The sequence below is a fragment of the Nonomuraea sp. NPDC003709 genome (assembly GCF_040610775.1).
Taxonomy (GTDB): Bacteria; Actinomycetota; Actinomycetes; order Streptosporangiales; family Streptosporangiaceae; genus Nonomuraea; species Nonomuraea angiospora_A.
Window position 1 is genome coordinate 308,883 of record NZ_JBEXMW010000008.1, and the last position, 196,549, is coordinate 505,431.

Sequence of the window (196,549 nt, forward strand, 5' to 3'; positions counted from 1 at the left end):
CCTGATGTCCTGGCCGAACCACGGGTAGACGGGCCCGGTGTTGCCCCGGCCCAGCATGACGTCCACCCGGCCGTCCGCCAGGTGCTGCAGCATGGCGAAGTCCTCGGCGATCTTCACGGGGTCGTTGGTCGTGATCAACGTGGTGGCGGTGGACAGGATCAGGCGCTCCGTCTTGGCCGCGATGTAGCCGAGCATGGTGGTCGGCGAGGACGGCACGAAGGGCGGGTTGTGGTGCTCGCCGGTCGCGAACACGTCGAGCCCGACCTCCTCGGCCTTGAGCGCGATCGCCACCATCGCCTTGATCCGCTCGTGCTCCGTCGGCGTCCTGTCCGTGGTGGGGTCAGTGGTGACGTCGCCCACACTGAAGATTCCGAACTGCACTTTAGTCACCATCCATGACTGTTGAACTTTTGACGGATACGGTAGCGCACAGCCCCGCTGAGATATTCCACCATGGTGCGCACCAGTACGCGGAACCTCCAGACGGATCACCACAGGCTGGAGGCTGACAACCACGCGGGTCCACGTCCCCAGCCCGCCTTCCGGCGGCTGAGCGACTAGGCGGCCAGCGCGTTGATGTCGGACGGGCCGAGGATGCGCTTGGGCGCGCCGCGCTCGGCGACCGCGATCATGGCCCGTCCGATGCGCTCCGTCGTGGTGACCGCCGACGCGAACAGCCGCCGCAGGATCGGGTAGAGCGGCCGCGTCACCACATAGGCCAGCCGGTAGACCCGGGTCCGCGACGTGACGCCGTGCATCGGCTGGATGTAGCCGGGCCGGAACATGTAGGCCTCGAAGGGCAGCTCCAGCAGCGCGTTCTCGGTCGCGCCCTTCACCCTGGCCCACATCGAGCGCCCCTGGGCGTCGGTGCCGGCACCTGACACGTACACGAAGGTCGAGCCGGGGTTGAGCCGGGCCAGCGTGCGGCCCGCGGACAGGGTGACGTCGTAGGTGATCCGCCGGTAGTCCGGCTCGCTCATACCCGCCGACGAGACCCCGAGGCAGAAGAAGCAGGCGTCGTAGCCGGCCAGCTCGGCCTCGATCGGGGCGAGGTCGAGCAGGTCGCGGTGGGTGATCTCGCGCAGCTTGCCGTGGACGACCCCCGTCGGGGCGCGCCCGACGGTGAGCACGGCGTCCACCCGGTCGTCGAGCAGGCATTCCCTGAGCACCCCGCGCCCGATCATTCCGGTCGCCCCGAACAGGATCACCCTCATGCCCCGATTGTCTCTCGGATCTCGTCGGGCAGGGGATAGGGCTGCTCCGCGGGCAGCAGGCCGCTCACGTCCGCACGCGCCACGACCGCCTCGCGCACCTCCCGTACCCGGTCGGTGATGTCGGTGATCGCCAGCGTCCACTCGTCGACGTAGCGCCGTACGGCCTCGCCGGACAGCCCGACCTGGATCGACCGGTACGGCAGCGCCTGGTGCCGCACCCCGCGCTCGGGATCCCACTGGATCCGCACCGGACTGCGCCGCATCCGGTCCGACCACCCGGGGCGGCGGTCGTCATGGCTCAGGCACGAGTGCGCCAGCGCCCACTCGAACCCCTCCCGCGACAGCGAAATGGCCAGCACCCGCTCCTGGCCGGGCTTGGTCGCCCACCCGCACCGGTACATCATCCACAGGAACGACGGCTTGATCCACGTCATCCGCTCGCGCTTGAACGGCGCCACGAACCGCTGCGCCGCCACGGCGGGCCCGGCGATGGCGGCGTCGTAGGCCTGGTAGACGGTGATCGACTCCTCGGTGTAGGCGGCACGGATCTGCCGGTAGGGCATGTTCATGCGGGCCAGCCTGGCGAAGAGCCGCACCGGAGGGCAACGGATTATGGCCCCGCCAGATCCCGGACCGCGAGCGCCAGGTGGGCGGTGGCGGGCGTCGGGACGGTCAGGCCGCGGGCCGAGATGCCGATCGCCCACTGCGTCCCGGGCACGACCGCGCTCGCGCACGCCACGTCCTCCCTGAACTGCCCGTGCTCTTCCACCACCTGCCCGGGCCGCAGCCCCGCCAGCTCCTCCTCCAGCTCCTCCACGCTCGAAGGGGTCACGGAGGTGAAGCGCTGCATGCCGTGCCCGGTGAGCACGCCGCGCCGGACATGCGGCGGGAGGGACAGCAGCAGCGCCTTGCCGAGCGCGGTGGCGTGCGGCGCCGTCTCCAGGCCCGCCTGCAGGTCCTCCAGCCACGGCGAGCGCGGCCCCTCCGCCACCTCCACCACCATCAGCCGCTCGTCGGCGAGCTGGGCCAGGTAGGCGGAGTGGCCGGAGGCGTCGGCCAGGTGCCGCAGCACCTCCGAGGCGCGCGGCGGCCGCTCGAACGACTCCAGCATCTCGTGGAACCGCTCGGCCACCTGCGAGCCCGGCAGGTAGTCGCCGTCGGGCAGCCGGTGCAGGTAGCCCTCGTAGCACAGGGTTCGGACGAGGTGGTACGACGTGGACAGGTTCAGGCCACATCGGCGGGCGATGACCTTGACCGACAGCGGCCGGTCGGCACGCGAGACCTCTTCCAGCACGCGGAGCGCGCGGGAGACGCTGCGGATCAGGTCGCTGGGTTCTTCCCCGGTCATCCATATAGCATGCCGCCGCGTCGGCTTCTCCGCCCTTACGCGAAGGACCGAGCTTGCAGCCGTTCGGCGGCCGTGACGGCTCCCGCTACGGCTCCATGGCCCTGGTCCGGTGCACGGCCTGGAGCAGCCCGATGGCCACCAGCCCGGCGACCGTGGCCGAGCCGCCGTAGGAGACGAACGGCAGCGGCACGCCCACGATCGGCACGAGGCCCACGGTCATGCCCACGTTCACGAACGTCTGGAACGCGATCCACGACACCAGCGCACCGGCCGGCAGGGTCCCGTAAGGGGAGTCGCCGCGCCGGGCGATGGCCGGCCCGCGCCACAGCAGCGCGCCCACGCACAGCACGATGAGCATCGCGCCGACGAACCCGAGCTCCTCACCCGCGACGGTGAAGATGAAGTCCGTGTGCTGCGCGGCACGAAGTGCCCGCCGGTCTGCTCGCCGTTGAACAGCCCCTTGCCGTAGAGGCCGCCCGGCGCGCGCCCGCCTCGTAGGCGGCCTCCTTGACCGCCCGCTGCTCGATGGAGGTGGTGCCGCTCGGGACCGCCACGACGATGCGCGGCTTGGCCAGGAACCTGCTCGGGTGCGCCCTCTGGATGAACATCCGCAGCATCCGCTCGGCCGCGTCCAGATCCGCGATCACGCCGTCCTTGAGCGGCCTGATCGTGGCGATGTGCGGGGGAGTACGGCCCATCATCCGCTTGGCCGCCCTGCCCACGGCCACGACGGTGTTCTTGTGCAGGTTGATCGCGATGACGGAGGGCTCGTTCAGGACGATGCCCTTCCTGCGGACGTAGACGAGAGTGTTGGCCGTACCGAGATCGACGGCTATGTCATGACCGAGAAGACCCAATGCGAATGCCATGTGCCGCACAGCCTTTCGACCGGAAGGGCAGGGGGACTGCTGCCCGCACTCGCGCTGCCCTGACGGTTTTGACCACAAACGTCTTAACTCTGTATCGGCCCCCGTCCCCGCAGCTCAGCCGGTGTGCCGGGCCGGGTGGCGAGCACGGGAACCGGATCAGCGGGCGGTGCGCCAGGCCTGCTCCTCGACCAGCTCGACGCTGCGCCACCCGCCGGAGGTGCGCCGCAGGCGATGGTGGTACCAGCCGCCGCCGTGCAGGAAGCCCTCGGTGTCCGCGGTGACCATGTCCCTGGTGGGCGCGAGGGTGTCGGTGAAGGGGGCGCTCACGCGCGCCTCGCCGTCCTGGAAGTCGATGGTCGGGGCCCCGATGAGGTGCAGCCGCCCCGGCCAGTGCGGCAGCACCTCGGCGAGCCACGTCTTGACCTCGTCCCGCGTGCCCCTGATGCCGCCGGTGGCGCGGTAGTCGATCACCGCGTCCGGGCTGAACACCTCGTCGAGCAGGTCCCACTGGCCGGAGTCGATGGCGCGGGTGTAGCGGGCCAGAAGTCCGGTGATTTCGAGTCGATCGGCGATCTCCTGCGTGTCCATGAGGTGATCGTCGCGCTGTGCGCGCTCGTTGGCCAGATCATTCAGCGGCGCAGCAGCTCCTGCCGCTCCAGGAAGGCGCTCCACACGACCGACCACCCGGCCACCAGCACCGGCACATCCCGTCCTCTGCCCGAGCGTCTTTCGCCTAGTGGCGTGGGCGTTCGGCGATCATGGTTTTGAGCTGGGAACGTAGCGCCGGCCACATGTCGCCGAGGATCGTGGGCGCGTTGACGAGCACATCCAGGCGATCAGGCCAGGTGCCTCCCGTCATGGCCTCGCCCAGAGCCCGGGCCGCCCAGAACCGGCGCGAGACAGGGTGATCCTCCGCAAGAACCACTCCTTGCTCGTCACGTCGATCGTCCATGAGCCGGGTCAGGAGCGGCGTCAGGCCGGCCCCTGCTCGCCTTGCATCACCGCCGCCGGTCACGAGGTGGTCGAGCGCTTCCCGGACCGTCGGTTCGCCCGCCAGGCCGGTTGCCGCGACGTAGGCGTTGACGACGCGATGGATCACCGCGGCCTGTACGGGCTCTGGCGCCAGGCGCAGCCGAACATCCAGATCGGGATCGACGCCACCCAGTGCGCTCGGAGCGCGCGGGTCATCCGGGATGGTTTCCTCCAGCAGCAGTCGTGGCGCGCTCGCGTCAGGCAGATCGAGTCTCACTCCGGTGACGACTTCGACGACGGCCATTGCGGCCGCCTGCCATTGGCCAGGTTCGGCCGCCGCCTCCAGAACCATGAGTTCTGTATCGAGGACGTGCGGAGTCTTACCCCATCGCTCACCGGGAAACTTCGGGTCCAACGCGGTGACAATCGTGCCGTAAGCGGCGTATGTCAGCCTGGCTGTCCAGTTGACGTTCCAGAAAAGGCTCAGCACGCGGGCTCCGTCACTCAGCCGCCGCAACACCTCCGGACGGTTGCCCTGGTAGCCGTTGCTTTCGTAGAGGATGAACGACGCGTCGTCGTGGCTGATGTAGAAAACCCCTTCGTAATCGGCTTCGTCCACATCGTCGTCGGGCTCGGGCTCCAGGTCTTCAGCCCGCCCACCGAGTCGCTCGACGATGGTCTCGACGGTTAAGGGGGAGGCGATCGGCTGCACGACAGTCCAGCAGGTGGCCTCTGCGAGATAGGGGTGGCGCTGCAGGAAATCGGCATACCGGCGCTGCGTCTCGTCAATCACCTGGGCAGTATGTCCACCCTCACCGACAATTGGCGGACAGCCTGAATGTGTTGCCGATATTCAGGCGGGGGCCGATCGGTACCCCGCTGAGGGCCGGGCACGCTACCAAAAGCAGCGGTGTCTCGCGCGGGGGCTATTTCATGACTTAGTGTTCGCTGTCGTGTCCCGACGATCATCGGCTCTCTGGGCGTCGGCGTTGCTGCTCGCGGTGCTGCCCGGCGTCCTGTTCCGGATCGACGCGCTCCTGTCCGAACCCGAGGACGCCACAGGCCTGTACGGGTTCGTGACCCTGTATTCGTGCCGGATCGACCTGTCCGTCCGCTACTGGGACAGCGCGCTGCGGGACTTCCCGCTCTTCTCGTACGGCGGCGCACCGTTGATCGTCCTCGGCTTCGCGGGCTGGTACGCGAGCCTGCGGAAGGGGCGTGGCCGGCTCGGCCGGATCGTCGCCCGCTCCGCGGCCACCGTCCTGCTCCTCCCGAGCCTCCTGCAGCTCCTCATGTACGCGCTCAACCCGCGATGCCGTGCCGTAGGGCCTATGGACCTCTATGTCCTGGTGCCCCCGATCCTGGTCCTGCTCGCGGCGCGCCCTTCCCGGCGTGCGTTCGTCCGGCGGGGCCGCCTCGTCCGCGCGGCCGCCGTGGTCCTGACGGTGACGGCGACCCTCCTGGTCGCGGTCGGGTCCGTCCCTCCGGGCAAGGTGAGCGCCGACAGCGAGCTCGACTGCGCCGGATTCGGCCGCGGCACGGTCGAGGGGCTGCGCAAGGAGGAGAAGGACTTCCTGTGCCGGGTTCGCGGCTACGGCTTCTTCCCCGGCGAGGGCATCGAGGAGTGGAACGAGTCGTCCGACCGGATCGTCCTGGCCCAGGGGCACCACCTGTGCGGCCTGGCCGATCGGCACGGCGGCGACATCGGCGCGCCCGCCGTACGGGACGCGCCCCATGCGTCCCTGCTGCCGGCGCTGGCCTCGCTCTGCCCCTCCGTGGCGAGCCGGCAGGCGGTGCAGGAGAAGCAGCGGCAGGAGGAAGCGGCCGCGTACGTCGCCGGGAAGGAGCGGGCCTGCGCCCGGCACCGGACCCACCGCCCCAGGATCAAGCCGGTCCGCCAGCGGCGCGCCACGATGTTCACCGAGTTCTGGACCATCCAGGGATGGGAGGACGGCTCCGAGGGCCATGCTCCCGACCTGGTCGAGGACCTGGTCGGGAGTGAGCCGGGAGCGCTGATGATCTGGGCGGCCGACGAGATCGGGCACGCCTGCGTGACCGTCGAGTCCTACACGAGGCGGCCGCCGCTGGAGATCAAGGGCTGGAAGGAGGTGGTCGAGGTGGGCTACGAGAGCCCGAAGGGCTCGCTGACCCTCTCCGACGGCGACGGCCGCCGCGTCCGGGGCCTCACGGCGGCCGGCCCCGGGCATTACCGGGTCCGGGTCCACCTGCGCGGGCGCGAGCAGGTCTACCAGGTCCCGTACCCGCCGGACGGCGCCGTGGAGCTGCTGATCATGGTGTTCCCCGGCGAGCAGAAGGAGCCGGTCGTCCACCGGTGACGCCCGGCACCCCCGCCCCTCGCGGCCTACGGGTTGAGGTCGGCGGCGGAACGCTCGGCGAAGACCCGCATGGCCTTGGTGGTGATCGGGCCGGGAGCGATCGGCAGCTCGGTGTCGTCGACGAGCCTGATCGGCTGGATGTCGCGGGTCGTCGAGGTCAGGAACGCCTCCTCGGCCTCGTACAGCGCCGACAGCGGCACGTCGGTCTCCTCCCCGCCGCACCATTCGAGCACCAGCGCCCTGGTCACCCCGGCCAGGGGGCCGGCCTCGAGGGTGGGGGTGAGCAGGCGGCCGTCGCGGACGATGAAGATGTTGGAGCCGGTGCCCTCGCAGAGGTCGCCCGCCAGGTTGCCGAAGATGGCCTCGCCGCCGCCGCGCTTCTTGGCGAACAGCAGCGCCTTGGCGTTGTCGCCGTACGAGGTGCTCTTGACCCCGGACAGGGCGCCGCGCTCGTTGCGGGGCCAGGGGACGACGGTGACGTTGGCGGTGGCCGGGAACGGCTTCTGCTCGTCCACGATGACGACGGAGGTGGTGCCCTGGTCGCCGCGGTCGGAGCCGAGGGGGCCGGGGCCGCTGGTGTAGGTGACGCGGATGCGGCCGAGCGCCCACGCGGGCGCGACGGCCAGGAGCTTGCCGATGCCGTCGGCGATGGCGTCGACGTCGGGCTCGGGCAGGTCCATGCGCTGGGCGGAGAGCGTGAGCCGGTCGAGGTGACGGGTGAGCGCGAACGACCGGCCGTTCACGATCTTGATGGTCTCGAAGACGCCGTCGCCGACCATGAGTCCGTGGTCGAACACCGATACGGTGGCCTGCGCGGGGTCGATCAGCTCGCCGTTGACCCAGACAGGGATGTTCATGTAGTTCCTCCTGTGGATGCCAGTGCGATGAGCCTGGCTGCTTTGAGCTCGGTCTCGAGCCATTCGCGCCTGGGGTCGCTGCCCCAGGTGATGCCCGCTCCCGTGCCGAATCGGAGCTCGCCTTTGCCGTGAGCCAACGGCGAGATCCAGAATGTTCTGATGCCCACGGCCAGCGCCGCCCGGCGGCGGTCGGCGTCGACCCAGCCCACAGCCCCACAGTACGGCCCCCGGGGTGCAGGTTCGAGCTCGTTGATGATGCGCAGAGCCGACGACTTGGGCGCGCCCGTGACAGATCCGGGCGGGAAAGTCGCGGCGAAGAGCTCGGGCCAGCCCGCCCCCGGCGCCAGTCTGGCCCGGACGGTGGAGACGAGATGGACGAGCCCGGGGTGCTCCTCGACGGCGCAGAGCGACGGCACCTCGACCGAGCCGACGGCCGCGACCCTGCCGAGGTCGTTGCGGACGAGGTCGACGATCATGACGTTCTCGGCGTAGTCCTTGCCGAGGAGGTCGTCCGCGGTCGCGCCGGTGCCCTTGATGGGCCTGGACTCCACCACGTCGCCGTCACGCGACAGGTAGAGCTCGGGCGATGCGGACACCACGCTCAGGCCGGGCACCCGGATGACGGCCGCGTACGGCGCGGGGTTGCCCGCGGCCAGCCGGGCGGCCAGGGCGAGCGGGTCGGCGTCGGCCGGGACGGGGGCCGTCAGGATCCGGCAGAGGTTCGCCTGGTAGACCTCGCCCCGCTCGATGTAGCCGCGGATGGCGCGCACGCCACGCTCGTAGGCGGCCTGATCGAGTGAACTGCGCCACTGGTCGGGCCGGGGCCCGTGCCAGGGGCGGGCGGGAGCGGGCAGGGGAGACTCGCGCACCCGGTCGAACCGGGCGCACGTCACCTTGCCCTCGTAGTCGACGACGACAGCCCACCAGCCCTCGCCGTCGAGCGCGGCCAGGTCGGAGGTCACGTCACGCAACCCGGTCGCGTACACGTGGCCTAAGTGGGCGAAACCGTCGTACACATTTTCCATTCTCCCAGCATTTCGACGAGCTCCAGCGCGGCCGGCAGCGGCGCCTCGGGCAGGGCCGCGTACACCTTCCGCGCGGGCGCCATCCCCCGCAGCGGCCGCAGCACCAGATCCCCCGGTACGGCCCGCGCCGCCAGCTCCGGCACCAGCGTCACCCCGAGCCCGGCGGCGACGAACCCGAACTTGCCCGTCCACTCGGCCACCCGCAGCCCGCTGCGCGGCGTGAACCCGGCCGCCGCGCACGCGGTCACCAGCAGGGTCGGCTGGCCGCGCGGGGCGGCCTCGATCCACGTCTCCTCCGCCAGGTCCCGCAGGTCCACGTCGGCCTCGGCGGCCAGGCGGTGGCCGCCGGGCAGCGCGACCAGCAGCCGGTCCTCGCGCAGCGGCACCGTACGGACGCCCTCGGCGGACAGCCCCGCCGGGTAGTCGCTGATCACGGCCACGTCGAGGGCGCCCCCGCGCAGCCGGTCCATCAGCCGCGAGGTCAGCCCCTCGATCAGCCGCAGCTCGACGTCGGGCCGCCGCTCGGCGAACCGTTTCAGCGTGCCGGGCACCAGATCCACGTTCGCCGTGGCGAACGCGCCCACCCGCAGCGTCCCGCCCCGGCCGGTGTGGATGGCGGCCAGCTCCTCGCCCGCGCGTTCGAGCCGGTCGAGCACGGCCGTGGCATGCCGGTGCAGCGCCTTCCCCGCCGGGGTCAGGCGCACCCCGCGCGGCAGGCGCTCGAAGAGCGGCCCGCCGGTGGCGCGCTCCAGCGCGGCGACGCGGCGGGAGACCGCCGACTGGGTGTAGCCGAGCAGCTCGGCGGCGGCCGTGAAGGAGCCGCTCACGGCGACCTCGTGGAACAGCCGCAGCGCTCCCGGGTCCAAGGCATTCAGATCTCGCATGGCTGATATGCAATCTAGTCGGTGGTGGAATACCTCGCATCCAGGTTGACTGTGGCGCATGATTGCTTTTCTCGGACAGGGACGCATGGGCGTCCCCATGGCCCGGCGGCTGACCCAGGCCGGGCACAAGGTGACGACGTGGCGGCGCGGGAGCGGCGTGACCGCGGCGGCGGCGGTGGACGGGGCCGAGCTGGTCATCACCATGCTCAGCGACCCGGCCGCGGTGCGGGAGGTGCTGACGGCGGCGCTGCCGGGGCTGCGGCCCGGCGCGACGGTGGTGGAGATGTCCACGATCGGCCCGGAGGCGGTGCGCGAGTTGCGCGCGCTGCTGCCGGCCGAGGTGGGCCTGGTGGACGCGCCGGTGCTGGGCAGCGTGGGCCCCGCGGCCGACGGCACGCTGACCGTGCTGGCCGGCGGTGACGTGTCGGGCTGGCGCGAGGTGCTGTCGGTGTTCGGGTCGGTGCGGGAGCTGGGGCCGCTGGGCGCGGGCGCGGCCATGAAGATCGCCGTCATGAGCGCGATCGTGCCCGCCCAGGTGCTGCTGGCGGAGACGTTCGCGTACGGCGAGGCGCACGGCGTGGACCGTGGCGCGCTGGCCGACGTGCTGTCGGGCACCCCGCTGGGCACGCTGGCGGAGCGGCTGCGCGTGCCGTCCGCCGAGACCCGCTACTCGCTGGGGCACGCGACCAAGGACCTGGAGCTGGGAGCCTGGGAGGGCGCCTCCATGGCCGGCGCCGCCCGGGCCAGGCTGCAGGAGGCGCGGGCGGCCGGGCTGGGGGAGCGCGACCTGACGGCGATCGCCGAGCACGTCGGCGGGGGGACCACCCACCGTGCGGTGCCGCTGAACCTGTCGACGATCCCCGCCACGAACGGCCGCTACTCGCACGCCGTACGCGTCGGCGACATGCTCTACGTCTCCGGCCAGGCCGCCTTCGACGAGCAGGGGAACATCGTCGGCGAAGGATCCATGGCCGCCCAGTCCGAGCACATCTTCCAGGTGATCTCGCGCATCCTGGCCGACCAGGGGGCGGCGTTCGAGGACATCGCGTTCATCCGGACGTACGTGACGGACATGGACCAGCTCCTCGACTACGGGCGGGTCCGCGCGAAGTACATCACCGGCACGCCCCCGGCCAGCACCACCGTGGAGGTGTCCAGGCTGTTCCGGCCGGGGCTGCTGCTGGAGGTGGACCTGATCGTCGCGCTCCCTGGCTAATTCAGGGGGCCGGTGACCGACTCCGCCGCCGCGACCACGCCGCCCTCGGCGACCAGGCGTACGGCGGATTCGATCTCCGGCGCGAGGAACCGGTCCGGCCCGGGGGCGGGCACGGTCTCGCGCAGGGCCTTGACGACGGCCGCGGTCGCGGGCGCGGGCTCCAGAGGGGCGCGCAGGTCGAGCGCGCGGGCGGCGGTGAGCACCTCGACCGCCAGCACGCGGGTGAGCCCGTCCACCGACCTGCGCAGCTTGCGCGCCGCCGACCAGCCCATGGACACGTGGTCCTCCTGCATGGCCGAGCTGGGGATCGAGTCCACGCTCGCGGGCACGGCCAGGCGCTTCATCTCGGAGACGATGGCCGCCTGGGTGTACTGGGCGATCATGTGACCCGAGTCCACGCCGGGGTCGTGGGCCAGGAAGGCGGGCAGGCCGTGGTTGCGGGCCACGTCCAGGAACCGGTCGGTACGCCGTTCCGACATCGAGGCCAGGTCGGCGGCCACCACGGCCAGGAAGTCCAGGACGTACCCGATCGGCGCGCCGTGGAAGTTGCCGTTGGACTCGACGCGGCCGTCGGCCAGCACCGCGGGGTTGTCGACGGCGCTGGCCAGCTCCCATCCGGCCACGGTGGCGGCGTGCGCGATCGTGTCGCGGGCGGCACCGGCGACCTGGGGGGCGCAGCGCAGCGAGTAGGCGTCCTGGACGCGGGTGCAGGACTCCGGGTCGCGGTGGCTGGCCATGATGCCGGACTCGCGCAGGACCTTGGTCATGTTGGCGGCGGACAGGGCCTGGCCGGGGTGCGGCCTGAGCGCCTGCAGCTCCGGCATGAACACCCGGTCGGTGCCCAGCAGCGCCTCCACGCTCATCGCGGCGCTGACGTCGGCGGTCCTGACGAGCGCCGTGAGGTCGTGGATGGCCAGGATGAGCATGCCGAGCATGCCGTCCGTGCCGTTGATGAGCGCCAGGCCCTCCTTGGCGGCCAGCTCGACGGGGTCGATGTGGGCCTGCTTGAGCGCCTCACCGGCGGGCTGGAGGTTCCCGGAGCCGTCGCGTACGACGCCCTCGCCCATCAGCGTGAGCGCGACGTGCGCCAGCGGCGCGAGGTCGCCCGAGCAGCCGAGGCTGCCGTACTCGTGCACGACCGGCGTGATGCCCGCGCTGATCAGCGCGGCCAGGGTCTTGGCCGTGGTGGGCCTGATGCCGGTGTGGCCGGTGGCGAGCGTGTGCAGGCGCAGCAGCATGAGCGCGCGCACGACCTCGGTCTCGACCTCGGGGCCGCTGCCCGCCGCGTGGGAGCGCACCAGCGAGCGCTGGAGCTGGGCGCGCAGCGCCGGGTCGATGTGGCGGGTGGCCAGGGCTCCGAAGCCCGTCGAGATGCCGTACGCGGGCGTCGGGCTCTCGGCCAGCTCGTCCACCCGCTGGCGGGCGGCTGAGATGGCGGCCAGGGCGTCGTCGGTGAGCTGTACGGGGGCGCCGTGGCGGGCCACCCGGATGACGTCGTCGAAGGTCAAGGGCTCGGGGCCGACGTTCACGACCTCGTTGTCGCGCATGGGGCGTTCTCTCTCGCTGCTCGCTAGGTAACCGGCGTACCCGATGTTAGCTCCTTACTTGGGAACAATGCGGACAGCCCCTCCCTGCCCTCGTCGGTGAGGACCACCGCTCTGGGCACCTTGCCGCGCCGGTACCAGTCCCGTTCGAACAGCACCTCGGTGATCGCGGCCCCCAGCGCCCCGCCCAGATGCGACCTGCGCTCGGTCCAGTCCAGGCACTCGGGCGCGAACCGCCTCCTCGACCTGCGCGCGCCGTCCACGTCCACGCCGATGCCGGCCAGCAGCCGCTCTCCCGCCTCGGTCAGGTCCTGCGCCGCGTAGTAGCCGCCCTCGGCGAGCCGGTCGAGCAGCCCCACCCCGGCGCGTCCCGCGAGGTGGTCGTAGCAGGTGCGGGCCTCCTCCAGCATCCTGGCCTGCCTGGACTGGCGCAGGGACCGTACGGGCGGGCGGGCGCTGACCCTGGCCAGCACCTCCAGCACCTCGGCCACGTCGTGCCCGGCCAGGCGGTAGTAGCGGTGGCGGCCCTGGCGTACGACGTCGACCAGCCGCCCGTCGAGCAGCCTGGACAGGTGGGCGCTCGCCGTGGCGGCGCTGACCCCGGCCACCCTGGCCAGCTCTCCCGCCGCCAGGGCCCGCCCGTCGAGGAGGGCGGTCAGCATGGCCGCCCTGGTCGGGTCCGCGATGAGCGCGGCGACGGGCGCTATGTCGGCGTCGCGAGCGATGTACTCCATGCGTACGACGCTAGTACGGCGACATTTCGACGCGCGTCGAAGGGTCACACCGCGCTTGCCGAGCCCCTTGCGACGTGCGCCGAGGGGTCGGCCGCCCTCGCCGCCTCGCGACGTGCGCCGAAAGGTCAGCCGCGTTTGCCGAGTGCCTTGCGGATCAGCTCCCGTGCCCGCTCCATCAGCGCGATCGGCGTGCCCACCAGCACGTTCTTGGTGGCGCTCTCCGTGCCGGGGTGCGGGCGCAGCGGGGCGAGGCTCTCGGCCGCCCGCACCGCCGCGGCCATGGCCCGCCGCTCGACCGCGGAGGTCTTCGCGCGCAGCTTGACGAACTCGTACCGTTCCTCGCTGCGGGCGTGCGCCGCCACGGCCAGGCGCAGCTCACCGAGCCGCTCCCAGAACTGCGGATGGTCCACCCCGCCCTTGTGAAGGTCGAGGAGGAGCCGTTTGGCCCGGTTCTCCTCGGTCAGGCGGTCGCCCACGACGCCCTGCCCGTTGTCGAGCTTCCTGCGCGCGTACGGATGGACGATCTCCTCCTCGGCGGTCTCGTGCACGGACAACATCCGCGTGAGACGGTCGAAGGCCTCCTCCACCTTGTCCGGCGGCGCCTGCTCCACCTCGTCGAACAGGTCCCTGATCTGGCTGTGCTGGATCACCAGCAAATCGATGACATCTTGTTCACCCACGCCCGCGCCCTACCCGAGCCTCCGGGGGGCACGCGCTTCCTTACCGAACGCGGGCCGTCAGAGGACCGAAAGCGGAGGTTGCCGCATTTCGCCCCGGGTAAGCGCAGCGACATGGCCTTCGACCCACTGCAGGAGCGGGGTATCCCGCTGGACGACCAGCTGCGCCACTGGAACGAGCTGAACGTCACGCCGATCGACCCCGACCACACCGACCCCTACACGCGCTGCCGCATCATCACCATGAACGCGATCGAGACGGAGGCGATCCTCTTCAGCCACCAGCTCGCCCGCCACTGTCCCGACACCGAGATCAGGCAGCAACTGGCGCGGGTGCGCTACATCGAGGCGCAGCAGCAGACAGTGGTCAACTGGCTGCTGTCGGGGCTGTCCTCGGTGCTGGAGACCACGATCGCCTACGAGCAGGCGGCGGTGGACCTGACGGCGTGGGCGGCGCGGCTGGAGCCGGACGACTATCTGAAGCAGGCCTACCAGTTCGGCCTGCTGGAGCACCTCGACCACCTCTACCGGTACGCGAACCTGTACGAGATGATCGAGCACCGCGCGGCCGAGAAGATCGTGGGCCGGGTGACCGAGGTGATGCCGGGGCGGCCGACGCACCTGCAGCACCGGGATCCGGTGGACAACGTGCGCGAGCCGTACGACCGGGGGGAGACGGAGCCGCTGTCGCGGCTGCACGCGCTGACCGTCATGGCGGTCGAGCAGCAGATCATGAACTTCTCCATGAACGCCGGCCCCATGTGCCTGGAGCCCGCGGCCCGCCGGCTCTACCAGGAGATCGGGCTGGTGGAGGAGGGACACCTCACCCACTACGAGTCGCTGGCCGACGGGGGCGAGAGCTGGTGGGAGCGGCTGCTCAACCACGAGTACAACGAGTGCTACCTGTACTACTCGTGCATGGAGACCGAGTCGGATCCCCGGGTGAAGGGCATCTGGGAGCTGCACCTCAACATGGAGCTGGAGCACCTGCGGCTGGCGGCCGAGCTGTTCAGGCGGTTCGACGGGCGCGATCCCGACCAGGTGCTGGCCCAGGCGTGCCCGCCGCCGATGACGTTCGAGCCGAACAAGGCCTACCTCCGCGACCTGCTCGCCACCCAGGCCGACCGCACGACGCTGGGCACCGGGTACGTGCTGGAGGAGCACGAGCGGTTCCGGAGGATGCGGCAGGCGCTGGCGGACGGGGAACGGCCGCCTTCCGAACGCGTCATCGAGGGCAACCGCGCCGTTTCCGGCCGGGACTACCGCCTGGAGACGGAGGCACCGTACTCGACGGGCGTGTCCGGCGGCCCGCGAGGCCGCTAGAACCCGTCCTACGGCGCTCACCATCACCAGCGCCCGTCACCAGCGCCCGTCACCAGCGCCCGTCACCAGAGCCCACCGCCAGAGCCCACCGCCAGAGCCCACCGCCAGAGCCCACCGCCAGAGCCCACCGCCAGAGCCCACCGCCGGCGCTCGTCACCAGCGCCCGTCGCTAGAGTCGGGTCTCATGACAGCAGTCGCCCTCGTGACCGGCGCGTCGCGCGGCCTCGGTGCCGTGATCGCGCGCCGGCTGGCCGCCGACGGCCTGGCCGTCTCCGTCAACTACAGCCGGGACGCCGCCGGAGCCACGAAGGTGGTGGACGAGATCCGCGCCGCGGGCGGCGTCGCGGAGGCGTTCGCCGCCGACGTCACGAACGAGCCCGACGTGTCGTCCCTGGTCGCCGACGTCACCGAGCGCCTGGGCCCGGTCCACGTCCTGGTGGTCAACGCGACCGGCCCACAGCCGTCCATCGCACTGGAGGACCTCACCTGGCAGGCGCAACTCGACCAGCTGGAGTTCTTCGTCAAGAGCCCGACACTGCTGGTGCAGGCGGTACTGCCGGGCATGAAGGAACACGGCGGCGGACGCGTCATCCAGATCGGTTCGGACATCGTGGACCGCAAGCTTCCCAGCATGTCCGCCTATATCGCGGCAAAGAGCGCCCAGCACGCCATGACCGAGGTCTGGGCCCGCGAGCTGGGCCCGCACGGCATCACGGTCAACGTCGTCGCCCCAGGCTGGATCCCGGTGGAACGGCATGCGGGCCTCGACGAGAGCGGTTACCTCGCGGAGGTGCCTCTGGGCCGCATGGGCACACCTGATGACGTCGCGGCGGCCGTCTCGTTCCTCACCTCGGAGGGCGGCGCGTTCGTCACGGGCCAGCGCATCACCGTTAACGGAGGCCACACGTGACCTGCGTGAGCGTAATCCAGTTTGGGTACTCGGCCAGGATTCGCTAGAGTTCTCTCGTCACCCCGGTTAAACGGGGGGATGCGGAAGTGGCTCAGTGGTAGAGCATCACCTTGCCAAGGTGAGGGTCGCGGGTTCGAATCCCGTCTTCCGCTCGGAGCTTCCGGCTCGGTGGCGTGGCCGAGAGGCGAGGCAGCGGCCTGCAAAGCCGTCCACACGGGTTCAAATCCCGTCGCCACCTCACAAGGACGATTAGCTCAGCGGGAGAGCGCTTCCCTGACACGGAAGAGGTCACTGGTTCAATCCCAGTATCGTCCACCATGCTCAAAGCCCCAGCCCACGGCACTCGCCGGGACTGGGGCTTCTTGCTGTTCCGCCTTGGCCAGACAACTCCCGCCAGCACCCAACCGCCCTCACCAAGTGCCGACCGACCGCTCTGCCACCCTTGCCCGGCGGGCGACCGCCCAGCTCACCGCCCTCACCCGGTAGCGACCGCCCAGCCCACCGCCCTCACGCGGGAGCGCGCGCCTGCCGCCCTCACCCGGCGGCGACCGCCCGGCCCGCCACCCTCACGCGGGAGCGACCGAGCAGCCCGCCACCTCCACCTGACGGCGACCGATCAGGCCACCAGCCCCACCCCCGGCCCGGTGCCGGGCCGAACGCCCGTCACTCTCACCCGCTGAGTTGCCCCAGGGCCGGGTGAGTCGTGCCCCAGCCTGAATAGGCCGGGGCACGACCCGGAATGGCGGCCGGCCGGTCAGCCCTCAGCCTCAGTACGACTTCTGAGTCTGGACGTTGAAATCGTCCATCTTGACCTTCTTGGCCGGATCAGTGAGGGGATCGTTGATCTCCAGTACGTCCAGCCCCTCCATGATGTCGCTGGAGTAGATGTACCCGTTGTAGTAATACGCCGACCAGGACCCGGCGATGCCACCGCCCGGGAACGGCCCGCGTTCGAAGAAGCCGATCTCCTTAGGGTTGGCCGAGTCGGTGAAGTCCCAGACCGACACCCCACCCTGGTACCACGACTGCACCATGACGTCCTTGCCCGGCACCGGGATCAGGGAGCCGTTGTGGGCCACGCAGTTCTCGTTCTCCTGCTGGTTCCGGGGGATCTTGAAGTATCCGCGCCGCTCCAGCTTGCCGTTCGCGATGTCGTACACGGCGTCCGCGCCCTTCGTGCGCGGCGTGTTGCTGTCGCACGTGGCCTGGCCGCCGCCGCCCAGCTCGTCGCTGAACACGACCTTCGTGGCATCGTTGTTGAACGTCGCCGAGTGCCAGATCTGGAAGTTCTCCGTGTCGGTGATCTGCTGGAGGACCTTCGGCTTGACCGGGTCGGAGATGTCGAGGAGCACGCCGTCGCCGAAGCAGGCGGCCGCGGCCAGCTTCTTCTCGGGGTACGCGGTGATGTCGTGGCAGCCGGAGGCGAGATCGGAGTGCTGCCGCTCAGGGAAGATATCCGGCTTCGCCACGATTTTTGCGGACTGAGGCGACTTTGTGGGGATCTCTACGATCTGGATGAGTTCGTGGGGCGGGGGGCAGGTCTTCGACTCGGGCTCGGGGCCGGGCGAGGAGACGTACACGTAGAGCGTTTCCCCGGCGGGGACCATCGTGTGCGTGTGCGAGCCGCAGTCGGTCCTGACCGCGCTGAGGTACTTGGGGCTCTTCTTGTCGCTGATGTCGAAGATCCGCAACCCCTCCCAGTCGCGGCTGTCCTCGCTGGAGTCGCACCCCTCGCCGCTGCGCGGCTCGTCGATCGACAGGATGAGCAGGTCGCCGTACACCGAGACGTCGTTCTGCTGGGCCGGGCAGGACACCGTGCTCACCAGCTGAGGTTTGGTCGGGTTGCTGATGTCGTAGATCGCGAACCCGCCGAAGTTTCCCACGAACGCGTAATCGCCCTGGAACGCCAGGTCGGTGTTGATGTCGTCCCGGCCGTTCAGCGGGGCGGGCCGGCGCATCTGGGCGACGAGCTTGACGTTGTCGCTCGTCATCACGTCCCCGGTGGGGGACGGCTTGCCGGCTGGAGCGCTGGTCTCCTGCGTGGAGGTGTCGGGCGTCGAGGCCCCGGACGCCGTCTGTCCCGCCGCGCAGGCGGAGGTTAACAGCAGTACCGTACACAACAACGCTCCGCGCAACTTGGCAGAGATCAACGCGCATTCCCCTTTGTCTCGTAGTTCACTATGGAAGCTATGCCAGTGGGTACGCGCACGCGTGCGGTCTTCATCACAGTTGTGACCACAATCGCCCTTGCCGCCTGCTCTCAGGAGCCCGCCGGTCCTTCCCCCGTGGGCACGGGGGCGCCGGTGATCGTGCCGGGGAGCCCGGGGGCCCCGGGCCGTACCGCGACGCCGGGGGAGCGGGTCGGGCAGACGCCCAGACCGACGGTGGCCTCGGACGTGCGCTTCGCCGAGGCCATGATCCCCCACCACCGCCAGGCCCTGGAGATGACCTCACTGGTGAACGACCGTACGACCACGGAGACCATCCGCGCGTTCGCCCGCCAGATCACCGCCGCCCAGACCCCGGAGATCAAGGCCATGACGGGCTGGCTGGCCGAGCTCGGCCGCTCCGCCCCGGACGGTCACACGCACACCCAGGCGGCGGGGTACGGCATGGCGACGCCAGAGGAGCTGAACGCGCTGCGCGCCACGAAGGGAGCAGCCTTCGACCGCATGTTCCTGCAGCTGATGACCAGGCACCACGAGGGAGCGGTCAAGATGGCGGGGGAGGAGCTGGCCACCGGCCGGGACCAGCGCATGCGGCTGATGGCGAAGGACGTGTACTCGGGTCAGAGCATCGAGATCGCCCGCATGCGCAAAGTCCTGGAAACGCTGCCTGGCTAGGGCGTCAGGAGGGCCAGAGCATGTTGGTCAGCTCGGCGTCGAGGTCCATGTAGTCCGTCTCACGGCCCGCGGGGACCTTCTCGTACGTACGGTGGAGGAACTCGGTGAGCGGGGCCAGCGGCACCTCGAAGAGCGCCTGCCCGAACGGGGACGTGAGACTGATGTGCAGCGTGCGCTCGCCATCGGCACGCGCGGGCCACACCTGCACGTCGCCGTCGCCGACACGCCTCACGATGCCCACAGTGAGCAGTTCGCGAGCAAAGATCCACTCGACCGGCTCGTCATTCCCCACGTGGAAGGCCATGCGTATGGCGTATGGATCGTCGGCTGTGTAACTCAGTCCGGCGAGCAGGGGGACGGTAGTACGGTCGGGGACCACAAGCCGAAGGCCAAGCTCGGCGGAGACGGTGGTGCTGTTCATCGTCAGCCAAACCTTTTCGTCGTAGGTCCCCTCTTCGGGGCTTTCACTGCTCTGACGGACTTCGTCCTGAGCTATGACGCGGAACGAAGAAACCTGTAGGAAAGATTCCGCTCCAGGGGCCTTCTGTAACGCACATCACAGCTGGACATTTAGGCATCAACCAGGCTAAACGGGATCAAATCGGGTCGTATTTGCGAGGGTTTTGCGTGTTGTGGAGCCTGTCCCGCCGCGCCGACCATGAACGTTTCTCACCAAAAGATCGCGATCGGTGCCTTACGGAACAGGACGATGGTATGCCACCGACCCACCCCGCCGGTGGGCAACCGCCGCGTTTCACCTGAATCCCTCCCACGGCCCCGTCGTCGTCACCCCGGAACCTCCCCCGATCCTCCCCGGAGCAACCCCAGAGCAACCGCGGAGCCACCTGCGAACCACCTCGCATCCACCCCGCATCCACCCCGGACCCACCGCCCGGTCGCTTCGCTTCGCCAGCAGGTGCCAGAGTGCGGTATGGTTTTCCCCGTCGGCACCGCAAGGAGCCAACAGGGCGGGCGATTAGCTCAGCGGGAGAGCGCTTCGTTCACACCGAAGAGGTCACTGGTTCGATCCCAGTATCGCCCACCGAGATCAAGGGCCACATCCCAACATGGGAGTGGCCCTTTTGGTCTTCCAGGTGACTCACTGAGTGACTGCCCTGTTCCACGGTCGTCACTGGGGAAGATCCGATTCGTGACGATCGCGCCGTTCTGGTGCACGGGTGTGATCTGAAGCCAGTAGACCTTCTCGGTGACTGCCGGCCCTCCGGTATGCCTGATCAACCGGGCAATGTTCTCGATCGGGACGCCGTCCGCTGACAACAGCGAGACGAAGCTGTGTTGCATCTCCCGGGGCATCCGATCGGCACCGACCAGACCGGCTCGGACGATCACTCGCCGAACTCCCGACGGACGTTGCCTGCGCTTGTCTTGGTGCCGTTTCGGGTGGTGAACACCAGGTGAGCCTGACCGTCCCGGCTCGGCACGATTAGTGTCAACGGCACCTTGGCGCTCTGCCGTAGCGCAAAGAGCCGGGCTCGGCTCCGCGTCTCTCGCTTGATCAGTGGAATGGCAGGTGGGTGATCTACACTCGCTCGCTGTGACGCGATTATTCGATCGTATGGGTCTCTTTTCTCTGATCGTCGCCTGCCTCGCCATGTTCGCCGGTGGCCCGCTGAGAGAGAAGTGGGGGGCGCCGAACTGGACGGTGCTGGCTCTCGGGATCGTTGCGGCAGCGCTGGCATGGCCTGGGGTGCGAAGGAAGGCCACGATCTCCACGGTGTCCAACCGCAGCATGTCAGTGGCGGGACTGGTGCTGGGGACGATGGCGATCGGCCTCGGCACGCTGCTGCTGGCGCTGGACATCCTTTGGCCGTGATTGGCTGAGAGCCTAAAAAGGGAACCCTGGGTCTCATGGTCTGAGGGCCGCTGGGTTGGATGCCGAGATCAGCTTTGGAACAGGGACAGGGGAGCGGTGCAGAGGGTCTGTTCGGCGCCGAACGCCTCGTACGTGCTGATGGGGCGGAAGCCGAGGCGGGCGGCGAGTTTCAGAGATCGCTTGTTCGCGGTCTGGGTGGCGAGCACGACCGGCTGGTCGGGGAGTTCGCCGGCCGCTGCGCGCAGTGCGGCCGTTGCGGCCTCGAATGCGAACCCCGCGCCCCATGCACTGCGCCGCAGTAGATAGCCCAGTTCCAGTTCTTCGCCATCCTCGGTGACATGCCTGGGGCGGTCGGGCGGCCGGTGGGCGAGCATCAATGTTCCGATAAGTCGGTTCGTCGTGTTGTCGGCGATGACATAGTTCCCAGGGCTGGATGTCGCGTTGGCGGTTATGGCTGCATCGAAGTGCTGCTCGACGTCACTCCGGGGCCGGGGACCACCGAGGTAGGCCTGAACCTCGGGGTCGGTCATGAGCTCGATGAATTCTTCACGGTCGGCGGCGTGTGCTTTGCGAAGCAGGAGTCGTTCCGAAGGGATTTCCGTGGCAGATAGCGTCCGCAATTGGCTCATAGGCCCAGGATCCTAGAACACGGGACCGGTGATGGTGGCCTGGTCCGGGGCTGCCGCACTCGCCCATGACCGTGGCGTTGACGCGCACCTGGCCGGCCTGCAGGACGTTGCCACCGGTTCGTGTCTCTCGACCTGCCGAGGCGCCTCGGGGGCAGATGATCTACGTGAGGGGCTTCGGCGACCATGGCGTCGCGGCAGCGTGATTTGACGCGATCTTGTATTCGCGAATTACTTAATACGCCTTCGGGTCATTATTGTCGACGGCTCCACACTGTCGCCATAAGCTCGCCATAAATTCGCCATGGAGCCCATCGACCTGCATGAATGCGCGAATGAATCGCATCCAAGGCACAGCTTCAAAGGCGATTTGAACATTGTTCCATGGAATTGTCCAGCTCTTGCCAGGTGATTTACCGACCCTTACTCTCCAGGTGATCAAATCACTTTCTCCTTTCACCTGGAGGCACCTCTTGCGCCGATTAGCGCTTCCCGTCGCCGTCTCGGCGATGCTCCTCCCCTTCCTCTCCCCGGAGGTGGTCTCCGCCGCCGCGCTCGACGACCCCCCGCCGGCGAACGTCCAGGAGATCGGCCCCGGTCAGTACTCCTCGGACACCAAGACCTTCAAGCTCACCGAGCTGGACGTGTCCGCGGGCGCGATCAGCCGCAGGCACGGCGTGGTTCTGGCCGCCGACGATCTGGCCAGGCCGCAGTCCGCTCCGGCGACCCGCCCCGAGCTGGGCGTCTTCGGGCCGGGCTGGCAGGCCGAGTTCGCCGGCGGAGAGATCAACCGGAAACTCGAGAACCAGAACGGCACCATCGTCGTCACGGAGCTCGATGAGGGGACGTCGACCAGCTATCCCCTGAAGAGCAGTGTCTCCTTCCCCGACGGTGGCGGCGTCCAGACGTACGAGGCTGCCAGCGGGTCCAAGATCACCGAAACCACCAAGTGGGACGCGGTCATCGGGGCGATGCGCACCACGACGGTCGAGACGCTCGTGACGGATCCGGGCCCCGTGGAGGCGGGCGACGACACCTTCGCCACCGCCGACGGCACCCCCATCAGCACGGGCGACCTCCAGCTCACCTACACCTGGGCCCGCCCGGCCGGGGCGCCGAGTGCCGATCCCTGGCGGGTGACCGATGTGGGCAGCACCGCCTTCGGCAAGTCCACGATCACCTACGACGCCCAGGGCCGTGTCAGCACGGTGAAGGAGCCGGCCGGCGCCGCGACCTCCGCAACCGTCACCAGGTTCACCTACGCCACGGCCACCACGGCCACCGGCACCTCCAACGGCGACTACGCGGGCCGGCTCAAGGAGATCGCGGTCACCTACGGCACCGAGGCGCCGCAGATCGAGGCGAGCTACGCCTACGACCTGAACGGCCTGCTGCGCACCGCGAGCGATCCCAGCGTCGGCGCCGTCCAGGGGACCTACGCCTACGACTCGGTGGGGCGCCTGTCGTCGATCGAGTCCGTCACCAGCGGCGGCTGGCAGCTGTCGTTCCCGGCGGGCGCCGCCGCTCCCAATGTGGCCGCCACCGGCACCGACATGCCGGCCAACGGCGGGCCGACCGAGGGCGCGGCCGGGCTCGACGACCCGAACGCCACAGAGCCGCCGGCCAGTGACTTCCTGCCGGACGGCGTGGATCCCCCGCAGTCCTACCCGAAGAAGTGCAACACTGCCGTCACCTGGATGTGGTACACGAAGTCGGGCTGCTCGGCCTGGGCATGGCACGGCGGCAAATGGCGGAAGCCCGACTGGAAGCGGACCGCCAGCGGCTTCAAGGTCAGGGGCATCTACTACGACCACTGCACGAAGTCTCCGGACAAGCCCCACAATTTCGACATGCGACCGGCCTGTGACTCCCACGACTACGGGTACGGCCTGATCGCCAACCAGAAGAAGAAGTACAAGTACTACCTCGACAACACCCGTACGCGAAAGCTGGACGTGGACAACCGGTTCTACATCACCATGCGCGACAAGGTATGCGGGGGTTACTTCATCCTGGTCCGGCCCGACTGCAGGGCATGGGCATGGACGTACTACCAGTTCGTCAAGAAGTACGGCAATCCCTGAGAACGGCCTGAATGCGGAGTTCCTTCGGTGGTGCATGAGGTTGGGTGCACCTGGAGGCGCACAGGCGGGGCCGGCCGGTCGCGAGGTCGACGGCGTGCGCCCTCAGAGGGAGGCAGGGGAGGGCGGCGATCGGGTGATGGTCGCCCTCGCCCTTGTCCGGCCAGTCAGGAGAACGCCTTGCTCCCTTCAGCGAGAACGGCGATCAGCGCATAGCCGACCACAGTGATGAGGGAGGTCAGGCGGAGCTTGTCTCCACGCCCAGGCGATTACAGCGCGTTCCTCACTTGCGGCGCTCGGGGGCGCTGAGGACGTCGGCGAGGTCGTCCACCGCGAGTCCCCGGCCCGGCTTCGCCTGGGGCGCGGTGATCGTCATGGGCTTGTCCCAGTTCCGGTACTGCGTGGCCAGGTGCCCCCGCAGGATCCGGTCGTGTCCGAGCCCCGGGACCTCGGGCCGCGGGTGCGCGTAGAAGCGCCAGCCGACCCGGTACGGCCATCCGCGGTCGTCGTACATGTACGTCCATGTCACCTCGGACGTCCCGAGGGCCGCGGTCCCCGCCGCCTCGCGGAAGCTGGGGGAGACGCGATAGAGCTCCTTGAGCTTGATCGTCCCGGTCAGGTTGTAGATCCGCTGCTTGCGGCCGGTGGTGTGATCCGTGGTCCAGGGCCCGACGGTCTTGCGGGTCTTGGTGGCCAGCAGCTTGCGCAGTGTGGCCGGCTCCAGGACGTTGATGAACTGGTCGCCGTACGCGGCCGCGGCGCCGCCGGCACGGCCCGTACGCACCCAGGTCTTCGCCCGCGGCGCGAGCTGGTACTGCCAGCCGCCCACGCTGATGGTGCGCAGCGTCCCCACCGTCGCGAGCACGCCGGCGAAGTAAGGGTCCTTGGGCGCCTCCTCCACCATCAACTCCTTGCTGCTCACGCTGAGCTGCCGAGTGAGCTCCGAGGCGATCACGCCGGCCCGGCCCAGCTTGACCTTGCCGGTTCCGCGCAGTCCCATGCCGCTCCCGATGAAGGTTCGCCTGCCGTTCAGCTGCACCTCCTTGGACAGGTCCGTGGAGGCCTGACCGTAGAACTCGGCCGTCGCGCCGGCGCCGCGGACGAGTAGCGAACGCAGGCCCGCCATCGGGTCGGGTTCGGCTGTCTGCGCGTGGGCGGTGGTGGGAGCTGCGGTGACAAGGGCCAAGGCGACGATGAGGGGGTGCATGTCGTACATCCAGGTGGTGACTGAAGATCAAGTGTGGTTGGAGTGAATCTAGCGTGCGGGTGTGACAGGTCGCTTCTGCAGCCCGCCGAACGACGCCTCATGTGCCGGGAGTTTCCCAGAGAGGGTGGTCCAGCGGGACCTGACGGACCGACGGCAGGTACAGGTCGAGCTCGCCAGGCTCGAGCCGGCGCATGCCCACGACGAACCAGAACTGCCCGGCCACCTCGCCCATCTGCTTGTAACGCCCGTCGGGCGTCAGCGCGACCCAGCCGTTCGGCAGGCCGAGCAGGGTGGCACGCCGCGCGGGGGCCGTGCCGGGACCGACGTCCCACAGGATGACGCCGCCGTCGTCCCCGGCGCTGGCCAGGAGATCGCCCGACGGCGCGAAGGCCACCGAGACCACGCGCCGGGTGTGCCCGGTCAGGGTGTGCAGCCGGCGGCCTGTCTCAGGATCCCAAAGGTGTACGGCGAGGTCGTCGCCGGCTGTGGCGAGCAACGACCCGTCGGGGCTGAAAGCGGCCGCCCACAACCGGCCGGTCCCCTCCCGGAGCACGTTGAGGCACTCCCCGGTGGCCACGTCCCAGACGCGGGCCGTGCCGTCGTGGCCGGCACTGGCCAGCCGGTCGCCCGACGGGTGGAAGGCCACCGCGTAGACGCGGTCGTCGTGGCCGGTCAGCCGGACCCGCAGCGTGCCGGTCTCGGCGTCCCACAGCCGTACGAGGCGGTCGTCGCAGCCGGTGGTGACGAGCCGCCCGTCGGGGCTGAACGCGATGGCGCGCACCCGCCCGCGGTGGTTCGTCAGCTCGGCCGCCAGCCGCCCGGTCGGGTGGTGCCAGATCCTGACGCTGTCCTCGTCGTCGGCGATGGCCAGCATGCTTCCGTCAGGGCTGAACGCCTCGGTCCACACCTGGTCGGTGTCGGCGTTGAGCTCGCGCTCGTGCTCACCCGTGGCGGCGTTCCAGAAGTGCACGCCGCCGTCGTCGGTGGCGGTGGCCAGCAGCGGACCGGCGGGGGAGAACGCCGCGGAGACGAGCCGGTCGGAGGTGCCGGTGAACTGCCGCAGCTGCCGCCCGGTCCACGGCTCCCACACGCGTACGACGCCGTCGTTGCCGCCGGTCGCCAGCATCGAGCCGTCGGCGCTGAACCGTACTGTGGAGATCCGCCGCCCGTGCCCGCGCAGGATGCGCCGGCTCCGGCCGGTGAGCGCGTCCCACAGGCGCACCGTGCCGTCGTTGCCGCTGGTGGCGAGCTGCCGGCCGTCGGGCCGGAAGGCGAACGGCCACACCGAGGTATGGTGCCCCGTCAGTTCCACCCGCTCACCGTCGAGCCGCTGGAGCCGCACCACCCCGCGTGCGTCCCCGCTGGCCAGCACGTGCCCGTCGGGGCTGAACAGCACCTGGTGGACAGCGGTGTCGTGACCCGGCAGGGCTCCGCGAGGAGTGCCGTCGGCCACGTCCCACAGCCGTACCGCGCCCGTGGTGTCTCCTGAGGCCAGCAGCCGTCCGGTGAGGTCGAAGGACAGCGTGCGGACCGGGCCCGCGTGGCCGGGGAGCTCCCGTACGAGCGAGCCTTCGTGCGGGTCCCACAGGCGGATCAGGCCCGTGGCGTACCCGGCTGCCAGCAGGCGGCCGTCCGGGCTGGGCGCCAGGCGATGCACCGCGCCGCCGTGGCCGGCGAGCTCGTGCCGCACCCGGCCGGTGCCCGGCTCCCAGACCCTGATCGTGCCGGTGGCGTCGCCGGTCGCCAGCAGGTCGCCGGCGAACGCGGCGGTGTGGAGCGGGGAGGATTGGCCGGGGAAGGTCGCCACCGTTTCCCCTGTGCGCACCGACCACACGCGCACCACCCCGTCGGCGCCGCCGGCCATCACCCGCTCACCGGATGGGCTGAGCACCACCGGCCAGACGCCTTCCGGGTGCCCGGTGAGCACGTGCAGGCACTCGCCTGTGGCGGGGTCCCACAGGCAGATCGTGCCGTCGTCGGCGCCGGTGACCAGCGTGCCGGGGGCGTACGCGGTCTTGTGGACGCGCCCCCGGTGCCCGTACAGGGTGCGCAGCGGCAAGCCGGTGGCGGAGTCGCAGATGAGCACGCCGCCGTCGTCGCTGCCCACGGCCAGGGTGTTGCCGTCGGGGTGGTAGGCGATCGGCTCGGGCAGGTGGCCGCTCTCGTGGCGATGGCCGTACGGCACGCCGAGCAGCGCGGGCGCCACCTCGACGGACACCGGCCGGCCCGGCGCGATCGCGGCGCCGCGCAGGGCGGGGTCGTCGGCCAGCGCCGGTGAGAGGGTCACGGCGATCAGTGCCGCGTGGTCCCAGCGGCTGCCCTCGGTCGCGATGTCGCGCAGGTCGGCCCGGGCCAGCCTGGCCCGGGTCAGGTCCGCTCCACGCAGGTCGGCCCCGGTCAGTACGGCCTCGTCCAGCCGCGCACCCACGAGCCGGGCGTCCCGCAGCACCGCCCGCGCCAGGTTGGTCCCCACGAGCCGGGCGTCGGTGAGGTCCGCCCCGCTCAGGTCGACGCCGGAGAGGTCCCGGTACGACAGGTCCTCGCCGGTCAGCCGGGCCCCCCGTAGATCGGGGCCGGCGGGCAGCCGCAGCCGGCCGGCGATCTTCATCGCGTTGGCCCGCGAGACGTCGTCGGCGTCCGCGTCGGCCAGCGTCTCCGTCACCCACGACCGCAGCCACCGTACGTCCGCCAGGTCACACAGGAAGTCCACGGTCAGCGTCGACAAGTGCCGGCGCGGCAGCGGCGCGGGATCGCCCAGGGCGACATGCCGGGCGATCAGCCACTCCATCACCGAGGAATGGATGAACCCGAACATCCCCTCCTCGGTCCGCACCAGCAGGCTGCCCGACCCCACCGCGTGCGCCGCCTGTGCGGCCGACATCCGCCCGTCGGCCAGCCCGGTCAGCGTCTCACCGATCTCGGTCAGCTCGTCCAGATCCAGCAGCGACTTCCCGGACTCCCACAGCCGCAGCGCCAGCGCCGTCACCGCCTGCCACAGCTCCTCGGTGCTCAGCACCGCCGCCGAGCCCGGCACCCCGGCCCGCCGCTCCTCGAAGGCCAGCCACGAGGTCAGGATCTCCTCGTACAGCCCTGCCGCGCTGATCGCGCCGCCCGTCGTGGCCACCGTGCGCAGCCGCTCGCCGGGCAGGTCGGCGACGAAGCTGAGCATGCGCGGGTTCTGGGCCAGGCCCAGCAGATCCGAGATGCCGCCGATCAGCGCGAACCGGTCGTCGGCGGCCTGCTCGTCGCCGTACCTGTTGAGCAGGTACGCCCGCACCTGCGCGGGGGTGAAATCCTCCACGGTCAGCACCCGGCGCTGCGGCAGCATGCCCACCATCTCGCCCAGCGCGGTGAGGACCTGATGGTGTGACCTGAAGTGCTGCGTACGGCTGGTGACCACGATCTTGGCCTTGTCCTGGGCCGCGGCGAGCAGCGTGGTCAGGTGGTCGGCCGCCCGGTCGTAGGTGACCCGCGTCACCAGCTCGTCGAAGCCGTCGAAGAGCAGCACGATCCGCCCCTGGCGCAGCATGTAGTGGAACGCCTTGAGATCGATGAACCGCTCGTGGTGCGCGGCGAGGTGCGCCGCCACCAGGGAGTCCATCGACTGGGCCTTTTCCAGGAAGCGCAGCTCGATGAAGACCGGCGTCAGGTGCGGCAGCTCGGCCGGGATGCGCCGGGCCAGCTCGCGAAGGGCGAACGTCTTGCCCCGGCCGAAGTCGCCCAGCACCAGCATGAACCGTCCGTGGTCGGCGGCCAGCAGCCGCATCAGCTCCTCGGCCAGGTCCTCCTGGACGCCCGGCTGGGGACGGTCCAGCTCCCTGAACCGCTGGGGTACGTACAGGTCGGGCGGGTAGCGCCGGTCGGAGCGCAGCCGCCTGGTCTGCTCGGCCACGTAGTCCGACAGGTCGAGCAGGCCCTGGAATTCGATGAAGCTGCGCAGCCTGAGCCCTCTGCGCGTGGCGTAGTCGCGCACCGCCGTGGCCGGCGCGGGCCCCTGGTAGACCAGTTCGGATCCCGGGCCTGGCACGGCGGCGTGCACATGCCGCAGGAACGCCTCCACGTCGGGTTCGGTGACCCGGCCCAGGTGAGCGCCGATGAGGTACTGGCGGACGAACCCGTCCTCGGGGACGGTCATCAGCAGGTACGGGGGGTGAGCCGGCACCGTGCGGATCTGGGCGTGTTCGTACCGGGCCTCGCACACCTCGGCGACCCGGTCCAGCAGGCTCGCCCTGTCGGCCGGCTCCGCCACCAGCGGCGGTACGTCGAGCATCGCCTCGGCGGACGGTGTCCGAGGTGGGGGGAAGGCGCCGTGCCAGATGGAGTGGTCGCCGGGTGGCTCGTTCTCCACCCAGTCGCCGGAGATCGGCTGCGGCGTCGAGCCGTTCAGGTCGAGCCGCAGCTCGATGTCCCATTCGCCGTCCCATTCGCCGTTCTGGAGCGCGACGATGTCCGCCTGCACCAGGTTGATCAGGCTCGCCCATTCGCCGGCCGCGCACTGCGAGCGCCACAGCAGGGTGTGGCGTCGCCACTCGGTGAGCGGGTCCTCGTGCCCCGGGAGCAACGCGCCGGCCCTGAGGACCGCCAGGCAGGCCAGCGCGATCACCAGCAGGTTGGCGGAGTAGTAGGCGTGGCGCTGCGGAAGGCCGGCCGTGCGCGGGCGGTAGTTCGGGTACGGCACGCTCAACCGCGTGTCCAACCGGCGGCTCAGCCACATGACGAGCTCGCCCCAGAGGCTCTCCGCGCCCTTCGCCTCGGCCAGCTCCCGCAGGAAGGAGACGACGGTGGTACGGGACGACAGCGCCGACCATGACAGCAGGGCCTGCAGCAGCCCGTCGTCGACCTCGGTCACCACCAGGCCCGACTGCTTGACGGCCAGGTCGCCCAGCAGCGTGGTGATGAGCCGGGCGGTGAGATACTCGCCGAAGGTCGCGTGCAGGAACTCGTAGGTCTGCACCACGTCGTGGTCGCGGGTGGCCTGCGCGCGATGGACGAAGAAGAACTTCGCGATGGCGAGTTCGCCGGCCGTGAGCGGAGTGGCGAAGGTGACGGTGCGTACCTGCGCGGGAAACTCCAGTCCCGACAGATCGTGGTCCAGTTCGGCCGTGGTCACCCACTGGCGGCCTCGGTTCAACATCGCGAACGCGACGTACGACAGGTGCAGCATCTCGCGTTCGAGCAGGAACGGTATCTGGTCCTCGGGATAGGCCTTCTCCAGCTCCCGCTCCACGAATCTGCGCATCAGCCGTTCGTAGAGCTCCGTCTGCCGGAACTCCGCCGCGTCCTTGCTCAGCGCGTTCCCGTCGGCGTCATACAGCGCGAGCATCAGCAGGAGCAGCGGTTGCTCCGCCAGGGCTCGCTGGGCGAGCGCGACGTCCAGAGCGAGCGGCCTGATCCTCTGTCGGACGAAATAGGCGTCGTTCCTGGCGTTCCAGGCGGTCAGCCAGCGGTCGATCTGCGCCTCGTTGAACGGTTCGAGCCTGGCGACCACGGTGCCGGGGACGAATGCGGCCCGATCCGCGACGGCCGTACGCGAGGTGATGACGACCGCGACCGCCCGACCGGCATCGGCCTCGCGCCGCTGGAACCGGGCCACCTTCTCGAGGTAGTCGGACTGGCGCACCCCCGTCGCCTGCAGCAGCTCGTCGAAGCCGTCGAGCAGGACCACGGGCAGGACGCCCTCGGCGCTCCTGGCCAGAGCGGGCCACTCCAGCCGCTCACCGCTGAGCCGGTAGACGGCCTGCTCGATCTGCTCCTGGATGTCGGCGTTCGCCGCCACGTCCCGCAACGGCACCCGGACCGGCAGGTACCGTCCCTCAGGCAGCCGGGCGGCCAGGACCTTGGTCAGCAGGGACTTGCCCGCGCCGGGTTGGCCGAGGATGACGAACGGCACCTCGCTCGCCGTCGACCGGGTGAGAAAGCCGGCGAGGAACCGCGGCAGGTCATCGCGGACCTCCAGGTCGTCCCACCACGCTTCGAGGCTGGGGTCGGTGGGGTGGCGCACCTCGCTCGTACGGAAGCGAGGCGTCACATAGGCCTCCTCGACGGTCGGCAGTCGCACGGCGGCGGCCGTCTCGTCCTGTCCCCTCGTCGCCGCCAGCGGTTCCTTCAACGCCGCGCGGTGCAGCCTGCTCAGGGCGGTCAGCTGGGCCGGGAGGGCGGCGCCCGAGGTGACCAGGGACAGCAAGTGCTCGAGCTCCGCCAGGCCTGCTCTCGTCGCCTGATGCTCGATCATCCCCGCCCACAGCGCGAATTCGGGGACGTCGAGCGCCAGCCTCCGGTACCGGTCCTCGTAGTGCCGGACGGCCGTCTCCGGCAGCTTCCGCTCGAGTTGGGCGACGACCTTCTCCCGCTCGGCCGGACCGAGCCCATCCCAGACCTTCAGCCTCATGACGAACGACCGCAGGCGATGACCGTACGTCTCGTAGAACTCGAGGACGGCTCGCTTGGCCTGTTCGAAAGGAAGGTACGGCGAAGGACGGGGGAGGCCACGCGACAGGTCGATGCCCGGATGCCCGGCCAGCTTCGCCTGCTCCTCCTTGCTCATCCGCAGGTCCTGCGAGCTGAACGGCAGATCGATGGAGTCAACCGCCTCGAAGAACGCCGTGATGACCAGGATCGTGTGCGCGGCCTCCATCCGTTCGGTACGGCTGTGCCATTCGCGGCCGGTGCGCCACTCGCGCCACCGGCCGAGGAGGGTGTTGCCCACCTGCACGAACTGCTGTTTGGCGTCGATCACGTCCCAGAGCCCGAGCGTGCCGATGCTGAGCAGCAGGTCGATCTTCTCGACCGCCGGATCGGCGCCGCCCAGGAGCCGAACGGCGTCGGCGTACCGGTAGTCCTTCGCCATGTCCACGATCCTCTATCGCCGCGGGGAGCGTGTGAATCAGTTTGTTCACTTCGGGGGACGGAAGACCGGCTCGTCCGGCATCCGGAACGCTGATCCGCGACCTCGCCGACCCTAGCGGTGCGGCAGGCGCAGCCCTGCGATGAGGAGCTCGACCAGCCGGCGTGCGTCGTAGCGGGGATCGTTGTCGGCGCCGATGCAGAGGTTGCCGACGCCGCGCATGAGCTCGTAGGCGTCCACGTCGGAGCGGATCTCGCCGGCGGCGGCCGCGGCTTCGAGGAGCTGGGCGCACGCGGGCACGAGCCGGTCGAGGAAATAGGCGTGCAGCGTGTCGAAGCCGGCGTCGTCCGACCGCAGCACGGCGGCCAGCCCGTGCTTGGTGACCAGGAAGTCGACGAACAGGTTGATCCATCGCCCCAGCGCGGCGTGCGGGGTCGCGCCGCTCGCCAGCAGGGTCGGAGCGGCCTCGGCGCAGGCCTCGACCTGGTGCCGGTAGACGGCGATGATGAGGTCCGCCCGCGTCGGGAAGTGGCGGTAGATCGTGGCCACCCCGACTCCCGCCCTGGCCGCGACGTCGCGCACCGGCGCTTCGACGCCCGAGGTCACGAAGACCGCCGCGGCGGCGTCGAGCAGCGTCCTCTCGTTGCGCCGGGCGTCGGCCCGCTTGCGCGGGGCTGCCCGCCCCGTGCCGCCCTCGTTCACCGTGCCGCTTCCTCCACTGCCGAGCTTGCCAAAACGGAACCGCGTTCCTTATCGTAATCGGAACTAGGTTCCGATTGCTCATGATGCCAGAGCAGAGCTCTGGTCACCAAGTATGGCGCGGTCAGGAAGCGCCGCGCTGAACCGTGTTCCGATTGACCGACCGAAAGGATCAGCGGCCCGATGTTGCACACCTCCCGGCCCCGCTTCGGGATCATGACCGCCCCGTCGCAGGTCGACTACCAGGACGTCCTGCGGGTCTGGCGCGAGGCGGACACGATTCCGGAGATCGAGCACGCATGGCTGTTCGATCATCTCCTGCCCATCTTCGGCGACCCCGACGGGACGACGTACGAAGGCTGGACCCTGCTCTCGGCCCTCGCCGCGCAGACCCGGCGGCTGCGCCTCGGCCTGCTCGTGACCAGCAACCGCTTCCGGCCGCCCGCGCTACTGGCCAAGATCGCCGCGACCGTCGACATCGTCTCCGGCGGACGGCTCGACTTCGGCATCGGCGCCGGCTCGCGGCCCAGCTGGCCCTCGGCCCGGCGCGAGTACGACGCACACGGCCTGCCCTTCCACGACGCCGCGCACGCCGTGGGGAGCCTCGCCGAGGCGTGCACGGTGATCCGGCGGCTGTGGACCGAGGACGAACCGTTCGACTTCCACGGCACCTACGTCCGGCTCACCGGGGCGTTCTGCAACCCCAAACCCGTCCAGCGCCCTCACCCGCCCATCCTCATCGGCGGACGCTCGGGCCCGACGCTGCGCGTGGCCGCCGAGCACGCCGACCTGTGGAACATCCCCGGCGGCGACATCGACGACGTCGTCCGCCGCAGCCGGCTGCTGGACCGCTACTGCACCGAGCTCGGCCGCGACCCCGCCTCGATCATCCGATCGATCCACCTGCCGGTCTCCTACGACCAGCCCGACATCACCCGGGACGCGATCGGCGAGGCGCTCGACGCCGGCTTCCGGCACATCGTCCTCGGACTGTCGGCGCCCTACCCCGCCGGCGTCGCGCGCTGGGTCGCCGACGAGCTCATCACCACGTCGGCCCGAGCCGCCGCCGAGGTCGGCCGCTGAGGTCGGCCGGGGAGGTCAGTCGCTGAGCAGGCCACGGGCGCGCAGGTCGGACAGGAGGTCGGGCGGCAGGGCCGGGCAGCGGCTCACGGTGACCTCCTTGAGCGACGGGAAGCCGCCGGCCTCTCCCAGGTCGCTCAGCGAGCCGCAGTCGTAGAGGTGCAGGGCGCGCAGGGAGAGCAGGCGCTCGAGCCCGTCCAGGGTGGTCAGGCGGCCGGTGCAGGCGACGTAGAGCTCCTCCAGGTTCAGCAGCCCCGCGAACGGGCTGAGGTCGGAGAGGTGGTCCAGCCCCTGGAGGGTCAGGGTGCGCAGGGCGGGCATGCGCGCGAGCGCGGAGAAGTCCGTCATGAGGTCGGTGTAGGCCAGGTACACCTCGCTGACCGACGGGTGCCCTTCGAGCCCGTCGAGCGAGGTGAGCTTGGTGAAGCTCTCGACGGTGATCCCGGCCAGGGCGGGCAGCCGCGACAGCGGGCGCAGGTCGGGGAGCGGCGCGCTGGGCAGGCCGAGGTTCGTCAGGCGGGGGTGGTGGCCGAGGCCGTCGAGGCTCTTCAGCTTCGTGCAGCCGCTGAGATACGCCCGTTCGAGCGCGGGCATGGCGGCGATGCCGTCGAGACTGGTCAGGCGGGCGCAGTGCATGTGCAGATCGGTCACGGAGTCGAGGCCGTACAGGCCGTCGATGCTTGTGATCTTGGTACGGCTCACGTCCAGTTCGGTCAGCTGTCGCAGCCCGGACAGCGGCCGGATGTCCTCGATGAACCGGCAGTTGTCGAGACCGAGCCAGTCCAGGTACGGGAACGCCTCGCCGAACCCCTCGACACTGGTCACCCCGCTGCTGCGCAGGCTGAGACGGCGCAGGTTGCGCAGGCCGAGCAGCGGGGAGACGTCGGACACCGCGGGGGAGCTGGTGACCTCGAGCACCTCAAGGCCGATGAGCCCGGCGAGCGGCCGCAGGTCGCTGACGGCCGCGCAGCCGTCCAGCTTGAGCTCGCGCAGCTCGGTCAGCGCGGCGAGCTCGGAGAGGTCGGTGAGGCTCTTGCAGTGGTCGAGGACCAGCGTCCGCAGGATCGTCAGGTGGCGCAGCCCGGTGAGCGAGTCACGCCGGCGCAGCTCCAGCTCGGTACGGCCCTCGTCGTCGAAGGCGGGGGCGAGCAGGTGCTCGGCGAAGGCGTCGGGGTCGAGCGCCTGGGGCCACAGCCTGAGCAGCTTCTCGGACGACGGCTCGGCGATCTCCGCGAACTCCGCGGCCAGCGCGAGCGCGTCGCCCTCTCCGCGCAGCGCGAGCTCACGCAGGGATTTCCAGGCACGTTCCGGGGACGCGGACGCCAGTTTGGCGCGGTAGTCGGAAAGGTCCAGGTTCATGCCATGCCACCCTACGCATTCGCGATCTTCCTGGATGGCGTTCGGGAACACCCGGCCGATCGTGCGGGAGAGCCGGGGCGCCGTCAGCGGCCGCGCACGATCAGCTGAAGGAGCCGGCGCGGCCGTTTCGCGCGGAACGCGGCCCGCTCGTTGACCTGCGGGAACGGTATCTCCGGCACGGGCACGCCGAGGAACGCGCACAGCGGCTCCCACCCGTCCCGCACCTCGAACACCAGCAGCCGCTCCGCCGGGATCGCCGCCCGCACCTCGGCCGCGTGCCGTTCGTAGACGTCGAGGACGTGGTCGCGGTCGTCGATGCGGCCGCCGAAGACGCGGTCCATGACGGTCGCCCTGGCCATGCGCGGGTAGAGGGCGAAGTCCGGCGCGCGGCGGGTCACCAGCCAGCGGGTCACCCGGCGGCGCAGAGGGAGCCGGCGCTCCTCCAGGGCGCTGCGGAAGATGGTCTCGCTGACGCTGTCGTACCAGCGGGCGGGGTCGCGGACGGTCAGGACGACCTTGGCGTCCGGGTAGTGCTCGGCCAGCTCGCGCCAGTACGCGGAGGCGGGCCAGTCGAGCGCGGACCGGAAGCCGGTGAACAGCGTGTCCCAGTCGCGCGAGCGGCCCTCCCCGACGTCGAGCCACTGCCGGACGCGGTACGGCTCCGCGATGACCATCGACATGTGGTAGCAGGGGCCGAAGCCCAGGATCTCGAGGGCCGCCTTGAGCGACCGCGTGCCCGTGCGCCCGAAGCCCGCGCCGATCACTTTCACGTCGCGCTCACCACCTGCACGTCTCTGATGGGTCTCTGATCTGTGCCGTCTAATGTCGCGATAAATCCGGAAATATGAAAGCCCAGAGGAGGCGCACATGCCCTTCCCGCAGCCTCTGCTCGACGCGCTGCGCGATGCCCCGGATCGACCGGCCTTCGAGCACGGCGACAGGACCCTCTCCCGGGGCGAGCTGCTGGAGTTGATCCGGCGGCTGGCGGGCGCGATGCGCGCCGCGGGCCTGGGTCCTGGGCGGGCCGTCGCGGTGCGCACGGCAGTCACGCCCGAGGCGTTCGCCGCCCACATGGCCGCGCACACGCTGGGCTGCCGGGTCGTCGGCATCCGGCCCGGCTATCCGGAGGGGCAGCTCGCCCACGTGCTGGGGATGGGGATCGACGCCCTGCTCGTGGATCCCGCGACCGCGACCCCCGACCTGCGCCGCGCCGCGGCCCGTCACCTCCCCGGCCGGCCGACGCTGTCCCTGGGCCCCTGTACGGGCGCCGGCGACCTGCTGGCGCACCCCGACGACGGACGGCCGCTGACCGTGACCGCCCGCCCCGACGACGTGGCGGCCCTGACCTTCACCAGCGGCAGCACCGGCCGCCCGAAGGGGTGCGCGATCACGTACCGGGCGCTCGGCGAGCACTGGGCGTGGCAGCCGCGCGTGTGGTCGCCCGTCGCGGCCGGGCTCGCCGGGGCCTTCGAGCGGTACCTGCTGTTCGGCACGCTGGCCAGCATGGTCGTGATGGAGTTCGTGGCGCCGTGCCTGCTCGGCGGCGGCACGGCGGTGATCCCGGAGAACGACGGGCGGCCGATGTTCCCGTACGCGATCGAGCGCCACCGGATCACCGGCTCGATCATCACCGTGCCCCGGCTCTTCCAGATGCTGAAATTTCTGGACAAGGTGGATGTGAGCAGCTTGCGGGCGCTGATGGTCTCGGGGTCGCCCATCAGCGCGCGGCGGCTGGCCGAGGCCGTCGAGAAGCTGGGCCCGGTCGTCTACCAGGGCTACGGCCAGACCGAGGCGGGCAACATCGCCATGCTCACCCCCGGCCACATCGCCGCCGGCGTGCTGGAGCCCGTCGGCCGCCCGCATCCCGGGGTCGAGATCAGCGTGCGCGACGAGCACGACCGCGAGCTGCCCCCGGGCGTGACGGGCGAGATCCACGTACGCAGCCCGTACCTGATGCGGGGTTACTGGGGCGACGAGGAGGAGACCCGCGAGACCCTGAAGGACGGCTGGCTGCGCACCCGCGACCTCGGCCACGTGGACGGGGACGGCTTCCTCCACCTGGCCGGCCGCTCCCGCGACGTGATCATGGTCAACGCCATGGTGGTGTACGCGGGCCCGATCGAGCGCGCGCTGACCGATCACCCCGGCGTGGACGAGGCGTACGTGGTGGGCGCCCCGGACGAGGACACGGGCGAGGCCGTGCACGCGTTCGTCGTCCCGGCCGCGGGCCGGACCCCGGACCGGGGCGAGCTGAGGGCGCTGGTACGCGCGCGGCTCGGCGAGGACGGCGTTCCCCGGACGATCACGATCGTCCCCGCTGTCCCCCTCGCCACCAGCGGCAAGCCCGACAAACGCGCCCTCTCTGAGCAAATTCTGAGAATTGCCCGCCAACACTGAGGTTGTCCGTTCAATCACCTCGTTGTGGCGGAGGCTTCAGTGCCGGACAAGACCCTGGACTACCTGGTGATCGGCGCGGGCCCCGCGGGTTTGCAGCTGGGGTATTTCCTGCACGAGCAGGGGCGGGACTACCTGATCCTCGAGGCGGGTCCCGCGCCGGGCCAGTTCTTCCGCACCCACCCGCGCCATCGCACGCTGATCTCGATCAACAAGAAGTACACCGGATGGGACGACCCCGAGCTCAACCTCCGGATGGACTGGAACTCGCTGCTGTCCGACGACCCCGACCTGCTGTTCACCCGTTACAGCGACCGGTATTTCCCGCACGCCGACGACATGGTCCGCTACCTGTCCGACTTCGCCCAGAAGCGCGGCCTGCGCGTCGCCTACGACTCCCGGGTGGTCCGCGTGGACCGGCCCGGCTCCGTGTTCCGGGTGACGGACGAGACCGGGCGCACCTACGAGGCGAAGCGGGTCATCGTCGCGACCGGCGTCACCAAGCCCAACATCCCGCCCATCGCGGGCATCGAGACCGCCGACCTGTACGGCACCCACTCCACCGACCCGGCCGACTACGTCAACCAGCGCGTGCTCGTCATCGGCAAGGGCAACTCGGCCTTCGAGACGGCCGACAATCTGATGGAGACCGCCGCGGTCATCCACGTGGCGGGGCCGCGCTCGGTCCGCATGGCCTGGCGCACCCATTACGTCGGCCACCTGCGGGCGGTCAACAACGGCCTGCTGGACACCTACCAGCTCAAGTCCCAGAACGCGATCCTCGACGGCGACGTCAAGCGCGTCGAGCGCCGGCCGGACGGCACGTACCTGGTGACGGTCTCCTTCGTCCGGGTCGACGAGGTCACCAAGGACATCCCGTACGACAGCGTGATCCTCTGCACCGGCTTCCGCTTCGACGGCTCGATCTTCGGCGACGACTGCCGCCCCGAGCTGGTGATCAACGACAGGTTCCCGTCGCTCACCCCGGCCTACGAGTCCGTCAACGTGCCGGACCTCTACTTCGCCGGCACGATCACCCAGTCGCGCGACTTCAAGCACGGCACCAGCGGCTTCATCCACGGCTTCCGGTACGGCGTGCGCGCTCTGCACCGCGTCCTGGAGTCCCGCCACCACGATGTCCCCTGGCCCGCCACGGTGCTGCCCGCCGACCCGGCGGCGCTCGCGGCGGCGGTCATCGAACGGGTCAACCGCACCTCGGCGCTGTGGCAGCAGTTCGGGCTGCTGGCCGACGTCATCGTGCCCGACGGGGACACCGCCCGTTACCTGGAGGAGCTGCCGTACGACCTGCAGGGCCCGCCGATCGGCGACCGCGGCCACTTCGCGATCACCCTGGACTACGGGCCCGATCATGACAAGATCGACCCCTTCGACGTCGAGGTGGGCCGGATCCGCCAGAGCGACTCGGTCCGGGCGCACGAGGGCCACTACCTCCACCCCGTCGTCCGCCACCACGTGCCCGGTCAGCCCCCGGTCACCCACCACATCACCGAGAACCTCGAGAACGAGTGGACCTCCAAGGAGATCCACGTCGAGCCCCTCCGGGCCTTCTTCGCCGCGCGGCTGACGTCCGTACCGGTCTGATGGAGCGGTGGAGCCTGCGCGAGTTCGAGGCCGAGGCCCGCGCCCGCCTCGACCCCGCGCACTACGACTACTTCGCCGGCGGGGCCGATGACGAGGTCACCGTGCGCGCGAACGAGGCCGCGTTCGCCCGGATCGGGCTGCTGCCCAGGGTGCTGCGCGGCGCGGCCAAGCTGCAGACCGGCATCACCCTGCTCGGCAGCCGCGCCGCCATGCCCGTGCTGGTGGCGCCGACCGCGTTCCACCGCCTCGCCGACCCGGAGGGCGAGCGGGCCACCGCCCGCGCGGCGGCCGCCGCCGAGACGATCATGATCGTCAGCATGGCCGCCACCGTCGCGATCGAGGAGGTGGCGGCCGCCGCGCCCGGCGCCGAGCTCTGGTTCCAGCTGTACGTGCAGCCGGACCTGGCCTTCACCGAGACCGTCGTGCGCCGCGCCGAGGCGGCCGGCTGCAAGGCGCTGGTCGTCACCGTGGACTCGCCCGTGCTCGGCCGGCGCGAGCGGGACCTGCGCAACGACTTCCACGACCTGCCCGAACACCTGTGCTGCGAGAACCTGCGCGACGGCGACCGGGTTCGCCCGATCCTCATGTCGCCCGAGCTGTCGTGGGAGCACCTCGACCGGCTCCGGGAGATGACCGCGCTGCCGATCGTGGTCAAGGGCGTCACGCATCCCGGCGACGCCCGGATCGCGCTCGACCGAGGCGTCTCGGCGATCATGGTCTCGAACCACGGCGGGCGGCAGCTCGACACCGTACCCGCCTCGATCGACCTGCTGCCGGATATCGCCGCGGCCGTCGGCGGGGCCGTGCCAGTGCTGCTGGACGGCGGGATCCGGCGCGGCACGGACGTGCTGAAGGCGCTGGCGCTCGGCGCCACGGCGGTCGCCGTCGGCCGCCCGGTGATCTGGGGGCTGGCCGCGGGCGGCGAGCGGGGAGTGGCCCGCGTGCTCGGCCGGTTGCGCGCGGAGGTCGAGCACGCGCTCACGCTGTGCGGCTGCGCGTCGATCGGCGACCTCGACCCGGGCATGGTGCGGCGGCCATGCTGATCATCGGGCTGATCATCCTGGCCCTGGCGTTTGTGGCGAGCCTGCCGTGGTGGCTGCCGGCGAGGGTCGTGGCGCTGCGCGTACGCGTCTTCAACCGGATCAACGGGGACGAGGGCATCCCCGTCCCCGGAGACCTCGTGGGCGTCGACCGCTTCAGGGAGGTCTACTCGCACCCGGCCGCCGGCGGGCGCAGCCGGGGCGCCGCGCTGTCGGACCTGTTCTGGTACTGGCTGTCGCCCGGCCCCGAGATGCACCAGGAGCACCTGGAGGCGGGCGAGCGGTACGACGCGGTGGCCAAGGCTACGCGCGGGCTGCTCGCCGTGCCGCGCGACGAGGCCGAGGAGCTCACGCGCCGCTGCGCCGCCCGTACGCTGGCGGACGCGCGGGGGCTGGTGCGGCTGCGCGACCTGACGATGCCGCTGTGGGCCGAGTTCTCCTACGAGCTGGTGTTCGCCGAGCCGTGCCCGCGCGAGGCCCGCGACCTGATCGTGGGCAACGCGAACGACGTGGTCACCTCGCTCAAGTGCACCGGCCTGCGGCACATGGAACGCCGCCACCGCCTGACCCGCTACCTGCTCGGCCGCCTGTCACGCGTGCGGATCCCGCTCCCCGCCGGCCTGTCACCCCAGGAGCAGGCGTTCTACCTCCAGGGCGCCTTCTTCAACACCGCCGTCGTGCAGCTGTCGGAGGCCATGGCCCACCTGCTGATGGTCCTCGCGCAGCATCCCGGCGTGCAGGAGCGGGCCCGTACGGGGGACGACCGCTACCTCGACCAGGTGATCTCCGAAACGCTGCGGCTCTACCCGCTCTTCGGCATCGCCCACCGCATCACCACCGGCGAGATCCCGCTCGGCGAGCGCACCGCGATCCCGGCCGGGTCGGTGCTCTGCTTCGACTATCCCGAGTTCCACCGCGCCGGGTTCGCCGACCCGGACCGCTTCGACCCGGGCCGCTTCGACCGGCCCGTCAAAGAGCTCAACCACATCCCGTTCGGCGTCGCCGCCAACCGACCCTGCCCGGCCTGGCGGCTGGCGCCGATCGCGATGCGGGTCGCGGCTCGGGAGATCCTGCACCGCCACGCCCTGCACTCCTCGGCCGCACACACCCGGTCCCTGCCGAACCGGGGGCCGTGCCTGCTCACCCCGCCGCACGCGTCCCCGCCCCGCGCCGCGCTCGTCCTCATGCGGGTCCGCGACCGCTGGGAGGACGTCTGGCGCAGCCTCGTGCAACTCGTCCTCGGCACGTACATGGTCTGGGACGCCCGCCGGCAACGGCTCTGCGAGATCCACTTCGATCAACCAGCGGAGAACCGAACATGACCGTACTGGCCCACGTCACGTCTCCCGACCCGAACCTCGCCCTCATACTCAAGGTCCTGCCCGCCCTCGTCGTGATCCTGATCGTCGCGGCGATCTGCGGCCGGCTGGCGCAAATGGTGATGCAGCCGCGCGTGCTCGGCGAGATGGTCGCCGGCGTGCTCCTGGGGCCGACGTTCTTCGGCTGGCTCTTCCCCGACGCGCAGGCGGCCCTGTTCCCGAAGGACGTCAGGCCGGTCCTGTACGTGCTGAGCACCATCGGCCTGACGCTCTACATGTTCCTGGTCGGGGCGGGGCTCGACCACAGCGGGCGCACGCCCGGCGAGGTCCGCAAGGCGTCCGCGCTGGCCGTCTCGGGGATCGTCCCCTCGCTGCTGCTCGGCTTCGGCGCGGGCCTCCTCCTGTACGACCTGCTCTCGCTGCCGGACGTCAGCCCCTTCCAGTTCGCCCTGTTCGTCGGCGGGGCGCTGTCGCTGACCGCGTTCCCCATGCTGGCCAGGATCCTGTACGAGCGCGGCCTGGAGAATGCCCCGGTCGGCCGGCTCACCCTCATCGCCGCCTCCATCGACGACGCCCTGGCCTGGTGCATCCTGGCCGTCCTGTCGGCCATGCACCTCGGCACCGGCGCCGGCGACGCGCTGCCCACCATCGGCCTGACCGCGCTGTTCGCCGTCGTGATGCTCAAGGTGGTCGCCCCCCTGCTGCGCCCCCTGGGCGCGACCGTGGCCCGCACCGGCCGGCTCGGCGCCACCGGCATGTACGTCGTCATCCTCGTGCCGCTGACGGCCGGCTGGCTGACGGACTGGATCGGCGTCTACTCGGTCTTCGGCGGCTTCCTCGCCGGCCTGGCCATGCCCCGCGACCCCAAGTTCCGCGAGGCGCTGCACGGCCGGATGATGGAGATCGTCTCGACGCTGCTGCTGCCCACGTTCTTCACCTTCTCGGGGCTGAACACCCACCTCGGGGGCATCGCGGGCGGCGCCATGCTGCTGGCGTTCGGGCTGATCCTGCTCGCCGGGTTCGCCGGCAAGTACTTCGGGTGCGCGCTGGCGATGCGGGGGATGGGGTTCGGCTGGCGGGAGTCGTACGCGGTGGGGGCGCTCATGAACGCCCGCGGCCTGATGATCCTCATCTTCATCAACATCGGCCTGGCCCAGGGCATGATCAACCAGGAGCTCTTCGCGATGCTGGTGCTCGTGGCCATCCTCACCACGGCCGGCGCGCTGCCCCTCTACAAGCTGGCGCTGCCCGAGCGCCTCGAGACCCGGACCAAGGTTGCGGAAGTTTCGGAGCTGGTCAGGACCAATCCATCGTGATCGCGCAGGTGAACCGTGGTGCGCCTGGTTCTCGATCAACCAATGCCCGAGTGGACCTGGTAATCCTCCTGGGCGTGGTGTAACCGTGGTCTGGTGGCTGGAACACCGGGTACAGCCCGTCGGCTGCTGGTCATCGAGGATGACCGCGAACTGGGGCGCATGCTCGTCGACCTGTTCACCGAGGAGGGGTACACGGTCGATCTGGCTCCGGAGGGTCAGCGCGGGCTGCATCTGGGGCTGAGCCGCTCGTACGACGTGCTGATCATCGATCGCGGCCTGCCGTCGCTCGACGGCATCGACCTCATGCGGCGGCTGCGACGGCAGGCGGTCACCACCCCCGTGCTGGTGCTGACCGCCTTCGGCTCGGTCGCCGACCGGGTCGCCGGGCTGGACGCGGGCGCGGAGGACTACCTGGTCAAGCCGTTCGAGATCGACGAGCTGCTGGCCAGGGTGCGGGCCCTGCACCGCAGGAACCTCGACCAGGCCACGCTGCTGCCGCTCGGCGCGGGCTGGCTGGACTCCGAGTCGCACATCGTCCGGCTGCCGAGCGGGGAGCAGATCGAGCTGTCGGGGCAGGAGTGCCGGCTGCTCAGCGCCCTGGCGGCGCGCCCGCGGCAGGTGCACACCCGCACGTCGCTCCGGCAGCGGGTCTTCGACGGCGCCAAGAAGGAATCGATCGTGGACACGTACGTCTACTACCTGCGCAACAAGCTGGGATCAGGGGTCGTGTACACCGTGCGGGGCGTGGGCTACCGCCTGGGTGAGTTATGAGCCCGGCGGGGCGGGGATCGGAGCTCGAGCGGCGGCTGCTGAAGCGGGCCCGCCGGCGCCTCACCGCGCAGGTGGCCGGCGCGATCTCCCTGGTCCTGGCCCTGGCCGGGGTGCTGGTCTACTGCGTCATGCTGCACCAGCAGGCCGACTCCGCCCGGCGCGACCTGACCGCCGCCGTGCAGCGCGCCCCCGTCGCCCACCCTCCCCCCTGCGTCTGGCTCTACCTGCTGCGGCCCGACGGCACCGTGGAGAGCTCCCCGGGCGCGCCGCAGGCGCTTCCGGTACGCGCGCCCATGGACCAGGTCGCCACCGGGCTGCCGCCCAGGGTCGAGGAGGTCCGGGTGAACGGGCACGCGTACCTCATCCGCACCCAGCGGCGCGGCGACGACACCTTCCAGGCGGCGCTGGACCTGCGCTACCAGGAGGCCGAACGGCAGCGGCTGCTGCGCACGCTCGGCGGCGCGGAGGTCGGCGGCCTGCTGGCCGCGCTGCTGGTGGGCCAGGTCATCTCCCGCCGCGCCATCGCGCCGCTCGGCGAGGCCCTGGCGCGCCAGCGCCGCTTCGCCGCCGACGTCAGCCACGAGCTGCGCAGCCCGCTGACCCGCCTGCACACCCGCGCCCAGCTCCTGTCCCGCCGGCTGCGGGGCGGCACGGACCCGATCCTGCTCATCGACGAGGTGGACCAGCTCGTCACCGGCACCAGGCAGCTGGGCGAGGTGGTCGAGGACCTGCTCCAGTCGGCCAGGTTCCAGCAGTCGCGCCGCCCGTTCGCGCCCGTCGACCTCGCGATGCTGGCCTCCGAGCTGGCCGTGGCCGAGGGCGCCCGCGCGGCGGCCAAGGGGGTGACGATCGAGGTCCGGTGCGAGGGGCCGGGCGATCACGTGGTGCGCGGCGTGGAGTCCGCGCTGCGCCGCGTGGTCTCGGCCCTGCTGGACAACGCCCTGGGCCACACGCGCGCGGGCGGCCACATCTGGGTGATCCTGTCCCGGGACCGCGACCTGGTCCGGCTGACCGTGCGCGACGACGGGGTGGGCTTCGACCCGGCGCACACCGAACGCCTCTTCGCCCGGTTCGTGGGGGGTGGCTTCGGGCTGGGGCTGGCACTCGTACGGGAGGTGGTGGAGGGCCACCACGGCACCATCACCGCGGACGGCCGCCCGGGCGCCGGCGCCACCTTCACCGTCAGCCTGCCCGCCGGCCCGGCCGCCGCCCCGCCCCTGTGGGCGCCACCGGCCCGCGAGCCCGAACGCCGCCTCTGAGCGGACACCTGCTAGCGTGCGGCGACATGAGCGGGCGTGGAGTTCTTGTCACAGGTGCGTCGAGGGGTATCGGGCGGGCGGTCGCGGCGGCCTTCGCCGCGCAGGGCGACCGGGTCGCGATCCATCACCGGGACTCCGCGAAGGAGGCGCAGGACCTGCTGGCGGAGCTGCCCGGCCCGGGACACACGATCGTGCGGGGCGACCTGGCCGATCCCGAGGCGGTGCGCGGCATGGTGGACGCGGCGGCCGACGCCCTGGGCGGCATCGACGTGCTGGTCAACAACGCCGCCACCTACTTCCACCATCCCCTGACGGAGCTGTCGTACGAGGAGTGGCAGAGCGCCTGGCGGCGCACGCTCGACATCAATCTGGTGGGGACGGCCAACGTCATCTGGTGCGCCGTCCAGCACATGCCCGCCGGCGGCCGCGTGATCAACGTCTCCTCGCGCGGCGCCTTCCGCGGCGAGCCGGACAGCCCCGCCTACGGGGCGAGCAAGGCGGGGCTGAACGCGCTGGGCCAGTCGCTGGCCGTCGCGCTCGCCCCGCGCGGGATCGCGGTGGCGGCCGTGGCGCCCGGCTTCGTCGAGACGGACATGACAACCGAGTACCTCACGGGGCCCGGAGGAGACGCGATCCGGGCGCAGAGCCCGTTCGGGCGGGTGGCGCGGCCGGAGGAGATCGCGGCGGCCGTCGTCTACCTGGCCTCCCCGGCCGCCGAATGGGCCAGCGGCGCCGTGCTCGACCTCAACGGCGCCTCCTACCTGCGCTGACCCCGTCGGAAGGGGTCAGCGCAGCCGCCGCTCCAGCAGGATCGCGCCGCGACCCGGCAGCAGCGAGGCGCACCACTTGCGCAGGTCGGCCGGCTTCGGCCCGCTCACCTCGCCACCGTCCAGCAGGTCGGCCCAGTCGAGCAGCGACTCCGCCAGCATGAGCGGCACCCCCCGCCGCTCGTGCATCTCGGCCGCGGCCTCGAAGTGCTCGGCCGCCCGCTGCGGTGAGCCCGTCGCGATGCACAGGTGCGCCAGGTAGTGGTGCCCGCAGTGGTGGGCCACCGCGCCGTGGCCGAACGTCTGCCCGTCGGAGGCCAGCGAGCCGTACAGCTGCTCGGCCAGCTCCGCCCGCCCCAGGCGGGAGGCGGCCACGGCGAGGTTGTCCAGGGCGGGCCGGTGGGCCATGTTGCGGGGCGGCGTGGCGCCGCCGTCGGCCAGGATGCGGTCGAGCAGGGGCGCGGCCTCCTCGTCGGCCATCTCGCACAGATACCGCAGGATCGCGTGCACCGGGTCGACGCGCGGCGCCTGGGCGGCACGGCGATAGCGGTCGCGCAGCTCCCACAGCCGCCCCTGCAGCCGCCGGATCTCGGCGATCTGCGACGAGTAGATGGCCACGGCCTCCAGGCGGCGGCCGATCTCCGAGCCCAGCCGCAGGGCCGCCTGCGCCTCCGACTCGGCCTGCGCCAGGTCGCCCTGCATCAGCGTCAGGCCGGCCCTGGAGTAGCCGATCAGCCAGTTGAGGTGCGGCTGGGCCAGCCGGCGCGCCAGCTCGTCCGCCTCGCCGAGCAGCATCGCGGCCCTGGTCACGTCGCCGCCGTCGAGCACCGGGGGTGTGCGCTGCACGTACGCGTGGAACAGCGCCAGGTCGTCGCCCGTGCGGCGGGCCGCCTCCAGCATCTCGTCGCCGTCGCGGTGGCGCTGGTGCAGCGGGTCGGCGGGGATGATCGTCAGGCTGCGCTGCCCCAGCACGCTGGCGAGCGTGCGTGGATCGCCCGACTTGCGGGCCAGGGCCACGGCCTCGTCGCTCAGCGCGAAGCGCCGCTCGCCGTCGGGCGCCCAGATGAGCTCGGAGGCGAGCTGGGCCGCCAGCAGCGCCCGGGTGCTCAGGTCGGTGGAGTCGACCAGCCTGCGCGCCTCGGTCAGCAGCGCGATGCGCTGCTGGTCGGGCGCCGCCGAGATGGTGGAGAAGCCCCGGTCGCCGCCCAGCGCCGCGATCACGATCAGGTCGGAGCGCTCGCACTGCCTGGCCAGGTCGGCCGCCCGCACGAGGGTCTGCCTGGCGTCGGGGTCGCCGGCCAGCCACATGGCCCGGCCGCACTCCACCAGCAGCTCCGCGCGCCGCTCCAGCGTGGCGCCGGGGAAGTCCGCCAGCAAGTCGAGCACCCGCTGGTACCAGGTGACCGCCTCGCGGTGCGCCAGCCCGGCCAGCGCGTACTGCGCCGCGTGCACGGCCGCGTCCGCCGCCGCGCTGACCCGGGCCGGGTCGCGGCCGTGCCCGGCGGCGGCCAGCAGGTGGGTGGCCACGACGTACGGCCGGGTCTCCATGGCGCGCGGGTCGGTCCGGCACAGCGCGTCGGCGACCTTGCCGTGCAGCAGCCCCGCCCGCGGCGCGGACAGCTTGGCGTAGAGGGCGGTCCTGGTCAGCTCGTGGGAGAACCGGCAGGACCCGTCGTCCGACATGGTCACCAGGCCGGCGCCCATGGCCTCCTCCACCGCGGCCACGAACCGGGCCTCGTCGAGCCCCAGCCCCGCCCGCAGCTCGGCCGACTCCATGCGCTCGCCGACGGCCAGCAGGTTGACCAGGTCTTTGGCGTCCGGGTGGAGCTGCGAGAGCCGGGCCATGACCATCCGCGTCACCGAGTCGGGCACGGTCAGCCCGTCGAGCTCCTTGCCCGCGGCCAGCTCCCTGACCACCTCGCTGACCAGGAACGCGTTGCCGCCGGTGATCCGGTGCAGCAGCTCGGAGTCACCGCCGCCGCGCACCTCCGCCAGCGCGTGGGAGACCTCGTCCAGCCCGAAGGAGGGCACCTCGATCGTGCGGCCGTCGGCCGTCAGCTTGTGCAGCTCCGGCAGGGCCGACTCGGCCGGCGAGCCGACAGGCAGGGGCCGCGAGGTGGCCAGGACCAGCAGCGGCAGCGCCTCGGCGTCCCACATGAGGGCGTTGAGCATCTGCAGCGACTCCAGCGTCGCCCACTGCAGGTCGTCGATCACCAGCAGCACCGGCCGCACGGTGGTCAGGCGCTCGATCAGCGTGCGGGCCGCCGCCATCAGCTGGTAGCGCTCGGACACGGGCTCGGTGGCCGGCGGCACCTCCAGCGACAGCGGGGGAGCGGCCAGCGAGGGTGCCAGGCGGACGAGCTGGCCGCACTGCTGGTCGACCCCGGCGCGCAGCAGTAGCGCGGGCGAGGTGCGGGCCAGCCGCTCCACCGCCCCGGCGATCGGCTCGTACGCCCGCCGCGCCGGATCCGTGCACCGCCCGGCCAGCACCGTGAACTGCCGCTTGAGCGCCCGCCGGGCCACCTCCGAGGCCAGCCGGGTCTTGCCGACCCCCGAGTCGCCCTGGAGGATCACCAGCCCGCTGCCGAACTCGGCCGCCGCCAGCTCCCCGTCGAGCGTCCGCAGCTGCTCGTCCCGGCCGACGAACGGCAGCACGTGACCGTCCTCCAGCCAGGGGGCCAGCCCGGCCACCTGGTGGTGGTCGGCGCTCTGCCAGTGCAGCTCGTACGTGTGCAGCGGCTCGCGCAGCCCCTTGCCCGGCAGCCGCCCCAGATCCTTGAACTCGTGCCGGCTGCGCCCCTGCGCCAGCCGCCGCACCAGGTCGGTGCAGAGCACCTGGCCGCCCTCCGCGATGGCGACCAGCCGGGCCGCCTCGACGGTCGGCAGCCCGCTGACGTCGTCGTGACCCCAGCACACGTCGCCGGCGGCGAGCGCGGCCCTGATGGAGATCTTGTCCGGGGCGCGCTCGTTCTCGTCGGCCACCGCCTGCTGCACCGCGATGACCGCGTCGAGCCCGGCCGTGGCCGAGTCGAAGACGGCCATCAGCCCGTCGCCCAGGCTCTTGGTGAACGTCGAGCCGCTGGCCGTCACCACGGAGCGCAGCAACTGGTAGAGGCGGCGGAAGACCACGTTGGCGCGTTCCTCGCCCAGCCTGATGCGCATGGCGGTGGAGCTGACCACGTCGGTGAACAGGATGGTCGCCGTGGTCAGCGTGCCGGGTGGGTGGGGAGCGGTCATGTGGGCCGCTCCTTCAGTCTCCGCGCGGGCGCGCGCACCTTCCGGCGGACCTTGCGGCGGATCTCGCGCGTCTTCACGGCGGAGCGCGACTGCTTGATCCGCCAGGCGCCGGCCAGGTCCCCGGGGATCCGGAAGGCCGCCTGCCCGTCGGAGTGGCGGTCGATCAGGGCGACCACGATCTGCCGCCCGAGCCTGCGCACCAGCCAGCGGACGACGCCGTCCACCGGCCCGGCCAGCGCCGCGTGCCGGTTCGCCGCCCGGCCGGCCGCGAACAGCGCGGTGAACCACCAGGCGGGCTTGGGCACGCCCAGCAGCTCGGGCACCCGGTCGGCGCCGTACTTGGCGTCGCGGAAGACCCAGTGCACCAGGCTGCGCGGCAGCTTGCGCCACCCCAGGTGCATGAACTCCTCCATCTCCTCCAGCAGCCTGGCCATCAGCCGGCGGCCCTCGTCGCTGGACTCGTACAGGCGGCCCAGGCGCTCGCTGACCGGCTCGACGTCCTCGAGCGTGAGAGGCCGGTCACGGCAGGCCTCCACGCCCATGAGATGGCCGAACACGCTCCACGTGTAGAGGTGGGCCGCACGCTGCTCCGCGGAGAGCGTCACGCCCATACTCTCCAGAGCCTCCCATGTCACCACAGAGAAGTCGAAGATGGTGGCCAGCAGGAGCTCCTGGTTGACCGGAGGGCCGAACCGCGCGGTGTCCCAGTGGTCAGCGAAACGCTCGTTGACCAGGGCGCGGACGAAGGAGTGCAGGATCCGCAGGCCGAGCGCCGTGGTGTGCCCGGGGCGGCCGGGCTCCAAGCTGTTGGTGGCCTTCAGGCCCATCACGTCGACCAGCATCTGCCCGGTCTCGGCCACCCGGCGGGTGAGGCTGTGCGTGGCCAGCCGGGACACGTTGGCCAGCACCTTGGCGCTGGACACCTCCACGTACGCCATGGGCAGGCACTTGCAGAAGAGCGCGGCCGACTGGTAGAGCCCGTAGTCGGCGAAGACGGCCTGCCCCCTGGCCAGCAGTTCGCGGTCGTCGCCCCAGTCGGGCAGGTCCGCGGCGAAGTCGATGGCCGCGAAGATCGCGGAGGCGGGCGGCTCGCCCGACGGCGCCCTGGCCTCCCGCTTGGCCGCCGCCAGCTCCTGGATCACCGCCTTCACCAGCTCCAGGGGCCCGCTTCCCGCAGGCTGGGCGTCCAGGTACTCGGCCACGACCTTGTCGATGTCAGGGTCCGCCTGCTGTCGCAGCTGGCGGAATCTCTCTTCAGGCCAGTGTTCGTGATCGTTCATCTACCCCGTACTCCAGATTCGGTCAGAGGCCGCCCCGTTTCCGCAGGGCGGCGACGTCCAGCAGCGTGATCGCCCGGCCTTTGACGGCGATGAGGTTTCTCGCCACGAGGGACTGCAGCGCCCGGTTGACCGCCGGCCGCGACGCGCCGATGAGCGCGGCGAGGTCGGACTGGGTCAACCCGGGCAGGTCCACCACCCCGTCGTCGTGGCCGTGCTTGTCGGCCAGTTGCAGCAGCAGCTTGGCCAGCCGCCCGCCCAGGTCGAGGAAGGCCAGGTCGGCCGCCTGGTCGGTGAGCCTGCGCACCATGTGGCCGAGCATGCGCAGGAACTCGTCGGCCAGCCCCGGATGCTCCCGCATCAGCTCCAGGAGCCGTGCCCTGGGCAGCGCGAACACCCAGGCGGGGCGGACCGTCACGATCGACGCCGAGCGCGGTGAGTTGTCCAGCAGCGCCAGCTCGCCGAAGGTGTCGCCGCGGCTCAGCATGTTGAGCACGATCTCGTCGCCGTGCTCGGTCGTGAACACCACCTTCACCAGGCCGTCCAGCACCACGTAGAGGGACTCTCCCGGATCCCCCTGGTGGATGATGATCTGGCCGGCCCGGTAACGCCTCGCCATCCCGGCCCGCGCCGTGCTCTCGATGCCGCTCTCTCCGAGTACGCGGAACAGCGGGATCTCCGCCAGCACGGAGGCCACCGGCTGGACATCGCTCGGGAACCCGCTCATGCAAGAACTTTAAGCCGCATCCCGCGCACGAACAGCCGACGGTCCTGGATGTCCCGATTGTGATGAGGAACACATCGTGACTGTCACGCGCGAGACAGCTCCTGGCGATCACTCGGCGCACCGTTGGGATGCCGGGCGGTAATGGCGACCCCCCGAGTGCCCGGCCCGGCAGGGAGATCGACATGTACCTGGACACCATCGAAAGACCCGATACCGCCACCCTCGTCTCGGCCGCCCAGGACGGCGACGCCATGGCGTGGGAGCGGCTGATCGAAGAGTTCAGCCCCATGCTCAAGGCCCGCGTCCGCCGGTTCAGGCTCAGCCACGAGGACGCCCAGGACGTGCTCCAGACGACCTGGCTGCTGGCCTGGCAGAACCTCAGGAGCGTGGAGGACGGCCAGCGCATGGCGGGCTGGCTGGCCACCATCGCCTTCCGCGAGTGCCTGAAGCTCACCAAGCGGACGAAGGAGATCTGCACCCCTGACCTCGACACGCTGGGCAGCACGGACGACGTGGACAGGGAGCTGGCCAGGATCTGGCTGGCCGGCACGCTCGACGAGCTCGTCGAGGAGCTGCCGGCAGCGCAGCGGGTCCTGTTCAGAGCGCTCACGGAAACCTCCGAGCCGCACTACGTGGACGTGGCGCGCAGGCTGGGCAGGCCGGTCGGGAGCATCGGGCCCACCCGAGCCCGCACGTTCGCGAAGCTCCGCGGGCTCCTGCAAGCCCGCGAGATCACCAGGGACTTCCTCGACTGACTCACTTCGCCGACGGGTCGAGCTGGATCGCCTCCAGGAACGGCTCGAAGTCGAAGTGCGCCATCTCGAACGCGTCCGGGTCGCTCTCCGCCGGATACTCGTAGACCTTGCGCCCGCCCCGGGCGAGCATCATGTTGACGGCCTGCGGCACCAACCCGTGCTCCATCTCCTGGGCGAGGCCGTCGGCGACGTCCTTGGCGAAGGGCAGGTCGTAGAGGGCGCCCACGTGCTGGTAGACGCGGAAGTAGCTGACGATGAAGCGCATGCGGTCGCGGTAGGACACCCAGTCGGCCACCCCGGCCGTGGACGCCTCCTGGTCGGCCGTGATGAACTCCTCGGCCAGCTTGCGGACCTTCTCGTTCTGGATCGGCGCCCAGACCTGCTCCATGTCCACGCCCTCCGGCGCGGTCAGCGGCCGGCCCACCTTGATGTCGCTGAGCGGCGTCTGCACGGCGAACAGGTGGCGGGTGTAGAGCGAGGACCACTTCCCCTCCAGCCAGCGCGTCAGCCACGGCTGCTCCTCGTGCCGCGCGGCGTACAGGCGGAACCTCGGGAAGCGGCGCCGGGTCACCAGCGAGCGCAGCGACCGCCACGACACCCGCGTCAGCCACCGCACCGGCCGGTAGAGCACCAGCTCGAGGGCCTTCTGCGCGCGGGCCTGCTCGTAGGCGGACAGCGCCACGCAGGCGCCGAACATCAGCTCGGCGCGGGCCTCGGGGTCGGCGGTCTGCTTGGCCTCGACCAGGAGCTGCGCGGCGTCCTTCAGGTAGCGGGGGTCGGCCTCGGCCAGCAGGTCCGTCAGGAACGCCGGCGGGCTCGGCGTCAGATCCGACTCCGGGCTGACCCTGAGGAAACGGTCGGGCGAATCGTTCCACAGGTTGACCGCGAGGCTGGCGGTCTCCAGGAAGATGGCCCGGTTGGCGAGCGCGAGCCCGAGCTGGTAGCTGGGCCCGAGCAGGGTGAGCAGGACCGCCCTGAACACCCTCCTGAACCGGTGGGGCACCCGCATCTTGCGACCGAAGTCCAGGATGAACGGGGAGTCGGGGCTGAGGTCGAGGCTCTCTCCGACGGCCTTGGAGGTCCAGGTGGCGTAGCAGTACCAGTTGTTCGCGTCCTTGCCCAGGTGCTGGGCGAGGTCCCCGGCGACGCGGTGGTAGCTGTAGGCGATGACCATCGCTTCGAGTGCCGGGCTCCGGTCCTTGTAAGCGGCGATGCGCAGCACGTCGTCCGCGGTCATCGGAGTGTCGGACATGGGGTCTCCCGTTAGTTCGCCTCGAGGAGATAAGAGCGTCTCCAGCGGCGTCAGATACGTCAGGCGGCCGGTCTTTCCCCCGTGGTCGCCAGCCAGGAGCGTAGGGCGCGTGACTTACGGCGGGCTTGCAGGACGCCGGTCGGCCGCATCAAGGCCCCCGGCGGCAGGAAGCGCAGCCGGAAGCGGCGTCCGGCGCAGGTGAGGTCGACGCGCAGGGGTCGCCAGCTCGCCCGGATGTCGGCGCGGGCCAGGGTGAAGACCGTCTCCTCGTTCGTCACGTAGGACAGCAGGCGGTCGGTGGCGATGAGCGCGCCCATCGCCACGGGACCAGGCCGGCCTTGATCCCACCACACGGGGTTGAGCACCAGAGACATGGCGGCTCCGTCCACGGCCGCCCCGGGCGGGCCGCCCGGGGCGGCGGCCCTCATTCCTTGACCACAATCTTGCTGATCACCACGAACCCGCCGAGCGCCCCCGCGGTGCCGGCGGCGGTCGTGGTGGTGAGGTTGACCACCAGGTCATAGGTGCCGGGGGAGAGCTGACCCCGCATCGGGACGGAGGCGGTGTATCTGCCCGAGCCAGGCGTGAAGGTCAGTTCGACAGGGGGTGAGGGGTGCCTGGTCTCACCGCCGCCCAGCAGGTCGGCGATGATCTCCAAGTTCCAGCGGCCCGCCAGCCAGTCGATGAGCTCGCCGGCGACCTCCCAGCTCACGTCCACGGTCCAGCCCTCGTTACGGTGCACGACGTTCGTGGGTTGCGCGCCGGGATCGACAACCTGGCCGTGGAGAACGCCGGCGAGTTGCTCGGCCGGTACTTTCATCACCTGGAATTCTCCGGTTGCCATTCCGTTCTCCTTTCCGGTGGGAACGTCGTCCCCGTGTGAAGGAGCAGAGCGGCAGCCGAGGCGGCGAAATACCTGTCCGTTCTGTCAATAAATGCCGGGCATTGGGCAGACTCCGGCGATCATGATCAGGTCGCCGGGGCCCGCCGTGACGACGCTCTCGCCGTTGAGGGACACGCGCGCCGCGACCGCGGACGACAGGTAGCCGTTGACGCCCTTCACCACCAGATCGCCCAGCCCGCCGCCGGTCAGCCGCAGCACGGCCGCGCCGCCGTCCGCGGCGGCGATCTCGACGGTCCCGTACGGCGTCCGCACCCCGATCGGGCCCCGGTTGCCGGCCTGGACGAGCACGATCAGGTAGTGGACGTCCCGGTCCGGATGGCTGCGCAGGAAGGCGTCGGCGGCGCCGTACAAGACGAGGGAGCCGTCTTCGTCGGCGGGCGGCGCGGACGGCGTGAGCAGGGCGCACGGCGCGAGGTTCTCGTCCAGCGCGGGGACGGGCCCGTCCACCAGCACCCGGCCGCCGGCGGCGGCGTAGTCGGCGAGCAGCCGCTGCACGCTCCGGTGCATGAACGGGCCGCCGGGCACGGTCACGGACCGGTACGCGCCCAGCTCCCCGGCCGTCGTGTCCTCCAGGTCGACCAGCGCGTAGTCCAGGCCGCGCTCGCGCATCCGCTCGTGGAAGGCCCGCAGCGCACGTCCGCAACCCGGTCCGTCGGCACCCGAAAGTGCCGCGATCCCGGCGTACGGCAGGTAGAGGCCGAACGCGTCGCGCGCCGTGCCCGCGCACTCCAGGAACTCCGCCCCGTGCGCGGCGAAGAAGTCCGCCAGCGCCCGCACCACCGGCGCCTTGCCGGTGGGAGAGCCGTCCGCGTCGATCGGCGCGCAGTCCGGGTACGGCCCCTCGTGCGCCGCGTCGAGCTCCGGCGCCCAGCCCGAGGTGGAGACCCCGGTGTAGACGTTGAACCCGGTCGCGCCCGCCGCCATGGCCAGCAGCGACTGGTGGAAGCTGGTCGCGCCGTCGATGTAGGCGGGGTCGTAGAGGCGGGAGAAGCCCCAGTTCTCCTCCAGGTTCGGGCCGGGGGCGAGCTTGGCGGCGATCACGTAGCGGGCCTGGGCGTCGCGGTCGGCCGACACCACGCCCATCCAGTTGGTGAAGCCGTACGAGATGCCGCCCCACAGCCGCGGCCTGACCCTGGCCAGCCAGTCGTCCAGCTCGGGCACGGTCGGCGGGTTCAGGTTCACGAAGACGGGCAGGCCGGAGCCGACGGCCTGGGCCCAGACACGGTAGACCTCGGCCAGGTATTCGGCGTGGAAGCGGCCCCAGTCGGCCCGCGCGAGCAGCCCGCCGGCCCTGGGCGGCGGCTCTACCTCGGCCCAGTCCGCGTGCGCCGTCGCGTGCGCCGCGTTGTACGCCTCCGGCGTCCCGTACCAGGACCGCAGCCGGTCCCGGTAGAACGCCAGCCCGGACGGGCTGTAGTCGTAGGCGGTCAGCGGCAGCGCCCCGCTGGTGTAGATACCCTCGTTCGCGATCTGCAGCGCGATCACCGGAGCCGCGCCGACCAGCACCTCCTTGCCCACGGCCGACAGCCACTGCGTGGTCCTGGTCAGGAACGCGGCGCCGAGCGGCGCGGGCAGCGGCCGGGAGACGGAGCCGTCCGACCAGAGGGACGGCTTCCCCTCGGCGTCGAGCAGCGCCTCGATGGACGGGTCGGCGTCCGGGTCGACCCAGTCGGGCAACCCGCCGTAGCCCACCTCGGCGTGGATGAACGGGCCCGGCTTGGCGATCACCCGCAGCCCCAGCTCGGCGCAGAGCGCGAGGAAGCCGACGACGTCCCTGGCCGGGTGGGTGGCCCCGGTGAAGTCGGGGGCCAGGCCCGGCTCCGGCTGGTGGTGCCGCCAGGGCAGGTAGCAGGTGACCACCTCGATCCCGAGCTCGTCCCGCACGGCCCGCAGCCGGTCGGCCCAGACGGCCGGGTCGTCGCGGTAGTAGGGGTAGTCGGCGGTGACCAGCACCCGGCCGTCGATGAGCACTCTCTTCCTCCTCAGGCTTTGAGACCGGTGAACGCGATGCCCTGCAGGATGCGGCGCTGGAAGACGATCAGCACGGCGATCACCGGCAGGACGGCGAGCGTGGCGCCGGCCATGATGTAGTACGCCCGCCCGCCGTCGGGGCTGGCGACGAGCTGCTGCAATGCCAGCGGCAGCGTGTACAGCTCGGGGTCGTTGGTGACGACCAGCGGCCAGACCAGGTCGTTCCAGTGGAACAGGAAGCTGGTGATGGTCACGACCGCCAGCACCGGCTTCGACAGCGGCAGCACGATCCGCCAGAAGATCTGCATGCGGCCCGCGCCGTCGATGAGCGCGGCCTCCTCCAGCTCGGCCGGGATCGACAGGAAGAACTGCCGCAGCAGGAAGATGTCCAGGACGGAGGCGATGTTCGGGACGATGAGCCCCCATCCGGAGTCGAACATGCCGAGCGCCTGCGTGACGTGGATGCGCGGCACCAGCAGCGTGATCGCGGGCACCATCATGCCGCCCAGCATGATCACGAACAGCCTGTCGCGGCCCGGGAACGGGATCCGCGCGAACGCGTACGCGGCCAGCGCGTCCACCAGCAGCTTGGCCGGCACCAGGATCGCGCACACCCAGACGCTGTTGACGAACGCGTTCCCGAGCCCGCCGACGTCCAGCACGTAGTCGTAGTTGTCCAGCGTGGCCGCCCACTCGCCGGTCTTCTTGTCGAGCGGCAGCAGGTTGGGCACCTTGCTGTAGATGTCCTGCCCGTGCTTGACCGAGGTGGCCAGCATCCACAGGAACGGCACCACCGACACGGCCGCCAGTAGCACCAGCGCCACGTAAAAGGGGGCCTTCCTCATGCCGCCTCCTGCTTGACGAACCTGAACTGCAGCGCGGTCACGATCATGATGAAGACGAGCAGGATGAACGACATCGCGCAGGCCGCCCCCATGGCGTCGTAGCGGAAGGCGAACAGGTAGAGGTGGAGCACGTACGTCAGGCCCGACTGCTCGGGGCCGCCGGTGACGCTGCGCCCGTTGCCGGAGAAGATCACGTACACCAGGCCGAACACCTGCAGCGCCGCGATCACCCCCGTCACCAGCAGGTAGAACGTGGTGGGCCGGAGCATCGGGAAGGTCACCCGCCAGAACCGCTGCCAGGGGCCGGCCCCGTCGATGACCGCGGCCTCCGTGATCGCGCCGGGGATGCCCTTCAGGCCGGCCAGATAGATGATCATCGAGATGCCGCACTGCCAGGCCGCGATGAACGCCAGCGCCGGGATGACCAGCTCGGGGGTGTTGAGCCAGTTCTGCCCCGGGATGCCGAACAGGCCAAGCACGGCGTTGATCAGGCCGTACTGGGGGTCGTAGAGCCAGCGCCAGATCGCGCCGACCGCCGCCTCGGCCGTGACGACCGGCAGGAACAGCAGCAGCCTGAACAGGTTCGCCCCGCGCCGGATCGCGTTCAGCAGCAGCGCCTGCGCCAGCGCGGAGACCAGGGTCAGCGGGACGGCGACGAGCGTGTACTGCAGCGTGACGCCGACCGACTTCCAGAAGTGCGGGAATTTCACGTCGTCGAAGAGCAGGTCGGCGTAGTTCGCCAGGCCCACCCAGGCGGCGTCGGAGCGCAGGTTCCAGTCCGTGAAGCTGTAGTAGAGCGCCGACAATGCCGGATAAAGCAGGAAGATCAGGAAATAGGCGAGCGCGGGGGTGACCAGGAGCCAGCCGATGAGCCGGTCGCGGCGGCGGGCCGACGGCCGCCGCCGCGATCTGGTCGCCACCTGCGCTTCCGCCAGTGCGGGTGCCGCCACGTCAGCCGTTCCAGCCGAGCAGGGAGCGTGTCTTGCCCGCCGCGTCGGTCAGGGCCTGCTGCGCGGTGACCTTGCCGGTCAGCGCCGACTCGATCGCCGGGGCGATGATCTCGTCGTTGACCTGGATCCACTGCGGCACCGCGGGCCGGGCGTGCGCCACCTTGAGCTGCTCGAGGAAGGCCGCCTGCTCGGGGCCGCCCGCGACCACCTGCGCCTTGAGGTTGACGGGGAAGCCGCCGAACGCGTCCGCGACCGCGCCGTTGTTGGTCTCGTTCGCCAGGAAGGCCAGCCACTTCCACGCCAGGTCGGCGTTCTTGCTGGAGGAGAAGACGACGGAGTCCTCGCCGCCGATGTTGCCGGCCGGCTCGGTCTTGTACGGCAGCGGCGCCACGCCGAAGTCGAGGTCGGAGAACTGCTCGTGGATCGTCGGCACGTCCCAGGGGCCGGAGATCGTCATGGCGGCCAGGCCGTTCTCGAAGGGTTTGTCCGAGTCGGTGATCTGGCGCGGCGACGACTTCACCAGGTCCACCCAGAGCTGCAGCGCCTCCACCGCGGGCGGCTGGTCGAACAGCACCTTCTTGCCCGCGTCGTCCACCATCTGGCCGCCCGCGCCGTGCACGACGCCTGGGAGGATCCAGGCGCCGTACCCGTCGCCCTTGGGGACGTTCATGCCGGCGACCTTGGCGTCGGCGGCGTGCACCCGGGCGGCGGTCTGCTTCAGCTCGTCCCAGGTCTTGGGTGGGGTCGGGACCAGCTTCTTGTTGTAGAAGAGCGCGACCGTGGTCTGGTCCTGCGGGAGGCCGTAGAGCTTGCCGTTCGCGCGGTTGGTGTCGAGCGCGCCCTTGTAGAAGCCGGCCTCGTCGATCAGGCCGGCGGGGGCCTCCTTGATCGTGCCGTCCAGGGCGTACTTGGAGACCAGGGGCTGGTCGAGTATGCCCGCGTCCGGCGCGCTCTTGCTGGCCACGGCGCTGCCGAGCTTGGTGTTGTAGTCGTCCTTGGGGATCTTGACGAGCTTCACCGTGACGCCGGGGTTGGCCTTCTCGAAGTCCTTGCGGACCTTCTCGATGACCTGTCCGGCCTGCGGGGTGCGGTCCTGGTACATCCAGAACGTCAGCGTCTTGTCCGCGTCGCCGCTGCCGCCGCCGCTGCCGCAGGCGGCCAGCCCGGTCGCGAGCGCCGCCGCGAGTGCCATCGCAATGGGGCCTCGCACGAGTCCTCGGCTCATAGTCATCTCCTCATCGGGGGGATGGCCAGACCATAATCTAAGCCTTGAAAAAAGTCAGGAGCAGACCGGAAACGCTTCGGTAACAGCGGGTTCATGGCGATTTCGGCTGGTGAACTACCATGGCGAGGCGATCGCGGGAGAGGCGGGGACGAGGATGGGCACGTCAGGGCGCAGGACCGTACGGGATCTTCGCAGGGGGAACCGGGCGATGCTCCTGCGCGCGCTCTACTTCGGCGGCCCGGCCACCCGCAACGACCTGTCGGCCGCGACCGGGCTGAGCCCGGCCACGGTCAGCACCATGACCGGCGACCTGCTCTCCGAGAACGTCGTCGTCGAGGCCGGCCAGGTCGACTCCGACGGCGGCCGGCCCCGCGTGGTGCTCAGGGTCAACCCCGCCTACGGGTACGCCGTCGGCGTGGACGTGGGGGAGACGCAGGTCAGCGTCGAGCTGTTCGACCTGGAGATGACCAAGCTCGCCAGGGCCCACTACGCGGTCCGCTCGGCCAGGCACGACCCCGAACTGGTCGCCCGGCACATCCTGGCCGGCGTCGACACGGTGATCGCCGAGAGCGAGGTGCCGGCCGAACGGGTGCTCGGCGTCGGCGTCGGCGTGCCCGGCATCGTCGAGCCGGGGCCGGACGCGCTGGTGCGGGCCAAGACGTTCGGCTGGGAGGCGGTGCCGTTGGGAGCGCTCCTACGCGCGGGCACGTCGCTGCCGCTGTTCGTCGACAACGGCGCCAAGACCATGGGGCAGGCCGAGCTCTGGTTCGGGTCGGGGAAGGGCACCCGCGACGCGATCATCGTGCTGATGGGCTCGGGCGTCGGGGGCACGGTCGTGACCGACGGGCAGATCTACCGGGGCGCGGGCAAGGCCGCCGGCGAGGTCGGGCACCTGAAGCTGGTCGCGGGCGGGCGGGCCTGCCGGTGCGGGGCGCGCGGCTGCCTGGAGGCGTACCTGGGGGCCGAGGCGATCCTCGACCGCGGGGGCGTCGTGGCCGACTCCGCCGACGAGGAGGCCGCGCTGGCCCTGCTGCTCGACGAGGGCTCCCCGGTCATCGCCGAGAGCGTCGAACTGCTGGGCGTGGGCCTGTCGAGCCTGGTCCACCTGTTCAACCCCGAGCGCATCGTCATCGGCGGCTGGGCGGGGCTCATGCTGGGCGGGCGGATGCTGGCGGAGATCAGGGCGGCGACCGCGGCCAACACACAGGCCCAGCCGTTCCAGCCGGAGACGATCGTGCTGGGCCGGCTCGGCCCCGACGCCGTGGCGCTGGGCGCGGCGACGCTGGTGCTGGAGCCGTTCTTCCAGGGGGCGGCGTTCCAAGGGGCCGTCAGCACCATCGCCTAGGGCTTCGATCAAGCCCTGATGTGCACCATGTCGGGGGTGAGTCCGTCGATTCCGCCGGCGCCGAGCAGCTGAAGGGTGCGTACGAGCTCCGCGCGCAGCAGGTCCAGCGCCCGCCGCACCCCGGCCTCGCCGCCCGCCATCAGGCCGTACAGGTAGGCCCGGCCGATGAAGCAGGCCCGCGCGCCGAGCGCGACCGCGGCGGCGACGTCGGCCCCGTTGCGGACGCCTCCGTCCAGGAACACCTCCGTGCGATCGCCCACGGCGGCAACGACCTGGGGCAGCAGCTCCAGCGGTGTGGCGGCGCGGTCGAGCTGCCGCCCGCCGTGGTTGGACACCACCAGGCCGTCCACCCCGAGGGCGGTCAGGTCCTTGGCGTCGTCCACCCGCTGCACGCCCTTGACCAGCAGCCGTCCCTGCCACGCCGAGCGGATCCACTCGAGGTCGTCCATGGTCACCGAGGGGTCGAACATCAGGTTCGTGAGCCCGGGCAGGTCGTCGGGGGCGCCCTCGATGGTGGCGAACCTCAGCGGCTCGCTGGTGAGGAAGTCGAACCACCACGCCGGGTGCCGCAGCGCCTGCAGCGCGCTGCGCCAGCGCAGGGACGGCGGGACCGTCAGGCCGTGCCGCACGTCGCGCAGCCGCGCCCCCGCCACCGGCACGTCGACGGTCACGACCAGCACGTCCATGCCCGCCTCGCGGGCCAGGGCGAGCGTCTCCAGGTTGCGCGCGCGGTCGCGGACCACGTACAGCTGGAACCAGTTCCACCCGCCGGGCGCGGCGGCGGCCACATCGGCGGCCGTCGTGGTGCCCATGGTGGACAGCGTGTAGGGGACGTCCGCGCGCTCGGCCGCCCTGGCCACGGCCCGCTCGCCCTCGCGGTGCATCATCCGGGTGAACCCGGTGGGGCCGAGCACGACCGGCATCGCGACCCGCCTGCCCAGGATCTCGACCGCGGTCGGGGCCCGCGACACATCGCGCAGGACCCGCGGGCTGAACTCCACCCGCCGGAACGCCTCCACCGCCCTGGCCATCGACAGCTCGCCCTCGGCCGCGCCGTCCACATAGTCGAACACCATGTGCGGGGCGCGTCTCCTGGCGAGCAGCCGGAGATCGGCGATGTCGGCGGCGTCGGCCACCCGGCGCGCCCTGGACAGCCGCGGGCGGCCAGGCACGACGGCCCGCAGCTCCCGCCACCGGGGCAGGCGCCGGGGTTCCTTCGCGTTCCCGTCGATGTCTTGGACGTTACCAAAAGGTACGGTGAGGGCGTGATCGACGACTCGACGGCTCCCGCGGAGGACCCGGCGGCTCCCACCGGGGGCTCGGCGGCCTCTGGGCGGGACCGGGCGGTGCCGGAGGGGGACCCGGCGGCGCTGGGACTGGACTGGGCGGTGCTCGCGGGGGACTCGCCCGCGTCCCTCGCCACGGGGGCCGAGCTGATCGCCCGCTGGTCCGAGCCGCACCGCCGCTACCACACCCTCGACCACCTGGCCGTCGTGCTCGCCGGGATCGCCCGGCTCGCGGCCACGGCGGACGACCTGACCGCCGTGCGCCTGGCCGCCTGGTTCCACGACGCCGTCTACGACGGGCGGCCGGGCCTGGACGAGGAGCGCAGCGCCCAGCTCGCGCAGTCCAGGCTGCCCAGGTGCGGAGTGCCCGCCGCACGGGTCGCCGAAGTGATCAGGCTGGTACGCCTCACCGCCGCCCACGACAGGCTGGCCGACGGGGACCGCGACGGCGCCGTCCTGTGCGACGCCGACCTGGCCGTGCTCGGGCTGCCCGGATACGACGACTACGCGGGGCGGATCCGGCAGGAGTACGCCCACGTGCCCGACGACCTGTTCAGGGCGGGACGGGCCGAGGTGCTGCGCCGCCTGCTGGCCGTACCGCGCCTCTACCGGACCGAACGCGCCCGCGAACTGTGGGAAGAGCAGGCACGGTCGAACATGACACGCGAGCTGGCCTCGCTCACGCCGGGCCACGACGCGTCGTAGCAGGGGCCCGGCCGGCGGCGCTTGCGGCACTGGCGACGGGTCGTCGTGGGAGCCGGATCGGCGGCGCTGTTGACGAGTCAGCGGCGCTTGCGGCGGCGCAGGCCGGACTCGATCAGCCGCAGGAGCAGCTCGCGCGAGGTGACCGCCTCGGCCCCCAGCTCCACCGCCCTGGCATGCACGGTCTCCGGCACGTCGTAGTGATCCCGGTCGAAGGCCCGCTCCGGCACTCCCAGCCGCGAGGCGAAGTCGTGCAACTCCTCCAGCGAGCGGTCGCTGACCAGATGCGACCACATCAGGCCGCGCGGCCCGGGCCAGTTGGGCGGGTCGATGAGAACGGTCACGCCGTCAAGGGTAGAGCCGCTCCCCCCGACCCGCGCTCACGCCGTCGGGACGGGATCCCCTGGCCCGGGGCGGGATCACCTGGCCTGGGTCACGCCTTCGGGACGGGATCCCTGGCCCGGGGTGGGATCACCTGGCCTGGGTCACGCCATCGTGGGCGGGACCCGGCCGCGGACCGCCAGCTCGCCCAGGTCGGACACCACGACCTCGGCCCCCGCCGCGCGCAGCTCCGCCGCCTCGGCCCCGTCCCTGGCGACCGCGACGACCAGCCCGAACCCGCCCTTCTCGCCCGCCTCCACCCCGGGCAGCGCCGCGTCCACCACCGCGGCTCTGACGGCGGGCAGCGCCAGCCGGCGCGCCGCCTCCAGGAAGAGGGCGGGGTCGGGCTTGCCGGGCAGGTTCATCAGGGCCGCGTCGTTGCCGTCCACCACCAGGTCGAACAGGTGCAGCACACCGGCCGACGTGACCAGCTTGCGACCGTGCAGGCTGGCGGAGACGGCCGCCGTACGCGCGCCCCGCTGCCGCAGCTCGTGCAGGAGCGAGACCGTGGACGGGAACGCGGCCACCCCGTACTTCTCCACCTGGGCCATGAAGATCTGGTCCTTGGCCAGGCCGAGCCCGTGCACGGTGGCCGCGCCGGGCTCGTCGTCGGGCGAACCCTCGGGCACCGTGATGCCGCGTGCCTCGAGGAAGGTGCGGATGCCGTCGAGTCGCGGGCGGCCGTCCACGTACCGCAGATAGTCGTCCCGGATGTCGAACGGTGTCGAGTGGCCGCGCAGAAACGCGTCGAAGACGTGCTTCCAGGCGGCCGCGTGCCCCCGAGCAGTGTCGGTGACCACGCCGTCGGTGTCGAACAGGACGGCGCTGATCGTGGTCAGATCGATGACAGGCTCGTTCACATTGCGAACGTAACCGCTCTACCAGGCGACGGGTAGCTCTTTGACGCCGTACACGATGGCGAGTTCCCTGAACGGCACCTCGCCCGCGACGTGCAGCCCCGGGAAGCGGCGCAGCAGCGCGGGGAAGGCGATGCGCATCTCCATCTGCGCCAGCGGCGCGCCGATGCAGCGGTGGATGCCGTGGCCGAACGCCATGTGCGAGCCCGCCGTCTCCCTGCCGGGCCGCACCCGGTCCATGTCCTCGCCCAGGGAGGGGTCGCGGTTGGCGCCGGTGAGCGAGCAGAGCACCATCTCGCCCTTCTTGATCTGTACGCCGTGCAGCTCCAGATCGTCGCGGGCGAACCGGGGGAAGGCCACCTGCACGACCGTCATGTAGCGCAGCAGCTCTTCGACGACGTCGTTGATGTAGCCGTCGACCTCGCGGACCTTGGCGGCCTCCTCGGGGTTCTGCAACAGCCACAGGGTGCCGAGGGCGAGCATGCTGGTGCTGGTGTCGTGGCCGCCGGTCAGCAGCCCGTCGGCCATGCTGGCGAGCGTACGGTCGTCGAGCTCGTCACCGTGCTGGCGCAGCAGCTGGCCGAGCAGTCCCTCGCCGGGGTTCTGCCGCTCCCGGGCGACCAGGTCGGTCAGATAGGCCATGGCGTCGTTGATCGCCTGCAGCGACGCCTCCGGCCCGGCCGTGAAGTCGAACCGGTCCTTGCTGATCTTCACGAAGTCGGCGCGCTCCTCGTACGGGACGCCCAGCAGCTCGCACACCACCAGCGACGGGATCGGCAGCGCGAACTCCTCCACCAGGTCCACGGGGGAGCCCTTGGCCTCGATACGGTCCAGGTGCTCCTCGACCATCGCCTCGATGCGCGGCTCCAGCCTGCGCAGGCGGTGCATGGTGAACTCGGGCGTCAGGTACTTGCGCAGCCGCGTGTGCTCGGGCGGGTCGCGGAACCCCAGGCCGCCCGGGTCCTCCTGGTTGGAGCCCAGGCCGATCACCCCGGCGAAGTCGTTGCTGAAGCGTTCGTGGTCGCTCAGGACGCCGCGTACGTCCTCCCAGCGGGTGACGAGGTAGACGGTCTGGCTGCCGGGGATCTCCATGGGGAAGACCGGATGCTCGGCCCGGATCCGTCCGAGCTCGCCCACGGGGTCGAAGCCTTCGCGCATGAACTGGACGAGGGGGAACTCATTGTCAGACATCGATATCCGTCCTGCTGGGATACATCACGCCATGTTGGGATAAATCCCTCCGTAGATGGTCCCACCCGGATCGGCGGATGTTGCCCTCCAAAAGGACGAATTTCCCCTCCCCCTCGCGGCCCCCACCGCCTCCCTCACAGGACCGTCCTACGCATCCTGACCAGCCAGAACCCCGGTCACCTTACCGGGCGACGGCTCGGTCCGGTCGCGGGCGTACAGGAGCTGCTCGGGCAACGGGGCCTCCGCCGACAGCGCCGGCGGAGCGGGCTTGGGCCTGCGCGGCTCACGCACCCCACCCTCGCCACCCTCCGGCGGGTCGTCGAACGGGAAATCCCTCTCGCCGGGCCAGTGCGGCTCGCCGGGCCCGTATCCGGGCATCCAGGCGGGTGCGCCGCTGGGAAGAGCGCGGCGTCTGCGTGATCGCTTGCTCACAATCCCCTCCTCGCGGCCCATTGTGCGCCCACCCCCGCCCCACGACCACCCCCACTCCACGCCTCTAACCCCAACGTCACCCCGCCCCCGATCGGAACGCCGCCCCGATCGGAACGCCGCTCCGGTCCGGTGCGCCACTTCGCCCCTCACGCCGTTGCGCGCCCTCCGGCCCCGTGCGCTGTCGCGCTCCGGACCGTACGTCGCTTGCCTGCACGCCGTTCGGCGCCACTGCGTCCCCTGCGGTGCCGAGTGCCCTCCCTCTCCGCGCCGTGTGCCGTCATGCTCCGGACCGTACGTCGCTCGACCGTGCGCCCCTTCGGTCCCCCCGCGCCGCGTGCGGTCCGGGGACGTTCCGGGGCGCTTGGGCGGGGTGTAGTTACGCTCCGCGTGTTGTTGCGCCGTTGGACCGCGCCACCCGGAGGGAAACCCACCCGGGCGACACGCCCGGCCGGGCGTGGGGGAAGTTGTCGGAACTGCAGTGAAACAGGGGCAAAATGGGGCGGCAGATGGCGTTTGGCGTACAAGATGGCGACATTCTGCGATGATCTCGTCGCATAGAGCCGGAGTTTGAGCCCCCACGGATAGTGACAGATGCCGACATTTGAGGAAATAGCAGCCTTCGTCACCGAGAAGCCGCTCGCCACCGCCGTCATCGCGTTGCTGAGCCTGGCCGGGCTGGCGCTGGCGTTCCTGGTGCTGAGGATCGCCTGGCGGGCCACCGCCTGGCTGGTCTCCCGGTACGTCGCCGCCCGTCCCATCGAGGACGTGCTGACCATCGTCGCCGCCTCCATCGCCACCGGCGTGTCCGCGCAGGGCATGTGGCGCTTCTCCGGCGACGTGCTCGGCCTGGACGGGCCGCTGCGGCTGCTGCTGTTCGCGTTCATCGAGGTCGCGATCATCACGAGCGCGGTGCGGGCCCGCCGCAACATGCGCGAGAACTTCTCCGCCGGCATCGACGGCATCGCCGTGTGGGCGCTGACCTGCCTGACCGCCGTACTGTCCAGCATGGACGCGCGCAGCCTGCCCGAGGCGGTGTTCAGGCTCGCCGCGCCGCTGGTCGCCGCCTGGCTCTGGGAGCGCGGCATGGCCATCGAGCGGCACCGCATCCGTGGCACCGGCCGCATCAACTGGCGTCTGACGCCCGAGCGGCTGCTGGTCCGGGTCGGGCTGGCCGAGGTCAGCGACCGTACGGCGAGCGAGGTCGACGCCCACCGCCGGCTGACCAGGGTCGCGCTGGCCGCCAAGCGGGCCAAAGCGCTGCGCGACAACGGGGCTTCCGAGCGCAAGATGCGCGTGGCCCTGGCCAAGCTCGACAAGGCCATGGACCAGGCCGTCGAGCACACCGGCCTGGCGGTGAACCAGGCCCGCCAGGAGGCGCTGCTGGCCCAGATCGCCGCCCTCTACAACACCACCGCCCTCATCGACGCCGCCCCCCGCGTGCCGTGGGAGCCGGAGCCCGAGCAGCAGCCGGTTCCCGCTCGCCCGGCGCTGCCGCCCGCGCTGGCCGAGCTCGTCGAGGAGGAGGACGAGGACATCGAGGTGCTCGACACCACCCCGCAGGTCGTCGACACCGCCCAGCGGGCCGCGCTGATGCGCCAGGCCCGCGCGTTCTGGGACCGCCAGATCGCCAAGGGCATCGTGCCGCGTACGGTGGACATCGCCCACGAGATCGGCATCTCGCTGGCCACGGCGCGCGAGTATCGTGCCCTGTGGAAGCTCGAGCCGCAGGCGCACGCCCTCATCGAGGCGCTGTTCCAGCAGCACGGCATCGTCGACACGGGCGCCTTCCCCGCCATCGCGGACGACGGGCGGGTGCTGACCACCAAGTTGTAGGGGGAGCGCGGTTGCGGGAGCGCACGCTCGAGCGCGTCAGGAAACTCCTGGCCAAGGCCGAACGCACCGACAACGAGCACGAGCGGGCGACGTTCATGGCGGCCGCGTCGGCGTTGATGGCCAAGCACGGCATCGACTCGCTCCCCCCGGCGGGCACCCGGCAGACGCCCGGCGACCGGGTCGTCACCCTGCCCAACCCCTGGGCCAGGGAGAAGGCCCGGCTGGTCAGTCTGGTCGCGCAGGCCGTGCGCTGCCGCCCCCTGCTCATCGGGCGGGGCGAGGGCGGGCAGCGGGTGCACGTGTTCGGGTTCGCGGCCGATCTGGAGCGGGCCGACCTGCTGGCCACGTCGTTGCTGCTGCAGATGGCGAGCGGGCTGGCGCGGGTGCGGGTGCCCGACGGCGTGACCGCCGTGCGGGCGTACCGGCGGTCGTGGCTGTTGGGGTTCACGGACGAGGTGTACCGGCTGCTGCGCGTGGCGGAGTCCCAGGCGGAGCAGGCCAGTACGGGTGCCGCGCTCGTCCTGGCCGACCGCCGGGCCGAGGTGGAGCGGGCGGTGTCCGCCCACTATCCGGACATCCGGGTGAGCGTGCCCAGGACGAGCGGTACGGGCTACCGGGACGGGGTGGCCGCCGGCCGCCGCGCCGACCTCGGCCGTACCGGAATGACCACCGACACCGCCCCCGAGCTGGCCCCCGGCCGCTGACCCCGCCCGGCCGCCGGACCGACTGGACACCAGGCCGCCCCGACACCAGGCCGTGCGGTCAGCCGAGGGCGTCGGAGACCAGCGAGCGGGCCTCCTCCTGCACCTTGGCCAGGTGGTCGGGGCCGCGGAAGGACTCGGCGTAGATCTTGTAGACGTCCTCCGTCCCCGACGGCCGCGCCGCGAACCAGGCGCTCTCCGTCGAGACCTTCACCCCGCCGAGCTCGGCCCCGTTGCCGGGCGCCGTGGTCTGGACGACGGTGATCGGCTCGCCCGCCAGCGACGACGCCTTCACCTGCGCGGCCGAGAGCTTCGCGAGCACCGCCTTCTCCTCGCGCGTGGCGGGGGCGTCGACCCGGGCGTACGCGGGCTCCCCGAACCGCTCGACCAGCCCCCGGTAGTGCGCGCTCGGCGACTTGCCGGTGACGGCCTGGATCTCGGAGGCCAGCAGCGCCAGGATGATCCCGTCCTTGTCCGTGGACCAGACGGACCCGTCGCGCCGCAGGAACGACGCTCCCGCGCTCTCCTCGCCCCCGAACCCCAGCGACCCGTCCAGCAGGCCTGGGACGAACCACTTGAACCCGACCGGCACCTCGTACAGCCGCCGCCCCATGGACTCCACGACCCGGTCGATGATCCCGCTGCTGACCATCGTCTTGCCCACCCCGGCGGCCGCGGGCCAGCCGTCGCGGTGCGTGTAGAGGTAGGAGACGGCGACGGCGAGGTAGTGGTTGGGGTTGAGCAGGCCGCCGTCGGGGGTGACGACGCCGTGCCGGTCGGCGTCGGCATCGTTTCCGGTGGAAATGTCGTACTTATCGCGATTGGCGATGAGAGAGGCCATCGCGTACGGCGACGAGCAGTCCATCCGGATCTTCCCGTCCCAGTCCAGCGTCATGAACCGCCACGTCGGATCCACCAGCGGATTGACCACGGTCAGGTCGAGCCGGTGCCGCTCCGCGATCTCCCCCCAGTACGCCACGCTCGCCCCGCCCAGCGGATCGGCCCCTATGCGCACCCCGGCCGCCCGGATCGCGTCCAGGTCCACCACGGACGGCAGGTCGTCCACGTACATCCCGAGGAAGTCGTAACGCCCCGCCGCCTCCAGAGCCTTCGTGTACGAGACCCGCAGCACGCTCTCCAGCCCGGCGGCCAGCAGCCGGTTGGCGCGGTCCTGGATCCACGTGGTCGCGTCGGTGTCGGCGGGACCCCCGTGTGGCGGGTTGTACTTGAACCCGCCGTCGCCCGGCGGGTTGTGCGACGGCGTGATCACGATGCCGTCGGCCAGCCCGGTGGTGCGGCCGTGGTTGTGCCGCAGGATGGCGTGCGAGACGGACGGGGTCGGCGTGTAGCCGTCGCGGGAGTCGATCAGCACCTGGACCCCGTTGGCGACCAGGACCTCCAGCGCGGACACCCGCGCGGGCTCCGACAGCGCGTGCGTGTCGACGCCGAGGAACAGCGGCCCGTCGGTGCCCTGCATCCGCCGGTATTCGCAGATGGCCTGCGTGGTGGCCAGGATGTGATCCTCGTTGAACGCCGTCCTCAGCGACGACCCCCGGTGCCCCGACGTGCCGAACGCCACCCGCTGCCCCGGGTCACCGGGATCGGGATGCAGCGCGTAATAGGAGGTCACGAGCCTGTCGACGGCCACGAGGTCGGCGGGCTGGGCTGGCTGTCCTGCGCGTTCGTGCGTCATGTAGGCCACTTTACAAATCCGCCTCCGGCCGGAGGATGGGCGCGGCCGGGTGTGGGAAGGTACAGTTCCGTCGATTACTAGAACGGAGTTCGGTTCCTATGCGATTCGGTTATTATCTGACAGAGCCCAAAGGAGACGACCCGATCGGCGGGTTGCGCGCCCAGATCGCCCAGGCGGCGGAGGACGGCTTCACCTCGGCCTGGCTCTCCAACATCTTCGGCCTCGACGCCCTCACCGCCCTGGCCGCCGCCGGGGGCCAGGTGCCCGGCATCGAGCTCGGCACCGCCGTCGTCCCGACCTACCCGCGCCACCCGGCCGTGCTGGCGCAGCAGGCCATGACCACCAACGCCGCGCTCGGCGGGCGCCTCGCGCTCGGCATCGGCCTGTCGCACCAGATGGTCATCGAGGGCATGTACGGCCACAGCTTCGAGCGCCCGTACCGGCACATGTCGGAATACCTGGACATCCTGCTCCCGCTCAGCCGGGGCGAGCACGTCAAGTACGAGGGCGAGACGCTCAAGGCCGACCTGCGGCTCACCACGCCCGGCGGCGGCTTCCCCGTGCTCGTCGCCGCGCTCGGCCCGCGCATGCTCAAGCTGGCCGGCACCGTGGCCGACGGCACCGTCCTGTGGATGACGGGCCCCAAGACGGTCGCCCAGCACGTGGCGCCCACCATCACCACGGCCGCCGCCGAGGCGGGCCGCGAGGCGCCCAGGATCGTCTGTGCGCTGCCGATCTGCGTCACCGACGACCCCGCCGCCGCCGTCGCCCGCGCGAACGAGATCTTCGCTGTCTACGGACACCTCCCCTCATATCGTGCGATGCTCGACAGGGAAGGCGCGGCCACTCCGGGAGACGTCGCCATCGTGGGCGACGAGGACGCGGTGCTGGCCAAGCTCGACGTGCTGCGGGAAGCCGGTGTGGCCGACTTCGTGGGCTCGGTGTTCGCGAGCAAGGAACGCACGCGGGCGCTGTTGATCGGCGCGGCGAAGGGCTGACCCCAAGACATCTCCATAATTCTCCGGCGGGGTGAAGATCGCTTGCTGCATGGCGTTGATGTGTCCGACTGGCAGGGGCCCGTCGACTGGGCCGGCCACGCGGCGGACGGGGTGACCTTCGCGTTCGCCAAGGCCACCGAGGGCGGCGACTTCACCGACAAGCTGTTCGAACGCAACTGGACCGGCATGCGCGAGAGCCGGATCGTCCGCGGCGCGTACCACTGCGCCAGGCCCGGGGGCGACCCGATCGAGCAGGCGCGCCACTTCCTGGCCGCGATCGACGCGGCGGGCGGGTTACGCGCCGGCGACCTGGTGGCCCTCGACCTGGAGACCGATGACGGCCTGCGCCCCGAGCAGGTCGCCCGCCACGCGCGCCGCTGGTGCCACCACGTCGAACGGCACGGCGGCGCGCGGCCGCTCGTCCACACCTTCCGGGCGTTCGCGCGTGGCGGACACTGCGCGGGCCTGGGCGAGTACCCGTTATGGATCGCCGCCCCCGACAAGCCGCGCGGGGAGCCCGCGGTGCCGTCACCCTGGCGCGACTGGGCCGTTCATCAGTACGTCCACAGCCCGCTAGACCGCAACGTGTTCCACGGGACCCGGCAAGAGCTGACAAATATTGGGTTTGACCCGCGATAGCATCGGTGTTCACCATCGAAGCAGCTCCGGTGCCGAGCGCCGGGGCGCGATCCAAGGGAGTCACCGTGTCAGCCGAGCTACGCATCACCCTCGCCGGAGCCGAGCGTGTGGTCGCGGCCGGCACGACGGCCGGAGAGGCCCTCGAGGCCGACGGCCGCTCGGTCATCGCGGCCCGGGTCAACGGCGAGCTCCGTGACCTGGCGCACCCGCTGTCCGAGGGTGACGCGGTCGAGCCGGTCGAGGTCTCCAGCGAGGACGGCCGGGCCATCGTCCGCCACTCCACCGCCCACGTCATGGCGCAGGCGGTGCAGGAGTTGTTCCCCGAGGCCAAGCTGGGCATCGGGCCGCCCGTGGACAACGGGTTCTACTACGACTTCGACGTCGCCCAGGCCTTTCACCCCGACGATCTCAAGCGCATCGAGAAGCGCATGCGGGAGATCGTCAAGCAGGGGCAGCTGTTCTCCCGCCGGCCCGTCTCCGACGACGAGGCGCGCGAGGAGCTGGCGGCGGAGCCGTACAAGCTGGAGTTGATCGGGCTCAAGGGCGGCGCCGCCGACGAGGAGTCGGTCGAGGTGGGGGCCGGGCAGCTCACCATCTACGACAACCTCGACCCCAAGACCGGCGAGCTGCAGTGGAAGGACCTGTGCCGCGGCCCGCACGTGCCGTCCACCCGGTCGATCCCGGCGTTCAAGCTCATGCGCTCGGGCGGCGCCTACTGGCGCGGCAGCGAGAAGAACCCGCAGCTCCAGCGCATCTACGGCACCGCCTGGGAGTCCCGCGAGAAGCAGGACGACTACCTCAAGCTGCTGGAGGAGGCCGAGAAGCGCGACCACCGCAAGCTGGGTGTCGAGCTCGACCTGTTCAGCTTCCCGCCGGAGCTGGGCAGCGGCCTGCCGATCTTCCATCCCAAGGGCGGGATCATCCGCAAGGAGATGGAAGACTACATGCGCCGGCGGCAGGCGGAGGCGGGCTACGAGTTCGTCAACACGCCGCACATCACCAAGTCGTCGCTGTTCGAGACCTCGGGGCATCTGCCGTGGTATGCCGACGACATGTTCCCGGCGTTCGAGCTGGAGGGCATCGAATACCGGGTCAAGCCGATGAACTGCCCGATGCACAACCTGATCTTCCGGGCGCGCGGGCGGTCCTACCGCGAGCTGCCGCTGCGGCTGTGCGAGTTCGGCTCGGTCTACCGCTACGAGAAGTCGGGCGTGGTCCACGGCCTGACCCGGGTGCGCGGCATGACGCAGGACGACGCGCACATCTATACCACCCGGGAGCAGATGGCCGATGAGATCAAGTCGCTGCTGAGGTTCGTGCTCAGCGTGCTGCGCGACTTCGGCCTGCCCGAGTTCTACCTGGAGCTGTCGACCCGCGACGAGTCCGACAAGTTCATCGGCGAGCTCGCCGAGTGGGACGAGGCGACCGAGGCGCTGCGCCAGGTGGCCACCGAGTCGGGGCTGGACCTGGTCGACGACCCGGGCGGCGCGGCCTTCTACGGCCCGAAGATCTCCGTTCAGGCCAAGGACGCGATCGGGCGCACCTGGCAGCTGTCCACCATCCAGCTCGACCTCAACCAGCCCAAGCGCTTCGGCCTCGAATACCAGGCGGCCGACGGCAGCCGGCAGACTCCGGTCATGATCCACCGGGCGCTGTTCGGCTCCGTCGAGCGCTTCCTCGGCGTGCTCACCGAGCACTACGCGGGCGCCTTCCCTCCCTGGCTCTCGCCGGTGCAGGTGACGGGCATCCCGATCGCCGACGCGCACGTGTCCTACCTGCAGGACGTCGCCAAAAAGCTGCGCGAGCGCGGCATCCGGATCGAGGTCGACGCCTCCGACGACCGGATGCAGAAGAAGATCCGCAACGCGCAGAAGGCCAAGGTTCCCTTCATGCTGCTGGCCGGTGACGACGACATCGCCAACGGCGCGGTGTCGTTCCGCTACCGGAACGGCGAGCAGAAGAACGGCGTCCCGATCGAGGAGGCCGTGGCGGAGATCGTCAACGCCGTGGAGCGGCGCGTCCAGGTCTGACGCGGTGACGAGAACGGCGGAGTCTCACGGCTCCGCCGTTTTTCGTCGTCCGGCCGCCGGCTCGGGGGTCATCGGGTGAACAGGCGGAAGGTGATGGCGGGGCGGCCGCCGAAGCGCTCGGCCGCCTGGTGGGCGAAGCCTTCGATGAGGTCGCGGGCGTACGACTCGGGGTCCTGGTCGGTGAGCGCCTCGATGTAGGCGCGGTGCTCGACGAGCGAGCGCACGCCGCGCTCCAGGCCGTCGGTGACGTCCACGGCGTGGGTGGGGGAGTCGGTGCCCGCGACGGCGACCCAGCGGACGCCGTCCCAGGGCGCTGCCTCCGTATCCGGAAATATCCACCTATTTCCCGCGTCCCCGGCCGCGTCCAGGACGGCGCGGCCCACGGCCCGGTGGTCGGGAGTGTTCCAGTACGTTCCGCCCCAGGTGTCGTCCGGGTTCAGGGTGATCACCAGCTCGGGGCGGTGCCTGCGGATCGCGGCGGCGATGTCCTTCCTGAGCGCGGTGCCGTACTCGATCACCCCGTCGGCGTGGTCGAGGAACTCCACGCTCGTCACCCCGACGACGGCCGCGCTGGCCCGCTCCTCCCGTTCCCGCACCGGCCCGGCCTCGGCCGGGGCGAGCGTGTCGATGCCCGCCTCACCCCTGGAGACGATCAGGTACGCGACCTCGCGGCCCTGGTCGGTCCAGGTGGCGACGGCGGCGGCACAGCCGTACTCGAGGTCGTCGGGGTGGGCCACGATGGCGAGGGCGCGCTGCCAGTCGTCGGGCATGGGCTCCAGTTGATCGGTCATGGCCCACACCCTAAAGGCGCGCCTGCGCGGGCGTTGGCTTCACGCGGTGCCCCGGCCGTCCCTCGAAGCCCGGGGCTCGTCGCCTTCGGGTGCATGCGCACCGAATGGATGGTCGCTCGGACGGGGCACCCGCCCCAGACGAGGACACCGCCGCCTGAGGCGCAGCTGAACGCGCGGCAGTCACCGGGCCGCCTTCGGGATCGGGCCGCCTGAGGCGCAGCTGGACGCGCCTCCGGCATTGGGCCGCCTCCGGCGCCCGGGCCGCCCTTGGGGGCCGGGGGCTGCCGCAGGCGCCGGGTCGCTCCGCGAGGGCCGGTGCTCAGGAACGCCCGATCACCCCGAGGGCGCGGCTGATGGGCTCAAGGGTGGTGGAGGGAGACGGGGGTGGAGGGGCGTTAGAGGGGGGAGGGGTGAGTGTCGTCGTCGGAGGTGTCGCGGAGGGGGCGGCGGGGCTCGCCCGGGAGGCGGACGTCGTCGACCGTCACGTTGACCTCCGCGACCCGCATCCCGAGCATGTGGCTGACGCTCCTGGCCACGTTCGTCTTGACCTCGGAGGCCACCTCCAGCACCACGTGCCCGTACTCCACCACGATGGTCACGCTCACGGCCACCGTACGGTCCTGGATCTGCGCGCTGACCCCCTGGTTGGCGCGCCGGGAGCCGATGCCGATGCGGTCGCGTACGGACTCGAAGGCCCGCGCCAGGTCGCCGCCCAGGTCGGCGACCCCGGTCACCTCGAGAGCCGCCAGGGCGGCGACCTTCTCGACCACCTCGTCGGCGACCTTGATCCGGCCCTTGACGACGGCGCCGAAGGCGGGCGCCTCCGAGGGTGGTACGCCGGTGGGTGCGGAGCTCACGTCTTCGACCGGGTCAGGAGCGGGGTCCGTGGCCGGGTCGGGGGTGTCGGCGGACGGGGTGTCGGCGGACGGCATGGAGTGGACGGTCGGCAGGGAGTCGTGCTCGGCTAAGTCGTGCTCGGCTAATGCGTCACTCATCGCGGCCTCCTGTAGGCGATGCTTGGGATTGTGCCGGAAGAGCGGGCCGTTTGTCCGTGGTCCTATGCTGCTAGGTATGCACGATCAGGCAGGGGCAGGGTCCCCCGACAACTTCGAGCGTCTGTGGACCCCGCATCGCATGGCCTACATCAAGGGCGAGAACAAACCGACGGGCAGCGGCCCCGATGACGGGTGCCCGTTCGACGCGATCCCCAAGATGAGCGACGAGGACGGCCTGATCGTCGCCCGGGGCGAGACGGTCTACGCCGTGCTCAACCTGTACCCGTACAACTCCGGCCACCTGATGGTGGTCCCCTACCGGCACGTGTCCGACTACGACGAGCTGGTGCCGGCCGAGCTGGTCGAGCTGGGGGAGTTCACGCAGAAGTCGTTGCGCGCGCTGCGCAAGGCCAGCGGCGCGCAGGGTTTCAACGTCGGCATGAACCTCGGCCACGTCGCCGGCGCCGGCATCGCCGCCCACCTGCACCAGCACGTGGTGCCCAGGTGGGGTGGCGACACGAACTTCATGCCGGTCGTGGGCCAGACCAAGGTCCTGCCGCAGCTGCTCCGCGACACCCGCCAGCTGCTCGCCGACGCCTGGGACTGACCCGCTCTGGGGCAGCGCCCGCTGTCCGGACGTTCGTGGCCGCTTCCGGGAGGCGGGCTACTCCGTCCGGTGCCGCGTTACTTCGTCGCGGTCGCTAAGTCCGACGACACGGGGCCGGTGACCGGCTCGCGGTCGCGCCGGAGCGCGCCGATGCCGGTGGCCAGCAGCAGAGGTACGGCCAGCGCCAGGGCCATGGACAGCACGGCCGCGCCCGAGTCGTTGACGAGCATCCCGACCACGCCGCTCACGAGCGTGCCGATCAGCCCGGCGCGCAGCGCGGGGGAGTGCTCGAACGCGGCGGGCACCACCCCGGCCGACGCCTGTTCGGGCCGCAGGATCGCGTAGACGAGGAACGCGGCGGCCGCGATCACGATCGGCATGAGGTTGGGGCTGAGCAGGGTGGCCAGCATGGCCTGCAGCTTGCGCAGGATGACGTCGAACGCCTCACCGCTCAGCACCTGCCCCACGAACCTGCCCAGATGCGTCTGCTCGTCCGCCGGCTTCAGGTAGTTGAGCCAGGCGAACGTCATCACGATCAACCCGCCGGCCACCAGGAACGCGCCCAGCTTCACCAGCGAGACCCGCTTGCCCGCCAGCAGCAGCGCGGTCACCGCGATGCCCGGCACGAACGCGATCACGCCGCCGAAGTCGCTGCCCATCCCGGAGCCGCCGAGCACCATCGCGAACGTCCCCAGCAGCACGATCGCGGCCAGCCCCACCTTGCCCGGCCACCGGTGCGCGATCACCGTGGTGGCCAGCAGGGTGCCGGTGGCCAGGAGCGCGAACGGGATGTTCCCCAGGCCGTAGTAGCGGGCCCCGACGTCCGCGCTGTAGCCCATGATGCTGTTGAGCTGCAACGTCGTACCGGTCAGCAGGTCGCCCGCCAGCGTGAGCGCGGTGATCCCGGCCACCACCGCCAGCGGGCCCAGCGGCCATCGCCGCCACGGCCCCGCGAACGCCACCGCCGTGACGGCCGCCGCCCACCCGAGCACCCCGGCCACCAGCTGCGGCAGGCTCGACCAGGGCAGCAGGTTGACCAGGTAGCTGGAGACGGGCAGGGAGGCGAGGGCGACGGCCGCGAAACGTACCGGTGCCAGGCCCTTGCGGCGGCGCAGCAGCAGGAACGCGACCACGTAGAACAGCACCTGCAGCACGGCCACGACCGTGAAGTAGATGCCCTTGATCGAGCGGATGGCCTGCGCGGTGGCGTCGGCCCGCTGGAGCTGTTCGAACGTCGCGCCCGGCCCGCCGACCTGCAGCGGAACGCCTATCACGGTGCTCGGGACCGGCACCCCGAGCTTGGTCAGGATCGTGGAGGTCAGGTCGGGCAGGATCGAGATGTCCTCGCGCCGGGTGGAGGCCGCGCCGAGCAGGTGGCCCTGCGCACCGGGCTCGCGCAGCGCGGCCACCCGCAGGTGGGGTACGGAGCCGTGGTCGGACAGGCCTGCGAGCAGCACCGTCGTGTCGGCGGGCAGGACCGACAGCAGCGCGCCCGCCTTGGCGTCGGCCATCCTCAGCGCGTCACGCCGCTCGGCGGCGCTGAGCTGGTCGGGCACCTTGGCCAGCTTGCCGCTGGTCAGGTAGGGGCGGACGAGGTCGTCCACGTCCATGGCGATCATCCGGCACCGTTCGAGATCGGGCGCGCCGACCTGGAGCGGGGAGGAGTGGTACTCCTGGACCGCGCCCTGCCGGTCGGCCAGGCCCAGCGCGGCGCCGGGGCCGATGGCGATCGAGCACTGCCCGGCGGCCTTGAGCGACTCGCCCAGCGTGCCCGCGTTGCGCTGCCCGGCCACGTCGAGGAGATAGCGGTAGTCGGGGATGACAGCGCCCGCGCCCTGCTGCTCGGGCATGGGGGGCGCGCCGCAGCTGTACCCGGCCGCCGACCTGGTGCCCGCCGACACGGTCAGCCAGCCGTCGTAGGGGCAGGTCACCCCGCCGACGGTACGAATGGACAGCGAGCCGATCGCGCTGGATCTGGCCAGCTCCCACAGGTTGGGGGAGTCCGCCTGGGTGATGTCGTTCCAGTGCAGGCCGGACACGCCGATGAGCGCGACCCGGCCCGCGCTCGCGTCCTTCGTGGCCTGGGCCGGGCCGGTGAACAGTCCCTGGCCGAGCAGGACCTGCCCGACCAGCACGGCCAGCACGGCCAGCGTGCGCCTCATCCCGATGACCTTCCGTGATCGAATGATTCCGTGGCACGGTAGAGCAAGGTCATGTTCCGGCGCCACCGGACCCGACTACCCTCTCATGCGGTGCATGTATCACGTGCGCCGTTTCATTCGGGTGAGCTTTTCCCACTCTGGGCGGTTGTGGTGGCCTGGCTGGGCGCCGTGCGCGTTGCGCCGGGCTCCGCCGTACGACGTCTCGCCGTCGCGGCGCGGTTTGGGGTGGTGCCGGGGACGTGGCGTTGAGGGCGTCCCCGGTGTGACGCGCATCCGGTGTGGCACGTCCCTGGTGTGGCGCGCACTCGACGGCGTGCGGGTTCCGGCGTGGTGCGGGGCCGATGTGGCGTGCTCTCCGCGTGGTGCGGGCCCGGGGCGGCGCGGGCCCGGTGTGGTGCGGCCCCGCGTGGGGCGGGGCCGGGTGGGTTGAGGCGTCAGGGGGCCGGGGTCTTGACCTTGGTGGTCTTGCTTTCGTGGCCGAGCCGGTCCACGGCCGTGACCGCGTAGGTCCCGTCCGGCGCGGCCGTGAACGACGGGCTCGTCACGACGGCGACCAGGTTGCGGGCGTCCGTGCCGTGGCAGTCCTTGCCGGACTTCGGCACCTGGTACACCGCGTACGTCCGCGCCCCCTGGGACGGCTTCCAGGACAGCTGGGTGCCGTTGGCCTTGAGCCCGGCGGGGGCGGGAGGGGCGGAGCCGCCGCGTTCCTTGATCAAGGGCAGCAGGGCGGGGCGGGAGTAGTGGTTCTTGGCGACGCGGTCCACGGACCCGAGGGGGTTGTCCAGGAAGTTCTTGGCGCTGAAGTAGACCTCGCCCTTGACCTGCTTGTGGTCACGGTTGACGCCCACCTCGGCGGCCAGCTCGCCGGGCTTCGTCCAGGCCCGGTCGTCCTTGGCGCCCACCCGGTAGAGCCCCTGGCCGATGTACAGCTGCACGTCCGTGCCCTTGACCTCGTCGGACCACCAGGCCGCCAGCGTGTCGTAGTCGGCCAGCTTGTGGCCGCGCGGCCAGTAGAGCTGCGGGAGCACGTAGTCGACGGTGCCCGACTTGATCCAGGCGCGCGCGTCCGCATAAATCGAGTCGTACGCGGACATGCCCGAAGTGTCCGAGCCGGTCGGGTCGTTCGACTTGTTGCGCCAGATACCGAAGGGGCTGATCCCGAACTTGACGTACCCCTTGGCGTCGTGGACGGCCTTGTCCACCTGGGCGACGAGCGTGTTGACGTTGTCGCGCCGCCAGGCGGCGAGCTTCTTGCCGTCGCCGTACTTCGCGAACGCCGCCGCGTCGTCGAACTTCTGCCCCGCCGCCGGATACGGGTAGAAGTAGTCGTCGAAGTGCACCCCGTCGATGTCGTACCGGGACACCACGTCCGTGATGACCTTGGTCACGTGGTCGCGGACGGCGGGTAGGCCGGGGTTGTAGTAGAGGCGGCCGCCGTACTTGATCGTCCAGTCGGGGTGCTTGCGCGCCGGATGGCCGGCGGGGAGCTTGGCGGCGCTGTCGCCGTAGGAGGCGCGGTACGGGTTGAACCAGGCGTGGAACTCCATGCCGCGCTTGTGCGCCTCGTCGATGAGGAACGGCAGCGGATCCCAGCCGGGGTCCTTGCCGGCCGTGCCCGTCAGATATTGGGTCCAGGGCTCCAGCGACGACTTGTACAGCGCGTCGGAGGCGGGCCGGACCTGGACGAAGACCGCGTTGAGGTTGCGCTTGGCGGCACCGTCGAGGATCTTGACGTACTCGGCGCGCTGCCGATCGGGCGAGAGCCCGGTCTTGGAGGGCCAGTCGATGTTCTGGGTGGTGGCGATCCACACCCCGCGCAGCTCGCGCTTGGGATAGCCGGCGTCGGCCTTGCAGGCCGCGGCGGATGCGTCGGGTGCGGCGGCGACGGCCGTCTTCTTCTTGGTCGCTGCTGGGCTCTCCCCGACCCCGGGGCCGAAGACGTAGGCGGCGGAGGTGGTGACGACCGCGAGAGCAGCAGCGGCTAGGAGTGGGCGTCCAGTTCGCATAATGCCACCCAGTGTGGCAGTTGCTCCGGCATGCTCGGTACGAAAAAAAGAAATCGACTCGTGATGCTTCTGTGACAAAAGTAAACGGCTGGGCCGGGAGGGAGCAAAGCCCTCCCGGCTCCGTCCAGCCTCAGTCCGCGGTGACGGCCACTTTGCTCGCGAGGTTCGGCGGAAGGGGTTCGTAGCGCAGGAAGGCCCGCTGGAACGTCCCGGTGCCGTGCGACATGGATCTCAGGTCGATGGCGTACCGGGTGATCTCCAGCTCGGGCACCTCGGCCTTGACCAGCGTACGTCCCGTGCCGACGGGCTCCGTGCCGAGCACCCGCCCGCGCCGCGACGACAGGTCGGACATCACCGACCCCACGTAGTCGTCGGCGACGAGCACCGACAGCTCGTCCACCGGCTCCAGCAGCAGCGTCGGCACCTTCGCGGCCGCCTCCTTCAGCGCGAGCTGGCCGGCGATCTGGAAGGCCATGTCGGAGGAGTCGACCGAGTGCGCCTTGCCGTCGTACAGGGTGACGCGCACGTCCACCATCGGGTAGCCGGCCACGACGCCCCGCTCCATCTGGGCCCGCACGCCCTTCTCCACCGACGGGATGAACTGCCGCGGCACGACGCCGCCCACGATCTTGTCCACGAACTCGAACCCGCCGCCCGACGGCAGCGGCTCGACCTCGAGGTGGCAGATCGCGTACTGGCCGTGGCCGCCGGTCTGCTTGACGTTGCGGCCCATCGCCTGGCACTTGCCGCCGAACGTCTCGCGCAGCGGCACCCGCAGGTCGACCCGCTCGACCTCGACGCCGTGGCGCTTGGCCAGGCGGTCGAGCAGCACGTCGGTGTGCGCCTCGCCCATGCACCACAGGACGAGCTGCCTGGTCTCGGCGTTGTTCTCCAGCCGCAGGGTCGGGTCCTCGGCCACCAGCCGGGCCAGGGCCTGCGACAGCTTGTCCTCGTCGGCCTTCGACTTGGCCCTGATCGCCACCGGCAGGAGCGGGTCGGGCATGGCCCAGGCGGTCATCAGGAGCGGCTGCTCGACCTCGGACAGGGTGTCACCGGTCTCGGCCCGCGACAGCTTGGCGACCGCGATGATGTCGCCCGCGACGCCCTTGGCCGCGGGACGCTGCTGCTTGCCCAGCGGGCAGGTCAGGGTGCCGATGCGCTCGTCCACGTCGTGGTCCTCGTGCCCGCGGTCGGCCAGGCCGTGCCCGGACACGTGCACGGTCATGTCGGGGCGCAACGTGCCCGAGAAGACGCGTACGAGGCTGATGCGGCCCACGTACGGGTCGCTGGTGGTCTTGACGACCTCGGCCACGAGCGGGCCGTCGGGGTCGCAGGCGATGTTCTTGACCGGCTTGCCCGACAGGTCGGTGATCTCGGGCAGCGGGTGTTCGAGGGGCGAGGGGAAGCCCTGGGTCATGATCTCGAGGATCTCCGGCGCGCCGACGCCGAGCCCGCTGCACAGCACCGGGTAGAAGCTGCCGCGCGCGACGGCCTTCTCCAGGTCCTCAACCAGGACCTTGGTGTCGATGGGCTCGCCTTCGAGATAGCGCTCCATGAGCGATTCGTCTTCGCTCTCCTGGATGATCCCCTCGATCAGCTCGCCACGGCGCTCCTCGATCTGCGCCGCGTAGTCCGGCCCGGGCTCCTTCTCCGTGCGGGTGCCCGTGGCGTAGTTGTAGAACTTCTGCGACAGCAGCCCGATCAGGCCGTTCACGTGGCCGTTGGTGATGACGGGCAGGTAAAGGGGCGCGACACCGTCGCCGAAGACGTCCTGGCACGTCACGAGGACCTCGTCGAAGTCGGCCCGCTGGTGGTCGATCTTGGTGATCACCACCGCCCGCGGCATGCCGACCTGGGCGCACTCCTCCCACAGCATCTGGGTGAGGCCGTCGATCCCCTCGGAGGCGGAGACCACGAACAGCGCGGCGTCCGCCGCGCGCAGCCCCGCGCGCAGGTCGCCCACGAAATCGGCGTAACCGGGGGTGTCGAGAAGGTTGATCTTGATACCGTTGTGCACCAGCGGTGCCACGGCGAGGTTGACCGACCGCTGCTGACGGACCTCCACCTCGTCGAAGTCGCTGACCGTGTTGCCGTCCTCCACCCGGCCGGCGCGCTGGACGGTGCCGGTCGCGGCCAGCAGCTGCTCGGCGAGGGTCGTCTTACCCGCTCCTGAGTGGCCGACCAGCACGACATTGCGTATCGCATCCGCCCTGTCGGCCGTGGGTGCCCTGCCCGCGGCTCCCGCAGTGCCACCGGTGTTCTTCTCTGCCACAACAGCCTCCCACGTCGCCGGATATTCCAACGACCGCGCCCAAGCGGAGGGTGTCTGGAAACCGCATGGACGCGGTGTGTTCACCAAATACCCCTGTGGCGGATATCACAAGGGGGGTGGGGCAAAGAAAGTTGTCAGGCGTTCCATGGCCTACGATCGGACCGCGATGCTCAAACTCCTGCGCCCGGCCATGACCCGGATACTCACCCCGCTGGGCAGGGCCCTCGTCGGCCGCGGGATCGGCCCGAACGCCGTCACGGCGATCGGCACCCTCGGCACGGTCGTGTCCGCCCTGCTCTTCTTCCCCCTGGGTCAGCTGACCTGGGGCGCTCTCGCGATCACCGTCTTCGTGCTGTTCGACCTGCTCGACGGCGTGGTGGCGAGGCTCGGCGGGAAGGGCGGCTCCACCTGGGGCGCGTTCCTCGACTCGACGTTCGACAGGGTGGCCGACGCGGCCATCTTCGCCGGGCTGATCCTCTACTTCATCTCCAAGCACGACACGCTCATGGCGGCCGTGACGCTGGTGTGCCTGATCGCGGGCTCCCTGGTGTCGTACGCCAAGGCCAGGGCGGAGGGGCTCGGGCTCACGGCCGACGTGGGGCTGGCCGAGCGGCCCGAGCGGCTGGTCGTCGCGCTCGTCGCGGCCTGTTTCGCGGGGCTCGGCGTTCCGTACATTCTTCCCGTGGGCATGTGGCTGCTCGCCGCGGCCAGCGTGTTCACCGTGGGGCAGCGCGTGGTGGCCGTCCACCGGCAGACGAGGGAGAGATGAGCGACAAGGCGTCCTTCGGTGATCGTGTCGTGGCCGCGGGCTTCGCGGCGGGCTGGAAGCTCGTGCCGCTGCTGCCCGAGCGCCCGACGGCCGCGGTCTTCCGCTTCCTGGCCGACCGGATCTGGAGCAGGCGGGGCAAGTCCGTACGCCGCCTGGAGTCCAACCTTGCCAGAGTGACCGGGCTCGACGCGGGCAGCCGCGAGATGCGCGAGCTCAGCAGGGCCGGCATGCGCTCGTACTTCCGCTACTTCCACGAGATCTTCCGGCTGCCGTCGATGAGCGTCGAGGAGATCGTGCGGCGCAGCCACACCATCGGGGCCGAGCACGTCCACGCCAACGTGGCGGCCGGGCGGGGCGTGGTGCTGGCGCTGCCCCACATGGGCAACTGGGACCAGGCGGGGGCGTGGCTGGTGGGCGTGGGCCACCCCTTCACGACCGTGGCCGAGCGGCTCAAGCCGGAGTCGCTGTTCCGCCGGTACGTGGCCTTCCGCGAGGGCCTCGGCATGGAGGTGCTGCCGCTGACCGGCGGCGACGGGCACAACTTCGGCACGCTGGCCACCCGCGTGCGCAAGGGCGGTGTCGTGTGCCTGCCCGCCGAGCGCGACCTGACCAAGGGCGGTGTCGAGGTGCGCTTCTTCGGCGCGACCACCAAGGTCCCCGCCGGGCCGCCGCTGCTGGCCGTGCAGACGGGGGCCGCGCTGCTCCCGGCCATCCTCTACAACGTGGGCGACGACTGGGGCATCCACATCCACGAGGAGGTCCCGGTCCCGGCCGAGGGCACCCGGCAGGAGAAGGTCGCGGCGGTGGCGCAGGGGCTGACCGACGTGTTCGAGAAGGGCATCTCCGAGCACCCGGAGGACTGGCACATGTTGCAGCGGCTCTGGCTGGAAGACCTCGCGCGATGAGGATCGGCATCGTCTGCCCCTACTCGTGGGACATGCCGGGCGGGGTCAAGCAGCACATCGACGACCTGGCCCAGGCGCTGATCGCGCAGGGGCACGAGGTGTCGGTGATCGCGCCGGCGGCCGACGACGACGAGCTGCCCCCGTACGTGACGGGCGCGGGCCGGGCGGTGCCGGTGCCGTACAACGGGTCGGTGGCCAGGATGTCGTTCGGCTTCCTGTCGGCCGCGCGCGTGCGGCGGTGGGTGCGTACGGGCGGGTTCGACGTGCTGCACATCCACGAGCCGCTGATCCCGAGCCTGGGAGTGCTGGCCTGCTGGGCGGCCAGGGGGCCGATCGTGGCCACGTTCCACGCGTCGTTCACGCGCTCGCGGGCCATCGCGGTGGCCGAGCCGTTGCTGCGCAGCGCGCTGGAGAAGCTGATGGGCCGCATCGCGGTCTCCGACGCGGCCCGCAAGAGCCTGGTCGAGCAGTTCGGCGGCGACGCCGTGCTGATCCCCAACGGCGTCACCGTCTCCCGCTACACCGACGCCGAGCCGCTCGACGGCTGGGGGCCCGACGGCGCCACGATCGGCTTCCTCGGCCGGATGGACGAGGAGCGCAAGGGCCTGCCGATCCTGCTCGACGCGTTCAGGACCCTCGCGGCCGAGCGGCCGGGCCTGAAACTGCTCCTGGCCGGGCCCGGCGACGCCAAGGACGTCTACGAGCGGGTGCCGAAGGAGTTCCACGACCGGGTGACCGTGCTGGGCATGGTGAGCGAGGCCGACAAGATCCGCGCCTACCACTCGGTCGATGTGTTCTGCGCGCCCAACACGCGCGGGGAGAGCTTCGGCATCGTGCTGGCCGAGGCCATGGCGTCCGGGGCGACGGTGCTGGGCAGCGACATCCCGGCCTTCCGCAGGGTGCTGGGCGAGGGGCAGGCGGGCGCGCTGTTCGCCAACGGCGACGCCGGCTCGCTGGCGCGCGAGGCCGGCGCGCTGCTCGACGCGCCCGAGCGGCGGGCCAAGCTGGCCGCCGAGGCGCTGGTGGCGGTGCGGAAGTACGACTGGTCGACGGTCGCGCGGGACGTCGTACGCGTCTACGAGACGGTCGCCACGAGCGGGGCGGGGCGCGTGGAGGAAGATCTGTGACATCCACCATCATCGTGCTGGTCGTGGGCCTCGTCGTGGTGCTCACGGCCGTCTACATCTCCTGGCGCGCGGGCCGGCTCGACCGCCTGCACATCCGGCTGGAGCTGGCCCAGGAGTCGCTGGACGCCGCGCTGATGCGGCGCAGGGCGGTGGTGCTGGAGCTGGCCGGCTCGCGCCTGCTCGACCCCGCGACCTCCCTGGTGCTGGCCGCCGCGGCGCACGAGGCCAGGAGTGCGGGCCCGGAGGAGCGCGAGCACGCCGAGAGCGACCTGTCGCGCACCCTGCGCGCGGTCGTGGACCAGGAGCGGTTCAGGGAGAAGCTGGCGGAGTCGCCCGGCGGTGGCGATCTGCTGGACGAGCTCGACTCGGCGGTGGCCAAGGTCGTCTACTCGCGCCGCTTCTACAACAATGCGGTTGCGGTCACGCGGGCGGCGCAGCGGCGCTGGCTGGCCAGAACCCTCCGCCTGGCGGGCCATACCGAATATCCGCAATTCTTCGAAATCGATGACAATCCGCCGGCAGCTATGGCAACTGAATGACCTCATTTGGGGAAGCCAGTAAGCTTCATCCCGTTTTCGGGCTGAAGCGAGGAGTGTTCACGTGCGGCTACCCCGGATGATCACGGTCACACTGGCCGGAGCGGCGGTGCTGCTGCCTGTCGCGGCCTGCTCCTCCTCGGAGGCGCCCGCCCCGGGTAAGGCGCCCCAGGCCGCCACGGCCGCGCCCAGCGAGGAGCCCACCGAGGCGCCCGAGGGCCACCCGTTCACCGGCAAGCCGTACGACGGCCTGAAGCCGGTGCTCGCGGTGAAGATCGAGAACACCGCGGCGGGCAAGCCGCAGCTCGGCCTCAAGAGCGCGGACATCGTCTACATCGAGCAGGTCGAGGCGGGCCTGACCCGGCTCATGGCGATCTTCTCCTCCAAGGTGCCGGCGAAGGTGGGCCCCGTCCGCAGCGCCCGCATCTCCGACCTGCACATCACGCCGCAGTTCGGCAAGCCGGCCTTCGCCTACTCGGGCGTGCAGACCAAGATGCTGCCGTTCGTGGCCAAGGCGTCGCTGTTCGACGTCGGCGACACGCGCAACCCCGGCGCGTACTTCCGCCAGCCGGGCCGCTTCGCCCCCTACAACCTCTTCGCCAACACCAAGGACCTCCTCGGCAAGGCCCCCAAGGCGAGCAAGGCCAAGGACATCGGCTTCACCTTCGGCGATGCCCCGGCCGAGGGCGGCGTGGACAAGAAGTCGTACAGCGTCAAGTGGCCCGCGGCGCGCTTCACCTTCGCCTGGTCGGCGGAGAAGAAGCAGTGGCTGATCTGGCAGGACGGCAAGAAGGACATGGCGGCGGAGGGCGGCCAGCTCGGCGCGCCCACGGTGGTCATCCAGTACACCAAGACCGAGCGCTCGGAGTTCCACGACAAGAACCAGAGCTACACGCCGCTCGTGCACACCACGGGCAAGGGCAAGGCGATCGTGCTGCGCGACGGCCAGGCGTACAAGGCGAACTGGGAGCGGGAATCCGAGGACACCGGTACGACGTTCACCACGGAGAGCGGCGACCCGATGAACTTCGCGCCCGGCCAGGTCTGGGTGGCGCTCGCCAGCCGCAAACCCGTCATCCCCTAGCGCCTATCTGTCCAAGTATGGCGATAAATCCTGACATCTTGGCATGTCGGGGGAGGGGTCCTTCAGGACCTACCATGGGGTTGATAACTTACCGAAGCCGTGAGAGCCGTGAGGATGACCGTGTCGACCAGCACGCCTGAAAGCACCCCCGTCACCGGAACCGCCCGTGTCAAGCGTGGCATGGCCGAGATGCTCAAGGGCGGCGTCATCATGGACGTCGTCACCCCCGAGCAGGCCAAGATCGCCGAAGACGCCGGCGCGGTGGCCGTCATGGCCCTCGAGCGTGTGCCCGCCGACATCCGCGCCCAGGGCGGGGTGTCCAGGATGAGCGACCCCGACATGATCGACGGCATCATCGCGGCCGTGTCGATCCCCGTGATGGCCAAGGCCCGCATCGGCCACTTCGTCGAGGCCAGGGTCCTGCAGGCGCTCGGCGTCGACTACGTGGACGAGTCGGAGGTGCTGACCCCCGCCGACTACGCCAACCACATCGACAAGTGGCAGTTCACCGTGCCGTTCGTGTGCGGGGCCACCAACCTGGGCGAGGCCATGCGCCGCATCACCGAGGGTGCGGCCATGATCCGCTCCAAGGGTGAGGCCGGCACCGGCGACGTCTCCAACGCCGTCACCCACATGCGCACGATCCGCGCCGAGATCAAGCGCCTCACCTCGCTGCCCGAGGACGAGCTCTACGTCGCGGCCAAGGAGCTGCAGGCCCCGTACGAGCTGGTCGTCGAGGTCGCCAAGACCGGCAAGCTGCCGGTCGTGCTGTTCACCGCGGGCGGCATCGCCACCCCGGCCGACGCGGCGATGATGATGCAGCTCGGCGCCGAGGGCGTGTTCGTGGGCTCGGGCATCTTCAAGTCGGGCGACCCGGCCAAGCGCGCCGCGGCCATCGTCAAGGCCACCACCTTCTACGACGACCCCGACGTCATCGCCAAGGTCTCGCGCGGCCTGGGCGAGGCCATGGTCGGCATCAACGTCGACGAGATCCCGCAGCCGCACCGCCTGGCCGAGCGCGGCTGGTAGGCGGCGCGTCGTTGCGGGTCGCCCGGCCCGCCCGTGTGACATGATCACGTACGGCAGGCGGGGCACACCACAGCGTGACGATGAAAATCGCCAGATGAGGCGGCATCCGCGAAGGATGTCGCCTTTTTGGTGTTGTGTGGCGTTCACCAAGTAGTCATGATCTTCAGTAAAGCTACCTGGCGTCCCCCTCACCCTTGATCGTCACAGGAGCGTCTCGTGTCCAAGCTGAACCGCCGGCACTTTCTGGTCACAGGGTTAGCGGCGGGCGCCGCCGTGACCATCCCCGCGACCGCCGCCTTCGCCGATCCCGGCACCGATCCCGACGTCGCAGCGGCTTCGCGCGAGCTGCGTACCGACCCCTTCACGCTCGGCGTCGCCTCCGGCGACCCGGACCACGAGGGCTTCGTCCTGTGGACCAGGCTCGCCCAGGAGCCGCTGGCCGAGGACGGGTTCGGCGGCATGCCGCAGCGGCCGTTCCCGGTGCAGTGGCAGGTGTACGCCGACGAGAACTGCCGCCGCGTCGTCCGCTCCGGCGTGAGCGTGGCCACGCCCGAGTGGGGCCACAGCGTGCACGTCGAGGTCGACCGGCTGGGCTCCGACCGCGAGTACTGGTACCGCTTCCGCGTCGGCAAGTACGTCTCGCCGGTCGGGCGGGCCCGCACCGCGCCGCACCCGCTCTCGTACGGGAGCTCGCTGGCCATGGCGTTCGTCTCGTGCGCCCAGTACGAGCACGGCTACTTCACCTCGTACCGCAGGCTGGCCGAGGACAACCCGGACCTCGTCCTGCACCTGGGCGACTACCAGTACGAGTACACCAAGGACACCTACACCATCCCCGGCGGCAACGTCCGCGACCACGAGGGCCCCGAGACCGAGACCCTGGCCAACTACCGCCAGCGCCACGCCCAGTACAAGGCCGACCCCGACCTGCAGGCCGCGCACGCCGCCGCGCCGTGGCTGGTGGTGTGGGACGACCACGAGGTCGACAACAACTGGGCCGACGAGATCCCCGAGAAGCCCGAGGTCCCCCAGCCGAACTTCCTGGCCAGGCGCGAGGCCGCCTTCCGCGCCTACTACGAGAACATGCCGCTGCGCCGCACCTCCATCCCGCGCGGCATCGACATGCAGCTCTACCGGCGGATCCGGTGGGGGCGGATGGCCATGTTCCACATGCTCGACACCCGCCAGTACCGCGACGACCAGGGCTGCGGTGACGGCTACCGCGACTGCCCGGCCGCCGTGGACCCGGCGCGCTCGATCACGGGGAACGAGCAGGAGTCCTGGCTGCTGGACGGCTTCCACCACTCCCGCGCGCAGTGGGACATCATCGGCCAGCAGGTCTTCTTCGCCCAGCGCGACAACAACGCCGGCCCCGCCAAGATCACCAGCCAGGACGCCTGGGACGGCTACGTCGCCTCCCGGCAGCGCATCACCCAGGGCTGGGTGGACGCCAAGGTGCGCAACGCCGTCGTGCTGACCGGCGACGTGCACGCCCACTGGGCCAGCGACCTCAAGCTGAACTACGACGACCCGACCGGGCCGTCGGTGGGCTCCGAGCTGGTGGCCACCTCGATCTCGACGGGCGGCAACGGGGCGGACTCCGACCCGTCCACGCACCCGTTCCTGGCGATCAACCCGCACCTGAAGTTCTACAACAACCAGCGCGGCTACGTGCTGACGAAGGTCGAGCGGGACCAGATGACCGCGGACTTCAGGGTGGTGCCGAAGGTGCAGACCCCGGGGGCCGAGGTCTACACGCGGGCCACGTTCGTCGTGGAGGACCGGGTGCCGGGGGTGCAGCAGACGTACCTGCGGCCGCTCGACCCGACGCTGCGCGCCCAGCAGCAGCTGACCGTGGAGGAGACGGTCCGCCTGGAGACCGAGCGTCCCTGACGATCGTTCCGGAGAGCGGCACCCCGGCCCGGGGTGCCGCTTTTCTTTCGGCGGAATATTAGCCAGGCTAAGTTAGTTGGGCTAAGCATGAGGGACGACCCCACCCGCCTGGCCGAGCAGGTCTCCACGGTGCTGCGCCACCTGGTCCTCCTGCTCAGGCGCACCGTCGCCGGCCAACCCGTCACCAGCCAGCAGTACGCCGTGCTCGGCTCGCTCGAACCCGGCCCCCGCCGCATGACCGAGCTGGCCGAGGAGCACGCCGTCCAGCTGCCCACCATGACCGTGCAGATCAACCGCCTGGAGGACGCCGGCCTGGTGGCGCGCGGCTCCGACCCGGCCGACGCCCGCGTCAGGACGGTCGAGCTGACCGGCGAGGGCCGCGACCGGCTGCTCGCCGTGCGGCGGGCCAGGATCGCCCACCTCAGCCAGGAGCTGGCCGCGCTCACCGACGACGAGCGCGCCGCGCTGGCGGCCGCGCTGCCCGTCCTGGCCAAGCTCGGCCGCAACCCCCGGTAAAGCCCGGCGAAGCCCGGTAAAAGCCGCAACCCCCGGTAAAGGAGCCCCATGCAATCCGGCGGCGGAATTCTTCGCCAGCCCACGTCCGTCTGGGCCACCGCGTTCGCCGCGGTCGTGGCCTTCATGGGCATCGGCCTCGTCGACCCCATCCTCCCCTCCATCGCCCAAGGTCTGAAGGCCACCCCCAGCGAGGTGTCGCTGCTGTTCACCAGCTACTTCCTGGTGACGGCGGTGGCGATGCTGATCACCGGCTGGGTCTCCAGCCGCATCGGCGGCAAGCGGACGCTGCTGGCCGGGCTCGCGCTCGTCATCGTCTTCGCCGCGCTCGCCGGCACCTCCACCAGCGTCGGCGAGCTCGTCGGCTTCCGCGCGGGCTGGGGCCTGGGCAACGCGCTGTTCGTGGCCACCGCGCTGGCCGTCATCGTGGGCGCGGCCAGCGGCGGCGCGGAGGCCGCGATCATCCTGTACGAGGCCGCGCTCGGCCTGGGCATCTCCGCCGGCCCGCTGGTGGGCGCCCTGCTCGGCGACTGGAACTGGCGGGCCCCGTTCTTCGGCACCGCCACCCTCATGGCCGTCGGCTTCGTCCTGATCGTCACCCTGCTCAAGGCCACCCCCAAGCCCGCGGCCAGGACCAGCCTCGCCGCCCCGATCAAGGCGCTCGCCCACGGCGGCCTGTCCACCACGGCCTTCACCGCGCTCTTCTACAACTTCGCGTTCTTCACCGTGCTGGCCTTCACCCCGTTCATCCTGCACATGTCGCCGTACGGCATCGGCGCCGTCTTCTTCGGGTGGGGCGTCTGCGTGGCGCTGGCCTCGGTGTTCGGCGCGCCGCCGCTGCAGCGCAAGATCGGCTCGGTGAACGTGCTGCACCTGGCGCTGGCGCTGCTGGCCGTGTTCCAGATCGGCATCGCGCTGTCCGGGCACGTCGGGATCATCCTGTTCACCGTGCTGTCCGGCATCCCCATCGGCCTCAACAACACCGTCTTCACCGAGTCGGCCATGGAGGTCTCCGACGCGCCCAGGCCCGTCGCCTCCGCGGGCTACAACTTCGTGCGCTGGATGGGCGGCGCGCTGGCCCCGTTCATCGCGACCAAGCTGGGGGAGGAGATCGGCGTCGCCGTCCCGTACGCGCTGGGCGCCGCCTGCTGCCTCGTCGGCATGGCCATCCTCTACGTCCGGCGCCACCACCTGCGCGCCCTGAGCCGGGTGGACACCGACCACACGCTCCAGGACGCCGTGGCTCCCGCTGGTTGATAATTTCCCGACATGGTGGGACCTGTCCTGTTACTCGTGGCCGGATTGCTCGCGGCTCCCCCGAGAGCCGAGCTGTCCGTGATGACCTGGAACGTCTGCGCGGGCACCAACTCGGCGTGCCCCCTCTACCGCGCGGGCGCGCTCGAACTGGCGCAGAGCATCGGCGGGTACGCGATCAAGAACGGCCCTCCCGACGTGATCTTCCTGCAGGAGTTCTGCACGGGCGCGGCCGGCACGCTCGAACTCTGGTTGGAACAGCGCACCGGACGGAACTGGACCATCGGCTCATGGGGCCTGGCCTCCCACGACGGCACCCCGTACGCCTGCCACCCCGACCGCCTCGGCCGCCCGCGCGGCGCGCAGAGCATCGCGGTCGCCGTGGCGGGCGACGCCGTCACCTTCGAGGCCCACCCGCTGCCCGCCCCGCCCTGGTACGTCACGCGCGCCGTCCTCTGCGCCACCGTCCCCGCCAGGAAGGTGCGCGCCTGCGGCACCCACCTGTCCTCGGGCCGGGCCGACGACGACCGCCAACCGGGCGCCCCCTACCGGACCAGGCAGATCAGGCGGCTGCTCGAGATCGCGGCCGAGCCGGGACACCGCACGATCCTCGGCGGAGACCTCAACGTGGCGCCGCCGGACAGCGGATACGGCAGCGCCGCCGGCCGCCGGGCCGTCGCTCCGCTCTACCGCGCGTACCAGGAATGCGACCAGCGCGGCACGCGGCGCACCGGCCGGTGGACCAGGGAGGGTAAAAAACTCGATTACCTGTTCGCCCCCAAAGGCACGGTGCGGAGCTGCCGCGTCGCGCGGGACGTGACGCTGTCCGACCACAAGCCCGTCCACGTCAAAGTGGCCCTCTAGGAAGATCCCAGGCCATCCTGGTGTTGAATTGTCGGAACCCGCACCCAGACGGAAGGATCGACTGTGCCCACGATCGGTGTACTCGCTCTCCAGGGAGACGTGCGCGAGCATGCGCGCATGCTTCAGGAGGCAGGAGCGTCGGCCACCGCCGTGCGCCGGCCGGCCGAGCTGGACGCGGTCGACGGCCTGGTCATCCCCGGTGGGGAGTCGACCACCATGTGGAAGCTCGCCGAGACCTTCGACATGCTGGAGCCGCTGCGGATGCGGATCAAGGAAGGCATGCCCGCCTACGGGTCCTGCGCCGGCATGATCATGCTGGCCGACAGGATCGAGGACGGCGTCGCCGGACAGCAGACGGTCGGCGGCATCGACATGGTGGTCAGGCGCAACGCGTTCGGCCGCCAGGTCGACTCCTTCGAGTCCGATCTGGACTTCGCGGGGGAGCGGGTGCACGCGGTGTTCATCCGCGCTCCCTGGGTCGAATCCATCGGCGGCGACGTCGAAGTGCTGGGCAGGTGCGAGCCTGGGGATAGGATCGTCGCGGTCCGTCAAGGGCCGTTGCTCGCGACGTCGTTCCACCCCGAGCTGACCGGGGACGCGCGCGTGCACCGTTACTTCGTAGACATGGTGAGGGAGCTCTAGGTAATGTCCGGCCACTCCAAATGGGCGACGACGAAGCACAAGAAGGCCGCGCTCGACGCCAAGCGCGGCAAGCTGTTCGCGAAGCTCATCAAGAACATCGAGGTGGCGGCACGGACCGGTGGCCCCGACCCGGACGCCAACCCCACGCTCTTCGACGCCATCTTCAAGGCGAAGAAGAACTCCGTGCCCAACGACAACATCGAGCGCGCCCGCAAGCGCGGCGGCGGCCTCGAAGCCGGTGGCGCCGACTGGCAGACCATCATGTACGAGGGTTACGCGCCCGGCGGCGTCGCGGTGCTCATCGAGTGCCTCACCGACAATCGCAACCGCGCCGCCTCCGAGGTCCGCGTCGCGCTGACCCGCAACGGCGGCTCGCTGGCCGACCCCGGGTCCGTCTCCTACATGTTCAACCGCAAGGGCGTCGTGATCGTGCCCAAGCAGGACGGGCTCGACGAGGACACCGTGCTCATGGCCGTCCTCGAGGCGGGCGCCGAGGAGGTCAACGACCTGGGCGAGTCGTTCGAGGTCGTCTCCGAGGCCGGTGACCTGGTACCGGTCCGCAAGGCGCTGCAGGAGGCCGGGCTCGACTACGACTCGGCCGAGTCGAGCTTCCTGCCGACGATGAGCGTGCCGCTCGACGAGGAGGGCGCCAAGAAGGTGTTCCGCCTCATCGACGCGCTGGAGGACAGCGACGACGTCCAGAACGTCTTCGCCAACTTCGACGTGCCGGACGACGTGCTGGCGGCGCTGGACTAGCAGTCGCACGACATAAGGGCTCGGCCACGCCGGGCCCTTACTCATGCGTGCCCGCCCTCGTGCGGCGCTCCGGGGCTTCCTCCGGGCGTGAGAAGAGCTCCGGGGCTTTCTTCGGCACGGGTGGGTTCCGGGGCTTTCTTCGGGTGCGAGAAGGGACGGGGCAGCGTAGGGTCGGGCGACGTGACTTCCCCCACCCCTCCACAGGCCCCCTCTCCGGCGCTCGGCTGGCTGCTGGCCGTGCCCGCGCTGCTCGGCACGCTGATCTCGCTCGTGCTGCCCACGGCCCAGACGATCTGGCTCAGCCTGCAGAGGGGCGGCGTCCTGCGCGAGAGCACGTACGTGGGGTTCGCCAACTACGGCAGGCTGCTGGGCGACGGCGAGTTCTGGCGGGCGGCGTGGTTCACGCTGTCGCTGGTCGCGATGCCGTTGCTGGTGGCCGTGGTGGTGGCGCCGCTGCTGGCGGTGGCGCTCGACCGGGCGGGCGCGTGGCCGCGGAGGGCCGGGCGGATCGCGCTGTCGCTGGCGATCGTCACGTTCTCGCCGGTGGGGGTGGCGGCGGCCTGGATGCGCGGGCTGGCGCCGGACGCGCCGGGTCTGGCGGGGCTGGCCGAAGGGCTGCGCGATCCCGCGACCGCGCCTGGAACGCTCCGGTTGATCGTCGCGGCCGGCACGTTCGGGGTGGTGTGCGCGCTGGCGGTCATGGCGTTCCTGCCCGCCCTGCGCGCCGGCTCCGTCCCGCAGGGCTTCTCCGATGCGCGGGGCTTCTCCGGGGCGCGGGGCTTTTCCGGCGGGTCTCGCGGTGGTGTGGGGCCCGCGATGCTCGTGGTGGGGGTGCTCGTCGCGATCGCCACGGTCGCGGTCGGGCTCCAGACGTTCTCCTTCGGCCTCGTGCTCACCCGGGGCGGCCCTGAGCGCTCCACAGAGACGCTCGCAGGGCTGGAGTACGACTCCGCCTTCCGGATGGCCGAGTTCGGCCCTGGCGCGTCCGTTGCGACCCTCACGGGGGTGATCCTCGGCGTGCTGGGCATCGTCGCGACGGTCGTCGTGGCGGCCTCCCGGCTGAGCGTCACGCTGACGCCGCGTACCGCGCCTGAGCCGGGCGCGGCCGTGCCGACCTCACCTGCGGCCCCTGCGGGAGTGCCGACCGCCCCCGCGGCGGGGCCGATCGCGCCGGGGGCGGCCCCTGCGGCTGCTCCCGTGGTGGCGCCGGACGCGGCCGCTCCACGTGGTGCCGGGACCGTCGGCATGGCCGTCGGGATCGTGGCGCTGGTGGTCTTCCTCGCCGTCGCGCTCGTGTGCGCCTGGCCGTGGATCGACGGCGTGCTCGCCTCGCCCACCTCGGAGGCGGGCTCCCTGCGTTCCCAGGTGAACACGTGGGTGCCGGCGATCGGCGGAGCGGTCGTCTCGGTGGGCGTCGCCTACCTGGCCGCGCTCGGGATCGGTGGCCTGCGACCGCTGGGGCGCGGGAGCGAGTGGCTGCTGCTGGTGTTCGCGCCGTGGCTGTTCGTCGGCACGGGGCCCCTCGGCGTCGCCAACTGGCAGAACATGCGCAACATGGGCCTCATCGACTCCTTCCTGGCCCTCGTCCCGCCCCTCCTCGTCAGCGTCCCGGCCCTGCTCGTGCTCACGCTCCTGTGCAAGGGGCTGGCCGAGCGCACCGACAAGGACTTCTTCGGCGGTGTGTTCCTCCCGTCGCTCCCCATGGCGGGCATCCTCGCCGGGGCCGTCGCCCTGATGAACGCCCAGGACCTGCTCTGGCCGCTGCTGGTCGCCCAGAAGCCGACGTTGTTCACCGCGCCGGTGGCGCAGATGGCCCAGCTCGGCTCCTTCGCCGCGGCGAAGCCCGACGTCGGCGCCGCCACGCCGCTGCTCGTCGTCGCGGTCGCGCTGGTCGCCGTGGTGGCCGCCCAACTGCTCTACCTCGACAGGCTCGCCATCACCACGAACGGCTCGCGGGCGCGCACCGTCGCCGCGTAGGCGCGGCACCCCGCCGCCCAAAGTGGACCGGCGGCGCGGCCCGCCATAGGTTGGGTCCTCGTGGAGATTCGCAACCTGATCGCTGAAGACCTCGACGACGTTCTTGACCTGCGCAGGCGCTCTTTCGGGCCGCTGCCCCCCGGCGACAACGAGAAGTGGCGCCGGGCGGTGCTCCCGGCGCTCGGTGAGGGCCGCTATCTGGGCGCGTTCGACGGCTCCAGGCTCGCCGGGGCCGCGCGGCTGCGCCGGTTCACGCAGTGGTGGCACGGCAGGCCGCAGCCGATGGCGGGCGTCGCGGGCGTCACCGTCAATCCCGAGGACCGTGGCCGCGGTGTCGGCAGCCTGCTCATGCGGGCCGTCGTGGAACGGGCCGCCTCCCTCGGCGACGCGGTCTCCGCGCTCTTTCCGGCCACCACGCCGATCTACCGCTCGATCGGCTACGAGCACGCCGGAGGCCAGTACAAGGTGCGGCTCCCGGCCGAGGCGCTGCGCCAGATCCGGCCGTCCGGGCAGGTCAAGCTGCGCAGGATGGGTCCGGACGACGCGGCCGAGGTCGTCTCCCTGCTGCACCGCGTCCACTCCGCCACCCGCGCCAGCGGCCCCATCTCCTGGGACGAGGGCACCTGGGCCCTGTGGCTGGAGAACAAGGACGACTTCCTCTACCTGGCCGAGGACGGCTTCGTCGTCTACCGGTGGCGCGGCGACGACATGCAGGTGGAGAACCTGGTCGCCGGCTCGGGGGAGACCGCCCGGGCATTGTGGTCGCTCGTCGGCAGCGCGTCGTCGGTCGCGCGCCATGTCGTCGCCGCCGTGGCTCCGGACGACCCGGTGCTGTGGATGCTGCGGGAGCGGTCCAACGAGGAGGTGCGGCAGGCGCGGTGGATGTTCAGGGTGCTGGACGTGCCGGCCGCGGTCGAGCGGCGGGGCTATCCGGCGTACGTGAGCTGCGAGGCCGTGGTGACCGTGGACGATCCGCTGGGCGGCGGGGGGTCGTGGCGGCTGGAGGTCGCGGGCGGGTCCGGTGCGGTGACGCCCGTCGGGGAGCCCGGGGTCACGCTCTCGGTGAACGGGTTCTCGGCGTTGTACGCGGGGGTGCCGACGGCCACGCTGCGGTTGAGCGGGCTGATGTCCGGTGACGACCGGTACGACGAGGCGCTCGACGCGGCCTTCGCCGCCAGGCCGTACATGCTGGACTACTTCTGATCGGAGGCGCGCCGGCGGCTCCCTTCCCCGGCGTGCGGGCGATTACCGGTGCGTGGGCGCCCCCGCCGGGGTAAAGTCTCGTGCCGAACAGGTGTTCGGCGACGGGAGGGCGGGCCGGTGCGGGTGATGGGCGTCGATCCGGGGCTGACCCGGTGCGGCCTGGGCGCTGTCGAGGGGCGGCCGGGCGCGCCGCTGACGCTCGTGGCCGTCGGGGTGGTGCGCACCGGGGCCGACGAGGAGCTCGGCGCGCGGCTCGTCGGCATCGAGGCCGGCATCGAGCAGTGGCTCGACGACGTACGGCCCGACGCGGTGGCGGTCGAGCGCGTCTTCAGCCAGCACAACGTACGCACCGTCATGGGCACCGCGCAGGCGGCCGGGATCGCCGTGCTGTGCGCGGCCAGGCGCGGGCTTCCCGTGGCGCTGCACACGCCGTCCGAGGTCAAGGCGGCCATCACGGGCAGCGGCACCGCCGACAAGAAGCAGATCGGCGCCATGGTCACCCGGCTGCTGCGCCTGAGCGAGATGCCCAAGCCCGCCGACGCGGCCGACGCGCTGGCCCTGGCGATCTGCCACGTGTGGCGCGGCGGCGCCCAGCACCGCCTCGCCGCCGCCCTCGCCAAGGCCACGCGGAAGGACACCAGGCCGTGATCATCCGCTTCGGGGGCGGCTTCGGGAGCTCTGGCGGCTCTGAGGGCTTTGGGAGCTCTGGCGGCTTTGTGGGCGGCGCGCCGCGCGGCCGGTCCGCGCGCCCGCGGCGTGTCGTCCGTGATCATGCGGGAGGATGTCGGGCTGTGACCCTCGCCGGTGGCGTGCGGGCCCCGGCGGCGTGGAAGGATGGTGGGCTGTGATCGCGTCGGTGTCGGGCAAGGTGGCCGCGATCGCTCCCGACGGAGCCGTGATCGAGGTCGGTGGCGTCGGCATCCTCACCCACTGCACTCCGGGCACGCTCGCCACGCTGCGGATCGGGGAGGAAGCGCGCCTGGCCACGTCGCTGGTGGTGCGGGAGGAGTCACTCACCCTCTACGGGTTCGCCACGGACGACGAGCGAGCCGTGTTCGAGCTGCTGCAGACGGCCAGCGGGGTCGGGCCCAAGCTGGCGCTGGCGATGCTCGCCGTCCACCCGCCCAACGCGCTGCGCGTCGCCGTGGCCAGTGCGGACCTCAAGGCGCTCACGCAGGTCCCGGGGATCGGGCAGAAGGGGGCGCAGCGGATCGTGCTGGAGCTGAAGGACCGGCTCGGCACGCCGGAGGAGGCGGTCAACGCCGCGCTCAACGGGGAGCGGCGCGTGGCGGCGTGGCGCGATCAGGTCCACTCGGGGCTGGTGGGGCTGGGCTACTCCAGCAAGGACGCCGACGAGGCCGTCGCCGTCGTGGAGCCGGTCGCCGACGCCGACCTCGCCGCCGGACGCCGTCCCCAGGTCGCCGCGCTTTTGAAGGCCGCCCTGCAATCTCTGAGCGTCCGATGACCCGCCGCCCCGTCCCTCCGCGCGCCGCGCTCGCCAGGGTGACCGCGCGTGCCGCGCTCAAGCCCGGTTTTTACGGCGGGGCCAAGGTAACCGCACGCGCCGACACCGGTTTCCGTCTGTCATGGCCGGTCGTGAAGGCTCACGGGCTGCTCGCCGTGACGAGCGAGTCGCAGGCCCGGCACCGTGGCCCGGCCGATCGCCGACCACGTTGCGCCGGTCTCCACCGCACCACGTCCCGCCGTCGCGGCGCGGTGGGCTCCGGCCGCGCGCCGGGAGCGCCCGTCGCGGCGCCGTCGCGCCGTCCGGGCTCCGGCTTGGCGCCGTCGCGCCGCCCGGCGGAACCCCGGGCGACGTCGTGCTGTCCGGGCGCACGCCTGGCGACGTTGCGAGGCCTCGGCGCCCCGCTGGCGATGCGGTGGGCGGGGGTCGGTGTGAGGGGTTCGTGGGGTGTTGGCGATGGAGCCGGTGTGAGGGGGTGTGGGGGTGGGGTTTGAGCGGGAGTTGGTGTCGTCCGAGGCCGGTGGCGACGAGCTGCAGATCGAGGCGGCGCTGCGGCCCAAGCGGCTCGGCGAGTTCATCGGCCAGGGCCGGGTGCGCGAGCAGCTCTCCCTCGTGCTCGAGAGCGCCCTGCGCAGGCAGCGGCCGCCCGACCACGTGCTGATGAGCGGGTCGCCCGGGCTCGGCAAGACCACGCTGTCCATGATCATCGCCGCTGAGCTCAACGCGCCGCTGAGGATCACCTCCGGCCCCGCGCTGGAGCGGGCCGGAGACCTGGCCGCCATCCTGTCCACGCTCGCCGAGGGCGAGGTGCTGTTCATCGACGAGATCCACCGGATGGCCAGGCCCGCCGAAGAGATGCTCTATCTCGCCATGGAGGACTTCAGGGTCGACATCGTCGTCGGCAAGGGCCCGGGAGCCACGGCCATCCCGCTCGACATCGCGCCGTTCACGCTCGTCGGCGCCACCACCCGCGCCGGGCTGCTGCCCGCGCCGCTGCGCGACCGGTTCGGGTTCACCGCGCACATGGACTTCTACGAGGTCGGCGAGCTCGAGCAGGTGCTCTACCGGTCGGCCAGGCTGCTCGGCGTGGTCCTGCCCGAGGACGGGGCGCACGAGATCGCCAGGCGGTCCCGGGGGACGCCCCGTATCGCGAACCGGCTGCTCAGGCGAGTGCGGGATTTCGCGGACGTAAGGGCCGACGGGGTGATAAACCGGGAAATAGCGGCGGCGGCCCTTAATCTGTACGAAGTCGACGCCGAAGGGCTCGACCGGCTCGACAGGGCGGTCCTGGACGTGCTGCTGAAGAAGTTCGGCGGCGGCCCGGTCGGCCTGTCGACGCTGGCCGTGGCCGTAGGGGAGGAGCCGGAGACCGTCGAAGTGGTGGCCGAGCCGTTCCTCGTACGCCAGGGCCTGCTGGCCAGGACCCCGCGCGGCCGGGTCGCGACGGCGGCCGCCTGGAGTCATCTCGGCATGACCCCGCCCCCCGACGCGTTCGGAGCAGCGGTATTCGACTCAGACGGCTGATCACAGAACGGTTGCAACCGTTTCAAAATGGGAACTTCCCCGCGCGCCGAAACGCTGCCTCGTTGCCGCGTTTCGCAACAACGGCCTACACTCCGTGGCTTGGCTGGCTGTGTAGGCTGACGGGCTGAGCGGCGCGGCCCCGACGCAACGCACGGAATTTCCGGCGCGAGGCCGGTGTCAACTTCTTGTACGACAATGGAAGGTCGCCCCTTATGGACATGGGACAACTCGGTAGCATCCTGCCGCTGATTCTGCTGGTGGTGGTGTTCTACTTCCTGCTGATCCGCCCTCAGCGCAAGCGTCAGCAAGAGGCGATCCAAATGCAGAACTCCCTGGCTCCGGGCGCCCGGGTCATGACCACGACCGGGCTGTTCGGCACCGTGGTGACGGTGGACAATGAGGACGTGGTCCTCGAGATCGCACCGGGGATCGAGACCCGCTGGGTGAAGGCCGCGATCGGCCGTGTGGTCACGCCCGGGGACGCTCCCGCGGCGGACGAGTCCTCCGACGACGACGCCGCACCGGGTGAGGAGGGCAAGAAGGAGTCCGAGGCCACCGTGGATCGCAACGACGACCAGGACTCCAGCACCAAGCAGTCCTGACTAAGCTCTGCGACAAACCTCTATCTGAAAGAACTGACGACCAGTGGCCCGACCGACCAGCCGCCACAGCCGACCGGGGCGAACGCTCCTGGTGCTGCTGGCGCTCATCCTCGCCCTGGGCGGGACGATGTTCCTGCAGAAGGCGTTCACGCCCAAGCTGGGTCTCGACCTCGCCGGCGGCACGACGGTGACTCTGTCCCCGGTGACCCAGAACAACACGGCACCGCCGGATGAGATTCTCGATCGCGCAGTCAACATCATCCGCGATCGAGTCAACGGCAACGGCATCTCCGACGCGGAGGTCGCCAGGTCCGGCAGCAACATCATCATCTCGATCCCGGGCGTCGGACAGAGCGAGGCCATCAAGCTGGTCGCCACCACCGCGGAGCTGCGCTTCCGCCAGGTGCTGGCCATGGAGGCCACGCAGGTTCCGCAGAACCTGGCCACCAACGCGCCGACGCCGAACCCGTCGGCTTCGGCGAGCCAGTCCGCCACCCCCAAGTCGGACAAGTCCGGCTCGCCCGCGGTCTCCACGCCCAAGCCCAGCGCGTCCCCGACGGGCAAGGCGTTGTCGTCCGCGCTGACCGCGCCGACGCCCGCCGCGTCGGGGCAGCCGGCCGCCACGGACAACCCCCAGAAGCAGCCGAAGAAGGGCCAGGACGCCAAGGCCAGCCCGACGGCGGCCCCGTCCGGCCAGCCCAGCACGCCGCCCGCGCAGAACCCCAACGCCGGCGTCAACACCCAGGGCATCGACCCGGCGGTGCTGGCCCAGTTCAACAAGCTCGACTGCGCCAACCCGGCCAACCGCGGCCAGGGCGTCCAGGACGACCCGAAGAAGCAGTTCGCCGGCTGCGAGACCGACGGCAGCTACAAGTACGTCCTCGACGTCGCCAAGGTCGTCGGCACCGACATCGACACGGCCTCGGCGGGCGTCCGGCAGGGCACCGTCGAGTGGGTCGTCCAGCTCGACTTCAAGAGCAAGGGCGCGGCCGAGTGGAGCAAGCTCACCACGACCGCCTACAACTCCCAGGAGCCGCGCAACAAGGTCGCGGTCGTGCTCGACGGCGTCGTCATCACCGCCCCCAACATCATCAGCCCGATCCCCGGCGGCCGGGCCGAGATCACCGGCGGGTTCGACCAGCTCAGCGCCACCGCGCTGGCCGACCAGCTCAAGTACGGCGCGCTGCCGCTGAAGTTCAACCGCAGCTCGGTCGACACGGTCTCCTCGACGCTGGGCCAGGACCAGCTGCAGGGCGGTCTGATCGCGGGCCTCATCGGCCTCGTGCTCGTCGTGGTCTACTCGATGCTCTACTACCGCGGCCTCGGCATCGTGGCGGTGCTGAGCCTCGTGGTCGCCACGATCCTGACGTACACGGCGGTGGTCGTGCTCGGCCACAACGCCAACTTCCGGCTCTCGTTGCCGCACATCATCGGCCTCGTGGTCTCGATCGGCATCACCGCAGACTCCTTCATCGTCTACTTCGAACGCATACGTGACGAGATGAAGGAGGGCCACCGGACGCTCCGCGCGGCCGTCGAGGTGGCCTGGGTCCGCGCCCGGCGCACGATCCTGATCGCCGACGCCGTCATGTTCATCGCCGCGATCGTGCTCTACTTCCTGGCGGTGGGCGGCGTGGCCGGGTTCGCCTTCGCGATGGGCCTGACCACGCTGATCGACATCGTGGTGGTGTTCCTGTTCACGAAGCCGTTCATCGCCCTGCTGGCGAGGCTGAAGTTCTTCGCCAAGGGGCACCCGCTGTCCGGCCTCGACGCCGAGCGCATGAGCGAGGTCGGCTCGTCCGGCCGCCCGACCACTCCGCAGGAGGCCTGAGATGGGACTGGCGCGTCGCCTCTACCGCGGCGAGATCAATGTCGACTTCGTCGGCCAATGGAGGCTCTGGTACAGCCTGTCGGGCATCCTGCTGCTCATCTCGATCGCGGGTCTGCTGATCAACGGGCTCAACCTGGGCGTGGAGTTCAGGGGCGGCACGGTCTTCTCGTTCAAGTCCGAGCAGGCCACCGTCCAGGAGGTCCGCGAGGCCGTCCTCGATCAGGGCGCGCACCAGGCGATCGTCCAGTCGGCCGGCACCGGCGGCTGGCGGGTGACCACCGAGAGCCTCCCGGAGAACACCAGGGAGCAGGTGCAGTCCCAGATCGCCAAGGACTTCAACACTCCGGTCGGTCAGGTCAGCGTGCAGGCCATCGGCCCGTCCTGGGGCGGTGAGGTCTCGCAGAAGGCCTGGATCGGCCTGGGCGTGTTCATGCTGGCGATCATCCTGTACCTGTCGATGGCGTTCGAGCCGAAGATGGCCATGTCGGCGATCGTCGCGCTCATCCACGACCTCGTCATCACGGCCGGCATCTACGCCTGGTCGGGCTTCGAGGTCACGCCGGCCACGCTGCTGGGCTTCCTGACCATCCTCGGTTATTCGCTCTACGACGCGGTCGTGGTGTTCGACATGATCAAGGAGGTCACGGCCAAGCTGGGGCACACGTCGAAGATGACGTACTCGATGGCGGCCAACAACGCGCTCAACCACACGCTGATCCGGTCGCTGAACACCTCGCTGGTCGCGATCCTGCCGGTGGCGGCGATCCTGTTCATCGGCACCACGCTGCTCGGCGCGGGCACGCTGAAGGACCTGTCGCTGGCGCTGTTCGTCGGCATGATCGTCGGTACGTACTCCTCGCTGTGCGTCGCCACGCCGCTGCTGGTGACGTTGAAGGAGCGGGAGCCGAAGTACCAGGCCATCGCCAGGAGGCTGGCCTCGACGGGAAGCGGCAAGGGGCCGAAGGGTTCCAAAAGCGCGGCCGTAGCCAAGGGATAACCGGCGCACAGACACGTACGACGCCCTCAGCCTTCACGGGATGGGGGCGTCGTTGTGTGTGCGCGGGATGCACCATCATGGAGCCCGGCACACCGCCGGTGCACGATTGTGAGGAGACGCCATGACCGAGCTGAGCACGATGATCCTGGACAGGATCAGGGACGTGCCCGACTACCCCAAGCCGGGCGTGATGTTCAAGGACATCACCCCGCTGCTGGGCGACCCGGTCGCCATGGCGGCCGTGGTGGACGAACTGGCCGGGCTCCACCAGGTGGACAAGATCGTGGGCATCGAGGCGCGCGGGTTCATCCTCGCGGCTCCGGTGGCGTACCGGGCGGGGGCGGGTTTCGTACCGGTACGGAAGAAGGGGAAACTGCCCGCCGAAACCCTCGAAGAGTCCTACGATCTGGAGTACGGCTCCGCGACCATCGAGGTCCACCGTGACGCCTTCACGCCCGGCGACCGCGTTCTCGTGGTCGACGACGTGCTGGCCACGGGCGGCACCGCGAGGGCTGCCGTGGAGTTGGTGAAGAGGGCCGGCGCCGAGGTCGTCGGCATCGCCGTGCTCATGGAACTGGCCTTTCTCAAGGGACGTGAGCGGGTGACGGGAGTGGACCTGCACTCCCTCGTGATCGTCTGAGCCCGACCCGCGACGGCCCAGGTTTGCCGCCTGGATACACTGGGGGATCTGGACTCGAACGTGAGGAGCCATTGCGTGAGGAGTCTGTGTGCCCCGTGATGTGGTCGTGCCCGACGTAACCGACTCCGGCAACGCCGAGGCGTCCGGCGTTCCTGCGGTGCGTCGAAGGCGATTTGGGGGTGGGGCCATGAATCCGGTGCTGGAGCCGTTGTTCCGCACGGTCCGCGCCACCCACCCCAAGGCCGACCTGCGCGTGATCGAGCGTGCGTACGACGTCGCCGCCTACCACCACCGCGACCAGAAGCGGAAGTCCGGCGACCCGTACATCACCCACCCGCTGGCCGTGGCCACGATCCTGGCCGAGCTCGGCACCGACGACGAGACCCTGTGCGCCGCGCTGCTCCACGACACGGTGGAGGACACCGCCTACAGCCTCGACGAGCTGCGCGGCGACTTCGGCGACACCATCGGGTCCCTGGTCGACGGCGTGACCAAGCTGGACAAGGTGAAGTTCGGCGACGCCGCGCAGGCCGAGACCGTGCGCAAGATGGTCGTCGCCATGTCGCGCGACATCCGCGTGCTGATCATCAAGCTCGCCGACCGGCTCCACAACATGCGCACCATGCGCTACCTCCCCGAGCACAAGCGCCACCAGAAGTCGCGCGAGACGCTGGAGATCTTCGCCCCGCTGGCCCACCGCCTGGGCATGAACACGATCAAGTGGGAGCTCGAGGACCTGGCCTTCGCCATGCTCTACCCCAAGCGCTACGACGAGATCGCGCGCATGGTGTCGGAGCGGGCGCCGCGCCGCGACCTGTTCCTGCAGGAGGTCATCGAGAAGGTCTCCGGCGACCTGCGCGAGGCCAAGATCCGCGCCGTCGTCAAGGGCCGGCCGAAGCACTACTACTCGGTCTACCAGAAGATGATCGCCCGCGACGTGGCCTTCGACGACATCTACGACCTGGTGGGCATCCGCGTCCTCGTCGACAGCGTGCGCGACTGCTACGCCGCGCTCGGCACCATCCACGCCCGGTGGAACCCGGTGCCGGGGCGGTTCAAGGACTACATAGCGATGCCCAAGTTCAACATGTACCAGTCGCTGCACACCACGGTGATCGGTCCCGAGGGCAAGCCGGTGGAGCTGCAGATCCGCACCCACGCGATGCACCACCGGGCCGAGTACGGCGTGGCCGCGCACTGGAAGTACAAGGAGGAGGTCGGCAGCCCCGGCCCCACCGGCAAGGTCAAGCCGGGCAGCGACATGGCCTGGCTGCGCCAGCTCCTCGACTGGCAGAAGGAGACCTCCGACCCGGGCGAGTTCCTGGAGTCGCTGCGGTTCGACCTGTCGGTGTCCGAGGTCTACGTGTTCACCCCGAAGGGGCAGGTCATCGCGCTGCCCGAGGGGGCCACGCCGGTCGACTTCGCGTACGCCGTGCACACCGAGGTGGGCCACCGCTGCATCGGCGCCCGGGTCAACGGGCGGCTGGTGCCGCTGGAGTCGCGGCTCGGCAACGGCGACACGGTCGAGATCTTCACCTCCAAGTCGCCGGACGCCGGGCCGTCGCGCGACTGGCTCAAGTTCGTCAAGTCGGGCCGGGCCCGTAACAAGATCCGGCAGTGGTTCTCCAAGGAGCGCCGCGAGACCGCGATCGAGGCGGGCAAGGAGGCCATCGGGCGGGCCATGCGCAAGCAGGGCCTGCCGCTGCAGCGGCTGATGTCCGGCGAGGCGCTGCTGGCGCTCGCCCGCGACCTGCGCTACCCCGACGTGTCCGCGCTCTACGCGGCCGTGGGGGAGGGGCACATCGCGGCGCAGGCCGTCGTGCAGAAGCTGGTGGCCTCGATCGGCGGCGTCGACAGCGCCGAGGAGGACATCGCCGAGACCTCGCTGCCCACCCGGCTGCGCGGCCGCCCCCGTGGTGGCGGCGCGGGCGTGGTCGTGGCGGGCGACGCCGACGTGTGGGTACGCCTGTCGAAGTGCTGCACCCCGGTGCCCGGTGACGAGATCGTCGGGTTCGTCACGAGGGGGCACGGCGTGTCGGTGCACCGCGGCGACTGCACCAACGTGCAGCAGCTCAAGGAGCAGCCCGACCGGCTCGTCGAGGTCAGCTGGTCGCCCAGCGACGACAGCGTGTTCCTGGTCGCGATCCAGGTGGAGGCGCTGGACCGGCCGCGCCTGCTGTCCGACGTCACGCGTACGCTCTCCGACCAGCACGTCAACATCCTGAGCGCGTCGGTCACGACCTCCCGGGACCGGGTGGCGATCAGCAAGTTCACGTTCGAGATGGGCGATCCCAAGCACCTGGGGCACGTGCTCAAGGCCGTGCGCAGTATCCAGGGCGTGTTCGACGTCTACCGCGTCAGCGGCGCCGGCAACTGACCGCTTCCGGGGCGCCGGGCCCCGGGCGGCGGGTCAGCGGGGGCGGAGGTCGGGGAGGTTGACGACGATGGCCTCCTGGGTGCTGCGGGCGATGACGACCACGGCCTCCTGCGACGGGTCCGGATTCTCCTCGCGATGGGGCACGTACGGCGGCACGAAGATGTAGTCGCCGGGCTTGGTGTCCAGCCGCACCTCCCGCCCGTCCTCCAGGAACACGAACGACGGCGTGCCGCTGACCACGTAGATGGCCGTCTCCGAGGCCCCGTGGTGGTGGTCGGACGAGCGCGTGGCGGGCGCGACGTGGGTCTGGCCCATCCAGAGGCGGACGGACCCGGCCGTGGCCCCGCTGATCGCCGCGAGCCTGCGCATGCCGGAGCTCTGCGCCGTCTCGCCCGAGAGCTCCCCTGAGGGCACGTGACGCAGCGGCTGGTGGAACGGGTCACCCTCGGCCCTGTAACCCTCCCAGAGACGCCCTCCAGCGCGTTCCAGGACGTCCGAGGCGACGGCGGCCAGTCGTGCCGAGTCGTCGACGGCGCCGAGCAGCGCCTCCGCCAGCACCGGGTCGTGGGCGCGCAGCTCGCGCAGCAGCCACTTGCCGCTCCCCTGCCACCTGCGCCCCAGCCCGAGCGCCATCCTGGCGGTCTCCTGCGCCACCTGCCACCGGATGAACGTCCGCTCGCCGGCGTCCGTGGCCCCCGAGAGGTCGTCCAGGAGGTCGGAGAGGGCGTATCTGGCCCGTTCGGCCTGTGAGCTGGTCAGACCGCCCGGTCCGGCCGTCAGGCGCTCGCTCAGCGCCGCCTGGAGGTCGCTGGCCCGGCCGCTGGTCCGGTCGGTCAGCACCGCGCCCTCGGCGCACATGCGGGCCAGGCTCGGCTGGCGCCGGTCGAAGTCCTTGTCGAGGTAGGCGCGCAGGCTGGTCTCGCTGTGCACGAACAGCTCCACGGGCCACTCGCGCCACCGCAGCGACTCGCGGTAGGGGGTGGGCAGGCCGTCGAGCACCACGACGACGTCGAGGTCGGAGGTGCTGGTGCGGCGCTCGGTGAGGGCGCTGCCGCCGACGAAGGCGTACAGGGCCCCCGGGAACATCTCCTCGACGAGGGCACGTGCGGCGCTGACGGGATCCATGCCCGCCAGCCTAGGTCTCAGCCCCTTCCGCCGCCGCCCCATTTCACGCACCGCCGCCACTCGCTCGCGCACGGTCGCCGCACGGCTGGCGGGGCCCGGTGGAGGCCCGAAGAGGCCTCCACGGGCATTTCCACTGGGGTCAGCTGAACTCGGCGAGCGTGCGCTCGGCCTCCTCCAGCCACGAGCGCCGGGCGATCAGCGCCTCCTCGGTCTCCTTGATGTCCTTGGCGCGACCGGCCGTCTGCGCCTTGGACAGCCGCTTCTCCAGCTGATCGATCGAGGTGCGCAGCTGGTCGACGGTGCTCTGCGCGCGGGCCCTGGCCTCCGGGTTGGAGCGCTTCCACTCGGCGTCCTCGGCCTTGCGCACGGCCTCGTCCACCTTGCGCAGCCCGCCCTCGAGCCGGTCGCGCTGCTCGCGCGGCACCGGGCCGGCGGCCTCCCAGCGCTCCAGGATGTTCCGCAGCGCCGAGCGGGCCGTGCGCACGTCCGTGACCGGGAGGATCTTCTCGGCCTCGGCCAGCAGCACCTCCTTGACCTCCGCGTTGGCGGCCAGCGAGGCGTCGCGCTCGGCGAAGACGGCGGAACGGGCCTGGAAGAACTGGTCCTGCGCGCCCTTGAAGCGGGCCCACAGCTCGTCCTCGGCCTCGCGCGAGGCCCGGCCGGCGCTCTTCCACTGCTGCATCAGCTCGCGGTAGATCGCCGCGGTCTGGCCCCAGTCGGTCGAGTCGGCCAGCGCCTCGGCCTCGGCGACGATGCGCTCCTTGGCCGCCCGCACGCCCTCGCGCTGCTCGTCGAGCCCCGCGAAGTACGTCTTGCGGCGCTTGGCGAACGCCGTACGGGCCGCCGAGAGCCGCTTCCACAGCGCGGCCTCGGTGACCCGGTCGATGCGGTCGGCGGCCTTCCACTCCTCGACGAGCTGGCGCAGCCGCTCGCCACCCGACTTCCAGTGGGTGGTCTCGTCCGCGATGCGCTCGGCCTCGGCGACGATGCGCTCCTTGACCGACCTGGCCTCGGCGCGTGCGTGCTCGCGGGCCGCCTTGACCTCCTCGCGGCGCTGGGCGACCAGCTCCGTCAGGCCGTCGAGCCGGGCCGTCAGCGCGTCGAGGTCGCCGATGGCGTGGGCGTCGGCGACGGCCTCACGCAGCTTGGCGATGTTCGCCTCGGCCTGGGCAGGAGCCAGGTCGGTGCCCTTGACGCGCTGTTCCAGCAGCTGCACCTGACCGGCCAGCTCGTCGTACTTGCGATGGAAGTAGGCCAGTGCCTCTTCGGGTTCACCGGCCTGCCAGGAGCCGACGGCCCGCTCTCCCTCAGCCGTACGCACGTAGACGGTGCCGTCGTCGTCTACCCGGCCCCACGGGTCGGTGCTCACCGTGTCCTCCCGCACTTTCCATCAGACCCTTCGGGACTACTTCGTCCCTAGTTTGTATTACGTCAGCTCTTGCTGGCGATTGTCACGTCTTTGATTTCGACGGTTTGCTTCGGCGCCCCCGTCCCGTCGCCGGCGTCCCCGATGACGCCTGCTTTGTTCACCTTGTCCAGGATGTCGAGCCCCTTGGTGATCGTACCCACCGGCGTGTAATCCGGCGTGAGCCCGATGTCTCCGAAAACGAGGAAGAACTGGCTGCCCGTGCTGCCCGGCGCCTGCGTTTTGGCCATGGCCATCACGCCGCGCTTGTACTGGGCGCCCTGGAGGTTCTCCTCGGCCATGACGTAGCCGGGGCCGCCGGTGCCGTCCTGGCTCTTGCCGTCGGCCTTGGCCGACGGGTCGCCGCACTGCAGCATCGGAAACTGGGCGCTGCCGAGCCGGTGGCACTTGCTGCCGTCGTAGTACTTCTTCTTCGCCAGGAACTCCAGCGAGTTGGTCGTGCAGGGCGCCTTGGCGTTGTTCAGCTCGACGACGATGTCGCCCTGGTTGGTCCTGAGCGTCATCGTCTTGGTCGCCGGCGTGGTCTTGACCTTGGCCGGCGGCATGCCGACGTCCTTGACCTGCCCGCCTCCGGCGTCCTTGACGTAGTCGCACGTGCCCGTCGCCGCGTCGTACGGCTTGGGCCCCGCCGCGGCCGAAGCCGAGGCCGAGGCCGACGGCGCGGCGGTGTCGGCGGCCGACGCCGTGGGCGAGGAGGCCGCGTCGGTCCCCGCGTCGTTGCCGCCCAGCAGCGCGACCGCGGCGACGATGCCGCCGATCACGATCACGACGCCCACCGAGGAGCCGATGATCGCCGTGCGCTTGGCCTTCTGCTCGCGTTCGACCCGGCGATGCATCTGCCGCTCGTAGTGCTCACGAGCGAGCTGCCTCTGCCGGTCCTTCCCCGTGGCCACCGCTTTGCCTCCCATAGTCAATCAACTGAGGTGGGCGAATCGTATCGGCCAACGGGTAATGATTCGCAGCCCGGCGACCCGCACCGGTACCCTTCGGTTACATTCCCATTGGCTTTTCGACGAGATCACCTGAGGCAGATGCTCATCGCCGGCTTCCCCGCAGGGGCCTTCCAGACCAATTGTTACGTTGTCGCGCCCGCGGCCGGCGAGGAATGCGTGATCGTCGATCCAGGTCAGGACGCGACCGAGGGCGTCGACGAGCTGCTGCGCGAGCACCGGCTCAAGCCGGTCGCGGTCCTGCTCACCCACGGCCACCTCGACCACGTCTGGTCGGTGGCCCCGGTCTGCGGCGCGCGTGACGTCCCCGCGTGGATCCACCCCGACGACCGCCACCTGCTGAGCGACCCGGCCGCCGGTTGGTCGGGCACGAGCGCCTCGATGTTCGGCGGGCTGACGCTGAGCGAGCCCGACGACGTGCGCGAGCTGTCCGACGGGGCCGTGCTGGAGCTGGCGGGCCTCGAGCTCGTGGTCGACCACACGCCCGGCCATACCAGGGGGTCGGTGAGCTTCCGGCTGCCCGGCGACGAGATCATGTTCTCGGGCGACCTGCTGTTCGCCGGCTCCATCGGCCGCACCGACCTGCCCGGCGGTGACTACACGACCATTTTGCGCAGCCTGGCTGCCAAGTGCCTGACGCTGCCTGACGATACGGTCGTCCTGCCGGGCCACGGACCACAGACGACGATCGGCCGCGAGCGCGCTACCAACCCATATTTGAAGGAAGCGGCGCCGCAGTCCGGTCCCACACGAGGGATCTAATGAGCTTCCAAGCACCTAAAGGTGTCAAAGAGTACGTTCCACCGCAAGCCTCGACGTTCTACGCGATTCGCGGAGCTTTCGCCGAGACGGCCAGGCGGGCCGGATACTCGTACCTGGAGACCGCGGTCTTCGAGGACACCCAGCTGTTCGCCCGTGGCGTCGGCGAGTCCACCGACGTCGTGAGCAAGGAGATGTACACCTTCACCGACCGCGGCGGCCGGTCGCTGACGCTGCGCCCGGAGTTCACCGCCGGCGTGCTGCGCGCGGTCCTGGAGTACGGCCTGCACCGCGGCCAGCTCCCGGTCAAGGTCTGGACCGACGGCCAGGTGTTCCGCGCGGAGGCGCCCCAGGAGGGCCGATACCGGCAGTTCTACCAGCTCGACCTGGAGGCCATCGGCAGCGAGGATCCGGCCGTCGACGCCGAGACGATCGCGCTGGCCTGGCAGTGGTACGCCGCGCTCGGCCTCACCCGGGTGCGGCTGCTCCTCAACTCGCTGGGCTGCAAGGAGTGCCGGCCGATCTACCGGGCCCGGCTGCAGGAGTTCCTGCGCGCACTCGACCTCGACGAGGCCACCAGGGCCCGCATCGAGATCAATCCGTTGCGCGTGCTCGACGACAAGCGCCCGGAGGTGCGCGCCCAGCTCGAGGGCGCGCCGCTCATCGGCGACCACCTCTGCGCCGACTGCGAGGCCTACCACGACCGGGTCAAGCAGCTCCTGGCCGACCTGGACATCCCGTGGGAGGACGCGCCCAGGCTGGTGCGCGGGCTCGACTACTACACCCGCACCACCTTCGAGTTCGACCACCCGCTGCTGGGCGCGCAGTCCGGCATCGGCGGCGGCGGCCGCTACGACGGGCTCTCCGAGGCCATCGGCGGGCCGGCGCTGCCCGGCATCGGCTTCGGCCTCGGTCTCGACCGCACCGTCATCGCCCTGGAGCGGGAGGGCGTCGTGCTCGACACCCCGGCCCGCTGCGAGGTGTACGGTGTGGCGCTGGGCGACGAGGCGGCGCGGGACATGTTCAAGCTCGTGAGCGAGCTGCGCGCGGCCGGTGTCGCCGCCGACATGTCCTTCGGCGGCAAGGGGCTCAAGGGCGCGATGAAGGGGGCCGATCGTTCCGGCGCCCGTTTTGCCCTGATCCTGGGCGAGCGTGACCTGGCGGCCAAGGCCGTGCAAGTGAAGGACCTGACCACCGCTGAGCAGACCGAGGTGCCCTTGGCCGAGGTCGTCGACTTTTTGAAAGGGAAACTGCAGTGATCCGCACGCACAAGGCCGGGTCGCTCCGCGAGGAGCACACCGGGCAGCAGGTGACGCTCGCAGGATGGGTGGCCCGCCGCCGTGACCACGGCGGCGTGGTCTTCATCGACCTGCGCGACGCCTCCGGCTCGGCGCAGGTGGTCTTCCGCGAGGAGGACCACGCCCACGACCTGCGCGCCGAATACTGCGTGAAGGTCGTCGGCCAGGTCAGGGTCCGCCCCGAGGGCAACGAGAACCCCGACCTGCCCACCGGCGCGATCGAGGTCGTGGCCGAGCAGGTCGAGGTGCTGAGCGAGTCCGCGCCGCTGCCCTTCCCGATCGAGGGCAACGTGGGGGTCTCGGAGGAGGCCCGGCTCAAGTACCGCTACCTCGACATCCGCCGCCAGCAGGTGGCCAGCGCCATGCGCACCCGCTCCAAGGCCACCTACCTCGCCAACGAGGTGATGCACGAGCTGGGCTTCGTCTACGTCGAGACGCCGACCCTGACCCGCTCCACGCCCGAGGGCGCGCGCGACTTCCTGGTCCCGGTGCGCCTGCAGCCCGGCAACTGGTACGCGCTGCCCCAGTCGCCCCAGCTGTTCAAGCAGCTCCTCCAGGTCGCCGGCCTCGAGCGCTACTACCAGCTCGCCAAGTGCTACCGCGACGAGGACCTGCGGGCCGACCGGCAGCCGGAGTTCACGCAGATCGACGTCGAGATGTCCTTCGTGGACCAGGAGGACGTCATCGAGGTCGGCGAGAAGCTGATCGGCCGGCTGTGGAAGGAGATCGCCGGCTACGAGCTGCCGCTGCCGCTGCCGCGCATGACGTACGCCGACGCGATGGCCCGCTACGGCTCCGACAAGCCGGACCTGCGCTTCGGCCAGGAGCTGGTCGAGATGACCGGCTACTTCGCGGGCACGCCCTTCCGCGTCTTCCAGGCCGAGTACGTCGGCGCCGTGGTCATGCCGGGCGGCGCCTCGCAGACCCGCAAGGAGCTCGACGGCTGGCAGGAGTGGGCGCGCAGCCGCGGCGCCAAGGGCCTGGCCTACGTGCTCGTCCAGGAGGACGGCACGCTGGGCGGCCCGGTCGCCAAGAACCTCACCGAGGAGGAGCTCTCCGGGCTCGCGGCCAAGGTCGGCGCCGAGCCGGGCGACGCGATCTTCTTCGCGGCCGGCCCGAAGCACTCCTCGCGCGACCTGCTCGGCGCGGCCCGCCTGGAGATCGGCCGCCGCTGCGGCCTGATCGACGAGTCGGCGTGGGCGTTCCTGTGGGTCGTCGACGCCCCCATGTTCGAGCCCGTGTACGACGAGGTGGGCCGCGAGATCGGCTGGACCGCCGTGCACCACCCGTTCACCGGGCCGAAGCCGGAGTGGGCCGACAACTTCCAGGACCACCCGGGCGAGGCGCTGGCGTACGCGTACGACATGGTCTGCAACGGCATGGAGATCGGCGGCGGCTCGATCCGTATCCATCGGGCCGAGATGCAGCAGCGCGTCTTCGACGTGCTGGGCATCTCCAAGGAGGAGGCGGAGAGCAAGTTCGGCTTCCTGCTGGAGGCGTTCAAGTACGGGCCCCCGCCGCACGGCGGCATCGCCTACGGCTGGGACCGCATCTGCATGCTGCTGTCCGGCGGCGACTCGATCCGTGACGTGATCGCGTTCCCGAAGACGGCCTCCGGCTTCGACCCGCTCACGGGCGCGCCCACGCCGATCACGGGCGAGCAGCGCAAGGAGGCGGGCGTCGACGCCAAGCCCAAGGCCGAGGTCTAGGCATGTGAGAACGGCGGGCACCGGAGCCGGTGCCCGCCATTCTCGCTGTCGCCCTACTTGAAGGTGATGTTCTTGATGATCACCGGGTTCTTGGGCGCCGTGGTGCCGCCGTCGCCGGTGATGTCGGCCTCGTTGATGATCAGGTCCTTGCCGCTGGTGGCCAGCCCCAGCAGCATGTCCATGCCCTCGCTGACCATGCCGACGACGTTGTAGCCGACGTTGAGCTGGGTGTTCTCGTCCGACAGCGAGATGGCGAACTGGCTGTTGTTCTGGCCCATCGCGTCACCCGCCTGGGTCATGAACACCGCGCCCTTGACCAGGGGGATCTCGGTGTTCTCGTCGCCGTAGACGTACCCCGCGGTGCCCTGGCCGTCGGTCGGGTTCTTGCCGTCGGCCTTGGCCTGCGGGTCGCCGCACTGCAGCAGGTGCACGCCGGACACGTCGGGCGTGACCAGGCGGTGGCACTTCATGTTGTCGTAGAACTTCTTCTTCGCCAGGAAGCTGAGCGAGTTGACCGAGCACGGCGCGGCGTCGGTCATGAGATCGACGACGACGGTGCCGCGGTTGGTGACGATCGTCATCTTCTTCAGCTTCATGTTGGGCCTCTTGCCCGGCAGCCCGACGAACTTGTTCGGCACCCCCGTCTCCCGCTTGTAGGTGCAGGAGACCGGGCCGGTCTTGGCCGTCGGCGTGGCTGACGGCTCCGTGGAGGCGGAAGCGGAGGCGGAGGCGGAGGCGGAAGGGCTGCTCTCCGCCGAGGCCTTGCCGGGTTCCCTGTTGACCAGCGTGGTCGCGGCGAAGACGCCGCCCGCGACCACGACGACGGCCACGCCCGCGCCGATGAAGGTGTTCCGCCGTGACTTGGTGGTCTGGGCGGCGGCGCGCTTCGCCTGCCGCTCCTTGTGCTCCCGCGCCAGCTCGCTCTGGCGGTCTTCCTCGTTCTGGCGGTCGTCGCCGCTCACCGCTATGTCCTCTCACTTTGCCCGTGCATGACCAAACAACTCCGCGCATGCTACCGGCCTTCGATATGTGCCGGACGTAAGTGGTGAAAGCGGCAGAGGACGACATGTGAGGTCGCGAACCATATGGTGCTGAGATTCGTAGTTGAAATGAGAACTAAGGAGCACCTCATGTTCGACCAGATCCTCGGCCTGCCGGCGCATCCACTGATCATTCACTTCGCCGTCGTGCTGACCCCGCTGCTGGTGGCCGCGGCGGCCGTCTACGCGATCGTCCCGCGCTGGCGTACGTACGTGGCGTGGGCGGTGGTGCTGCTCTCCCTGGCCTCTCCTGTGGCGGTCTTCGCGGCCAAGGAGAGCGGCGAGAGCCTCAAGGCGGCCCGCTTCGCCACGGCGGACGGCGCGCTGGGGTCCCGCATCACCACGCACCAGAGTTTCGCCAACCCGCTGCTGCTGTCGGTGCTGGGGCTGGCCGTGGCCGCGCTGCTGCTCGTGTACGCCACCAGCCCGGCCCGCGACTCGGTCGGCCGCGACCGGTTCGGCCGGGCCACGACGCTGACCCTGTCGGCGCTGACGCTGGTGCTGGCCGCGGTGGCGGGCTACTACGTCTTCCGCGCAGGGGACTCGGGCGCGCGAGCGGTCTGGGGAGCGTAGTCCGCGCGTGTAATCTCATGATGTGGATAGCCTGTTCGATTCCGCGGCCGAAGAGGCCACCCCGCAGCCCCTGGCGGTGCGGATGCGACCGCGCACGCTCGACGAGGTGATCGGTCAGCGGCACCTGCTCGGCCCGGGCACCCCGCTGCGGCGCCTGGTCGAGAGCGAGGCTCCCATGTCGCTGTTCCTGTGGGGGCCGCCCGGCACCGGCAAGACCACGCTCGCCTACGTCGTCTCCAACGTCACCGAACGCCGCTTCGTCGAGGTCTCCGCCGTGTCGGCGGGCGTCAAGGACGTACGCGCCGCCATCGACAACGCGCGGCGCGAGCTCGGCATGAGCGGACGGCAGACGGTGCTGTTCGTGGACGAGGTGCACCGCTTCAACAAGGCCCAGCAGGACGCGCTGCTGCCCGCCGTCGAGAACCGCTGGGTCACCTTCATCGGCGCGACCACCGAAAACCCGTTCTTCTCGGTCATCTCACCGCTGCTGTCGCGCTCGCTGCTGCTCACCCTGGAGTCCCTGACAGAGGACGACATCCGCGCCGTGCTGGAGCGGGCCGTCTCCGACCCGCGCGGCCTCGGCGGGCGCGCCACGCTCGCGCCCCAGGCCCTGGAGCATCTCGTACGCCTGGCGGGCGGCGACGCGCGCAGGTCGCTGACGTACCTGGAGGCGGCCGCGCTGCTGGCCGACGACATCACCGTGGAGGTGGTGGAGAAGGCCGTCGACAAGGCGGCCGTACGCTATGACCGGCAGGGCGACCAGCACTACGACGTGATCAGCGCGTTCATCAAGTCGATGCGCGGCTCCGACGCCGACGCGGCCCTCCACTACCTGGCCCGCATGATCGAGGCCGGGGAGGACCCCCGCTTCATCGCCCGCCGCATCGTCATCTTCGCCTCCGAGGACGTCGGCATGGCCGACCCCACCTGCCTGCAGACCGCGGTGGCCGCGGCCCAGGCGGTGCAGCTCATCGGGCTGCCGGAGGGGCAGATCAACCTGGCGCACGCGGTCATCCACTGCGCGATGGCCCCCAAGTCCAACGCCGTGGTCAAGGCCATCGGGGCGGCCATCGGCGACGTCCGCCGCGGCCTCATCGGCCAGGTCCCCGGCCACCTCCGCGACGCCCACTACCCGGGGGCGGCCAAGCTGGGGCACGGGGACGGCTACAAGTACCCGCACGACTTCGACCATGGGCTGGTGCGGCAGGAGTACGCGCCCGAGCAGGTGCGGGACCGCCGCTACTACGAGCCGACCCGCCACGGCGCCGAGGGCCCGGTCGCGGACCGCTGGGCCAAGATCCGCGACTTCCTCCGCGGCTCCTGACCGCCGTCTCGGTGGGGTGGTGGTGCGGTGGTGTCCGGCGCAATGCGGTCGGTGGGGTGCCGGTGCACGCGCGGCGGGGTGGTGGTGCCGGCGTGGCGGGTCAGGGCCGCTGAAGCCGGTGCTTTCACTTTCCCGGCGCCGGGTCGGCGGGTCGGGGTGCAACGGCGTTCGGCGCAACGTGTGCGGTGCGGTGGCGGGCGGCGAAAGGTCGTGCGGTGGGTGGGTCGGAGCCGGTGGCCGGGGTGTTCCGGACGTCCGGGGCGTGGGGGCCGTTGGGGGAGGCGTGTGTGGCCGGGTGGGGGATGGCGTAGGTTTGGGGTGCGCGGGCGTTGGGACACGGCCCGGGCCGGGGACGGCTGGTGGCGCACGGGATCGGGGCGGCACGCGGGCGGTCGTGGCAGCGCCGGACGCCGACGCGGCAGCACGGTCAAGGCCGGCGTCCTCACCAAGGTTGTCACTCGAACGCGATAAGGTCTTGCCGTTCCGGCCCAGCGTACGAGGGAGATGAGCGCATGCTTACCGCTGGAGAGGTCGCCGGCCTGATCGCGGCCACCGGCTGGATAGTCCTGGTCTGCGTGCTCGCCATGGTGCTCATCAAGCTGGCCAGGCTGCTCACCGAAACCACCAAGGCGGTCTCCGACCTGAACGACCGCCTGACGCCGCTGCTCGACGACATGAGCGTCACGGTCAACGAGACCAACCGGCAGCTGATCGCCGTCGAGGCCATCACCAAGGACGTCAAGCAGGTCAGCGGTCACGCGGCCAAGCTCAGCGCGGTGACGCAGACCATCTTCACCGGGCCGCTGATCAAGGTGTCCTCGCTCGCGTACGGCGTCCGCCGAGCCATCGAGGCCCGCAGGCCCCGCAAGGCCGTCCCGAGGACGCGTCAGGGGCAGGCGCGATGATCAGGCGGCTGTTCTACCTGTCGCTGGGCGCGTTCCTCACCTTCTGGGTGATGCGCAGGCTGCAGGCGCTCCACCCCGACCACGTCGCCCGCAGGACGGCCAACGGCGCCGCGGGGATGCTCCGGCAGGTGAGAGACTTTACTTCCGACGCGCTCGGCGAGGCCGCGGAGCGCGAAACCGAGTTGCGAGCACGCTTCGGGCTCGGCAACGCTGAAGACAACAACTAACGCAAAGGATGGCCAACATGGAGTCGGCAGAGATCGCCCGCCGCTTCCTGCGCTTCTTCGAGGAGCGTGGGCACAAGGTAGTGCCCTCGGCCAGCCTGATCGCTGAGGACCCCACGCTTCTCCTGGTTAATGCCGGTATGGTGCCGTTCAAGCCGTACTTCCTGGGGCAGCGCAAGCCTCCGGCGTCCCGGCTGGCCACCGCGCAGAAGTGCGTGCGCACCCCCGACATCGACGAGGTCGGCAAGACCACGCGGCACGCCACGTTCTTCCAGATGCTGGGCAACTTCTCCATCGGTGACTACTTCAAGGCCGAAGTGATCCCGTTCGCGTGGGAGCTGCTCACCCGCTCCGAGTCCGACGGCGGCTTCGGCTTCCCCGAGGACAAGCTGTGGGCGACGGTCTACCTCGAGGACGACGAGGCCTACGACCTCTGGCGCAACCGCGTCGGCCTGCCCGACCACCGCATCCAGCGGCGTGGCCTGGAGGACAACTACTGGCACATGGGCGTGCCCGGCCCCGGCGGCCCCTGCTCGGAGATCTACTACGACCGCGGCGCCGAATACGGCAAGGAGGGCGGCCCCGTCGCCGACGAGGACCGCTACCTCGAGGTGTGGAACCTCGTCTTCATGCAGTACCAGCTCAGCCAGGTCCGCACCAAGGTCGACTTCGACGTGGCGGGCGAGCTGCCGGCGAAGAACATCGACACCGGCATGGGCCTCGAGCGCATGGCCGCGATCCTGCAGGGCGTCGACAACATCTACGAGATCGACACCACGTACAAGATCCTCGACAAGGCGGCCGAGCTCACCAAGACCCGCTACGGGCGCGACCCGCGGGCCGACGTGAGCCTGCGCGTGATCGCAGACCACGTCCGCACCGGCACCATGCTGGTGGCCGACGGCGTGCTGCCCAGCAACGAGGGCCGGGGCTACGTGCTGCGCCGCATCCTGCGCAGGAGCGTGCGCAACCTGCGCCTGCTCGGCTCCGGCGACGACCGCTACATGCACGAGCTGACCGACGTCGCCATCAACGTCATGGGCGAGCAGTACGCCGAGCTCAAGGCCGACGCGCCGCAGATCCACGCGGTCATCGACGCCGAGGAGGCGTCGTTCCTGGGCACGCTGCGCACCGGCACCGCGATCTTCGACGTGGCCGTCGAGGAGACCAAGCGCAAGTCCGGCACCACGCTCTCCGGCGACCAGGCGTTCCAGCTTCACGACACCTACGGCTTCCCGATCGACCTGACGCTGGAGATGGCGTCCGAGCACGGGCTCAAGGTCGACGAGGAGGGCTTCCGCCGGCTCATGAAGGAGCAGCGGGATCGGGCCAAGGCCGACGCCGCGGCGAAGAAGACCGGCAACGCCGACATCTCCGTCTTCGGGCAGCTGCTGGAGAAGGCGGGCAAGGTCGAGTTCCTCGGCTACGACCAGACCGAGGCCGACACGAGCGTGGTCGGCATCCTCGTCGACGGCGTGCCCGTCCCGGCGGCCGGTGCGGGCGCGACCGTGGAGGTCGTGCTCGGGCGCACCCCGTTCTACGCCGAGGGTGGCGGCCAGCTCGCCGACCAGGGTGTGATCCGCACCAGCGGCGCCGAGGTCGAGATCGTCGACGTGCAGACGCCGCTCGCGGGCCTGGTCGTGCACCGCGGCAAGATCCGCAGTGGTGAGCTCAAGGTCGGCGACGACGCGCAGGCGGAGATCGACCTCGAGCGCCGCCGCGCGATCTCGCGCAGCCACAGCGCCACCCACCTCGTCCACCGCGGCTTCAAGAACGCGCTCGGCGAGACGGCGGCCCAGGCCGGCTCGGAGAACTCGCCCGGCCGCTTCCGCTTCGACTTCACGGCGGCCGGCGCGGTGCCGGCCAGCGTGCTGCGCGACGTCGAGGACGAGGTCAACGCCGTGCTCATCAACGACCTCAAGGTCAACGCCTTCTACACCTCGCAGGCGGAGGCCAGGGCGATGGGCGCGCTGGCGATGTTCGGCGAGAAGTACGGTGACGAGGTCCGCGTCGTCGAGATCGGCGACTACTCGCGCGAGCTGTGCGGTGGCACCCACGTCCACAGCTCGGGCCAGCTCGGCCTGGTCAAGGTGCTGGGCGAGCAGTCGGTCGGCGCGGGTGTGCGCCGCGTCGAGGCGCTCGTCGGCATCGACGCCTTCCGCTTCCTGGCCCGCGAGAGCGTGCTGGTCGCGCAGCTCACCGAGCAGCTCAAGGCGCGCCGCGAGGAGCTGCCCGAGCGCATCGACGGCATCGTCACCCGGCTGCGCACCGCGGAGAAGGAGCTGGAGAAGATCCGCTCCGCCCAGGTGCTCCAGGTGGCCGGTGATCTCGCCGCCAAGGCGGGCGACCTGCGTGGAGTCTCCGTTGTGACACACCGCGCGCCTGATGGCACCGGTGCGGATGATCTGCGTAAGCTCGCGCTGGATGTGCGTGGCAGGTTCCCGGCGGACCGGCCGGCGGTCATCGTGATCGCCGGCGTCCCCTCCGACCGACCTGTGGTGGTTGCTGCGGTCAACGAGGCGGGGCGCGAGCGCGGGCTCAAGGCCGGGAAGCTGGTCGGCGTCGCCGCCAAGGCTCTTGGGGGTGGCGGTGGCGGCAAGGACGACGTCGCGCAGGGCGGCGGCACACGGCCGGACGCGATCGGCGACGCGCTGCAGCAGGTCGAGCAGGCTGTCGCGGATCAGCTCGGCTGATATGAGGTTCGGCACGCGGATCGGCGTGGACGTCGGATCCGTACGTATCGGCGTGGCCCGCAGTGACCCTTCCGGGTTTCTGGCCACGCCGGTCGAGACCGTCAGGCGAGGCAAGGGTGACCTCGACCGCATCGCCGCGATCGTCGCGGAGCACGAGGCGATCGAGGTGATCGTGGGGTTGCCCACCTCGCTGTCCGGACGCGAGGGGCAGGCGGCGGGGCTGGCCCGCCAGTTCGCCGCCGATCTCGCGGTCCGGCTCGCGCCGACGCCCGTGCGGCTGTTCGACGAGCGGCTGACCACGGTCGCCGCCACGCATGGGCTGCGTGCCAGCGGCATGAAAGCCAAGAAGCAGCGCGGCGTCGTGGATCAGGCCGCGGCCGTCGTGCTGCTGCAGGACGCGCTCGACTCCGAACGCGCCACCGAAAGACCCCCAGGCAGGCCCGTCGTACCGCCCCCAGCGGCCGACGGACCTGCCTCATGAGCGCGCGCGACACGGGGGTCGCGCCCGCGCAGGCGGAGTACACGGCAGGACGCATGGCCACGACGTGGCCGCGGGTCCGCTGCCGGGTCGATCGCAGGGCCGACGGCTCGGCGGCTGTGAGGGTTCTGGCCGTCCCCATGGCTGACGGTGGGGTGGCCGCGTGAACGGCAGGCCCGATGGCGAGGACGACCTCGGCGACATGATCCCGTTCTCCTCCGGTGACTCCGAGCAGGACAGGCCGGAGGACCCGGCCGCGCGCGAGCCGAACCCGGAGCGACAGCGGCCCGAGCCCGATGCGACGGCCGGCCCTGATGCGGCGGCGGAGCCTGATGCGGCGGCGGGAGTCGGCGCTGCGGAAGCCGGGACGGCGGAGGTCGGCGCGGTGGAGGCCGGGACGGCGGAAGTCGGCGCTGCGGAAGCCGGGACGGTGGAGGCCGGGACGGCGGGGGAGGCGGAGGTCGGCGTGCCGGCCGCGCCCCGCCAGCGGGCCTTGCGCAAGGCCGGGATGGTCTCCGCGGGCCTGATCGTGTCCCTGGTGGCCTTGGGGGCGGGTGGGATCGCGGTGCTCAAGCCGTACCTGAGCCCCGAAGACTTCGACGGGCCCGGCAGCGGCGCCGTGACGGTGCGGATCGCGCCGGGTTCGAGCGCGCAGGCCATCGGCTCCGTGCTGGCCGAGGCCGGGGTGGTGGCGAGCGCGCAGTCGTTCGTACGGGTGACGGAGGAGCGCGCGGTCACCAACCGGCTGCGGCCCGGGCACTACCGGATGCGCAAGGGCATGGCCGCCAAAGCGGCGCTCGACCTGCTGCTCGCGCCTTCGTCCAGGGTCGTGCGGCGCGTCACCGTCCCCGAGGGTCTGCGGACGTCCGAGGTGCTGGCCCGCGTCGCCAAACTGGCCGGGCTGCCGCTCAAGGAGCTGCAGGGCGTCGACAAGGCTCTCGTCGGCCTGCCCTCGTACGCGGAGGGGCTCGAGGGGTTCCTCTTCCCCGCCACGTATGAGATCGAGCCCGGTGACACGGCCGTGGACGTGCTCGCTGCGATGGTCGAGCGCTTCCAGCTCGCGGCCCGCCAGATCGGCCTGGAGAAGGAGGCGGCCCGCAAGCACGTGACGCCGCTGGAGGCCGTCACGGTGGCCAGCATGATCCAGGCCGAGGGCGGGGTCGACGCGGATTACCCGAAGATCTCCAGGGTGATCTACAACCGCCTCCAGAAGGGCACCCCGCTGGAGATCGACAGCACCGTCCTGTACGCGCAGAACCGGCGGAGTCTGAAGATTACGGAGCGTGACACCAAGGTCGACTCTCCTTACAACACCTACCAGCACAAAGGGCTGCCGCCCGGGCCCATCGCGAATCCCGGGGAGAAGGCGCTGATGGCGGCCCTGAACCCAGCCCAAGGCGATTGGCACTGGTTTGTGACGACAGATCCGGCGCATAGAATCACCAAATTCACCGACAAAGAGAGCGAGTTCGTGAGATACCGGGAAGAGCTGAATAAGAACCTCGGGACGAGTTGATGTTCGGCGGGACCCCCTCCGTCCCGGCGCAAATGCCCCAAAACGGGTCATGCGTCCTCTTTCCATCCCTTAGCATGGCTACCCAGAGTGATCTCCGCTGGTCGTGGGAGCATGTCCGGCGGGCCCCCCAGTTCCGCTCGGTGACCCAAGCCGGTTTGGCGGTTTCGCTTGACGCCCGGCCGGTCATACCGGGAGATTGGCCAGCGCACCTATGAACGATCTCGATCTGAACACTCTCCTCGGCGCCGAGGACGACGGCGGTCGTACCCGGCGCACTCGCGGCGGCCGTGGCGGCCGCCGACGGCGCCGACGCCGCAACCGTGGCGGCTTCGTCGCGCCGCTGCTCGCCTTCGTCGTGCTGGCGGGCATCATCGGCGGCGGCGGTTACTACGGCTACATGTGGCTCAACGACGCGCTCGTGCCCGACGACTACACCGGTCAGGGCACCGGCGAGGTCGTCGTGGAGATCAAGGACGGCCAGAGCGCCTCGGACGTGGCGCAGGAGCTGGAGAAGCAGGGGGTCGTGGCCAGCGCCAGGGCGTTCACCAACGCGATCGCCAACGCCAACAGGAGCGGCTCGCTGCAGCCCGGCTCGTACAAGCTGCGCAAGAACATGTCGGCCGCGAGCGCGGTGGCGCTGCTCATCCCGGACAACCGGATGCGCGCCACGGTGACCCTCAAGGAGGGCCTGCGCCTGTCCGACACCTTGAAGACGTTGGCGCAGGAGACCGGCAAACCCGTCAAGGACTTCGCCGCGGCGGCCAAGGACGTGGATCAGCTCGACCTGCCGAAATACGCCAAGGGCAAGCTCGAGGGATACGCCTTCCCGGCCACGTACGAGGTCCAGCCCAAGACCACGGCGTCGCAGATCCTGGGAGCGATGGTCAAGCGGTTCAACCAGACGGCTGAGCAGATGGACCTCGAGGGCGGCGCCAAGGCACTCGGCCACACGCCGCACGAGATCATGGTCATCGCCAGCATCGTGCAGGCCGAGGCCGGTCGCCAGGAGGACATGCCGAAGATCGCCCGCGTCATCTACAACCGGCTGGAGCGCGAGCCGCAGATGAAGCTGGAGATGGACAGCACGGTCATGTACGCGCTGAACAAGTACGGCACGGCCGCCTCGATCCCGGAGACGAAGACCAAGAGCCCGTACAACACGTACCTGAACCTCGGCCTGCCTCCCGGGCCCATCACGAACCCCGGGGACCACGCGATCGAGGCCGCCCTGAACCCCGCCAAGGGGCCCTGGCTCTACTTCGTCGCCACCGACCCCAAGAGCAACGTCACCAAGTTCGCCACCACGGAGGCCGAGCGCCAGGCGCTGCTGGCCGAATACCGCAGGAACGGCGGCTGACCGGCGGTCCGACGCGTCACACGCCCGCCCACCTCAGACGGTGGGCGGGCGTCCTTTTGAGACCGGTTCTGCCCGATCCACGGGCGCGCCGTACGGCGGGTGGCGGGGCCGGTGCGGGAGACACCCATCCTTTACGGCTGCGCACGGTGGGCACCTCCCGCCGACCTGCGCCGCCCCCGTCCAAGGGACGCTTCTCAGGTGATGGGACGACCCGCCGTGACGCGCGCCCCGTGGGCCGTCCGAGCGGCGAAGCGTGGGCGACGGGGCGATAGGGTCGTCATGTTTCGGAAGGAGTGTGGATGCGGGCTGCGGTGATGGGGTCGCCCATCGGTCATTCGCTCTCGCCTTACCTGCACCGGGCCGCGTACCAGGCGATGGGGCTCGACGGGTGGAGCTACGAGGCGTTCGAGTGCGACGAGGCGCGGCTGCCCGCGCTGCTGGGCGAGCTGGTGCCCGTGCGCGGCCAGATCCCCGGCGGTGAGGACGCGTGGGCGGGGCTCTCGCTGACCATGCCGCTCAAGCGGGCCGTGCTGCCCCTGCTCGACACCGTGTCCGACCTGGCCGTCGAGGTCGGCGGGGCCAACACCGTGGTCTTCCACGACGGGCGCCGGCACGGCCACAACACCGACGTCTACGGCATCGAGCAGGCGCTGGCCGAGGCGGGCGTGCCCGCGCCGCGCTCCGCGACCGTGCTGGGCGGAGGCGCCACGGCGGCCTCGGCGCTCGCGGCGCTGCGTAACCTCGGGCTGTTCTCGGCGACGCTGCTGGTGCGCGACCCTGCGCGGGCGGGGGAGACGGTGGAGGTGGCCGAGCGGCTGGGCGTGGCGCTGGCGGTGGAGACGTTCGACAAGCTCGACGCCTTCACGCGGGTGGATCTGGTGTTCTCGACGCTGCCAGGCGGGGCGGCGGACGCGTTCGCCGACCGGCTGGCGCGGGTGCCCGCGCTCTTCGACGTGGTCTACTCACCCTGGCCGACCTGCGCGGCGATGACCGTCCGGGCGGCGGGCGGCACCGTGGTCGGGGGGTTCGCGATGCTGCTGCACCAGGCGGTGCGGCAGGTGGAGCTGATGACGGGCCGGACGGATGTGCCGGTGGAGGCCATGCGTGCGGCCGGCGAGGCGGAGCTCGCCAGGCGGTCATCTCGAACGGGTTGATCACGGTCACGCCGCTCACCAGCCGAGGTCCACGTCCTTGCCGTGCTTCGTGACGATCTGCGGCCCCTCGTCGTGAGCCTTCCTGACGACTTCGCTGAAGCGCTGCTTGGCCTCTTGCAGCTGCCATCTGGTCGCTTCTGTCTGGATCGCGGCGATACGGCCTCTCTCTGTCCAGGCTGGACAGAAGTTTGGCGCAGGGGGCCGGGCCAGCGGGGATGATTCGAGAGCCTCTGGTCGTTGTGGTAATGTAGCTCTCTGATCGGTCCGGCATGCCATTGCTGGACGCGCAAGCGGAGGTCTCCCTCCCACCTGCGTCGCCGGAAGGTGGCCAGGTCCAGGATCACGCCGGACTACTCCGGGGAGCTCAAGGCCACGAAAGCCGAAGAGCTCAGTGGCCCCGCATGCGCGACGTGCGGGGCTTTTCGCGTTGGCGAGGAGCTCCCGGCACGACGAGCACGTAGGGATCGCAAACCTAGGAGGCCCCATCAGCACTGAGCCCCGCATCAACGAGCGTATCCGAGTTCCCGAGGTTCGCCTCGTGGGCCCGAACGGCGAGCAGGTAGGCATCGTCTCGATTCACGACGCCCTGAAGCTCGCCCAGGAGGCCGACCTCGACCTCGTCGAGGTCGCGGCCACGGCTCGACCGCCCGTGTGCAAGCTCATGGACTACGGCAAGTTCAAGTACGAGTCCGCGATGAAGGCGCGCGAGGCGCGCAAGAATCAGGCGCACACGATCATCAAGGAGATCAAGCTCCGGCCGAAGATCGACCCGCACGACTACGAGACCAAGAAGGGTCACGTGGTGCGGTTCCTCAAGGCAGGAGACAAGGTCAAAGTCACGATCATGTTCCGTGGTCGCGAGCAGTCCCGGCCGGAGTTGGGTTTCCGGCTTCTGCAGCGGCTCGCGGACGACGTCCAGGAGCTCGGTTTCGTGGAGTCCCACGCCAAGCAGGACGGCCGTAACATGATCATGGTGATCGGTCCGCATAAGAAGAAGGCTGAGGCCAAGGCCGAAAAGGCCGCCGCCAAGGCACAGCGTGGCAGCGAGGACACTTCCCCACAGGAAGGATGACCCGCGGTTGGGGTTAGCCTTACAGAGCGCCCCGATTAAGCCACCAGCAGACGAAGACGCCGCGACCGGGTCGGCCCAGCACCGGCCCGGCCCGTGGCACGACCGAAACGAGGAGAGACGGCGACATGCCGAAGATGAAGACGCACAGCGGTGCGAAGAAGCGGTTCCGGATTACCGGCACCGGCAAGATCAAGCGTCGCCGTGCCAACCGCGCGCACTACAACGAGTGGAAGTCGTCCACGCTGACGCGCCGTCTCAAGAACGAGGTCGTCCTTTCCGACGCCGATTCCAAGAAGATCAAGAAGCTGCTCGCTAAGTAGCGCGATTCCCCGGGGAGAAGAAACATGGCACGCGTGAAGCGGGCGCTCAACGCCAAGAAGAAGCGCAGGGTCGTCCTCGAGAGGGCGAGCGGTTACCGTGGCCAGCGGTCGCGTCTGTACCGCAAGGCCAAGGAGCAGATGCTCCACTCGATGACGTATGCCTACCGGGACCGCAAGGACCGCAAGGGCACCTTCCGCCGTCTGTGGATCCAGCGGATCAACGCCGCCGCCCGCCAGAACGGCATGACCTACAACCGCCTGATCCAGGGTCTGCGCCTGGCCGGCGTCGAGGTCGACCGCAAGATCCTGGCCGACCTCGCGGTCAACGACAGCCAGACCTTCGCCACGCTCGTCGAGGCCGCCAAGAAGGCGCTTCCGGCGAACGTGAACGCTCCGGCCGCGAGCTGAAAAGCCGCGAGCTGAGGCGCTCGTCTTAATCGAGGGGCCCACCGATGACGGTGGGCCCTTTGTTGCTGTGTGGGGCGCTGCCACGAGGGGCGTCCAGGTGTGGGGCGCTGCCACGAGGGGCGTCCAGGTGTGGGGCGCTGCCACGAGGGGCGTCGCGGTGTGGGACGTTCCGTGAGGGACGCTGCCGTGTGGGACGTCGCCGTGAGCGACGTAGCTGTGTGGGACAGGGAGAGAGCATGGCCGGGTCCGAGCTGACCAACGTGAAGTCGCCGCGGGTGAAGGCGGCCAGGCGCCTCACCAAGCGGGCCTTCAGGGAGCAGGACCGCAGGTTCCTGGCCGAAGGGCCGCAGGCGGTGCGCGAGGCGCTCAAGCTCGACGGCGTGACGCTGGAGCTGTTCAGCACCGCCGAGGCCGAGCTGCGCCACCCCGAGCTGATCACCGAGGCCCGTCTGAAGGGCGTGCCCGTGCACCGGGCCAGCGGCGAGGTCATGTCGGAGCTGTCACAGACCGTGACCCCGCAGGGGCTGGTGGCCGTATGCACGCTCGTACACGTGCCCCTGGACAAGGCGCTGGCGGAGCAGCCGCGCCTGGTCGCCGTGCTCGCCCACGTGCGCGACCCGGGCAACGCCGGCACCGTCATGCGGGCGGCCGACGCCGCCGGCGCCGACGCGGTGATCTTCACCGACGCCTCCGTCGACCCGTACAACGGCAAGTGCGTACGCGCCAGCGTCGGCAGCCTGTTCCACTTGCCCGTCGTCATCGGTGCACCGGTGAGCGCCGCCGTGCGTCAACTCAAGGAGCGGGGTTTGCGCGTGCTGGCGGCCGACGGCACGGGCAAGCACACGCTCGACGATGTTGATCTTAGCGGACCCACCGCGTGGATCTTCGGCAACGAAGCCTGGGGACTGCCGGAGGACGTACTGGCTGAGGCCGACGATGTGGTCAGAGTGCCCATCTACGGACAGGCGGAAAGCCTGAACCTGGCCACCGCCGCGGCGGTATGCCTTTACTCCTCGGCTAGGGCTCAGCGAGTGCCCTAGGCGGCGGGAAACCCGCTATTGTCGGCGTTGTAGGCGGAGGGGGCGAGGTCGTGCACGGCGCAGACACCGACGGGCGAGTTGTGGCCGCCGCGTGCACGATAGCCATCGACGACCTTCCCGACGGCCTCATCGTGACCGACCGTGACGGCTGCGTGCTGGCCGTAAATCGGGCCGCCGCCCGGCTCACCGGCGTTCCCATGGAGCGCGCGGTCGGCAGGCACATGAACGACGTGTTCCCGTTCCGCGACCACGACGGGCGCGACTGGTGGAAGGCGCTCGACCCCGAGGGCGGGATGCGCATCAGGAGCAGGGCGCCGGAGCGGCCGCTGCACCTGCCCGGCGGCCAGGAGCTGTATGTCGCGGCCAGGCTCGTACGCGAGCCGGAGCGCGGCGGCGAGGTCGACCGCGTCACGATCACCCTGCGCGACGGCGGCGCCCGCGCCCGGCTGGAGCGCAGCCGCGCCGACCTGGTCTCGACCGTGGCCCACGAGCTGCGCTCGCCGCTGACCAGCGTCAAGGGCTTCACCGCGACCATGCTGGCCAAGTGGGAGCGCTTCACCGACGAGCAGAAGCGCGTCATGCTCGAGACCGTCAACAACGACGCCGACCGCGTCACCAGGCTCATCACCGAGCTGCTCGATGTCTCGCGCATCGAGTCGGGGCGGCTGGAGGTGCGCCGCCAGGTCGTCGACGTCCCCGCCAGGGTGCGCAGGCTCATCGCGGGCCGGGTCGCGGCGGGCGAGACCGAGGGGCGTTTTCTCCTGATCGTCGGCGACGACCTGCCGGAGATGTGGCTCGACCAGGACAAGATCGACCAGATCCTGGGTAACCTGGTGGAAAACGCGCTGCGCCACGGGCGCGGCACTGTGACAATTGAGATCGAGTCCGTCGGATGGGGAGTTGCCGTGTCGGTGCGCGATGAGGGCGAGGGCATCGAGCCCGAGCTGGCTCCGCGCGTCTTCAGGCAGTTCTGGCGAGGCGGCAACAGCCGTCGGCGCGGTGGCACCGGGCTCGGCCTCTTCATCGTCAAGGGCCTGGTCGAGGCGCACGGCGGCACGATCACCGTGCAGCGGGCGCCCGAGGGCGGGGCGGAGTTCCGATTTACCGTGCCCACCGGCACGCCCGACTTCGCCACCCCTTAGCGATCGAGTCGGCCCCGGTGGGCGGGCCCCACTAGACTCTTTTCCGCTCAAGCCCTGGATACGGAGCTCACTCTTGTCTGACTACGACCCCGTCGAGGTGACACCGTTGCATGCCGACGAGGTGTCCCGCATGGAGGCCGACGCCATCGCGGCGATCAAGGCGGCCGACAGCCTCGACGCACTCAAGCAGGCCCGGCTGGCGCACGCGGGTGACCGCTCGCCCATCGCCCTGGCCAACCGCGAGATCGGCGCCCTGCCGCCCGCCGCCCGCGCCGAGGCCGGCAAGCGCGTCGGCACCGCCCGTAGGGCGATCAACGAAGCGCTCGCCGCCCGCCAGGCCGAGCTCGAGGCCGAGCGCGACGCGCGGGTGCTCGTCGAGGAGACCGTCGACGTCACCCTGCCGTGGGACCGGCGGCCGCGCGGCGCCCGCCACCCGCTGACCACGCTGCAGGAGCGCATCGCCGACGCGTTCGTCGCCATGGGCTACGAAGTGGCCGAGGGCCCCGAGCTCGAAGGCGAGTGGTTCAACTTCGACGCGCTCAACATCGCCAAGGACCACCCGGCCCGCTCGGAGCACGACACGTTCTACGTGGCAGCGCCGGGTCACGCCGACTCCGGCATGGTGCTGCGCACGCAGACCTCGCCGGTGCAGATCCGCGCGCTGCTCCAGCGCGACCTGCCGGTCTACGTGATCTCGCCTGGCAAGACGTTCCGCACCGACGAGCTCGACGCCACCCACACCCCGGTCTTCCACCAGACCGAGGGGCTGGCCGTGGACGAGGGCCTGACGATGGCCCACCTCAAGGGCACGCTCGACCGGTTCGCGGAGGTGATGTTCGGCAAGGGCATCACGACCCGCTTCCGGCCCAACTACTTCCCGTTCACCGAGCCGTCCGCCGAGATGGACCTCAAGTGTTTCGTCTGCCGCGGCAGCTCGGCGATCCCCGGCAACCCGCCCTGCCGCACCTGCAAGTCGGAGGGCTGGATCGAGTGGGGCGGCTGCGGCATGGTCAACCCGCGCGTGCTCATCGCCTGCGGGGTCGATCCGTCGCGGTACTCCGGGTTCGCGTTCGGCATGGGCATCGAGCGGACGCTGATGTTCCGCCACAACGCCGAGGACATGCGTGACATGGTCGAGGGAGACGTGCGCTTCACGCTCCCGTTCGGAATGGAGATCTGATGAAGGTCCCGCTTTCCTGGCTGCGGGAGTATGTCGATCTCCCGGCGGTCACCGCCCACGAGGTGGCCGACAAGCTCACGGCCGCCGGGCTCAAGCTCGAGTCGATCAGCTCGCACGGCCACGACGTCAAGAACGTCGTCGTCGGCGAGGTGCTCGTGATCGAGGAGCTGTCCGGCTTCAAGAAGCCGATCCGGCACTGCAAGGTCGAGACCGGTGAGGCGACGCCGCGCGAGATCGTCTGCGGCGCCACCAACTTCGTCGCCGGCGACCGCGTGCCCGTCGTGCTGCCCGGGGGCGTACTGCCCGGCGGGTTCGAGGTCGGGGCGCGCAAGACGTACGGGCGCATGTCGGAGGGCATGATCTGCTCCGAGCGCGAGCTCGGGCTGAGCGACGACCACGGCGGCATCATGGTGCTGCCGGCCGACACTCCGATCGGCACCGACGTGGTCGAGCTGCTCGGCCTGCGCGACGACGTGATCGAGCTGGAGATCACGCCCGACATCGGCTACGCGCTGTCGATCAGGGGCGTGGCCCGCGAGGTGGCGACCGGGTTCGGGGTGGCGTTCCGCGACCCCGCCGACGTCGAGCTGCCCACCGAGACCGGTACGGCGTGGCCGGCGTCGATCGCCGACCCGACCGCGTGCGACAGGTTCGTGCTGCGCGAGGTCACCGGCTTCGACCCTGCCGCCCAGAGCCCGCTCTGGATGCGGATCCGCCTCACGCGCGCCGGCATGCGGTCCGTGTCGCTGGCCGTCGACATCACCAACTACCTGATGCTGGAGCTCGGGCAGCCGCTGCATGCCTTCGACCGCGGCAAGCTGCGCGGCGAGATCGTCGTGCGCCGCGCCGTCGCGGGCGAGCGGCTCGAGACGCTCGACCACGTCGTACGCGAGCTCGACCCCGACGACATCCTGATCACCGACCAGTCGGGGCCGATCTCGATGGCCGGCACCATGGGCGGGCTGGAGACCGAGATCTCCGACGGCTCCACCGACATCGTCATCGAGGCCGCCCACTTCTCCGCGACCGGCATCTCGCGCGAGTCGCGCAGGAACGGGCTGGTGTCGGAGTCGTCCAAGCGGTTCGAACGCGGCGTCGACCGGGAGCTGCCCCTCGTCGCCTCGTGGCGGGCCGTGCAACTGCTGGCCGAGCTGGGCGGCGCGAGCATCCAGCCCGGGGTCACGCACGCCGAGGTCGAGGTGTCGCCCGCGCGCATCGCGATCCCGTCGAGCTATCCGGGCACCGTGGCCGGCGTCCCCTACTCCAAGGAGACCGTCGTCTCCCGGCTGCAGCAGGTCGGCTGCGTCGTGGTCGACGGCGACGACCCGGCCGTGCGCCAGGGCGGCGTCGACCCGACCGGGGTCGTGACCGGCGGCGCCCTGGCGGCCAAGCTGGCCGTCACCGGCGACGACATGATCACGGTGACGCCGCCGTCGTGGCGTCCCGACCTCACCGACCCCAACGACCTGGCCGAAGAGGTCATCCGGCTGGAGGGCTACGAGAGCCTGCCGTCGGTGCTGCCCTCCGCCCCCGCCGGGGCCGGGCTCACCGAGGGCCAGCGGCTGCGCCGCCGGGCCGGCCGGGCGCTGGCCGAGGGCGGCTACGTCGAGGTGCTCAGCTACCCGTTCATCAGCCCCGACGACTTCGACCGGCTGCTGCTGCCCGCCGACGACGCGCGCCGCCGTGCCATGCGGCTGGCCAACCCGATGTCGGAGGACGAGCCGCTGATGCGCACGACGCTGCTGCCGGGTCTGCTCAAGACCCTGGTACGCAACGCCGGGCGCGGGTTCTCGGACGTGGCGCTGTTCGAGATGGGGCCGGTCTACCGGCCGCGCGAGGGCGCTCCCGAGGTGGCGCCGGCGCTCGGGGTCGAGCGCCGGCCGACCGCCGAGGAGCTGGCCTCGATCGAGGCGGCGCTGCCCGACCAGCCGGTACGGGTCGCGGTGGTGCTGGCCGGCGAGTTCGAGCGGTCCGGCTGGTGGGGCAGCGGTCGCACCGCCTCCTGGGCCGACGCGGTGCAGGCCGCGCGGCTGGTCGCGGGCGAGGCGCGGCTGGAGCTGTCCATCAGCGCCGACCAGCACGAGCCCTGGCACCCCGGCCGGTGCGCCGCCCTCTACGTGGGCGACACGCTGGTGGGGCACGCCGGCGAGCTGCACCCGCGCGTCATCGAGGCGTACGGGCTGCCGCCGCGCACCTCGGCCATGGAGCTGGAGCTGTCACGCCTGGAGTCCGCCATGCCGGGTCCCGTTCAGACGCCGTCGGTGTCGGCCTACCCGGTGGCCACGCAGGACGTCGCGCTGATCGTGCCCGACTTCACGCCGGTGGCCGACGTGGAGGCCGCCCTGCGCGACGGGGCCGGCGAGCTGCTGGAGTCGATCCGGCTGTTCGACGTCTATGCGGGGGAGCAGGTGGGCGAGGGGAACAAGTCGCTCGCCTACACGATGCGCTTCCGCGCCGCGGACCGGACGCTGACGGTGGAGGAGACCACGGCGGCGCGCGACGCGGCGGTGGCCATGGCGACCGACCGCGTGGGCGCCCAGCTCCGTAGCTCCTGAGCCGGGAAGGGGCCGGTACGGCGGAACGCCGCCGTTTCGGCCCCTATCGCGTTCTGCTCTTGCACAGCTTGGTGAGGTCGATGTCGATGTCGAAGGGGACCGGGATCTTCAGCCTGTCGTAGTGGACGCCCGTGGTGACGTAGACCTCTGTGACGGGATCGAGTGAGTAGACGTGGACGACCGGCTTGCCGTTGATCTCCTCGATCAGCCAGAAATGAGGGATCCCCGCCTCGGCGTAGAGGACGGGCTTGCGTTTTCTGTCGCGCTCCTCTGAGTCGGGTGAGACCACTTCAACAGCAAGGACCACGTCCTCGGCCTGGAAACACGTGACGTCAGGGCCGATCAGGGCGTCGGGCCCCAGGACGAAGAGGTCAGGCTCTGGACGCTGCCGGGGGGCTAGCTTGACGCTCATCCTCTGGACGACTTCGTGCTCGGTCGGCACGAGACCCTCCAGCTCGACATGCAGCCGGTGGATGACCAGCTGATGGAAGCGTCGTTGCGGACTTGCGAAGACCAGGCTTCCATCGATCAACTCTGTGTGTGCGGGCAAATCCGGAATGTGATCGAGGTCTTCTGCTACGAAGCCTTCCGGCGGCGGGACGACCCACTCGGGAAGCGATGTTGAAGGCGGCATTATGAGCATCACTCGCAAGGTGGGAGGAGGAAGATGAAGCATCTGCTGGTGTTCGCCGAGCGGGATGACGCTGAGGAGGTCGCGGAGACGCTCGGGGAGTGGTTTCCGGCGCTCGGGGTGCCGCGGGTGGTGCGGGAGACGCTGGCCGGGGAGGACGACGCCGAGGACGCGCAGTGGCTGGTCGTCGTCGAAGGGGTGGACGAGGGGGCGCTGGCCAGGGTGGATGAGCTGGTGGAGCGCTATGAGGGGTGGCGCGAGGCGGGCTGAGGGCGCTCAGAGCCGGTCGATCTCGGTGAGGTCGATGGCCAGATCGAAGGGGGCGGTCACTTTGACGCACTCGCGGTGGATGCCGGTGGGGACATAGGAGCGGGTGGCGGGATCCAGTTCGTAGGCATAGACCACGGGCTTGTCCGGGTTCTTCTCGACTCGCCAGAAGTATTGGATCGCGGCTTCGGCGTAGAGTTGCGGTTTGCGGTGACGGTCGCGGACCTCGGACGCGGGAGTGACTACCTCTATCGCGAGAACCACATCTTGCGCCTGGTAGAAGGTCTCGTCGTCGTCGCGCACGGCCTGGGTCTTGATCACGATGAGGTCGGGCTCCGGGCGCTGGCTGGGGCCGAGAATGATGCTCATCTCGCGTCGCACCCGGAAGTTTTCTGGGGTGGCTTGGCGTAGGGCGGCGACGAGCAGGTCGACCATTAGTGCGTGGAAGGATCCTTGGGGCCTCACGAAGACCAAGCTTCCATCAATCAACTCTGTGTGCGCGGGCAAATCCGAAATGTGATCGAGGTCTTCCGCGATGAAGCCCCCTGGTGGAGGAAACACCCAGTCGGGCAGCGAGGGATGCCTCATCGCTTCGGTCGTCATGGCCCAACGCTAGCAATCTGACGCGCTCACGCTGTGTGAATGCACAAATACGCAACATGGGCGTTCGTCGGGCGCGAACGGGTGGGGGAGAGTGGCCGTATGCGTATCGCCGTGTTGTCCGACATTCATGGAGTGTTGCCCGCGCTCGAGGCCGTGCTGGCCGAGCCCGAGGTGGCCGGGGCCGATGTGATCGCCTTGACCGGGGACATGGCCGCCGGGCCGATGCCGGTGCAGACGCTGGACGTGCTCGTCTCGCTCGGGGAGCGGGCGTTGTGGGTCAACGGGAACGCCGACAGGGAGCTGGTGGAGGCGGTGCGCGGGAAGGCCAGCCCCTATCCCGTGTCCCAGTGGGCGGCCGAGCAGCTGCGGGAGGATCAGGTCGAACTGCTGGCCGGGTTGCCCGATCGGCAGGTGGTCGAGCTGGGGCGGCTGGGGACCACGTTGTTCGTGCACGCGACGCCGCGCAGTGACGAGGAGATGATCCTCGTGGACAGCTCGCTGGAGCGGTGGGCCGAGGTGCTGGCCGGGGAGGGCGCCGGCACCGTGGTGCTGGGCAACACGCACATGCCCTTCGTACGGCTGGCCGATCGGGTGCTGGTCGTGAACCCCGGGTCGGTCGGCATGCCGTACGGGCGGAGCGGGGCGCATTGGGCGCTGCTGGACGGCGACACCGGCGCCGTGACCCTGCGCCGGACCCCGCTCGACGCCGCCCTGGTGGGGGAGCGGCTGGTGCGGGAGAGCGGGTTCGGCGGGATCGAGGAGTGGGTGGCCGACTACGTGACGAACGTCCACTCCGACGCCGAGGCGCTGCGGGTGTTCGCCAAGGCGGAAAACCGGTGATCTAGACGGCGGCCTCCCTGCGGAGCTTCTCCGCCAGGGCGTGGTCGTCGGTCCTGGCGTCGTACGTGCGGAACGCAGGCAGCGCGGCGGCCAGGCCGAGCACGGCGCCCACGCACAGCAGGCCGCCCGCGCCGAGGGAGAAGCGGGTGCCGCCGAAGTTGGCCATCAGGCTGGCGCGGGCGTTGCCCAGCATCGGGCCGGACGCGTACGACAGGAGCTCGATCCCGGCCAGCCGCCCGCGCAGCTCCGGCGGGATCGTCTGGTTCCACATCGTCATGCGGAAGATGCCGCTGATCATGTCGGCGGCGCCCGCGAAGGCGAGGCAGACGAACAGCATCCAGACGTTGGGGGCCAGCGCCGACGCGGCGATCGCCACGCCCCAGAGGGCGGCCGCGATGATCACGCCCAGGCCCTGGCGGTGTACGCGGGCGGCCCAGCCGCCGGTGATCGAGGCGGCCAGCGCGCCCACCGCCCCCGCCGAGTACAGCAGCCCCAGCGCCTGCGGGGAGTGCAGCTCGTCGGCCAGGAACGGGAAGAGCGACGTCCCCATCGCGAACACCATGGCCGCGATGTCCACCAGGTACGTGCCCATCAGGTCGGGGCGGCGCACCGCGTACCGCATGCCCTCGGCCAGCGACTCCAGCGACGCGGGGGCGGCGTCCTCGGCCGGCGGCAGCGACCTGATCCGCCACAGCAGCGCCATCGACACCACGAAGCTCAGCGTGTCGATGCCGTACGCCGCCGCCGGGCCGAGGGCGGTCACCAGCAGGCCGCCCAGCGCCGGGGCGACGATGGCGCCGAAGTTCCAGCGCATGCTTGACAGCACCGCCGCCGCGCCCTGCTGCTCGTGCTTGACCACCTGCTGGAACACGGCCTCCAGGCTGGGACGCTGCAGGCAGGCGATGCCCGTGGAGACGGCGCCCATCACGTACAGGACCCAGACCTGGGGGTTGGGGAGCATCGCGTTGACCGTGAGCGCGCCCGTGGTGACCAGGAGGCCCAGCTCGCTCAGGACGATGATCTTGCGGCGGTCGAGCGCGTCGGCGATCGCCCCACCCCACAGGCCGCACACCACCATCGGGACGAACTCCGCCAGGCTCACCAGGCCGACCGCCAGGTAGGAGCCCGTCAGCTCCTTCATCTGGTACGGCACCGCGACCATGGTGATGAACGTGCCGAACATCGTGATGACGCCGGAGGCGAAGAGGAGGCGGTAGTCGCGGGAGTCGCGCAGAGGGCTCAGGTCGATGGTGAAGTGACGCAGGAGGCGCTTCAGTCCGGTGGGCAGCACGAGCGTCAATTTTCCGGCTCGGGTGATGATCGGGGCAAATCGTTTTCGGCGGGCGGGGGCTGGTTTTGGTGTGTGGGAGGGGGCGGGCATGCGGAAGGCTCCCGCGAGGAGCGGGAGCCTTCGGTGAGAGAGGGGGAGGGTCAGGCGGCGGGGACCTTGTCGAGGAAGCCGAGGACCGTGCGGATCCGCCCGTCTTCGGCCAGCTCCACCACGTCGAACCCGACCGCGACCGCCTCCCCGCCCTCCGGGCCCAGGTGCCAGGTGAAGCGGGCGATGTGGTGGTGGGCGTCGTACACCTCGCCCGGGGTGAACACCAGGCCGGGGAACATGCCCTGGGCGCCCGCGATCATCGCGGCGATCGCGTCGTGGCCCTTCACGTCGGCCAGGGGGTCGGTGTACGTGCCGTCCTCGGTCCACAGCTCGGCCACGGCCTTGGCGCGGGCGTCGGCGTCGGTCTCGTTCCAGGCGGCGACGTAGCGCTCGATGAGGTTCATGATGGTCATTCCTTCTTTTTTGTCAGTTGTTGCGGGTCTTGCGGAGGCCGACGATCTGGAGTTCGGCGAACACGCCGACCACCAGCGCCTGGGCGATGGTCCAGATGGCGCCGATCGTGGTGAGATCGGCGGCGCCGGTGACGACGGCGGCGATGCTGCCGAGGGTCCAGACGATGTTCAGGGCGATCACGGCCCTGGTGGCGGCGGGGCTGATGGCGCGGCGGGTGGCGAGGAGGCCGACGGCGGCGCCGTACACCAGCAGGAAGACGCCGATGCCGCGCAGCAGGGCCGCGCCGGGGCCGAGCAGGTCGCTCACGGGGCCGGCGAAGGCGAGGTAGACCAGCCCGTTGCCGCCGGTGACGACGGCGTCGGCGGCCAGCGCGAGGCGCAGGAACTTCATCCGGTCGGCGGTGATGGTCAGGGCGGTGCTCATGTCTCGGGCTCCCTTGGTGGCGGTTTTTCGCGACACCTGAAAGATGTCAGCCGCCACGTAGGGGGCGCGATTACCCGCCACGTAAAGGGGACGGTCGGAAGCCCGTTCCACCTGCGGTAACGCTCATATTGTGACGGTGGTCACGCGAAAGCCTCCCGGCGAAAGCAAGGTGCCGGGAGGCCGGAAAGAGCGGGGTTACGCGCCCAGGATCTCCCTGCGCAGGTGGGTCTTGAGGATCTTGCCGCCGGGGTTGCGGGGCAGCTCGCCCTCCCGGAACCAGATGTGCGCCGGGATCTTGAACTTGGCGATCCGCTCCTTGAGGAACGACTGGAGGTCCTCGGTGGCGACCGAGGTGCCGGGCGCCAGACGGATGACCGCGCCGACCTCCTCCCCGAGCTCCTCGTGCGGCACCCCGATCACGGCGGCGTCGTCGACCGCCGGGTGCTCGAACAGGGCCGCTTCCACCTCGGCGCAGTAGACGTTCTCACCGCCCCTGATCACCATGTCCTTGGCCCGGTCCACGATGTAGACGAAGCCCTCTTCGTCGATCTTGGCCAGGTCTCCGGTGTGCAGCCAGCCGTGCACGAACGTCTCCGCCGTCGCCTCCGGCTTGTTCCAGTAGCCCAGGATGACGTTCGGGCCGCGTACGCACAGCTCGCCCACCTCGCCGGGCGGCAGCTCGGCGCCCATGGGGTCGACCACGCGCACGTCCACGACGGGCGAGGGCAGGCCGATGCTGTCGGGCTTGGCCTGGTAGTCGGCGCCGCCGTTGCCGATGGCCAGGGCGGTCGTCTCGGTCATGCCGTAGCCGTTGGAGGGGGCGCGGTTGGGGAGGTTGTGGGTGATGCGCTCCAGGAGCTTGGGCGGGGCGGGGGCGCCGCCGTACCCGAGGGTGGTCAGGGACGACAGGTCGTACTTGCCGAAGTCGGGGTGGGACATGAGCTGCCAGGCGTTCGTGGGCACGCCGATCATGGCGGTTACGCGCTCCCGCTCGATCAGCCGCAGCGCCTGCTCGGGGTCCCACTTGTACATGAGCACGAGGCCGCCGCCGGCGAACATCGTGGTGGTCAGGGCGGAGAAGCAGCCTGTGACGTGGAACAGGGGGACGGTCAGGAGCGTGACCCGGCGGGTGCCGGCCGCGGCCGCGACGTCCTTGCCCGCCATGGCCACCGCCCGCATGAGGCCGAAGGCGACGGTCATGGGGGACTGGCCCAGGTTGCGGTGGCTGCCCAGCGCTCCCTTGGGGCTGCCGGTCGTGCCGGAGGTGTAGAAGATCGTGGCGGGGTCTTCGGGGGCCAGTTCGACGGCGGGGAGCGTGACGTCGGCGGCGACCTTGCCCAGCACGTCGTCGAAGCCGCGCGCGCCCTCCGGGACCTCGCCCCGGGTGACGATCAGGGGGACGCCCGTCGCGGCGAGCCGGGCGGCGCGCTCGCCGTCCGCGATCAGCACCTTGGCTCCGGAGTCCCGCACGCCGTAGGCCAGCTCGGCCTCCGTCCACCAGGCATTGAGCGGTACGGCGACGGCCCCCGCCGCCAGCGCGGCCGACAGCGCGACGACCCATTCGGGGTAGTTGCGCATGGCCACGCCCACCCGGTCGCCCTTCCGCACCCCGTACTCCTCGACCAGGCGGTTGGCGAGGGTGGCCGCGCGGCGGAAATGGTCCTCGAACGTGATGTGCTCGTCCTCGTACACGAGGAAGACCTTCTCGCCGTGGAAGCGGCTCATCTCCAGCAGCGCGCGGAAGTGGGTGGGCGCGTGCTTCCAGGTGCGTATCCCGGTGTCGCCGATCTCCTCGATCTCGAACAGCTGACCGGGTCCGGTGAGCTGGGCCACGACCTGGGCGTGCGAAAGGGACATACACCGAACTCCCGGCTAGTGGACGATTGTTCTGGATAAATCACAGTACCGACCGGTAGGTACGTTGCGCTAGCTCGCCGGGAACGGGCTCAGCCGAGGCCGATGGGGGACAGTTGCTGGATGTCGTACCGGGTCCGCAGCTCGATGACGGCGGCCTGGTCGGGCGGCCCCGGGCGGGACAGCAGTTCGCCCAGCTCACGCAGGTAGTGCTCATGGCCCGCCGGGGTGACGATGAAGAGCATCCGGGTGGGCGTGGCGCCGGGGTTGGCGAAGGCGTGGGGGCAGCCCGCGGGCACGTACATGAGGCTGCCGGGGCCGCCGCGCACCGTCCGGGCGCCGCCCTCCGACTCCCACGTCTGCCAGGGCTCGCCGGTGATCTCCCGCGGCTGGAAGGCCAGCAGGTCCAGCTCGCCGTCGAGGATGTAGAACAGCTCCTCGGCGTGGTGGTGGAAATGGGCGCCGACGTCGAAGCCCGGTGCGATCGTGTTCTCGAACGCCGACCAGGTCTTCGAGTGCTCCGCCCCGACCTTCAGCGTCATCCCCATGGACCCAAGCGACTGCCCGGCGCCGGGGGGTAAGACGAGCCCGTCTGCCATTGGTCTGCCCTTCTATGAGGGTGATTGCTACCAATGTTCCTGAGGGGCCCGGCGGGAGCAAGGCTCATGAAAGTTTCATTTCTTTTCCGATAGTTTCTAGCTTTCAACTGCTGGTTTAGTGGCCGCACGAGGTCGGCATTGACCCTGATCCAGCATGTCAATACCGTCTTCGATGCGATCTACCAGGATCGAAAGCTTTCGGAGGTAGATGTCCGTGCATTCGTCCTCGCCCGTCAGAGTCCTCCTCGCCCTCGTGGGGATGCTCACAGCCTTCCTCCTGCCGGCCGGCCCGGCCCACGCCTCCGCGCCCTTACGCACCCACGCGGCGGCCAAGGGCAAGTTCATCGGGGCGGCGCTCGCGACCAGCCCGCTCGCCAACGAGAACGCCTACCGCAACATCGCCGCCACCGAGTTCAGCCAGGTCACCGCCGAGAACGCGATGAAGTGGGACTCGACCGAGCCCAGCCAGGGCCAGTTCAACTTCTCCGGCGCCGACGCCATCGTCAACTTCGCCACCCAGAACAACCAGCAGGTCCACGGCCACACGCTCGTCTGGCACAACCAGACCCCGGGCTGGGTGCAGGGCCTGAGCGCCACCGCCATGCGCAGCGCCATGCAGAACCACATCAGCCAGGTCGTCGGCCACTACGCCAGCAACCCGACCGTCGTCTCCTGGGACGTGGTCAACGAGGTCTTCGACGACAGCGGCAACCTGCGCACGTCGTTCTGGTACAACACGCTGGGCCAGAGCTACATCGCCGACGCCTTCCGGGCCGCCCGCGCCGCCGACCCCGACGCCCGGCTGTGCATCAACGACTACAACACCGAGGGGATCAACGCCAAGAGCACCGCGATCTACAACCTGGTCTCGTCGCTGCGCCAGCAGGGCGTGCCCGTCGACTGCGTCGGCTTCCAGACGCACCTCGCGATCCAGTACGGCTTCCCGAACGACTTCCAGCAGAACCTCCAGCGCTTCGCCGCCCTCGGCGTCCAGGTCCGCATCACCGAGCTGGACGTGCGCATGGTGATGCCCAGGGACGCCACCAAGGACGCCACGCAGGCCACCTACTACCGCAACGTCGTCAACGCCTGCCTGGCCGTGACCGCCTGCGCCGGCGTGACGATCTGGGGCTTCACCGACAAGTACTCGTGGGTGCCCGACACGTTCTCCGGGCAGGGCGCGGCCCTGATCTACGACGAGAGCTACCAGCAGAAGCCGTCGTACACCGCCGTGCACGACGCGCTGGCCGGCGGCACGACCACCGACCCCACCCCGCCGACCACGCCGGGCACGCCCTCGGCGGGCAATGTCACCTCGAACTCGGCCTCGCTCACCTGGACCGCCTCGACTGACAGCGGCGGGAGCGGGCTCGCCGGGTACGACGTCTACCGCGAGCAGGGCGCGACCGACCAGCTCCTGGGCCAGTCCACGACCAACTCGATCTCGCTCACCGGGCTCAGCCCCTCGACCCAGTACCAGGTGTACGTCCGGGCCCGTGACGGGGCCGGGAACGTCTCGGCGAACTCCGCCCTGGGCGCCTTCACCACCACGGCCGGCCCCGGCGGCGGTGGCTGCACGGCCGCCGGGACCGTGCAGACCCAGTGGGCCACCGGGTACGTCGTCCAGCCCGTGACCGTCACCAACACCGGGACCTCCGCCATCACGGGCTGGACCGTCACCTTCACCCTGCCCGCCGGGCACACGCTGACCGGCTCGTGGAACGCGACCCTCACCGTCAGCGGGCAGACCGTCACCGCCAAGAACCTCGCCTACAACGGAAACCTGGCCCCGAACGCCAGTACCACCTTCGGTTTCCAGGTCAGCCGGCCGAGCGGCAACACGCAGACACCCTCCGGCTACACCTGCGCATAGGCCCGATCTCCCGGGCCTTCACGACCTGCCGGTTTTCTGACCGGCAGGTCGTGGCGCGCCTGTGGACTGAAATTTACTTTCACACTCGGAGAACCACGTGAAGCCTACTTGCAGATTGGGAGACCCTCATGCACCGTGGAACCAAGATTAAGAAAGGAGGGACGGTGCAGGTCAGGGGCCCGATTTGGGGGGGAGGTGAAACCTGCGATGTGCGATCCATCGGGCTTTGGGACCACGATCGTGCAAGAGCTCGGACGCATAGTCCGGGATGCGATCAAGTCAACACCCCGGACCGTACGGTTTCTCGTCATACTTGCCGCCGTTGTCATAGCGATCGGCGCTACCACAGCCATGATCGACTAAACGGCCGCCGCATGTAGTGGCATACATGCGAACTGAGGTCAGGCTAACGTGGGGCAGGTCAAACGGCGACCTTCCCCACGTGATGCCTTGTGAAACTCAAGGATCCAGCGTGATCCCCTCACGCCTGAGGTCCTCGACGATGCCGTCCACCAGGCGTGTCGCGACCGTCCGGCGCAGCCGCCCCTCCTCCCGCAGCTCCCGTACGGCGGGCACCGGGTCGGGGTCGGCGAACAGGCGCTCGTCGGAGTAGTCCACCGGCCGGCCGGTCGGATCGACGGTCCACCAGGAGGCCTCGAGCGCGATCCCGTTCGGGTCGCTGAAGTAGATGGACCGCAGGAAGCCGTGGTCGATGACGTCGGTGACCTCGCAGCCGTGCGCCTTGAGCCGGTCGCGCAGCCGGTTGAGCGCGTCCTCGTCCGGCAGGTGCAGCGACAGGTGGTCGAACTGCGCCGCCTTGGGGTAGGGCACGCCGGCGGGCTTGGCGAAGCTGTCGAGCGGCTGGTCGGTGTACTCGAAGAAGGCGACGGTGTTACCCGGCGCCACCTCGAAGAAGTAGTGCCTGAACGCGGGGATGGCAAGGGTGGTGACGAGGCGGGCGTCGAGCACGCCGTGCCAGAATCGCACGGTGGCGTCCATGTCCGCGGTCACCAGGGCGAGGTGGTGCACGCCGCGCCAGTGCACGGTGTCCGGGGTCGCAGCCATGCGTCAACCGTACGCCTTTCAACTACCTCTGGTAAGCCGTCAGCCCTTCACCGAGCCGGCGAAGCTGAAGGAACTGGCCAGGTATTTGTTGACGGCCACGTAGAGGACCACCGCCGGCGCCGTGTAGAGGATCGAGAAGGCGGCCAGCTGGCCGTAGGCCACCTGCCCGTACTGGGAGAAGAACGTGTAGACGGTGACCGCCGCCGGCTGTTTCTCCGGGGTGTCCAGCAGGACGAAGGGGGCGAAGAAGTTCCCCCACTGGCCGACGAAGACGAAGATGGCGACCACGGCTATCCCCGGGGCCATCAGCGGGCCCACCACCGTCGTCAGCGAGCGGAGCCAGCCGGCCCCGTCCACCCAGGCGGCCTCCTCCAGGTTCACCGGCACGCCGTCCATGAAGTTCTTCATCATCCAGATCGAGAACGGCAGCGAGCTCGCCGTCAGGAACAGCACCATGGCGGGCACGGAGCCGTACAGGTTGAAGCGGAAGAACATCGCGTAGACCGGCACGAGGATCGCCGTCACCGGCAGGCCCGTGGTGAACAGGAGGCTCAGCATGAAGTGGCGGCGGTAGCGGAGCTGGTAGCGCGACAGCGGGTACGCGGCCAGCCCCGCCACCAGGACCGTCAGCACCGCCGTGGAGCCCGAGATGACGATCGAGTTGATCAGGGGCAGGATGATCGTGTCCCAGGTCAGGACGGCCTTGAAGTTGTCCAGCGAGAAGGAGAGCGTCGGCTTGGCGGCCAGGCTCGCCTCGGACTGGACGGAGGCGAGCAGGACCCAGAGGAACGGGCCCAGGAAGGCCAGCGTGATCAGCGCCAGGGAGAGCAGGGCGGCGGCGCGGCCGGCGAGCCTCGTCATGCGTCCTCCACCTTGATCAGGCGCAGGTAGACCAGCGAGAACAGCGCGCCGATCACCAGCATGACCAGCGCGATCGCCGAGCCGTAGCCGATCTCGAAGTAGCGGAACGCCTGCTCGTACATGTACAGCGGCGTCGTCTGGCTGGCCGTGCCCGGGCCGCCACCCGTCAGGGCGTAGATGAGGCCGAAGCTGGCCAGGGTCTGCAGCGTGATCAGCATGAGGTTGGCCATGATGGAGCGGCGGATCAGCGGCAGCGTGATGTGCAGGAGCCGGCGGCCGGGGCCCGCGCCGTCCACGGCGGCGGCCTCCACCAGGTCGGCGGGCACCTCGGAGAGCGCGGCCGAGTAGACGAGCATGGAGAAGGCCGTGCCGCGCCAGATGTTCGCCAGGATCACCGCCAGCATCGGGGCCGTGTAGAGCCACTCCTGGGAGAGGCCCAGGACCCTGTTGAGGGTGCCCTCCTCGGCCAGGAACGAGAACCAGCAGGCCGCGGCCACGACCTCCGGCACCACCCAGGCGGCGATCACCACGCCGTTGACGACGCTGCGGGTCACCCGGCCGCGGCCGCGCTGGAGGAGCGCGATGATCAGGCCGAGGGTGTTCTGGCCGATGACCGCCGAGCCGATGACGAAGACGAACGTCAGGAGGAACGAGTTCAGGAAGTTCGGGTCGCCGAAGAGCTTGACGAAGTTGGCCACGCCGACGAACCGCGAGTGAACCGAGGCCGAGCCCGTCAACGTCTCGTTGGTGAAGGCTATGTAGACGCTCCACAGGATCGGCCCCGCCAGGAAGAGCGCGAGCAGGACCAGGGCGGGGCCCAGGGGCAGGAGCCAGCGCATGGCGTTCCGCCGTGACGAGCCGCGTACCGGGCGGCTCGTCACGGGCGGAGGTGGGGCGGTGGCGATCGTCATCGCGACATGACCTTGTCGGGTCCGCCGACCGCGGCCGGGAGCGCCTTGGCGTAGTTCGCGGTGGCCTCCTCAGGGGTCCGCGAGCCGGTCACGACCGCCTCCATGGCCTCCTGGACCTGGGTGGACACCTTCGGGTACACCTCGTACGCGGGCCGGTAGTGGGTGACGGAGGCCAGGTCGGTCCAGAACTTGACGCTCGGGTTGTCGGCGCTGTACTTCGGGTCGGCGGCCACGTCCTTGCGGGCGGCCAGGTCACCCGTGCCGACCGAGTACGCCATCGAGTTCTCCTTGTTCGTGGCCGTGGTGATGAAGTCGAACGCCTCCTGCTTGTGCTTGGTGTACGCGCTCATCGCCATGACCCAGCCGCCCGACATGCTGACCGCGCCCGGCGCCCCGCCGTTCTGCGTCGGCATGGGCGTCCAGCCGATCTTCTCCGTCCACTCGGGCCATGGCTTGGTCCCGGTGGGCCTCCAGGCCGAACTCGCCCAGGCCCCGTCGAGGGAGATGCCGAGCTTGGCCTCGGGGAACCACTCCATGGTCACCTTGTCGCCGAGCTTGGCGTTGTGGGCGTCGGCCTGCTTCGGGCCCAGCTCCTCCCGGAAGACGGTGTTGACGAAGGTCAGGGCGTCGGTGAAGTTCTTGCCGCCGGCCACCCACTTCTTCTGCGCGTCGTCGTACAGGGTGCCGCCCGGCGTGCCGTACAGGAGCATCTCGAAGCCCTGCATGGTCGCCGCCTCGCCGTGGATCTTGGTGGCGTACATGCTGAACGGGACGACGCCGGGCAGCTTCTGCTTGATCGTGCGGGCCGCCGTGAGCACGTCGTTCCAGGTCTTCGGCTCCCACGGGACCGGCAGGCCGGCCTTGGCGAAGACGTCCTTCTGGTACCAGAGGCCGCGCGTGTCCGTGCTGATCGGCACGCCGTAGATCTTGCCGTCGCCACCCTTGGCGGCCTGCTTGACCGAGTCGGGGAACTGGGTGCTCCAGTCGGGCCACTTGGCCAGGTAGTCGTCGAGCGGGGCCAGCTTGCCGGCGGCGACGTCCGCGTTGACCTGGAACGTGTCGTGGTAGTAGAGGTCCGGGGCCGAGTCGGGGGAGCGGTTGAGCAGCGCCAGCTTCGTGTAGTACGCCTCGTTGTTGCCCTGGACGGCCGTGAGCTTGATCTTGACGCCCGGGTGGGCGGACTCGTACTGCTGCTTCGCGGCGGCGAGCATCTTCTCCAGGTACGGCCACGTCGTCTCGACCTTGTAGAGGACCTCGAGTTCCTTGGCGCCTGAGGTGTTCTGCGGGGTGCCGCCGCCGCACCCGGCGACGGCGGTCAGGAGAAGGAAGAGAGAACCGGCCAGCGTACGTTTCATCACGCGCTCCCCGTGTTTCCTTGGGTTTGCGGAGAACGTAAATCTATTTGATTTACTAAGTCAACACTCTGTGGTGACATGGCTCACATGCGACTGGGCACGAACCTGCCCAAGGTGGGGAGCTACAACCGGGCCGTGGTCCTGGAGGCGATCCAGGCGTCCGACGGCATCAGCAGGGTGCAGATCGCCGCCCGCACCCGGCTGACCGCGCAGACCGTGTCCGTGATCGTGCGCCGGCTGCTGGAGGAGGGGCTCGTCGTCGAGGACGGGTCGGTGCCGTCGGGCGGGGGCAAGCCGCGCACGATCCTGCGGGTTGACCCGGACGCCGGCTACGCGATCGGGGTGCACTTCGACCCCGAGGAGATCTCGTGCGTGCTGGCCGATCTGGCCGGGCGGCCGGTCGAGCGGCTGCGCCGGCCCGTACGGCCCGGCCTGGAGCCCGAGGCGGTGATCCGGCAGATGGCCAGGGCCGCGCGGCGGATCCTGCGGGAGGCGGGGGTGGCGGACGGCAAGGTACTCGGGGTGGGGCTGGCCTGTCCGGGGCCGCTGGACGGGGACGGGGTGATGGTCTCGCCGCCCAGGCTGCCCGCGTGGGACCAGGTGCCGATCAAGGCGCTGCTGCACGAGCACACGCGGTTCCCGGTGACCGTGGACAACGACGCCACCGCCGCGGCGATCGGGGAGCGGTGGGCCGGGATCGCGCGGACCACGCCGAGCTTCGCCTACCTGTACCTGGGGACGGGCATCGGTGGCGGGATATTTCTGGATAACCAGGTATATCGTGGGCGGTCGCTGAACGCGGCCGAGTTCGGGCACATCACGCTCGAGCCCGACGGGCCCGAGTGCTACTGCGGCAACCGCGGCTGCGTGGAGGCGGTCTGCTGCCCGAGCGCCATCGAGGCCGCCATGGGCGGGCGCGTCTCCCACAAGGCCGTCTGCGCGGCCGCCGCCAAGGGGGAGCCCGAGGCGCGGCGGGTGATCGAACGGGTGGCGGAGCGGCTGGCCGACGCCGCCGTGAGCGTGGTGAACATGCTGGACATCGACCTGCTCGTACTCGGCGGGCCCGCGCTCAGGGAGGTGGGGGAGCTCTACCGCGAGGTCATCGCGCGGGCCGTGTCGACCAGGACGCTGGCCAGGCGGCTGCACGCCGTCCGCGTGGAGACCTCGCCGATCGCGGCCGACGCCGCCGCGATCGGCGCGGCCTCACTGGTCTTCCACGCCACGTACGCGCCCCGCCTGGGCGCCCTCCTCAGCGACTAGGCCCGCTTCAACCGGAGCGTGACCAGCTCGAACGGGCGCAGCGACATCGACAGCCCCTGCCCCGGCGCGCCCGTGGGGCGCTCCAGCAGGTCGGTGGCGACGACCTCGGCGACGGGGAAGCCCGGCGTCAGCGTGGCGCGGGCCCGGCCGCCCCTCGACTCGTGGAAGCGTACGATCACGTCGCCGCTCCCGTCGTCGGCCAGCTTGACGGCGGTCACCACGACGGCGTCGTCGTCCACCGTGACCAGCGGCTCCACCTCCGCCGCCGCGCCGGCCACCAGGCGCTCGGGCAGGTTGACGAAGTAGCCCTCGCGCACCGCGTCGCCGATCGTCGCACCCGGCACCAGCGCGTGCCGGAAGCGGTGCACGCCCTGGTCGGTCTCCGGGTCGGGGAAGCGCGGGGCCCGCAGCAGCGAGACGCGCACGGTGGTGGTCGTGCCCGAGTCCGGGCGGACGGCCCGGGTGACGTCGTGGCCGTACGTCGAGTCGTTGACCAGCGCGACGCCCCAGCCCGGCTCCTCCACGTGCACGAAGCGGTGGTTGCACGCCTCGAACTTGGCCGCCTCCCAGCTCGTGTTGGTGTGCGTGGCGCGGTAGGCGTGGCCGTACTGGCTCTCGGAGGCGTACCGGTCGGCGCGCACGTCCAGCGGGAACGCCAGCTTGAGGAACTTCTCCGTCTCGTGCCAGTCGACCTCGGTGAGGATGTCGAGCCGCCCGCCGGCCAGCGTGAGCACCTGCGTCACCGTGGAGGACCCGAACGAGCGCCGGACCCGGACCCCGTCGCCGTCGAGGCTCACCTCGTCGGCGTCCACGAGGTCGGTGACCGTGTTGCGGTAGAACTCGTCCACGTCCCAGGCATCCCACTTGTTGGGGAAGTCGGGGTGGAGCTGGAGGAGGTTCGCCGCCTGGCCGGGCGGGACGGTCTCCCGGCCCGCTGTCAGATCGCGGGCGGACACGACCAGGCCGCGGGCGTCGATCTCCACCCTGAGCAGGTCGTTCTCCAGGACGAAACCGCCGCCGTCGCGCTCGCGCGTCTCCGTCCACCGCGCGCCGGAGACGGCCCGGGCGCCTCCGGCCGGCACGCCGTGGCGGGTGTGCGGGGCGCCGTTGAAGACCACCCCGCGCTCGCCGTCGCCGGCCAGGGCGCGCTGCGCGGTGTCGATGATCTCGTTCAGCTCCGCGGCCACCGCCTCGTACGTCCGGCGCGCCTCCCGGTGCACCCACGCGATCGACGAGCCCGGCAGGATGTCGTGGAACTGGTGCAGCAGCACCGTCTTCCAGATCCGGTCGAGCCGCTCGTACGGGTACGAGGCCCCGGCGCGCACGGCCGCGGTCGCCGCCCACAGCTCGGCCTCCCGCAGCAGCGACTCGCTGCGCCGGTTGCCCTGCTTGGTCTTGGCCTGGCTGGTGAGCGTGGCGCGGTGCAGCTCGAGGTAGAGCTCGCCCACCCAGACCGGCGGGTTCGGATACTCGGCCTCGGCCTTGGCGAAGAAGTGGGCGGGCGGCTCCCACGTGACGGCGGGCGAGCCCTCCAGGTCGCGCACCCTGGCCGCCTTGGCGACCATCTCGCGCGTCGTGCCGCCGCCCCCGTCGCCCCACCCCGTCGGCGCGAGCGAGTGCCGCGCGACGCCCTTGTCCTTGAAGTTGCGGGCCGCGTGTGCCAGCTCGCGGCCGGTCATCGAGCAGTTGTAGGTGTCCACCGGCGGGAAGTGCGTGAAGATCCGCGTCCCGTCGATGCCCTCCCACAGGAACGTGTGGTGCGGGAACGTGTTCGTCTGGCTCCACGAGATCTTCTGCGTGAGCAGCCGCTTCGACCCGGCCGCCTTGATGATCTGCGGCAGCCCCGCCGCGAACCCGAACGTGTCCGGCAGCCACACCTCCTCGTTGTCGATGCCGAACTCGTCGATGAAGAACCGCTTGCCGTGCACGAACTGCCGGGCCATCGCCTCGGAGCCGGGCATGTTCGTGTCGGACTCCACCCACATGCCGCCCGTCGGGACGAACCGGCCCGCGGCCACCGCCTTGGTCACCTTCGCCCACACCTCGGGGCGGTGCTCCTTGATCCACGCCCACTGCTGCGCCTGCGACATGGCGAAGACGAAGTCCGGCTCGTCCTCCAGCAGGGCGGTCATGTTCGAGGCGGTGCGGGCCACCTTGCGCACGGTCTCGCGCAGCGGCCACAGCCAGGCCGAGTCGATGTGCGCGTGGCCGACGGCGCTGATCCGGTGCGCCGAGGGCACCGCCGGGGACGACAGCACGCCGGTCAGCTCGGCCCGGGCGGCGGCCGCCGTGCCGTTGACGTCCTGGAGATCGACGGCGTCCAGCGCCCGCTCCAGGGCCCGCAGCAGCTCCCAGCGGCGGGTGCCGTCGGCGGGCAGCTCCAGCATCAGCTCGCCGAGCACCTCCAGGTCCATCACGAGCTGCCACACGGTCTCGTCGAAGACGGCCAGGTCCATGCGGGCCAGCCGGTACAGCGGGTCGCCGCCGGCCGTCTCCCTGTCGCCCAGGTGCGTCGGCCGGAAGGGCGGGTAGCCGAGGATGACGGGGTTGGAGGCGGCCTCGACGTGCAGGCGCACCCGCTCGCCGCCCTCGACGGGGGAGCCGATGCGTACCCACTGGTTGCGGGGGTTGAGGCCCTTCACCGGGGAGCCGTCGGGGCGGTAGACCAGGCCCTCGCTCTGGAAGCCCGGCATGTTCTCGTTGAAGCCCAGGTCGAGGATGGCCTCCACGGTCCTGCCCGCCCATTCGGCGGGCACCGTGCCGGTGACCGTGAACCAGCTCGTGCCCCAAGGAGCGCCCCACGCGGTGCCGGTCGCGATCGGCTCGGGCGTCGCCGCCAGCCCCTCCGCGACCGGTACGGGCTCGCCCGGCGCGTGCCAGACCGCCACCTCCAGCGGGACGGACTCGGGATACACGGCCGGGCGGATGCGCTCGTCCAGCACCCGCTGCAGGCGGGCCTCGACCAGGTTGCGGTCATCATGCATGTCAGGCGGCTCCCCACGGAAAGGCGACAGATCAGCCTTTAGCACGTTAAGCAACTTGATCGCGCCCGGCAATGCACGAACCCCATCACCTCAGCGCGGGCCGCCGCACGCCGTTGCGGCGTGGCCGGGCTTCCTCGATCTCTCCCCTCTCCATAAGACCCCGGCCGGGGATCCCTTGGGTGCGCCATCGGGTGGCGGCAGCGCGGGAGAACGGTGGCGGATTCCCGACAAGTCGGGATCTGGCCACACCAACCTCATAGACAACGTCCATCCGGATGACTACTAATTCGGTATTCGTGCTTACCGATTCTCTGGAGGTCGTCCATGGGACGATGGCGGGTTGCGGCCGTCTCCATGGTCATGGTCGCATCGTTATTCTCGGCACCCGGCGCGCACGCCGGCACCGAGGCGGCCGGCCCGCCGATGGCGTTCACGAGCGCCCCGGCCGGCGAGATCACGCTGATCACCGGTGACCAGGTGCAGGTGCGGGCCGTGGACGGCGAGCACCGCGCGGTGACGGTCACCCCCGCGCCGCGGGCGGACGGCTCCGTGCCGACGTTCCAGGTGCTGGAGACGGACACCGGCGTGACCGTCGTCCCCGACGACGTCGCCGCCCTGGTCCCCGACCGGCTCGACACCGCGCTGTTCAACGTGACCGAGCTGGCCGAGCAGGGCTACGCGGGCGGCGCCATCCCGCTCATCCTCACCTACGAGGGCAACGCCACCAAGGCCGCCATCCCCGCTGTCAAGCAGGCCCGCACGCTGGAGAGCATCGGCGGCGCGGGCGTGTCGGTGGCCACCCGGGACGCCGCGGCGTTCGGGGCCGAGCTGGCCAAGCTGGCCACCCCGAGCCTGCGGGCGGCGGGCCCGCTGGCGGGCGTGCGGAAGATCTGGCTCGACCGCAAGGTGAAGCCGGACCTGGAGCAGAGCGTGCCGCAGATCGGCGCCCCCGAGGCGTGGGCGGCCGGGTACGACGGCACCGGCACGACCGTGGCCGTCCTCGACACCGGCGTGGACGCCGCGCACGCCGACCTGGCGGGCAAGGTCGCCGACCAGCGCGACTTCACCGGCCAGAGCGTCGCCGGCGACCCCCACGGGCACGGCACCCACGTCGCCAGCACCATCGCGGGCACGGGCGCGGGCGGCGTCGCCAAGGGTGTCGCGCCCGGCGCGCGGCTGCTCAACGGCCGCGTGCTCGACGCCGACGGCTACGGCCAGCTGTCGTGGATCATCGACGGCATGGAATGGGCGGCCGGCGAGAAGCACGCCGAGGTCGTCAACATGAGCCTGGGCGGCCGCGAGCCCGGCGGCCCGCTCACCGCGGCGGTGACGCAGCTCAGCAAGCAGTACGGCACGCTGTTCGTGGTGGCCGCCGGCAACGACGGCTGCGACGGATGCGTGGGTGCCCCGGGCGACGCCCCCGAGGCGCTGACCGTCGGCGCGGTGGACAAGCGCGACGCGCTGGCGCCGTTCTCCAGCAGGGGCCCGATCACGGCCGACCAGTCGGTCAAGCCCGACGTCACCGCTCCCGGCGTGGACATCACCGCCGCCAAGGCGGGCGGCGGCACCCTCACGCTGTCCGGCACCTCGATGGCGACCCCGCACGTCGCGGGCGCGGCGGCGCTGCTGCGCCAGGCCCGCCCGGGGATCGCCGGCAACGAGCTGAAGTCGCTGCTCATGGCCAGTGCCAGGCCCGGCCAGGACATCTCCGTGGACGAGCAGGGCGCGGGCCGCATCGACGTGGCCGCCGCGCTCAAGGGCTCGGTCGTGGCCTCGACGGGCTCGGCGAGCTTCGGCAAGCTCACCACCGGCGAGCGGAAGAGCCTCACCGTGGGCTACCACAACCTCGGCCGGACGCCCGCCGAGCTGGACCTGTCGGCCGGCGACGCGTTCACCGTCGAGCCGCCCGAGCTCACCGTGCCCGCCGGCGGGAAGGCCGAGGTGACGGTCACGGCCAAGGCGGCCGAGAGCGGGCTGGTGCGCCAGGAGCTGACGGCCGCCGTCGCGGGCGGCAGCCCGGTCCGCACGCTGCTGACCGCCAGTGTCGACGACAAGCGCGTCGAGCTGCGCGTACGCGGCATCGCCCGCGACGGCCGCCCCGGCCGCGGCGGTTTCACCGTCCTCAACCTGGACGAAGGCACCCTGGTCGGCCGCCTGCTCCCCGGCGACCCCTCCCAGCCCTGCACCGACCAGAAGTACGGCGCCGGCACCTGCCTGCTGGTCAAGCCCGGCACCTACTCCGTGCTCGGCCACATCTTCACGATGCCCGCCACGCAGGACAGCACCGCCGGCGGCAAGCCGCTCAACGAGAGCCTGCTCGGCGACCCGGAAATGAAGATCACGGAGAACACCGAGGTCGTGCTGGACGCCCGCAAGGCGGTCGAGGTGAAGGTCGAGACGCCCGACCACCGGACCAAGCGGAACACCGGCGCCGCCGGAGCCCTCATGTGGTACCGCTCCGGCGAGCAGGGCACCGCGCTGCGCGGCGGCACCACGATCTCGCCCGGCGCGCAGATCGAGGAGCGGCTGTTCGTCCAGCCCACCAGGAAGGTCACCAAGGGCACCTTCACCGTCGCCACCCGCTGGCGGCTGGCGGCCCCCGAGATCGAGCTGTCCACGCCGGGCCTGGACCTGGAGCCGCAGTACGTCGACCCGGTCCAGTTCAGCGACTTCTCCACCGAGTACCCGCGCCTGGACGGCACCCAGCTGCTCATGGCCGTGGACGCGGGGCGGGGCAGCGCCGAGGAGATCAAGGCCCGCGACCTGCGCGGGAAGCTCGCCGTGATCCGCCGCACGGACGGCGTGCCCGTCTCCACCCAGTCCAACGCCGCCGCGGCGGCCGGGGCCAAGATGGTCGCCGTCTACAGCGACCGGCCGGGGGCCGACGTCACCACCGGCGGCAACATGGTGAAGCTCGCCGTCCCGACCGTGCGCCTCACGCACGAGGAGGGGCTCAAGCTGGTCGCGCGCCTGCGGCACCTGCCCGTGCCGATCCTCGCCAAGGGCATCGTCGCCAGCCCGTACGTCTACGACCTCTACCTGCGCGAGAAGGGCCGCGTGCGCGACTCGCTCACGTACGTGGTCAGGTCGAGGTCGCTGGCCAGGATCGAGACCGGCTACCACAGCCAGCTGGCCGACGACGTGACGATGAACGAGGCCAGGTTCGTCTTCGAGCCGTGGGACACCTCGTCCATCTCCACGAACCTCCCCCTGGCCAAGACGCCGCGCACCCGTACCGACTACGTCACCCCCGACCCCGAGCTGAAGTGGAGCTCGTCGGCGGGCAGCCCGGAGCGGTCCTACAACAACATGTGGCCGCACCCGGACATGCCGCGCGTGCTGATGTCGTCGCCGGAGTTCCGCCCCTACGAGGTGGGGGAGCGGGTCGGCCGGACGCTGTTCAAGCAGCCGGTGATGCCCGGCATCAACCCGCGCAACCCGCTGCGCCGGGACGGCGACCGGCTGCGCATCTCGATGCAGGGCTTCGTGGACGCCGACCGCAACTACGGCGACGGGTACACCAGCATGTTCGAGCACGGCCTGAAGAGCGACTTCCGGCTCTACCAGGGTGACAAGCTGCTGCTGCAGACGAACTACCTGCCCTCGGGGTCGGGCGTGCTCCCGCCGGAGCAGGCCACGTACCGGATCGAGTACGACCTCGCCAACGAGGCCGCGTGGGCGAAGCTGTCCACCCGCACGAGGGCGGTGTGGACGTTCGGCTCGGAGCGGACCACGGCGACGACGGTGATCCCGCTGCTGCTGGCCTCGTTCGACGCGCCCGTGGACCTGAAGAACCAGGCCAGGTCGCACCGGCTCGGCCTGTCGCTCTACCACCAGGAGGGCGCGCCGCAGAGCGCGGTCAAGGACGTCTCGCTGGAGGTGTCGTACGACGACGGCGCCACCTGGAAGCCGGCCCGCCTGCGTGACAAGGGCGAGCGGAGTTACGAGACGACGCTCGACCGCTCGCCGTCCGGCTTCGTCTCGCTGCGGCTGAAGGCCTCCGACGTCAACGGCAACACCCTGTCGCAGGAGGTGATCCGCGCCTACGCGGTGCGCTGAACGCCGTGCAGGAGGGTGTCGATCACCCTCGTTGCCAGCGCGTCCGGATCGGAGCCTGGGGGAGAGCCGTGCGCGGCCTCCCCCAGCAGCGCGAGATAGACCTGCCGGGCCCAGACGATGTCGGCGCCGGGGCCCAGCAGCTTCCCGAACACCGCCTCGCACAGGTCCATCACCTCGGACTGCACCGCCTGCGCCTCCTTGCTGAGCGGCACCGGGCGGGCCAGCGTGAACCGCCAGCCGAGCTTGATCTGCAGGATGTTGGCCGTGGCCTGATGGAGCGCCACCTGGGCGGGCGCGGTGTGCGGGCGGGCGGCGTGCACGGCGTCCTGGATCTCCCGCCACGCGGCCACCTCCATGGCCTCGATCAGCGCCTCACGGCTGGCGAACCTGCGGTGGACGGTGGCCCTGGCCACCCCCGCCGCCTCGGCGACCTGCTCCATCGTGGCCACCGGATTGGCGCTGAGCACGTCTTCCGCCGCCGCCATGATCGCGCGCATGCTGCGCTCGGCGTCGGCCCGCAGTCTTCCCATGAAGGAGACGGTACAGCCTAAAAGTGAGACGAAATGGCGCAGTTCTAATAGAACGTGCTACTTTCCAACTCATGACTTACGCACTTGTCACCGGAGCCTCCTCCGGGATCGGCGCCGAGTTCGCGCGTCAGCTGGCTGCCCGAGGGCACGACCTGGTGCTGGTCGCCAGGTCCGGCCCCACGCTGGAAACCCTCGCCGCCTCGCTGCGCCAGGCCCACGGGGTGCGGGCCGAGGTGCTCGTCCAGGACCTGTCCGCCCCCGACGCGGCCACGCGGGTCGCCGAAGAGGTGGCCGCCCGCGGGATCGCCGTCGAACTGCTCGTCAACAACGCCGGCTTCGGCACGGCCGGGCACTTCGCGCAGATCGCGCCGGAGCGCGAGCACGACGAGCTCATGGTCAACGTCGTCGCGCTGGTGGGGCTGACGCACGCGTTCCTGCCGGGCATGCTCGCCCGGGGCTCCGGCGGCGTGGTGAACGTGGGCTCCACGGCCGGCTTCAACGTCGCCCCGTACTTCGCGACCTACGCCTCGTCCAAGACGTTCGTGCTCAACTTCAGCCTCGCGCTCTGGAGCGAGCTGCGCGGCACCGGCGTGAAGGTGCTGGCGGTCGCGCCGGGGCCGGTCGAGACCCCGTTCTTCGACCGGATCGGCACCAGGGAGGCGGCCATCGGCGCCAAGCTCGCCACTCCCGAGCTGGTCGTCACGACCGCCCTGCGCGCGTTCGACCGCGACCGCGGGTACGTGGTGCCCGGCCGCGGCAACCTGGGCCTGGCCCACCTGATGCCCCGCCGCCCGCGCAAGCTCCTGGCCCTCATCGGCCGCCGCGTCACCCGCCAGGTCGCCGACGCCCTCACGCCCTCCCCGGGACATGGCTGAGGCGCGCGGCGAGCACGGGCAGCCCTACCGGAAGCCGCGGTCCGCGCGGTCGCGCCGGAAGGCGTCCAGGCGGTCGAAGTCCAGGTCGTGGGCCGAGACCGGGTCGTCGCCCGTGCCGGTGAAGAAGCCGGCGCGGGTCCGCGGGCAGGGGTTGGCGAACCCGGCGACGCCCGCGCAGGGATGCCCGTGGTAGGTGGTCTCGTGGTGCCAGTCGCTGACCGCCACGTACGTCATGAACTCGTACGCCCGCGCCACGGTCATGTGCTGCCACAGCTCGCGCGCCGGGGCGGGGCCGTCCCAGCGGGTGATCGAGAAGGCCGGCACCAGCACCGCGTCGAGGCCGTCGCGCCCGGCCAGGCTGGCCGAGTACCACAGGTCGGCGCAGAGCAGGACGTGCAGGCGGCGGCCGTTCAGCTCGAAGCCCGCGCTCGGGAGGCCGGGGACCACGCCCGAGCGCAGCTCGACGTCGTAGGGGTGGACCTTGTCGTACTCCGTCAGCAGCTCGCCCCCGGCGTCGAACACGGCGCCCCGGTTGACCGGGCCGTCGTAGTGGGACCCGCCGACGACCGCCATCCCCGCCCCCTTGGCCAGGGCGCGCACCCTGGCCAGGTATTCGGCACGGGGCAGGCTGGCGCCGGCCAGCTCGGGCAGGAGCACCACGTCGCCCGAGCGGGCGGTGACGAGCTCCTCGATCGCGTCGAAGTTGGCGTGGCCGTCGGGAGACCAGTGAGGGGGCTGAACCAGGAGGATCTTCACCCCTCCACTGTGACGGGTGAGGGGCCTACTGCGGCTGATGTACGCGTATAACGGACATGTCCTCTACGTGTACGGGCTCGCGGCAGTGCGCGCACACCATGAGCGGCTCCAGCGGCTCTCCGCAGCTGTGCCGCCACACCGTCGGCGGCTCTCCCTTCGTGACATACCGGTCGCCCCAGTCCATGAGCGACAGCAGCACCGAGTGCAGCGCCCGCCCCGCCTCGGTCAGCACGTACTCGTAGCGCGGCGGATGCGACTCGTACAGCTCGCGCTCCAGCAGCCCGACCTCCTCCAGCTTGCGCAGCCTGGTGGTGAGGATGTCGCGGCTGGCGCCGGTGTTGCGGGCGATCTGGTCGAAGCGGCGCACGCCCAGCAGGACCTCCCGCATGGCCAGCAGGCTCCAGCGCTCGCCGACGACCGTCAGCGCGTTGGCGATCGAGCATTCCCTGGGCATGCTCACCTCCGAGAGAGTCCGAATTTCCAACCTACCTGTTGCCGGGGATCGCCGCGAGCAGCTCGCGGGTGTAGTCCGCGGACGGGCGGTCGAAGACGTCCTCGGCGGTGCCGCTCTCCACGATCCGCCCGCCGCTCATGACGTGCACCTCGTGCGAGATCATCCGTACGACGGCCAGGTCGTGGCTGATGAACAGGTAGCTCAGCCCGAGCTCGCGCTGCAGCCCGGCGAGCAGCTCCAGGATCTGCGCCTGCACCAGCACGTCGAGCGCCGAGACGGCCTCGTCCAGCACGACCAGCTCGGGCGAGAGCGCCAGCGCCCGGGCGATGGCCACCCGCTGGCGCTGGCCGCCGGACAGCTCGTGCGGCAGCCGGTCGGCCATGGACGCGGGCAGCGACACCTTCTCCAGCAGTTCGGCCGCGGCCTTCCGGCGCTCGGCCGCGGTGCCGACGCGGTGCACGCGCAGCGGCTCGGCGATGGACTTCCCGACCGGGTAGCGGGGGTCGAGCGAGGCGTACGGGTTCTGGAACACCGGCTGGACCCGCCGCCGGAAGGCGAACAGCTCCCGCCTGCCGAGCGCCGCCAGGTCCGTGCCGTCGAAGCGGATGCTGCCGGAGGTGAGGTCGTCGAGGCCGAGCAGCAGGTTCGCGGTGGTCGACTTGCCCGAGCCCGACTCGCCCACGATCGAGACGGTACGGCCCTTCGGGATCCGGAACGAGACCCCGTCCACCGCGGTCAGCTCCTCGCCCGTGCCCCTGATCGGGAACACCTTGCGCAGGCCCTCGACCACCACCAGGTCCTCGCTCTCCTGAGAAGGCTCCGCCACGCGGACCGACGACAGGCTCGGCACGGCGTTCAGCAGCCGCCTGGTGTACTCGTGCGCGGGGTCGGCGAGGATCTCCGCCGCCCGCCCGGTCTCGACGATCCGGCCGTCGTGCATGACGGCCACCATGTCGGCCCGCTCCGCCGCCAGCGCCAGGTCGTGCGTGATGAGCAGGACGGCCGTGCCCATCTCGGCGGTGAGCTGTTCGAGCTGGTCGAGGATGCGCCGCTGCACGGTCACGTCCAGCGCGGAGGTGGGCTCGTCGGCGATGAGCAGCTTCGGCCGGCAGGCCAGCCCCATGGCGATCAGCGCGCGCTGGCGCATGCCGCCGGAGAACTCGTGCGGATACTGGCCGATCCGGCGGGCCGGGTCGGGGATGCCGACGAGGTCCAGCAGTTCGAGCACGCGGGCCCGGGCCGACTTGCCGGTGGCCACGCCGTGGACCTCGAGCGCCTCGGCGATCTGGTCGCCGACGCGCATGAGCGGGTTGAGGTTCGACATGGGGTCCTGGGGGACCAGGCCGATGCCCGCGCCGCGGATCGCGGTCATCTCGCGCCCGGAGAGCCCGGTCAGGTCGCGGCCGTCGAACATGATCCGGCCGCCGGTGATGCGGCCGTTGTCCGGCAGCAGCCGGTTGACGGCGGCGGCCGTGGTGGACTTGCCGGAGCCCGACTCGCCGACCACCGCGACGGTCTGGCCGGGCAGGATCTCCATCGAGACGCCCTTGACGACGGTGACGTCCTGCCTGCGGGTGCGGAAGGCGACCGAGAGGTCACGGATCTCCAGGAGGGGGGTCATGCGGTCCTCGATCGTTGCGTGATGGTCTGCAGCAGGCCGCCCCAGAGGGCGTCGGTGGGGGTGGGGTCGCCCTCGACGAGCAGGCGGTTGCTCGCCAGGGCCAGGGCGATGTCGCGGCCGGGCACGAAGCCGACCGCGCAGCCGACGTAGCCGGGGTGGCCGAGCACGGTGACGGTCTCGTCCCACAGCTGCAGCTCGTACGTGCGGAACCCCAGGGCCTGCCCGGCGTCGGGGCCGGGGGTGAAGAACTCCTCGGCCACCTCGGGCCGCCACAGCCGGTCGTGCTCCTGGTACCGGGACATCGCCAGGCCGTAGGCGAGCAGGTCCGGCACGGTCGAGAACAGCCCGGCGTGCCCCGCGACCCCGCCGAAGGCGTGATGGGCGTTGCCGTCGGCGACCTCGCCGAGCACCGGCCCGCGCCGCCAGCGCGCGAAGTCGGAGCTGCGGTACGGCACGGGATACGGCCGGCCGGTGTCGAGCATGACCATCTCGATCCGGTCGTCCAGGGCGCTCATGGCCACCTCGGGGCCGACCGGGCGGCCGTACCCGGTCGAGCCGAGGCCGAGCGGCTCGGTGACCAGCTCGGTCACGGCCTGGTCCAGGCTCAGGCCGGTGACGGTCTCGACGATCCGGCCGAGCAGGACGAAGCCGAGGTCGGAGTAGTGGCGGGCGCGGCCGGGGCGGTAGCGCGGGGGCGGCGGCGCCGGCTGGATGTAGAGCGGCCACCACTCCCACAGCCCGCCGCGGTGCAGCAGCAGGTCCCGCACGGTGATCGCCTCGTACGAGTGGGCGAGGTACGCGCTCAGCGGCGCGTCCAGGTCCACCAGCCGGTCGGACACCAGCCGGATGAGCGCCGTCGTGGTGGCCACGACCTTCGTGACCGAGGCGAGGTCGTGGCAGGTGTCCAGCGTCATCGGCGCGTCGCCGACGAGCCGGCCGTCCTCCCGGCGCACGCTCCGGTGACCGGCGCACTCGGCGAGGTCGAACCACGGCGTCCGCGCGGCCATGACCACGCCCGCGGGGGCGCTTACCGGGACACCGTGGTCAGGAGAGCTCATCGCGTGAGCACCAGCGAGCTCGGCGGCTCGGCGACCGGCGCCGGCAGCGCGAGCGGCCCCGCGCCGGGCGTCAGCGTGCCGAGGATGCGGGCCTCCCGGGCGCCCGTCCCGCCCGGCGCCGTGCCGGGCAGGCCGTGCGCGGTCAGCCAGCCGATCAGCGCGAACGCGATGGCCTCCTTGTCGTCGGACGGGGCCCCGTAGTCGTCGGACGGCGCCACGTCCACGCCGGGCAGCGCGGCCCGCAGCCCGTCCATGAGCACGGGGTTGCGGCAGCCGCCGCCGGAGACGACCAGCGCGCCCACCCCGGCGGCCCGCACGTCCCGGGCCACCGTCCGGACGGTCAGCTCGGTGAGCGTCGCCACCAGGTCGGCGTCCCCGGGCGCGCCTCCCGCCCTGGCCAGGGCGGCCTCCACGTACCCGAGGTGGAACAGCTCCTTGCCGGTGCTCTTGGGGGCCGCCAGCGCGTAGTACGGCTCGTCCAGCAGCACCTCCAGCAGCCGCTCGTCCACCCGGCCCGAGGCCGCGATCCGCCCGTCCGCGTCGAAGCCCCGCTCGTTCAGCCCGCTGCTCGTGACCACCGCGTCGATCAGCGCGTTCGCGGGCCCGATGTCGTAGGCGTACAGCTCGCCGCCGCGCACCACGGTCATGTTCGCGATGCCGCCCAGGTTGAGCGCCGCCGCCCCGCCCTCGTGGGCCCGCAGCAGCAGCCCGTCCAGCACCGACACCAGCGGCGCCCCGTGCCCGCCCGCCGTGATGTCCCGGACGCGTACGTCCGACAGCACCGGGACGCCGGTCCGCTCGGCGATCCACGCGGGCTGGCCGATCTGCAGCGTGCCGAGCGCGTGCGTGCCCTCCACCCAGTGGAACACCGTCTGCCCGTGCGAGACGATCAGGTCGACGGGCCCGCCCAGCGCGATCGCCGACGCCGCGGCCCCGGCGAAGCTCTGCCCGATGAGCGTGTCGAGCACGCACACCTCGGCCAGCGTCGTCTCGGCCGGCGGCAGCGCCGCGATCAGCCGGGCCCGCAGCTCCGCCGGGTACGGCGTGCTCGCCGTGTGACCCACCCGGCCTTCGAGCAGGCCGCCGACGAGCTCGAAGTCCACCACGGCCACGTCGATCCCGTCGTGCGACGTGCCGGAGATCATCCCAAGAATTCTCATCGTCTTCCTCGCGGGTCGAAGGTGTCACGCAGACCGTCGCCGAGCAGGTTGAGGCCCACCACCAGCAGCACGACGAGCGCGCCCGGCGCGATCAGCGTCCACGGTGCCACGAAGACCAGGCTGCGCGCCTCGAAGATCATCGAGCCCAGCGACGGCGCGGGCGGCGGCGTGCCCAGGCCCAGGAAGCTCAGCGACGCCTCGGTCAGCACCGCCCACGACAGCGACAGGGCGACCTGGACGATGACGATCGAGGTGATGTTCGGCAGGACGTGCCGGAGCATGATCTGCCAGCGGCTCATGCCGGTCGAGACGGCCGCCTTCACGTACTCGATCTCCCTGAGCGACAGCACCGGGCCCCGGGTGACGCGGACGAAGATGGGCACGTACACGATGGCGATGGCCACGGCGATCGTGAACCAGTTCCGGTCCAGCACCGACGCCAGCGACAGCGCCAGCAGCAGCGGCGGGAACGCGAACAGCACGTTCGTGACCCCGCCGATCGCGCCGTCGGCGACGCCGCGGTAGAAGCCGGACACGAGCCCGCCCAGCGTGCCTGCCACGGTCGCGAACACCACGGCGACGACCGCGATGAGCGCCGAGTTGCCGACCCCGGCCGCCACCCGGGAGAACACGTCCCGGCCGAACTGGTCGGTGCCGAACAGGTGCGCGCCGGACGGCGCCCCGAACCGGGAGGGCGGGTGCTGCGCGACCGGGTCGTACGGCAGCAGCCCGGCGTACGACAGCGCCGCCACGATCGCCAGCAGCACGAGGATCACCGACCCCGCCACCAGGGCGGGACTCCTCCTCACGAGGCCCTCACCCTCGGGTCGATGACCCGGTAGAGCGCATCCGTCAGCAGGTTGACCAGCACGAACGCCAGCGCGATCACCAAGACCGTGCTCTGCACGACCGCGTACTCCTTCTGCTGGATGCCCAGCAGCACCTGCCGGCCGACGCCCGGCACGGAGAAGATCTGCTCCACCACGACCGCGCCGCCGAGCAGGTAGCCGAACTGCAGGCCGGTCATGGTCACGATCGGCACGAGCGCGTTGCCGAGCACGTGCCTGACCTGCAGCCGCCGCTCCGGAACGCCCTTGGCGCGGGCGGTGCGGACGAAGTCGTCCGAGCGCACCTCCAGCACCGCCGTGCGGGTGGTGCGCAGGATCGGCGCCGCGATGCCGAAGCCGAGCACCAGCGCCGGCAGGAACATCTGCTGCAGGTTGAGCAGCGGATCGTCGAAGAGCATGGCGAAGCCCTGCCCGTTGGGGTTGAAGCCGAACGACGCCGCGAAGATCGACAGCAGCGCCGTGGCCAGCAGGAACGCCGGGACCGACAGCCCCGCCAGGCTCACCAGCTGGCCGAGGGCGTCCCTGGGGGAGTTGGCCCTGGAGGCCGCCAGCATGCCCAGCGGCACCCCGATCAGCAGCGCCAGCACGATCGAGAGCACCGCCAGCTCGAACGTCACCGGCAGCGAGTGCAGGGTCAGGTCGAGCACGCTCTGCTGCTGGCGGGCCGAGTAGCCGAAGTTCCCCGTGAACATGTTGCCCAGCCACGAGAAGAACTGCGCGATCAGCGGCTGGTCGAGCCCGTAGTACTGCTCCAGGGCCTGCCGCTGGGCGGGCGTGAGCGCGGCGGCCTCGGTGCCGAGCCCCGCCGTGATCCGGTCGCCGGGGATCGCCCGCAGCATGACGAACACCAGCACGGCCACCCCGAACAGGGTGCCCACCGTGCTGATGACGCGGTTGCGCATACGTCTCATCAGCTGACGGAGGTGGTCCGCAGATACTGCAGCGAGCCGCTGGCCATCGGCACGAAGCCCTGCACACCGGAGGCCGTGGCGGTGTAGGTGTAGCCGGAGAACAGCCAGATCCAGGGGGCGTTCTCCTCCAGCTTCGCCGAGACCTGCTCGTAGATCGCCTTGCGGGCGGCCTGGTCGGTCGTCGCCTTGCCCTCGGCGAACAGCTTGTCCATCTCGGGCGAGCTGTAGCCGGCGACCTTGTTCAGGTTGCCCTTGCTGGTGAAGTAGCGGCCGTAGGAGCCGTCCGGGTCGGGGCGGCCGCCGTTGAGCGCCACGGCCGCGTCGAAGTCGGCGGCCACCCAGCGGTCCACGAACGCGCCGGACTCCAGCACCTCCAGCTCGAGGTTGATCTTGGCCTCGGCGAGCTGGGCCTTGAGGTTCTGGGCCTCGTTGACCGAGGTCGCGTACTCGCCCTGGGAGACGATGGTCTTGACGGTCACCCCGCCGGACTTGCCCGCCTTGCCGAGATACTCGGCGGCCTTGGCCAGGTCGCGGGCCGGGCAGGGGCGCTTGTTCGGGTCCGACTTGAACGCCGGGGCGGTGATCGGCCCGGTCACCTCGCCCTCGCCGAGCGCGGCGGTGTCGAGCACCTGCTTGCGGTCGATCGCGCACTGGATCGCCAGGCGCACGTTGACGTCCTTGAGGTCGCCGTGCTGCGCGTTGAGCTGGAGCACGTGGTAGTTGAGCTGCGGCGTCTTGGTCACGGTGAGCGTGCCGCCGCCCTGCGCCGTCTGCGCGACGAGCGGGTCGTTGAAGACCGCGAGCTGCACGTTGCCCGACTGCATGGCCGAGACGATGGACGACTCGTCGGGGATGACCCGGAACTCGACCGCGGCCACCTTCGGCTTCTCGCCGCCCCAGTACGCGTCGTTCCTGGCCAGCGTGATCGACTGGCTCGCCACGCGGTTGCGCAGCTTGAACGGCCCGGTGCCGTTCGGCGTGGTGTTGAGCTTCTCCTCGGTGTCGTCGGAGGAGAGCATCGCCATGTTGACCGTGGCCAGGTTGGCCGGCAGCGCGGCGTCGGGCCCGGTCAGCTCCAGCACCACGGTGCCCGCGTCGGGCGCCTCGACCGACTTCACCGACGACAGTGACGCCCTGGCCACGGCCGCCGTCTTCTCGTCCATGATCTTCTCCAGCGACGACTTCGCGTCCTGGGAGTCGAACGCGCTGCCGTCGGCGAACGTGACGCCCTGTCTCAGCTTGAGGGTGAGCTTCTTGCCGTCGTCCGAGGTCTGCCACGACTCGGCCAGCCCGGGGACCACGTTCAGGTCCTTGTCGAACTCCGTGAGCGTCCCGTACAGGTTCTGCAGCACGTTGACGGCCTGGAACTGGGTGGCCTTCCAGGGGAAGAGCGTGTCCGGGTCGGTGGTCACGCCGACCACGAGGGTCTTGCCGGAGGCCGCGCCGCCGGTGCTCGGGGCGGGCCCAGAGGATGAGGACGAGGATGACGAGCAGCTGGTGAGGGCGACGGACAGCGCAGCGGCGATGCCGACCGCGGAGAGTGCGCCACGGGGCATGTTGGTCTCCTGGGGGGAGTCGGTCATAAAATTACGCAGACCCTACCACTGGGGTACTTTCTTTCCGTTGCGGGGATGGGTGAGGATGTCCGAGGACGACGGGACCGTGCTGATCCGCATCCGGGCCGCCATGCCCGCGCTGAGGCCGTCGGAGCGGCGGATCGCGGAGGAGTTCGTCGGCGATCCCGCCCGGGCCGCCAACCTGTCCATCGCCGAGCTGGCCGCCCGCTGCGCGACCTCGACGACCTCCGTGGTGCGCTTCTACCAGCGCATGGGCTACGCCCACTACAAGGACCTCAGGATCGACCTGGCCAGGGCGGTGGCGCGCGAGGAGCTGACCACGTCGAGCCTGCCGGAGGCGTCCGGCGACATCGACCGGTACGACAGCCTGGAAGGCATCGTCTCCAAGGTGGCCATGAACGAGACGCTGTCCATCGCCGACACGGCCCGTTCGCTGGACATGGAGGCGCTGGCCACCGCCGTGTCGCTGCTGCTGGCGGCCCGGCGGATCGACAGCTTCGGGGTGGGTGCGAGCTCCCTCGTGGGGCTCGACCTGCACCAGAAGCTGTCGCGCATCGGCCGTACCGCGATCAACTGGCACGACTCCCACTCGGCCTGGACGTCGGCGGCCACGCTCGACTCCGGCTGCGTGGCGGTCGCCGTGTCCCACACGGGCGCCACCGTGGACACGGTCGAGTTCCTGTCGATCGCCCGCAAGTCGGGCGCCTCGACCGTGGCCATCACGAACTTCCACGACTCGCCGCTGGCCCGGGCCGCCGACGTGACGCTCACCACAGCCGCGCGGGAGACGAAGTTCCGCTCGGGCGCGCTGGGCAGCCGCATCGCCCAGCTCATGGTGGTGGACTGCCTGTTCACCGGGGTCGCGCAGGCCTCCTACGACGAGTCGATGGCGGCGCTGCGCAACACGTACGCGGTCGTGCACGAGCGGGTCGTCCACAAGCGCGGGTGAGGTTCACAGCCCGGATTCACCTGGGGTTCACGGGCTGTCTCTACCTTTGTGGGCCATGAGCTGGAGGTACCGGGCCAACACGACGTTGGAGGGCCTGACGGGATACACGTTGACGCGGCGGCCGCGGAAGCAGCCGCCGAAGCCGCCGCCACCGCCGCCGCTGGTGATGCAGCGGCTGCCCGGCGACGAGGTGCGGCCGCCCGCCGATCCCGCGCACGACCGGCTGCTGCGCGAGCCGGTCTTCCTGCTGTCGTCCGTACGGTCGGGGTCCACGCTCCTGCGGGTCATGCTGAACAGCCACTCCCAGGTGCATTCGCCCATCGAGACGCACTTCAGGCGGCTCACGGTCGGGCTCGGCACCGAGCCCGTGCGGCAGGCCATGGAGGCGCTCGGCCACACCCACAGCGACGTCGAGCACATCGTGTGGGACCGGCTGCTGCACCGCGAGCTGACCCGCAGCGGCAAGCCGGTGCTGGCGGAGAAGACGCCGAGCAACGTGTTCGCCTGGCGGCGCATCGCCACCTGCTGGCCCGACGCGCGCTTCCTCTTCCTGCTGCGCCACCCCATGTCCATCGTGCAGTCCTGGCACGAGGCCGACCCGGAAAGGCGGCCCATGGAGGAGGCCGTGCCGCGCACGCTGAGCTACATGACGTACCTGGAGGAGGCCCGCACCCACCTCGACGGGCTGACCCTGCGCTACGAGGACCTGGTCGCCGACCCCGAGCGCGAGCTGCGGCGGCTCTGCCTCTTCCTGGGCGTGGAGTTCGAGCCGGCCATGCGCTCCTACGGCGACAAGGACCACGGCGGCTTCGTCAAGGGCATCGGCGACTGGCGCGACAAGATCCGCACCGGGACGGTCGTCGCGGGCCGCCCCCTGCCGTCGGTGGACGAGGTGCCCGACGAGCTGCGCGAGATCTGCCGCCTGTGGGGCTACACGCGGTGACGGAAGTTCAGCTGCGATTTGTCTCCTATTCGCCTTGGGCTCCGATAGGTTGCGGTTCGTGATCGACGGGCCCTCGCGCCGTACCCTGCTCGCCGGAAGTCTCGCCGGCCTCACCCTGCCCACTTCTGGGCCTTCACCCGCTCTGGCGTCGGCCGGTCTGCCTTCTCGGCCCAACATCGTCGTGATCCTGGCCGACGACCTGGGCTGGGGCGAGATCGGCAGCCAGGGGCAGCGCCTGATCAGCACCCCCAACCTGGACCGGCTGGCGGCCGAGGGCGTGCGCTTCGAGACGGCCTACTCCGGGGCGCCGCTCTGCGCGCCGTCGCGCTGCGCGCTGCTCACCGGGCTGCACGCGGGTCACGGCACCGTACGCGAGAACCCGGAGGGCGGGCCGCAGCGCTCGCTGACCGACGCCGACCTCACCTTCGCCGAGCTGCTGCGCCTGTCCGGCTACCGCACGGCCTGTTTCGGCAAGTGGGGCTTCGGCCCCGAGCTGCCGGGCCAGGCCTCGCACCCGAACGAGCGCGGCTTCGAGGAGTTCTTCGGCTACATCGGCCACGCCCACGCCCACCAGTACTTCCCCAAGTACCTGTGGCACAACGGCGCCAAGGTGCGCCTCGACGGCCGGCAGTACGCGCCGGACCTGTTCCGCGAGCGGGCGATCGAGTTCATCCGGCGCGGCGGCGACGACCCGTTCCTGCTCTACTTCCCCACCAACCTGCCGCACTCGCCGAGCGTCATCCCCGGCGACGCCGGGCGCTACGAGAACCGGCCGTGGAGCGGCCCGAACCGGCGGCACGCCGCGCAGGTGGCCCGGCTCGACGCCGACGTGGCCACGCTGGTGCGGGAGTTACGCGCGGCCGGTGTCGCGGAGCGCACGCTCGTGCTGTTCACCAGCGACAACGGGCCGCACAGCGAGAAGGGCGTGACGCCGGAGCTGTTCGACTCCAACGGGCCCTGGCGCGGGGACAAACGCGACGTGTACGAGGGCGGCATCCGCGTGCCGCTGATCGCCTGGTCGCCCGCGTTGCGCCCGCGCGTGGTGAAACAGCCGGTGGCCTCGTGGGACGTGCTGCCGACCCTCGCGGACCTGGCCGGCGTGCCGGTGCCCGCGCACCTCGACGGCCTGTCCTTCCGCCGCCTGCTCACCGGCGCCGGCGCCCCCAGGCACGACCACCTGGTGTGGAACCGGCCCCGCAAGGCCCAGGCGATCCGCCGCGGCCGGTGGAAGCTGGTCCGCTTCGCGCCGCACATCGCGGGCGCCGGGCCGGAGGGCCGGGTCGAGCTGTACGACCTGGCCACCGACCCGGGGGAGCGCCGCGACCTGGCGGCGGAACGGCTGGAGCTGGCGGACGAGCTGATGACCCTGCTGGACGACTCGATCGGCCCGGACCCGCGGATCCCGTACGGGCTGAAGACCGAGATCACCGGCGGCCAGGTCGTGGTGACGCTGTACAACGGCTCGTCGGTGCCCTGGCGCGAGGTCGAGCTGGGCCTGAACCGCGCGCGGGCCCGCACGATGCCGCGCGTGGACCCGGGAACGGCGATCTCGGTCGGCTTCGCGCTGCCCGGCGGGAGCGGGAAGCGGGTCACGGCCCGCGCCGAGTTCGACGCGGGCGGCCGCTCCCTCACCTTCCGCAGGGCTCTCTGATCAGGGCAGGCAGCCGACGTGGGCGAGGGCCTGCTTGAGCAGCACGCCCTGTCCGCCGGTCATCTCCTGCTGCACCGCCAGGGACGCGGCGTCCTCCGGGGTGAACCACTCCAGGTCCAGGGCGTCCTGCCGGGGCCGGCAGTCACCCGCGACGGGGACGATGTAGGCCAGGGAGACGGCGTGCTGGCGGGGGTCGTGGTAGGGGGTGACGCCGGGCGTGGGGAAGTACTCGGCGACGGTGAACGGCTGAGGGGAGGCGGGGATGTGGGGGAGCGCCACGGGGCCGAGGTCCTTCTCTAGGTGACGCAGGAGCGCGTCGCGGATCCGCTCGTGGTGCAGCACCCGTCCCGAGACCAGCGCCCGGCTGACCGTGCCGTCTGACGCGATGCGCAGCAGCAGGCCGACGCGGGTGACCACGCCGGTGTCGTCGACCCGCACCGGCACGGCGTCGACGTAGAGGATGGGCAGCTGGCCCCGCACCGACTCGAGTTCGTCGCGCGAGAGCCATCCAGGCGTGGTTTCGGTCTTTTCGGTCATCTGCTGATCGTACGTCCCCGGATCAGGCCCTCGGGAGCGGTCCTGCCCGCCAGCCAGGAAGCCGCGCAGGTGACCAGGACGATGCCGAAGAACGGCAGGTAGGCGATGACTTTGCGGCTCATGCGAGCTTCCTCCGCTGCCACTGGACGGTGTACTTGGGGTCGTTCGCGGACTCCATCCCGGCGCGGAAGATCCCGAACCGGGTGCACGCGGAGCCCGCGAGCAGGGCCGCGCCCGCCGCCACGGCCGCGATCCTGCTGCGCCGGCCAACGGTCACCCCGGCCAGTGCGCCCGCCAGCGACAGCGCCTCGCCCGCGCGCAGCAGCGGGCTGCGCTTGAGCGGCTCGGCCAGCGGCCCCAGCCGCCGCTCCATCCGGGTGGCGGCCACGCATTCGACGGCCGCGCCCAGCATCGCCACCCGGCGGGCCGGACCCGCCTCCGACAGCGGCGCGGCCAGCATCCCGAGCCCGCCCGCCGCCGCCGCGGCCGAGCCGGCGAACAGGAACGGCATCTCGCGGAACCCCTCGTGCCAGGCGGGCACTGCGGTGTCGCAGATCAGCGCGGCGGTGTAGGTGGCCACCGCGGGCCCCACCAGGCCCGCCCCGACCGTGGCGGCCCGGCCCAGCCTGGGCAGGCGTCCGGACAGGTCGGCGGCCCCGGCGCACACGGCCTGCGGGCCGTACGCCGTGAGGATCCACGTGCCGACGCTCATCGGCGAGGTCACCTTGAACACCCGCAGCATGTTGATGAACCGCTCGGGCCGCCCCAGGTCGTGGATCAGCGAGTAGAACGAGCCGCCCAGCGCGCACAGCGCGGCCACCCTGCCCACCCTGGCCAGGCGCGGCCTGCCGGTGAGCTCGGCGACGGCCGCCAGCGTGGACGACGCGCCGGCCAGGCCGCCCAGGAAGAGGTAGCCGGCGATGTCGTGCTCCTGCCACGTCGGCTCGTTGAGCACCGGCCTGCCGTAGTAGGAGTCGTAGCTCTTCTCTGGGCCCTTCTCCGGGCCCTTCTCTGGGCCCGCCTCCGGCGGCCTGCGCCGCTCGCGCCGGTCGCCCGCGGAGCCCGGCGTGGCCTCGCGTTCGGTGCGCAGCTCGGCCGAGCCGTCCAGGCGCACGTCGGTCTGACTGGTCATCCCCGCCTCCTCCAGATCGGCAGCGCCGTCGCCGCCACGCCCGCCAGCAGGGCCAGCGCCGCGACGCCCGCGTGCCGCCACATCGACGGCAGATCCCTCGTGGTCACCACGGGATCGGGCGGCAGGCCGTACACCTCGGGCTCGTCCAGCAGCAGGAAGAACGCCCCCATGCCGCCCACGCCGTCGCCCGGGTCGTGCCCGTACAGGCGGGCGGAGGCCGTCCCCGCCGCGCGCACCTGCTCGAGCCGGTGCTCGGCCCGCTCGCGCAGCTCGTCGAGGTCCCCGAACTGGATCGAGTCCGTCGGGCACGTCTTGGCGCACGCGGGCTCCTGCCCGTCGCCCAGCCGGTCGTAGCACATGGTGCACTTGGCGGCCACGCCGCTGCTCTCCCGCTTGCCGATCACCCCGAACGGGCAGGCGGGCACGCAGTAGCCGCACCCGTTGCAGATGTCCTGCTGCACCACGACCGTGCCGAACTCGGTGCGGAACAGCGAGCCCGTCGGGCACACGTCCAGGCAGGCCGCCTCCGTGCAGTGCTTGCACACGTCGGAGGCCATCAGCCAGCGGAAGTCCATGTCGCCGACCCCGGGCTCCTGGTTACCGAGCGGCCGGCGCTGCTCGACGAACGCGACGTGCCGCCAGGTGTCGGAGCCCAGGGTCACGGTGTTGTCGTAGGACATGCCGGTGAAGGCCAGGCCGTCCTCGGGGACGGCGTTCCACTCCTTGCAGGCCACCTCGCACGCCTTGCAGCCGATGCAGATGCTGGTGTCGGTGAAGAACCCCACGCGGCCCATCACGCCTCCGTCCCCGTGCCGGCTCCGATGCCCGCGCGCTCCTGGTAGGACCTGACCAGCTCCGGCAGCGCCGGCCCGCGCGGCCGCCGCCCGGGCCGGATGTCGGCCGCCAGGGCCTTGACCTCCTGGATGTGGGAGTTGGGGTCCAGCGAGATCGCCGACAGCTCGTTGGCCGCGTCGCCCCTGGCCAGGCCGTTGGGCCCGTAGTGGAACGGCAGCCCGATCTGGTGCAGCACCTTCCCGTCCAGGCGCAGCGACGGCATCCGGTCGGTGACCATGACCCTGGCCTCGATGGCGTTGCGCGCCGTGACGATCGTGGCCCAGTCGCCGTGCACGAGCCCGCGCTCGGCGGCCAGCTCCGGCGACACCTCGCAGAACATCTCCGGCTGCAGCTCCGCCAGGTACGGCGTGTGCCGGCTCATCCCGCCCGCCGTGAAGTGCTCGGTCAGCCGGTACGTCGTCACCACGTACGGGTAGACCGACGCGCCCGGCTCGTCGCCGCTCGGCTGGTAGCGGTTGTCCTCGTGCGGGTAGACCTTGCGCGCCGGGTTGCGCTGGTGGCCGTAGAGCGGGTTGGCCACCGGCGAGTCCTGGGGCTCGTAGTGCGTCGGCAGCGGCCCGTCCACCACCCCCGACGGGGCGAACAACCAGCCCTTCCCGTCGGCCTGCATGACGAACGGATCGGTCCCGGACAGCGCCGCCACGCCCTGCGCGTCCTCCGAGGGCCGGAAGCCGGGGTCCTTGTCCACGTCGATGTCCGGCACGTCGAACCCGGTCCACCGGCCCGCGTCCGCGTCCCACCAGACGAGCTTCTTGCGCTCGCTCCACGGGCTGCCGTCCGGCCTGGCCGAGGCCCGGTTGTAGAGGATCCGCCGGTTCGCCGGCCAGGCCCACCCCCATTCGGCGGCGATCCAGTCCTGCTCGGTGTGCGGCTTGCGGCGGGCGGCCCGGTTGACGCCGCCGGCGTGCACGCCGCAGTAGATCCAGCAGCCGCACGCCGTGGAGCCGTCGTCCTTGAGCTCCCCGGCCCCGGACAAAGGCCGCCGATCGGGGCCCCAGCCGTTGATCTCCGCCAGCACGGCCTCCGCGGACGGCTCCGACAGCTCGCCCACGAGCGGGTAGTCCCAGGTGAGCTCGAGCACCGGCGCGTCCATCGGATCGGCCGAGCCCGCCAGCTTCTCCCGGATGATCCGCCCCAGGTGGTACATGAACCACAGGTCGCTGCGCGCGTCACCGGCCGGCTCGACCGCCTGGTGGTGCCACTGGAGCAGCCGGTTGGTGTTGGTGAAGCTGCCGCTCTTCTCGGTGTGCGACGCCGCGGGGAAGAAGAACACCTCGGTGCCGATGTCCTCGGTGATCAGCTCGCCCGTCTCGATCTCCGGGCCGTCCTTCCACCAGGTGGCGCTCTCGATCAGGTTGAAGTCGCGGACCACGAGCCAGTCGAGGTTCGCCATGCCCAGGCGCTGCATCCGGGTGTTGGCCGAGCCGACCGCGGGGTTCTCGCCGAGCAGGAAGTAGCCCTTGCAGACGCCGTCGAGCTGCGCCAGCACGGTGTCGTACGTGCTGTGCGACCCGGTCAGCCTGGGCAGGTAGCCGAACCTGAAGTCGTTGTCCGGCTGGGCCGACTCGCCCCACCACGCCTTGAGCAGGCTGATCAGGTACGCGGACATGTTCGCCCAGCAGCCCTTGTGCGGCGAGTCGGCCCGCAGGAACTTGCGCAGGCTCAGGTCCTCGTGCGCGTGCGGCATCGGGATGTAACCAGGCAGCAGGTTGAACAGCGTGGGCACGTCGCTGGAGCCCTGGATGCTGGCGTGCCCGCGCAGCGCCTGGATGCCGCCGCCGGGCCGGCCCAGGTTGCCCAGCAGCAGCTGCAGGATGCTCGCCGCCCTGATGAACTGCGCGCCGTCGCTGTGCTGCGTCCAGCCCACCGCGTAGACGAACTCGGCGGTCTTGTCCGGGCCGGAGTTGTCCGTCAGATGTCGGCACACCCGCTGGAACAGCTCGGGCGGCACCCCGCACACCCGCTCCACCATCTCCGGCGTGTAGCGGGCGAAGTGGCGGCGCAGCACCTGCATGACGCAGCGCGGGTGGCTCAGCGTCTCGTCGCGCTGCGGCGTCCCGTCCATCGGCAGGCCGGTGGCGCCGAGCATCTCGGAGCGGCCCGGCGGCAGCTTGCCCACCCGCCGCTCGTAGTCCATGTCCCGCGCGCCGGAGGCCGGGGAGACCGTCATCCCCTCGTACTGCCAGGTCTCGTCGTCGTAGACGCGGGTCTCCGGGTCGAAGCCGGAGAACACGCCGTCGAGGTCCTCGGCGTCGCGGTAGTCCTCCCGCAGGATGGTGGCCGCGTTGGTGTAGTTGACCACGTACTCGTGGAAGTACAGGTCGTTGTCCAGCACGTGGTTGATGATCCCGCCGAGGAAGGCCACGTCGGAGCCCGCGCGGATGGGCACGTGCAGGTCGGCCAGCGCGCTCGTGCGCGTGAAGCGCGGATCGATGTGGATGATCACCGCGCCGCGCGCCTTGGCCTCCATCACCCACTGGAAGCCGACCGGGTGCGCCTCGGCGAAGTTGGAGCCCTGGATGACCACGCAGTCGGAGTGCTGCAGGTCCTGCATGAACGTGGTGGCCCCGCCCCGGCCGAACGACGTGCCGAGCCCGACCACGCTGGAGCTGTGGCAGACGCGGGCCTGGTTCTCGATCTGCACCACGCCGAGCGCCGTCAGCAGCTTCTTGATGAGGTAGTTCTCCTCGTTGTCCAGCGTCGCGCCGCCCAGGCTGGCGATGCCCATGGTCCTGGCGGTGCGCTTGCCGTCCCGCTCCCACTCCCAGGTCTCGCGCCTGGTGGCGATGACCCGGTCGGCCACCATGTCCATGGCCGTGTCGAGGTCGATCTCCTGCCAGTCGGCCCCGCCCGGCGGGCGGTAGAGCGCCTGGTGCCGGCGGCCGGACGCGGTGGTGAGCTGGAGGCTGGCCGCGCCCTTGGGACACAGCCGGCCGCGGCTGATGGGGGAGTCGGGGTCGCCCTCGATCTGGATGACCCGTTCATCCCGTACGTACACGTTCTGGGCGCAGCCCACCGCGCAGTACGGGCAGATCGACTTGACCACCCGGTCGGCCGTGGCCGTGCGGGCGCGCAGCGCCGCCGTCCTGGCCGACTTCACCGCCGCTCCCCGCCCGCTGCGGTCCTCGCCGGTCAGCTGCCGCAGCAGCGGCCAACGCATGTCCATGACGCCCCCCGAAACCCCTGGCCGGGTTTCTGCCCTGCTCCCGGGAGGCGAAAACCCGCAGGTCGAAGGGGGTCAGGCGAGGCGCGCGGCGGCCTTCTCCCACGCCTGGGGATCGCCGGAGGGCTCGTAGCGGCGCAGCGGCTGGGAGGCGGCGACCAGCGAGCGCATCTCCGCCAGGTCCGAGACGAGCCCCGCCGAGCGCGCCTGCACGAGCACGTTGCCGAGCGCGGTCGCCTCCGCGGGCCCGGCCACCACCGGCAGCCCGCAGGCGTCCGCGGTGAGCCGGCACAGCAGCTCGTTGCGCGAGCCGCCGCCCACCAGGTGGACGACCTCGACGTCGCGCCCGGACAGCTCCATCGCCTGCCGCACGGCCAGCCGGTGCCCGAGCGCCAGGCTCTCCAGCACGCACCGCACGTACGCGGCCGGGGACGACGGAGGCTCCTGGCCCGTGCGGCGGCACTCGGCGGCGATCCTGGCCGGCATGTCGCCCGGCGGCAGGAACACCGGCTCGTCCGGGTTGACCACGGCCGCGAACGGCCGCTCGCCCGCCGCCGCCTTCAGCAGCTCGCGCAGGTCGGAGCCCGGCCAGGCGCGCAGGCACTCCTGCAGCAGCCACAGCCCCATGACGTTGCGCAGGTAGCGGACGGTGCCGTCGATGCCGGCCTCGTTGGTGAAGTTCGCGGCCCGGCTCTCGGGCGTCAGGACGGGCTCCGGCAGCTCCACCCCGGCCAGCGACCACGTGCCGCACGAGATGTAGGCGAAAGCCGGACCGGAGGCGGGCACGGCGGCCACGGCCGAGGCCGTGTCGTGCGAGCCGACCGCCGTGACGGGCGCCGACCAGCCGACCACGTCGGCCACGTGCCGGCGCAGCTTTCCGACCGCCTCGCCGGGCTGGCGCAGCGGCGGGAACAGCCCGGCCGGCAGCCCGAGCTGCTCGATCAGGGGGAACGCCCACGACCTGGTGCGCACGTCGAGCAGCCCCGTCGTCGAGGCGTTGGTCACCTCCGCGCCCACCTCGCCGGTGAGCCAGTAGCCGATCAGGTCGGGGATCAGCAGCATCGTCACGGCCCCGTCGAGCCGGTCGGCCAGCAGCTGGTAGATCGTGTTGAACGGCAGCACCTGCAGCCCGGACACGTCGTACAGGGTCTCCGCCCCGACCGACCCGGCCACCCGCTCGGCCACCCCTCGCGTGCGGTCGTCGCGGTAGTGCACCGGGTTGCCCATCAGCCGGTACGACTCGTCGAGCAGCCCGTAGTCGACCGCCCACGAGTCCACGCCGATGGACGACACCGGGCCCGCGTCGCGCAGGCCGTCGAGGATCTCCGAGTAGAGGCCGGTGATGTCCCAGTGGAGGCGGCCCGCCTCGGTCACCGGCTCGTTGGGGAAGCGGCGGACCTCGGTCAGCTCCAGGCCGTCGGAGAGGTCGGCCAGCATCACCCGGCCGCTGGAGGCCCCGAGGTCGACGGCGGCGAAACGGCGGCTCATTGTGTGGACTCCCTGGCGACGAGCTCGGGCTGGAACATGATGTGCTGGTGCGCGTGCGTCTCCGGGTTGTCGCACTCGTCCAGCAGCAGCTCGGTGGCGATCCGGCCGAGCTGGTAGGTCGGCTGCCGCATCGAGCTGAGCGAGACGGTGGAGGCGGCGGCGAAGTCGATGTCGTCGTAGCCCATCAGCGCCACGTCCTCCGGCACCCGCACGCCCGACCGCAGCAGCGCCCGCAGCACGCCGAGCGCGAGCAGGTCGTTGGCGCAGAACACGGCCTCGGGCAGGCCGTTCTCGATCAGGTCGGCGGCCGCCTTCTCGCCCGCGCGGGCCGTCATCGTCGCGGTCTCGGCCACCTTCAGGTCGCCGGGGTCGAGCCCGGCGCCCCGCATCGCGGCCTTGGCACCCTCCCAGCGCTCCACGCACTGCCTGATCGTCATCGGGCCCGTCACGTAGGCGACGGTGCGCGCGCCCTTGGCCAGCAGGTGGGTGACCGCGGCCCGGCCGCCCGCGACGTCGTCCACGGCCACCGCGCACTGGTCGGGCCGGTGCGCCGGGTGGTCGACCAGGACGACGCTGATGCCGCGCTCGCGCAGCCGGTCGAGCCGGCCCGGGTCCTCGCCGGAGGGGGTGATCAGCACGCCGCGCACCCGGTGCTCGGCCAGCACCCGCAGGTTGCGCTCCTCCTTGTCCTGCGAGCCCGCCGAGTTGCCCAGGATGACCGCGTAGCCGAGCTCGCTGGCCACGTCCTCGACCCCGGCCGCGACCTCGGTGAAGAACGGGTTGCCGATGTCGATCACGCTCAGGCCGATCGTCCTGCTGTGCCCGGCGCGCAGCGTCGAGGCCGAGCCGTGCCGGACGAACCCCAGCTCGCTGATCGCCGCCTCCACCCGCTCCCGGGTGGCGGGCGCGACTTTTGCGGGCCGGTTCAGTACGTTGGAGACCGTGCCCGGGGAGACGCCGGCGTGTGCGGCGACGTCCTTGATGCTGACCATGGCCATGGGGACCAATTAAAACGTACTAACGACTGGGGCGCCAGTCGCGGTACCGGTGGGGCGGTGTTTCCGGGTCTGGAGTGGGCAGAGTTGTGCGGGTGTCGAGTAAAACGTTTGTATCGGGATGCGCACGGAGACCGCTTTCCCCGCTTTTCATAACGTTAAGATAACCCCCGTGTCACGGGTCGCACCTGGATTCGGCGGGCCTGCCTGCGCAATCACCCCTGTTGATCAGCGGGAACCCGCCCGGGGCGGTGAGCCGGGCCTTGTGCGACGCGCGTGAGGAACGTTTTAATCCCCCGTAAACGCTGACGTAACACGCTGTGAGCGCTAACAGACTTGCGAAAGGCAGGTTTCATGCCGGACGTCATCGCCTATGGCGGGGACTGGAATCCAGAGCAGTGGCCCGAGGAGACGTGGGAGCAGGACGTCGCGCTGATGCGTGCGGCCGGCGTCAACCGGGTCAGCGTCGGCATCTTCTCCTGGTCGCTGCTGGAGCCGGCCGAGGGAGTCTTCGACTTCGGCTGGTTCGACCGCGTGATGGACCTGCTGGCCACGAACGGGATCAAGGCCAACCTCTCCACGCCGACCGCCGCGCCGCCACCCTGGTTCGGGGACACCTACCCGGAGGCGCTGCCGGTGGACGCCGACGGGCGTCGGCTGACCTACGGCAGCAGGCAGGGCTTCTGCCCCAGCTCGCCGATCTACCGCGAGAAGGCGCTGCGCATCGCCGAGCAGCTGGCCACGCGCTACCGGGACCACGAGGCGCTGGCCCTGTGGCACGTGCACAACGAGTACGGCTGCCACAACGCGCGCTGCTTCTGCGACACCTCGGCGGCGGCCTTCCGCGCCTGGCTGCGCTCGCACCACACCTCGCTCGACGCGCTCAACGACGCCTGGGGCACCGCCTTCTGGTCCCAGCGCTACGGCGACTGGGCCCAGATCCTGCCGCCGCGCGCCACCCCCACCTTCCCCAACCCCGGCCAGCAGCTCGACTTCCGCCGCTTCAGCTCCGACGCGCTCATCGAGCTCTACACCGCCGAGCGCGACCTGCTCAGGAAGATCACCCCGGACGTGCCCGCGACCACCAACCTGATGGCGGGCGCGCACTGGGACATGGACTGCTGGGCCTTCGCCGCCGAGATGGACGTGGTCTCCACCGACCACTACCTGATCGGCGCCCGCGCGGAGCCGCACATCGACCTGGCCTTCGCCGCCGACTACGCCCGCTCGCTCAACGGCGGCCGGCCCTGGCTGCTGATGGAGCACTCGACCAGCGCCGTCAACTGGCAGCCGCGCAACCGCGCCAAGGCCCCCGGCGAGCTGCGCCGCAACTCCCTGACCCACCTGGCCAGGGGCGCGGACGGGATCATGTACTTCCAGTGGCGGGCCTCCCGCGCCGGCGCCGAGAAGTGGCACTCGGCGATGCTGCCGCACGCGGGCACCGACACCAAGATCTGGCGGGAGGTGACCGCGCTCGGCGCCGAGCTGGCCGGGCTCGCCGACGTGGCGGGCAGCACCGTCAGCGCCGACGTCGCGATCCTCCTCGACCACTCCAGCGTCTGGGCCCAGGACCACCCGGCCCAGCCCTCCGTGGACATGGACCCGGTGGAGGAGGCCAAGCGCTGGCACGCCGCGCTCTGGCGGGCCGGCGTCACCTGCGACCTGGCCCACCCCGAGGGCGACCTGACCGGCTACCGCCTGGTGCTGGTCCCCGCGCTCTACCTGGTGAGCGACGCGGGGGCGGCCAACCTGGCGCGGTTCGTGGAGCGGGGCGGGGTCGCGCTCGTGGGCCCGTACAGCGGGATCGTGGACGAGCACGACCGGGTGCGGCTCGGCGGCTACCCCGGGGCGTGGCGCGACCTGCTCGGGGTGAGCGTGGAGGAGTTCTTCCCCCTCGACGGCCCGATCGCGCTGACCTCGGGCGCGTCGGGGACCGCCTGGAGCGAGGTGGCGCACGCCGCCGGCGCGAAGGTCCTCGACACCTACGCCACCGGAGAGCCCGCCTGGACCCGCAACGAGTGGGGCGACGGGTTCGCGCACTACCTCACGACCAGACTCGACGACGACGGACTGGCCGAGGTCATCGCCGCCGTCGCGACGGAGGCGGGCGTCGAACCCGTCGCGGCCGCCCCCGCCGGGGTCGAGGTCGTACGGCGCTCGCACGCGGACGGCCGCTCCTTCCTGTTCGCCGTCAACCACACGGCCGAGGACGCCGTCGTGACCCCGCCCGGCGGCGACCCGGTCACGGTGGCGGCGGGCGACGTCCGCGTGATCTCCGCCTGACGGCGGGGCGCCTGCGGGCGTTCCGCCATATGGCTCTGGAAAGCGCTTCCCACCCGGGAGCGGTACCACCGACCAACCCCCCTGAGGGGCGCGTGCGAGCGCGCCCCTCCCCGCCTGGAGGTGCACCTGTGTCCGAGCAGATCTCACGCCGCGACGCCCTGAAGGGGTTAGCCGTCGCCGGAGCCGCCGTCCCGCTGGCCTCGGCCCTGGAGTCACCCGCGCTGGCGGCGCTGGCCGTCCCGGACGTCCCCCTGCGCTGGCTGGAGGACAAGCCCGCCGAGGCGCCCGGCACCACCTGGGGCGTCCCGTGGCCGAAGGGCGCCGTGGCCAAGGAGCAGGCGTTCGCGCTCACCGCGGCCGACGGCACCGCCGTGCCGGTGCAGACGTGGCCGCTGGCGTACTGGCCGGACGGGTCGCTGAAGTGGACGGCCCACGCGGTCGGCCCCGCGACGCCCGCGGCCGAGACGTACACGCTGCGGCCCGGCACCGCCGCCGCCCCCGCCAAGCCGGTCACCGTCAAGGACGAGAAGCAGTACGTGGACGTGGACACCGGCGTGATCCGCGCCCGCGTCCGCAAGAGCGGCAGTGAGCTGATCAGCCAGATCTGGCGCGGCGAGACCGAGATCGCCCGCAAGGGGCAGCTCGTCAACCTCCGCCAGGGCAAGATCGACGACGATGACGACCGCACGGTCGAGGTCGACTCCTACCTGAGCGACATCTCGAAGGTGGAGGTCGAGCAGTCCGGCCCGGTGCGCGCGGTCGTCCGGATCGAGGGCCGCCACACCTCCAAGAAGGGCCGTTCGTGGCTGCCGTTCACGATCCGGCTCTACTTCTACGCGGGCGCGGAGAGCGTGCGGATGACCCACACGTTCGTGTTCGACCGCGACGGGCAGCACGACTTCGTCGCCGGGCTCGGCGTGCGCTTCCGCGTCCCGATGCGGGACGAGCCGTACAACCGGCACATCCGGTTCGTCGGCGACGGGCACGGCCTGCTCACCGAGGCCGTCAAGGGCATCACGGGGCTGCGCCGCGACCCCGGCGCGGCCGTGCGGAAGGCGCAGGTGGAGGGCCGGCGGCTGCCGGACATCGCCACCTGGGACACGCGTGTCAGCAGCCGCGTCCAGCTCATCCCCGACTGGGGCGACTACTCCCTCGCCCAGCTGTCCTCCGAGGGCTTCACGCTCAAGAAGCGCACCAAGAAGGGGTACGGCTGGGTCGCCGTCGACCAGGGCCGGCGGGCCTCCGGGCTCGGGTACGTGGGCGGGACGAGCGGCGGGTTCGCGTTCGGCCTGCGGGACTTCTGGCAGCGGCATCCCACCCAGCTCGACATCCGCGGGGCCGCCTCGGAGGAGGCCGAGGTCACCGTCTGGCTCTGGTCGCCGGAGGCCGGGCCGATGGACACCCGCTTCTACCACGACGGCATGGGCCAGGACACCTACCCGGAGCAGATCGAGGGCCTCAACATCACGTACGAGGACTACGAGCCCGGCTTCGGCACGCCGCTCGGGATCGCGCGTACGAGCGAGCTGACCTTCTGGGCGCTGGCCGCCACCCCCGACGCCGCCCGGTTCGGGGCGATGGCCGACGCCGTCCGGACGCCGCCGCTGATCGTCGCGCCACCCGCGCACCTGGCCTCCGCCAAGGTCTTCGGCGGCCTGTTCAGCCCCGTCGACCGGTCGACGCCCGGCAGGAAGACCATCGAGGACCGCCTCGACTTCCTCTTCGACTACTACCGCAAGCAGGTCGAGCAGCGGCACTGGTACGGGTTCTGGGACTACGGCGACATCATGCACACGTTCGACGAGGACCGGCACGTGTGGCGCTACGACGTCGGCGGTTACGCCTGGGACAACTCGGAGCTGTCGCCCGACCTGTGGCTCTGGTACGCGTACCTGCGCTCGGGGCGCGCCGACGTGTTCCGCTTCGCCGAGGCGATGACCCGGCACACCGGCGAGGTGGACGTCTACCACCTCGGGCCCTGGGCCGGGCTCGGCAGCCGGCACAACGTGCAGCACTGGGGGTGCAGCGCCAAGCAGCAGCGCATCTCGACCGCGGTCTACCGGCGCATCTTCTACTTCCTGACCGCCGACGAGCGCACCGGCGACCTCATGCGGGCCCTGGTGGACTCCGACAAGACGTTCCTGGCCATCGACCCGCTCCGCAAGATCCGCACGGAGCCGTACACGCCGGATCCGTCGGCCCTCGCGATCGGCCTGGGCACCGACTGGAGCGGCCTGGCCGCCGCCTGGCTGACCGAGTGGGAACGCGGCGGGGACCCGGTGGCCGAGAAGAAGCTCAAGGCCACCATGCGCACCATCGCCGCCATGCCCAACGGCTTCGTCACCGGCGAGGGCCTCTACAACCTCAGCACCGGCGAGTTCGCCCCGGCCGCCCGCAAGGTCGCGGTGTCCCATCTGTCGGCCATGTTCGGCCAGGTCGAGATCTGCGCCGAGCTCATCGACCTGGTGGACATGCCGGACTTCGAGCGGGCCTGGCTCCAGTACTGCCGCCTGTTCAACGCCACCAAGGCCGAGCAGGCCGCCGAGACGGGCGCGAACTTCGGCAACCTCATCCTCAAGCAGGGGCACTCCCGGCTCACGGCGTACGCGTCGGTCCGGCTCCGGCGCGACGACCTCGCCACCCGGGCGTGGACGGAGTTCGCCACGGGGGACGGCTACGCGCCGGACCTGCCGTGGAAGTCGGAGAAGGTCACGACGACCCTCAACCCGACGGACGAGGCGGCCTGGGTCTCCACCAACACCACGGCACTGTACGGGCTGGCGGCCATCCAGAACCTGGCCCTCGTCGGCGACAAACTCCCCACCTGACCACCCCGCGCCACTCCCCGCCGCCCCGCCCCAGCCGGGCGGCGGGCAAGGCCGGGGGATTAAAACGTGTCAGTGTAGCCGCGCGATCACCCCGCGGGTTCCGTGGGTGGGAGCGCATTGACAGCGAGCACCAGGAATCATAGTTTCCTGCACGAAGGATTAAAACGTTTTGAAGGGAGTGTCAGTGCAACGTGTCTGCTTCCTGCTGAAAGTCCGCCCAGAGCGGCTGGCGGAGTACCGCGAACGCCACCGAGACGTCTGGCCGGAGATGCGAGAGGCGCTCGCGCGTACCGGCTGGCACAACTACTCGCTCTTCCTCAAAGACGACGGCCTCCTCGTCGGCTACCTGGAGACCGAGGATTTCGAGGCAGCCAGGAAGGCCATGGCCGAGACCGAGGTCAACGCCCGCTGGCAGGCCGAGATGGCGCCGTTCTTCGAGAGCCTCGACGGGCGGCCCGACGAGGGCATGCACCCGCTGGACGAAGTGTTCCACCTGGATTGATCGGGGAGTAATGACTGACATCAAGGCCGCGCTGCGGGCGCAGCACATCGAGACGCCGTCCTGGGCCTACGGCAACAGCGGCACGCGGTTCAAGGTTTTCGCACAGAAGGGGGTGCCGCGCGACCCGTACGAGAAGCTCGCCGACGCCGCCCAGGTGCACGCCTACACCGGGATCGCCCCCACGGTCGCCCTGCACATCCCGTGGGACAAGGTGGACGACTACGCCGACCTGGCCAGGCACGCCCGCGAGCTGGGCGTGGGCATCGGAGCCATCAACTCCAACGTCTTCCAGGACGACGACTACATGCTGGGCAGCGTCACCAACCCGGACGCGCGGGTGCGCCGCAAGGCCACCGACCACCTGATCGAGTGCGTGGACATCATGGACGCCACCGGCTCCGACACGCTCAAGCTGTGGTTCTCGGACGGCATCAACTACCCGGGCCAGGACGACATCAGGGCCCGCCAGGACCGCCTGGCCGAGTCCCTGGCCGAGGTGTACGACCGGCTCGGCGAGGGCCAGCGCTTCCTGCTGGAGTACAAGCTCTTCGAGCCCGCCTTCTACGCCACCGACGTGCCCGACTGGGGCACCGCGTACGCCCACTGCGTCAAGCTCGGCCCCAAGGCGCAGGTCGTGGTGGACACCGGCCACCATGCGCCGGGCACCAACATCGAGTTCATCGTGGCGTTCCTGCTGCGCGAGGGCAAGCTCGGCGGGTTCGACTTCAACTCGCGCTTCTACGCCGACGACGACCTGATGGTGGGGGCGGCGGACCCGTTCCAGCTGTTCCGCATCATGTTCGAGGTGGTCCGCGGCGGCGGGCTCTACCCCGAGGCCGGCGTGGCGTTCATGCTCGACCAGTGCCACAACATCGAGCCCAAGATCCCGGGTCAGATCCGCTCGGTCATGAACGTCCAGGAGGCCACCGCCAAGGCGCTGCTGGTGGACCGGGAGGCGCTGGCCGCCGCCCAGTCCGAGGGCGACGTGCTGGGCGCGAACGCCGTGTTCATGGACGCCTACAACACCGACGTGCGGCCGCTGCTCGCCGACCTGCGGGAGGAGTCGGGGCTGGCGCCCGACCCGATGACCGCGTACGCCAAGTCCGGATATTTCGAGAAGATCGCCGCCGAGCGTGTCGGCGGCAACCAGGCCGGCTGGGGGGCCTGACCAACCATGGAAGTCGTTAAGGAACTGCTGGAGCGCTCGCACCGGCTGGGCGCCGACCCGCGCAACACCAACTACGCGGGCGGCAACACCTCGGCCAAGGGCGCGGCGCCCGACCCGGTCACCGGCGAGGACGTCGAACTCCTCTGGGTCAAGGGCTCGGGCGGCGACCTGGGCACGCTGAAGGAGTCCGGGCTCGCCGTGCTCCGCCTGGACCGCCTGCGCGCGCTCGTGAACGTCTACCCGGGCGTGGAGCGCGAGGACGAGATGGTCGCCGCGTTCGACTACTGCCTGCACGGCAAGGGCGGCGCCGCGCCGTCGATCGACACCGCCATGCACGGCCTGGTCGAGGCCGCGCACGTCGACCACCTGCACCCCGACGCCGGGATCGCGCTCGCGACCGCGGCCGACGGCGAGGAGCTGACCAGGCGCGTCTTCGGCGACCGCGTCGTGTGGGTGCCGTGGCGGCGGCCCGGCTTCCAGCTCGGCCTGGACATCGCCGCCATCAAGGAGGCCAACCCGCAGGCCATCGGCTGCATCCTCGGCGGCCACGGCATCACCGCCTGGGGCGCCACGGCCCAGGAGTGCGAGTCCCGCTCGCTGGAGATCATCCGCGCCGCGGAGGCGTACCTGGCCGAGCACGGACGCCCCGACCCGTTCGGCTCGGCGATCTACGAGACGCTGCCGGAGGCCGAGCGGCACGCGCGGGCCGCCGCGCTGTTCCCGCACATCCGCGGCCTGGCCTCCACCGACCTCCGCGTCGTCGGCCACTACACCGACACGCCCGAGGTGCTGGACTTCGTCTCCCGCGCCGAGCACCCGCGCCTGGCAGCGCTGGGCACGTCCTGCCCCGACCACTTCCTGCGGACCAAGGTCGCGCCGCTGGTGCTCGACCTGCCGCCGGACGCGTCCCTGGAGCAGGCCGTCGAACGGCTGCGCGAGCTGCACACCGCCTACCGCGCCGACTACACCGCCTACTACGACCGCAACGCCACCCCGGACTCGCCGCCCATGCGCGGCGCGGACCCGGCGATCGTGCTGGTGCCGGGCGTCGGCATGTTCTCGTTCGGCAAGGACAAGCAGACCGCCCGCGTGGCCGGCGAGTTCTACGTCAACGCCATCAACGTCATGCGCGGGGCCGAGTCCGTCTCCACGTACGCGCCCATCCCCGAGTCGGAGAAGTTCCGGATCGAGTACTGGGAGCTGGAGGAGGCCAAGCTCCGCCGCATGCCCAAGCCGAAGCCCCTGGCCACCCGCGTCGCGCTGGTGACCGGCGGCGGCTCGGGCATCGGCGCGGCCACCGCCCGCCGCCTGGCCGCCGAGGGCGCCTGCGTGGTGGTCGCCGACCGCGACGTGGCCGCCGCGGAGAAGGTCGCCGCCGAGATCGGCGCGGCCGCGTACCGGGTGTCCGACGTCGCGGTGGCGGTCGCCGTGGACGTCACCTCGGAGGAGCAGGTCGCCGCGGCGGTACGCGCGGGCGTGCTGGCCTTCGGCGGCGTGGACCTGGTCGTCAACAACGCCGGCCTGTCGCTGTCCCGCGCGCTGCTGGAGACCACCCTCGACGACTGGGACCTGCAGCACGACGTGATGGCCAGGGGATCGTTCCTGGTGGCGCGCGAGACGGCCCGGGTCCTGATCGACCAGGGGCTGGGCGGCGACATCGTCTACATCTCCTCCAAGAACGCCGTCTTCGCCGGCCCGAACAACGTCGCCTACGGCGCGGCCAAGGCCGACCAGGCGCACCAGGTCCGGCTGCTGGCGGCCGAGCTGGGCACGCACGGCATCCGCGTCAACGGGATCAACCCCGACGGCGTCGTACGCGGCTCCGGCATCTTCGCCTCCGGCTGGGGCGCCAACCGCGCGGCCGTCTACGGCGTGGAGGAGGAGAAGCTCGGCGAGTTCTACGCCCAGCGGACCCTGCTCAAGCGCGAGGTCCTGCCCGAGCACGTGGCCGCCGCCGTCTTCGCCCTCACCGGCAACGACCTCACCCACACCACGGGCCTGCACATCCCGGTGGACGCGGGCGTGGCCGCCGCCTTCCTGCGCTGACCGCTCAGGAGTAGGCCGCCACCATCCCGATCACCGTCAGCGCCATTCCGGCCGCCGTGACCAGGAAACCCCCGGCCACGGCGGCCCGCCGTCCCCTGCGCGCGCCCGCCCAGTACATGATCACGTACGGCAGGAACCCCAGCCCTCCGAACCCGACCGCCGGCAACGTCAAGGCCGCCAGGACCCCCTTCGTCCCGGCCGGGACCGCGCGGTCGCCTTCCGGCGTGAGCTGGGCCCGCGTCATGTCGCCCGCCTCGGAGTCCGGCGAGGCGTCCACCGCCACGGCGCTCCCGCCGGAGTCCGGAGTGAAGATCCCCTGGCAGTCGTAGCGACCCTGGCCCAGCGCCTCGCACGAGGCCACCCGCAGCGTCCCGGGCGTGCCGGCCCGCCCTGTGGCCAGCTCCAGATCGCCGATCGCGAACGCCACCGGCGCCAGGCACACCGTCAGCCAGAGCAGCACGAGGACGATCCGCCCGAGCCGCCCCGGATCCCTCCCGCCAGGGGTGACGAACTGGATATCGGGCATGAAGTCGCTCATGTGCCCCATCGTCGCCGCCCCGGCTTGGCATTCACCTGCAGCCCACTGGGAACACTCACCGTCTCACCATGTGGTCATCTGGACGCCTTCAGCTTGCATGTCCATCCCGTGAAGTGCATTATCTTCACAGTAAGGTCATGAGCAATGATGCATGAATATGCAGGAGAGAGGGCGGAATGAGGGCAGCGGTCGCGGGGGCCAGCGGCTACGCGGGAGGAGAGTTGCTCCGCCTCCTGCTCGGGCACCCCGAGTTCGAGATCGGCGCGCTCACCGCGGCGTCCAGTGCGGGCAGCCGCCTCGGCGCCCACCAGCCTCACCTGCCGCAACTGGCCGACCGGATCATCGAGGACACCGTCGCCGACAGGCTGGCCGGGCATGACGTCGTCTTCCTCGCACTGCCGCACGGCCACTCGGCCGCCGTCGCCGCCCAGCTCGGCGCGGAGACGATCGTCGTCGACTGCGGCGCCGACCACCGGCTCACCGACCCGGCCGCCTGGCAGGAGTTCTACGGCGGCGAGCACGCCGGGTCCTGGCCCTACGGCCTGCCCGAGCTGCCCGGCCAGCGGGAGGTCCTGCGGTCGGCCACCCGCATCGCGGTCCCGGGCTGCTACCCGACCTCCGTCCTGCTGGCCCTGTCGCCCGCGTTCGCCGCGGGCCTGGCCGAGCCGGACGTGGTCGTGGTGGCCGCCAGCGGCACCAGCGGCGCCGGCAAGTCGCTCAAGCCCAACCTGCTCGGCAGCGAGGTCATGGGCTCGGTCAGCGCGTACGGCGTGGGCGGCGTCCACCGGCACACTCCCGAGATGGAGCAGGGCTTGTCGGCCGTCGCCGGCGCCCCGGTCCGCGTCTCGTTCACCCCGACGCTGGCGCCCATGAGCCGCGGCATCCTCGCCACCTGCAGCGCCCCGGCCGCGCCCGGCCTCACCAAGGAGGCGCTGCGGACGGCGTACGAGGTCGCGCTGAAGGAGGAGCCGTTCGTCAAGCTCCTGCCCGAGGGCACGTGGCCGGCCACCTCCATGACCTACGGCGCCAACACCGCCGCCCTGCAGGTGACGCTCGACGAACGCGCGGGCCGCGTGGTCGCCGTCATCGCCATCGACAACCTCACCAAGGGCACAGCCGGAGGTGCCGTCCAGAGCGTGAACCTCGCACTCGGCCTCCCAGAAGAGCTCGGCCTTCCCCTGACAGGAGTCGCACCTTGAGCGTAACTGCACCACTCGGTTTTCGGGCCGCGGGCATCGCCGCCGGGATCAAGTCCGGCGGCGCCCGCGACCTGGCCCTCGTCGTCAACGACGGGCCCAGCAGGGCCGCCGCGGGCGTCTTCACCGCCAACCGCGTGAAGGCCGCCCCCGTGCTGTGGTCTCAGCAGGTTCTGTCCGGCGGGCGGCTGCGAGCGGTCGTGCTCAACTCCGGCGGCGCCAACGCCTGCACCGGCCCCGAGGGCTTCCAGGACACCCACGCCACCGCCGAGAAGGTGGCCGAGGTGCTCCAGGACTCCGCGGGCGAGGTCGCGGTCTGCTCCACGGGCCTGATCGGCGAGCGGCTGCCGATGGACGCGCTGCTGGCGGGCGTCGAGACCGCCGCCGGCCAGCTCTCCCGCGACGGCGGCCTGGCCGCCGCCGACGCCATCCGCACCACGGACACCGTCTCCAAGATCTCGTTCCGGCGGGGCAGCGGATACATGGTCGGCGGCATGGCCAAGGGCGCGGGCATGCTCGCCCCCTCCCTGGCCACGATGCTGTGCGTGATCACCACGGACGCCGACCTCACCGGCGAGGAGCTCGACGCCGCGCTGCGCAAGGCCACGGCCAGGACGTTCGACCGCCTCGACACCGACGGCTGCATGTCCACCAACGACACCGTGCTCCTGCTGTCCAGCGGCGCCGCCGGCGTCAAGCCGGACCTCGCCGAGTTCGAGCAGAAGGTCCACGAGGTCTGCGCCGACCTGGCCAGGCAGCTCCTGGTCGACGCCGAGGGCGCCTCCAAGGCCATCGCCATCGAGGTCGTCGGCGCCGACTCGGAGGCCGACGCGGTCAAGGTCGGCCGCGCGGTCTCGCGTTCCAACCTGCTCAAGTGCGCCATCCACGGCGAGGACCCCAACTGGGGCCGCGTCCTGGCCGCCGTCGGCACCACCGACGCGGTGTTCGAGCCCGACCGCCTGAACGTGGCCATCAACGGCATCTGGATCTGCCGCGGCGGCGCGGTCGGCGACGACCGCTCCAAGGTGGACATGCGCCCCAGGGACGTGACGATCACGATCGACCTGTCGGCCGGCCCGCACACCGCGACGGTGCACACCACGGACCTGACGGCCGAATACGTCCACGAGAACTCGGCGTACTCCTCGTGAGGTCCCTCAGCGCGCAGGCCAAGGCCGAGTCGCTGATCGAGGCGCTGCCCTGGCTGACCCGCTTCCACGGCGCGACCATCGTCATCAAGTACGGCGGCAACGCCATGACCGACGAGTCGCTCAAGGCGGGCTTCGCCGAGGACGTCGTCTTCCTGCAGCACGCGGGCCTGCGCCCGGTCGTCGTGCACGGCGGCGGCCCGCAGATCAGCAGCGCGCTCGCCAGGCTGGGCATCGAGTCGACGTTCACCGCCGGGCTGCGGGTCACCACGCCGGAGGCCATGGAGGTCGTCAGGATGGTCCTGGTCGGCCAGGTCAACCGCGACATCGTGGGCCTGGTCAACCGGCACGGCCCGTTCGCCGTCGGCATGTCCGGCGAGGACGCCCACCTGTTCACGGCCGTGCGCAAGCACGCGATCGTGGACGGCGAGCCCGTGGACATCGGCCAGGTCGGCGAGATCATCAAGGTCGACCCGGGCGCGGTGCGGGCCCTGATCGACAACGGCCGCATCCCGATCGTCTCCAGCGTGGCGCGCGGGGACGACGGGCAGATCTACAACGTGAACGCCGACACCGCCGCGGCCGCGCTGGCCGTGGCGCTCGAGGCGCAGAAGCTGATCGTCCTCACCGACGTCGAGGGCCTGTACGCCAACTGGCCCGACGACACCGACGTGATCGACCAGCTCGACGCCGAGGAGCTCGAAACGCTGATGCCGACGCTGTCCAGCGGCATGGTCCCCAAGATGGAGGCCTGCCTGACCGCGGTCCAGGGCGGCGTCCCGCAGGCTCACGTGCTCGACGGCCGCGTGCCGCACTCACTGCTGCTGGAAATATTCACCAATGAGGGAATCGGAACGATGGTGGTGCCCTGATGAGCCTGTACAAGAGGTTCGAAAATGCCTTCATGCCCAACTACGGCGTGCCGCCGGTGGCGCTGGCACGAGGCGAGGGCACTCGCGTCTGGGACGTGGACGGCAACGAATACCTTGACTTCATCGGCGGCATCGCGACCAGCTCGCTCGGTCACGCCCACCCCGCCCTGGTCGAGGCCGTCTCCAAGCAGGTCGCCACGATCGCGCACACCAGCAACCTGTTCCTGCACGAGCCCGAGGTGCTGCTCGCCGAGAAGCTCCTCACCCTGCTCAACGCCCCGGGCAAGGTCTTCTTCGCCAACTCCGGCACCGAGGCCAACGAGGCCGCCTACAAGCTCGCCGTCAAGTACGGCAAGCGCGAGGGCCGCTCCTACTTCGTCGCCGCCGAGAACGGCTTCCACGGCCGCACGATCGGCGCGCTGTCGCTGACCGGCAAGCCGTCGATCCGCGACCAGTTCGGCCCGTTCCCGGTCGATGTCCGCTTCGTCCCGTACGGCGACGCCACCGCGCTCAAGGAGGCCGTGACCGGCGACTGCATCGCGGTCTTCCTGGAGCCCACCCAGGGCGAGGCCGGCGTCGTGCCGCCGCCCGAGGGCTACTTCGAGGCGGCCCGCGAGATCTGCGACTCCACGGGCGCGCTCCTGGTCGCCGACGAGATCCAGTCCGCGATCGGCCGCACCGGCCACTGGTTCGCGCACCAGGCCGACGGCGTCACGCCCGACATCCTGACCCTGGCCAAGGGCCTGGGCGGCGGGCTGCCGATCGGCGCGTGCATCGGGTTCGGCGACGCGGGCAAGCTGTTCGCCAAGGGCGACCACGGCTCCACGTTCGGCGGCAACCCGGTCGCCTGCGCCGCGGCCCTGGCCGTGCTCGACAACCTCGATCTCGACCACGTCAAGTCGGCCTCCGCGCGGCTGCGCTCCGGCCTGGAGTCGATGCGGCACCCGCTGCTGAAGGGGGTGCGCGGGCGGGGCCTCTGGCTGGCCACCGTGCTGAGCGAGCCCCGCTCGGCCGAGGTCCAGAGCGCCGCCCAGAGCGCCGGCTTCCTGGTCAACGCCCTCCAGCCGGACGCCGTACGCATCGCGCCGCCGCTGGTGGTCACGGCCGAGGAGATCGACAAGTTCCTGGCCACGTACCCGGCGATCCTCGCGGAGGCGGCCAAGTGACCAGACACTTCCTGAGGGACGACGACCTCACGCCCGCCGAGCAGGCGGAGGTGCTCGATCTCGCCGCGGCCATGAAGAAGGACCGGTTCGGCTACCGCCCGTTCGAGGGCCCGCAGACGGTCGCGGTCCTGTTCGACAAGCCGTCGGCCCGCACGCGCGTCTCCTTCCACACCGGCATCGGCGAGCTCGGCGGCCTGCCGCTGGTCGTGGACAACGTCTCGGTCCTCATGGGCCGCGGCGAGCCCACCGCCGACATCGCCCGGGTGCTCGACCGGCAGGTCGCCGCCATCGTGTGGCGGACCACCGGGCAGGAGCTCATCGACGAGATGGCCGCCCACTCCCGGGTGCCGGTCGTCAACGCGCTCACCGACGAGTTCCACCCCTGCCAGATCCTGGCCGACCTGCAGACCGTCCAGGAGAGGCTGGGCCGGACCGCCGGGGTCACGCTCACCTACCTGGGCGACGGCGCCAACAACATGGCCCACTCCTATCTGCTCGGCGGGGCCACCGCCGGCATGCACGTGCGGATCGCGGCCCCGGCCGGCTACCAGCCCGACGCGGTCATCCTCGACCAGGCCGCCGCCATCGCCGCCAGGACGGGCGGCTCGGTGATCGCGCTGTCCGACCCGGTGGCCGCCGCCCAGGGCGCGCACGTGATCGCGACCGACACGTGGGTGTCGATGGGCCAGGACGGCAAGGAGGAGCGGGTCGCCGCGCTCATGCCGTACCAGGTGAACTCCGAGCTGCTGGAGCACGCCGCGCCCGACGCGATCGTGCTGCACTGCCTGCCCGCCTACCGCGACTACGAGATCACCGCCAAGGTCCTCGAGGGCCCGCAGAGCGCGGTGTGGGACCAGGCGGAGAACCGGCTGCACGCCCAGAAGGCGCTCCTCCACTGGCTGGTGTCCCATCGATGATGATTCCCATGACCAAGGCGGCGCGGCAGGCCAAGATCACCGACCTGCTGCAGCGGCAGGCCGTGCGCTCCCAGCCGGAGCTGGCCAAGCTGCTGGCCGAGAGCGGCGTCGAGGTCACCCAGGCCACGCTCTCGCGTGACCTCGACGAGCTCGGCGCGCTCAAGCTGCGCGCCGACGACGGATCCCTGGTCTACGCCCTGCCCGGCGAGGGCGGGGCCCGGATCCCGCTCACCCGGCTGGGCACCGGCGAGAGCCCGGCCGCCCGACTGCACCGAATCGCCGAGGAACTGCTGGTCGGCGCCGAGGCGTCGGCCAACCTGGTCATCGTACGGACCCCGCCGGGCGCGGCCCAGTTCCTGGCCTCCGCCATCGACCACGCCGACTGGGAGTCGATCCTCGGCACGGTCGCGGGCGACGACACGATCCTCGTGATCAGCCGCGATCCGGCGGGCGGCCAGGCCGTCGCGGACGCGCTGCTGAGAGTGGCCGACCGGCGCGGCTAGCCCGCCACGTGGCCAAGATCTGATCTCCGGAGATATGTAATGTCCGAAAGGGTAGTGCTCGCGTATTCCGGCGGCCTGGACACCTCGGTCGCCATCCCGTACCTCGCCGAGAAGATGGGCGCCGAGGTCGTCTGCGTCGCCGTGGACCTCGGCCAGGGCGGCGAGGACATGGAGGCGATCCAGCAGCGGGCCGTCGACTGCGGCGCGGTCGAGTCGGTCGTGGTGGACGCCAAGGAGGAGTTCGCCGCCGACTTCTGCGTACCCGCGCTGCAGGCCAACGCCCTCTACATGGACCGGTACCCGCTGGTCTCCTCGCTGTCACGCCCGCTGATCGTCAAGCACCTGGTCTCGGCGGCCAAGCGGTTCGGCGGCACGATCGTCTCGCACGGCTGCACCGGCAAGGGCAACGACCAGGTCCGCTTCGAGGCCGGCCTGGCCGCCCTCGCCCCCGACCTCAGGGTCGTCGCGCCCGCCCGCGACTTCGCCTGGACGCGCGACAAGGCCATCGAGTACGCCGAGGCCAGGGGCCTGCCCATCGAGACGTCGAAGAAGAACCCGTTCTCCATCGACCAGAACCTCTGGGGCCGCGCCGTCGAGACCGGCTTCCTCGAGGACATCTGGAACGGCCCCACCGAGGACGTCTACTCCTACACCGACGACCCGGCCCGGCCGCGCGAGGCCGACGAGGTCGTCATCACGTTCGAGCAAGGTGTCCCGGTCAAGATCGACGGGCGGGCGCTGACGCCGTACCAGGTCATCGACGAGCTGAACCGGCGCGCGGGCGCGCACGGCGTCGGCCGGATCGACCTGGTCGAGGACCGCCTGGTCGGCATCAAGTCGCGCGAGGTGTACGAGGCGCCCGGCGCCGTCGCCCTCATCACCGCGCACATGGAGCTGGAGAACGTCACCGTCGAACGCGACCTCGCCCGCTTCAAGCGCGGCGTGGACCAGCGGTGGGGCGAGCTCGTCTACGACGGCCTGTGGTTCTCGCCGCTCAAGAGCGCCCTCGACGCGCTCATCGCCGAGGCGCAGAAGCACGTCTCCGGCGACATCCGCATGACGCTGCACGGCGGCCTGGCCACAGTCACCGGCCGCCGCTCGGAGGATTCTCTGTACGATTTCTCGCTGGCCACCTACGACACCGGCGACACGTTCGACCAGTCGCTGGCCAAAGGGTTCGTCCAGCTGTTCTCCCTCCCTACTAAGATCGCCGCCGCACGGGACGCCAAGAAGGGCTGACGTGCACTATGGTCGCGCCGGAGCACAGGAGCTCGGGGCGAGAGAACGAGGAACGATGCCAACGAGTCCCGAAGCGGGTGCGACCATGGACATGGTCACGAAGGAGACAACGGTGAGTGATGGCAAGCCGATGCGGCTGTGGGGTGGGCGCTTCGAGAGCGGCCCGTCCGACGCGCTGGCCCGGCTGTCGGTGAGCGTGCACTTCGACTGGCGGCTCGTGCCGTACGACCTGGCCGCGTCCAGGGCGCACGCCCGCGTGCTGCACAGGGCGGAGCTGCTGAGCGACGAGGAGCTCGAGCGCATGATCGGCGCGCTCGACGACCTGGAGCGCGCCTGCAAGGCGGGCGAGTTCCGGCCGACGGTCGCCGACGAGGACGTGCACACGGCGCTGGAGCGGGGCCTGCTGGAGCGGCTCGGCTCGCTGGGCGGCAAGCTCCGCGCGGGGCGCTCGCGCAACGACCAGATCGCCACCGACCTGCGCCTCTACCTGCGCGATCACGCCCGCACGGTCGTCTCCCGCCTGGTCGAGCTGGAGACGGCGCTCATGGCCCAGGCGGAGCAACACGCCGAGACGGCCGCGCCCGGCATGACGCACCTGCAGCACGCGCAGCCGGTGTCGTTCGGGCACCAGCTCCTGGCCCACGTGCACGCCTTCGCCCGCGATATCGACCGGCTCACCGACTGGGACAAGCGCGCCGCGATCTCCCCGCTCGGCGCCGGCGCGCTGGCGGGCTCGTCGCTGCCGCTCGACCCGCAGGCCGTGGCCGAGGAGCTCGGCTTCGCGGCCGCCGCGCCCAACTCGATGGACGCCGTCTCCGACCGTGACTTCGCGGCGGAGTTCCTGTTCGACGCGGCCATGATCGGCGTGCACCTGTCGCGGCTGGGCGAGGAGATCGTCCTGTGGGCCTCGCAGGAGTTCCGCTGGATCGAGATGGACGACGCCTACTCCACCGGCTCGTCGATCATGCCCCAGAAGAAGAACCCCGACGTCGCCGAGCTGGCCCGCGGCAAGTCCGGGCGCCTCATCGGCAACCTGATGTCGCTGCTGACCACGCTCAAGGGCCTGCCGCTGACCTACAACCGCGACCTTCAGGAGGACAAGGAGCCCGTCTTCGACGCGGTCGACACGCTGCTCCTGGTCCTGCCGGCGGTGGCCGGGCTGGTCGCGACCATGCGGGTCAACACCGCCCGCATGGAGTCCTCGGCGCCCGACGGGTTCGCGCTGGCCACCGACCTGGCCGAGCTGCTCGTCCGCCGCGGGGTCCCGTTCCGCGAGGCCCACGAGGCGGTCGGCCACCTGGTGGTGTGGTGCCAGGTCAACGACAAGGACCTGGGCGACCTCACGGACGAGGAGCTGATCAAGGTGTCGGCGCACCTGACGCCCGACGTCCGCGACGTGCTCAACGTGCCCGGCGCCCTGGCCGCGCGTAAGGCCCACGGCGGCACCGCGCCCGACCGCGTCCGCGACCAGCTCGTCGCGCTGCGGGAGGCGGTCGACGCACAGGCGGCATGGGCAGCGGGGATCTGAGCTCCGCCGCGCTGCCGCGGGGTTTCTTCGACCGGCCGTCGCACGAGGTCGCGCCCGAGCTGCTCGGGCGCGTGCTCGTGCACGGCCCCGTCGCCGTGCGCCTGACCGAGGTCGAGGCGTACGGCGGCCCCGGCGAGGATCCGGCGGCGCACACCTATCGGGGCAAGACACCGCGTAACGCGGTCATGTTCGGCCCGCCGGGGCACCTGTACGTGTACTTCACGTACGGCATGCACTTCTGCGCGAACCTGGTCTGCCTGCCCGAGGGCTTCGGCTCGGCCGTGCTACTGCGCGGGGGCGAGGTGGTGGCGGGCATCGACGAGGCCCGCGCCCGGCGCACCTCCACGGGCAACGGCATGGCTACGAGCGGCCGGGTGATTCCCGACCGGGACCTCGCGCGCGGCCCGGCAAGGCTGGCCGTCGCCCTCGGCCTGCTCCGCGAGCACAACGGCCTCGACGCGATCGCGGAGGCCTCCTTCGCGGCCGATCGCCGGCTGACCGGAGTCCCGCATGGAGCCGCGGCCATGCTGGAGGGCCGCCCGGTGGAGGCGGAGTCGATCAGGTCAGGCCCGCGTACCGGCATCTCGACCGCCAAGGACACGCCGTGGCGGTTCTGGATCGACGGCGACCCGACCGTGTCGCCCTACCGCGCTCACGTGCCCCGCCGCCGCAACGCCGCGGCCACCTCGGTGGGAGGGGCATCGAGGTCGTGACGGCTGAAAATGTGCAGGTTGTCGCCGGTGTCGATCTCCAGGACCTCGCTCCGCCGCCCCCACCGCCTGCTCACGTCGACCTTGACGTCCCGGATCGCCTCCCAGGGCACATGCCGTTTGCCCGCGAACCCGTGCACCACGGTGATCCCGCTCTGATCGGCCGCCAGCCGTACGGGGGCGACCAGATCACGCAGCCCCATCCCGCCTACCAGCACGGCTGCCGGCACGGCCAGGATCACACCGCGGACATCGCCGGCGACCCACCAGTAGACGGCGAGCCCAGCACACGCAAGAGCCCCTAAAATCTTGAAAACAGCCAGCTCGCGACGGACCCTCCACATGGAGACAGAGCGTATCCAAGTGGCGGCGAACCCGGGCGATCGGGCACGCTTGCACTATTCAACGTCCAACGTCTCTACGGAAAGCCGGCACCGTGACCGACATTCTCGATGACCTCGCGTGGCGAGGGCTTATCGCCCAGTCCACCGACCTCGACGCCCTGCGCGCGTCCATGGCCAAGGGCCCGATCACGGTCTATTCCGGTTTTGACCCCACCGCCGCCTCCTTGCACGTCGGCCACTTCGTGCCGCTGCTCACGCTGCGCCGCCTCCAGCTCGCCGGGCACCGCCCAATCGGCCTGGTCGGCGGCGCCACCGGCCTGATCGGCGACCCGAGCGGGCGCAACACCGAGCGCTCGCTCAACGCCTCCGAGGTCGTCGCGGAGTGGGTGGAGCGCCTGCGCGGCCAGGTCGGGCGTTTCCTCGACTTCGAGGTCCAGCCGAACGCCGCCCAGCTGGTCAGCAACCTTGACTGGACCGGCGAGCTGAGCGCCATCGACTTCCTGCGCGACATCGGCAAGCACTTCCCGGTCAACCGCATGCTCGCCAGGGAGTCGGTCTCCGCGCGGCTGCAGGGGGAAGGGCTGAGCTACACCGAGTTCAGCTACCAGATCCTGCAGGCCAACGACTACCTGGAGCTGTTCCGCCGCCACAACTGCACGCTGCAGATCGGCGGCAGCGACCAGTGGGGCAACATCACGGCGGGCGCCGACCTCATCCGCCGCATCGAGGGCGGGCACGTCCACGCGCTCACCCTGCCGCTGATCACGAAGGCCGACGGCACCAAGTTCGGCAAGACGGCGGGCGGCGCTCTCTGGCTCGACCCGGAGATGACCTCGCCCTACGCCTTCTACCAGTACTTCCTCAACTCCGACGACCGTGACGTGATCCACTACCTCAAGGTCTTCACCTTCAAGACCCGCGAGGAGATCGAGGCCCTGGAGAAGGCCGTCGCCGAACGCCCCTTCGCCCGCGAGGCGCAGCGGACGCTCGCCGAGGACCTCACCGAGCTGCTCCACGGCAAGCAGGAGCTCGACGCGGTCGTGGCGGCCTCGAAGGCGCTCTTCGGACAGGGCGAGCTGGAGGACCTGCCCGCCTCCACGCTGGGGGCGGCGCTGGCCGAGGTGCCGAAGGCCACGGTCCCCGCGCTCGGGACGCCGTTCGTGGACCTCCTGGCCGACAGCGGCCTGGTGGAGTCGAAGTCGGCGGCCAGGCGGGCGGTGAAGGAGGGCGGGGCGTACCTCAACAACGTCAAGATCACCGACGAGGCGTACGTTCCCGGCTCCGAGGACCTGCTGCACGGGCGCTTCATGGTGCTCCGGCGCGGCAAGAAGTCGATCGGCGGCGTCGAGGTCGGCTGACCTTCGCGTGACCTTCGCGGGCTCTTCCCCGTCCGGGGAGGGGCCCGCTTCCATGTGGTACGCGACCGCGTACTCCGTGAGGTCTTCGTGAGGTGGGTCAGCGGCGGACTCCGTGCGGTGGGTCAGCGGCGGACGAACAGCGCCACCGTCAGCCCCGGCAGATCGGCGGAGTGCTTGGCCAGGCTCAGCTTGAACCCCGCCTTCACCACCTCGGCGACCCGCGGGACCGCGTCACCGTCGAGACCCGACTGCTTGCTCCCGCGCCACACCACCCACACCCGCTCACGCCCGTCCAGCGCGGTCGCCGCGTCGGGCCGCTCCGGATACCCGAACCCGTCGGGCAAGGGCGCTTCCCCGGTCTTGAGCACGTCGACCGGCATCAAAGAGTCCGCGTAGTACTCGAATCCCATGCGGAGCTGGCTCTGGCCGTACACGATCGCGTCGTCGGGCTCGGCCTTGATCACGCGCAAGGCCCAGGGGATGTTCTCGAAACGGCCGTTCTCCTCGCGTACCGTGACGTGCTCCTGAACGGACAGCGCGCACCCGAGCAGCACCACCACGACCGCGGCCACCACCTGGAACCGGGGCAGGGCCGCCACGGCGAGCCCCGCCAGCAGCGCCAGCGCGGGGGCGGTCACGAACAGGTACCGGTCCACGTAGACGGGGGTCACGAGCTGCGACACGGCGAGCAGCAGCACCGGAGGCAACACCAGCCACCCGACCACCACGAACACCCACACCCTGCCCCCGGTCACTCCGGCTCCGCCGGTTTCCTCGGCCCTGACCCTGCCGGTTTCCCCAGCCCTGACCCTGCCGATTTCTCCGGCCCCGGCTCCGGTTCCGCCGGGTTCCTCGACCCCACGTGGCGCCGCCTTCCACAGCAGCACCGCACCGGCCAGCGCCAGGGCGAACAACATCACGCCCAGCCCGGTCGCCCCCGCCGCCATCTTCGGGAACTTCAGCCACACCTCCGGCCCCCGCTGCGGGATCCAGCTGATCGCCTTCCGCTCCCCGAACCCCACCAGCCCCAGCACCGCGGCGGGCACACACCCGACGGCCATCGCCGCCAGCATCGGCACCACCCGGCCCCGGCGCACCAGCAGCAGTTGGGCGGGCAGCACCAGCACCGCGAACAGGTGGGTGGAGCACACGAGGGCCACCGCGACCCCGTACACCACCCACCGCCTGACCTCGGAGCGCTCCACGGCCCGGTGCAGCGCCCAGAACGAGAACGCCACAGCCGCCGCAGCGAACGCATAGGACCTGGCGAACGCCCCGAAATAGGACACCGAAGGCAGGATCGCGAAGACAGCGGCCGCGATCACCCCGGCCCGCGTGCTGTGCAACCGCCGCCCCAGATCGACCAGGAACCAGGCGGCCACACCGATCCCCACCGCCGACGGCAGCCGCAGCCACAACTCCGCCGTACCTGCCTTCATCCAGAGGTGCATGAACAGGTAGTACGGGAGGAAATGACCGTCGATGTGCCGGGCCAGCTCCCACATCCCGGACAGCGAACGCGAAGCGGCGCTGATGGTGGCCAGCTCGTCGCCGTTCAGAGTGGCGGACCCCGTACCTGTGAATGCCGCGATGCCGGCGAGCAAGGACATCCACCATGGGGTGGCTGTACGGAGGCGTTCGGCGGGACGGGCGGGGGGAGCTAGCGTGGCGGCAGTGGTCACCGGGGCAGGATACGCGGGGGGAAGGTCGGGAGTATTCGCGTTCGCCCCTTATGTAGTGCGGCCGACTCACGAGCCCAACAGCCCGGCCATCTCACAGCCACGGCCGTTACCACCACCGGCACGGCCACCGCCACCGCCACCGCCACCAGTCCGGGCCACCCCGCGCTACCCCACGACCACGGGCACCGGCACGGACACCAGGAACCTGCGACGACGCCTGTGGATGCCTATGAAAGGCCGTCCCCCGCCACCCACGCCCCGAGCCACAGTGATCTCGCTCCCCGAGCGGATCCCCCGAGCGGATCCCCCGAGCGGATCCCCCGAGCGGATCCCCCGAGCGGATCCCCCGAGCGGATCCCCCGAGCGGATCCCCCGAGCGGATCCCCCG

The 196,549-nt window shown here is 70.9% G+C and carries 169 protein-coding genes, 4 tRNA genes and 1 pseudogene (1 of these 174 running past the window's edge); 95 read left to right on the forward strand and 79 right to left on the reverse strand.

What is annotated here, in order from left to right; translation table 11 throughout:
* From ABZX61_RS25795 to ABZX61_RS25830, 8 genes and pseudogenes are all read right to left on the reverse strand, one after another.
* Positions 1–381 carry the start of an LLM class flavin-dependent oxidoreductase gene (locus ABZX61_RS25795; RefSeq protein WP_355198329.1) on the reverse strand. It extends 693 nt beyond the left edge of the window, so only the first 381 of its 1,074 coding nucleotides appear in the window; the start codon lies at positions 379–381; its stop codon lies off the left edge, out of view.
* A gap of 176 nt (positions 382–557) precedes the next feature.
* Positions 558–1,214: an epimerase gene (locus ABZX61_RS25800; RefSeq protein WP_350727095.1), complete on the reverse strand. Its 657-nt coding sequence runs from the start codon at positions 1,212–1,214 to the stop codon at positions 558–560.
* A complete protein-coding gene (locus ABZX61_RS25805) occupies positions 1,211–1,783 on the reverse strand; it encodes a DUF4291 domain-containing protein (protein ID WP_355198331.1) in 573 nt (190 codons plus the stop codon). Before ABZX61_RS25805 ends, ABZX61_RS25800 begins: the two co-directional genes overlap by 4 nt.
* Positions 1,784–1,824: 41 nt before the next feature.
* On the reverse strand, positions 1,825–2,562 hold the full coding sequence (locus ABZX61_RS25810; protein ID WP_355198333.1) for a helix-turn-helix domain-containing protein: 738 nt from the start codon (positions 2,560–2,562) through the stop codon (positions 1,825–1,827).
* 85 nt (positions 2,563–2,647) lie between these two features.
* Entirely contained in the window at positions 2,648–2,920 is a 273-nt protein-coding gene (locus tag ABZX61_RS25815) for an FtsW/RodA/SpoVE family cell cycle protein (protein WP_355198335.1), read from the reverse strand.
* 118 nt (positions 2,921–3,038) lie between these two features.
* Positions 3,039–3,431, reverse strand: a pseudogene (locus ABZX61_RS25820) (rod shape-determining protein); the annotation flags it as partial.
* A 156-nt stretch (positions 3,432–3,587) separates the two neighbouring features.
* The gene (locus ABZX61_RS25825; RefSeq protein WP_355198337.1) at positions 3,588–4,019 is read right to left on the reverse strand and encodes a nuclear transport factor 2 family protein; all 432 of its coding nucleotides are present in this window, start codon (positions 4,017–4,019) and stop codon (positions 3,588–3,590) included.
* Positions 4,020–4,164: 145 nt separating this feature from the next.
* Complete coding sequence (locus ABZX61_RS25830) at positions 4,165–5,196, reverse strand: DUF6461 domain-containing protein (protein WP_355198339.1); 1,032 nt, start codon at positions 5,194–5,196, stop codon at positions 4,165–4,167.
* A 160-nt stretch (positions 5,197–5,356) separates the two neighbouring features.
* Here ABZX61_RS25830 and ABZX61_RS25835 point away from each other — a divergent pair, with 160 nt between their 5' ends.
* Positions 5,357–6,739: a hypothetical protein gene (locus ABZX61_RS25835; protein WP_355198341.1), complete on the forward strand. Its 1,383-nt coding sequence runs from the start codon at positions 5,357–5,359 to the stop codon at positions 6,737–6,739.
* Positions 6,740–6,765: 26 nt separating this feature from the next.
* Here the strand turns inward: ABZX61_RS25835 and ABZX61_RS25840 are convergent, their stop codons facing one another.
* Genes ABZX61_RS25840 through ABZX61_RS25850 form a run of 3 tightly spaced genes read right to left on the reverse strand, consistent with a single transcriptional unit; the run spans position 6,766 to position 9,505 of the window.
* Positions 6,766–7,596 (reverse strand): aminotransferase class IV, encoded by an 831-nt coding sequence (locus ABZX61_RS25840; protein WP_355198343.1) that lies wholly within the window; start codon positions 7,594–7,596, stop codon positions 6,766–6,768.
* Complete coding sequence (locus ABZX61_RS25845; RefSeq protein WP_355198345.1) at positions 7,593–8,621, reverse strand: chorismate-binding protein; 1,029 nt, start codon at positions 8,619–8,621, stop codon at positions 7,593–7,595. Before ABZX61_RS25845 ends, ABZX61_RS25840 begins: the two co-directional genes overlap by 4 nt.
* Positions 8,588–9,505: a LysR substrate-binding domain-containing protein gene (locus tag ABZX61_RS25850; protein WP_355198347.1), complete on the reverse strand. Its 918-nt coding sequence runs from the start codon at positions 9,503–9,505 to the stop codon at positions 8,588–8,590. Before ABZX61_RS25850 ends, ABZX61_RS25845 begins: the two co-directional genes overlap by 34 nt.
* Positions 9,506–9,563: 58 nt before the next feature.
* On the opposite strand from ABZX61_RS25850, the gene ABZX61_RS25855 reads away from it, so the two are divergent.
* A complete protein-coding gene (locus tag ABZX61_RS25855; protein WP_355198349.1) occupies positions 9,564–10,721 on the forward strand; it encodes a Rid family hydrolase in 1,158 nt (385 codons plus the stop codon).
* Here ABZX61_RS25855 and hutH read toward each other — a convergent pair.
* From hutH to ABZX61_RS25870, 3 genes are all read right to left on the reverse strand, one after another.
* The gene (gene hutH / locus ABZX61_RS25860; RefSeq protein ID WP_355198351.1) at positions 10,718–12,268 is read right to left on the reverse strand and encodes a histidine ammonia-lyase; all 1,551 of its coding nucleotides are present in this window, start codon (positions 12,266–12,268) and stop codon (positions 10,718–10,720) included. The two genes, ABZX61_RS25855 and hutH, sit on opposite strands and share 4 nt — an antisense overlap.
* 23 nt (positions 12,269–12,291) lie before the next feature.
* Complete coding sequence (locus ABZX61_RS25865) at positions 12,292–12,999, reverse strand: metalloregulator ArsR/SmtB family transcription factor (RefSeq protein ID WP_355198353.1); 708 nt, start codon at positions 12,997–12,999, stop codon at positions 12,292–12,294.
* A gap of 125 nt (positions 13,000–13,124) precedes the next feature.
* Positions 13,125–13,679: a hemerythrin domain-containing protein gene (locus ABZX61_RS25870; protein ID WP_355198355.1), complete on the reverse strand. Its 555-nt coding sequence runs from the start codon at positions 13,677–13,679 to the stop codon at positions 13,125–13,127.
* 111 nt (positions 13,680–13,790) lie between these two features.
* Here ABZX61_RS25870 and ABZX61_RS25875 point away from each other — a divergent pair, with 111 nt between their 5' ends.
* The 5 genes from ABZX61_RS25875 (at position 13,791) to ABZX61_RS25895 (ending at position 16,227) form a co-directional block, all read left to right on the forward strand.
* Positions 13,791–14,999: a hypothetical protein gene (locus ABZX61_RS25875; protein WP_355198357.1), complete on the forward strand. Its 1,209-nt coding sequence runs from the start codon at positions 13,791–13,793 to the stop codon at positions 14,997–14,999.
* Between the two features lie 184 nt (positions 15,000–15,183).
* Positions 15,184–15,909, forward strand: a complete 726-nt coding sequence (locus ABZX61_RS25880; protein ID WP_355198358.1) for an SDR family oxidoreductase — start codon at positions 15,184–15,186, stop codon at positions 15,907–15,909.
* An 80-nt stretch (positions 15,910–15,989) separates the two neighbouring features.
* Positions 15,990–16,061, forward strand: a tRNA-Gly gene (locus ABZX61_RS25885).
* Positions 16,062–16,076: 15 nt separating this feature from the next.
* Positions 16,077–16,147 (forward strand) — tRNA-Cys (locus ABZX61_RS25890).
* Positions 16,148–16,152: 5 nt separating this feature from the next.
* A tRNA-Val gene (locus ABZX61_RS25895) sits at positions 16,153–16,227 on the forward strand.
* A gap of 449 nt (positions 16,228–16,676) precedes the next feature.
* Here ABZX61_RS25895 and ABZX61_RS25900 read toward each other — a convergent pair.
* Positions 16,677–18,029 (reverse strand): hypothetical protein, encoded by a 1,353-nt coding sequence (locus ABZX61_RS25900; protein WP_355198360.1) that lies wholly within the window; start codon positions 18,027–18,029, stop codon positions 16,677–16,679.
* A 111-nt stretch (positions 18,030–18,140) separates the two neighbouring features.
* On the opposite strand from ABZX61_RS25900, the gene ABZX61_RS25905 reads away from it, so the two are divergent.
* Positions 18,141–18,752: a DUF305 domain-containing protein gene (locus tag ABZX61_RS25905; RefSeq protein WP_350727115.1), complete on the forward strand. Its 612-nt coding sequence runs from the start codon at positions 18,141–18,143 to the stop codon at positions 18,750–18,752.
* A gap of 4 nt (positions 18,753–18,756) precedes the next feature.
* Here ABZX61_RS25905 and ABZX61_RS25910 read toward each other — a convergent pair whose 3' ends face one another.
* Positions 18,757–19,173 carry an SsgA family sporulation/cell division regulator gene (locus ABZX61_RS25910; RefSeq protein WP_103958541.1) on the reverse strand — a complete coding sequence of 139 codons (417 nt, stop codon included), beginning with the start codon at positions 19,171–19,173 and terminating at the stop codon, positions 18,757–18,759.
* Between the two features lie 549 nt (positions 19,174–19,722).
* Between ABZX61_RS25910 and ABZX61_RS25915 the strand changes: the two genes are divergently transcribed.
* Positions 19,723–19,794, forward strand: a tRNA-Val gene (locus ABZX61_RS25915).
* 513 nt (positions 19,795–20,307) lie between these two features.
* A complete protein-coding gene (locus ABZX61_RS25920; protein WP_355198363.1) occupies positions 20,308–20,586 on the forward strand; it encodes a hypothetical protein in 279 nt (92 codons plus the stop codon).
* A 68-nt stretch (positions 20,587–20,654) separates the two neighbouring features.
* Here the strand turns inward: ABZX61_RS25920 and ABZX61_RS25925 are convergent, their stop codons facing one another.
* On the reverse strand, positions 20,655–21,215 hold the full coding sequence (locus ABZX61_RS25925; RefSeq protein ID WP_355198365.1) for a GNAT family N-acetyltransferase: 561 nt from the start codon (positions 21,213–21,215) through the stop codon (positions 20,655–20,657).
* 470 nt (positions 21,216–21,685) lie between these two features.
* On the opposite strand from ABZX61_RS25925, the gene ABZX61_RS25930 reads away from it, so the two are divergent.
* On the forward strand, positions 21,686–23,296 hold the full coding sequence (locus ABZX61_RS25930) for a phospholipase A2 (RefSeq protein ID WP_355198367.1): 1,611 nt from the start codon (positions 21,686–21,688) through the stop codon (positions 23,294–23,296).
* Between the two features lie 280 nt (positions 23,297–23,576).
* On the opposite strand, the gene ABZX61_RS25935 is transcribed toward ABZX61_RS25930, so the two are convergent.
* The 3 genes from ABZX61_RS25935 to ABZX61_RS25945 form a co-directional block, all read right to left on the reverse strand.
* Positions 23,577–24,500: a hypothetical protein gene (locus ABZX61_RS25935; protein ID WP_355198369.1), complete on the reverse strand. Its 924-nt coding sequence runs from the start codon at positions 24,498–24,500 to the stop codon at positions 23,577–23,579.
* Between the two features lie 97 nt (positions 24,501–24,597).
* Positions 24,598–31,347, reverse strand: coding sequence for an NACHT domain-containing protein (locus tag ABZX61_RS25940; RefSeq protein WP_355198371.1), 6,750 nt, complete (start codon positions 31,345–31,347; stop codon positions 24,598–24,600).
* 111 nt (positions 31,348–31,458) lie between these two features.
* Complete coding sequence (locus tag ABZX61_RS25945) at positions 31,459–32,046, reverse strand: helix-turn-helix domain-containing protein (protein ID WP_350727120.1); 588 nt, start codon at positions 32,044–32,046, stop codon at positions 31,459–31,461.
* A gap of 180 nt (positions 32,047–32,226) precedes the next feature.
* On the opposite strand from ABZX61_RS25945, the gene ABZX61_RS25950 reads away from it, so the two are divergent.
* Entirely contained in the window at positions 32,227–33,126 is a 900-nt protein-coding gene (locus ABZX61_RS25950) for an LLM class flavin-dependent oxidoreductase (RefSeq protein WP_355198373.1), read from the forward strand.
* Positions 33,127–33,141: 15 nt separating this feature from the next.
* On the opposite strand, the gene ABZX61_RS25955 is transcribed toward ABZX61_RS25950, so the two are convergent.
* Both ABZX61_RS25955 and ABZX61_RS25960 read right to left on the reverse strand, forming a co-directional pair.
* Positions 33,142–34,482, reverse strand: coding sequence for a hypothetical protein (locus tag ABZX61_RS25955; RefSeq protein ID WP_355198375.1), 1,341 nt, complete (start codon positions 34,480–34,482; stop codon positions 33,142–33,144).
* 83 nt (positions 34,483–34,565) lie between these two features.
* Entirely contained in the window at positions 34,566–35,252 is a 687-nt protein-coding gene (locus tag ABZX61_RS25960) for a sulfotransferase family protein (RefSeq protein ID WP_355198377.1), read from the reverse strand.
* Positions 35,253–35,349: 97 nt separating this feature from the next.
* Here ABZX61_RS25960 and ABZX61_RS25965 point away from each other — a divergent pair, with 97 nt between their 5' ends.
* The 8 genes from ABZX61_RS25965 (at position 35,350) to ABZX61_RS26000 (ending at position 44,953) form a co-directional block, all read left to right on the forward strand.
* Complete coding sequence (locus ABZX61_RS25965) at positions 35,350–36,879, forward strand: AMP-binding protein (RefSeq protein WP_355198379.1); 1,530 nt, start codon at positions 35,350–35,352, stop codon at positions 36,877–36,879.
* 39 nt (positions 36,880–36,918) lie between these two features.
* Positions 36,919–38,478 (forward strand): NAD(P)-binding domain-containing protein, encoded by a 1,560-nt coding sequence (locus ABZX61_RS25970; protein WP_355198381.1) that lies wholly within the window; start codon positions 36,919–36,921, stop codon positions 38,476–38,478.
* Positions 38,478–39,521 carry an alpha-hydroxy acid oxidase gene (locus ABZX61_RS25975; RefSeq protein WP_355198383.1) on the forward strand — a complete coding sequence of 348 codons (1,044 nt, stop codon included), beginning with the start codon at positions 38,478–38,480 and terminating at the stop codon, positions 39,519–39,521. Before ABZX61_RS25970 ends, ABZX61_RS25975 begins: the two co-directional genes overlap by 1 nt.
* Positions 39,515–40,840, forward strand: a complete 1,326-nt coding sequence (locus ABZX61_RS25980) for a cytochrome P450 (RefSeq protein WP_355198385.1) — start codon at positions 39,515–39,517, stop codon at positions 40,838–40,840. Before ABZX61_RS25975 ends, ABZX61_RS25980 begins: the two co-directional genes overlap by 7 nt.
* Complete coding sequence (locus ABZX61_RS25985; protein ID WP_355198387.1) at positions 40,837–42,153, forward strand: cation:proton antiporter; 1,317 nt, start codon at positions 40,837–40,839, stop codon at positions 42,151–42,153. Before ABZX61_RS25980 ends, ABZX61_RS25985 begins: the two co-directional genes overlap by 4 nt.
* Positions 42,154–42,246: 93 nt before the next feature.
* Positions 42,247–42,924, forward strand: a complete 678-nt coding sequence (locus tag ABZX61_RS25990) for a response regulator transcription factor (protein WP_355198389.1) — start codon at positions 42,247–42,249, stop codon at positions 42,922–42,924.
* The gene (locus ABZX61_RS25995; RefSeq protein WP_355198391.1) at positions 42,921–44,183 is read left to right on the forward strand and encodes a HAMP domain-containing sensor histidine kinase; all 1,263 of its coding nucleotides are present in this window, start codon (positions 42,921–42,923) and stop codon (positions 44,181–44,183) included. The genes ABZX61_RS25990 and ABZX61_RS25995 overlap by 4 nt, the downstream gene beginning before the upstream one ends.
* Before the next feature lie 26 nt (positions 44,184–44,209).
* Entirely contained in the window at positions 44,210–44,953 is a 744-nt protein-coding gene (locus ABZX61_RS26000) for an SDR family oxidoreductase (RefSeq protein ID WP_355198393.1), read from the forward strand.
* A 15-nt stretch (positions 44,954–44,968) separates the two neighbouring features.
* Here ABZX61_RS26000 and ABZX61_RS26005 read toward each other — a convergent pair whose 3' ends face one another.
* Genes ABZX61_RS26005 through ABZX61_RS26015 form a run of 3 tightly spaced genes read right to left on the reverse strand, consistent with a single transcriptional unit; the run spans position 44,969 to position 50,191 of the window.
* The gene (locus tag ABZX61_RS26005; protein ID WP_355198395.1) at positions 44,969–48,187 is read right to left on the reverse strand and encodes an AAA family ATPase; all 3,219 of its coding nucleotides are present in this window, start codon (positions 48,185–48,187) and stop codon (positions 44,969–44,971) included.
* On the reverse strand, positions 48,184–49,467 hold the full coding sequence (locus tag ABZX61_RS26010) for an oxygenase MpaB family protein (RefSeq protein ID WP_355198396.1): 1,284 nt from the start codon (positions 49,465–49,467) through the stop codon (positions 48,184–48,186). Before ABZX61_RS26010 ends, ABZX61_RS26005 begins: the two co-directional genes overlap by 4 nt.
* Positions 49,468–49,489: 22 nt before the next feature.
* Positions 49,490–50,191 (reverse strand): Crp/Fnr family transcriptional regulator, encoded by a 702-nt coding sequence (locus tag ABZX61_RS26015; protein ID WP_350727134.1) that lies wholly within the window; start codon positions 50,189–50,191, stop codon positions 49,490–49,492.
* Positions 50,192–50,373: 182 nt separating this feature from the next.
* On the opposite strand from ABZX61_RS26015, the gene ABZX61_RS26020 reads away from it, so the two are divergent.
* Complete coding sequence (locus ABZX61_RS26020) at positions 50,374–50,946, forward strand: RNA polymerase sigma factor (RefSeq protein WP_350727135.1); 573 nt, start codon at positions 50,374–50,376, stop codon at positions 50,944–50,946.
* A gap of 1 nt (position 50,947) precedes the next feature.
* Here ABZX61_RS26020 and ABZX61_RS26025 read toward each other — a convergent pair whose 3' ends face one another.
* The 7 genes from ABZX61_RS26025 to ABZX61_RS26055 all read right to left on the reverse strand — a co-directional run bounded on the left by ABZX61_RS26025 (position 50,948) and on the right by ABZX61_RS26055 (position 58,093).
* Positions 50,948–52,198 carry a hypothetical protein gene (locus ABZX61_RS26025; protein ID WP_355198399.1) on the reverse strand — a complete coding sequence of 417 codons (1,251 nt, stop codon included), beginning with the start codon at positions 52,196–52,198 and terminating at the stop codon, positions 50,948–50,950.
* 59 nt (positions 52,199–52,257) lie between these two features.
* Complete coding sequence (locus ABZX61_RS26030) at positions 52,258–52,626, reverse strand: hypothetical protein (protein WP_355198401.1); 369 nt, start codon at positions 52,624–52,626, stop codon at positions 52,258–52,260.
* Entirely contained in the window at positions 52,623–53,042 is a 420-nt protein-coding gene (locus tag ABZX61_RS26035; protein WP_192785862.1) for a hypothetical protein, read from the reverse strand. The genes ABZX61_RS26030 and ABZX61_RS26035 overlap by 4 nt, the downstream gene beginning before the upstream one ends.
* 84 nt (positions 53,043–53,126) lie before the next feature.
* Positions 53,127–55,073, reverse strand: a complete 1,947-nt coding sequence (locus tag ABZX61_RS26040) for a beta-galactosidase (protein ID WP_355198403.1) — start codon at positions 55,071–55,073, stop codon at positions 53,127–53,129.
* Positions 55,074–55,084: 11 nt separating this feature from the next.
* Positions 55,085–55,918 carry a carbohydrate ABC transporter permease gene (locus ABZX61_RS26045; protein ID WP_350727139.1) on the reverse strand — a complete coding sequence of 278 codons (834 nt, stop codon included), beginning with the start codon at positions 55,916–55,918 and terminating at the stop codon, positions 55,085–55,087.
* Positions 55,915–56,868, reverse strand: coding sequence for a sugar ABC transporter permease (locus ABZX61_RS26050; RefSeq protein WP_355198405.1), 954 nt, complete (start codon positions 56,866–56,868; stop codon positions 55,915–55,917). Before ABZX61_RS26050 ends, ABZX61_RS26045 begins: the two co-directional genes overlap by 4 nt.
* A gap of 1 nt (position 56,869) precedes the next feature.
* On the reverse strand, positions 56,870–58,093 hold the full coding sequence (locus tag ABZX61_RS26055) for an ABC transporter substrate-binding protein (protein WP_355198407.1): 1,224 nt from the start codon (positions 58,091–58,093) through the stop codon (positions 56,870–56,872).
* A gap of 109 nt (positions 58,094–58,202) precedes the next feature.
* Between ABZX61_RS26055 and ABZX61_RS26060 the strand changes: the two genes are divergently transcribed.
* Positions 58,203–59,438 (forward strand): ROK family protein, encoded by a 1,236-nt coding sequence (locus tag ABZX61_RS26060; RefSeq protein WP_355198409.1) that lies wholly within the window; start codon positions 58,203–58,205, stop codon positions 59,436–59,438.
* 8 nt (positions 59,439–59,446) lie between these two features.
* On the opposite strand, the gene ABZX61_RS26065 is transcribed toward ABZX61_RS26060, so the two are convergent.
* On the reverse strand, positions 59,447–60,610 hold the full coding sequence (locus ABZX61_RS26065; protein ID WP_355198411.1) for an alpha-hydroxy acid oxidase: 1,164 nt from the start codon (positions 60,608–60,610) through the stop codon (positions 59,447–59,449).
* A 93-nt stretch (positions 60,611–60,703) separates the two neighbouring features.
* On the opposite strand from ABZX61_RS26065, the gene ABZX61_RS26070 reads away from it, so the two are divergent.
* A complete protein-coding gene (locus tag ABZX61_RS26070) occupies positions 60,704–61,429 on the forward strand; it encodes a metal-dependent phosphohydrolase (RefSeq protein ID WP_355198413.1) in 726 nt (241 codons plus the stop codon).
* Between the two features lie 77 nt (positions 61,430–61,506).
* On the opposite strand, the gene ABZX61_RS26075 is transcribed toward ABZX61_RS26070, so the two are convergent.
* The 4 genes from ABZX61_RS26075 to ABZX61_RS26090 form a co-directional block, all read right to left on the reverse strand.
* The gene (locus ABZX61_RS26075) at positions 61,507–61,770 is read right to left on the reverse strand and encodes a DUF4031 domain-containing protein (RefSeq protein WP_350727145.1); all 264 of its coding nucleotides are present in this window, start codon (positions 61,768–61,770) and stop codon (positions 61,507–61,509) included.
* Between the two features lie 141 nt (positions 61,771–61,911).
* Positions 61,912–62,667, reverse strand: coding sequence for an HAD family hydrolase (locus ABZX61_RS26080; protein ID WP_350727146.1), 756 nt, complete (start codon positions 62,665–62,667; stop codon positions 61,912–61,914).
* A gap of 18 nt (positions 62,668–62,685) precedes the next feature.
* Positions 62,686–63,855 (reverse strand): cytochrome P450, encoded by a 1,170-nt coding sequence (locus tag ABZX61_RS26085; protein WP_355198415.1) that lies wholly within the window; start codon positions 63,853–63,855, stop codon positions 62,686–62,688.
* Between the two features lie 147 nt (positions 63,856–64,002).
* The gene (locus tag ABZX61_RS26090; protein ID WP_355198417.1) at positions 64,003–64,287 is read right to left on the reverse strand and encodes a hypothetical protein; all 285 of its coding nucleotides are present in this window, start codon (positions 64,285–64,287) and stop codon (positions 64,003–64,005) included.
* Positions 64,288–64,878: 591 nt separating this feature from the next.
* Between ABZX61_RS26090 and ABZX61_RS26095 the strand changes: the two genes are divergently transcribed.
* Complete coding sequence (locus ABZX61_RS26095; protein ID WP_350727149.1) at positions 64,879–66,120, forward strand: hypothetical protein; 1,242 nt, start codon at positions 64,879–64,881, stop codon at positions 66,118–66,120.
* An 11-nt stretch (positions 66,121–66,131) separates the two neighbouring features.
* On the forward strand, positions 66,132–66,824 hold the full coding sequence (locus ABZX61_RS26100; RefSeq protein ID WP_355198419.1) for a DUF2786 domain-containing protein: 693 nt from the start codon (positions 66,132–66,134) through the stop codon (positions 66,822–66,824).
* Positions 66,825–66,882: 58 nt separating this feature from the next.
* On the opposite strand, the gene pgm is transcribed toward ABZX61_RS26100, so the two are convergent.
* Positions 66,883–68,514, reverse strand: a complete 1,632-nt coding sequence (pgm, locus tag ABZX61_RS26105) for a phosphoglucomutase (alpha-D-glucose-1,6-bisphosphate-dependent) (RefSeq protein ID WP_355198421.1) — start codon at positions 68,512–68,514, stop codon at positions 66,883–66,885.
* A gap of 98 nt (positions 68,515–68,612) precedes the next feature.
* Here pgm and ABZX61_RS26110 point away from each other — a divergent pair, with 98 nt between their 5' ends.
* The 3 genes from ABZX61_RS26110 to thrS are packed head-to-tail and all read left to right on the forward strand — an operon-like array spanning position 68,613 to position 72,181.
* On the forward strand, positions 68,613–69,512 hold the full coding sequence (locus ABZX61_RS26110) for a TIGR03564 family F420-dependent LLM class oxidoreductase (protein WP_355198423.1): 900 nt from the start codon (positions 68,613–68,615) through the stop codon (positions 69,510–69,512).
* 60 nt (positions 69,513–69,572) lie between these two features.
* Positions 69,573–70,151 carry a glycoside hydrolase family 25 protein gene (locus tag ABZX61_RS26115; protein WP_355198425.1) on the forward strand — a complete coding sequence of 193 codons (579 nt, stop codon included), beginning with the start codon at positions 69,573–69,575 and terminating at the stop codon, positions 70,149–70,151.
* Positions 70,152–70,180: 29 nt separating this feature from the next.
* Positions 70,181–72,181: a threonine--tRNA ligase gene (gene thrS, locus ABZX61_RS26120; RefSeq protein WP_355198586.1), complete on the forward strand. Its 2,001-nt coding sequence runs from the start codon at positions 70,181–70,183 to the stop codon at positions 72,179–72,181.
* A 68-nt stretch (positions 72,182–72,249) separates the two neighbouring features.
* Here the strand turns inward: thrS and ABZX61_RS26125 are convergent, their stop codons facing one another.
* Both ABZX61_RS26125 and ABZX61_RS26130 read right to left on the reverse strand, forming a co-directional pair.
* Positions 72,250–72,972: a PIG-L deacetylase family protein gene (locus tag ABZX61_RS26125; protein WP_355198427.1), complete on the reverse strand. Its 723-nt coding sequence runs from the start codon at positions 72,970–72,972 to the stop codon at positions 72,250–72,252.
* A 395-nt stretch (positions 72,973–73,367) separates the two neighbouring features.
* Entirely contained in the window at positions 73,368–73,967 is a 600-nt protein-coding gene (locus tag ABZX61_RS26130; protein WP_355198429.1) for an Asp23/Gls24 family envelope stress response protein, read from the reverse strand.
* 76 nt (positions 73,968–74,043) lie between these two features.
* On the opposite strand from ABZX61_RS26130, the gene ABZX61_RS26135 reads away from it, so the two are divergent.
* Positions 74,044–74,574, forward strand: a complete 531-nt coding sequence (locus ABZX61_RS26135; protein ID WP_350727156.1) for an HIT domain-containing protein — start codon at positions 74,044–74,046, stop codon at positions 74,572–74,574.
* 77 nt (positions 74,575–74,651) lie between these two features.
* On the opposite strand, the gene ABZX61_RS26140 is transcribed toward ABZX61_RS26135, so the two are convergent.
* From ABZX61_RS26140 to ABZX61_RS26150, 3 genes are all read right to left on the reverse strand, one after another.
* A complete protein-coding gene (locus tag ABZX61_RS26140) occupies positions 74,652–76,736 on the reverse strand; it encodes a hypothetical protein (protein ID WP_355198431.1) in 2,085 nt (694 codons plus the stop codon).
* 434 nt (positions 76,737–77,170) lie between these two features.
* Positions 77,171–78,742: a family 10 glycosylhydrolase gene (locus ABZX61_RS26145; RefSeq protein WP_355198433.1), complete on the reverse strand. Its 1,572-nt coding sequence runs from the start codon at positions 78,740–78,742 to the stop codon at positions 77,171–77,173.
* A 130-nt stretch (positions 78,743–78,872) separates the two neighbouring features.
* Entirely contained in the window at positions 78,873–81,014 is a 2,142-nt protein-coding gene (locus ABZX61_RS26150) for an elongation factor G-like protein EF-G2 (protein ID WP_355198435.1), read from the reverse strand.
* 145 nt (positions 81,015–81,159) lie between these two features.
* Between ABZX61_RS26150 and pgsA the strand changes: the two genes are divergently transcribed.
* From pgsA to ABZX61_RS26260, 22 genes are all read left to right on the forward strand, one after another.
* Entirely contained in the window at positions 81,160–81,783 is a 624-nt protein-coding gene (pgsA, locus tag ABZX61_RS26155; RefSeq protein WP_350727160.1) for a phosphatidylinositol phosphate synthase, read from the forward strand.
* Positions 81,780–82,688, forward strand: a complete 909-nt coding sequence (locus ABZX61_RS26160) for a phosphatidylinositol mannoside acyltransferase (protein ID WP_350727161.1) — start codon at positions 81,780–81,782, stop codon at positions 82,686–82,688. Before pgsA ends, ABZX61_RS26160 begins: the two co-directional genes overlap by 4 nt.
* On the forward strand, positions 82,685–83,815 hold the full coding sequence (locus tag ABZX61_RS26165) for a glycosyltransferase family 4 protein (RefSeq protein ID WP_350727162.1): 1,131 nt from the start codon (positions 82,685–82,687) through the stop codon (positions 83,813–83,815). The genes ABZX61_RS26160 and ABZX61_RS26165 overlap by 4 nt, the downstream gene beginning before the upstream one ends.
* A complete protein-coding gene (locus tag ABZX61_RS26170; RefSeq protein ID WP_355198438.1) occupies positions 83,812–84,354 on the forward strand; it encodes a hypothetical protein in 543 nt (180 codons plus the stop codon). Before ABZX61_RS26165 ends, ABZX61_RS26170 begins: the two co-directional genes overlap by 4 nt.
* A 61-nt stretch (positions 84,355–84,415) precedes the next feature.
* Positions 84,416–85,435 (forward strand): DUF3048 domain-containing protein, encoded by a 1,020-nt coding sequence (locus tag ABZX61_RS26175; protein ID WP_350727164.1) that lies wholly within the window; start codon positions 84,416–84,418, stop codon positions 85,433–85,435.
* A gap of 114 nt (positions 85,436–85,549) precedes the next feature.
* Positions 85,550–86,464: a pyridoxal 5'-phosphate synthase lyase subunit PdxS gene (pdxS, locus tag ABZX61_RS26180; protein WP_350727165.1), complete on the forward strand. Its 915-nt coding sequence runs from the start codon at positions 85,550–85,552 to the stop codon at positions 86,462–86,464.
* Between the two features lie 216 nt (positions 86,465–86,680).
* On the forward strand, positions 86,681–88,357 hold the full coding sequence (locus ABZX61_RS26185) for an alkaline phosphatase D family protein (protein ID WP_355198440.1): 1,677 nt from the start codon (positions 86,681–86,683) through the stop codon (positions 88,355–88,357).
* An 87-nt stretch (positions 88,358–88,444) separates the two neighbouring features.
* Positions 88,445–88,873, forward strand: a complete 429-nt coding sequence (locus tag ABZX61_RS26190; protein ID WP_355198442.1) for a MarR family transcriptional regulator — start codon at positions 88,445–88,447, stop codon at positions 88,871–88,873.
* Positions 88,874–88,921: 48 nt separating this feature from the next.
* A complete protein-coding gene (locus ABZX61_RS26195) occupies positions 88,922–90,127 on the forward strand; it encodes an MFS transporter (RefSeq protein ID WP_355198444.1) in 1,206 nt (401 codons plus the stop codon).
* A gap of 12 nt (positions 90,128–90,139) precedes the next feature.
* Complete coding sequence (locus ABZX61_RS26200) at positions 90,140–90,988, forward strand: endonuclease/exonuclease/phosphatase family protein (RefSeq protein WP_355198446.1); 849 nt, start codon at positions 90,140–90,142, stop codon at positions 90,986–90,988.
* A gap of 63 nt (positions 90,989–91,051) precedes the next feature.
* Positions 91,052–91,630 (forward strand): pyridoxal 5'-phosphate synthase glutaminase subunit PdxT, encoded by a 579-nt coding sequence (gene pdxT, locus ABZX61_RS26205; RefSeq protein WP_350727169.1) that lies wholly within the window; start codon positions 91,052–91,054, stop codon positions 91,628–91,630.
* Between the two features lie 3 nt (positions 91,631–91,633).
* Positions 91,634–92,386, forward strand: a complete 753-nt coding sequence (locus ABZX61_RS26210) for a YebC/PmpR family DNA-binding transcriptional regulator (RefSeq protein WP_355198448.1) — start codon at positions 91,634–91,636, stop codon at positions 92,384–92,386.
* Between the two features lie 180 nt (positions 92,387–92,566).
* The gene (locus ABZX61_RS26215) at positions 92,567–94,363 is read left to right on the forward strand and encodes a sugar ABC transporter permease (protein WP_355198450.1); all 1,797 of its coding nucleotides are present in this window, start codon (positions 92,567–92,569) and stop codon (positions 94,361–94,363) included.
* 60 nt (positions 94,364–94,423) lie between these two features.
* Complete coding sequence (locus ABZX61_RS26220) at positions 94,424–95,566, forward strand: GNAT family N-acetyltransferase (RefSeq protein WP_355198451.1); 1,143 nt, start codon at positions 94,424–94,426, stop codon at positions 95,564–95,566.
* Positions 95,567–95,683: 117 nt separating this feature from the next.
* Complete coding sequence (gene ruvC / locus ABZX61_RS26225) at positions 95,684–96,214, forward strand: crossover junction endodeoxyribonuclease RuvC (protein ID WP_192785834.1); 531 nt, start codon at positions 95,684–95,686, stop codon at positions 96,212–96,214.
* A gap of 196 nt (positions 96,215–96,410) precedes the next feature.
* Positions 96,411–97,031, forward strand: a complete 621-nt coding sequence (gene ruvA / locus ABZX61_RS26230; protein WP_350727173.1) for a Holliday junction branch migration protein RuvA — start codon at positions 96,411–96,413, stop codon at positions 97,029–97,031.
* Between the two features lie 483 nt (positions 97,032–97,514).
* Positions 97,515–98,555, forward strand: coding sequence for a Holliday junction branch migration DNA helicase RuvB (gene ruvB / locus ABZX61_RS26235; protein ID WP_350727174.1), 1,041 nt, complete (start codon positions 97,515–97,517; stop codon positions 98,553–98,555).
* 218 nt (positions 98,556–98,773) lie between these two features.
* Positions 98,774–99,157, forward strand: coding sequence for a preprotein translocase subunit YajC (yajC, locus tag ABZX61_RS26240; protein ID WP_350727175.1), 384 nt, complete (start codon positions 98,774–98,776; stop codon positions 99,155–99,157).
* A gap of 43 nt (positions 99,158–99,200) precedes the next feature.
* Entirely contained in the window at positions 99,201–100,988 is a 1,788-nt protein-coding gene (gene secD, locus ABZX61_RS26245; protein WP_355198455.1) for a protein translocase subunit SecD, read from the forward strand.
* Position 100,989: 1 nt separating this feature from the next.
* Entirely contained in the window at positions 100,990–101,985 is a 996-nt protein-coding gene (gene secF / locus ABZX61_RS26250; protein ID WP_350727177.1) for a protein translocase subunit SecF, read from the forward strand.
* A gap of 121 nt (positions 101,986–102,106) precedes the next feature.
* Positions 102,107–102,625: an adenine phosphoribosyltransferase gene (locus ABZX61_RS26255; protein ID WP_350727178.1), complete on the forward strand. Its 519-nt coding sequence runs from the start codon at positions 102,107–102,109 to the stop codon at positions 102,623–102,625.
* A gap of 187 nt (positions 102,626–102,812) precedes the next feature.
* Positions 102,813–105,002, forward strand: a complete 2,190-nt coding sequence (locus tag ABZX61_RS26260; RefSeq protein WP_355198457.1) for a bifunctional (p)ppGpp synthetase/guanosine-3',5'-bis(diphosphate) 3'-pyrophosphohydrolase — start codon at positions 102,813–102,815, stop codon at positions 105,000–105,002.
* A 33-nt stretch (positions 105,003–105,035) separates the two neighbouring features.
* On the opposite strand, the gene ABZX61_RS26265 is transcribed toward ABZX61_RS26260, so the two are convergent.
* The 3 genes from ABZX61_RS26265 to ABZX61_RS26275 form a co-directional block, all read right to left on the reverse strand.
* Positions 105,036–106,127 (reverse strand): cupin domain-containing protein, encoded by a 1,092-nt coding sequence (locus tag ABZX61_RS26265; protein ID WP_350727180.1) that lies wholly within the window; start codon positions 106,125–106,127, stop codon positions 105,036–105,038.
* A 139-nt stretch (positions 106,128–106,266) separates the two neighbouring features.
* On the reverse strand, positions 106,267–107,496 hold the full coding sequence (locus ABZX61_RS26270) for a DUF349 domain-containing protein (protein WP_350727181.1): 1,230 nt from the start codon (positions 107,494–107,496) through the stop codon (positions 106,267–106,269).
* 62 nt (positions 107,497–107,558) lie between these two features.
* Complete coding sequence (locus ABZX61_RS26275; protein ID WP_350727182.1) at positions 107,559–108,446, reverse strand: peptidylprolyl isomerase; 888 nt, start codon at positions 108,444–108,446, stop codon at positions 107,559–107,561.
* Between the two features lie 138 nt (positions 108,447–108,584).
* Between ABZX61_RS26275 and ABZX61_RS26280 the strand changes: the two genes are divergently transcribed.
* Genes ABZX61_RS26280 through aspS form a run of 3 tightly spaced genes read left to right on the forward strand, consistent with a single transcriptional unit; the run spans position 108,585 to position 112,269 of the window.
* Positions 108,585–109,265: an MBL fold metallo-hydrolase gene (locus ABZX61_RS26280; protein ID WP_350727183.1), complete on the forward strand. Its 681-nt coding sequence runs from the start codon at positions 108,585–108,587 to the stop codon at positions 109,263–109,265.
* Positions 109,265–110,521 carry a histidine--tRNA ligase gene (hisS, locus tag ABZX61_RS26285; protein ID WP_355198460.1) on the forward strand — a complete coding sequence of 419 codons (1,257 nt, stop codon included), beginning with the start codon at positions 109,265–109,267 and terminating at the stop codon, positions 110,519–110,521. Before ABZX61_RS26280 ends, hisS begins: the two co-directional genes overlap by 1 nt.
* The gene (gene aspS / locus ABZX61_RS26290) at positions 110,518–112,269 is read left to right on the forward strand and encodes an aspartate--tRNA ligase (RefSeq protein ID WP_350727185.1); all 1,752 of its coding nucleotides are present in this window, start codon (positions 110,518–110,520) and stop codon (positions 112,267–112,269) included. Before hisS ends, aspS begins: the two co-directional genes overlap by 4 nt.
* Positions 112,270–112,322: 53 nt before the next feature.
* On the opposite strand, the gene ABZX61_RS26295 is transcribed toward aspS, so the two are convergent.
* Positions 112,323–113,231 (reverse strand): peptidylprolyl isomerase, encoded by a 909-nt coding sequence (locus ABZX61_RS26295; RefSeq protein ID WP_355198462.1) that lies wholly within the window; start codon positions 113,229–113,231, stop codon positions 112,323–112,325.
* A gap of 168 nt (positions 113,232–113,399) precedes the next feature.
* On the opposite strand from ABZX61_RS26295, the gene ABZX61_RS26300 reads away from it, so the two are divergent.
* The 10 genes from ABZX61_RS26300 to ABZX61_RS26345 all read left to right on the forward strand — a co-directional run bounded on the left by ABZX61_RS26300 (position 113,400) and on the right by ABZX61_RS26345 (position 123,533).
* Positions 113,400–113,882 carry a DUF2231 domain-containing protein gene (locus tag ABZX61_RS26300; protein WP_350727187.1) on the forward strand — a complete coding sequence of 161 codons (483 nt, stop codon included), beginning with the start codon at positions 113,400–113,402 and terminating at the stop codon, positions 113,880–113,882.
* Between the two features lie 82 nt (positions 113,883–113,964).
* Positions 113,965–115,206 carry a replication-associated recombination protein A gene (locus ABZX61_RS26305; protein ID WP_350727259.1) on the forward strand — a complete coding sequence of 414 codons (1,242 nt, stop codon included), beginning with the start codon at positions 113,965–113,967 and terminating at the stop codon, positions 115,204–115,206.
* A 512-nt stretch (positions 115,207–115,718) separates the two neighbouring features.
* A complete protein-coding gene (locus tag ABZX61_RS26310; RefSeq protein ID WP_350727188.1) occupies positions 115,719–116,111 on the forward strand; it encodes a DUF948 domain-containing protein in 393 nt (130 codons plus the stop codon).
* Positions 116,108–116,338, forward strand: a complete 231-nt coding sequence (locus ABZX61_RS26315) for a hypothetical protein (protein WP_350727189.1) — start codon at positions 116,108–116,110, stop codon at positions 116,336–116,338. The genes ABZX61_RS26310 and ABZX61_RS26315 overlap by 4 nt, the downstream gene beginning before the upstream one ends.
* A gap of 17 nt (positions 116,339–116,355) precedes the next feature.
* The gene (gene alaS, locus ABZX61_RS26320; protein WP_350727190.1) at positions 116,356–119,028 is read left to right on the forward strand and encodes an alanine--tRNA ligase; all 2,673 of its coding nucleotides are present in this window, start codon (positions 116,356–116,358) and stop codon (positions 119,026–119,028) included.
* A gap of 1 nt (position 119,029) precedes the next feature.
* A complete protein-coding gene (gene ruvX / locus ABZX61_RS26325) occupies positions 119,030–119,509 on the forward strand; it encodes a Holliday junction resolvase RuvX (protein WP_355198465.1) in 480 nt (159 codons plus the stop codon).
* Positions 119,506–119,673, forward strand: a complete 168-nt coding sequence (locus ABZX61_RS26330; RefSeq protein ID WP_355198467.1) for a hypothetical protein — start codon at positions 119,506–119,508, stop codon at positions 119,671–119,673. The genes ruvX and ABZX61_RS26330 overlap by 4 nt, the downstream gene beginning before the upstream one ends.
* A complete protein-coding gene (gene mltG, locus ABZX61_RS26335; RefSeq protein WP_355198469.1) occupies positions 119,670–121,022 on the forward strand; it encodes an endolytic transglycosylase MltG in 1,353 nt (450 codons plus the stop codon). Before ABZX61_RS26330 ends, mltG (ABZX61_RS26335) begins: the two co-directional genes overlap by 4 nt.
* 211 nt (positions 121,023–121,233) lie before the next feature.
* A complete protein-coding gene (gene mltG, locus ABZX61_RS26340; protein WP_350727193.1) occupies positions 121,234–122,379 on the forward strand; it encodes an endolytic transglycosylase MltG in 1,146 nt (381 codons plus the stop codon).
* Positions 122,380–122,678: 299 nt separating this feature from the next.
* The gene (locus ABZX61_RS26345; protein ID WP_355198471.1) at positions 122,679–123,533 is read left to right on the forward strand and encodes a shikimate dehydrogenase; all 855 of its coding nucleotides are present in this window, start codon (positions 122,679–122,681) and stop codon (positions 123,531–123,533) included.
* Between the two features lie 15 nt (positions 123,534–123,548).
* Here the strand turns inward: ABZX61_RS26345 and ABZX61_RS26350 are convergent, their stop codons facing one another.
* The gene (locus ABZX61_RS26350) at positions 123,549–124,100 is read right to left on the reverse strand and encodes a type II toxin-antitoxin system prevent-host-death family antitoxin (RefSeq protein WP_355198473.1); all 552 of its coding nucleotides are present in this window, start codon (positions 124,098–124,100) and stop codon (positions 123,549–123,551) included.
* Here ABZX61_RS26350 and infC point away from each other — a divergent pair.
* From infC to ABZX61_RS26385, 7 genes are all read left to right on the forward strand, one after another.
* Positions 124,018–124,605 carry a translation initiation factor IF-3 gene (gene infC / locus ABZX61_RS26355; RefSeq protein ID WP_090945400.1) on the forward strand — a complete coding sequence of 196 codons (588 nt, stop codon included), beginning with the start codon at positions 124,018–124,020 and terminating at the stop codon, positions 124,603–124,605. The two genes, ABZX61_RS26350 and infC, sit on opposite strands and share 83 nt — an antisense overlap.
* A gap of 125 nt (positions 124,606–124,730) precedes the next feature.
* Positions 124,731–124,925 carry a 50S ribosomal protein L35 gene (rpmI, locus tag ABZX61_RS26360; protein WP_103958467.1) on the forward strand — a complete coding sequence of 65 codons (195 nt, stop codon included), beginning with the start codon at positions 124,731–124,733 and terminating at the stop codon, positions 124,923–124,925.
* 24 nt (positions 124,926–124,949) lie between these two features.
* A complete protein-coding gene (rplT, locus tag ABZX61_RS26365) occupies positions 124,950–125,333 on the forward strand; it encodes a 50S ribosomal protein L20 (protein ID WP_185077087.1) in 384 nt (127 codons plus the stop codon).
* A gap of 236 nt (positions 125,334–125,569) precedes the next feature.
* Positions 125,570–126,373, forward strand: coding sequence for an RNA methyltransferase (locus ABZX61_RS26370; RefSeq protein ID WP_355198475.1), 804 nt, complete (start codon positions 125,570–125,572; stop codon positions 126,371–126,373).
* A gap of 50 nt (positions 126,374–126,423) precedes the next feature.
* Positions 126,424–127,515: an ATP-binding protein gene (locus tag ABZX61_RS26375; RefSeq protein ID WP_355198477.1), complete on the forward strand. Its 1,092-nt coding sequence runs from the start codon at positions 126,424–126,426 to the stop codon at positions 127,513–127,515.
* A 130-nt stretch (positions 127,516–127,645) separates the two neighbouring features.
* Entirely contained in the window at positions 127,646–128,695 is a 1,050-nt protein-coding gene (gene pheS / locus ABZX61_RS26380; RefSeq protein WP_355198588.1) for a phenylalanine--tRNA ligase subunit alpha, read from the forward strand.
* Entirely contained in the window at positions 128,695–131,250 is a 2,556-nt protein-coding gene (locus ABZX61_RS26385; RefSeq protein WP_355198479.1) for a phenylalanine--tRNA ligase subunit beta, read from the forward strand. Before pheS ends, ABZX61_RS26385 begins: the two co-directional genes overlap by 1 nt.
* Before the next feature lie 43 nt (positions 131,251–131,293).
* Here ABZX61_RS26385 and ABZX61_RS26390 read toward each other — a convergent pair whose 3' ends face one another.
* The gene (locus ABZX61_RS26390) at positions 131,294–131,893 is read right to left on the reverse strand and encodes a Uma2 family endonuclease (protein WP_355198481.1); all 600 of its coding nucleotides are present in this window, start codon (positions 131,891–131,893) and stop codon (positions 131,294–131,296) included.
* Positions 131,894–131,917: 24 nt separating this feature from the next.
* On the opposite strand from ABZX61_RS26390, the gene ABZX61_RS26395 reads away from it, so the two are divergent.
* Complete coding sequence (locus tag ABZX61_RS26395; protein WP_355198483.1) at positions 131,918–132,151, forward strand: hypothetical protein; 234 nt, start codon at positions 131,918–131,920, stop codon at positions 132,149–132,151.
* A 6-nt stretch (positions 132,152–132,157) separates the two neighbouring features.
* Here the strand turns inward: ABZX61_RS26395 and ABZX61_RS26400 are convergent, their stop codons facing one another.
* The gene (locus ABZX61_RS26400; protein WP_355198485.1) at positions 132,158–132,751 is read right to left on the reverse strand and encodes a Uma2 family endonuclease; all 594 of its coding nucleotides are present in this window, start codon (positions 132,749–132,751) and stop codon (positions 132,158–132,160) included.
* 99 nt (positions 132,752–132,850) lie between these two features.
* On the opposite strand from ABZX61_RS26400, the gene ABZX61_RS26405 reads away from it, so the two are divergent.
* On the forward strand, positions 132,851–133,591 hold the full coding sequence (locus ABZX61_RS26405; protein WP_355198487.1) for a metallophosphoesterase family protein: 741 nt from the start codon (positions 132,851–132,853) through the stop codon (positions 133,589–133,591).
* 1 nt (position 133,592) lies between these two features.
* Here the strand turns inward: ABZX61_RS26405 and ABZX61_RS26410 are convergent, their stop codons facing one another.
* From ABZX61_RS26410 to ABZX61_RS26430, 5 genes are all read right to left on the reverse strand, one after another.
* Complete coding sequence (locus ABZX61_RS26410; RefSeq protein ID WP_355198489.1) at positions 133,593–134,882, reverse strand: MFS transporter; 1,290 nt, start codon at positions 134,880–134,882, stop codon at positions 133,593–133,595.
* Positions 134,883–135,022: 140 nt separating this feature from the next.
* Positions 135,023–135,376, reverse strand: coding sequence for a nuclear transport factor 2 family protein (locus tag ABZX61_RS26415; protein ID WP_355198491.1), 354 nt, complete (start codon positions 135,374–135,376; stop codon positions 135,023–135,025).
* A 22-nt stretch (positions 135,377–135,398) separates the two neighbouring features.
* The gene (locus ABZX61_RS26420; protein ID WP_350727203.1) at positions 135,399–135,809 is read right to left on the reverse strand and encodes a hypothetical protein; all 411 of its coding nucleotides are present in this window, start codon (positions 135,807–135,809) and stop codon (positions 135,399–135,401) included.
* 195 nt (positions 135,810–136,004) lie between these two features.
* Positions 136,005–137,666: a class I adenylate-forming enzyme family protein gene (locus ABZX61_RS26425; RefSeq protein ID WP_355198493.1), complete on the reverse strand. Its 1,662-nt coding sequence runs from the start codon at positions 137,664–137,666 to the stop codon at positions 136,005–136,007.
* A gap of 89 nt (positions 137,667–137,755) precedes the next feature.
* Positions 137,756–138,211, reverse strand: a complete 456-nt coding sequence (locus ABZX61_RS26430; protein WP_355198495.1) for a cupin domain-containing protein — start codon at positions 138,209–138,211, stop codon at positions 137,756–137,758.
* A gap of 259 nt (positions 138,212–138,470) precedes the next feature.
* Between ABZX61_RS26430 and ABZX61_RS26435 the strand changes: the two genes are divergently transcribed.
* Positions 138,471–140,135, forward strand: a complete 1,665-nt coding sequence (locus ABZX61_RS26435) for an endo-1,4-beta-xylanase (RefSeq protein WP_355198497.1) — start codon at positions 138,471–138,473, stop codon at positions 140,133–140,135.
* 459 nt (positions 140,136–140,594) lie between these two features.
* Here ABZX61_RS26435 and ABZX61_RS26440 read toward each other — a convergent pair whose 3' ends face one another.
* From ABZX61_RS26440 to ABZX61_RS26455, 4 genes are read right to left on the reverse strand one after another with little or no spacing between them, the layout of a single operon-like run.
* On the reverse strand, positions 140,595–141,200 hold the full coding sequence (locus ABZX61_RS26440) for a VOC family protein (RefSeq protein ID WP_355198499.1): 606 nt from the start codon (positions 141,198–141,200) through the stop codon (positions 140,595–140,597).
* A gap of 39 nt (positions 141,201–141,239) precedes the next feature.
* Entirely contained in the window at positions 141,240–142,061 is an 822-nt protein-coding gene (locus ABZX61_RS26445) for a carbohydrate ABC transporter permease (protein ID WP_350727208.1), read from the reverse strand.
* Positions 142,058–142,972: a sugar ABC transporter permease gene (locus tag ABZX61_RS26450; RefSeq protein ID WP_350727209.1), complete on the reverse strand. Its 915-nt coding sequence runs from the start codon at positions 142,970–142,972 to the stop codon at positions 142,058–142,060. Before ABZX61_RS26450 ends, ABZX61_RS26445 begins: the two co-directional genes overlap by 4 nt.
* Positions 142,969–144,327, reverse strand: a complete 1,359-nt coding sequence (locus ABZX61_RS26455; RefSeq protein ID WP_355198501.1) for an extracellular solute-binding protein — start codon at positions 144,325–144,327, stop codon at positions 142,969–142,971. Before ABZX61_RS26455 ends, ABZX61_RS26450 begins: the two co-directional genes overlap by 4 nt.
* Positions 144,328–144,405: 78 nt before the next feature.
* Between ABZX61_RS26455 and ABZX61_RS26460 the strand changes: the two genes are divergently transcribed.
* Entirely contained in the window at positions 144,406–145,587 is a 1,182-nt protein-coding gene (locus ABZX61_RS26460) for an ROK family transcriptional regulator (protein WP_355198503.1), read from the forward strand.
* On the opposite strand, the gene ABZX61_RS26465 is transcribed toward ABZX61_RS26460, so the two are convergent.
* Positions 145,584–148,571, reverse strand: a complete 2,988-nt coding sequence (locus tag ABZX61_RS26465; protein WP_355198505.1) for a glycoside hydrolase family 38 C-terminal domain-containing protein — start codon at positions 148,569–148,571, stop codon at positions 145,584–145,586. The genes ABZX61_RS26460 and ABZX61_RS26465 overlap by 4 nt on opposite strands.
* Before the next feature lie 324 nt (positions 148,572–148,895).
* Between ABZX61_RS26465 and ABZX61_RS26470 the strand changes: the two genes are divergently transcribed.
* Complete coding sequence (locus ABZX61_RS26470; protein ID WP_355198507.1) at positions 148,896–152,630, forward strand: S8 family serine peptidase; 3,735 nt, start codon at positions 148,896–148,898, stop codon at positions 152,628–152,630.
* Here the strand turns inward: ABZX61_RS26470 and ABZX61_RS26475 are convergent.
* Positions 152,615–153,160, reverse strand: coding sequence for a helix-turn-helix domain-containing protein (locus ABZX61_RS26475; RefSeq protein ID WP_355198509.1), 546 nt, complete (start codon positions 153,158–153,160; stop codon positions 152,615–152,617). The two genes, ABZX61_RS26470 and ABZX61_RS26475, sit on opposite strands and share 16 nt — an antisense overlap.
* A gap of 71 nt (positions 153,161–153,231) precedes the next feature.
* On the opposite strand from ABZX61_RS26475, the gene ABZX61_RS26480 reads away from it, so the two are divergent.
* Positions 153,232–154,035, forward strand: a complete 804-nt coding sequence (locus ABZX61_RS26480; RefSeq protein ID WP_355198511.1) for an SDR family oxidoreductase — start codon at positions 153,232–153,234, stop codon at positions 154,033–154,035.
* A 24-nt stretch (positions 154,036–154,059) separates the two neighbouring features.
* Here the strand turns inward: ABZX61_RS26480 and ABZX61_RS26485 are convergent, their stop codons facing one another.
* The 8 genes from ABZX61_RS26485 to ABZX61_RS26520 are packed head-to-tail and all read right to left on the reverse strand — an operon-like array spanning position 154,060 to position 162,399.
* Positions 154,060–154,791, reverse strand: coding sequence for a carbon-nitrogen hydrolase family protein (locus ABZX61_RS26485; RefSeq protein ID WP_355198513.1), 732 nt, complete (start codon positions 154,789–154,791; stop codon positions 154,060–154,062).
* 25 nt (positions 154,792–154,816) lie between these two features.
* Complete coding sequence (locus ABZX61_RS26490) at positions 154,817–155,245, reverse strand: helix-turn-helix domain-containing protein (protein ID WP_355198590.1); 429 nt, start codon at positions 155,243–155,245, stop codon at positions 154,817–154,819.
* A 31-nt stretch (positions 155,246–155,276) separates the two neighbouring features.
* Complete coding sequence (locus tag ABZX61_RS26495) at positions 155,277–156,866, reverse strand: ABC transporter ATP-binding protein (protein WP_355198515.1); 1,590 nt, start codon at positions 156,864–156,866, stop codon at positions 155,277–155,279.
* Positions 156,863–157,924, reverse strand: coding sequence for a serine hydrolase domain-containing protein (locus ABZX61_RS26500; protein WP_355198517.1), 1,062 nt, complete (start codon positions 157,922–157,924; stop codon positions 156,863–156,865). The genes ABZX61_RS26495 and ABZX61_RS26500 overlap by 4 nt, the downstream gene beginning before the upstream one ends.
* A complete protein-coding gene (locus ABZX61_RS26505; protein WP_355198518.1) occupies positions 157,921–159,084 on the reverse strand; it encodes an anhydro-N-acetylmuramic acid kinase in 1,164 nt (387 codons plus the stop codon). The genes ABZX61_RS26500 and ABZX61_RS26505 overlap by 4 nt, the downstream gene beginning before the upstream one ends.
* Complete coding sequence (locus tag ABZX61_RS26510) at positions 159,081–159,893, reverse strand: ABC transporter permease (RefSeq protein WP_355198520.1); 813 nt, start codon at positions 159,891–159,893, stop codon at positions 159,081–159,083. Before ABZX61_RS26510 ends, ABZX61_RS26505 begins: the two co-directional genes overlap by 4 nt.
* Complete coding sequence (locus tag ABZX61_RS26515) at positions 159,890–160,843, reverse strand: ABC transporter permease (RefSeq protein WP_355198522.1); 954 nt, start codon at positions 160,841–160,843, stop codon at positions 159,890–159,892. Before ABZX61_RS26515 ends, ABZX61_RS26510 begins: the two co-directional genes overlap by 4 nt.
* Positions 160,843–162,399, reverse strand: a complete 1,557-nt coding sequence (locus ABZX61_RS26520) for an ABC transporter substrate-binding protein (RefSeq protein ID WP_355198524.1) — start codon at positions 162,397–162,399, stop codon at positions 160,843–160,845. The genes ABZX61_RS26515 and ABZX61_RS26520 overlap by 1 nt, the downstream gene beginning before the upstream one ends.
* A gap of 85 nt (positions 162,400–162,484) precedes the next feature.
* Between ABZX61_RS26520 and ABZX61_RS26525 the strand changes: the two genes are divergently transcribed.
* From ABZX61_RS26525 to ABZX61_RS26535, 3 genes are read left to right on the forward strand one after another with little or no spacing between them, the layout of a single operon-like run.
* The gene (locus ABZX61_RS26525) at positions 162,485–163,369 is read left to right on the forward strand and encodes a MurR/RpiR family transcriptional regulator (RefSeq protein ID WP_350727223.1); all 885 of its coding nucleotides are present in this window, start codon (positions 162,485–162,487) and stop codon (positions 163,367–163,369) included.
* A 55-nt stretch (positions 163,370–163,424) separates the two neighbouring features.
* A complete protein-coding gene (locus ABZX61_RS26530; protein WP_355198526.1) occupies positions 163,425–164,312 on the forward strand; it encodes a sulfotransferase in 888 nt (295 codons plus the stop codon).
* Positions 164,313–164,370: 58 nt separating this feature from the next.
* Positions 164,371–165,963: an arylsulfatase gene (locus tag ABZX61_RS26535; RefSeq protein WP_355198528.1), complete on the forward strand. Its 1,593-nt coding sequence runs from the start codon at positions 164,371–164,373 to the stop codon at positions 165,961–165,963.
* Here the strand turns inward: ABZX61_RS26535 and ABZX61_RS26540 are convergent, their stop codons facing one another.
* The 7 genes from ABZX61_RS26540 to ABZX61_RS26570 all read right to left on the reverse strand — a co-directional run bounded on the left by ABZX61_RS26540 (position 165,964) and on the right by ABZX61_RS26570 (position 174,136).
* On the reverse strand, positions 165,964–166,500 hold the full coding sequence (locus ABZX61_RS26540; protein ID WP_350727226.1) for an NUDIX hydrolase family protein: 537 nt from the start codon (positions 166,498–166,500) through the stop codon (positions 165,964–165,966). It lies immediately after the preceding gene.
* Positions 166,497–166,622, reverse strand: coding sequence for a hypothetical protein (locus ABZX61_RS26545; protein WP_355198530.1), 126 nt, complete (start codon positions 166,620–166,622; stop codon positions 166,497–166,499). Before ABZX61_RS26545 ends, ABZX61_RS26540 begins: the two co-directional genes overlap by 4 nt.
* The gene (gene nrfD / locus ABZX61_RS26550; RefSeq protein ID WP_355198532.1) at positions 166,619–167,632 is read right to left on the reverse strand and encodes an NrfD/PsrC family molybdoenzyme membrane anchor subunit; all 1,014 of its coding nucleotides are present in this window, start codon (positions 167,630–167,632) and stop codon (positions 166,619–166,621) included. Before nrfD ends, ABZX61_RS26545 begins: the two co-directional genes overlap by 4 nt.
* Positions 167,629–168,426, reverse strand: coding sequence for a 4Fe-4S dicluster domain-containing protein (locus ABZX61_RS26555; RefSeq protein ID WP_355198534.1), 798 nt, complete (start codon positions 168,424–168,426; stop codon positions 167,629–167,631). Before ABZX61_RS26555 ends, nrfD begins: the two co-directional genes overlap by 4 nt.
* On the reverse strand, positions 168,426–171,653 hold the full coding sequence (fdh, locus tag ABZX61_RS26560; protein WP_355198536.1) for a formate dehydrogenase: 3,228 nt from the start codon (positions 171,651–171,653) through the stop codon (positions 168,426–168,428). Before fdh ends, ABZX61_RS26555 begins: the two co-directional genes overlap by 1 nt.
* A 72-nt stretch (positions 171,654–171,725) precedes the next feature.
* Positions 171,726–173,138 carry a rhamnulokinase family protein gene (locus tag ABZX61_RS26565; protein ID WP_355198538.1) on the reverse strand — a complete coding sequence of 471 codons (1,413 nt, stop codon included), beginning with the start codon at positions 173,136–173,138 and terminating at the stop codon, positions 171,726–171,728.
* On the reverse strand, positions 173,135–174,136 hold the full coding sequence (locus ABZX61_RS26570) for a substrate-binding domain-containing protein (RefSeq protein ID WP_355198540.1): 1,002 nt from the start codon (positions 174,134–174,136) through the stop codon (positions 173,135–173,137). The genes ABZX61_RS26565 and ABZX61_RS26570 overlap by 4 nt, the downstream gene beginning before the upstream one ends.
* 351 nt (positions 174,137–174,487) lie before the next feature.
* On the opposite strand from ABZX61_RS26570, the gene ABZX61_RS26575 reads away from it, so the two are divergent.
* The 5 genes from ABZX61_RS26575 to ABZX61_RS26595 all read left to right on the forward strand — a co-directional run bounded on the left by ABZX61_RS26575 (position 174,488) and on the right by ABZX61_RS26595 (position 182,960).
* A complete protein-coding gene (locus tag ABZX61_RS26575; protein ID WP_355198542.1) occupies positions 174,488–176,416 on the forward strand; it encodes a beta-galactosidase in 1,929 nt (642 codons plus the stop codon).
* Between the two features lie 128 nt (positions 176,417–176,544).
* Positions 176,545–179,244 carry a twin-arginine translocation signal domain-containing protein gene (locus ABZX61_RS26580; protein ID WP_355198544.1) on the forward strand — a complete coding sequence of 900 codons (2,700 nt, stop codon included), beginning with the start codon at positions 176,545–176,547 and terminating at the stop codon, positions 179,242–179,244.
* A gap of 184 nt (positions 179,245–179,428) precedes the next feature.
* Positions 179,429–179,746 (forward strand): L-rhamnose mutarotase, encoded by a 318-nt coding sequence (locus ABZX61_RS26585; RefSeq protein ID WP_185077046.1) that lies wholly within the window; start codon positions 179,429–179,431, stop codon positions 179,744–179,746.
* A gap of 10 nt (positions 179,747–179,756) precedes the next feature.
* On the forward strand, positions 179,757–180,914 hold the full coding sequence (gene rhaI, locus ABZX61_RS26590; protein WP_355198546.1) for an L-rhamnose isomerase: 1,158 nt from the start codon (positions 179,757–179,759) through the stop codon (positions 180,912–180,914).
* 6 nt (positions 180,915–180,920) lie between these two features.
* A complete protein-coding gene (locus ABZX61_RS26595) occupies positions 180,921–182,960 on the forward strand; it encodes a bifunctional aldolase/short-chain dehydrogenase (RefSeq protein ID WP_355198548.1) in 2,040 nt (679 codons plus the stop codon).
* A 4-nt stretch (positions 182,961–182,964) separates the two neighbouring features.
* Here the strand turns inward: ABZX61_RS26595 and ABZX61_RS26600 are convergent, their stop codons facing one another.
* Entirely contained in the window at positions 182,965–183,498 is a 534-nt protein-coding gene (locus tag ABZX61_RS26600) for a hypothetical protein (protein WP_355198550.1), read from the reverse strand.
* Positions 183,499–183,674: 176 nt separating this feature from the next.
* On the opposite strand from ABZX61_RS26600, the gene argC reads away from it, so the two are divergent.
* The 9 genes from argC to ABZX61_RS26645 all read left to right on the forward strand — a co-directional run bounded on the left by argC (position 183,675) and on the right by ABZX61_RS26645 (position 192,780).
* Positions 183,675–184,697, forward strand: a complete 1,023-nt coding sequence (argC, locus tag ABZX61_RS26605; RefSeq protein ID WP_350727238.1) for an N-acetyl-gamma-glutamyl-phosphate reductase — start codon at positions 183,675–183,677, stop codon at positions 184,695–184,697.
* Positions 184,694–185,845: a bifunctional glutamate N-acetyltransferase/amino-acid acetyltransferase ArgJ gene (gene argJ / locus ABZX61_RS26610; RefSeq protein ID WP_355198552.1), complete on the forward strand. Its 1,152-nt coding sequence runs from the start codon at positions 184,694–184,696 to the stop codon at positions 185,843–185,845. The genes argC and argJ overlap by 4 nt, the downstream gene beginning before the upstream one ends.
* The gene (argB, locus tag ABZX61_RS26615; protein ID WP_355198554.1) at positions 185,842–186,714 is read left to right on the forward strand and encodes an acetylglutamate kinase; all 873 of its coding nucleotides are present in this window, start codon (positions 185,842–185,844) and stop codon (positions 186,712–186,714) included. Before argJ ends, argB begins: the two co-directional genes overlap by 4 nt.
* A complete protein-coding gene (locus ABZX61_RS26620) occupies positions 186,714–187,880 on the forward strand; it encodes an acetylornithine transaminase (RefSeq protein ID WP_350727241.1) in 1,167 nt (388 codons plus the stop codon). Before argB ends, ABZX61_RS26620 begins: the two co-directional genes overlap by 1 nt.
* A complete protein-coding gene (gene argF / locus ABZX61_RS26625; RefSeq protein WP_355198556.1) occupies positions 187,877–188,797 on the forward strand; it encodes an ornithine carbamoyltransferase in 921 nt (306 codons plus the stop codon). The genes ABZX61_RS26620 and argF overlap by 4 nt, the downstream gene beginning before the upstream one ends.
* Positions 188,794–189,300, forward strand: coding sequence for an arginine repressor (locus ABZX61_RS26630; protein ID WP_350727243.1), 507 nt, complete (start codon positions 188,794–188,796; stop codon positions 189,298–189,300). The genes argF and ABZX61_RS26630 overlap by 4 nt, the downstream gene beginning before the upstream one ends.
* 39 nt (positions 189,301–189,339) lie before the next feature.
* The gene (locus tag ABZX61_RS26635; protein WP_355198558.1) at positions 189,340–190,539 is read left to right on the forward strand and encodes an argininosuccinate synthase; all 1,200 of its coding nucleotides are present in this window, start codon (positions 189,340–189,342) and stop codon (positions 190,537–190,539) included.
* Between the two features lie 91 nt (positions 190,540–190,630).
* Positions 190,631–192,067 (forward strand): argininosuccinate lyase, encoded by a 1,437-nt coding sequence (gene argH / locus ABZX61_RS26640; protein ID WP_355198592.1) that lies wholly within the window; start codon positions 190,631–190,633, stop codon positions 192,065–192,067.
* Entirely contained in the window at positions 192,049–192,780 is a 732-nt protein-coding gene (locus tag ABZX61_RS26645; protein WP_355198560.1) for a DNA-3-methyladenine glycosylase, read from the forward strand. Before argH ends, ABZX61_RS26645 begins: the two co-directional genes overlap by 19 nt.
* Here the strand turns inward: ABZX61_RS26645 and ABZX61_RS26650 are convergent.
* Positions 192,720–193,007, reverse strand: a complete 288-nt coding sequence (locus ABZX61_RS26650; protein ID WP_355198562.1) for a PH domain-containing protein — start codon at positions 193,005–193,007, stop codon at positions 192,720–192,722. The genes ABZX61_RS26645 and ABZX61_RS26650 overlap by 61 nt on opposite strands.
* 206 nt (positions 193,008–193,213) lie before the next feature.
* Between ABZX61_RS26650 and tyrS the strand changes: the two genes are divergently transcribed.
* On the forward strand, positions 193,214–194,479 hold the full coding sequence (gene tyrS / locus ABZX61_RS26655; protein WP_350727247.1) for a tyrosine--tRNA ligase: 1,266 nt from the start codon (positions 193,214–193,216) through the stop codon (positions 194,477–194,479).
* A gap of 122 nt (positions 194,480–194,601) precedes the next feature.
* Here the strand turns inward: tyrS and ABZX61_RS26660 are convergent, their stop codons facing one another.
* Positions 194,602–196,089 (reverse strand): glycosyltransferase family 39 protein, encoded by a 1,488-nt coding sequence (locus ABZX61_RS26660; protein WP_355198564.1) that lies wholly within the window; start codon positions 196,087–196,089, stop codon positions 194,602–194,604.
* Positions 196,090–196,549: the final 460 nt, after the last annotated feature.

Coding starts and splice junctions, on each gene's coding strand:
- ABZX61_RS25845 (WP_355198345.1), bottom strand. CDS start 8,621: ATGGAAAATGTGTACGACGGTTTCGCCCACTTAGGCCACGTGTACGCG.
- ABZX61_RS26480 (WP_355198511.1), top strand. CDS start 153,232: ATGACTTACGCACTTGTCACCGGAGCCTCCTCCGGGATCGGCGCCGAG.
- ABZX61_RS26280 (WP_350727183.1), top strand. CDS start 108,585: ATGCTCATCGCCGGCTTCCCCGCAGGGGCCTTCCAGACCAATTGTTAC.
- ABZX61_RS26455 (WP_355198501.1), bottom strand. CDS start 144,327: ATGAAACGTACGCTGGCCGGTTCTCTCTTCCTTCTCCTGACCGCCGTC.
- ABZX61_RS26530 (WP_355198526.1), top strand. CDS start 163,425: ATGAGCTGGAGGTACCGGGCCAACACGACGTTGGAGGGCCTGACGGGA.
- ABZX61_RS26555 (WP_355198534.1), bottom strand. CDS start 168,426: ATGGGCCGCGTGGGGTTCTTCACCGACACCAGCATCTGCATCGGCTGC.
- ABZX61_RS26525 (WP_350727223.1), top strand. CDS start 162,485: ATGTCCGAGGACGACGGGACCGTGCTGATCCGCATCCGGGCCGCCATG.
- rplT (WP_185077087.1), top strand. CDS start 124,950: ATGGCACGCGTGAAGCGGGCGCTCAACGCCAAGAAGAAGCGCAGGGTC.
- ABZX61_RS26305 (WP_350727259.1), top strand. CDS start 113,965: ATGCGACCGCGCACGCTCGACGAGGTGATCGGTCAGCGGCACCTGCTC.
- ABZX61_RS25910 (WP_103958541.1), bottom strand. CDS start 19,173: ATGAACAGCACCACCGTCTCCGCCGAGCTTGGCCTTCGGCTTGTGGTC.
- ABZX61_RS26260 (WP_355198457.1), top strand. CDS start 102,813: ATGAATCCGGTGCTGGAGCCGTTGTTCCGCACGGTCCGCGCCACCCAC.
- ABZX61_RS26130 (WP_355198429.1), bottom strand. CDS start 73,967: ATGAGTGACGCATTAGCCGAGCACGACTTAGCCGAGCACGACTCCCTG.
- ABZX61_RS26035 (WP_192785862.1), bottom strand. CDS start 53,042: ATGGCAACCGGAGAATTCCAGGTGATGAAAGTACCGGCCGAGCAACTC.
- ABZX61_RS26085 (WP_355198415.1), bottom strand. CDS start 63,855: ATGTCTGACAATGAGTTCCCCCTCGTCCAGTTCATGCGCGAAGGCTTC.
- ABZX61_RS26540 (WP_350727226.1), bottom strand. CDS start 166,500: ATGACCGAAAAGACCGAAACCACGCCTGGATGGCTCTCGCGCGACGAA.
- ABZX61_RS26095 (WP_350727149.1), top strand. CDS start 64,879: ATGCCGACATTTGAGGAAATAGCAGCCTTCGTCACCGAGAAGCCGCTC.
- ABZX61_RS25810 (WP_355198333.1), bottom strand. CDS start 2,562: ATGACCGGGGAAGAACCCAGCGACCTGATCCGCAGCGTCTCCCGCGCG.
- ABZX61_RS25950 (WP_355198373.1), top strand. CDS start 32,227: ATGTTGCACACCTCCCGGCCCCGCTTCGGGATCATGACCGCCCCGTCG.
- ABZX61_RS26595 (WP_355198548.1), top strand. CDS start 180,921: ATGGAAGTCGTTAAGGAACTGCTGGAGCGCTCGCACCGGCTGGGCGCC.
- ABZX61_RS26265 (WP_350727180.1), bottom strand. CDS start 106,127: ATGGATCCCGTCAGCGCCGCACGTGCCCTCGTCGAGGAGATGTTCCCG.
- ABZX61_RS26255 (WP_350727178.1), top strand. CDS start 102,107: ATGACCGAGCTGAGCACGATGATCCTGGACAGGATCAGGGACGTGCCC.
- ABZX61_RS26405 (WP_355198487.1), top strand. CDS start 132,851: ATGCGTATCGCCGTGTTGTCCGACATTCATGGAGTGTTGCCCGCGCTC.
- ABZX61_RS25855 (WP_355198349.1), top strand. CDS start 9,564: ATGATTGCTTTTCTCGGACAGGGACGCATGGGCGTCCCCATGGCCCGG.
- ABZX61_RS26420 (WP_350727203.1), bottom strand. CDS start 135,809: ATGAGCACCGCCCTGACCATCACCGCCGACCGGATGAAGTTCCTGCGC.
- ABZX61_RS26545 (WP_355198530.1), bottom strand. CDS start 166,622: ATGAGCCGCAAAGTCATCGCCTACCTGCCGTTCTTCGGCATCGTCCTG.
- secF (WP_350727177.1), top strand. CDS start 100,990: ATGGGACTGGCGCGTCGCCTCTACCGCGGCGAGATCAATGTCGACTTC.
- ABZX61_RS26620 (WP_350727241.1), top strand. CDS start 186,714: ATGAGCCTGTACAAGAGGTTCGAAAATGCCTTCATGCCCAACTACGGC.
- ABZX61_RS26500 (WP_355198517.1), bottom strand. CDS start 157,924: ATGAGCTCTCCTGACCACGGTGTCCCGGTAAGCGCCCCCGCGGGCGTG.
- ABZX61_RS26020 (WP_350727135.1), top strand. CDS start 50,374: ATGTACCTGGACACCATCGAAAGACCCGATACCGCCACCCTCGTCTCG.
- ABZX61_RS26630 (WP_350727243.1), top strand. CDS start 188,794: ATGATGATTCCCATGACCAAGGCGGCGCGGCAGGCCAAGATCACCGAC.
- fdh (WP_355198536.1), bottom strand. CDS start 171,653: ATGGACATGCGTTGGCCGCTGCTGCGGCAGCTGACCGGCGAGGACCGC.
- argC (WP_350727238.1), top strand. CDS start 183,675: ATGAGGGCAGCGGTCGCGGGGGCCAGCGGCTACGCGGGAGGAGAGTTG.
- ABZX61_RS26575 (WP_355198542.1), top strand. CDS start 174,488: ATGCCGGACGTCATCGCCTATGGCGGGGACTGGAATCCAGAGCAGTGG.
- ABZX61_RS26145 (WP_355198433.1), bottom strand. CDS start 78,742: ATGCGAACTGGACGCCCACTCCTAGCCGCTGCTGCTCTCGCGGTCGTC.
- ABZX61_RS26005 (WP_355198395.1), bottom strand. CDS start 48,187: ATGACCGCTCCCCACCCACCCGGCACGCTGACCACGGCGACCATCCTG.
- ABZX61_RS26210 (WP_355198448.1), top strand. CDS start 91,634: ATGTCCGGCCACTCCAAATGGGCGACGACGAAGCACAAGAAGGCCGCG.
- pdxS (WP_350727165.1), top strand. CDS start 85,550: ATGACCGTGTCGACCAGCACGCCTGAAAGCACCCCCGTCACCGGAACC.
- mltG (WP_350727193.1), top strand. CDS start 121,234: ATGAACGATCTCGATCTGAACACTCTCCTCGGCGCCGAGGACGACGGC.
- ABZX61_RS26015 (WP_350727134.1), bottom strand. CDS start 50,191: ATGAGCGGGTTCCCGAGCGATGTCCAGCCGGTGGCCTCCGTGCTGGCG.
- alaS (WP_350727190.1), top strand. CDS start 116,356: ATGGAGTCGGCAGAGATCGCCCGCCGCTTCCTGCGCTTCTTCGAGGAG.
- ABZX61_RS26045 (WP_350727139.1), bottom strand. CDS start 55,918: ATGAGGAAGGCCCCCTTTTACGTGGCGCTGGTGCTACTGGCGGCCGTG.
- ABZX61_RS26635 (WP_355198558.1), top strand. CDS start 189,340: ATGTCCGAAAGGGTAGTGCTCGCGTATTCCGGCGGCCTGGACACCTCG.
- ABZX61_RS26315 (WP_350727189.1), top strand. CDS start 116,108: ATGATCAGGCGGCTGTTCTACCTGTCGCTGGGCGCGTTCCTCACCTTC.
- ABZX61_RS25925 (WP_355198365.1), bottom strand. CDS start 21,215: ATGAGCCAATTGCGGACGCTATCTGCCACGGAAATCCCTTCGGAACGA.
- ABZX61_RS26000 (WP_355198393.1), top strand. CDS start 44,210: ATGAGCGGGCGTGGAGTTCTTGTCACAGGTGCGTCGAGGGGTATCGGG.
- ABZX61_RS25935 (WP_355198369.1), bottom strand. CDS start 24,500: ATGCACCCCCTCATCGTCGCCTTGGCCCTTGTCACCGCAGCTCCCACC.
- ABZX61_RS25965 (WP_355198379.1), top strand. CDS start 35,350: ATGCCCTTCCCGCAGCCTCTGCTCGACGCGCTGCGCGATGCCCCGGAT.
- ABZX61_RS25985 (WP_355198387.1), top strand. CDS start 40,837: ATGACCGTACTGGCCCACGTCACGTCTCCCGACCCGAACCTCGCCCTC.
- hutH (WP_355198351.1), bottom strand. CDS start 12,268: ATGCGCGACAACGAGGTCGTGAACGTCGGCCCCGAGCCCTTGACCTTC.
- ABZX61_RS26030 (WP_355198401.1), bottom strand. CDS start 52,626: ATGAGGGCCGCCGCCCCGGGCGGCCCGCCCGGGGCGGCCGTGGACGGA.
- ABZX61_RS26470 (WP_355198507.1), top strand. CDS start 148,896: ATGGGACGATGGCGGGTTGCGGCCGTCTCCATGGTCATGGTCGCATCG.
- ABZX61_RS26565 (WP_355198538.1), bottom strand. CDS start 173,138: ATGAGCCGCCGTTTCGCCGCCGTCGACCTCGGGGCCTCCAGCGGCCGG.
- ABZX61_RS26445 (WP_350727208.1), bottom strand. CDS start 142,061: ATGACGAGGCTCGCCGGCCGCGCCGCCGCCCTGCTCTCCCTGGCGCTG.
- ABZX61_RS26390 (WP_355198481.1), bottom strand. CDS start 131,893: ATGCTCATAATGCCGCCTTCAACATCGCTTCCCGAGTGGGTCGTCCCG.
- rhaI (WP_355198546.1), top strand. CDS start 179,757: ATGACTGACATCAAGGCCGCGCTGCGGGCGCAGCACATCGAGACGCCG.
- ABZX61_RS26330 (WP_355198467.1), top strand. CDS start 119,506: ATGAGCGCGCGCGACACGGGGGTCGCGCCCGCGCAGGCGGAGTACACG.
- yajC (WP_350727175.1), top strand. CDS start 98,774: ATGGGACAACTCGGTAGCATCCTGCCGCTGATTCTGCTGGTGGTGGTG.
- ABZX61_RS26440 (WP_355198499.1), bottom strand. CDS start 141,200: ATGGCTGCGACCCCGGACACCGTGCACTGGCGCGGCGTGCACCACCTC.
- ruvX (WP_355198465.1), top strand. CDS start 119,030: ATGAGGTTCGGCACGCGGATCGGCGTGGACGTCGGATCCGTACGTATC.
- ABZX61_RS26515 (WP_355198522.1), bottom strand. CDS start 160,843: ATGAGACGTATGCGCAACCGCGTCATCAGCACGGTGGGCACCCTGTTC.
- ABZX61_RS26165 (WP_350727162.1), top strand. CDS start 82,685: ATGAGGATCGGCATCGTCTGCCCCTACTCGTGGGACATGCCGGGCGGG.
- ABZX61_RS26435 (WP_355198497.1), top strand. CDS start 138,471: ATGTCCGTGCATTCGTCCTCGCCCGTCAGAGTCCTCCTCGCCCTCGTG.
- pheS (WP_355198588.1), top strand. CDS start 127,646: ATGGAGGCCGACGCCATCGCGGCGATCAAGGCGGCCGACAGCCTCGAC.
- ABZX61_RS26300 (WP_350727187.1), top strand. CDS start 113,400: ATGTTCGACCAGATCCTCGGCCTGCCGGCGCATCCACTGATCATTCAC.
- ABZX61_RS25995 (WP_355198391.1), top strand. CDS start 42,921: ATGAGCCCGGCGGGGCGGGGATCGGAGCTCGAGCGGCGGCTGCTGAAG.
- pgsA (WP_350727160.1), top strand. CDS start 81,160: ATGGCCTACGATCGGACCGCGATGCTCAAACTCCTGCGCCCGGCCATG.
- ABZX61_RS25940 (WP_355198371.1), bottom strand. CDS start 31,347: ATGGCGAAGGACTACCGGTACGCCGACGCCGTTCGGCTCCTGGGCGGC.
- ABZX61_RS26460 (WP_355198503.1), top strand. CDS start 144,406: ATGGCTCACATGCGACTGGGCACGAACCTGCCCAAGGTGGGGAGCTAC.
- pgm (WP_355198421.1), bottom strand. CDS start 68,514: ATGACGCACGAACGCGCAGGACAGCCAGCCCAGCCCGCCGACCTCGTG.
- ABZX61_RS26010 (WP_355198396.1), bottom strand. CDS start 49,467: ATGAACGATCACGAACACTGGCCTGAAGAGAGATTCCGCCAGCTGCGA.
- ABZX61_RS25825 (WP_355198337.1), bottom strand. CDS start 4,019: ATGGACACGCAGGAGATCGCCGATCGACTCGAAATCACCGGACTTCTG.
- nrfD (WP_355198532.1), bottom strand. CDS start 167,632: ATGACCAGTCAGACCGACGTGCGCCTGGACGGCTCGGCCGAGCTGCGC.
- ABZX61_RS26400 (WP_355198485.1), bottom strand. CDS start 132,751: ATGACGACCGAAGCGATGAGGCATCCCTCGCTGCCCGACTGGGTGTTT.
- ABZX61_RS25865 (WP_355198353.1), bottom strand. CDS start 12,999: ATGGAGTACATCGCTCGCGACGCCGACATAGCGCCCGTCGCCGCGCTC.
- ABZX61_RS26395 (WP_355198483.1), top strand. CDS start 131,918: ATGAAGCATCTGCTGGTGTTCGCCGAGCGGGATGACGCTGAGGAGGTC.
- ABZX61_RS25975 (WP_355198383.1), top strand. CDS start 38,478: ATGGAGCGGTGGAGCCTGCGCGAGTTCGAGGCCGAGGCCCGCGCCCGC.
- ABZX61_RS26475 (WP_355198509.1), bottom strand. CDS start 153,160: ATGGGAAGACTGCGGGCCGACGCCGAGCGCAGCATGCGCGCGATCATG.
- ABZX61_RS26600 (WP_355198550.1), bottom strand. CDS start 183,498: ATGAGCGACTTCATGCCCGATATCCAGTTCGTCACCCCTGGCGGGAGG.
- ABZX61_RS26430 (WP_355198495.1), bottom strand. CDS start 138,211: ATGGGGATGACGCTGAAGGTCGGGGCGGAGCACTCGAAGACCTGGTCG.
- ABZX61_RS26110 (WP_355198423.1), top strand. CDS start 68,613: ATGCGATTCGGTTATTATCTGACAGAGCCCAAAGGAGACGACCCGATC.
- ABZX61_RS25800 (WP_350727095.1), bottom strand. CDS start 1,214: ATGAGGGTGATCCTGTTCGGGGCGACCGGAATGATCGGGCGCGGGGTG.
- ABZX61_RS25955 (WP_355198375.1), bottom strand. CDS start 34,482: ATGAACCTGGACCTTTCCGACTACCGCGCCAAACTGGCGTCCGCGTCC.
- ABZX61_RS26370 (WP_355198475.1), top strand. CDS start 125,570: ATGGCCGGGTCCGAGCTGACCAACGTGAAGTCGCCGCGGGTGAAGGCG.
- ABZX61_RS26195 (WP_355198444.1), top strand. CDS start 88,922: ATGCAATCCGGCGGCGGAATTCTTCGCCAGCCCACGTCCGTCTGGGCC.
- ABZX61_RS26350 (WP_355198473.1), bottom strand. CDS start 124,100: ATGCCTACCTGCTCGCCGTTCGGGCCCACGAGGCGAACCTCGGGAACT.
- ABZX61_RS25880 (WP_355198358.1), top strand. CDS start 15,184: ATGACAGCAGTCGCCCTCGTGACCGGCGCGTCGCGCGGCCTCGGTGCC.
- ABZX61_RS26200 (WP_355198446.1), top strand. CDS start 90,140: ATGGTGGGACCTGTCCTGTTACTCGTGGCCGGATTGCTCGCGGCTCCC.
- ABZX61_RS25815 (WP_355198335.1), bottom strand. CDS start 2,920: ATGCTCATCGTGCTGTGCGTGGGCGCGCTGCTGTGGCGCGGGCCGGCC.
- hisS (WP_355198460.1), top strand. CDS start 109,265: ATGAGCTTCCAAGCACCTAAAGGTGTCAAAGAGTACGTTCCACCGCAA.
- ABZX61_RS25850 (WP_355198347.1), bottom strand. CDS start 9,505: ATGCGAGATCTGAATGCCTTGGACCCGGGAGCGCTGCGGCTGTTCCAC.
- ABZX61_RS26570 (WP_355198540.1), bottom strand. CDS start 174,136: ATGGCCATGGTCAGCATCAAGGACGTCGCCGCACACGCCGGCGTCTCC.
- ABZX61_RS26025 (WP_355198399.1), bottom strand. CDS start 52,198: ATGTCCGACACTCCGATGACCGCGGACGACGTGCTGCGCATCGCCGCT.
- argH (WP_355198592.1), top strand. CDS start 190,631: ATGGTCACGAAGGAGACAACGGTGAGTGATGGCAAGCCGATGCGGCTG.
- ABZX61_RS26125 (WP_355198427.1), bottom strand. CDS start 72,972: ATGACCGATCAACTGGAGCCCATGCCCGACGACTGGCAGCGCGCCCTC.
- ABZX61_RS26345 (WP_355198471.1), top strand. CDS start 122,679: ATGCGGGCTGCGGTGATGGGGTCGCCCATCGGTCATTCGCTCTCGCCT.
- ABZX61_RS26505 (WP_355198518.1), bottom strand. CDS start 159,084: ATGAGAATTCTTGGGATGATCTCCGGCACGTCGCACGACGGGATCGAC.
- ABZX61_RS26190 (WP_355198442.1), top strand. CDS start 88,445: ATGAGGGACGACCCCACCCGCCTGGCCGAGCAGGTCTCCACGGTGCTG.
- ABZX61_RS25875 (WP_355198357.1), top strand. CDS start 13,791: ATGGCCTTCGACCCACTGCAGGAGCGGGGTATCCCGCTGGACGACCAG.
- rpmI (WP_103958467.1), top strand. CDS start 124,731: ATGCCGAAGATGAAGACGCACAGCGGTGCGAAGAAGCGGTTCCGGATT.
- ABZX61_RS26520 (WP_355198524.1), bottom strand. CDS start 162,399: ATGCCCCGTGGCGCACTCTCCGCGGTCGGCATCGCCGCTGCGCTGTCC.
- ABZX61_RS26055 (WP_355198407.1), bottom strand. CDS start 58,093: ATGAGCCGAGGACTCGTGCGAGGCCCCATTGCGATGGCACTCGCGGCG.
- ABZX61_RS26135 (WP_350727156.1), top strand. CDS start 74,044: ATGCACGATCAGGCAGGGGCAGGGTCCCCCGACAACTTCGAGCGTCTG.
- ABZX61_RS26660 (WP_355198564.1), bottom strand. CDS start 196,089: ATGTCCTTGCTCGCCGGCATCGCGGCATTCACAGGTACGGGGTCCGCC.
- ABZX61_RS25980 (WP_355198385.1), top strand. CDS start 39,515: ATGCTGATCATCGGGCTGATCATCCTGGCCCTGGCGTTTGTGGCGAGC.
- ABZX61_RS26450 (WP_350727209.1), bottom strand. CDS start 142,972: ATGACGATCGCCACCGCCCCACCTCCGCCCGTGACGAGCCGCCCGGTA.
- ABZX61_RS26310 (WP_350727188.1), top strand. CDS start 115,719: ATGCTTACCGCTGGAGAGGTCGCCGGCCTGATCGCGGCCACCGGCTGG.
- ABZX61_RS26160 (WP_350727161.1), top strand. CDS start 81,780: ATGAGCGACAAGGCGTCCTTCGGTGATCGTGTCGTGGCCGCGGGCTTC.
- ABZX61_RS26495 (WP_355198515.1), bottom strand. CDS start 156,866: ATGACCCCCCTCCTGGAGATCCGTGACCTCTCGGTCGCCTTCCGCACC.
- ABZX61_RS26490 (WP_355198590.1), bottom strand. CDS start 155,245: ATGCCCAGGGAATGCTCGATCGCCAACGCGCTGACGGTCGTCGGCGAG.
- ABZX61_RS26385 (WP_355198479.1), top strand. CDS start 128,695: ATGAAGGTCCCGCTTTCCTGGCTGCGGGAGTATGTCGATCTCCCGGCG.
- ABZX61_RS25840 (WP_355198343.1), bottom strand. CDS start 7,596: ATGAACATCCCTGTCTGGGTCAACGGCGAGCTGATCGACCCCGCGCAG.
- ABZX61_RS26425 (WP_355198493.1), bottom strand. CDS start 137,666: ATGTCCCTTTCGCACGCCCAGGTCGTGGCCCAGCTCACCGGACCCGGT.
- ABZX61_RS26465 (WP_355198505.1), bottom strand. CDS start 148,571: ATGCATGATGACCGCAACCTGGTCGAGGCCCGCCTGCAGCGGGTGCTG.
- ABZX61_RS26645 (WP_355198560.1), top strand. CDS start 192,049: ATGGGCAGCGGGGATCTGAGCTCCGCCGCGCTGCCGCGGGGTTTCTTC.
- ABZX61_RS25805 (WP_355198331.1), bottom strand. CDS start 1,783: ATGAACATGCCCTACCGGCAGATCCGTGCCGCCTACACCGAGGAGTCG.
- ABZX61_RS26140 (WP_355198431.1), bottom strand. CDS start 76,736: ATGAGGCGCACGCTGGCCGTGCTGGCCGTGCTGGTCGGGCAGGTCCTG.
- ABZX61_RS26415 (WP_355198491.1), bottom strand. CDS start 135,376: ATGAACCTCATCGAGCGCTACGTCGCCGCCTGGAACGAGACCGACGCC.